Source organism: Streptomyces cyanogenus, from assembly GCF_017526105.1.
Lineage (GTDB): Bacteria > Actinomycetota > Actinomycetes > Streptomycetales > Streptomycetaceae > Streptomyces > Streptomyces cyanogenus.
The window spans coordinates 3,021,876-3,252,561 of the sequence record NZ_CP071839.1 but is presented as its reverse complement, the minus strand read 5'-3'; the positions used below and the strand labels follow the sequence as shown (position 1 = coordinate 3,252,561).

Genomic DNA, 230,686 nt, shown 5'->3' with positions numbered 1-230,686 from the left:
GACTTGATCGGTGCCGCCGACACCTTCTTCCTCGGCACCGTGCACCGCACCGGCGCCGACGCCAGCCACCGCGGGGGCAGTCCCGGCTTCGTCCGGGTGGCGTCACCGCACGAGCTGACCTGGCCGGACTACTCCGGCAACGCGATGTTCCTGAGCCTGGGCAACCTGCACGCCGACCCCCGCGCCGGCCTGCTCTTCCTCGACTGGGAGACGGGCAGCACCCTTCAGCTCACCGGCGAGGCCCGCACCGAGTCCGGCCGGGACGGCACCCGTACGGTCCGCTTCACCCTCGCCGAGGCCTGGTGGACCCCGGCCGCCCTGCCCCTGCGCTGGTCGGCACCGGAATATTCGCCCGCCGACCCGGAACCGGGGCGTTAACGTCCGTCCATGCGACGGAACTTGAGGGTGGCGGCCTACGCCGTGTGCGTCCGCGACGGACAACTCCTGCTCGCCCGCTCGCCGGCAGCCGACGGCACGCCCGAGTGGGTGCTGCCCGGCGGCGGCATGGAACACGGCGAGGACCCGTACGACACCGTCCGCCGCGAGGTCACCGAGGAGACCGGCTACCGCATCGAGGTGACCGGTCTCCTCGGCATCGACTCCTCCCGTCATGTCATCCCCGGCGGGCGCCCGCGCCGCCGCACCGACCACCACGGGGTGCGCATCCTCTACACGGGCGAGGTGGTCGGCGGCGAACTCCGTCACGAGGTGGGCGGATCCACCGACCTCGCCGCCTGGCACGACCTGGCCGCCGTGCCCGCACTGCCCCGGATCCGGCTGGTCGACACCGCGCTGCGGCTGTGGCGCGAACGCCCGCCGCACGGACGCGTGACGGACCCTCCCGTACCCCGGCAGGTGAACGAGGAGTGACCGGCCCCGGGCCGGGCGCGATCCACTGCGTGACCGTGCCCGGTACCCCGTGATCCACGTACGGTGATCGGCGCTGCGCGTTGCCGCCGCGTTCACGCGCAGGCCATCCCCGCTGCCAACGATCCACAGTGAGCGGGACGTTCGCGTCCGCGACGGCCCGCGACCACTGCCGACGCGTTCGCACTCGGGGAGATCGCGCCATGTCGCGCATACGCTCTGTCACCGCCCCCACTCCGGGGGTCAACCGCCGTACCGTCCTCGCCGCCGCCGGAGCGGTCTCGCTCTCCGCGGGCGTCGGCTACGCCCTGCGCCCCACCGACAGCCAGGCCGCCACCCCCGCCGGGGCACCGGTCGCCCGGTCCCGGCAGGCCGCCGCCACCGCCCCGCTCGCCCCGTACACCAGGGGCACCACCGTCGCCTCCGTCGCCGCCCCGCGGAACGGCTCCGGTTACCGCCGCCTCGGCGACGGGCCCGGCTGGAAGCGGGTCGTCCGCGACGAGCTGGCCGCGCCCCGGTCCGGCCGGGCCGGCCGCCGTACCGCCCTCGCCGCGTTCGTGCAGTTCACCGACCTGCATCTGATGGACGTCCAGCACCCGCTGCGCCTGGAGTACCTGCGCGCCCACGACGTGCACGCCTGGCGCCCGCACGAGGCGCTGACCGTGCCCGGCGCGATCTCCCTCGTGGAGCGGGTCAACGCGCTGCGCGGCGCGCCCGTCACCGGTGCCCCGCTGCACTTCGTGATGACGACCGGCGACAACACCGACAACAACGCCCACTCCGAACTGGAGTGGTTCATGAAGGTGATGAGCGGCGGCCGGATCACCCCCGACTCCGGTGAGCCCGGGCACTACGAGGGCGTGCAGAACAGCGGGCTGAAGCTGTACTGGCAGCCCGGCTCCGCCACCCGCGACCACGACAAGGCGCTCGGCTTCCCCCACCTGGAGGGGTTCCTGGCCGCCGCGGTCCGCGAGGTGCGCAGCCCCGGCCTCGGCCTGCCCTGGTACTCCACCGTCGGCAACCACGACACCCTCCCGCTCGGCTGCTACGGCTCCCACGGCGACCGCTACCTCGCCGAGGCGGCCATCGGCGGAAGGAAGCTGATGAGCGTCTCCGCCGCCGACGCCAAGAAGCTCCAGGACGCCATCAAGAACGCCAAGGACCCCAGGGGCACCGGCTACCGCGACTTCCTCAAGGCCCACGCCCGTTCGATGCGCTCGGTCACGCCGGACGAGAAGCGCGCCCCCTACACCCAGGCCGACTACCTGAAGGCCCACCTCGACCCCGCGTACCAGGGACACGGCCCGGTCGGCCACGGCTACTCCTCGGCGAACCTGGACGCGGGCACCCAGTACTACGCCTTCCGCATCTCCGACGACGTCATCGGCATCAGCCTCGACACCACCGACGCCGGCGGCCACTACGAGGGTTCCGTCGGCACCGCCCAGCTGAAGTGGCTCGACAGGACGCTGAAGGAGAACAAGGACTCCCACGTCGTCGTCTTCAGCCACCACACCAGCAAGACCATGACCAACACCCGGCCCGACCCGGCCCGCCCCGGCGAGAAGCGCCACAACGGCGCCGAGGTGATCTCCGTGCTGTCCGCCCACGCCAACGTGCTGGCCTGGGTGAACGGCCACATCCACAAGAACGTCATCACCCCGCACCGGGCCCCCGGCGGGCGCTCCTTCTGGGAGATCTCCACCGCCTCGCACGTCGACCACCCCCAGCTCGCCCGGATCATCGAACTGGTCGACAACAAGGACGGCACCGTGTCCCTGTTCACCACCCTGATCGAGTCCGCGGCCCCGCACCGCACCGACTACGCCGACCTCTCCCAGACCGGCCTCGCCGCTCTCTACCGCGAGCTGTCCTACAACGCCCCCGGCGCCAACACGACCCTCGCCGGCACCGCGGCCGACCGGAACACCGAGCTGGTGCTGAAGAAGGGCTGAAACTCACTCAACCGGGCTACACCACGCAACCTTCGCACAACGCACCGAGGTCCCTTCCCCCGACCGCACCACACACCACACGTTGGGGGAAGACATGCGCGTACGCACGGCTCTGGTGGGCACCACCGCCCTGATCCTGTCCGCGGCCCTCGCGGCCCCGGCGGTGGCGGCCACCGGCACCCGGTCCACGGGCGGCCACGCCGGCACCCGCACGGCGATCGACGCGGCGGTCGCGGCGGGCGTGCCCGGGGTGACCGCGACCGCGCGGGACACCCACGGCACCTGGTCGGCGACGGCCGGCGTGGGCGACACCGGCACGGGCACGCCCCGCTCGGCCGCCGACCGCTACCGCGTCGGCAGCATCACCAAGACCTTCGTCTCCACGGTCCTGCTCCAGCTGGAGGCGGAGGGCCGGCTGTCCCTGGACGACAAGGTCGACAGGTGGCTGCCCGGCGTCGTCCGCGGCCACGGTCACGACGGCCGCGGCATCACCGTCCGCCAGCTCCTCAATCACACCAGCGGCATCTACGACTACACCAGCGACGCCGGTTTCGCCCGCGACCACTTCGCCAGGGACGGCTTCTTCGAGCACCGATACGACACCCTCACACCGCACGACCTCCTGGCGGTCGCCCTGCGCCACGAGCCGGACTTCGCCCCGGGCGCGTCGTGGAACTACTCCAACACCAACTACGTCGTGGCCGGCATGGTGATCGAGAAGGTGACGGGCCACTCGTACGCCACCGAGATCCGCCGCCGCGTCCTGCGGCCCCTGCACCTGACGGCCACCTCCCTGCCCGGCACCGAGGTCACGGTGCCGCGGCCCGGCAGCCGTGCGTACTCCAAGCTCGCCGAGACGGACACCGGCCCGACGTACGACGTCACGACCCTCAACCCGTCGATGGCCTCCTCGGCCGGCGAGATGATCTCGAACTCCGCGGACCTGGACCGCTTCTACAGCGCCCTGCTGGGCGGAAAGCTCCTCCCGCCGCGCCAGCTGAAGGAGATGAAGACGACGGTGAAGATCGATGGCGTGCCGAACGTCCGCTACGGCCTCGGCCTCATGGACACGAAGCTGACCTGCGGTGTCCACGTCTGGGGTCATACCGGGGGCATCCACGGCTCCGTGTCCGCGGCGGCGACGACGCCGGACGGCCGCCACTCCCTCGCCTTCAACTTCAACGGGGACTGGACCGGGGACACGGGTGCGGTGATCGAGGGGGAATTCTGTTAGCCATCGTTTCATTCGCGTAGTTCTGCGTTAACACGTACGCAATGTCCATATCGCCTCATATCGGCTAACCCGCTGTTCACGGGGATGGCTCGATGTGTCTGCAAGGCGGGTGGTCGTGTGCGAGCGAGGCACGGACTGCGTGTGCTGTCGGTCTACGAGGGGTTCTTCTCCGGGGGAGCCCGGATCCTGCACTCCGACGTCGTACGGGGACTGGCCGAGGGCGGCCAGTCCCACCAGGTGCTCAGCATCCATGGCGAGGTCCACCGGGAGGCCACCCGGCAGCGCATGGAGGACGACGCCTGCTACCGGGCGCTGACCGCCGGCGCGGTCGGCGTCACCTCGCTCGGCCGCACCGCCGGGCTGGTGGACGGCACGCTCGCGGCGAACGTTTTCAGCGGGCCCGAGCTGGCCGAAACCGCGCGGTCCATGGCCGCCGCGGATGTGATCCTGTCGCTGAAGGAGCAGCCGCTGGCCCTGCTCAACCAGGCCGGGCTGCCCCGCCGCCCGGTCGTGGTCTGCCTGCACCGTTCCGACCCGGAGAACCAGGGCCCCGCCCTGGCCGAGCTGAAGGCCGCCATCGCCGACGGCACGGTGGCCGCCTGCGTCTGCTGCGCTGAGTCCACGCGGGCGGCCTACGCGGCCGCCGGCATCCCGCGCGAGCTGCTGCACGTCATACCCAACGGGGTGGACCTGCTCCGCTTCCGCCCGGACCCGGCGGCCCGGCAGGCGTTCCGCGGCTGCCTCGGCATCCCGGCCGCGGCCCCGGTCGTCGTCTTCGCGGCCCGCTACGCCGCGATGAAGAACATCCCGCTCTTCCTGCGGGCCGCCCGCGCCTGGCTCGCCCGCGAACCCGAGGGCCACGTCCTGATGTGCGGTGCGGGCATGACCGACACCAACCCGGAGCTGTGGGCCGACATCGAGGTCGCGTTCGGCGCGGACCGGCACCTCGCCGAGCGCGTCCGCCTGCTCGGCGTGCGCCGCGACATGGAGACCGTCTACGCCGCCGCCGACGTCGTCGCCCTCACCTCCGTCTCGGGGGAGGCGGCGCCGCTGTGCCTGATCGAGGGCATGATGTGCGGCGCGGTGCCGGTGACGACGGACGTGGGCGACAGTGCGGAGATCGTCCGGGGCCACGGCTTCGTGACCCCGCCGGACCCCCGGGCCGTCGCCCGGGCCTGGACGGCCGCGGTCGCCGGCCGCACCCGTCGGGCCCCGGCGCTCGCGGCGAGCCGGGAACGCTTCAGCCGTACCCGCATGATCGCGGCGTACGCGGCGCTGCTCGAAGGCGTCCACGCGAGGGCCTCGCGCCTGCCCGAGCCGCTGTAGCGGTCACGACGCCCGGGAGAGCACCGGGAGGTAGCCGAGGGACTGTCCCGGTGCCGTCGGGTGGTACGACTCGGTGATCGCCAGCACGTCGACACCGCGCAGCCAGGGCCGGGACGAGCAGATCTCGTGGCCGGCGAAGGCGGCGGTGACGTCGGCGAAGGTGAACCCGTGGGCGCGGGCGCGCTGGGCGATCACGGCGTTGAGGTGGTCCACGGCGTCGTTCAGGGCGGCGCGTTCGCTGTCCGGGAGGCCCAGCGCGCAGGAGCCCTGGAGGTGGTACAGGTGCGGGTAGCCGAGCACCACGACACGGGCGGCGGGGGCCCGGTTCCGGATGGCCGAGTAGAGCCGGTCGAGGCTGCCGGAGAGGGACCCGTCCATGGTGGTGCGGGCTCGGGAGACGGCGGACAGGCACCCTTTGGCGCCGCCCAGCGAGCAGGCCGCGATGACCCCGACGAAGCCCGTGTCGCTGCCGCCGACGGTGAGCGTGACCAGCGCGGTGCGCGGGCCGAGGTGGCCGAGCTGTTCGGTCAGGACCTCGTCGGCGCCGGCGCCGTTGCACGCGGCGAAGGAGAAGGACGCCGGCGCGTGGGCCTCGGCCCACAGCACGGGGAAGGCCCGGCTGCTGCGCTTGCACTCCCTGCCGGAGGCCAGGTAGTCGCCGGCTCCGGCACCCGAGGAGTAGGAGTCGCCGAGGGCCACGTAGCCGCCGGCCACGGTCCGGGGCGCCACTTGTGCCGTCGCGGGATCGGCGAACGCGCAGGCGGCCGCGAGGAGGAGGGAACACGCGCCTGCCGCTATTCGGGGGTGTCTCATGACTTTCCTGTACCGCGGCCGGCCCCCCGGCCGCCCGTCCTGCTCGTCCGTTCCGGTGAACGCTCACCCGGCCGGCGCAGCAGAAGTGGACCGGCGGCGGCACACGAGGAGGGGCCGCCGGCACCCGGCCCGGCGGCCCCTCCTCTCCCCCCTCCCGGGAGCATCGCGGCCCTCCCGGCGCCGCCCCGGTCCTCACTGTCGTGGCAGCACCAGGACGTACGCGGCCGGATCGCGGTCCCCGGACGCCATGAGTGCGGTCCGCACCACCGCCGCCTGCTGCTCCAGGGACTCCCGGAGCTTGCGCGGCGTGATGTGCACGACCGTGATGCCGAGGCGTTCCAGGTGCTCGCGCTTGCGGGCGTATTCCGACCACACCGGGTCGTCGTCCTGCTGCCGGCCCTGGCGCGGGGCTCGCGTGTCGAGTTCGACGGCGACCGCCTGCTCCGGCCAGTAGGCGTCCAGGCCGCCGAGGTACGGGCCGCCGGGCAGGCGCAGGTCGACGTTCCAGACCGGGTCGGGCAGGCCGTACTCGCGGACCATCCGGTAGAGGCGGTCCTCGGCGATCGAACGGCCCTCGGCGACCAGCGCGTCCACCGCGTCCACCACGTGCGGGCGGCTCAGCAGCTTCGCCAGGGTCAGTTCCCGTACCACGGCGGCCGGTTCGCAGTGGCCGCCGCGCACCGCCTCGGTGAGCAGCCGCCGTACCGCCTGCGCGTCCGTCAGCTCCGCCACCGCGTCCGCCAGCGCCCGCGGCACCGGCGCCACCGGCAGGCCCGACACCGCCTGCGGGGCGGGCAGGGACGGGGAGCGCAGGATGCGGACGTAGCCGGTGGAGCGCAGCCGGCGCAGGCGCGGGACCAGGACGTCCACGTGGTCCAGGGAGGGCAGCGGCGGGGTGCACGAGAAGCCGTGCACGGTCAGCGCGGCGAGGCCGGTGAGCACCGCCTCGGTGTAGAACGGCCGGTGCGGGCTGTCGGCCGTCGGCTGGGTGGGGACGGCCGGCTCGGCGGCGCGGGCCGCGTACAGCAGGGCCCCGTGCAGCCGTTCCTCGCCGGTGGCCGGGCCGGGGTGCAGCAGGAACACGTTCGGGAGCAGCTCCTGCCAGGGGCCGTCGGCCCGGCACTGCTCGGACAGCTCGGCCGGTGTCACGCCGTGGGCGCGCAGCTGGGCCGTCGTCAGGACGCGGCGGTGGGCGTCGGAGAGGTGGCGCAGGGGGCGGGGGGAGAGCGGGGTGTTGTGCGTCATGGCCTCCAGATTCCCGCGCCCGGTCCCGCCCGTAACCGCTGTTACACGCCCGTTGATGAATGCGGACAAGACGGAACTAAAGGTCAGGTGTTCGGGTGCCGAATAGGGGCGGAAAACCCCTGGTCCGCTCAGGTGCGGCCAGGGGTTACGGCCGTGTGTGACCGAATCTCGTAACGGTCAGCGCCCGGGCAGGCTCAGGCCAAGGCTCACCGGTCGCCGGCCGCCGCGTCGCACTCCTGTGCGCGCAGCGCCCGCGCCAGGTCGTCCCGCGCCTCCAGCACCAGCCGGCGCAGCGCCGGCGCCGCGTCGCCGTGCGCCCGGAGCCAGGCGTCCGTCGCCTCCAGCGTCTCCCACCGGTCCTGGTACGCCGGGAACAGGCCCCGCACCACGTCCATGCCGATCTGGATCGACCGTTCCCGCCACACCCGCTCGATCGCCGCGAAGTACAGCTGCGCGTACGGCGCGGTCAGCTCCCGCTGCGACGGCTGCTGGAAGCCTGAGATCGTCGCCTCCACCAGCGCGTTCGACAGTGCGTCGGACTCCACCACCTGCGCCCACGCCTGCGCCTTGACCGCCGCCGACGGCCGCGCGGCCAGGCAGCGCACCTGGTGCCGCTTGCCCGACGCCGTGTCGTCCCGGGCCAGCTCGGCCGCCAGCACCGACTCGTCCGCCGCCCCGTGCGCAGCCAGCGGCTCCAGGAACGCCCAGCGCAGCTCCTGGTCCACCTCCAGACCCTCGATCGCGGTGGTGCCGTCCAGCAGCTCCGTCAGCAGCTGCAGGTCCGGCCCGGCGGAGGCCACCGCCGCGAAGAACCGCGCCCAGGCCAGCTGGTGCTCGCTGCCCGCCTCGGCCGCCCGCAGCTCCCGCAGCGCGCCCTCGGCCAGCAGCTCCCCGCCGGTCTCCCGCCACGCCGGCGCCGCGTAGTGCACCAGCGCCGAGTTCGCCCAGGCGTGCAGCATCTGCAGCACACCGATGTCCGACTCACGGCCCGCGAACCGCAGCACCAGGTCGATGAAGTCCCGCGCCGGCAGCAGCCCGTCCCGGGTCAGGTTCCACAGCGCCGACCAGCACAGGGCACGTGCCAGCGGGTCCGTCAGCCCGCCCAGGCCCGACCGCAGCGTCGCCAGCGAGGTCTCGTCGAACCGGATCTTGCAGTAGGTCAGGTCGTCGTCGTTGACCAGCACCAGTTCCGGCGCCTCGGCGCCCGCCAGCTCCGCCACGACCGTACGCGGCTCGTGCAGGTCCGTCTCCACCCGCGCGTACCGCTCCAGCGTCCCCTCGGGCGTGCGGCGGTACAGGCCCACCGCGATCCGGTGCGGACGCAGCTCCGGGTGCGACTCGGGGGCCTCCTGGAGGATCGCCAGCTCCGCGATCCGGCCGCCCTCGGTGTCCAGCAGCACCTGCGGGGTCAGCGTGTTCACCCCGGCCGTCTGCAGCCAGGACCGCGACCACGCCGTCATGTCCCGGCCGCTCGTCTCGGCCAGCACCGACAGCAGGTCGCCCAGGCGCGTGTTGCCGTACGCGTGGCGCTTGAAGTAACGCCGGGCGCCCTCCAGGAAGGCGTCCCGGCCGACGTACGCCACCAGCTGCTTGAGCACCGAGGCGCCCTTGGCGTACGTGATGCCGTCGAAGTTCAGCTTGGCGTCCTCCAGGTCACGGATGTCCGCCGTGATCGGATGCGTGGACGGCAGCTGGTCCGCGCGGTACGCCCACGCCTTGCGGCGGTTGGCGAAGGTGATCCACGCGTCCTTGAAGCGGGTCGCGCCCACGTTCGCGAACGTGCCCATGAAGTCCGCGAAGGACTCCTTCAGCCACAGGTCGTCCCACCACTCCATGGTGACCAGGTCGCCGAACCACATGTGCGCCATCTCGTGCAGGACGACGTTGGCCCGCGCCTCGTACGACGCCTGCGTCACCCTCCCGCGGAAGATGTACTCCTCGCGGAAGGTCACCAGTCCCGGGTTCTCCATCGCGCCCAGGTTGTACTCCGGCACGAACGCCTGGTCGTACTTCCCGAACGGGTACGGGTAGTCGAAGTGCTCGTGGAAGAAGTCCAGGCCCTGCTTGGTCACCAGGAACACGTCGTCCGCGTCGAAGTGCGGGGCGAGACCCTTGCGGCACATCGCGCCGAGCGGGATCTCCAGCTTCGTGCCGTCCTCGAAGGTACGCGTGTAGGAGTCCGTCACATAGTGGTACGGGCCCGCCACCACACAGGTGATGTACGTCGAGATCGGCTTGGTCTCCGCGAACCGCCAGACGCCGTCGGCCAGTTCACCGGCGCCGTTGCTCCACACCGTCCACCCCTCGGGCGCCCGCACCTCGAAGCGGTACGGCGCCTTCAGGTCCGGCTGCTCGAAGTTGGCGAACACCCGGCGGGCGTCGGCCGGCTCGTACTGCGTGTACAGGTACACCTCGCCGTCCTCCGGGTCGACGAAGCGGTGCAGGCCCTCACCCGTGCGCGAGTAGGCGCACTGGGCGTCCACCACCAGCTCGTTCTCCGCGGCCAGGTCCTCCAGCGCGATCCGGGAACCGTCGAACACCTCACCCGGGTCCAGGTCCCGGCCGTTGAGCGAGACGGACGTCACGCTCGGCGCGACCAGATCGGCGAAGCTGGAGGCGCCCGGCTCGTTGCAGCGGAAGCGGATGGTGGTCACCGAACGGAACGTGCGCGGCTCGCCGCCCGCGTCGCCGACGGCGGACCGCAGGTCCAGGGACACCTCGTAGCCGTCGACGGACAGCAGGGCGGCCCGCTCCCGGGCCTCGTCGCGGGACAGATTCTCACCGGGCACGGACGGCACTCCCTCGTGATCGCGCGGATGGCGGCTGAACAGCACCGATCCTGCCATGTGCCCCTGACGGGGGAGACGGGGAATGGCAAGGCCGACGGCGGCGTTTCCCCGGGAAAGTGTTCCTGACGAGGAGAGACATGTCGGACAAGACCCCCGTCGACTTCTGGTTCGACCCGCTGTGCCCCTGGGCCTGGATGACCTCCCGCTGGGTGCTGGAGGTGGAGAAGGTCCGTGACATCGAGGTCCGCTGGCATGTGATGAGCCTCGCCGTGCTCAACGAGAACAGGCTCGACGAACTGCCGGAGGAGTACCGCGAGATGCTCGCGACCAAGGCCTGGGGCCCGGTCCGCGTCGTCATCGCGGCCCAGCAGGAGCACGGCGAAGCGGTGCTCGCCGACCTGTACACGGCGCTCGGCACGCGCATCCACAACCAGGGCGAGGGCCCGGAGAAGTCGGCCGTGGCCGCCGCGCTGCAGGACGTCGGCCTGCCCGAGTCCCTCATGGACCACTGGGACTCCACCCCGTACGAGCCGGAGCTGCGCGCCTCCCACAAGGAGGGCATCGAGAAGGTCGGCCAGGACGTCGGCACCCCCGTCATCGCGGTGCCCGGCCCCGACGGCGAGCAGATCGCCTTCTTCGGCCCGGTCGTCACCCCCGCCCCGCAGGGCGAGGAGGCGGCCCGCCTGTGGGACGGCACGCTCGCCGTGGCCTCGGTGCCGGGCTTCTACGAGATCAAGCGCTCCCGCACCAAGGGCCCGGACTTCAGCAACCTGTGACCCCCGGGGCGGCGGGCCCGGTTCACCGCCGGGCCCGGGCCCGTGCCGCGGCCAGCAGCTCCAGGTGCTCCTCGTACCCCTTCGCGTAGTACGCCGCCCGGTCCGGGTCCGGCTCGATCACCCGGGTCGGCTCGGTCCAGGCGGCGGTGTCCAGGGGGACGCCGTACCGGGCGGCGGCCGCGAGCACCGCGCCCCGCGCGCCGACCTCGCCCTCCACCACCCTCAGCGGCCGGCCCAGCACATCGGCCAGCAGCCCCGTCCAGGCCAGGCTGCGGGTGCCGCCGCCGCACACCGCGAGCGAGCCGGTCAGGCCCGCCGCCTCCAGACAGTGCCGGGCCGCGTAGCCGATGCCCTCGCAGGTGGCCCGGACCAGATCGGCGGGGCGGGTCTCCAGACAGACCCCGAGCAGTTGGGCCCGCAGCCTGGGCTCCACGAACGGCGCCCGCTCGCCGGACGGCGCGAAGTACGGCAGCACCCGCACCCCGGACGAGCCCGGCGGGGCGGCGGCCAGCAGGTCGTCCAGCTCCTCGTGCCGGGCCCCCGTCGTGCGCAGCACCCAGTCCAGCGCCGCCGTGCCGACCATCGCGGGCATCGCACGCAGCCAGTGGCCCGGCCGGTCCGTGGAGATGTACAGCCCCGCCGGTTCACCGCCCAGGTCCAGCTCGGTGGTGGCGACCAGGCTCGCCAGACACGTGCCGACGATCAGCAGCCCGTCGCCGGGCGCGGTGACCCCGGCGCCGAGCGCGCAGGCGGGCAGGTCGTACGGGCCGTTCGCCAGCGGGGTCCCGGCGGGCAGCCCCTCGCCGCCGGCCTCGCCGGCCGCGATCGGATCACCGATCGCCGGGAGCAGCCCGCGCCGGTGGGTGAGGCCGAGGAGCTCCACCACCCCGTCGTCGTACGACCGTGAGCGCGGGTCCAGGAACGGCATCGACGCGTCCGACACGTCCGTCACCGCCCGCGCCGCGCCGGTCAGCCGCTGGAACACCATGTCCTTGCAGTAGACGGCCGCCGCGGCGGCGTCCAGGGCCTTCGGCTCGTGCCGGTCCAGCCAGGCCAGCAACGGCCCTGGGCAGCCCGGGAACAGGGCGCTGCCGGTGCGCCGGAAGACGGCCTCGAAGGTGCCGTCCGCCAGCCACTCGTCCAGCAGCTCGTGCGCCCGGCCGTCCATCCACGAGAGCGCCGGCCGCACCGGCCGGCCCGCCGCGTCCACCAGCCACACCCCGTCGCCCTGCCCGGTCAGCCCGGCCAGCTCCACGGGCTCCGCCAGCCGCCCGGTCAGCGTCCGCAGCACACCGACGACGGCCGCGTACACCTCCCGCATCTCCTGCTCCACGGCCCCGTGGCGCACATCCAGGTGCACCGGCCGTGCCTCGACGGCCAGCTGCCGCCCGTCCCGGTCGAAGGCGGCCGCCTTCACCAGGGACGTTCCCACATCGATCCCGACGAACATGCCGACTCCTCTGTCGTGGCTTCGTTCGCCTGCGACGGCGCGCCGCCCCCGGCTCTCTTCGCTGCCGGCGCGTCGGCACAGTGAGCGTGGACGGGCCTTACCGGAGACAGTGCGCGAGGGGCTCCCCGCGCACCCAGCGGCCCACTTCGGCGGCGGCGATCCGGGCGGCCTTCTCCGCCACCGCCCGGCTGGCCCCGCCCAGGTGCGGGCTGAGCACCACCCGGTCGGACAGCGCGCGCAGCCGGGAGCCCGGCGGCAGCGGTTCGCGGGCGAAGGTGTCCAGGGCCGCCGCCGACAGCCGCCCCTCGGCCAGCGCGTCGCACAGCGCGTCCTCGTCCAGCAGCGGACCCCGGGCCGCGTTGACCACCACCGCACCCGGCGGCAGCAGCGCCAGTTCACGGGCGCCGATCAGACCGCGGGTCTCGGCGGTGAGCCGGGCGTGCAGGGTGACGACGGCGGAGCGGCGCAGCAGGTCGTCCAGCGAGGGCAGGCGCAGCCCGTGCACCTCGCCGCGCACGTACGGGTCGTACACCGTCACCCGCGCCCCGAACGCGCACAGCACCCGGGCGACCCGGCTGCCGACCGCGCCGTAGCCGACGAGCCCGACGGGCAGGTCCTCCAGCTCCAGGCCGCTGTGCTCGTAGGTGTAGTACGACGAGCCCGCCCAACTGCCCTGCCGGGCGAGGAGGTCGTGGGCCTGCGGGATGCGGCGCAGGGCGGCGAGGAGCAGGCCGATCGTGAACTCGGCGGTGGCGGCGGCGTTGCGGCCGGGCGCGAAGCACACCCGCACGCCGTGCCGCTCCGCCGCCTCCAGGTTGACGTTGACCGGTCCGCCCCGGCAGACGACGACCAGCCGCAGCGCGGGGCAGGCGGCGAGGACGCGTTCGGTGACCGGCCCCATCTGGGTGACCAGCACCTCGGCACCGGCGAGGGCCGCGATCAGCTCGTCCTCGGCGTCGCTCGCCTCGCTCACCTCGGCCACCGGCCCGAACGGCTCCAGTGGCCAGCCCAGGGTCAGTTCCCGCACCGCGCAGTCGGCCTCCTTCGCGAGCGCGGCCGTGATCAGGGACGGCAGCACGAAGTGGTCGCCGGCGGCCACCACACGCACACCACTGGAGGTCATATGAGGCACTCTCCCGTCTGGGCGTCGAGGACACGGGTGGGCCCGGCCGCCACCCGGGCGCGTTCGTCGTGGGCGGGCCGCACCACCGGCCCGGTGAGCACCACCGGGCGGTGGGCGGCTCACGTGGCTCCGGCACGGTCGTCGCCCTCCCTCGGGCCGGCGGCGGTGGCGCACACCTCGTAGGGCACCTTGTGCTCGTCCAGGTCGCGCAGCGCCTCCGGCGTGGCTCCGTCGTCCACCAGCAGCAGGTCGAAGCGGGAGAGCGGGGCCACCCGGTGCAGGGCGACCCGGCCCAGCTTGGTGTGGTCGGCGAGCAGGACGTTCCGGGCGGCGATGTCGAGCATCGCCCGCTTCACCGAGACGATGTGCTGCTCCTGGTGGTAGGCGTAGCCGCCGTGCACGCCCGAGGTGGACACGAAGCCGACGTCGACCCGGAGTTGGCCGACGGCCTCCACGCAGGACACCCCGAGGAAGGAGGAGTGCAGCGGGTCGTAGTCGCCGCCGAGCGCCACCAGGTGGATGCCCCGCTGGTCGGCGAGGAGGTTGATCGCCTCCAGGAAGTTGGTGACGACGGTGAGCGGGGTGATCTCGCCGAGCCGCAGCCGGCGGGCTATCTCCAGGGCGGAGGTGGAGTCGTCCAGCAGGACGGCCATGCCGGGCTCGATCCGCCGCATCGCCCGCTCGGCGAGCGCGGCCTTCTGCGGGCGCATCGTCTTCAGCCGGTACTGCACGTTCGACTCGAACACCCCGGACGGCTGCGCGGTCACCCCGCCGCGGAACTTCCGTACGACGCCCTGCCGTTCCAGCTCGTCCAGGTCCCGGTGGATGGTCATCAGGCTCACCCCGAACCGCTCGGCCAGCTCGGCCGCGCTCGCCGAGCCCTCGGCGAGGACGAGCTCGGTCAGCGCGGCCTGCCGGGCCGCGGGTCCCTGCTGTGCACCGGTGCCGCTCATCACGCGCTCTTCCCGGTGCGCCGTCCCGGGACCTGCGCCCGGCCGGTCTTTGACGCCGGCAGTTCCCGGGCCGCACGGCCGGCGTGCACGTGCCTGTCCATCCGGGACCTCCGTCGGCAGGGCGGTGGGTGGGGCGGCTTCACCGTGCGAGTCGACCCGACAACAGAGGGTGTAACGGCGGTGAAACGCCGTCAATCCCTTGTGCACGGGGAAATCAGCGGGAAATCTCGGAGGAACACGGGAAGTTCACAGGACCGGTCGCGAAGAGCGGAGGTTCGGATGGATGAGGCGTGGCTCGGGATCGACCTCGGCACGCAGGGGGTACGGGCGCTGCTGGTGACGGCCGACGGCAGGGTGCCCGGCAGCGGTTCGGCGCCGCTCACCCGGGGGCGCCGGGAGGGGGTGCGGCACGAGCAGGACCCGGGGGAGTGGTGGACGGCGGTGGGCACGGCCTGCCGGGCGGCGCTCGCCGGGGCACGGGTCCGGGTGGCCGGGGTCGCGGTGTGCGGGACGTCCGGGACGGTGCTGCTCACGGACGACGCGGGCCGGCCGGTGAGTCCCGCGCTGATGTACGACGACGGGCGGGCCGCCGCCGAGGCGGGCCGGCTGCGCTCCGCCGGGCTCGCGGTGCAGGACACCTGGGCGCTGCCCAAGGCGCGCTGGCTGGTCGGCGCGCACGGCCTGGGCCGGGTCGCCCACCAGCCGGACGTGATCACCGCCCGGCTGGTCGGCCACCCGGTGCCCAGCGACTCCAGCCACGCCCTGAAGACGGCCTACGACCTGCGCCGCGAGGCCTGGCCCGACCTCACCGGACTGCCCGCCGGCGTCCTGCCGGAGGTGGTGCGGCCCGGCACCCGGCTCGGCGAGGTCTGCCCGGCCGCCGCCGAGACCACCGGAATCCCGGCCGGCACGCCCGTCGTCGCGGGCATGACCGACGGCTGCGCCGCCCAGATCGCCGCCGGCGCGCTGCGCGAGGGCGCCTGGAACTCGGTGCTGGGGACGACGCTGGTACTCAAGGGCGCGGCGGCGCAGCCGGTGTCCGACCCGGCCGGCGTGGTCTACAACCACCGCGCGCCCGACGGCAGCTGGCTGCCGGGCGGGGCCTCCAGCGTCGGCGCCGGCGTGCTCACGGCCCGCTTCCCGGGCGCGGACCCGGCCGCGCTGGACGCCCGCGCCGCCGCCTTCGAACCCTCGACCGCGGTCGCCTACCCGCTCGTCTCGCCCGGCGAACGCTTCCCCTTCCGCGCGCCGCGGGCCACCTCCCTGCTGCTCGGCGACCCGGAGTCGGACGCCGACCTGTGGGCGGCCCTGCTGCAGGGCGTGGCCTTCACCGAACGCCTCTGCCTGGACTACCTCCACCACCTGGGCGCCCCCCTGGACGGCACCCTCGCCGTCACCGGCGGAGGCGCCCGCAGCGCCTACTGGACCCAGCTGCGCGCCGACGTCCTGGGCCGCCCGCTGCGCGTCCCGGCCCGCACCGAACCGGCCCTGGGCATGGCGGCCCTGGCCGCGTACGGCACCGGGGCGGGGCCGACGCTCGCCGCGGTGGCCGAGGGCATGGTGCGCACCGGCACGACGGTCGAGCCCCGCCCCGGCCGCACCGCCCGCTTCACCGAGCCCTACGCCCGGCTGGTGGGGGAGCTGGAGGCGCGGGGGTGGCTGCCGCACCCGGTGGCCGCGCACGCGCGGGCGCGGCTGTGAGACCCGCTCCGCCCGGGATACTGCTGCCCATGACTCCCACCACCCTCCTCCTCGCCCGGCACGGGCAGACCGTGTGGCACGCCGAGAACCGGTACGCGGGCGTGAGCGACGTGGCCCTGACGGACACCGGGCGCGACCAGGCCGAGGCGCTGGGGCGCTGGGCCGCCGGGCACCCGGTGGACGCGGTGTGGACCTCTCCCCTGTCCCGGGCGGTCGCCACCGCCGAGCCGGCCTGCCGGGCCCTCGGGCTCACCCCGCGCCGGGAACCCGGCCTGCGGGAGTGCGACTTCGGCGTGCTGGAGGGCCGTACCCTCGCGGAGTTCGCGGCGGAGGACCCGGCCGCGGCGGAGGCGTTCCGCGCCGACCCGGTGGCGCACCCGTTCCCCGGCGCCGAGGACCCCCGCGCGGCGGCGGCACGGGGCACCGCGGCCCTGCGCCGGATCGCCGCCGCCCATCCCGGCGAGCGGGTCCTGGTCGTCGCCCACAACACCCTGCTCCGCCTGGTGCTGTGCTCCCTGCTGAGCATCCCGATGGCCGAGTACCGCAGGGTCCTGCCGGGGCTGCACAACGCGGCGCTGACCGAGCTGCGGATCGAGGGCGAGCGGACCGCCTTGCTCTCCCTCAACGTCCCTTCCTGCTGTTAAGCTGCAATTGCAACTAGGTTGCAATAAAGCTCCCGGCCTCGTGATCGTCTTCTCACCCTTCACGCGCGGCGGGGAGCCGGAGCACCACGAAGGCCCCCACGTGTCACACGCGGGGGCCTTCGCCGGGAGGTAGGGCGGTCAGCGCCGGGCGCGCGCCCGCTGCCAGAGGTATCCGACGGCCGCCAGGGCCAGCGTCATCGCGCCCGTCGAGTACAGCTGCACCCGGGTGTCCGGCTCGCGGGCCATCAGGACGAAGATCGCGACCATGCCGGCCAGCGCGACCCAGGTCAGCCACGGGAACGCCCACATGCGCACGACCAGCTTCTCCGGGGCCTCGCGCTCGATGCGGCGGCGCAGCATCAGCTGGGAGACCGCGATGAAGATCCAGACGACCAGGATCACCGCGCCGATCATGTTCAGCAGCCACTTGAAGGCGCCGTTCGGGCTCCAGTAGCTGAGCAGGACGCAGACGAACCCGAGGACGCAGGAGACGAGGACCGCGATCCGGGGGACCCCGCCGGACAGCTTCGCCAGCGCCTTCGGGCCCTGACCGCGCTCGACCAGCGAGTAGGCGATGCGCGAGGAGCCGTAGATGTTGGCGTTCATCGCCGAGAGCAGGGCGACCAGGACGACGACGTTCATCAGCTGGCCGGCGCCGGGGATGCCGAGGTGGTCGAGCGTGGCGACGTACGGGCCCTTCTCGACGACCTCCTTGGAGTCCCACGGGATGAGGGTGACGACGACCGCCATGGAGCCGATGTAGAACAGGGCGATGCGCCACATCGCGGTACGGACGGCGGAGGCCACGCCCTTGACCGGGTTCTCCGACTCGGCCGCGGCGATGGTGACCGTCTCCATGCCGCCGTAGGAGAAGACGGACGCGAGCAGGCCGATGATCAGGCCGTCGCTGCCGTGCGGGAAGAAGTGGGCGAGGTGCGAGGTGCCGGGGGAGTCCGTGCCGGGCAGCACGCCCGCGACGGCCAGGGCGCCCAGGACCAGGAACAGGCTGATCGCGCCGACCTTCAGCGCGGCGAACCAGAACTCGAACTCGCCGAAGTTCTTCACGGCGGCCAGGTTGGTGCCGCAGAAGACGACCATGAACAGCGCCACCCACACCCACTCCGGTGTGCCGGGCAGCCAGCCGGAGACGATGTGCGCCGCGCCGATGCCCTCCAGGCCGACCGCCGTGCACAGCAGCACCCAGAACGACCAGCCGGCGGCGAAGCCCGCCCACGGGCCGATCGCCCGCTCGGCGTGCGCGGAGAAGGAACCCGACGACGGGTAGGCGGCGGACATCTCGCCGAGCATCCGCATCACCAGCATCACCAGGAGGCCGGAGAGGGTGTAGGCGATCACGATGGACGGGCCGGCGGCGGCGATGCCGGCACCGGAGCCGACGAACAGGCCCGCGCCGATCACACCGCCGAGGGCGATCATCGACAGATGGCGCTGCTTGAGGCCATGGGAGAGGGAGCCGTCCGCCTGCTGCTGCGGCGGTGTCTCCTTGGTCGTACTACTGGGCATGGGCGCGGCTTCCCCAGGGCGATGGGCGGGCAAAAACCCCGCCAGTGTGGGCGGCCGTCCGCTCACGCGAAGAGGCCGCCCACTATCCGGACACCTTGTCGTACGGACGGTGAATATACGGCTACGCGGCCACGGGTGTGTAGTGGGAGGCGTCCCCCTCGATCGAGTAGCTCTCCTTGCCCTCGATGCCGACCGGGATGTCACCCGCGACCGTCACGCGGTGCAGCCGGCGCGGCAGTCCGTCGTAGTTGTCGATGGCGTAGTGCTGGGTGATGCGGTTGTCGAAGAGGACCAGCTGGTTCTCCGACCAGCGGTGGCGCAGCACGTTCTCCGGGCGGGTGACGTACGCCTGGAGCAGGTCGAGGATCTTGCGGGACTCGCCGGCCGACAGGCCGACGATCCGCTGTGCGAACCCGCCGATGAACAGCCCCCGTTCCCCGGTCAGCGGGTGCACCCGGACCACCGGGTGGGCGGTGCGGTAGGTGATGGACGTGAACTGGGCGCGCTGGGCGGCCTTCTCCGCGTCGATCTCCTCGTCCGGCACCGCGTAGTCGTAGTCGTTGGTGTGCTCGGCCCACAGGGTGTCGGCCAGGCGGCGCAGCGGCTCGGGCAGGTCCCGGTAGGCCGCCGCCGCGTTGGCGATCAGCGTCTCGCCGCCGTACGGCGGGACGGTGAGCGAGCGCAGGGTGCTGGCCTGCGGCGGGTTGAGGACGAAGGTGACGTCGGTGTGCCAGTGGTTGGCGCGGCCCCGTTCGCTGTCGACCGGCAGTACGTTCGGGGCGCCGTCGACCGCGCCCACCGTCGGGTGGGCCGTGGTGAGGTCGCCGAGATGGCGGGCGAAGGCCTGCTGGCCGGCGTCGTCCAGGCGCACGTCGTCGAAGACGAGCGCCTTGTGGACGTTCAGCGCCTCCCGGACCGCGGTGACCTCCTCCGGCGCGAGCGGGCGGGAGACGTCGACGCCGGAGACACGGGCGCCGATGCGCGCGGTGACCTTGGTGATCTCGATGGACATGGGGATTCCTCTCAGACGAGGGCGGGGGCGGGGTCGGGGTCGGGGGTCAGGTACTGGTTGGCGGGGCGGGGCAGGCCGTAGCGCTCGCGCAGGGTCTGCCGCGGCCCGTACCCGGTGCGCAGCAGACCGCGGGCGCGCAGGAGGGGTACGACGTGCTCGACGAACGCCTCCAGACCGGAGGGCAGCACGGCGGGCATGATGTTGAAGCCGTCGGCGGCCCCCTGCGTGAACCAGGTCTCGATCTCGTCGGCGACCTGCTCGGGCGTCCCGGCGAACGTGAGGTGCCCGCGCCCGCCGCCGAGCCGGCCGACCAGCTGCCGCACGGTGAGCCGCTCGCGCCGGGCCAGCTCCACGACCAGCGTGTAGCGGCTCTTGGCACCCTCGATGGCGGACTCGGGCGGCAGGTCGGCGGGGAGCGGGCCGTCCAGCCGCAGCGTCCCGGCCGGCAGCTGCAGCAGGCTCTCCAGGCGGCCCACCCCGTGCTCGTACACGATGTGGTCCTCCAGCAGCCGCTCGGCGGCCCGCGCCTCCGCCTCCGTCGACCCGAGGACCGGCACGATCCCGGGCAGCACCTTCACGTGCCCCGGGTCCCGGCCCGCGGCCCGGGTGCGGGACTTCAGGTCGGCGTAGAAGGTCTGTGCGTCGGCGAGGGTCTGCTGGGCGGTGAACACCGCCTCCGCGTACCGGGCGGCGAAGGCCTTGCCGTCCTCCGAGGAGCCGGCCTGCACCAGCAGCGGGTAGCCCTGCGGGGTGCGCGGCACGTTGAGGGCGCCCTCGACGGCGAAGTACGTCCCCTGGTGCCGGGGCGGGTGGATCTTGCGGTCGTCGCCCCAGACACCGGCCGCCTTGTCGGCGACGATCGCGTCGTCCTCCCAGCTGTCCCACAGCTTGCGGGCCACCTCCAGGAACTCGGCGGCGCGGGCGTACCGCTCCGCGTGCGCGGGCTCCGCGTCGAGCCCGAAGTTCCGGGCGGCCTCCGCGCCGGCGGTGGTGACGATGTTCCAGCCGGCCCGGCCGCCGCTGACGATGTCCAGCGAGGCGAACCTGCGGGCCAGGTTGTAGGGGGAGTTGTAGGAGGTCGAGGCGGTGGCGATCAGGCCGATGTGCTCGGTGGCCGTCGCCAGCGCGGTCAGCAGGGTGAGCGGCTCCAGGGCGCCGGCCGGCCGCTGGGCGAGGTTGCCCCACAGCTGGGGGCCGTCGGCCAGGAACAGGGAGTCGAAGGTGCCGCGCTCGGCGATCCGGGCGAGCCCGACGTAGTGGCTCAGCTCCACGTGGGCGTACGGGTCGCTCTCCGGGAGCCGCCAGGACGCCTCGTGGTGGCCGGTGTTCATCAGGAACGCGTTCAGGTGGAGCTGTCTCGTGGTCACCGGTGGTCCTCCGTGACGCCGAGGGCGGCCAGCAGCCGCTCGCGGTACTCGCCCAGCACCGGCTCCCGGTAGGAGCGCGGGTGGGGGTGGTCGATGGTCAGGTCGAGGCCGATGCGGCCGGAGTCCAGGACGAGGACCCGGTCGGCGAGCACGATCGCCTCGTCCACGTCGTGGGTGACGAGCAGCACCGACGGCCGGTGGCGCTGCCACAGCTCGCGCAGCAGGGTGTGCATCCGGATCCGGGTCAGCGCGTCCAGCGCGCCGAACGGCTCGTCGGCCAGCAGCAGTTCCGGCTCGCGCACCAGGGAACGGGCGAGCGCCGCCCGCTGGGCCTCGCCGCCGGACAGCTCGCCCGGCCAGGCCCGCTCCCGGCCGCCCAGGCCCACCTCCGTCAGGGCCGCCCGGCCGCGCTCCCGGGCGTCCTTGCCGTCCAGGCCGAGCAGGACGTTGTCCAGCACCCGCCGCCAGGGCAGCAGCCGCGAGTCCTGGAAGACGACCGACACCCGCTCGGGCGCCGTCAGCTGCCCGCCGCCGGCCACCCCGTGGTCCAGGCCGGCGATCGCCCGCAGCAGGGTCGACTTGCCGGAGCCGCTGTGCCCCAGCAGGGCCGTGAACTGCCCGGCGGGCAGATCGAGATCGATGCCGTCGAGGACCGTACGGCCCTCGAACGACCGGGTCAGGCCGCGCAGCCGCACGGCGGGCCGGATCAGTTGCCGAGTGTGCGACGCCACGGCAGCACCCTCCGTTCGACGAGACGGACCACGCTGTCGGAGACCAGGCCGAAGACGCCGTAGATGAGCAGGCCGACCAGGATGACGTCGCTCTGGCCGTAGTTCTGCGCCTGGAACATCATGTAGCCGAGGCCGCTGGTCGCGTTGATCTGCTCCAGGACCACCAGGCCCACCCAGGAGCCGGTCACGCCGAGCCGGAGTCCCACGAAGAATCCGGGCAGCGCGCCGGGGACCACGACCTGGCGGACGAAGGCGAGCCGCGACAGGCCCTGGACCTCGGCGAGTTCGACGAAGCGGCTGTCGATGCCGGACAGCGCGGCGTGCGTGTTCAGATAGATCGGTACGTAGACGACGATCGCGATGATGGCGATCTTGAAGGTCTCGCCGATGCCCAGCCAGAGGATGAACAACGGGATCAGACCGAGGGTGGGGATCGCCCGGTTGAGCTGCACGGTCCCGTCGATCAGCGCCTCCCCGGCCCGGCTCAGACCCGAGACGAGCGCGAGCACCACCCCGGCGGTCAGGCCGATCGCGAAGCCGTAGCCGGCCCGCTGCAGCGAGGTCAGCACATCGGTGGGCAGCGTGCCGTCCGTCCACAGGTGGCCGGCCGTCCTCAGCACCGTCCAGGGCGCCGGGATCGCGCTCGGGTCGAGGGCTTCGGCGGCCGAGGCGGCGGCCCACACGGCGAGCAGCGTCAGCGGGCCGGCCAGCCGGGCGGCGGGCAGCCGGCGGCCGGGGGACAGGCGGCGGCGCCTGCGGACCTGGGAGAGTTCCCCGGCGGCCGGCGCCACCACGGCCGTCGTCGTGGTCACGGCGGTCACCTCCGGTACTCCTCGGGTACGGCCTTGGCGGCGATGGACTCGAAGCGGTGGTCGAAGAGCGAGGACACGTCGAACTTCTTCACGAAGCCGCCCTCGGCGAGCAGATCGGCGGTCTCCTGCTCCCACCGGATCGCCTCGTCCCAGCTGGGCGGGAAGAGCGGCTTGTTGGCCAGCTCGGTGATGCCCCGGGCCTGCGCGAGGGTGAGGTTCTGCGTCTTGACGTAGAACTCCTCGTCCCACACGTCCGGGTGCTCGTACTGCCACACCTGGCCCTTGGCCCACTGCGGGATGTAGGCGGCTACCGCGGCCGCCTTCGCCGGGTCGTTCAGCACCGACTGCGGGGCCCACAGCAGGTTGAGCAGGTCGACGACGTCGGTGGGGATGGAGCGGGCACCCTTGGGCTCGTACTGCTTCAGGTAGGCGGGCGCCTGGTTGATGGCGAGCGGGGCCACGTCCACCTGCCCGGACTGCAGGGCGGTGAAGAACTGGTTGCTGGTCAGCGGGACCAGCTTCACCTCGTCGTAGGCCAGGCCGGCCTTCTTCAGCGCCCGCAGCAGCACCACGCCCTGCGCCTGGCCCTGGGAGAACGCGAGCCTCTTGCCCTTGAAGTCCGCGACCGCGCGGACGTCGCTGCCGGGCCTGGTGGCGAAGAGGTAGTTGGGCTTGCGGGTGATGTCGATCGCCACGATCTTCGCGGCGAAGCCCTGGTAGTGGGCCTGGATCGGCGGGATGCCGGCGTTGTTGGCGAGGTCCAGCGACTTGGCGCGGAACGCGTTGATCACGTCCGGGCCCGCCCCGATGTTCACCCAGTCGGACACCGTGAACGGCAGCTCGGGCAGTTTCGCCAGCCTGAACTGCAGCTGCTGCTGCCCCAGATAGGAGGCGATCTTCAGGCTGGTGCCGGCCGGGACCTTGCCGGCGAGCGGCTTGGTGGCGGCTCCGCTGGTGTCGGCGGCGGCGTTGCCCTGCGCGCAGCCGGACAGGCCGGCCACGGCGGCGGACGCGCCGAAAACGGATGTGAGAAAGGCACGACGGTGCATGGGAGGACTCCCAGGAGAAAAAGAACGGGAAAAGGCCGGGAAGGCAGGAGGGATTCCGGCGGACAAGGCCGGAGGAAGAGGAGCTCACACAGCGGGAAACACGCGCTTCATGCGCGGCAATATGTCAGCAACAGACGGTGCGACAGCTGGTGAGAGGGCTCATGACCAGGATGTTCCCGGTCACGCTCGCCCCCTGTCAACATTCCGAGTTTCTGAATTAAATACTCTCAGGTGACGCACCCATCGGATCCCGGAAGAGCGCGTCCAGCACGACCGATCCGCCCGCCACCGCGAGCACGGATTCCGGGAAACTCGTCGGTACGACGGCGGCCGAACGCTCCGGGCCGACCGCCTCCCGCAGCGCCTGGAGGCAGTCCTCGAAGTGGATGACACCGACCTCGGTGACCACGACCGTCTCCGGGTTCAGCACGTCCAGCAGCAGCCCGGCCGCCCGCCCGGTCGTCCGGGCCCGGTCCACCAGCAGCCGCCTGGCCACCGGGTCCCCGCCCGCCGCCGCGGCCACCACGTGCATCGGGTTGGCCGATCCGATCACCCCGGCCGCCCGCGCCCGCCGGCACAACGTCCGCTCGCTCAGCTCCACTTGGAGGCAGCCGGTACGGCCGCACGCGCACGGCTCGGTGCCGCCCGGCACCGGCAGATGGGCGATCGCACCGGCCGCCGACCGGGGCCCGTAGTGCACCTCGGCATGGGTGGAGAAGGCGGCGTCCACCACGTTGCCCACGAACAGGTGCAGCACGCTCCGGCTGCCCCGGGCCCGCCCGAACAGCCGCTCCCCGTGGACCAGCGCCCGCGCGTGCCCGTCCACCTGGACCGGCAGGCCGGTGCGGGCGCCGAGCAGTTCCCGCACCGGCACCTCCCGCCAGCCCAGCAGCTCGTGCTCGACCACGGTGCCCGTCTCCCGGTCCACCCAGCCGCCCACCGCCACCCCGACCCCCAGCGGGCGCCGGCCGGGCACCCCGGCGAGCAGCCCCGCGAGCCCCTCGGCCGCCCGCGCCAGCACCCAGCCGGGCTCGGTCCGCTCGTGCCGCAGCTCCCGCCGCGCCACCACCCGGCCGCGCAGATCCAGCAGCGCCACCGTCGTGTACGGCACGGCCACGTGCACGCCGGCGACCAGGAAGCGGGTGTCGTCCAGGTCGAGGGGCTGGTGCGGGCGGCCGACCCCGTTCGAGCGGCGGGGCTCGGCCGACTCCCGGATCAGGCCCCGCTCGGCGAGCCGGGCGCAGTGCTCGGTCACCGACGCGGGCGACAGGCCCGTCAGCCGGGAGATGGTGCTGCGCGCCACCGGCCCGTGCTCCAGCACGGAGCGCAGTACGACACTGGCGCTGGTGCGCCGCCGGTCGCTGTCGGCGGCGCGCGGAACGGGGGAGGGCAGGGTGGGAGCCGCGGTACGGGGCATGAGGACCGTCCTCGGGAACGGGGCCGACACGTCTCGGAGGACAGAGGCGCGCCGGAGCCCGCCCCTACCCGGGGCGGCGACAGGTGGCCGTGCCCTGGCGTCGCAGGTCGACATAGCGACGCGAGGTGAGATTCCGGGCCTGGGCAACCATGGCTGGAAGGGTAGGGCAGCGAAGGGGAATCCGGCCAGACGACCCGAATGCGTTTGGTGGGATCCCACAGTCCCCCCGGCGCCCGGTCCAGTGAGCCAGACGTCCCTGCCTCTGTGATCAGTCTCACGACCGGACCGGTGTAACCGGCATCCTTTGTCCGGAGCCCACCAAGCTCCGGTTCCGCCCTTTGTCGAGCGCTGACGGTGATCGGCCCGAGGGGGCTGGGATAGCGTCACCGTGTCCCAGCATGTCCCCGTCACCCGCGGAGTACCCATGAGCACCGCTGCCGCCACCGCCCGCCCCCGCGAGGTACTCGCCGACCTGCTCCCCGCGTCCCGCGTCCGCGACGTCGCGCTCGTGCTCGGCGGCGCCGCGCTCACCGGCCTGGCCGCCCAGATCGCCGTCCCCGTCCCCGGCTCCCCGGTGCCGGTGACCGGCCAGACCTTCGCCGCGCTGCTGGTCGGCACGGCGCTGGGCGCGAGCCGGGGCCTCGCCGCGCTCGCCGTGTACGCCCTCGCCGGGCTCGCCGGCGTCCCGTGGTTCGCCCACGGCACCTCCGGGGCGTCGGTGTCCTTCGGCTACATCCTCGGCATGCTGCTGGCGTCCACCGTGGTGGGCGCCCTGGCCCGCCGCGGCGCCGACCGCTCCGTGCTGCGCATGGCCGGCACCATGCTGCTGGGCGAGGCGATCATCTACGCGGTCGGCGTCCCGTACCTGGCCTACGCCGCCGACCTCTCGGCCTCCCAGGCCGTCGCCGCCGGCCTCACCCCGTTCCTGATCGGCGACGCCGTGAAGGCGGCCCTGGCGATGGGCCTGCTGCCCACCGCGTGGAAGCTCGTCGACAAGCGCTGACGCGCTCGTTCCCGCCGCAAGAGGCTCGCCGGGTCACAGGTCTCCGTGATCCGGGCGGGCCTCTTCCGCGTTTCCGAGCCGAACGGACCCCGGCGAGCCTCTTCCCTCGTTTCCGAGCCGAACAGCCTTGCCGCGCGCCTTGCTCCTCGGCCCCAAGTGGTGTCCGGGCCGGGTTCGGTTCCCGGACCGTGTCTCGCTTTCCCGTCCCGAGTGGTGTCCCGGCCGGGTTTGGCTCCGGCACCGTGTCTCGCTTTCCCGTCCCGAGTGGTGTCCCGACCGGGCCCCGCTCCGGCACCGTGTCTCGCTTTCCCGTCCCGAGTGGTGTCCCGGCCGGGTTCGGCTCCGGCACCGTGTCTCGCTTCCCCGTCCCGAGTGGTGTCCCGACCGGGCCCCGCTCCGGCACCGTGTCTCGCTTCCCCGTCCCGAGTGGTGTCCCGACCGGGCCCCGCTCCCGCACCGCCCTCGCTTCCCGCCCCCGAGCGGTGCCCCCGCCCGACAGCCCGACCACCGGGTCCGGCACGGCCGCCGCCCACTCCCACCGGGTCCGGCGCGGTCCCCGCCCGCTCCCCGGCCGTCGGCATCGGCAGCGGGAACCGCTCAGGTGGCCGGCCTCTCGACCGGGACGGGGAACTGCTGCGGCGGACCGGCCAGAGCGGCGGAATCGGGGCCCGCCGCCCAGGGCGCGCGACGCCGCGGCCGGGCTCGGTGCGGGCACGTCCGGGACCGGCCGCCCAGAGCGCACGAGGCCGCGCCCACGCTCGGTGTGCATCCTTCCCCACTGCTCACCGCGCAGGAGGGGCCCCTGGCGCGGCGCGGGCCCGCACCGCTCGGCTGCCGCGGCCATCTGCCGTCAGTCAGCGCGCCCCGTCGCCGCGGAGCGTCCGCATCCAGGGAGCGGCGGTGACCCCGGGGCCGGGAACGCAGCAGGGCCGCATGGCCTGACGGTGTGCGTCAGGCCATGCGGCCCTGCCGGTGCGGGTCGGGTCAGCCGACGGACACCTTGTCGGCCGGAGCCTCGGCCGCGGGAGCCGGGCGGCCCGGCCTGATCTGCTCCTTCACCACGGCGATCACCAGCACGATCGCCGCGACCAGCAGCGACAGCAGCACGGTCTCCCGGCCGTCGTGCTCGGTGTCGGTCAGCATGTAGCCGAGGACGAACACGATCAGCGCGGCCGTCGCCCAGGTCAGGTACGGGTACAGCCACATCTTCACGATGAGCTTGTCCGGCGCCTCGCGCTGGATGATCTTCCGCATCCGCAGCTGCGAGAAGCAGATGACCAGCCACACGAACAGGGCCACCGCGCCGGACGAGTTGACCAGGAAGAGGAAGATCTTGTCCGGGGACAGGTAGTTGAAGAAGACGGCGACGAAGCCGAACACGACCGACGCGAGGATCGCCGCCATCGGCACGCCCCGGCTGTTGACCCGCGCGAACGCCTTCGGCGCGTCACCCCGCTCACCGAGCGAGAAGGCCATACGGGAGGCCGTGTACAGGCCGGAGTTCAGACAGGACAGCACCGAGGTCAGCACGATGAAGTTCATGATCTCACCGGCGTGTGCGATGCCCAGCGAGTTCAGGGCGGCGACGTAGGAGCCGTCCTTCGCGATGGACTTGTCGTCCCACGGCAGCAGCGAGACCACGACCAGGATCGAGCCCAGGTAGAAGACGCCGATCCGCCAGATGATGCTGTTGGTCGACTTGGTGACCGCCTTCTGCGGGTCCTCGGACTCGCCGGCCGCCAGGGTGGCGATCTCGCTGCCCATGAAGGAGAAGACGACCAGCAGCACGCCGGTGAGGATCGCACCCGGACCGTGCGGCAGGAAGCCGCCGTGCGAGGTGAGGTTGCCGAAGGATGCCTTCTCGGCGTCCACGCCCGGCAGCACGCCGAACACGGCGAGCAGACCGACGACGATGAACGCGCCGATCGCCACGACCTTGATGCCGGCGAACCAGAACTCGAACTCGCCGTAGGAGCCGACGGAGACGAGGTTGGTCGCGGTCAGCACGACCATCACGATGAGTGCCCAGCCCCACTGCGGGACGGCCGGGACCCAGCCTTCGAGGATCTTCGCGCCGGCGGTCGCCTCGACGGCGAGCACGACGACCCAGAAGAACCAGTAGAGCCAGCCGATGGAGAACCCGGCCCAGCGGCCCAGCGCACGGTCGGCGTGCGCGGAGAAGGAGCCGGAGGTCGGATTGGCCGCGGACATCTCGCCGAGCATGCGCATCACGAGCACGACGAGGGTGCCGACGAGGGCATAGGACAGGAGGATGCCGGGTCCCGCGGTGGCGATACCGGAGCTGGAGCCGACGAAGAGGCCGGCTCCGATGACGCCACCGATAGCGATCATCGTGAGGTGGCGGTTTTTCAGTCCTGCTTGGAGGCCCGAACCAGGGGTCATGGACGGATTTCCTTTGCGCCAGGTGAAGCTGCCCGCACGAGCGGTGTACGAGTCGGTCCAGTGAATCCGAGGTGAACGAATTCGGGAACCTCTGAATCCGGATTGTTACTTGAGGTTTCCTTGAGGATCAATGGCCTGGCTCACAGATTTCCTGTCGGACGCCCGTCGCCACCCGGGGCTGCTGCCCGGAAACGGGCGTGTCACACTCGTTGCATGCGCGTGTATCTCGGCTCCGACCATGCGGGCTACGAACTCAAGAACCACCTCGCCGAGTGGCTGAAGGCCGCCGGCCACGAGCCCGTCGACTGCGGGCCGCACATCTACGACGCCCAGGACGACTACCCGCCCTTCTGCCTCCGCGCCGCGGAGAGGACGGCCGCGGACCCGGACGCCCTCGGCATCGTGATCGGCGGCTCCGGCAACGGTGAGCAGATCGCCGCGAACAAGGTGAAGGGTGTGCGCGCGGCGCTCGCCTGGAGCGAGGAGACGGCGGCGCTCGGGCGCCAGCACAACAACGCCAACGTGGTGGCCGTGGGTGCGCGGATGCACAGCACGGAGGAGGCGACCAAGTTCGTCGAGGTCTTCCTCAACACCCCGTTCTCCGGTGACGAGCGTCACATCCGCCGCATCGACATGCTGGCGTCGTACGAGACCACGGGCGACCTCCCCCCGATCCCGCCCCACCACCCCCAGCAGTGACCTCCGCCGGCCCGACCGCCTGTCGGGCCGGACCGGAGACCCCAGGGCACGCCGCTTCACCCCGACCGGTCCGCCCACCCCGGCCCCACCCGTCCACCTCTCGACCGACCGAGACGGGTGGGCGGGTGGAAAGACGACGGCGCGCCCACCGGAGGCGGGTGGCGGACGCCGCAGCCCGGCCCACTCGTCCACCTCTGGACCGACCGGGACGGGTGGCCGGGCGGGCGAGCAACCGAAAGGACACCCCACCGTGCCGGAAGGGCACACGATCCATCGGCTGGCCCAGGACTACGCCGAGCACTTCCTCGGCACGGCCCCCCACGTCACCAGCCCCCAGGGCAAGTTCTCCGACGCCGCCGCCCTCCTGCACCGTACCGAGCTGACCGCCACCGAAGCCCACGGCAAGCACCTCTTCCTGGGCTTCCGGGACGCCGACTGGATCCACATCCACCTCGGCCTCTTCGGCAAGGTCGGCTTCGGCGACGCCCCGGCACCCCCGCCCACCGACACCGTCCGGCTCCGGCTCGCGACCGACACGTCGTACGTCGACCTGCGCGGCCCCACCACCTGCGCCCTGATCACGGACGCCGAGAAGCAGGCGATCCACGACCGGCTCGGCCCCGACCCGCTCCGCGAGGACGCCGACCCGCGCACGGCGTACCGGAGGATCTCCCGCAGCCGTACGACGATCGCCGCGCTGCTCATGGACCAGAAGACCGTGGCCGGCGTCGGCAACGTCTACCGCGCCGAGGTCCTCTTCCGGCACGGCATCGACCCCTACCGCGCCGGCCGGGACATCACCCCGGCCGAGTGGGACGCCCTCTGGGCCGACCTGGTGGACCTGATGCGGGAGGGCGTGCGGAACAACCGGATCGACACCGTCCGCCCGGAGCACACCCCGGAGGCGATGGGCCGCCCGCCCCGCGTGGACGACCACGGCGGCGAGGTCTACGTCTACCGCCGCGCCACCCTGCCCTGCCACGTCTGCGGCAGCGAGATCCGGACCGCCGGCCTCGCCGCCCGCAACCTCTTCTGGTGCCCCGGCTGCCAGCAGCGCTGACCCGGGGCCCGTCGTTCGGATCACGCCGGGCCCGCGTGGCCCGGCGCCGCGCCCTGATCCGGCCTGATGCAAACGGAAGACCCTAGAAGCCGTGCGGGAACCACGGGGCCACCGGTGAGCCGAAGCCCACCGACGCCTCCGCCAGCGCCCCCGGCCTGAGCTCCCGTACCCGCCCGGCCGCCGCCAGCGACAGCAGACTCACCCCGCCCAGATAGGCCGCACCCAATTCCCGTACGGACAGGGCGAGGTCGGCCGCGTCGGCCGTCCGCTCGCAGGACGCGCCCTTCGCGTCACCCGTCAGCCGCCACCGCCCCGTGTTCCAGGGGCAGAAGGCGTCCTCGATCTCGAACACGACGTCGACGGGCGTGAGATACGTACGGGCCGACAGGGCCGCTCCCACGTCCACGAGCCGGACGTACGCGGCGTCCCGCGGCTGCGGCAGACAGCGGCGCAGGTCGGAGACCAGATGTTGCCAGGCGTCGTCGACCGGCCGGGCCCGCACCTTCAGCGTCGTCATCAGGTCGATGCCGAACAGGAAGCGCCACAGCGCGGCCTCGCTCGCCGGATCGAGCGAGGCCAGGTCCTCCAGGGTCACCGTGCCGTCGTGACCGCTCGGCCCCCAGCCCATCTTGGTGCGGAAGCGCGCGTACCCGGTGACCTCGCCGTTCCGTTCGGCGACCACGCACTGCAGCGCCGACGCCCCCTCCCGCTCGCTCTCCGGGTCGACCAACGCGGCCCGCTCCCAGCCGGGCAGCCGCGCGAGCATGCCGGGGCGGCGCGGTACCAGGGCCGCGTACACCGCCTCGCACTCCGCCAGGACGTCGGCCGGCGGCGCGTAGCGCACGCGCACCTCGTCGGTGCCCTCCGGCAGCGCCAGGGTCACCCGGCTGGTGTCGATCTCGGCGTTGAGCTGGAAGGTCGCCGTGCCGTACCCGAACCGGCCGTAGATCGCGGGTTCGGAGGCGAACAGCGCGGCCAGCGGCTCGCCCTTGGCGTGCGCGTCGTCCAGCAGCCGCCGCATCATCGACGTCAGCACCCCCCGGCGCCGGTGCGTCGCGGCCACGCTGACCATCGTCACGCCGGCCGTGGGCACCAACGCGCCGCCCGGCACGGTCATCCGAAAGCTGAAGGCCCCGGACGTACCGACGAGCGTGTCCCCGTCCCAGACGCCCAGGGAGCGGTCGAACTCGGTGACGGACCGGTCCAGTTCGCGTTCCTCGGCCGAGGCGGGGCCGCCGCCGAAGGCCCGGATCAGGTGGTCCCACCACCGGTCGAACTCCTCAGGGCACAGCGGCTTCAACTCGGTTCCGTGGTCAGTCCCCATGGGCCATGCCTATCAGGGCGAAGCGGGACCAGCCACCGAATTTCTCCCCGCCCGGAGCCCGGAAGACCCCCGACGGGCCCGGCGGAACAACGGAGAAGCGGAATCTCACAGGGGGACAAGTGGGACCTCCCGTGCCAAGCAGCCGGTCGGCTGGATAGGGTCCCGGACTAATGGCAGCAGGACGACAGCGGCGCGCGAAGGCCGAGACGTTCACGGCCCGGTGCAAGAAGCAGTGGCACCGGGTCCGCGTCGGCCTGCGCAGAAGCGCCGTGGACTACTTCCGCGGCGACGGCTCGGACTGGATCGCCTTCGCCGGACTGCTGCTCACCGTGCCCGTCCTCGCGGCCATGACCCTGCTGGACTCGGTGTGGTGCTCCCCGGCCACCCTGGTCCTGCCGATCGTCGCCGGCGGCCTGCTGCTGCGCCCGGCGAGCCTGCTCGGCCTGTACGCGGCGGCGGCCACCGCGCTGATCGTGGAGTCGGTACGGCTCGGCCCGTACACCGAGGGCCCCTCCCGGGTCACTCCGGGCATCGTCCTGGTGGTCGCCGCGTGCGGCTTCTTCGGGCTGCTGACCGCGCAGTTCCGCAGCCGGGTCGGGGTGCCCTGGCGGCGCGGCGGCACCATGCTGTTCGACCTGCGCGAGCGGATCCGGGTGCAGAGCAAGCTGCCGAAGCTGCCGCAGGGCTGGCACCACGAGATGGCGCTGCGTCCGGCGGGCGGCCAGTCGTTCTCGGGTGACTTCGTGGTCGCGGCCCGTACGAACGGCGGCCGCACCCTGGAGGTCGTCCTCACGGACGTGTCCGGCAAGGGCATGGACGCGGGTTCGCGGGCCCTGCTGCTCTCGGGCGCGTTCGGTGGCCTGCTGGGCTCCCTGCCCCCGCACGCCTTCCTGCCCGCCGCGAACGGCTACCTCCTCCGCCAGGACTGGGACGAGGGCTTCGCCACCTCCATCCACCTGGTCCTGGACCTCGACTCCGGCGACTACGAGCTGTACTCCGCCGGCCATCCACCGGGGCTCCAGCTGAGCGCGGGCAGCGGACGCTGGGAGGAGAAGGCCGCCGAGGGCCCCCTGCTCGGGGTGTACGACGGCGCCCAGTTCGACCCCGTCAAGGGCTCCCTGCGCCCCGGCGACGTCCTGATGCTCTTCACGGACGGCCTGGTGGAGACCTCCGACCGGGACATCGTCGAGGGCATCGACCGCCTCACCGGCGAGGCCGACCGCTACGTCTCCGGCGGCTTCCACGGCGCGGCCTGGCACCTCATCGAGGCAGTGGCCAAGGACGTCAACGACGACCGGGCCCTCCTGCTGATCTGCCGCGAACCCCCCTCGACCCCCCGCTGACGCGGGGCGGACTCGCCGTCGATGGCCGAGGCACACCCGCGCTCGGTGACGGAGCCCGCTCCTCCCACCCGCCCACGTACGACCCGGCCCCGCGCCCGCCGCCGAAGCCCCTGGCCACCCACACCCGCGAGCCGCCGACGGCGCGCCCTTCGCACCCTCCAAGGGACACTGCCCTCATGACCCCTCTCACACTCGCCGAGGTAGAGGCCATCGCCCGCGCCGCCCACGAGGGCCAGACCGACAAGGCGGGGCGGCCGTACACCGAGCACCTCGCCGCGGTCGCGGAAGGCGTCCGCACCCGCGGCGGCGACGCGGAGCAGATCGCGGCGGCCTGGCTGCACGACTCCGTCGAGGACGACGCCCTCACCCGCGACTGGCTGGCCACCGCCGCGCTGAGCCCCCGCACCAAGGCCATCGTGGACGCCCTCACCAAGCGCCCCGGCGAGGAACCGGAGGCGTACGCGCGCCGGATCCTCGCCACCCGGGGCGCCCCGCTGGTGAAGGAGGCCGACCTGGCGCACAACGCCGACCCGAGGCGCCTCGCCGTGCTGGACGAGCCGACCCGGAAACGACTGACCGAGAAGTACGCCCGCATGCGCGCACTTCTCGGTCTGTGAACGGTGACCTGGACGAACCCGCTAGACCCCGGCCGTCTCCCGCGGCTTCTGCCGCTCGCGGGCCAGCGCGGCCGCGTCCTGCCGGAACGCCCACTCCATCCTCGGCTCCATCGCGAACCGGAAGACGCGCCGCACCGGCCCGGTGCACAGCACCGTCACCGCTGCCGCCGCCAGCACGGTCACCAGGATCTCGCCGAGCGGCCGGTGCAGCCACGCGTGCTCGAACCAGCCGCGGTAGTCACCGAACTTCACCAGGAAGCCGTGCAGCAGATAGCCGTAGAGCGTGCCCGCGCCGAGCGCCGTGAACCACATCCGCCGGCGCGGCACCCAGGCGAAGAAGCACGCCGTCAGCGCCAGCGAGCAGCCCATCAGGGCGAGCGTCATCACCGGACCGCACCACCACGGCGCGCCCAGCTCCTGCGCCGAGTCCCGGTGGTAGAACCACCCGGTGGCCATGCGCGGCACCGCCCACCAGCCGACGGCCAGCGCCACCGCGAACACCGGCACCGACACGATCCGCACCCAGCGCCGGCGCACCAGGTGGAAGTGCTCCGGCTTCATGCACAGGCCGAGCACGAAGTACGGCAGGAACTGCAGGACCCGCTGCAGATCGAGGTCGTCACCGATGTTCGGGCTGACGGTCGCCAGCATGGCGATGCCCAGGGCCACCGGCAGCGGCCAGCGCACCAGCTTCCAGACGGGCGTGGTCAGCCGCCAGACGAACAGGGCGGCCAGGAACCAGGTGAGGTACCAGGGGTCGAGGAGGCTGATCTCCTCGTGCGCGCCGGTGACGGCGTTCTTGAAGAGCGGGTACGCCGTCTCGAACAGGACGTACGGCACGACGACGCCGGTGATCAGCCGCTTCAGCCGGTCCGGCCGCATGTCGAAGCTGCGCGAGAAGAAGCCGGAGATGATGATGAACGCCGGCATGTGGAACGCGTACACGACGGTGTACACGCCCTCCAGGATGCGGCTGTCGCCCTTCAGCGGCTCCCACGAGTGCCCCATCGCCACCAGCACGATGGCCAGGTACTTGGCGTTGTCGAAGAACGAGTCGCGCTGTTTGCCGGGTCTGTCCGCCTTCGGCTGCGTTTCCGGCGCACTCGTCGGGGTCCGCGGAGCGGGCACCCCGTCCGCCGGCTGCTGTGCCGGGGGGAGTGGTCTGCGGTTCTGGCCGGGGGACGAGGCGGCGTCAAACATCTCAGGCACCCTAGCGTCGTCTGCGGGATTTCGTAAAACTCCCGCAGTCATTCCTGGTTATCACCTCCGGGTACCCGCTCATTTCCCGAACGTGCCTATCTCGTTCCCATGATGACGGGCACACACGGGTCGTCAGTTCACCCCTGATGTCCCGATTCATCCTGACTAATTGGGGCATACCTCGTCTCTGTATCATCAATTCGAATTACCTGCGCGCATCATGTGTGGGCACGGAAACGAAGTCACGGAATTTCCAGGCCAGTCCGGCGCGCCGCTCCGCTCGAATTACCGGACGGCGCATCGCCCGCGCCGGTCCCGCCCCCGACGTCGTGTCATGGGCCGCATAGGGCGGGCCGGTTGGTGGCACGATGGTTCTGGCGGGGGTGCAGGCCGTACCTCCGGGCCGGGAGAGCGGACCGACCGAGGGTGTGTGATCAGTTGTGGCCATTTCACTGTCCGTGGTGCTGCTGTTGGCGATCATCCTGGTGGTGTTGATCCGAGGGGGGAACATCAAGGCCGGCCCCGCCATCGTCGCGATCCTCTTCGGCTTCTTCCTGGCCTCGACCGGCATGGCACCATCGATCAATCGCTTCCTGAACTCGATAGCGGAGTCCATCAACTCGATCAGGTTCTGACCGGGAGGGGAGCCGGTGCGGGACCGGCGGTGCGCCGGTGCCGAGCCGGCGGGCCCGAGCGGGCCGCACAACTGCAACAACGGGGGTACGGACGGGAATGGCGCTGCGCGACTCGGACCCGGCGGAGGTCGGCGGCTACCGGATCGAGGACCGCCTCGGCAGCGGCGGCATGGGCGTGGTCTACCTCGCCCGCTCCGCCTCCGGGCGCCGGCTCGCCGTCAAGGTGGTCCACGGCCAGTACGCCGACGACGACGAGTTCCGCACCCGGTTCCGCCGCGAGGTGGCCGCCGCCCGCCAGGTCAGCGGCGCCTTCACGGCCCCCGTGGTGGACGCGGACGCCGACGGGCCGAGCCCCTGGATGGCGACCCTCTACATCCCCGGCGAGGACCTCGGCACCTACGTCCGCCGGCACGGCCCGCTCCCGCCCGGCCGGCTGCGCGACCTGGCCGCCGGCCTCGCCGAGGCGCTGCGCGACATCCACCGCGCCGGCGTCGTCCACCGGGACCTCAAACCGGCCAACGTCATGCTCGCCGACGACGGCCCCCGGGTCATCGACTTCGGCATCTCGCGCGCCGCCGAGGCCGCCGGCATGGACGCCCTCACCCAGACCGGCCGCGTGATGGGCACCCCGCCCTTCATGTCCCCCGAGCAGTTCACCTCCCCGCACGAGGTGGGCCCGGCCACCGACATCTTCTCCCTCGGTGCCGTCCTCGTGTACGCCGCCACCCGCCGCGGCCCCTTCGACAGCCCGAACCCCTGGGAGACCGCGACCCGTGTCGTCGAGGGCGCCCCCGAGCTGGCCGGCGTCCCCGACGACCTGCTCCCCTTCGTCCGCCTCTGCCTGGAGAAGCACCCCAAGTCCCGCCCCGGCCCCGACGAGCTGCTGCACCTGCTCCGCGAGGGCCGGCTGCCCCACCCGCGCCCCGAGCCCGCGCCGCCGGAAACCGAGCCCGCGCCGCCGGAGACCGAGCCCGCGCCGCGCCGGCGCCGCTGGTGGCCCGCCGCCGTGGCCGCCACCGCCGTCCTGGCCGCCGTGGCCGCCACCACCACCGTCCTGGCCCGCGCCGGCGGCAGCGAGCCGCACCGCCTGCCGGCCGGCTGGCACGCCTGGCACCGGCGGGCCGTGGACCCCACGGCCGAGAACCCGAACACGGCGGGCCCGAGCGGACCCTTCAGCCGCTGCGTCCTCGCGGACAAGGCGCTGCTGTGCGCCGGCGACGGCATCATGGCCGCCCGGTTCTCCCTCGCCGACGGCCGCAACGTCTGGACCAGGCCGATGGACCCCACGCCCGCCGAGTCCACCACCAGCGGCGGCGGCACGATCATCGGCACCCGCCCCGGCGCCGTCTACGTCTACGGCGCCGACGACCACGACATCAAGACCGGCGGCGAGGACGCGGAGAGCCGGACCACGCACACCGTGCAGGCCCTGGACCCGGACACCGGTAAGCAGCTGTGGCGGACGGTCGTCTCCACCGTCACGGACGGCGTCGGGCCCGAGACCGTCGGCGCCGTCGCCACCCCGGCCGGGGTGGTCACCGCCATCGGCGACGGCTCCGACTCCTACGCCCTCCTCGACGCCGCGAACGGCAAGGTCCGCTGGCGCCACCGGCTGCCCGAGAGCATCGGCGACACCAGCGGCGACTGCCTGCTGAGCGGCGCCGGCGGACAGCCGTACCTGACCTGCCGGCACATGGACGAGGACACCGACCGGACGCGCACCACGTTCACCCGGCTCGACCCGGCCACCGGTCACGGCCGCTGGACGGTCACCGTCAAGGGCGCGCAGTACCTGTTCGGCCAGGTCCGCGGCCACCTCGTGCTGGGCGCCGACCCGCTCATGGACAAGCTGACCGGCTTCACCCTGGTCGACGCCTCCTCGCACGTCCTGACGACCGTACGGCTGTCCACCCCGCGCAACGCGTCCGGCGCCCACCTCGTCCGCGGCACCGTCTACCTCACCCTCACCAGCGGCAGCGTCCGCGCGATCGACCCGCTGACCGGCCGGGAGCTGTGGCAGAGCAACTCCACCGTCGAGCAGCCCGGCCCGCCCACCGCCTCCGCCGGCCGGCTCTACCTGGCCTCGCCCACCGGCCGGCTGGCCGCCCTCGACCTGCGCACCGGCAAGGTCACCGGCGCGCTCCCCGGCCGCGACGACGGCGACAACAGCGGCTCCGGCCTCACGGCATCGGCCCCCGTCCTGTCCGGCGACGCCCTCTACGTGCCCTACGGCATGCGCGCGGTCTACAGCGCCGACGTCCACGGCCTGTGACCCCGCCGACGCGGAGGGCACGGTGCTTCGCTGTCAGACGTCGTGTCTATGAGCCGTCTCCGTCGGCCGGCCACCCCGTCACGGCACCACTTCAGGGATCGATTCCGAGACCGCGGGCGAGTCCGGCTGCCGCCACGGGCAAAGCGGTCACAAAATCTGCATGAACGGGCGCAAACGGGCACGAAACGGATTAAAATGAGCATTGTGCAGCCAAGGGATGCATGACCGGGACAGTCCCGACGCCAGGAGAATCTCAATGACCTACGGAACGATGGCCGCTCCCGAGGCCAACCCGCGCGCCAACGCCGCTTTGGCTGCCGACTGCGAGGTGTGCAACGGCTGGGGAACCCTGATCACTTCCCAGGGGCGGCACGAACTGTGCCAGGCCTGCCAGTCCCCCACCGAACGCGAGTGTCACGACAGCAGCTGATTGCAGGGGGTGTTAAGTCCATGCCTGCGTTCTGATCAAGACCGGCGCTGACGGCCGCGTCTTCATCGAGGAGAAGGGCGCCACACCCCGCCGGAATCTTCAACGGGCTGTGGCACTAGGCCTGCGCGAGCTGATGACCCGGCTCGGCCACGGCTCGACCCGCGCGGCGCTGCTGTGTCGGCACACCTCGGATCGCCGTGAGCGGGAGATCGCCGACGGGATGGACGCGGTGATCGTGAACGCTCTGAAGCGGCGTCGCCGGCCGAAGGGGCACGCGGGGGACAGGGGCGGCTGAGTGGTCCCCGGAACGACCGAAGGCCCAGGCAGAGGAAACCAACCTCTCACCTGGGCCTTCGGCACACAGAGCGGGCGACGGGAATCGAACCCGCGTAGCTAGTTTGGAAGACTAGGGCTCTACCATTGAGCTACGCCCGCAACACTGCGCCGCAGGTCGGTGACCGCGGCACTGAAGGCATCGTAGCGGGTCGCCCGCCGCCGAGGCCAACGAGTTGGGCCGCGCCGGCACCACGCGTCCCGCCTCGGAGAATGCGGCCGACGGATCCGGTCCGGGCATGTACCCTACGTGTCGCACCAGACGGGGTGTGGCGCAGCTTGGTAGCGCGTCCGCTTTGGGAGCGGAAGGCCGTGGGTTCAAATCCCGCCACCCCGACCACCGGCTCATGACGTCGCGGTGATCGCCTTTTGGGGCGCTGACCGGCTGCGGTTACTATGCAAACTGCGCGCCCGTGTGTCCCGGCCCTCACGGCCCGAACTCCTCCGGGCGGCGAAATCCGCCGGGCCCGTCAGGCTCCGGCAGAACCCGAGAAGTCAGCCACAAGGAGACCGAACCGTGAAGAGCGCCGTGGAGACCCTGAACCCGACCCGGGTTCGGCTCACTGTCGAGGTGCCCTTCGAGGAGCTCAAGGACAGCCTCGACGCGGCGTACAAGAAGATCAACCAGCAGGTCACGGTGAAGGGCTTCCGCAAGGGCAAGATCCCGGCCCGCGTGATCGACCAGCGGTTCGGCCGCGGTGCGGTGCTGGAGGAGGCCGTCAACGACGCGCTGCCCAAGTTCTACACCGAGGCGGTCAACGAGGCGGAGCTGAGCCCGCTGGGCCAGCCCGACGTCGACATCACCGAGCTGAAGGACGGCGAGACGCTGAACTTCACCGCCGAGGTCGACGTCCGCCCGGCCCTCGAGATCCCGGACTACTCCGGCATCGAGGTCGAGGTCGACGCCGTCGAGGTCACCGACGAGGACGTGGAGAAGTCGGTCGAGCAGCTGCGCGAGCGCTTCGCCTCCACCTCCCCGGTCGAGCGTGCCGCCGAGGACGGTGACGTCGTCACCATCGACCTGCAGGCCAAGGTCGACGGCGAGGTGCTGGAGGACGGCATCGCCAACGGTGTCTCGTACACCATCGGCTCCGGTGAGCTGCTGGACGGCATCGACGACGCCGTGAAGGGCCTGTCCGCCGGCGAGGAGGCCACCTTCACCTCCGAGCTGAAGGGTGGCTCCGCCGCGGGCAAGGAGGCCGAGGTCACCGTCAAGGTCACCCAGGTCGCCGCCCGCGAACTGCCCGAGCTGGACGACGAGTTCGCGCAGCTCGCCTCCGAGTTCGACACCCTCGAGGAGCTCAAGGCCGACAGCCGCAAGCGCCTCGCGAACATGAAGCAGTTCGACCAGGCCACCCAGGCCCAGGAGCGCGTCCTGGAGAAGCTGCTCGAACTGGTCGAGGTCCCGGTCCCCGAGAAGCTGCTCGAGGACGAGATCAACACCCGCAAGCACAACCTGGAGCACCACCAGCTCGGCCAGATGGGCCTCACCCTCGACAAGTACCTGGAGATCCAGGGCAAGACCGCCGAGGAGTTCGAGACCGAGACCCGCGAGGCCGCGGTCAAGGGCATCAAGACCCAGTTCGTCCTCGACGAGCTGGTCAAGAAGGAGAACCTCAACGTCAACCAGGAGGAGCTCACCGAGCACCTCATGCGGCGTGCGGCCTCCTCCGGCATGTCCCCCGACCAGTTCGCCCAGGCCGTCGTCGAGGGTGGCCAGGTGCCGCTCCTGGTCGGCGAGGTCGCCCGTGGCAAGGCCCTGGCCGTCGTGGTCGAGGCCGCCACGGTGAAGGACACCAACGGCGAGGTCGTCAACCTGGACGACGAGGAGGAGGAGACCGAGGCCGCCGAGGCGTCGGAGACCTCCGAGGAGAGCACCGAGGGCTGAGCGAGCCCTACGGCGCCTGTGAGGCACGTACAACGGGCCCTGGGGACTGTCCCCGGGGCCCGTTCGCCGTTCCGGGGCGCGTGCCGGCCGAAGGGGCGCGGGACCGTACCGGTGTGCGACTCCGCCGCGTGCGCACGCCCCCCACCGACCCGCAGCACGGCGACAACCGCACCACCCGCCACGAAACCTCGCCCGGCTCCCCGGCGGAGCGCTACGCCCCCGGCGAACACCACCATTCCCGGGATTCCCCGAAGGGACCCTCGCGTTAGGGTCCATGAAAGGCAGAACAAGCAGAACTGAGACGGCCCGGCGCCGTCGTAAGACGAGCAGGTGGATACGTGACGAATCTGATGCCCTCCGCCGCCGGCGAGCCTTCCATCGGTGGTGGCCTCGGCGACCAGGTCTACAACCGGCTGCTCAACGAGCGGATCATCTTCCTCGGCCAGCAGGTTGACGACGACATCGCCAACAAGATCACCGCGCAGATGCTGCTCCTCGCCGCCGATCCGAACAAGGACATCTACCTCTACATCAACAGCCCGGGCGGTTCGGTGACGGCCGGCATGGCGATCTACGACACCATGCAGTACATCCCGAACGACGTGGTCACCATCGCCATGGGCATGGCCGCCTCGATGGGCCAGTTCCTGCTCACCGGCGGCACCGCCGGCAAGCGCTTCGCGCTGCCCCACGCCGACATCATGATGCACCAGGGCTCCGCGGGCCTCGGCGGCACGGTCTCGGACATCAAGATCCAGGCCGAGTACCTGATGCGGACCAAGAAGCGCATGTCGGAGCTGACCGCGCGGCACTCCGGCCAGACGGTCGAGACCATCATCCGCGACGGCGACCGCGACCGCTGGTTCACCCCGGAAGAGGCCAAGGAGTACGGTCTCATTGACGAGATCATCACGCACGCCTCGGGTGTTCCGGGAGGCGGCGGCACCGGTGCCTGACCGGCCCGGCCACGCCACGCACCGCCGAGACACCAGCCCCCCGAACGCCACCAGGACGGTGAACCCCATGAGCAACTTCCCCGGCGCCGCCAGCGGCATGTACGAAGGGCCCCGCCCCGACAGCCGCTACGTCATCCCGCGCTTCGTCGAGCGCACCTCCCAGGGCATCCGCGAGTACGACCCGTACGCGAAGCTCTTCGAGGAGCGCGTGATCTTCCTGGGCGTCCAGATCGACGACGCCTCCGCCAACGACGTCATGGCGCAGCTGCTGTGCCTGGAGTCGATGGACCCCGACCGGGACATCTCGATCTACATCAACAGCCCCGGTGGCGACATGACCGCCCTCACGGCGATCTACGACACGATGCAGTTCGTGAAGCCCGACATCCAGACGGTCTGCATGGGCCAGGCGGCCTCCGCCGCGGCCATCCTGCTGGCCGCCGGTACGCCCGGCAAGCGCATGGCGCTGCCGAACTCCCGCGTGCTGATCCACCAGCCGGCCGGCTCCACCGGCCGCGGCCAGCTCTCCGACCTGGAGATCATCGCCAACGAGTTCACCCGGATGCGCGAGCAGCTGGAGAACATGCTGGCCAAGCACTCGAACCGGCCGATCGAGCAGGTCCGCGAGGACATCGAGCGCGACAAGATCCTCACGGCCGAGGAGGCGCTGGAGTACGGCCTCGTCGACCAGATCATCTCCACCCGCAAGCTGAACAACAGCGCGGTCCGCTGACAGCGGAACCACGCACGTCCGGCCCCTCTTGGCACGGTGCACGCCGAAGTGAACCCTGCCAAGGGGGGCCCGAACACCGGGCCCGGCAAGGTACCGTCGGACATAAGGCAGCACCAGGAGCCGCTGGACTCATAGCGTCCAGGCGTCTCCCAGGCGAAGGGGAAGCACACCGTGGCACGCATCGGTGACGGCGGCGATCTGCTCAAGTGCTCGTTCTGCGGCAAGAGCCAGAAGCAGGTCAAGAAGCTCATCGCAGGGCCCGGTGTGTACATCTGCGACGAGTGCATCGATCTCTGCAACGAGATCATCGAGGAAGAGCTCGCGGAGACCAGCGAGGTGCGCTGGGAGGAGCTTCCCAAGCCGCGCGAGATCTACGAGTTCCTCGAGGGCTACGTGGTCGGCCAGGAGGCGGCCAAGAAGGCGCTCTCCGTCGCGGTGTACAACCACTACAAGCGGGTCCAGGCGGGCGAGAACGGCGGCGCGAGCGGCCGTGACGACGCCATCGAGCTGGCGAAGTCCAACATCCTGCTGCTCGGTCCCACGGGCTCGGGCAAGACGCTGCTCGCGCAGACGCTGGCGCGCATGCTGAACGTCCCGTTCGCGATCGCCGACGCGACGGCGCTGACCGAGGCGGGGTACGTCGGCGAGGACGTCGAGAACATCCTGCTGAAGCTGATCCAGGCGGCGGACTACGACGTCAAGAAGGCCGAGACCGGGATCATCTACATCGACGAGATCGACAAGGTCGCCCGCAAGAGCGAGAACCCGTCGATCACCCGTGACGTCAGCGGCGAGGGCGTCCAGCAGGCCCTGCTGAAGATCCTGGAGGGCACCACGGCCTCGGTCCCGCCGCAGGGCGGCCGCAAGCACCCCCACCAGGAGTTCATCCAGATCGACACGACGAACGTCCTGTTCATCGTGGGCGGTGCGTTCGCGGGCCTGGAGAAGATCATCGAGGCCCGGGCCGGCGCCAAGGGCATCGGCTTCGGCGCGACGATCCTGTCCAAGCGCGAGCTGGAGGCCAAGGACGTCTTCGAGGACGTCATGCCGGAGGACCTGGTCAAGTTCGGCATGATCCCCGAGTTCATCGGCCGCCTGCCCGTGATCACGAGCGTCCACAACCTGGACCGCGAGGCCCTGCTCAAGATCCTGGTCGAGCCCCGCAACGCCCTGGTCAAGCAGTACCAGCGCCTCTTCGAACTCGACGGGGTGGAGCTGGACTTCGAGCGCGAGGCCCTGGAAGCCATCGCCGACCAGGCCATCCTCCGCCAGACCGGCGCCCGCGGCCTGCGCGCCATCATGGAGGAGGTCCTCCAGGGCGTGATGTACGAGGTCCCGTCCCGCAAGGACGTCGCCCGGGTCGTCATCACCGCCGACGTGGTCCTTTCCAACGTCAACCCGACCCTGATCCCGAGGGACGCCCGCGGGCGGGGCTCGGGGGAGCAGAAGACGGCCTGAGCGTCTCAGCGCCGAAGGGCAGGAACCCCACGTGGGGTGCCTGCCCTTCGGTGTTTTCGGTCCAGCTGAGTCCGGATCGAGTCATCGTTCCGGCAATACCTTGAGCTCTCCCCGAGGTCATGATCATATGCGTTCGACTGAGTCGGGCGTGCGTTCGAACGCTTGGCTGTGCAAAACGGGAGGACTCCGAATGACTTTCCAGAGACTGAAGTGCACGGTGGCAGCGGCCGGTGTGGTGGTGGCGGCAGGTGCCCTGCCGGTCCTCGCCGCCTCCCCGGCTAGCGCCACGCAGGGCGCGTGCACCGACTACGTGGCCAAGCATGGATACTTCGCCGGTCCGAAGGTGAAGGAGGCCTGCAGCCACGGGGCGATCAAAACACCCGTCGGCTCCGACTGGGCCAACCCCGCTTGCCTCCTGGGCTTGGCGAAGCTCAACATCAAGAGCTCAGTTTCAGACCCCGCCTGTCTTCGCGCCTGACGGGCACGGCCGACATGTGAAAGGGGTACCCGTCATGTGCTGACGGGTACCCCTCCGCAAGGACTGCAACGGAGATCTCGTGAGCCGGCTAGATCTTCTCGCGCACGTCATTGCGCAGCTTGGCCGCGATCTCTGCGGCATCGTCCACCGAGCCACCCTCGCCCGAGGCGATGGAGGCGACGCTGTACGAAGAGACGATGGCGACGGTGCTGTGGTCGCCCCAGATGCAGATCGGCAACTTAAGGGTCTTCGGCACCCCTGCCTCTGAGGACGCCGAGGCGCTGCTGTCGATCTGAGCCACCTGGCACTTCATGATCCCGTTGAAGTTCGCAGGGTGGACAGTCTCGGGACTGCCGACCAGCTTGCCCTTGGTGTCGGAATCGCCCTGGTCCTTCTCGGACTCCGTCTTGGCCTTGGCGAACATGGCGTCGACAATCGCCTCAGGGTTGTCGATCGTCCCGTACACGCCGCTGAAGCCGAGGCCCTTCATGGCGAGGCCCTTACCGCTCTCGTACTTGGCACTGACCTGCGTGGGGTTCTTCACCCCCCACTTCTCGAAGTCCGAACGGTCGGAGTCGCTGAAATCGGCCGACGAATCCGAGTTGCCGGACTTCTTGTACTCCGTGAGCACCGTCGCCGGAGTGGTCAGCTTGTGCGGGCCGTCGTCCGCGACACCGCTGCTGCTGCCGCCGCTGAGGGCGAAGTACGCACCCACCGCCACGACGGCCACCACGGCCACCGCGCCGATGATCAGGCCCGTCTTCTTCTTGCCCCCGCCCGGCTGCGGAGCCTGCGGCGCGCCGTACGGCTGCTGGCCGTAGGGGCCGGGCGGCTGCGGCACGCCCTGCTGCGGGTAGCCGTAACCCGGCTGCGCCGGCGGCGGGGCCTGCTGGGGATAGCCGTAGCCGGGCTGGGGAGCCTGCGGCTGCTGGCCGTAGGGGCCCGGCTGGCCGTACGGCCCCGGCTGCCCCGGCTGCCCCGGCTGGCCGTACGGCCCCGGCTGCTGGGGCTGCTGGCCGTACGGGCCCGGCTGCTGGGGCTGCTGGCCGTACGGGCCCGGCTGGTTGTTGCTCATCTCTGGGGTTCCTCCCGTTGCGTGTTCCTCGGACGGAATCCTTGCGGAAGGCATCACAGGATGATCCAGCAGGGGCCGCATCGTTACCAAACATGCAAACGACACGGCCCGGTGCCACTCGGGATCCTGGACACCGCTACACGGTGTTGTTCTCGCCCTCGGACAGGCAGGAGAAGATCTCTGTGTTGCCTTCGAACGTGGCGACCTCGTGCCACACCCGGCGGATGCCGCCCGGGTCCGAAGCCGTGGTGTACCAGCTGTCCTCGGTGTCCTGGCCCGAGTACATGTGGTGCCAGCTCCACACGTGGGTGGAGCCGTCCGCCCTCCGTGTCACCAGCCTGACTGCCACATGGTGTCCGTCTGCCGCGGTGTCCTTCACCCAGAGGTAGACGTCCTTGAGGGAGTTCCTGCTCGTGTACGTCTGGTCCCCCCCACCCTTGGCCACGATGTGGATGCCGTCGAGAACCGAGCAGTCTCTCTCTGCGGCGGCAGCAGGGTGAGCGCTGAGTGTACTGAGCATGAGGCCAGCTGCGGCCAACCCTGCTGTGGTCGCCAGACGACGGCGCATGTGAGACTCCCAAGATCCGGACGGTAGTGACTTGAACACGTCAATGATTTGGATCTTTTTAACATACCGACGCTTGTTCGAGTGCTTCACGCGTCTGTGGGCCCTTACAACGTGGGGTAAACGAGTTTCACGGCACCGACGAGGCGCCTCTAAACTGACCCCCGTGACCGAGAACGCTCAGCAGCAGCCACCCGCGCCCGACACCGAACTGCCGACCCAGTACGCGCCGGCCGATGTAGAGGGGCCGCTGTACGAGCGCTGGGTAGAGCGCGGTTACTTCGAGGCGGACGCGAAGAGCGACAAGCCGCCGTACACGATCGTCATCCCGCCGCCGAACGTCACGGGCAGCCTGCACCTCGGGCACGCCTTCGAGCACACCCTCATCGACGCCCTGACCCGCCGCAAGCGCATGCAGGGCTACGAGACGCTGTGGCAGCCCGGCATGGACCACGCCGGCATCGCCACGCAGAACGTCGTGGAGCGGGAGCTCGGCAAGGAGGGCAAGTCCCGGCACGACCTGGGACGGGAAGCCTTCGTCGAGCGGGTCTGGCAGTGGAAGGCCGAGTCCGGCGGGCAGATCTCCGGGCAGATGCGCCGCCTCGGCGACGGTGTCGCCTGGTCGCGTGAGCGCTTCACCATGGACGAGGGCCTGTCCCAGGCCGTCCAGACCATCTTCAAGAAGCTCTACGACGACGAGCTGATCTACCGCGCCGAGCGCATCATCAACTGGTGTCCGCGCTGTCTGACGGCGATCTCGGACATCGAGGTCGAGTACCAGGACGACGACGGCGAGCTGGTCTCCATGCGCTACGGCGACGGGGACGAGTCCATCGTCGTCGCCACCACCCGCGCCGAGACGATGCTCGGTGACACCGCCGTCGCCGTCCACCCCGACGACGAGCGCTACAAGCACCTCGTCGGCAAGCTCATCCGCCTGCCGCTCACCGACCGCTCCATCCCGGTCGTCGCCGACACCCACGTCGACCCCGAGTTCGGCACCGGCGCCGTCAAGGTCACCCCGGCCCACGACCCGAACGACTTCGAGATCGGCCAGCGGCACGACCTGCCGTCCATCACCGTGATGGACGAGCACGCCGTCATCACCGTCCACGGCCCCTTCCAGGGCATGGACCGCCTGGAGGCCCGCTCGGCGATCGTCGCCGCGCTGCGCGCCGAGGGCCGGATCGTCGCCGAGAAGCGGCCGTACGTCCACTCCGTCGGCCACTGCTCGCGCTGCAAGACCACCATCGAGCCGCGCCTGTCCATGCAGTGGTGGGTCAAGGTCGGCCCGCTGGCCAAGGCCGCCGGCGACGCCGTCCGCGACGGCCGCGTCAGGATCCACCCGCAGGAGATGGAGAAGCGGTACTTCGACTGGGTCGACAACCTGCACGACTGGTGCATCTCGCGCCAGCTGTGGTGGGGCCACCGCATCCCCGTCTGGTACGGCCCGAACGGCGAGGTCGTCTGCGTCGGCCCCGACGAGGAGCCGCCGGCCGGCGAGGGCTGGCACCAGGACACCGACGTCCTCGACACCTGGTTCTCCTCCGGCCTGTGGCCGTTCTCCACCCTCGGCTGGCCCGAGCAGACCGAGTCGCTCGCGAAGTTCTACCCGAACTCCGTGCTGGTCACCGGCTACGACATCCTCTTCTTCTGGGTCGCCCGGATGATGATGTTCGGCCTGTACGCGATGGACGGCACCCCGCCGTTCCACACCATCGCCCTGCACGGCATGGTCCGCGACCAGTTCGGCAAGAAGATGTCGAAGTCCTTCGGCAACGCGGTCAACCCGCTGGACTGGATGGACAAGTACGGCTCCGACGCGCTGCGCTTCACCCTGGCCCGCGGCGCCAACCCGGGCGTCGACGTCCCGATCGGCGAGGACTGGGTCCAGGGCTCGCGCAACTTCGCCAACAAGATCTGGAACGCGACCCGCTTCGCGCTGATGAACGGCGCGACGGTCCAGGGCCCGCTCCCGGACCCGTCGAAGATGTCGGCGACCGACCGCTGGATCCTCTCCCGGCTCAACTCGGTGGTCGCCGAGGTCGACGCGTACTACGACGACTTCCAGTTCGCCAAGCTCTCCGACGCCCTCTTCCACTTCGCGTGGGACGAGGTCTTCGACTGGTACGTCGAGCTGTCCAAGACCGTCTTCCAGGCGGGCGGCGAACCGGCCGAGGTCTCCCAGCGCGTCCTCGGCGAGGTCCTGGACGTCACCCTCAAGCTGCTGCACCCGGTCGTCCCGTTCGTCACGGAGACCCTCTGGACGACGCTGACCGGCGGCGAGTCGATCGTCATCGCCGACTGGCCGACCGACAGCGGCTTCCGCGACCAGGCGGCCGAGCAGGAGATCTCCACGCTCCAGTCGGTCATCACCGAGGTCCGCCGCTTCCGCGCCGACCAGGGCCTGCAGCCCGGCCAGCGGGTCCCGGCACGGCTGACGCTCGACGGCACGGCCCTCGCCCCGCACGAGGCGGCCATCCGCCAGCTGCTCCGGCTCCAGCCGGAGGGTGACTCCTTCACCGCCACGGCGACCCTGCCGGTGGCGGGCGCCGAGGTCGCCCTCGACCTCTCCGGCACGATCGACGTCGCCGCGGAGCGCAAGCGCCTCGCGAAGGATCTCGCCGCCGCGGAGAAGGAGAAGGCCCAGGCCACGGCCAAGCTCGGGAACGAGGCGTTCCTGGCCAAGGCCCCGGAGAACGTGGTGGACAAGATCCGCACGCGGCTGGCCAAGGCGGACGAGGACATCGCCCGCATCACCGCCCAGCTGGAGAAGCTGCCGCAGGCGTGAGTCACTCACGCCGGGGAGCGTCAAACGTTTGACGTGGCCGAAGGCCCCGGTGCCGTTGAGGCGCCGGGGCCTTCGCGCGCCCCGAAGGGGTGCGGGGAAGTGCGCGAGAAGCGATCGACGGCCCGCGCCCCCAAGCATCGGCCCGCCCCCGCAAGCGATCGGCGGCCCGCACCCGTACAGGATCACCAGCCACCCCTTCCCCGGCCGCCCCAAGCCCCCGCACCCTTTGTCACTCCCGCTCCGTAGACTGGGTGCCGTGAGCGAAGCGCCCGGCACCAGCGACACCCCCGACCCCCTCGACTCCTTCGACGAGATCATCGAGGCCGAGACCACCCGCGACCCCGACCTCGCGGTCATCGAGGCCGGCAGCCGCACCCTGCGCACCCAGGGCGGCCCGCCGCAGGCCGACGTCCCCGCGCGCCCCGAGGACCCGGAGGTCGACAAGGCGCTGCGCGAGGTCGAGGCGGAGCTGGCGACCCGCTGGGGCGAGACGAAGCTGGAGCCCTCGGTCAGCCGCATCGCCGCGCTGATGGACGTACTCGGCGAGCCCCAGCGCTCGTACCCCTCGATCCACATCACGGGCACGAACGGCAAGACCTCCACCGCCCGCATGATCGAGGCCCTGCTCGGTGCCTTCGAGCTGCGCACCGGCCGTTACACCAGCCCGCACGTGCAGTCGATCACCGAGCGGATCAGCCTGGACGGCGGCCCGATCTCCGCCGAGCGGTTCGTCGAGACGTACCAGGACATCAAGCCGTACGTGGAGATGGTCGACGGACAGCAGGAGTACCGGCTGTCCTTCTTCGAGGTGCTCACCGGCATGGCGTACGCGGCCTTCGCGGACGCCCCCGTGGACGTCGCCGTCGTCGAGGTCGGCATGGGCGGCTCCTGGGACGCCACGAACGTGATCGACGGCGACGTCGCCGTCGTGACCCCCATCGACCTCGACCACACCGACCGGCTCGGCGAGACGCCCGCACAGATCGCCGGCGAGAAGAGCGGCATCATCAAGCAGGACGCGACCGTGATCCTGGCCCAGCAGCCGGTGGACGCGGCGCAGGTGCTGCTGAAGAAGGCCGTCGAGGTGGACGCCACCGTGGCCCGCGAGGGCCTGGAGTTCGGAGTCGTCGCCCGGCAGGTCGCCGTCGGCGGGCAGCTGCTCACACTGCGCGGCCTCGGCGGCGAGTACCCCGAGGTCTACCTGCCGCTGCACGGCGCCCACCAGGCGCACAACGCGGCCGTCGCGCTCGCCGCCGTGGAGGCGTTCTTCGGCGTCGGCGCGCAGCGCGCCGAGCCGCTGGACATCGACACCGTGCGCAAGGCCTTCGCGGCCGTGTCGTCCCCGGGGCGGCTGGAGGTCGTACGGCGCTCTCCCACCGTCGTCCTGGACGCCGCGCACAACCCGGCCGGCGCGGAGGCCACCGCCGAGGCCGTGCGGGAGGCGTTCGACTTCACCCGGCTGATCGGGGTCGTCGGCGCGAGCGGTGACAAGAACGTGCGCGGGGTGCTGGAGGCCTTCGAGCCGATCTTCGCCGAGGTCGTCGTCACACAGAACTCCAGCCATCGCGCCATGGACGCGGACGAGCTGGCCGCGATCGCCGTCGAGGTGTTCGGCGACGAGCGGGTGCAGGTCGAGCCGCGGCTGCCGGACGCCCTGGAGGCCGCGATCACGCTGGCCGAGGAGGAGGGCGAGTTCGCCGGCGGCGGCGTGCTGGTCACCGGTTCGGTCATCACGGTCGGCGAGGCCCGGCTGCTGCTGGGGAAGGGCTGAGACTGAGGATGCGTACGCTCTGTGCATCGACGCTGATCGGCGAGTTCTTCGTCATCGGTTTCGCCGGGCTCGTCGCGATGAAGGACCCGGCCCTGTCCGCCTCCACGGTGTGGCTGGTCAGCGGCATCGCCATGCTGCTGTGCGTGCTGCTGTGCGGCATGGTGACCCGGCCCGGCGGAGTGGCCCTCGGCTGGGCGCTGCAGATCGCCCTGATCGCGTCCGGGATCTTCGTCCCCACCATGTTCTTCATGGGTGCGGTGTTCGCGGCGCTGTGGTGGGCGTCGGTGCACTTCGGGCGAAAGGTGGACGAGGCGAAGGCGAGATTCGCCGCGCAGGCCCAGTCCTCCTCCTCCACGGCTGACGCTGCGTAACAAGGGCGCCGACACGCCCTGTAACCTCGTCCCACCGCACCCGCAAGTCGTGTAAGGAGCCCCTCGTGAGCCAGCGCACCCTCGTCCTCCTCAAGCCCGACGCCGTCCGTCGAGGCCTGACCGGCGAGATCATCAGCCGTATCGAGCGCAAGGCCGGCTGGCAGATCACCGCGCTGGAGCTGCGCACCCTGGACCACGACACGCTGGAGCAGCACTACGGCGAGCACAAGGGCAAGCCGTTCTACGAGCCGCTGGTGGAGTTCATGTCCTCCGGTCCGGTCGTGGCGATGATCGTCGAGGGTGAGCGGGTCATCGAGGGCCTGCGCGCGCTGGCCGGCCCGACCGACCCGATCGCCGCCGCGCCCGGTTCGATCCGCGGTGACTACGGCGTGATCGTGCGCGAGAACCTGATCCACGCCTCCGACTCCGAGGAGTCCGCCGAGCGCGAGGTGAAGATCTTCTTCCCGGGTCGGGCGTAACGCCTCCGGCCGCGGCGGAGGGTCCGGGGCGCGCCCCCGGACCTCGGTTTTTCTGGCATGGGTACCGGCGATCGAGGGAACGAGCCTCCCCGAACGCCCGTCTCCACAAGCGGGGCGGCACGCCATCTGGTGACAATGGCGGAGACCCTCGCGCAGTGTTCGTGCAGGCGCGTTTACGATGGAAGCCTTCACGTCACAGCACCCGCCTCGCCGACCTGACATGCCCTCAAAAGCTCGGGAAGGCCAGATGAATCCGGATGGGGAACTCAATGTCGTTCATCGGCCGTGACATGGCTGTCGACCTCGGGACCGCCAACACGCTGGTGTACGTCAGGGGTCGCGGGATCGTACTGAACGAGCCGTCCGTCGTGGCGATCAACACCAACACGGGTGGGATCCTCGCGGTCGGTGCCGAAGCGAAGAAGATGATCGGCCGGACGCCGGGCAACATCGTCGCCGTCCGCCCGCTGAAGGACGGCGTGATCGCCGACTTCGAGATCACCGAGCGGATGCTCCGCTACTTCATCCTGAAGATCCACAAGCGGCGGTATCTGGCCCGGCCGCGGGTCGTCGTCTGCGTGCCCTCCGGCATCACGGGCGTCGAGCGCCGTGCGGTCATCGAGGCGTCCTCCCAGGCAGGCGCCCGCCAGGTGCACATCATCGAGGAGCCCATGGCCGCCGCCATCGGCTCCGGTCTGCCGGTCCACGAGGCCACGGGCAACATGGTGGTGGACATCGGCGGCGGCACCACGGAGGTCGCGGTCATCTCCCTCGGCGGCATCGTCACCGCCCAGTCCATCCGCGTCGCCGGCGACGAACTGGACAACGCGATCATCCAGTACATCAAGAAGGAGTACAGCCTCCTGCTGGGTGAGCGCACGGCCGAGCAGATCAAGATCACCATCGGTTCGGCGTACGAACTCGACACCGACGAGCACACCGAAGTGCGCGGCCGGGACCTGGTGTCCGGGCTGCCGAAGACCGTCGTCATCTCGGCGGCCGAGGTCCGCAAGGCGATCGAGGAACCGGTCAACGCGATCGTGGACGCGGTGAAGACCACCCTCGACAAGTGCCCGCCGGAGCTGTCCGGCGACATCATGGACCGCGGAATCGTTCTGACCGGCGGCGGAGCCCTGCTGCGCGGGCTCGACGAGCGGCTGCGGCGGGAGACCGGCATGCCGATCCACATCGCCGAGGACCCGCTGGACAGCGTCGCGCTCGGCTCCGGCAAGTGCGTCGAGGAGTTCGAGGCGCTGCAGCAGGTACTGGACGCCCAGCCGCGCAGATGACGTAACTCTTCGATTCCGCCGTACGAGACGTTCTCCTCTCGTGCGGCGGATCGTTGATATAGAGGCATAAGCTCCCGCAAATGGGCCTCTTGGGTTGCGTCGTCACACGCGCGTTTTCCAGGGGTCCGACGAATTCCTACTTGAGGAAGGGCACGGCCGCCGCACGTGAGGGACACGAAAGAGAGCCGGCTGCTCCTGGTCCTGCTGGTCGCCATCGCGTTCGCGCTGATCACGGTGGACATCCGGGGAGGCCGGAACTCCCCGGTCGACGGTGCCCGGCACGCCGCCGCCGCGGTGTTCGGCCCGGTCGAGAACGGGTTGTCCTCCGCGGTCGACCCGGTCGGCAACGCCGTCTCCGCGGTCCGTGACTCCGGCAGCCGGCACGACCGGCTCGCCACGCTGGAGAAGGAGAACGCGGCCCTCAAGGCCAAGCTCGGCAGCGACGACCGCAACCGCAGCCGCCTCAAGCAGCTGGACAGACTGCTGAAGATCGCCGGCGAGGGGCAGTACGGCATCAAGGGCGCCCAGGTCATCGCCATAGGCTCGGCCCAGGGCTTCTCCTGGACCATCACCATCGACGCCGGCGCCAACGACGGCATCCAGCGGGACATGACCGTCCTGAACGGCGACGGCCTGGTCGGCCGGGTCACCACCGTCGGTCCCAGCACCTCCACCGTGCTGCTGGCCAACGACCCCGACTTCACCGTCGGCACCCGCATGGAGGCGGGCGACGAACTGGGCTTCGCCTCCGGACAGGGCGACCGCCCGCTGCGCGTGGAACTGCTCAACGGCAAGGCGGAGGTGAAGAAGGGCGACCGGCTCGTCACGTTCGGATCGCAGGCCGACAAGCCGTTCGTGCCCGGCGTCCCGGTCGGCGTGGTCTCCCGCGTGGACCCCTCCGGCGGCGGCCTGACCCGCACCCTCTACGTCACCCCGTACGTCAGCTTCACCAAGCTCGACATCGTCGGCGTGGTCGTACAGGCGCCGAAGAAGGACCCGCGGGACACCGTGCTCCCGGCCCAGCCGAAACCGGTCCCGACACCGACGGTGACCGTCACCGTCACCCCGTCGGCCGACGCCCCCGCCACCGACGAACAGCAGTAGGAGCCGAATCCCATGCGTGTCAACCGGATCCTGCTCTCCACCGCGCTGGTCGTCGTGGCCCTGGTCGTCCAGGTGAGCGTCCTCGCCCGGCTGCACCTGCCCGGTGCCGTCCCCGACCTGCTGCTGCTCACCGTTCTCGGCCTGGCGATGGTGTACGGCCATGTCGGCGGCGCCCTCGTCGGCTTCGGCGCCGGCCTGCTCGCCGACCTGGCCCCGCCCGCCGACCACGCGGCCGGCCGGTACGCGCTCGTGCTGTGCGTCATCGGCTACCTCGCCGGGCTCATCCGGCCGGAGAACGGCAGACTGAAGTCCGCGACCGGCCCGATGGCCGTCGTGGTCGCCGCCGCCATCGGCTCCACCCTGCTCTACGCCGGGGTGGGCGCCCTGGTCGGCGACACCGCCGCCCGCCATGTCGGCCTGTCCGGGCTGCTGTTCTCGGCCGCCCTGTACGACCTGCTGCTCGCCCCGTTCGTGGTACCCGGCGTGATGTGGCTGGCCCGCCACTCCGACAACGACCCGCTCACCGAGAGCGGGCCCACCGCCAAGGCCGGGGACATCTCCTCCGGCTGGCTCTCCTCCGGCACCGGCCTGCGCATCGGCAGCCAGCGCGGCGGACTCGGGGCGCTGAAGGCCAAGGCGCGTACCCGCTCCGCCAAGGTCGGCCGCATCAAGGGGGTCAAGCGGCTGTGAGCGGCGGCGAGTTCCACCCCGGCGAGTTCACCCGAACGGGTCAGCGTCCCCGGAACGCGGGTGCACAGGCTGGTCGTTCATCATTCGTACGCGCACGGGCGGTTCGCACACACGCCCGCCGCGCCCGGACGTTCGCACACTGAGAGGGGGAGACAGCCGCAGTGACCAACATCCCCGAGACCGGTCGGACCCCACGCGTCCAGACCCGGCTCGTCGTGATCCAGATCCTCGTCCTCTCCCTCCTCGGCACGCTCGGCGGCCGGTTGTGGTACCTGCAGATCCGCGAGGGCGCCGATTACCAGAAGGAGGCCTCCGGCAACCACGTCCAGCAGGTCGTCGACCCCGCCGTGCGCGGCGACATCCTGGACGCCCGCGGTGTGCCCCTCGCGGACAACGAGACCCGCCTGGTCGTCTCCGCCTCCCGCACCGACCTGCTGAAGCAGAAGGACGACGGCAAGGCAGTCCTCACCAAGCTGGCCGGCGTCCTCGGCATGAGCCCCAAGGAGGTCATGCAGAAGGTCCGGCTGTGCGACGCCAAGACCCCCCAGCCCTGCTGGAACGGCTCGCCGTACCAGCCGATCCCCATCACCGACGAGGCCACGGCCAGGCAGGCCCTGCAGATCCGCGAGCGCTCCGAGGACTTCCCCGGCATCACCGCCGAGCCCGAGGCCGTCCGCCGCTACCCGGGCCCCGGCAAGTCCAACACCGCGCAGGTGCTCGGCTATCTCTCGCCCGTCACCGACGACGAGATCCAGAAGGCCAAGGACACCGACTCGCCCTACCTGCGCTCCGACATGGTCGGCCGCTCCGGCCTGGAGCGGACCTACGACAAGGTGCTGCGCGGCAAGGCCGGCGTCACCCGCTACGAGGTGGACAACCTCGGCCGGGTCATCGGCAAGGCCAGGTCGGACGCGGCCGAGCCCGGTTCCAACCTGGTCACCAGCATCGACTCCCGCGTCCAGCGGGTCGCCGAGTACGAACTGGACAAGGCCATGAAGGCCGCCCGCAAGCAGTTCGACAAGATCACCGGCACCAACTACAAGGCCGACTCGGGCGCCGTCGTGGTGATGGAGGCCAAGACCGGCCGGATCGTCGCCATGGCCTCCGCGCCGACGTACGACCCGAACGTCTGGGTCGGCGGCATCTCCGGCAAGGACTACAAGGCCCTCACCGGCAAGGACTCGGACTACCCCCTGCTCAACCGGGCCATACAGGGCCAGGCCGCACCCGGCTCGACGTTCAAGGTGGTCTCCACGGCCGCCGCGGTCGAGGCCGGCTACGACTTCGACGGCCGCTACCCCTGCACCAGCTCCTACTCGGTCGGCGGCCAGGTCTTCAAGAACTTCGAGGGCGAGAGCTTCGGCCCCATCCCGCTGGGCCGGGCGCTGGAGGTCTCCTGCGACACCGTCTTCTACTACCTGGCCGACAGGGAGTGGAAGAAGGACGGCGGCATCAACCCCAAGAAGGGCCAGCCGAAGGACTACTTCTACAAGGCCGCCCACCAGTTCGGCCTCGGCAGCGAGACCGGCATCGACCTGCCCAACGAGGTCACCGGCCGTGTGCCCGACCGCCAGTGGAAGCTGAACTACTGGAAGGCCAACAAGGACGCCTGGTGCAAGACCGGCAAGAAGGACGGCTCCTACGTCGAGAAGATCGCCTACGAGAACTGCCTCGAAGGCAACAAGATGCGCGAAGGTGACTCGATCAACTACTCCATCGGCCAGGGCGACACGCTCGTCACGCCGATCCAGGAGGCCGTGATCTACGGCGCCGTCGCCAACGGCGGCACGATGTACCAGCCGACCATCGGCAAGGCGATCATCAGCCCCGACGGCAGGAGCGTGCAGGAGATCAAGCCGAAGAAGCGCGGAAAGCTCCCGGTCAGCCAGGCCACCCTCAGAGGCATGAATGACGCCTTCGCCGGCGTCATCACCCGCGGTACGGCGGCCTGGAAGTTCGGCGGCTGGCCCCAGGACAAGATCCCGCTGCACGCCAAGACCGGTACCGCCGAGGTCTACGGCAAGCAGACCACGTCCTGGCTGGCCACCTACTCCAAGGACTACACGGTGATCATGACGATCGCCCAGGCCGGTACGGGTTCCGGAGCCTCCGGCGAGGCCGTGCGCAACATCTACAGCGCGCTCTACGGCGTCCAGGCCGACGGCTCCATCGAGAACAAGAAGGCGCTGCTGCCCGAGCCGCAGAAGGGCCTGCCCAAGGTCCGCACGGACGGCACCATCGCCGCCCCCAAGATCACCGGCGACCCGGCCAAGGAAGCCGAGGCCGCCCAGAAGAACAACCCCACCAACGGCGACGACCAGCAGCCCGCGGGGACCACGCCCTCGCCCACCACGGGCAACCGCGACACCCGCAGACGGCCGCGCAGGCGGAGGAGCCGGAGGACGCCTTCATGACCGGCACGAACAGCTTCTCCGTCTCCGGTTACGGCCCCGCGCGGGCCGGCTGGACCAGGATCTTCGCCCGCGACTCGCTCGCCCGCCGGCTGGACTGGCCGATGCTGTTCGCGGCCACCGCCCTGTCCCTGCTGGGCTCCCTGCTGGTGTACTCGGCGACCCGCAACCGCACCGAGCTGAACCAGGGCGACCCGTACTTCTTCCTGGTCCGGCACCTGATGAACCTCGGCATCGGGGTCGCCCTGATGATCGGCACGGTCTGGCTCGGCCACCGCGCCCTGCGCAACGCCGTGCCGATCCTCTACGGCCTGTCGGTGCTCCTCGCCCTGGTGGTCCTCACCCCGCTCGGCGCGACGATCAACGGCCAGCGCAACTGGCTGGTCATCGGCGGCTTCTCGCTCCAGCCCGCCGAGTTCCTCAAGGTCACGATCATCCTGGGCATGGCCATGATGCTGGCCGCCCGGGTGGACGCGGGCGACAAGCCGTACCCCGACCACCGCACGGTGTTCCAGTCCCTGTGCCTGGCCGCCGTACCGATCCTCATCCTGCTGCTCATGCCCGACCTCGGCTCGGTGCTGGCCATGGTGGCGATCATCCTGGGCGTCCTGCTCGCCTCCGGCGCCTCCAACCGCTGGGTCTTCGGCCTGCTCACGGCCGGCGTGATCGGCTGCATCGCGATCTGGCAGCTGCACATCCTGGACGAGTACCAGATCAACCGGTTCGCCGCCTTCGCCAACCCGGACCTGGACCCGGCCGGCGTGGGCTACAACACCAACCAGGCTCGCATCGCCATCGGCTCCGGCGGACTCACCGGAGCCGGCCTCTTCCACGGCTCGCAGACCACCGGTCAGTTCGTACCCGAGCAGCAGACCGACTTCGTCTTCACGGTCGCGGGGGAGGAGCTGGGCTTCGTCGGCGCCGGCTTCATCGTCTTCCTGATCGGCGTCGTCCTGTGGCGCGCCTGCCGGATAGCACGTGACTCCACCGAGCTGTACGGGACGACCGTCGCCGCCGGGATCGTCGCCTGGTTCGCCTTCCAGTCCTTCGAGAACATCGGCATGACCCTCGGCATCATGCCGGTCACCGGCCTGCCCCTGCCGTTCGTGTCGTACGGCGGCTCGTCGATGTTCGCGGTATGGGTCGCGGTGGGCCTGCTCCAGTCGATCAAGGTGCAGCGCCCGATGTCGGCCTAGGACAGCGGACGCCCTCTGCCATATCGCCGCCCCGGACACTAGATTCGGGGCATGGCGGAGGCGAAACGCGAGATCGAGCGCAAGTACGAATCCGACGACAGCGGGCTGCCCGACCTGACCGGCGCCGGCGGCGTGGCCGCCGTCCTCGACAAGGGCCTGGTCGACCTGGACGCCACCTACTACGACACCGCCGACGAACGCCTGACCGCCGCCTCGCTCACGCTGCGCCGCCGCACCGGCGGCGCGGACGCAGGCTGGCATCTGAAGTTCCCGGTCGCCCCCGGAGTCCGCGACGAGATCAGGGCCCCGCTGTCCGACACCGTCCCCGAGGACATCGCCGCCCTCGTCCGCTCCCGCGTCCGGGACACCGAGCTGATCCCCCTGGTCCGGCTGCGCTCCTCCCGCGACGTGCGGCACCTGGTCGACGCCGAGGGCACCCTGCTGGCCGAGGCGAGCCTCGACACCGTGACCGCCGAGCGGCTCACCGGCAAGAGGCGGGCCGCCCAGTGGACCGAGATCGAGGTGGAACTGGCCGACGGCGGCGACCCGGCCGTCCTCGACCAGCTGGAGAAGCGGCTGCGCAAGGCGGGCGTACGCCCCGCCGCCTCGCCGTCGAAACTGGCCCGCGCCCTGGAACTGACGGCCGGCCGCCGCCGCGGCGGCAAGACCGGCCCCCCGCCGCCGGTGACCGCCGGCGACCACGTCCTCGCCTATCTCCGCACCCAGCGGGACACCCTGGTCGAGCTGGACCCCGCCGTCCGCCGCGGACTCCCCGACGCCGTACACCGCATGCGGGTCGCCACCCGCCGCGCCCGCAGCACCCTGCGCACCTTCGGCACCGTCCTGGACCGCACCGTCACCGACCCCCTCGGCGCCGAGCTGAAGTGGCTCGCGGCCGAGCTGGGCACCGACCGCGACCAGGAGGTGCTGGCCGACCGCCTGAAAACCGCCCTCGACGCACTCCCGCCCGCCCTGGTCACCGGCCCCGTCCCCGAGCGGCTCACCGCCTGGGCCGACGCCCGGCACCGCAGCGCCCACGCCCACCTGACCGGTGTCCTGGACTCCCGCCGCTACCTGACCCTGCTGGACACCCTGGACGCCCTCCTCGCGGACCCGCCACTGCGCAAGGCGGCCGGGAGGAAACCGGGGAAGGTGCTCGGCAAGGCCGTGGGCAAGGACGAGAAGAAGCTCGCGGCCGTCCTGGAACACGCGCTGGAGCTGCCACCGGGCCAGGACCGCGATCTCGCCCTGCACGAGGCCCGCAAGAAGGCCAAGCGCACCCGCTACGCCGCCGAGGCCGCCACCGCGGCCCTGGGCGCCCCCGCCCGCGCCCTCACCGCGGGCATGAAGTCCCTCACCACCCTCCTCGGCGACCACCAGGACGGCGTCATGGCCCGCCGCACCCTCCTGGAGCTCGCTGCGGTGGCTCACGCGGCAGGTGAGAGCGCGTTCACCTACGGCGTGCTGTACGGCAGGGAGGAGGCGCGAGCGGCGGCCACGGAGGCGGAGCTGCCCGCACGGTGGAGGAAGATCAGGTCCGGGGCGGCCGGCTGAGCATCCGGCTGGGCGTTCGGGACAGGCCGCCGGGCGGGTTACGCTTGATGGTCACCCCGCCCCCAGCCTCCGGCCGGGGGTACCCCCCAGTCAGCTCATGAAGGTTCGCGAGATGCCTGTCGAGTCGGTTTTCCCGCAGCTCGAAGCTCTGCTCCCGCACGTGCAGAAGCCGATCCAGTACGTCGGCGGCGAGCTCAACTCCACGGTCAAGCCGTGGGACGAGTGCGACGTCCGCTGGGCGCTCATGTACCCGGACGCGTACGAGGTCGGCCTGCCCAACCAGGGCGTGATGATCCTCTACGAGGTCCTCAACGAGCAGGAGGGCGTCCTCGCCGAGCGCACCTACAGCGTGTGGCCGGACCTGGAGGCGCTGATGCGCGAGCACGGCGTCCCCCAGTTCACGGTGGACAGCCACCGCCCGGTGAAGGCGTTCGACGTGTTCGGCCTCAGCTTCTCCACGGAGCTGGGCTACACGAACATGCTCACCGCCCTGGACCTGGCCGGTATCCCGCTGGAGTCCAAGGACCGCACCGAGGACGACCCGATCGTCCTGGCCGGCGGCCACGCGGCCTTCAACCCGGAGCCGATCGCCGACTTCATCGACGCGGCCGTGATCGGCGACGGCGAGCAGGCCGTCCTCGACATGACCCGGATCATCCGCGAGTGGAAGGCGGAGGGCCGCCCGGGAGGCCGCGAGGAGGTCCTCTTCCGCCTCGCGAAGACCGGCGGGGTCTACATCCCGGCGTTCTACGACGTCGAGTACCTCCCCGACGGCCGCATCGCCCGCGTGGTCCCCAACAAGTCCGGCGTCCCGTGGCGCGTGTCCAAGCACACGGTCATGGACCTGGACGAGTGGCCGTACCCCAAGCAGCCCCTCGTGCCGCTCGCCGAGACGGTCCACGAGCGCATGTCCGTGGAGATCTTCCGCGGCTGCACCCGCGGCTGCCGCTTCTGCCAGGCCGGCATGATCACCCGCCCGGTCCGCGAGCGCTCCATCACGGGCATCGGCGAGATGGTCGACAAGGGCCTGAAGGCGACGGGCTTCGAGGAGGTAGGCCTGCTGTCCCTCTCCTCGGCGGACCACTCGGAGATCGGCGACATCGCCAAGGGCCTGGCGGACCGCTACGAGGACGACAAGATCGGCCTCTCCCTCCCGTCCACCCGTGTCGACGCCTTCAACATCGACCTGGCGAACGAGCTGACCCGCAACGGCCGCCGCTCCGGTCTGACCTTCGCCCCCGAGGGCGGCTCCGAGCGCATCCGCAAGGTCATCAACAAGATGGTCTCGGAGGACGACCTGATCCGCACGGTCGCCACGGCGTACGGCAACGGCTGGCGCCAGGTGAAGCTGTACTTCATGTGCGGCCTGCCCACGGAGACCGACGACGACGTCCTCCAGATCGCCGACATGGCGACGAAGGTCATCGCCAAGGGCCGCGAGGTCTCCCGCTCGAACGACATCCGCTGCACGGTCTCGATCGGCGGCTTCGTCCCCAAGCCCCATACCCCCTTCCAGTGGGCCCCGCAGCTCTCCGCGGAGGAGACGGACGCCCGCCTGGAGAAGCTGCGCGACAAGATCCGCGGCGACAAGAAGTACGGCCGCTCCATCGGCTTCCGCTACCACGACGGCAAGCCGGGAATCGTGGAAGGCCTCCTGTCGCGGGGCGACCGCCGCATCGGCGCCGTCATCCGCGCGGTCTACGACGACGGCGGCCGCTTCGACGGCTGGCGCGAGCACTTCTCCTACGACCGCTGGATGGCCTGCGCGGACAAGGCGCTGGCCCCCTACGGCGTGGACGTCGACTGGTACACCACCCGCGAGCGCACCTACGAGGAGGTCCTCCCCTGGGACCACCTCGACTCCGGCCTGGACAAGGACTGGCTCTGGGAGGACTGGCAGGACGCCCTCGACGAGACGGAGGTCGAGGACTGCCGCTGGACCCCGTGCTTCGACTGCGGCGTATGCCCGCAGATGGACACCCACATCCAGATCGGCCCGACCGGGAAGAAGCTCCTGCCGCTGACAGTCAAGAACGCGGGTCCGGCGCCGGCTGCGAGTGGGCACTCGCACTGAGGTGGGCGAGCGCTCGATCGGGTGATCGAGGGCGAGGCGGCTGCGGCGCTGTCTGAGTTCGCTCGTGCCTCGTCCTCGCTCTATGGTGTCGGCGGCGTGCTCCCGGAGAGCAGCGCCTGCGGCCGTCGGTCGAGTAGCGCGGCGCTCGTGCGAGCACTCGGCCGGCAATGTCCCGTGAGGACGATGCGGACGGCGCCACGATCTTCGCGGTGGTCAACCAGGCGCCGGGCTGGAGGCGGTGGCAGGGGCCGCGGTGAGCGGCCCCTGCCGGCTGGTGGGGAGCGGTCAGCCGTTGATCATGTCTCTGGTCTGGGCGTAGACCGTCGCGTCGGTGAGCAGGCCGGTGTGGGTGAGGCAGGCGGTCTTGGTGTTGGCGGCGCCGGACAGGGAAACGGAGCTGTCGGGGTTGATCACCGTGTCGCAGGGCGACCACCAGGTGGCGTAACGGGGTGAGCCCGGTGTCTCGTCGCCGGAGTTGAGGGCGGCGAGGAAGCCGGAGCCGATGCGCATCTCGGTGCAGGAGGTGTCGAGGCAGCTGTTGGCGCTGTCGGTGCCGTGGTTCGGTCCTCCCAGTGACACCCAGGCGTCGACCTTGGAGGCTCCGCCGAGGTTCTTGAGGTAGTAGCGCGAGGAGAGCCCTCCCATGGAGTGGCTGACGATGTCGACCTTGGTGGCGCCGGTGGCGGCGAGGAGACGGTCGACTTCGGCGGACAGCTGCTGGGCGGTCGTGGCATTGGACTGATGCCAGTCGTAGGACCACTGGTCGAGGTACGAGGACGGCCAGCCGTCGGTTCCGAAACGGCCCGCCATGGTGTTCCAGTTGCCGGCGTCACCGGTGTAACCGTGCACAAAGAGGACGGGATTGCTGGTCGAGTCGAAGGTCGAGCTGTTCGACGCCTGGGCGGGGAGGGAGGCGTGTACGGCGAGAAGGGCGGCGGCCACGGCGACGGCTGCGCCGGCAAGGGTTTTGTTCACGACGGACTCCCGGGTGGGGTTCGGGACAGCGCTCGACGGCGCGTTCTGGCGAAGGACAGCGCTGGGGCGTTTCCCGGGTCGCGGGAGCTCCTGCCTAGGGGCGTGCGGCGGCATGCCGGGGGGCCGTTCGCCGTGGCCGCACGGGGGAGAGGACACCGGTGTCATCGAGGGTGGCGTGAGCGTACTGACCGGTAGGTATCAGTGGTCAAGAGGCGTGCGCGGAAATGTTTCCACCCGGCCGGTCCTCGGCGCGGCGCGTCCTGCGCGCCCTGTGGAGCGGCCACAGGGCGGCCGTCGGGTCCTACGGAATGAACAAGTCGGCCAGGTAGGTCGGTTCGGTCTCTATCTCGGCGTACCGCCCCGTCTCCTTCGACCAGGCGACGTTCCCGGCGGTGAGCGCGTGGAAGTCCCTGACGCAGAGCAGTGCCTCGTCGACGTCGTCGGCGAGGCCGGAACGCGTCAGCCGTTCGGGCAGGACCTGTTCGAGATCGAGGATGCGCTGGACGTATCCGGCCTGCATCACGGCCACTCGCTCCACCGCCTCCTGGAGGCTGCACCGGTGATGATGGCAGATCACCGTGACGGCGTTGAACGCATAGTCATGCGCGAGTTCTTTGGGTAGCGAGTAGAGGTCGTTGATGCAGGCGTTCGCGTAGATCACCGCCTCTCGCATGTCCGCAAAGGCCGGGTTCGCATGCAGTTGGTCGGACAGGTCGACACCGGTACCGATTTCCATCAGGTCCAGAACGGCGTCGAACGCGAACGAGGCGCGGCGGTGGGCGAGATATTGCTGCAGGCCGGGTACGCGCCCTTCCTCACGATGAATCATGTCGGCCCGGTAGCTGTCGAAATACCACAGCAGGTGCGGGATGAATCGTCGCTGCCATGCGGAGGAACGGACAGCCGTCGTGCGGCGCCACAGATCGGCCAGGGAGCGCGCCAGTCGCCCGGCCGCAACGGTTCCGTCGAAGACGGCGAACAGTGGCCCGAACGCCTCCCGCCACCGCTCGGGCTGGTAACCGCGCACCGGGTCGTCGTCGAACTGGTCGTCCAACTGGAAGAGCCACGCGTTCCACTGGGTGATCAGCGTCAGCGCCTCCTGCTCAGCGTTCGGGCACAGCCATGCGGTAAGCCGGTCCACACGAGTGCGCTGCACATGCCGACGCGCCTCCTCGGTGGGCACCAGGCCGAACTCGTCCAGCCATGCCTCAGCCGCCGCAGCAGCCTCCTGGAGTTCCGGATTGAGCGCTGCCGGTACGGGTATGTAGAGGTCCGGAATCCGGAAATTGTCCATTCGTCAGCTCGCTTCTCGGTAATCCTCTGCCTCGCGACATCCAGTGACACCGGCGTAAATTACCCTGCGGAGAAGCACAACGGCCGGGCAATTCGGTGGTCCGCTCATACGAGGTCCCGGCGACAGCGGCCTGTTGGGAACAGGCGGGGTCAGGGCAGGGTCAGCTGCGGTGGCCGGGCCGGTTCAGACGAGCCAGGAGCAGAGCGACGTCGTCGCCCAGGCCGTGAGCCTTCTGCGTACCGTCGAGGAGGTCGTCGACAACCCTCTCCAGGTCCGCAGTGGGAGCGCCTCGCAGACCTCGGAGAAACCTCTCGGTGCCCTGGTCGATGTCCTTGTTCACGGCTTCGAGCAGGCCGTCGGTGGTCAGCGCGAGCACGCTGCCCGGAGCGATGCGAAGGCGGGTGGTGGGGTACCGCTGCTCCCGGTCGATTCCCAGAGGGAGGCCGCCGGGGACCTCCAGGAGTCGCGGCGGTTTGCGGGGCGTGATCAGCGCTGGGGCCGGATGACCGGCCCGGCACACCCGGAGCGTTCCGTCGAAGGGGTTGAGCGCCATGTAGCAGCATGTGGCGAACAGGGCCGAGTCCGGGTCGGTGTTCAGCTCGGCCAGCAGGCGGTTGGTGCGTTCCAGGACGGCCGCGGGCGGGTGTCCTTCGTTCGCGTAGGCGTGCACGGCGGTACGCAGCCGCCCCATGAGAGACGCGGCGTGAACGCTGTGTCCCTGCACGTCTCCTATGACCAGAGCCACGCCACCGTCGGGCAGGCTGATGGCGTCGTACCAGTCGCCACCGATCCACATGCCGGAGGTGGCAGCCTGGTAGCGGGCGGCGATGGTCACACCCGGCACGGTGAGCGGCCCGCGCGGCAGCATGCCACGCTGGAGCTCGGTGGCGAGTGCGTGTTCCGACTCGTACATGCCGGCTCGCTCCAGTGACTGGGCGAGCAGTCCCATGGCGGCGACCAGGAGGGCCCGCTCCTCGGTCAGGAACTCCTGCGGCTCGGGGAAACTGACGAGGCAGGAACTGGCGCGGCCGCGCGAGTCCGTGAGCGGCACCGCCGCCCACGCCTGTGGGGCCGACTGCGCGAGCGGTGCCAGGTGCGGATGATCGGTGATCAGTTCGTCCGCGGAGCGGACGAGAACGGGCGCTCTCCGGACGAGTGACTCCTCCACGAGGGCGCGGGCCGTGGCGTCGAGGACTCGAAGAGAGTCCTCCTTCTGCTCGTCGTCGGCGCACGAGGCGACGACGGTCAACCGGTTCCCTTCCGGGGCGATCACCGCCAGTGCGTCCGCTCCGAAGGTACGCAATCCTGCTTGTGCGGCGGTCATGATGTCCCTGACCGTCACCGCGGCGGCCAGAGCCGAGGTCAGCTCCCGCATCCAGCGGTCACGGGTGGCGCGCTCGTACAGCCGACGCTTCTCCGCCTCGTGGCGTTCATGGACGGCCGTGGTGTCCATGACCACTCCGACCATGCGGGCCGGCAGCCCGTCAGCGCCGGGCAGGACGCGGCCCCGGGCTTCCAGGGACCTGAGCCGGCCGTCGTCGGAGGTGACGCGGTACTCGATCTGGTAGTTGCCGCAGGACTCCGCTATCAGACCCAAGGCATCGCGCACATCGGCCAGATCGGACTCGTGCACGGTGGCCAGGAAGCTCGAGATGTCCGACGGGCCGTTCTCGGGCAGGCCGTGCAGCGCGAGGGTGAGGGGATCGCAGCTCACCTCGCCCGTGGCGATCTCCCAGCAGTAGAAGCCCGCCTGCACGATGCTCGCGCTGGCCTGGAATGCGCCGGAATCGAACTCATCTTCCCGGAGCACGGCAGTGCGCACCGATCCGACGTCTTCCACTAGATCTCCCTGCCGCGGCGTGAACTACTTCCCTCTGAGGGGTCAACGGTGCTCAACCGAATCGGCCACGAACTGTGGTGAGCGGCCGACGGAAACCAGCCAGTATGGCGACTTGAGACCTACGGGACTGGGACACCAACCCCTCCAATAGGTGACGGGGGTTTCGCAGCTGAATGCGCTCCCGCTCTTCCAGGGAAGATCGCCTGAACGACCCGACTGTGGCCGGATCGTGCGCATGGTAGTGACTTTCCGGATCTTGCGCCAGATGCCCCACTCGGCAGACTACGTCTGCCAGCCACGCGAAGAGTTTCACCACAACCGCGCGCCCACCACCGGCCGTCAAGCACGCTCAACGGCTGAACGGACAGCCGTTGGCGGAGGTGGGCCGGGACGAGGCGGTGGCTGTGCCGGCCTCGTGTGTCGGCACCGCTGGCGTCTCGTGCCGGGCCCCGGAAGTGCTCAGCGCTCGTCTGCGAAGCGGAGTGGGTCTTTGCCTCCGGCTTGTGCATGACCAGCATCGCCATTGAGCCCCCCCTTTTCCCTTGCAGGAAGAGGGCTCGCCGGCGTGTGACCAACCGGTACCGCGCCCGCCATCCGCCCGACGGGGTGGAAGGCCTGTCCGGGAACTCGCTACCGGCCCAGGACCGGCGTGCGCGCTCAGCGTGCCGGTGACGGTGCGGAAGAGGGCGTCGGGAGGGGGCTGATACCTGGTTCGAAGTGCGTGCGGAGATAGATGCGGGTGCGGTTCGGGGCGTACTCGTGTGCGTACAAGCTGGTGCACTTGTCGTCTGAGGTGTCGTACGGATCGGTGGTGAGGACGCCCGGAGTGCCGGCGGGCTCGTCGTCGGTGCCGGGGCAGACGTCGCCGTACCGCATGCCGTCCTTGAAGGTCTCAGGTTCCGGCAGCCCGAAGTGGGCGAAATCCGACGGAGGTGTGTCGGGCTGGGCCGCCGTCGGCGTCAGCCACTTGCCGGTCGGATGGTGTTTCTCCAGATAGGCCTCGGCCTCGGACCTCGTCAGGGTGAAGGTGAGGAGGCCGGTGTCGAAGCGGGACGTGACCTTGTAGGCGGCCTGAGCGGACCGGGCTGTGGCCGGGACGTCGAGACCCATGTGCTCGCTCATCCACTCGGGCCTGATCCCCTCGGCCCACCGCGTGTCCGCCCCCCTGTCGGCCGGCCGGTCACCGCCGCCGCCTAGGAGCGATCCCGCGGCGACCACGGCGCCGGTCACGGTCAGCGCGGCGGTGGTCACGCCTGCCACGAGCCACTTTCGTTGGCGACCACGGCTGCTGCCGCCGTCCCCGACGGGGCCCTCGGGAGTCCTGCAGGGGGAGAAGTCGTTCACCGGACCGCCGTCCTGCCCGTCTCCCTGCCGGTTGTGCGGCCCTGCTGCTGCTCCCGGCCGGGGTCCATGCGTCCGTCCCTGCTTTCGTCGGGACCCGGTAGTGGGTCGTTGTTGGGCTGTGAAGAGCCGAGATCGTAGTGCCGGACACCGCTGCTGCCCGCCATGTCGAACTCCTGGGCGAGCCCGGTCCGGTGCAGCTTCGCCATCTGTCCGTCCGGGATGTCCAGTGGGCCGATGGTGACCCCCTTGCCTTCGTCCCAGTTGTACCGGTCCCAGACGTTCGCCTGGTAGTCGATGCCGATCTTCGCGTTGCCGTGGCCGTCGGGAACCGCCGTGACCACACCGGTCACGTTGCTGTTGGCGCCACCCACTGCGTAGAACCAGTTCTCGTCGAGTTCCTTGGTGAAGTAGAAGTTCGTGTCGCGCTTCGCCTCCACCGGGAAGGCCACCGGCTTGCCGCCGTTCTTTCGAAACTCTTTGAGAGCCTGCTCGCGCCAGGCGTCCTGGTTGAGCCGCACCGTGTCGTCGACGTACGTCTTGAACGCGGGGACATCCGTCATCATCTTGTCCACGGGCAGGCCCATGGGGGTGCCGCTGTTACTCAGATAGTGCGCCATGTTCCGGGATGCGTCCGTCATGCCTTTCCAGTCGGCGCCCTCTGTGAGCAACTCCATCTTGCGCTTGGTGGCCCACTCGTCGAATCCGGGTGACTCCGATCCGTGCCGCCCTGCCCCGGCGTCGGCCGCGACCTGTGGCATGGTGGGGCTCAGTACGCCGGCCCCCATCAGGTCGTCCTTCTTCGCGAGCCAGAGGCGAGCCCGCGCCTCGGGGCTCAGCGATTCCCACAGGCGCTTCAGCTCTGCCCGCTGCTTTTCGTCGGCGTCGCGGCCCAGCGCGGCCAGCTCCTCCGCCCGGGGTAGTTGTTCCTCGTCGAGGGAGGTGTACTTGGCGTGCCCGGCGTTGTGCGGATCGTTGCCGTGGCTCTTGCGCAGTGCACGTACCGCCGCAGCGTCGACCTCGGCAGCGTGCTGGACGATTCCGGTGAGTGTGTCGGCGTACCACTGGATGTAGTCCTTGGTCCGCTGGCTCGGGCCGTCCGGAGTGCACATCGCTTCCACCACCCGGACTGTGCCGCCCGGCCCGTCCGATATGAGGAGAGCGGGATCCGGAGGATCATGGGCGGGATTGCCCTTGCGTGCCGCGTCGGTGAGGCTCTTGGCCTGCTTCTGGTAGGTCGTCAACTCCGTATGTGCGTCGGCGAGCACGGCGGCGATGCTCTCCGCCTCGGTCTGGAGGTCAGTGAATTCCTTGGCCGTCTTGCGTACGAACTCACGTGTGACGTCCGCGTTGACGCCCTTCCAGCGGGCGCCTTCGGATTTCTTGACCAGGCCGTCCCGCGCATCGTCGGCCAGTTCGGCCAGGTCACCGGCCATCGCCTTCCAGTCGGACACCGCCGTGCCCAGCTTGGTGAGGTCCAGAGACATGAGGTCGGAGTAGGTGAAGTCTCCCATTACTTCCCTTACTCGAAGTACTCGTTCAGTGCCGAGACGGGTACCGGTCCGGCACGGCCACTGAGGTCCGCGGCGATGCGTGCGTCATCGCGTGCGTGCAGCTTCTTGCTGTAGTCGAGGTGATCGGAGATGTGGGCACACGCCTGGAGAACGTGCTTGACCTGTGAGGTCCAGATCTCAACGGTCGATTCGAGTTCCGAACCGAGCCCGAGGTGGTGGCTCTTGAGCGCGGCGGCGGCCTGCATGGTGGATCCCGAAGCATCGCTTCCGGAGCCCGCAGCCGCGATGTCTGCCTTCTTGCTCAGTTCGCCGTGGAGGATGAACGCCTCATGGCCGACGGCCCCCAGGTCGTCCTGGTGCACGACGAGATCGGCGGGGCCGGACCCACTGGATCCGGCCTGGTTCAGCCGCATCCGCGTTCGTTGGCCGGCTGCCGCTGCTGCCTTGGCCCTCTCCCACTCTTCCCACGCCATGGGACCCCCGTCCTCTGGTCGACCAGACACTGACACTTGGCCAGCGCACCACCGAAGGTACCAACTCTGCCGAAGGCGCTTCAGTTTGTTCGCGTTGCCTGCCGACTCAGCACCGCGCAGGCCGGCAGGGACGGGTACGTGCAAGTGGCCTGCCACAGGCAGGCCACCACAGCTCGTGATGGGCAGGGCCGTTCACGGGCAGGTTTGCGGCTCGGGCCCAGTTGCAGCGCGGTTCTCCGGGGTCTGGGGTGGGTGCAGGGTCCGTCCGGTGCCGATGATCTTCTCGTACGGGCGGTGAGGTGTTCGAGGGCGCGCTGGGCCTGTCCGTTCTGCGGCGAGTTGTCTTGCTCACGCAGGGGGCCGTTGCTAAGCCTTGGGCACTCGACGCTAGGGAGCACGCTGTGCATCAAAAGCCCCCTCTTCCCGTTCCTCCGCGTTCACGTGTCCGGGCATTCCTCTGCGCCGTCGCGGCCATCGCCCTGGTGACGCTCACCGCTGCGACAAGTCCCCCCGACACGGACACCCGGACGGCGGCGGACCCGGCAGCCGTGGTCCGCGAGTGGAACGCCATCGCCACCGACACGATCACGACCAGCCTCGGCCCACGCCCCTCCGGGCAGGCAGCGATCTGGGAGGGGTTCGTCTCCGTCGCCGTGTACAACGCCGTGGTGGGGATCGAAGGCCGCTACGCCCTGTACAAATGGCACGAGCGCGGTCCGGCCAAGGCATCCTCCGCAGCGGCCGCCGCCACTGCGGCCCACGACGTGCTGCTCACCTACTTCCCGGCCTTCAAGGAGCGGCTCGACACCGCGTACGCGGACTCGCTCGCCGCTCTTCCGGCCGGTCAGGCCAGGGACCGGGGCGTGGACTACGGAAAGCGCGCCGCCGCCCGCATCATCGAACTCCGGGAAGGGGACGGCAGGTTCGCGGACGTTCCTTTCACCGCTTCCCCCGCACCGGGGGTCTGGCGGCCCACTCCGCCCGCGTTCCAGCCCTTCATCGACACCTGGCTCGCCAGGCTCCGTCCCCTCCTGCTCGCTTCCCCGCAGCAGTTCCGCCCCGGCGAACCCCCCGCCCTCTCCTCGGCCGCTTACGCCAAGGACGTCCAGGAGCTGAAGGTCATGGGCGCGAAGACCGGCTCGGGCAGGAGCGCGCAGCAGACCGAGACCGCCCTCTTCTTCAGCGGCAACCTGGTCGTACAGGTCCAGACAGCCGTACGGGACCATGCCGCCCGGCACCGGCTCGGCATCGCCGAGACGGCCCGGCTGTTCGCCGCGGTGAACGCGTCGGCGACCGACGCCGTCGTCACCGCGTGGGACGCCAAGCTCCACTACGGCACCTGGCGGCCGATCACCGCCATCCGCCTCGCCGACACCGACGGCAATCCCGCGACGACGGCTGACCCGGCCTGGGAGCCGCTGCTCCTCACTCCGCCACACCCGGACTACATCGCCGGCCACACGACCGTCGCCGCGGCCGTGGCACGCGCCATGAGCGGCGTTCTCGGCACCTCGCACATCGACCTCCACGTCCCCTCCGAGGCCACCGGCAACACGCGGTTCTACGGGTCCGCCGACGACCTCAACCGGGACGTCGTCGACGCCCGTGTGTGGGGCGGCGTCCACTCCCGCACGGCGGACGTGGTCGGCTGCCGGGCCGGCACCCGGCTGGCCGCATGGGCGCTGGAGCACTACTTCCAGCCGGTCGCCAAGGACGGTACCCAGCCGTCCCCGCCGGGCAGATCCGCCGAGCCGAAGTGCGGCGAGGACACCGACTGAACCACAGAACCGAAGTGGACCCGGCGTCCAGCCGGGGACGCGTCATGCCCCCCAGCAGCAGGCTGCACCGGCGTCTGGTAGCGCTGCTCTCCGAGACCGCGGGCCGAGTGTGGGGGACGGTCAGGAACGCGGGGCCCGCGCCGGGCATGTGGCTGGGCCGGCGGCGGACGGTGCTTTGCGGCACCGTCCGCCGGCGTCACCTGGTTCTCCCGGCGGACCCGGCGGCTTCCGCCAGGCCGGCTTCGGCTGGTTGGTCTCGGCCAAGCGGCTGAACTCCGTGGCGCGTCGGGGATCTGTCGCCGCGGCGGCTGAAATGCTTGGCCGATGACACCCGGGACAGGCGCTGCCGACAGTTCGGCAGGGGCGCGTTCGGTCCTGTGGACCCTCGCGGCCGGGCAGTTCCTGATGGCGCTCGACAGCTCCGTGATGAACGTGTCCATCGCAACCGTGGCCGATGATGTGGGCACGACGGTGACCGGGATCCAGGGCGCCATCACGGCCTATACGCTCGTGATGGCGATGTTCATGATCCCGGGCGGCAAGGTCGGGGCGCTGATCGGCCGCAGACGCGCGTTCATGATCGGTTGCTGCATTTACGCGGGCGGCTCCCTCACCACGGCGCTTGCGCCGAATCTGCCCGTGCTGCTGCTCGGCTGGTCATTCCTGGAGGGCATCGGGGCGGCGCTCATCCTGCCCGCGATCGTGGCGCTCGTGGCCGGCAACTTCACCGCGGAACGGCGTCCCGCCGCTTACGGACTCGTCGCGGCCGCGGGTGCCGTGGCGATCGCACTCGGGCCACTGATTGGGGGTTTCGCCACGACCTACCTCTCCTGGCGCTGGGTTTTCGCCGGTGAGGTACTGGTGGTCATCGGCATTCTGGCGTTCGCCCGCCGCATTGCCGACGTCGTGGGCGGCAAACGTCCGCACCTCGATCTCATCGGCACGCTGCTGTGCGCCCTGGGGCTCGGCCTTTTCGTCTACGGCGTGCTCCGCTCGGACGAATGGGGCTGGTTCCGGCCGAAACCCCATGCGCCCGCGTGGCTGGGATTCTCGCTGGTCGTCTGGCTGATGTTGGCGGGCCTGCTTCTGGTGTGGCTCTTCCTCCGCTGGCAGGTCCGTCTCGTGCAGCGGCACAGAGAGCCGCTCATCGACCCGGCCCTGCTGCAGAACAAGCAGCTCACCGGGGGCCTGACCATGTTCTTCTTCCAGTACCTCGTTCTGATGGGCGTGTTCTTCGTCGTACCGCTCTATCTGTCGGTCGCCCTGGGCCTGTCCGCGCTCAGGACGGGCGCATGGCTGCTGCCCCTGTCGCTGACCATGCTGGCAGCCGCGACCCTGATCCCACGCTTCTTCCCGGACGTCTCACCGAGGCGGGTGGTGCGGCTCGGGATCCTCGCGTTGCTCGCCGGTGCGGTGGCCCTGATGGCCGCGCTGGACGCGGGCGCCGGAGCGGAGATCGTCACCGTCCCCCTTCTGCTGGTCGGCCTCGGCATGGGCGCGCTCGCGTCCCAGCTCGGGTCCGTCACCGTCTCGTCGGTGCCGGACGAGCAGAGTGCGGAAGTCGGCGGCATCCAGAACGCCGCCACCAACCTCGGCTCCTCGATGGGCGCGGCGCTGGCCGGATCGATCCTGATCGCCGTGCTCGCGTCTTCCTTCCTGACCAGTGTCGAGCAGAATCCGGCGATCCCGGCCGAGGTCAAGAGCCAGGCCGCCGTCGAACTTCAGAGCGGCGTGACGTTCCTGTCGGACGCCGGGCTCAAGGCTGCTCTCGACGCGGCGGGCACGAACGAGGAGGTTGCCCGGGCCGCGCTGAAGGCGAACGCCGACGCCCGGCTGGCCGGCCTGCGCGCCGCGCTCGCGATCCTCGCGTTCGCCTCCGTGCTGGCGCTGTTCTTCACGTCAAGGATCCCGAGGACGCAGCCCCGCTCGACGCAGTCCCGCTCGGCGTAGCCCGCCCGCAGGAGTGGCCGCTCGGGGCCGGCCCGGGCGGCCTGAGGTGTCATTCCCCCGTTGTCCGGCCGTCCGCCGGGGGCAGGTGGTCGTCCAGCCAGTCGAAGACGCGCTGCTCGAACAGTGCGCGGCCCATCGGTTCGCAGTGCAGATGGGCGCCCTCCTCCTCGGTGAAGCGGACCAGGTGCTTCGGGCTGGGCAGGGCGTCGTACAACTCGCGGGAGCCGCCCGGCCAGAAGTGTTCGCCGTCCGGGTCGGTGATGAGCAGGGGGGTGGTGATCCGGTCGGCGACGGGTGTGACGTCGTACCGGGAGACCTCCGTCAGCAGGTCGAACGGCGAGTCGATGCCGTACGGCTTGGCCCGCCAGCGCCACTGCGCGGCCAGGGCCGGATCCTGGCGCAGGCCCTCTGTGATGAAGCCGTCGAAGGCGGCGCGGTCGCCGGACTCCCACAGGGCGCGCAGGTCGGGACCGAGGTTGTGCCACCAGCTGTCCGCCACCCGGACCACCCCCGGGTCGGCGACCGCGGCGGCGATCCGGTGCTCGAAGGCGAGGGCCCGCGGAACCCAGTACCCGGCCTGGCTGATGCCGGCCAGGGCGAGCCGCCGGGGGGCGACGTCGGGGCGGGCCAGGAGGAAGTCGACGACCGGGGTGATCACGTTCTCCCAGTCGGGCCGGAAGGTCACTCCCCGCTCGAAGAGCATCGACTGCTGGCCCGGGCCGTCGAAGAGCAGGACGCGGTAGCCGCGGGCCACCGCCGGGGCGCCGATCAGCGTCCAGGCGGCGCTGATCGGGCCGTCACTGCCGTTGTTGACGATCAGCGTGGACTGCGGGCCGGACCCGCCCGGCGGGCCGACCAGGTACCCGGGCAGGGATGCGTCCTCGTAAGGAATGGACACGGGCTCGGCGGGCGGGTCCCAGGCCGCGAGGAAGCGGTCGAAGCAGGCGCGGTGCTCGGGAAACACCTCGGCCAGCTGCTTCCCGGGATCGGCGGCCGCGTCCACGCCCACCAGCGCGGTGCCGAAATACCCGGCGGCGCGCAGCCAGCCGTCCCGCGCGCTCACCGTCCGCCCCTCGGCCGCGGCGCGCTCGGCCCGCTCCCGGACCCCGCGGGCCAGCTCCGCCCAGGCCGTGTACCAGGCCTGGCCGTCCCCGTCCGCCACGGCGGAGGCGGTGGCCAGCACCTCGCCCACGTCGGCGCCCTGCCGCCAGGCCGAGCCCAGGGCGAGCCGGATCTCGTAGTCGAACTGGACGTTGTCGTTGAAGCGGTACGTCATGGCGGCTCCCGGACAGACGACGGCGGCATCCCCCGCGTGCCCGGACCGCATCTCCACGGTAGGAGGGCCGCGGGCCGGGCGCACAGCGGACGGCGTGCGGCCCGCGGCGGACGGCAGCACGATGGAGGAGGAGGGGGGCGGCCGTGGCACGCATCCGACGGGAGACCTCTCATGGCTCAGCAGACGGAGAGGAAGGCCCCGACCGAGAAGCCTGCCGGTGCGGGCAGTGTGTTCTTCTCGTTCGCGCCCTGGATCATCTTCGGGGTGGTCGCCAGCCCCAGTACGTGGAAGTACGCCGCGCTCGCCGCACTGGTCGCCGCGATCGTCCTGTCCGGGAAGGACATCGCCCGGCGCAGGTTCTACCTCCTCGACATGGTGGGCATCGTGTTCTTCGCGGTGATCACGGTCCTCGGGCTCGCCCTGGACCGCTCGCAGCTCCTGTGGCTGGAGACCTACGCCCAGGTCATCTCCAACGGAGTCATCGCCGTGGTCGCGCTGGGCTCGCTGCTCAAGGACCCCTTCACCGCGCAGTACGCGCGGCAGCAGACACCGCGCGAGTTCTGGGACTCGCCCGTCTTCCTGCACATCAACCGGGTGCTGACCGCCGCGTGGGGCGCGGTCTTCGTCCTCATGGCCCTGTCGACATGGGTGGCCATCCGCGTCCCGTCCCTGGACGACTGGCTCAACTGGGTCGTCCCGGTGGTCCTGCTGGTCGCGGTCGTGAAGTTCACCGAGCGCTATCCCGAGGCCTACAAGGCGCGTGTGACGTAGTGCATCCGTACGGGGGTGCGGAGCGTCTATGCGGGCATGGAGCTCGACAAACCACCCGCGCAGCCGCAGCAACCCGGGGGCTGCCTCGTCGTCGCCGTCCGCCTACCGGTGCGGATCGTCGTCCTGGTGCTGGTCGTGCCGGTGCGGATGGTCTGGGACGCGCTCGTCGTCACCGGGCGGTTTCTCCGGGACACCGTGCTCCGGCCGCTCGGGCGGGCACTGCTGTGGGCCGGCAGGGCCGTGTTCGTCTGGCCGTTCGTGGGCCTGTGGCGGTACGTCCTGGTCCCCGCCGGCAGGGTGCTCGCCTGGCTCGGCACCGTCCTCGTCGTCGTGCCGGCCGGGTGGCTGTACCGGTACGTCCTCACCCCCGCCGGACACGCCCTCGCCTGGCTGGCGCGCGGGGCGGGCGCCGGGTTCGGTCGGGTGTACGCGCGCGTGCTCACCCCGGTCGGGCATGCGCTGACCTGGCTGCTGAAGGGCGCCGGCGCGGTGCTGGCCGCCGTCGGGTTCGGTGTGTACACCACCGTCGCCTGGCTGACGCGGTACCTGCTCGTCGTGCCCGCCCGGTGGCTGTACACCTGGCTCCTCGCGCCCGTCGGCCGGGCCGTCGCCTGGTGCGTACGGGGACTCGGGTGGCTGCTGGGCGTGCTCGGCACCGGCGCCGGTCTCGCCCTGTACTGGACGGCACGCGTCCTGCTCGTGCTGCCCGCGCTCGCGCTGTGGCGCTGGGTGCTGGCGCCCGTCGGCCGGTTCCTCGCGGTCGTCGCGCACGAGGTCGGCGACGCGCTCGGACACGCCTGGCGGGTCGCCGGGCGGATCTCGCGGGCCGTCGGGCGGGCGCTCGGGACCCTCTTCCGGTGGATCTTCGTGGAGCCGGTGCGCTGGGTGTACCGGAGCATCCTCACCCCGGTCGGGCACGTCGTACGGGACGCCGTCCTGCGGCCCGTCGCCGACGGCGTGCGCGCGGTGGGCCGGGTCTCGCGCGAGGCGCTCGCCTCGGCGCGCGACACCGTGCGGCAGGCCCGCGCCGACGTGCGGCGCATGCTGTTCGGCGAGGCCCGGCAGCCGGTGCCGGCGGACCGGCGGGAACCTCCGGGGCGCGACACACGTACTCTTGGTAGGAGTACGACCGCTCTCACGAAGGACTGAACGACACTGGGCAAGCGACAGCCCGAAGGCCCGCCGCCCGCACCCGCGGTGCAGCGCATCCGACTGCGCTACACCAAGCGCGGCCGCCTGAGGTTCACCAGCCACCGAGACTTCCAGCGCGCCTTCGAGCGGGCGCTGCGCCGCGCCGAGGTGCCCATGGCGTACTCGGCGGGGTTCACGCCGCACCCGAAGGTGTCGTACGCCAATGCCGCACCCACCGGCACGGGCAGTGAGGCGGAGTACCTGGAGATCGCGCTCACCGAACCGCGCGACCCCGAGACCCTGCGCGTCCTCCTCGACGAGTCGCTGCCCGCCGGGCTCGACGTCATCGAGGCGGTCGAGGCACGGACCTCGGGCCTCGCCGACCGGCTGACGGCCTCCGTGTGGGAGCTGCGGCTGGACGGGGTCGACCCGGCCGACGCCCGGCGCGCGGTCGAGGCCTTCACCGGGGCCGGCAGCGTCGAGGTGCAGCGCATGACCAAGAACGGCGTCCGCACCTTCGACGCCCGCCCGGCCGTGGTGAGCCTGGAGACGCACGGTTCGCCGGCTGATAGGCCGACCGACCAGCCCTGTGCGATACTGCGGCTGGTTGTTCGGCACGTGACGCCTGCCGTACGACCCGACGACGTCCTGTCCGGTCTCCGCGCCGTGGCCGACCTGGCGCCGCCGGTCCCCGCAGCGGTGACCAGGCTGGCGCAGGGGCTGTTCGATGAAGAGACCGGCACGGTGACCGACCCGCTCGCGCCCGACCGCGAGGCTGCCGGGGGCCTGACGGCCCAGCCGGCCGCCGCCGCGACGGCGCCGGACGGTCCCGCGTAGGGACGGACGTCGTAGCGCCGCCCTCGTACTCGGGAGCCACCTGGGTCGGGCAGCGCACCGACCAGAAGACTTTCGCCAGGCCGTACCGACAAGGCGTACGGAACCGGCGAGACAGGACACAGAGTGCTCCCGTGCGGCGCCCGCGCCCCGGACGGCGGCCATCGCGCATCGCGCGGGCCGCGGACGTCAACGGCGGACGGTCCCCTGGGACCGGAGCCGGACCAGGTGCGGCGCCCGGGAGCCTGACGGGAGAAACGCCCGCATGCTCGAGCCGACCGAACCCACCGAGGGTTCCGAACTCAACACGCCCAGCGACACCCTGCCGCCGCGCAGGCGTCGTCGTGCCGCCTCCCGCCCGGCGGGTCCGCCCGCCGCGGCCGCGGAGGCGCCCGCCGAGGTCACCGTGCCGGCCATACCGGCCGCCGACGCCGACGAGGTCGCCGAAGTGACCGAGGACGCCGAGACCACCGAAGCCACGGAGGCCGCCGAGGTCGCCGAGGCCGAGGGCACCGAAGAGGCCGCCGCGCCCGCCGCGCGTCCGCGTCGCCGTGCCGCCCGCCGTGCGTCGGCGCCCGCCGGGTCGCCGGCGTCCGCCGAGGCCGCCGAGACCGTGGTTCCGGCCGCGTCCGCCGAAGAGCCGGAGAAGACCGCCGTGGCGGAGGCCGGCGCGGTCGTCACCGGCGAGGAGGCCGCCCCGCGCCGCACCCGGCGCCGGGCCACGCGCAGCGTTTCCGCGCCGACTGCTGCCGAGACCGCTGCCGCCGAGACCGGTGCCGCTGCCGAGGCCGCCGCGACGGAGGCGCCTGCCGCCACGGGGGCCGCCGCTCCCGCGCCCGCCGCCGAGGAGGCCGCGCCCGCCGCGCGTCCGCGTCGCCGTGCCGCCCGCCGTGCGTCGGCGCCCACCGGGTCGCCGGCGTCCGCCGAGGCCGCCGAGACCGTGGTCCCGGCCGCCGCGCCCGCTCCGGTGGCCGAAGCCGCGGAGGCCGCCGCTCCGGCGCCGGCCGCCGAGACCGAAGAGCCCGCAGCCCCCGCGCGTCCGCGCCGCCGTGCCGCTCGCCGTGCGTCGGCGCCCGCCGGGTCGCCGGCGTCCGCCGAGGCCGCCGAGACCGTCGTGCCGGCCGCGTCCGCCGGTGCGCCGCAGGCCGCCGAGGGGGCTCCCGCCGCCGTTGCGGAGCCGGAGCAGGCTGCCGTGGCCGAGGAGGCTCCGGCCGCTGTGGAGCCGGAGGCCGCCGCCGAGGAGGCCGCCCCGCGTCGTACGCGCCGCCGGGCCACCCGCCGGGTGTCCGCGCCCGCCGGTGAGCCCGCGGCCGCTGAGGCCCAGGAGGCTCCCGCCGCCGCTGCGGCTGCCGTGCCGGAGGCCGCCGAGGGGGCTCCCGCCGCCGTTGCGGAGCCGGAGCAGGCTGCCGTGGCCGAGGAGGCTCCGGCCGCTGTGGAGCCGGAGGCCGCCGCCGAGGAGGCCGCTCCCCGTCGTACGCGCCGCCGTGCCACCCGCCGGGTGTCCGCGCCCGTCACCGAGGAAGCCGGGGCCGCCGAGGCCGGCCGGCAGGAGGAGGCCGCGGTGACCACCCCCACCCCGGAGGAGACCGCGCACACCACCGAGCCGGCCGCCGCCGCACAGGCGCCGCAGGCCGCCGAGTCCGAGGCAGGGGCCCCGCGCCGGTCCCGCCGCCGGGTCGTCCGCGCCGCGTCCGGGTTCGCCGAGCCCGCCCGCGCGGCCCGGCCCGCCGCCGCGGAGGCCGCCGAGGCCGATGCCCCGCGCCGCCCCGCCCGCCCCGCCGTCGCCGTCTTCCAGCCGCCGGTCTTCACCGAGCCCAAGTTCCAGACCCCGGAGCGGGCCGCTGCCGAGGCCGCTGCCGAGACCGCCGAGGTGGAGGAGCCCGAGGAGTACGCGGAGGAGCGCGTCGAGACCGGCACCCGCCGGCGCCGGCGCCGCCGTGCTGCCGCCGAGGAGACCCGCCCGGTCGAGGCCGCCGCCGAGGAAGAGGAGGAGGCCGAGGAGGCCCCCGAATCGGCCGAGGACCTCGCCGAGGGCGAGGAGGGCGACGAGACCGAGGGCGCCGAGGGCTTCGAGGAGTCCGGTTCGCGCCGCCGGCGCCGCCGTGGCGGACGCCGTCGCCGGCGCGGTGACGCGGCCGAGGGCGAGTCCGGCGAGGGCATGGACGCCGACGCCGAGGAGCTGGCCGCCGAGCAGGCCGAGCAGGACGCCGAGGACACCGCCGAGCAGGAGGAAGAGGACGCCGAGGAGGGCCGCTCCGAGGAGGGCGGTGCTTCCAGCACCAGCAGCCGCCGGCGTCGTCGCCGCCGGCGCCGGGCCGGTGACACCGCCGCCGACGCCGAGCCGTCCGCCGACGACCCGGAGCGCACGGTCGTCAAGGTCCGCGAGCCGCGCAAGCCCAGCGAGCCGTCCGACGAGGTGCAGTCCATCAAGGGCTCGACCCGTCTGGAGGCCAAGAAGCAGCGCCGCCGGGAAGGCCGTGAGCAGGGCCGCCGACGCGTTCCGATCATCACCGAGGCCGAGTTCCTGGCCCGGCGCGAGGCCGTCGAGCGCGTCATGGTCGTCCGGCAGAACGGCGACCGCACGCAGATCGGCGTCCTGGAGGACGGGGTGCTCGTCGAGCACTACGTCAACAAGGAGCAGTCGACCTCGTACGTCGGCAACGTCTACCTCGGCAAGGTGCAGAACGTCCTGCCGTCGATGGAGGCCGCCTTCATCGACATCGGCAAGGGCCGCAACGCCGTCCTGTACGCCGGCGAGGTCAACTTCGAGGCGCTCGGCATGGCCAACGGGCCGCGGCGCATCGAGGCCGCGCTGAAGTCCGGCCAGTCGGTCCTCGTGCAGGTCACGAAGGACCCGATCGGGCACAAGGGCGCGCGTCTGACCAGCCAGGTCTCCCTGCCGGGCCGCTACCTCGTGTACGTCCCCGAGGGCTCGATGACCGGCATCAGCCGCAAGCTGCCCGACACCGAGCGGGCCCGGCTGAAGACCATCCTCAAGAAGATCGTCCCCGAGGACGCGGGCGTCATCGTGCGCACCGCCGCCGAGGGCGCGAGCGAGGACGAGCTGCGCCGCGACGTCGAAAGGCTCCAGGCGCAGTGGGAGGACATCCAGAAGAAGGCCAAGAACGGCGGCAGCGCGCCGACGCTGCTGTACGGCGAGCCGGACATGACCGTCCGGGTCGTGCGCGACATCTTCAACGAGGACTTCTCCAAGGTCATCGTCAGCGGTGACGAAGCCTGGCAGACGATCCACGGCTACGTCGCGCACGTCGCCCCGGACCTGGCCGGCCGGCTGTCGCGGTGGACGAGCGAGGTCGACGTCTTCGCCACCTACCGGATCGACGAGCAGCTCGCCAAGGCGCTGGACCGCAAGGTCTGGCTGCCCAGTGGCGGTTCGCTGGTGATCGACCGGACCGAGGCGATGGTCGTCATCGACGTCAACACCGGCAAGTTCACCGGCCAGGGCGGCAACCTGGAGGAGACGGTCACCAGGAACAACCTGGAGGCGGCCGAGGAGATCGTGCGCCAGCTGCGGCTGCGCGACCTCGGCGGCATCATCGTGATCGACTTCATCGACATGGTCCTGGAGTCCAACCGGGACCTGGTGCTGCGCCGCCTGCTGGAGTGCCTGGGCCGCGACCGTACGAAGCACCAGGTGGCCGAGGTGACCTCGCTGGGCCTGGTGCAGATGACCCGCAAGCGGGTCGGCCAGGGCCTGCTGGAGTCCTTCTCCGAGACCTGCGTCCACTGCAACGGCCGCGGTGTCATCGTCCACCTGGACCAGGCCACCGCGAACGGTGGCGGCGGCAAGCGCAAGAAGCGCGGCGGCCGGGGCGAGGCCCCGGAGCCCGTGCACGAGCACGTGCACGAGACCGCCGCCGTGGCCGTGGAGACCGGCGAGGCCGTCGAGCCCGAGGTGGAGACCGCCGCGGAGGTGGCCGCCGAGGCCGCCGAGCCGGTGGCCCTGCCGGCGCCCGAGTTCGCGCCGGACGAGGAGCTGTACAGCAGCGTCGCCGAGGCGGAGGCGGCGGCCGGCCGTGGCCGTACGCGGCGCCGGGCGAGCCGCCGGGCGTCCGCTCCGGCGGGCGCGCCCAAGGCGGAGCGTGCGCCCAGGGCCGAGCGGGCCCCCAGGGCCGAGAAGCCGGAGCAGGCCCCGGTGGCCGAGCCGGCTGCCGAGGTCCGGGTTCCGACCGCCCAGGACGTCACCGCCGAGGAGGCGGCGGCGCGCCCGGTGCAGCCGGAGCCGGCCGCGGAGGCGCTGGCCGAGCCGGTGGCCGCCGAGGACCAGGTGGTTCCGGCGCCGCAGGCCGAGGCCCCCGCCGCCGAGGAGGCCGCGCCCAAGGGCCGTACGCGCCGTCGGGCCACCCGGAAGGTGTCGGCCCCGGCCGGCTCTCCCGAGGGCGCCGAGGCGGCCGTGGTGACGGTGGCGGAGACCGCGCCCGCGGCCGAGGCGCCGGCGGAGCAGCCCGCTCCGGCCGCCGAGGCCCCGGCCGAGCGGCCGGCGGAGGCCGAGAGCGCCGCCGCCCCGGCCCGTCCGCGCCGCCGTGCGGTGCGCAAGGCCACCGCGCCGACCGCACCTGAGGAGACGGCCGTCGTGGTCGTACCGTCGGCCGCGCCGGAGGCTGCCGAGGCGGCACCGGCCGAGGCGGCCCCGCAGGCCCCGGCGGGCGAGGTGACGGCCGAGGAGGTGGCCGAGGCGACCGCTCCGGCCAAGAAGGCGGCCCGCAAGACCACCGCCAAGAAGACCGCGGCCAAGAAGACGGCCGCCAAGAAGACCGCGGCCAAGAAGACGGCCGCGAAGAAGACGACGGCCAAGAAGGCGACGAAGACCGCCAAGACGGCCGCCGCGAAGTCGACGGCGAAGAAGACCACCACGGTCTCCACCGCCGCCGACGAGGGCTGACGCCCGGGGGTGTGCGGCCGGTTCAGGTGACCGGCCGCACACCCGTGGGGCCCGTCCCACGTGACCGGCCGCACACCCCCGGGGCCCGGTTTGACCCCCTCGCCCGTGGCCCCGTAACCTTGACCGTCGGCGTGTCCACTGAACACGCCACATCCCCGTAAACCTCTTCCTCCCGGACGCAAGGCGGGCCGGGAGAGGTCGTCCGTGGTGTTCCTGGACGACTGGCCTGCGGGGGTGCCGTTTCTTCGAGCGAAAGTGAGATCCGCGTGTACGCCATCGTGCGCAGCGGTGGTCGCCAGCACAAGGTTGCTGTCGGCGACATCGTTGAGGTTGACAAGATTTCCACCGCCAAGGTTGGCGACACGGTCGAGCTCTCGACCCTGCTCGTTGTCGACGGCGACTCCGTGACCAGCGACCCGTGGGTGCTGGCCGGCATCAAGGTCCAGGCCGAGGTCGTGGACCACCACAAGGGCCAGAAGATCGACATTCTGCGCTACAAGAACAAGACCGGCTACCGTCGTCGGCAGGGCCACCGCCAGCAGTACACGGCGATCAAGGTCACGTCGATCCCCGCGGCTGCGAAGTAAGGGACTGAGGAGAAATGGCACACAAGAAGGGCGCATCGTCCACCCGGAACGGTCGCGACTCCAACGCCCAGCGGCTCGGCGTGAAGCGCTTCGGCGGTCAGGTCGTCAACGCGGGTGAGATCCTGGTCCGTCAGCGCGGCACCCACTTCCACCCCGGCGCCGGTGTCGGCCGCGGCGGCGACGACACGCTGTTCGCGCTGCAGGCCGGTGCGGTGGAGTTCGGTACCCACCGCGGCCGCAAGGTCGTGAACATCGTTCCGGTCGCCTGAATCGCCTGATTCACGCGCTGAACGCTTCGCGAGGCGGACCTCACTTCCCGTTCGGGAAGGCGGGTCCGCCTTTCGCGTGTTACCCCCACAAGACATACCCGCACGCCCCCGGTCCCGGCCGGGGGGACCCCCAGGAGGCACCGAACCATGACCACCTTCGTGGACCGCGTCGAGCTGCATGTCGCCGCGGGTAACGGAGGCCACGGCTGTGCCTCCGTCCACCGTGAGAAGTTCAAGCCGCTCGGCGGCCCCGACGGCGGCAACGGCGGCCGGGGCGGAGACGTCATCCTGACCGTCGACCAGTCGGTCACGACGCTGCTGGACTACCACCACTCCCCGCACCGCAAGGCCACCAACGGCAAGCCCGGCGAGGGCGGCAACCGCTCCGGCAAGGACGGCCAGGACCTGGTCCTGCCGGTGCCGGACGGCACGGTCGTCCTGGACAAGGCGGGCAACGTGCTCGCCGACCTGGTCGGCCACGGCACGTCGTTCATCGCCGCGCAGGGCGGCCGGGGCGGCCTCGGCAACGCGGCGCTGGCCTCCGCCCGGCGCAAGGCGCCCGGCTTCGCGCTGCTGGGCGAGCCCGGGGACGTCCAGGACATCGTCCTGGAGCTGAAGACCGTCGCCGACGTGGCCCTCGTCGGCTACCCGAGCGCCGGCAAGTCCTCGCTCATCTCCGTGCTGAGCGCGGCCAAGCCGAAGATCGCCGACTACCCGTTCACCACCCTGGTGCCCAACCTGGGCGTGGTGACCGCCGGCTCCACCGTCTACACCATCGCCGACGTGCCCGGTCTGATCCCGGGCGCCAGCCAGGGCAAGGGCCTGGGCCTGGAGTTCCTGCGGCACGTGGAGCGGTGCAGCGTGCTGGTGCACGTGCTGGACACGGCGACGCTGGAGTCCGACCGCGACCCGGTCTCCGACCTCGACATCATCGAGGAGGAGCTGCGGCAGTACGGCGGGCTCGACAACCGTCCCCGGATCGTCGTCCTGAACAAGGTGGACGTGCCGGACGGCAAGGACCTCGCCGAGATGGTCCGCCCCGACCTGGAGGCCCGCGGCTACCGGGTCTTCGAGGTGTCGGCCGTGGCCCACATCGGGCTGCGCGAGCTGTCCTTCGCCCTCGGCGAGCTGGTCGGCGCCGCGCGTGCCGCCAAGCCCAAGGAGGAGGCGACCCGGATCGTCATCCGGCCCAAGGCCGTGGACGACGCGGGCTTCACCGTCGTACGCGAGGAGGTCGGCGGCGAGCCGCTGTTCCGGGTGCGCGGCGAGAAGCCGGAGCGCTGGGTGCGCCAGACCGACTTCAACAACGACGAGGCCGTCGGCTACCTCGCCGACCGGCTGGGCCGCCTCGGCGTGGAGGAGGAGCTGATGAAGGCGGGCGCCCGCGCGGGCGACGGCGTCGCCATCGGCCCCGAGGAGAACGCGGTCGTCTTCGACTGGGAGCCGACCGTCATGGCCGGCGCGGAGATGCTCGGCCGCCGTGGCGAGGATCACCGCTTCGACGCGCCCCGGCCGGCGGCGCAGCGCCGCCGGGACAAGCAGGCGGAGCGGGACGAGGCGCTGCGGGAGTACGACGACTTCGACCCGTTCGAGTAGGGCCCGGCGGGACGGGCCCGGCCGCGGCTGGACCCGCGGTGTGCTGACGGTGCGACGCGGAGAGGACCCCGGTCCTCTCCGCGTCGCATTTCCGTAGTGCGGGAGGAGCCGGTCACCGCCGGCTTCGGCCGCGCCTTCCCCGGCCGGCTCCCTTTCATTCACTTTTTCAGGACAATCGGCGACCCGGCGGCCGGGACCGGCCCGCTCGCCGCCCAGGCCTGGTCGCGTACCCCGCCAGCCGGCTGACGGCCCCTCAGGAGACCGTGCGATGCGCCGGTGGGCGCCGGTGGTGGGGCGGATTCCGATCTGGCGTCACATCCGTTGTGGCGCCACGGTTTTGTCGTGCCGCAACGGATCTCCTGTTGTCTCCGTATTTGTCATGCTCGCGATGGGCTTCGTTCAGCAGGCGGACCGTCCGGCCGTGGGAACTTCCGACTGTCCGACACGACCTGTCCAAGTGGCCACTGTGGCAAAGGGAGTCAGCGCATGACCGCACCATCGCCCGATCGCCGCCGCTTTCTGACCGCCGGGGCCGCCGTCCTCGGGGCCGCGGCCTCCGCCCAGTTGTGGCTGCCAGGCACCGTCCGTGCCGCCGACACCCCGCTCCCCGACGGCGTCTTCACCCTGGGCGTCGCCTCCGGCGATCCGCTGCCCGACGGGATCGTGCTGTGGACCAGACTCGCGCCCGACCCGCTGAACGGCGGCGGCATGCCCGACGCCGTCTTCCCGGTGGACTGGGAGATCGCCGAGGACGAGCGGTTCCGCAGAACCGCCCGCCGGGGCACCGCCGAGGCCCGCCCGGAACTCGGCCACAGCGTCCACGTGGACGTCCGCGGCCTGCGCCCGGACCGCCCGTACTGGTACCGCTTCCGGGCCGGCGGCCAGCTCTCGCCGACCGGCCGCACCCGCACCGCTCCCCACCCGCACCAGCGGGGCGGCTCGCTGCGCGTCGCCCTCGCCTCCTGCCAGAACTGGCAGCACGGCTACTTCACGCCGTACGCCGACATGCTCGCCCAGGATCCCGACGTCGTCCTCTTCGTCGGCGACTACATCTACGAGTCCGCGCCCTCGGCGACGGCCGTACGGCGGCACGAGGGCAAGGGCGAGCCGTACACCCTCGTGCAGTACCGCAACCGGTACGCGCAGTACAAGACCGACCCCGACCTCGCCGCGATGCACGCGAACGCCCCCTGGGTGGTCACCTTCGACGACCACGAGGTGGACAACGACTGGGCCGGCGAGATCCCGCAGGACCCCGACAAGCAGCCGCACGACAAGTTCGTGGCCCGGCTGGCGGCGGCCTTCCAGGCGTACTACGAACACATGCCGGTGCGTGCCACGGCGATCCCCACGGGTCCGCACATCCAGATGTACCGCCGCCTGGAGTTCGGCCGGCTGGCCCGGCTCAACGTCCTCGACACCCGGCAGTACCGCAGCGACCAGGCCACCACGCAGGAGGGCGCCGAGGCGCCGACGCAGACCATGCTCGGCGCCGAGCAGAAGCAGTGGCTGCTCGACGGGCTGTACGACTCCCCGGCCCGCTGGAACCTCATCGCCTCGCAGATCATGATGGCCGAGACCGACCTGCTGCCCGGCGACGGCAAGCTCTGGTACTACGACGCCTGGGACGGCTACCAGGCCGAACGCAACGCCCTGCTGGAGGAGTTCGCCGACATCCGCAACCCGGTCGTGCTGAGCGGCGACCGCCACCTGACGATGATCAGCGACCTCAGGACGGACTACGCCGACCCCGACTCGGACGTCGTCGGCGCCGAGTTCGTCGGCACCTCCATCTCCAGCAGCGGCGACCAGGACCAGGACGCCTTCCACCGGCAGTGGGACCCGCTGATGGCGGACAACCCGCACTGGAAGTTCATCGACGCCCACCGCGGCTACCACCTGTTCGACATCCGCCGCGACGGCATCGACGCGCGGGTCCGGGCCGTCGACACGGTGCTGAAGCCCCAGGCGACGGCGAGCACCCTGGCCCGGCTGCGGGTGGAGTCGGACGAGCCGGGCGTCCGGCTGGTGTGACGTCCGCGAGCCTGGGACTCACCCGGGTCCCAGGCTCCTCCCGGCGCCTGCGCTCGCGCCCCTGACCGCAGGCACCCGGCTTGTGCGGGCCCCTCCAGGGCGGCCTCTTCACCGCCAGGGAACGACTGCCGCCTACGGCTTGGAGTTCTCCGCGCACACACGGTAGCCGAGGGAGGCCGTCCGCGCCGCCTGCGCCCGGCCCGCGATGACGGGCGACACCGCGCCCACCGGCCGGCACCGGACCCGGTTGCCGGAGCAGGTGCCGGCCACCGGCAGCGGCACCTCGGTGCGCCGCTCGGGCCGGCGGAGAATCTTCTGCAGCCGGTTCCGGACACCGTCAATCGGTCACTCACCCTGGCCGAGACCGAAATGCTGCGGAATCTTGATGTCGAATTCCGCGGCAATGGGCCGCCGGACGAGCTGTATTCCCGGCTCGTCCGCAACGGTGCCGTGCCGCATATGAAGAACACGTGCAGCCCCACGCACCGGGACGTGAAGATCCCGGCGCCGCGCCGGGCGGTCGAGGCGGCCGCCGCGACCGGTGCCGGGGCGGCGGAGCGGATCGCCGCGCCGGGCCTCCGCGTCCTCGGTGATCCGGCGCTGCTGTCCGCCGTGCCCGAGCGGCCGGCGCAGGCGGAGGTGCCTGATCAACAGGGCCCAGCGGAGCCCCGGATCGTGCCGGAAGCCGCGGCCCGGGCGCTGTACGGAGCGCCGGCCGCGGCGGCCTCCGCGACCCCTGCGCCCAGGGTGCACCGGACGCCGTCGAAGGAACTCCCGCGGGTACTCGGGCACCGCTGTCCGAAGCGGCCGCGGCGGCGGTGAAGCCCGTTCACGGACACCTGTGGACTTACTCACAGCAAATTCACGGGCGTTCACGCGGCCCCCCGCCAATCACCGGGAGTGCTAGGTGAATGACAGGTTGCGCGCGCATATGCAACGGAGGTCACTCACCTTGCACTGCGGTTACCGGAAGTGGGACCATTTCACGGTTCCCTGTCGCCCCAAGGTAGGTCACCTGTGTCCCAGCACATAGCCAAGCCCCGTACCACCGCAGTGATCCTGGCCGGTGGCACCGGTCAGCGGGTGGGTCTGTCGATCCCCAAGCAGCTGCTGAAGATCGCCGGGAAGGCCGTCATCGAGCACACCCTGACCACCTTCGAGAAGGCCGACTCGATCGACGACGTCATCGTGCTGATGGCGCCGGGCTATGTGCCGGACGTCGAGAAGATCGTCGCCAAGGCGGGCTTCACCAAGGTGAAGAAGATCATCGAAGGCGGTTCGACGCGGAACGAGACCACCGAGCGCGCCATCTCCGCGCTTCGGGAGGGCCTGGCCGAGGGCGAGGACCTCAACGTCCTCTTCCACGACGCCGTACGCCCGCTGCTCTCGCAGCGCGTCATCGACGACTGCGTGGCCGCGCTGGAGCGCTACCAGGCCGTGGACGTCGCCATCCCGTCCGCCGACACCATCATCGTCACGCGCACGCACGGCGAGGACGGCGAGTTCATCACCGAGATCCCGGACCGCTCCCGGCTGCGCCGCGGCCAGACCCCGCAGGCCTTCAAGCTGTCCACCATCCGCCGCGCCTACGACGTCGCCGCCGGCGACCCCAACTTCCAGGCCACGGACGACTGCTCGGTGGTCCTCAAGTACCTGCCGGACGTGCCGATCCACGTCGTCGCGGGTGACGAGTACAACATGAAGGTGACCCAGCCGGTCGACGTCTTCATCGCCGACAAGCTGTTCCAGCTCGCCTCCACCGCCGCGCCCGAGCAGAACGGCGAGGAGGCCTACCGCGAACTCCTCACCGGCAAGACCGTCGTCATCTTCGGCGGCTCCTACGGCATCGGCAAGGACATCGCCGAACTCGCCGGGTCCTACGGCGCCAACGTCTACGCGCTGGGCCGCTCCACCACCGGCACCCACGTGGAGAACCCGGAGGAGGTCGACGACGCGCTGTCCAAGGCGTACGCGGAGACCGGCCGGATCGACTACGTCGTCAACACCGCGGGCGTGCTGCGCATCGGCAAGCTCGCCGAGACCGACAACGCCACGATCGAGGAGGCGCTGAAGGTCAACTACCTGGCCCCGGTGCAGATCGCGCGCTCCTCCTACAAGTACCTCGCCGAGACCAAGGGCCAGCTGCTGCTCTACACCTCCAGCAGCTACACCCGCGGCCGCGCCGAGTACTCCCTGTACTCCTCCACCAAGGCCGCCATGGTGAACCTCACCCAGGCGCTGTCCGACGAGTGGGCCGGCGACGGCATCCGGGTCAACTGCATCAACCCCGAGCGCACCGCCACCCCGATGCGCACCAAGGCCTTCGGCCAGGAGCCGTCGGGCTCCCTGCTCTCCTCCGAGGCCGTGGCCCGTACCTCCCTGGACGTGCTGCTGTCCGAGCTGACCGGGCACGTCATCGACGTCCGCCAGCAGGACCCGACCGCGGGAGCCGCCAGGGCCTCCGGCTTCGAGCAGGCGCTGGCCAGCGTGCTTGACCGTCAGGACGGCGTGTAATAATCAGGGGTAATTAAGCTTTTGGGAATTCAGGCCTCTGCGGGTACTCGTTCACCGGGTATTCGCAGAGGCCTGTATCCGTACCCCACAGGAATTACCCACCTCTCCCGGCATTCCTGAACAAAACCGGCACTCCCCCCTCCCAGAGCAGGTTTCTCCGTGATATCCACCGCTATTCGCGTCGCCCGGGTGGGCAGCGCGGCCGAGCTGGCCGCTGCGGCCCTCGTGATGCTGGGCTTCCCGGCGCTCATGCTGGCCGCGCTCGTCCCGAGCGTTCCCGTCTTCGCGGCCCTGGCCGCCGTGACGTACCTGGCGGACCACTATCTGCACCGCAAGGGCAGCTACCTGATCAACCGCCTCAGCAAGGTCCGGGCGGGCCTGTCGATCCGCTTCCTGATCCGCCAGCTGCTGCTGATCCTGCTGCTGGCCCGCCTGTCCCTCTCGGACGACCTGATCTTCTACGGAGCGGTCGCCTGCTTCATCGCCTTCTACGGCCTCCAGGCCCCGCACGGCGCCCTGGTCACCCTGATCCGCAACCGGCGCCGGATGCCGGTCGCCACCCGCAACATCGACCTGAAGTCCCGCATCCGCATCCCGGACGCCCCGCCGCGCGGGCTGCTGCACCGCTCCGCGGAGAAGATGCTTCACCTCGACCTGTTCGCGGTCGTCGGCATCCTCGTCTCCGCGCAGCTGGGCTCGGCCGGGTTCGGCTTCCTCGGCATCGGTCTCACCGTCGGTGCGGGCACCGGGTACATCCTGCGCCTCCTGCCGTACGTGCGCGGCCGCCGGATCCCGCCGAAGGCCGAGACCGTCCTCGCCGCCGTCGACGACTGGCTGGCCTCCTACAAGCCCGAGACGGTCCTGTACTTCTCCGGCTCCAAGGACTCCGCGTACCAGGTCAACATGTGGCTGGAGACGATGGAGCAGCTGCAGACCCGGCCGCTGATCATCCTCCGCGAGCGCGTCATCCTCGGCAACCTCGCGCCGACCACGGTCCCCGTCATCTGCGTGCCCGGAGGGGTGCACCTGATGAACCTGGACCTGTCCACCGTGCGGGTCGCCCTGTACGCGGCCAACGTCGGCAAGAACATCCACCTGCTGCGCGTGCCCACCATGAAGCACGTCTTCATCGGCCACGGCGACAGCGACAAGCTGGCCAGCGTCAACCCGTACAGCAAGGTGTACGACGAGGTGTGGACCGCCGGCCGGGCCGGCCGCGACCGGTACGCCATCGCCGACGTCGGCGTCCGCGACGAGGACATCGTGGAGGTCGGCCGCCCGCAGCTCGCCCCCATCCAGGGCTGGCAGGGCGTGCCCGAGGGCCGCATCCCGACTGTGCTGTACGCGCCCACCTGGGAGGGCTGGGACGGCAACCCCGGCAACACCTCGATCGTGCTCGCCGGCGAGAACATCGTGAAGAAGCTGGTCGCGGCCGACCCGCCGGTCCGTGTCCTGTACAAGCCGCACCCGTTCACCGGCACCGTCAGCAGGGACGCCAAGGCCGCCCACCAGCGCATCACCGCCCTGGTCGAGAAGGCCGCCGCCGAGCGCGCCGCCGACTCCCGGTTCACCGCCGACAGTGCCGCCATGGAGCAGGCCAAGGCCGAGCTGGCCCGCATCGAGGCCCGGCTGGACGAGCTGACCGTCGCCGGCGGCACCAAGGGCGACGAGGCCGAGGCCACCCGCGACGGCGTCGTGGACGTGCACCGGCACGAGGAGATCGCCCGGCTGCGCGCCGAGTGGAACGAGGCCTACTGGCGCTCCTTCCCCTCGTACGAGCACCGCGTCATCACGGGCGCCGAGCCGCGCCTGTACGACTGCTTCAACGTCTCCGACGCGATGGTCTCCGACATCTCCTCCGTGGTCTCCGACTTCATCGCGAGCGGCAAGCCGTACGCCGTCACCGACTCCGGCGAGCTGGGCGCCGAGGAGTTCAAGCGGCAGAACACGGCCGTGCGCGCCGCAGTGATCCTGACCAACAGCGCGGCCGAGCTGGGCGGCCTGCTGGACGCCGTGCGCGACCCGGCGAGCGACCCGCTGGCGGAGGACCGCAAGGAGCTGAAGCAGTACCTGCTCGGGCCGGACGAGCCGACGTCGATCGACCAGTTCAACGCCGCGGTCGCCGACCTCGCCCTCAAGGCCGAGGCCCGCAACGTCGGCCAGCAGTCCCGGCTGGGCGCGGCGAACGCCGACCCGGCCGAGACGGCCGAGCTGACCAACGCCGACCCCGCCGAGACGGCCGAGCTGACCAACGCGGTGCCGGGCCAGCGCGCCGCGTCGGCCGGCGAGACGGACGGCGTCACCGCGGGCTGACCGCCCCGGCGTGCATCGGGCCCCCGAGGATCACTCCTCGGGGGCCCTTTCTCTGCCTCAATCCGGGCAGGTGTGTGACATGTGCCACTCTTTGTCTTCCGCGAGGCAACCGCTTCCACCGGTAGTCCGTCTAACACCTTGCGATTGAGGTGATACGGGGGGAAACAGTCCGTGACTAGGGGGAAGAGTGACCGTCGTGACGCAGCCTGATGTGAGCGTGATCATCGGGGCGTACGAAGCGATGCCGTACGTGGTCGAGTGCCTGGCATCCGTCGAGGCGCAGACCATCGACCCGGCGCGCCTGGAGGTCATCGCGGTCGACGACGGCTCGACCGACGGCACGGGCGAGTGCCTGGAGGAGTTCGCCGCCCGCGCCCCCATGCAGGTCACCGTCATCCGTCAGGAGAACTCCGGCGGCCCCAGCGGCCCGCGCAACGTCGGCCTGGGCAAGGCCACCGGACGCTTCGTCTTCTTCCTCGACGCCGACGACCGGCTCGGCCCCGAGGCCCTGGAACGCATGGTCGCCATGGCCGACAAGAACGGCACGGACGTCGTCCTCGGCCGGGTCGAGGGCGTCAACCGCACGGCGCCCAAGTCCATGTGGGGCAAGAACCTCGACCGGGCCGACGTCTTCACCTCGAACATCAAGTTCACGCTCAGCGCGCAGAAGCTGTTCCGCCGTTCCCTGCTGGAGCAGCACGGCATGCGGTTCGACGAATCGCTGTTCACCGGCGAGGACGCCCTGTTCACGCTGGAGGCCTACCTGCGCGCGGACGGCGTCTCCGTGCTCGCCGACTACACCTGCTACTACCTGGTCGGCCGCGACGACGGCAAGCACGTCACCAAGAGCGGCAGCTACACCCTGCGCTTCGACTCCGCGCGCGCCCTCATGAAGCTGATCGCCGACATGGTCCCGGCCGGCGACAAGCGCGACCTGCTCATGGTCCGCCCCTTCCTCATCACGCTGCTGCCGCAGTTCGGGCCCAAGTTCCTCACCGACAGCGAAGAGGTCCGCCGGCACAAGTTCGAGCTGGCCAAGCCGCTGATGGACGCCTACTGGACGCCCGGGGTGGCCCGCCGCCTGAAGGTGCACGAGCGGCTGAGGCTGCACCTGGTCGCCATGCAGCGCGCCGACCTGCTGCTGGACGTCGTCAAGTTCGTCAAGGCGAAGAAGCAGGCCGCGGCCGTGCTGGAGAAGCGCGGCACCCGCCTGTACCTGATCTACCCGCACTTCCGGTCCAGAACGGCCCGCATCCCCGACGAGATCTACCTCGCCGACCCCCGCGAGGCCCGCGCCTTCGAGGGCTACCGCGAGGCGGTCGCCAACTCCGTCCCGCGCCGCGCCCTGCGCAAGGCACGGCGGATCCTGCGACGGGTGCTGCCGCGCAAGCGCTTCGGCGCGGCGGCGGCCTGAGCGGCCGCCCGGGTACGACGACCGGGCCCCGAGCCGCTGCGCCCGGGGCCCCGTGTTCCGCCGCAGGCTACTGCTTGCCCGACTGCAACGCGCGGCGCAGGGGCCTGCCCACCACGCGTCGCGCGCGCCGGTAGACGGACGTGGCCGGGGCCGGTACCGCCGTGGCCTTCTGTGCCTTCGCCTTCTGTGCCTTCGCCAGTTCCCGCCGCAACTGGGCGTTGTCCTGGGTCAGTACCGTCACCTGGCTGTGCAGCCAGCCGAACCGGCTGCTGAGCGAGGCGAGATCGGTGTCGTTCCACGGCCGGATGCCCGGCGGGAACGACAGCGCGCGCATCCTCTCGTCGAAGGCCGCCCCGCCGTCGCCGTGCGTGAAGGTGTTCTGCAGTCCGTTCTTGTCCAGGAACCGCACGAACCGGTCGAAGCGCTCCGCGTGGCCCCCGACCAGCCCGCCCAGGTCCGCCTGCGCGTACAACCGGGCCGGATCCGCAGCCTCCGGGTCCTTCGCGGCCTGGTCCAGCCGCAGGTGCGGGATCTCGAAGTAGCGGCACAGCTCCAGCGTGCGAGAGTCCCCGCACAGCACCGTCGCGGGCGTCCCCGCGAGCAGCGCGGCGATGTTGCCGTGGATGCGGGAGCCGAAGGAGAAGTCGAAGGACCGCAGGTCGTCGATCCAGGTGACCGGGTCGACGTACACCCGCACCTTGCCCTCCCGGTACATCGGGTGGTCCGGGTGCGTCGGCATCGCCGTCACGCGGGCGTTCGGGTCCGTGAGGTCCCGCCAGTGCAACTGCCGTGCGTCGCTGATGTTCTGGCCGACGAAGCACAGGTTCGGGTAGCGGGCGTGGGTCCGGGTGATGATCCGGTCCAGGCCCTGCCTCTGCACCGCGCTGTGCGAACCGTTCACCGCGATCCGCGCGTCCGCGCTCAGTTCCGGTACCTTCTTGCGCACGTCCAGCTCACGGCCGTGGAGGAACATCGACGGGCAGCCGATGACCTCGACGTCCCGGAAGCCCATGTCCCGCAGGTACTGCTCGGTGAACTCGCCCCGCACCCCGATCGAGGCGCTGCGCTCCAGCACCGCCGCGCAGAACTCGCGCACGGACTGCTCCATCGGCTTCAGCCGCGCCGGGTCGTAGCCCAGCCCCGTCTGCGCGCCGACGCCCAGGACCACCACGGGGATCCGCAGCTTGCCGATCAGCCGGGTCATCCGCTTCAGCCGGCTCTCGAACGACGGCCGGAAGGCGTTGGCCAGCGGCACGACGAACGCGTCGTACTCCTCGTTGATGCGGGCCGCCGCGGTCACGTCCGTGCCGATGCCGTTGGAGACGACCTCGGTCCCAGGCGTCTCGAGGATCTTGTGCGCCGCGTCGCTGAAGATCAGGTTGCCGGCGTTGGTCGCGATGACGTCCCGGTGGAGGGCTTCCTCGACGGAGAGGACGTCGTACGGGCTCTTGCCCGAGCGCAGCAGAATGCGCTTCACAGGGGGAACAGTAGGTGACACAAACTTCAACTTATGTTGGGAAGAGGTTTAATTTCTACAAGCAACCAACACAAACTTTTTGCCGTACGCAAATGGTGAGCGAACGGCTACGCTCCGCCTGTCCGGGACCTGGACCGGTGCGCACCACCCGATCCGCTTCGCGTAGATTGCCGGAGAGGCAGCCGGCAACGTGCGAGGGGACCGAGCAAGGTGGCAAGGGCAAGGCAGGCCGTGGGCGAGGCCCGCAGGATCGTCGTCAAGGTGGGTTCCTCCTCGCTGACCACCGCCGCGGGCGGCCTGGACGCCGACCGCGTCGACGCACTCGTCGACGTCCTCGCCAAGATCCGCAGTGGCGGCGAGAAGGAGATCCTGCTCGTCTCCTCCGGCGCCATCGCCGCCGGCCTCGCGCCGCTCGGCCTGCGCCGCCGCCCCAAGGACCTGGCCCGCCAGCAGGCCGCCGCCAGCGTCGGCCAGGGCCTGCTCGTCGCCCGTTACACCGCCTCCTTCGCCCGCTACGGCGTCCGCGTCGGCCAAGTCCTGCTCACCAGCGACGACATGAGCCGCCGCGCCCACCACCGCAACGCCTCCCGCACCCTCGACAAGCTGCTCGCGATGGGTGCCTTCCCGATCGTCAACGAGAACGACACCGTCGCCACCGACGAGATCCGCTTCGGCGACAACGACCGCCTCGCCGCCCTCGTCGCCCACCTCGTCCACGCCGACCTGCTCGTCCTCCTCTCCGACGTCGACGGCGTCTACGACGGCGACCCCGGCAAGCCCGGCACCTCGCGGATAGCGGAGGTGCGCGGGCCGGAGGACCTCGCCGGCGTCGAGATCGGCAGCGCGGGCAAGGCCGGCGTCGGCACCGGCGGCATGGTCACCAAGGTGGAGGCCGCCAGGATCGCCGCCGCCGCCGGCATCCCGGTGGTGCTGACCAGCGCCGTCCACGCGGCGGAGGCCCTGGCCGGCGGCGACACCGGCACCTACTTCCACCCCGCCGGCAAGCGCTCCGCCGACCGGCTCCTCTGGCTCCAGCACGCCTCCACCCCGCAAGGCGCCCTGACCCTGGACGACGGCGCGGTGGACGCGGTGGTGAAGCGGCGCAAGTCGCTGCTGCCCGCCGGAATCGCCGCCGTGGAGGGCGAGTTCAGCGCCGGCGACCCCGTCGAACTGCGGGACGCCACCGGCCGCGCGGTGGCTCGCGGACTCGTCAACTTCGACGCCAAGGAGATTCCCCGGCTGATCGGACGGTCGACCCGGGAGCTGGCGCGCGAGCTGGGCCCCGCGTACGAACGCGAGGTCGTACACAGGGACGACCTCGTGCTCCTGCACGCCTGACTCTCGCAAAACAGCTCGTAAAACAGGGCGTGGTGAGCGCCCCCGGTGGGGGACGTTCCGTAAAACCACCACGCGGAGCCCTGCGGCCTGCTCAACTTTCTCAGGGGGCATGTTGAAGGGACACGTCCGTCAAGAGGCCGAGCGAGTCATACGAAGGCATGCGAGGCGGGCGAGGCATGCGCGTCCGGCGAGGCATGCGAGCCATGCGTGAAGGAGGCCGTCGTGAGACGAGTGCGCCCTGGGACGGCGTCCCGCGGTGCTCTGACGAGCGTCGCGGCCGGGGACACCTATGAGGAGCCCGAGGACCTGCCCAGGCTGTGGCACGTCACCCTCAGCGTCTCCGGGGAGAAGGTCCCCCTGCCCGAGCTGCGGCGGGCCCTGGAACAGCTCGCCCACGACCACCCCTTCCTGCTGACCAGCAGATACGCGACCGACCACGCCGAGATCCGGTACTGGGAGGAGGCCCGCGACCTGCACGACGCCGCCGCCGTGGCGCTGCGCCTGTGGGGCGAGCACCGGCAGAGCGCCGGCCTGCCGCCCTGGGAGATCGTCGGCCTGGAGGTCATCGACCGCGAGACCTACCACTACCGCATCGCCGAGGGCTACGGTCCCGCACCGGCGACTCCGGTGGGGGTGCACCCGTTCTGAGACGGGGGAGGGGCCGCGGGAGCGAGAGCGGGGGAGGGCTGCCCGAGAGCGGGGGGAAGGGCTGCCCGGCGGCGTCGAGAGCGTGGTGGGGCCGGAGGCGCGGGTCTCGGGCGGCACCGAGACTCGGGGGTCGTTGCCTGAGGTGGCGGTGAGGCAGAGGCACGGGCACGGGCAGGGGCAGAGGCAGGGGCCGGTGACCGGAGCGGCGCCGAGGGTGCGGGCGGACGCGGGGCACAGCGGCGGGGACGCGAGGGGCGGGGTTCACCCGTTTTGCGGTGTCTCGGGGTGTGGGACGACCGCTGAACCGCCGCGCCGCGCGCACTACCCTTCCCTCATGACCACGCTCTCGCCGTACGACTCGATGTCCCCGGTCACCCAGGCCGCCTACCGGGCCAAGGCCGCCGCCGCCGACCTCGCGCCGCTCCCGCGCGCCGTGAAGGACGACGCGCTGCTCGCCATCGCCGACGCCCTGGAGGTCCGGACCGCCGAGATCGTCGAGGCCAACGCCAAGGACGTGGCCAAGGCCCGGGAGAACGGCACCAGCGAGGCCATCGTCGACCGGCTCACCCTCACCCCCGAGCGGGTCCGCGCCATCGCCTCCGACGTCCGCGACGTCGCGAAGCTGCCCGACCCGGTCGGCGAGGTCGTCCGCGGCTCGACCCTCCCCAACGGCATCGACCTGCGCCAGGTCCGCGTCCCGCTCGGCGTCGTCGGCATCATCTACGAGGCCCGCCCGAACGTCACCGTCGACGCCGCCGCCCTCTGCCTGAAGTCCGGCAACGCCGTCCTGCTGCGCGGCTCGGGCTCCGCCTACGAGTCCAACACCGCCCTCGTCCGGGTGATCCGCGACGCCGTCGGCGGCGCCGGCCTGCCCGCCGACGCCGTCCAGCTGGTGCCGGGCGAGAGCCGCGACTCCGTCCGCGAGCTGATGCGCGCCCGCGGCCTGGTCGACGTCCTCATCCCGCGCGGCGGCGCCTCCCTGATCCAGACCGTGGTCAACGAGTCCACGGTCCCCGTGATCGAGACCGGCACCGGCAACTGCCACGTCTACGTCGACGCCCAGGCCGACATCGACACGGCCATCGAGATTCTGATCAACTCCAAGGCCCAGCGGGTCAGCGTCTGCAACGCCGCCGAGACCCTCCTCGTCCACCAGGACATCGCCCCCGAGTTCCTGCCGCGCGCCCTGGACGCCCTCGCCGAGGCCGGCGTCACCGTCCACGCCGACGAGCGGGTCATGGCGTACGCCAAGGACTCCAAGGCCACCGTGGTCGAGGCGACCGCCGAGGACTGGGAGACGGAGTACCTGTCCTACGACATCGCCGCCGCGGTGGTGGACTCGCTGGACAAGGCCGTCGAGCACATCCGGCTGTGGACCTCCGGCCACACCGAGGCCATCGTCACCACCTCCCAGCAGGCCGCCCGCCGCTTCACCCAGCTGGTCGACTCCACCACCGTCGCCGTGAACGCCTCCACCCGCTTCACCGACGGCGGACAGTTCGGCTTCGGTGCCGAGATCGGCATCTCCACCCAGAAGCTGCACGCCCGCGGCCCGATGGGCCTGCCGGAGCTGACCAGCACGAAGTACATCGTCACCGGCGACGGGCACGTACGCCGCTGAGGTTCCCCCGTCCGGCCGCAGGTCCCGCCGCCGCGGACCGCGGCCGGAATGCGTCTCACCAGGCAGACGAATTTCCATACCGTCTGCCCAAATTGAACCCCCAGGTCTACTCTGGATCCGTGCCGGAGGACATGGGGGGCACGCCGTTCCCTGACGGCTGGGAGCCCGACGACGACCACGACCGCGGAGTGTCGGACGAAGAGTTCGCCTCCGTGGTCTTCGACGAGGCCTTCGTACGGGCGGCCATGATCCACGAGCCGACGGCGGTGGAACGCCTTCTCGCCGCCGCCCAGGCCAGAGCCGAGGCCTCCGAGGCGGAGGCCCGCCGCGCCCACGCCCGAGGCGAGCGCTACGACGACGGCTACGGCCCCGACGGCTCCGGATTCGGCCAAGATCGTGACGATGACGAGCTGGACGACGCCTACGTCCTCGACGACCACCACGGCGCCTTCGGCCCCTACGGCAAGCAGGTCCGCTGGCACCGGCCCGTGGCCTGGGTCCTCGCCGTGGTGATGGGCATCGGCATGGTCGCCCTGGCCTTCGCCGCCGTCTACCGGGGAGGCTCCTCCGGTACCCGCGACCGGGTACCCGCCCCCGCCTCGACCGGCCTCGAACAGGGCGGCACCGCCGCTCCCCAGGCCCCCGCCGATCCCTCCCGGCCCGCCGTCTCGGCCATCCCGCCCGCTCCCTGAAAGAGCCCCGCCCGAACTTGGTGAGAACCTGTCAGAAGTTGTCGTGCAGGGGGGCGTTTACCCGAGCCCCACGAGACCTACCCTGAAAGTATGGGCGGGCCTGGAGACCCACCGGAGGGGACACCCGAGGGCGGCCCCGGCGGTGCGGAGGACGAATACCGATCCGTCGTCTTCGACGAGTCGTTCGTCCGCGCTGCCCGCCTCCAGGAATTCTCCGCCAAGGAGCGGATGGCCGACCACGCGCCCGCCGTCCGCCGCCGCCCGCCCCTGCCCCGCGGACTCACCCGGCAGGCCCTGATCCTCGTCGTGCTGATAGCCGTCGCCTTCGGCACCGCGATCTACATGGGCGTCCGCCACCCCTACAGCTCCCCGCAGACCCGTCGGCCCCCGGAGCTCCTGCGGACGACGGTCATCCCGCTCGCCCCGCAGGGCAAGGTGCCCGGCGCCGCCGATGCCGAGAGACTGTACGCGCGCAGTCCCGCCGCCCCGTTCGAGGCCGGCGCCGAGGGCATCCCCCTGCCGGCCTCGCGCAGCACCGCCCACTTCTCCGACAGCCAGGTGGTGACCGCCCTCACCACCGTCAAGGACTACATCGTCCGCTCCTCGCTCTACCCCGAGGTGCTCACCGGCCGCGAGGTTCGGCCCGCCCGCGCCCTGGTCGACTCCGAGCAGCTCGACCAGTTCGACCAGAGCTTCGACCACCCGGCGGCGGACGGCCGGCACGTGCCCACGGGCTGGGTGGTCCGCATCGACCCCGCCCGGGCCCAGCTGGCCGACAACAGGATCCGCGTCTCCGGCAGCCTGCAGGCCACCGAGGCGGACTCGACGACGCTGGAGGTCACCGCCGACCACACCTTCGTCTACGCCCTGCGCCCCACCGGCGCCGCCTCCGAGTCCCCCGCCTCCCTCTTCACGGTCCGCCGCGCGCTCACCTTCCACTTCGACCGTGACGACCTGCGCACCCACCAGGTCCAGCTGATCACCTCCTACGTCCAGGCAGGCCCCCTCGCCTGCGCCGAGGACTCCTCCGCCTACCTCCGCCCCCTCCTGGCCGGCCAGACCGCCAAATCAGGCGGCCCCGCGGGCACCAACCCCTACGAGACGGACAGCGCCCCGGCCCTGTGCGGCACCCTGGCCGGCGGGGCGCAGCCGAAGATCTGAACGGCACCGGGGCGTCGATCGGTGCCGGACGCTGCGGTGAGGGCGCCGGTACCAGGGGCAGCGTGGGGTGGTGCCCGGAGGGGGCCCGTGGGGGTGGCGGCGGGGGCGCTGGGCGGGGGGCGTGCGGGGTAGCGGGGTGGTCCCAGGAGGGAGCCCCGGCGCGGGGCCTGAGCGCTGGGCGGTGTCGGGCAGCGAGCCGTGGGCGGGGCGGGACCCCGTGGTGCTCAGTCGCGAGCCCGTCGGCGCGAACCCGGGCCCGAGTCCGTCGGCCCGATCCGGAGTCCGTCGTCCCGAGCCTGAGCCCGTCGGCGCGAGCCGGAGTTTGCCGACGCGAGCCCGAATCCGTCGGCGTGAGCCGGTCAGGTCGGGGCCCGTCGGGTCCGGGCTCGGTGCTGCTCCCCGTCTACTCCTCGTCCCCGCCCGGCGTGTCTCCCTTGGCCGGCGGCGGGCTCCGGAAGCCGTCGAAGCCTCGGCGGACCCGGCCGCCCAGGCCGCCCGCGCCGCCCGCGAGGTCCGTGACCAGCTTCATCAGCGGGTCCTTGGAGTCCTTCACATCGCTGGCGTAGCTGGCCGCCGACTCGCGGAAGGAGTCGCTGACGGAGGCGTCCTTGTCCTCGTTGCGTCGCGGGTAGTGGCCGTCCATGAGCCGCTGGTAGTCCCGGGACTCGGACCACTTCTTCAGCTCGGCGGCCCGCACGGTGGTGAACGGGTGCGAGCGCGGCAGCACGTTCAGGATCTTCAGCACGGAGTCGCGCAGATCGCCCCCGGCTTCGTACTCCTCGGCCTGCTCCAGGAACGCGTCCACGTTCATCTCGTGCAGATGGTTGCCGCCCGCGATCTTCATCAGGCCCCGCATCGAGGCCCGGACGTCCTGGCCGACCAGCAGGCCCGCCCGGTCGGCGGACAGCTCCGACTTGCGGAACCACTCCCGCAGCGCCGTGATGATCGCCATGACCGCGAGGTTGCCCAGCGGGATCCAGGCGACCTTCAGCGCGAGGTTCGTCAGGAACAGCAGGATGGTGCGGTAGACCGCGTGCCCGGAGAGCGCGTGCCCCACCTCGTGCCCGACGACCGCCCGCATCTCCTCCTCGTCGAGCAGCTCCACCAGCCCCGTGCTGACCACGATGATCGGCTCGTCCAGACCGATGCACATCGCGTTCGGCCGGGGATCCTGCGTGACGTACATCGGCGGGACCTTCTCCAGGTCCAGGATGTAACAGGCGTCCAGCAGCATGTCGTGCAGGTGGGAGAACTGCCGCTCGGAGACCCGCACCGAGTCCGACAGGAACAGCAGCCGCAGACTGCGCTCCGGCAGGAGCCCGCTGAGCGCCTTGAAGACCGTGTCGAACCCGCTCAGCTTGCGCAGCGCGACCAGTGCCGAGCGGTCGGCCGGATGCTCGTACGCGCGCGTGGAGATCCCGGGGAAGCGCCTGCGCTGCCTGCTCGGCACCCGCTCGTGCCCCGTGTGCTGCCGGCCGTCGTCGGACATGTCTTCCCCCATGTGCGTGTGAGTGCCCACTGTGCCCCCGAGGAGAGGCCCAGCCTAGGCGGAGATACCGTGGACCGGCAGTACACCCGAAGGAGACCACGCCATGGAGCACCATCCCGCAGCCGCATGGTTGACCGAGGCCGCCGCGAGCGCCGTCCAGCAGCACGGGACGGGAAACCTGCTCCGCGTCGTGCTGATCGTGATGGTCCTCGGCTGTGTACTGACCGCGTGGTTCCTGCTGCGCGGCTACAAGCGGAAAGACGACTGACGAGCGGGGAAGGTTCCCCGCCGCCGCGCGGCCGACGATCTCCGCCGCGGCCGTGCCGCCGGCACCCTCCGGCCCCAACGGCGGAGTCGGGGTGATCGCCGCGGGGCCGCCCGCTTACGATGAGCCGACATCTTTATCCCGCCCACACGCGATAGGTCCTGCCGAAGATGAGCTTCCACAGCGCCGCAGCCCAGTTGGTCACCCTTGCCGCCGAGGGCGAGGAGCACGGCGGAAACCACAACAGCCTGAACCCGGCCGTCACCGGCGGCAGCGCCCTGATCATCCTGCTCCTGCTGCTGTGGATCACCACGCGCTTCAACCGCGACCGCTGAGCGGGGACCCCGTCCCCGGCCGGACGTCCGAGACCGGGCCGGTAGGGTCTGCACGCATGGGAGAGCAGGACATGCCTACCGGTCCGGCGCACGAGGCAGCCGACGACACGGTGAAGCACCCGCAGTACGGACCGGGCAACGGCCCCGTCCACACGGGCAAGCGGCGCCTGGGCGTCATGGGCGGAACGTTCGACCCGATCCACCACGGGCACCTCGTGGCGGCCAGCGAGGTCGCCGCGCAGTTCCAGCTGGACGAGGTGGTGTTCGTCCCCACCGGCCAGCCCTGGCAGAAGTCCCACCGCAAGGTCTCCCCGGCCGAGGACCGCTACCTGATGACGGTCATCGCGACCGCCGAGAACCCGCAGTTCTCCGTCAGCCGTATCGACATCGACCGCGGCGGCCCGACCTACACCGTCGACACCCTGCGTGACCTGCGTGCCCTGAACCCGGACACCGACCTCTTCTTCATCACCGGCGCCGACGCCCTGGCCCAGCTGCTGACCTGGCGCGACTCGGAGGAACTGTTCTCCCTCGCGCACTTCATCGGCGTCACCCGCCCCGGCCACCACCTGACCGACCCGGGTCTGCCGGAAGGCGGCGTCTCGCTCGTGGAGGTGCCGGCGCTCGCCATCTCCTCCACGGACTGCCGCGCGAGAGTCGCCAAGGGGGACCCCATCTGGTACATGGTGCCCGACGGAGTCGTGCGCTACATCGACAAGCGCGAGCTGTACCGCGGCGAGTGAGCCGAGAGGGGCACCGGTGAACGACCGATACGACGCGGGGGACGCAGGCTACGGCGCCGGCCCGTACGAAGTCGTCGGCTACGACGAGTACGGCCAGCCGGTGTACCGGCAGATCCCGGCACAGCAGGCCCCCCAGGCCCAGCAGGCCACCTACGACCCGTACACCCAGCAGCAGGGCTACGGCTACGACGCCTACGCCACCGGCCGGCAGCAAGCAGCGCCCTCCTACGACACCGGCCGGCAGCAGCCCGCCTACGACCCCTACGGCTCGCAGGCCCCGTACGACCCGTATGCCACCGGCACCCAGGACGTCACGGGCTACGACCCCTACGGGCAGACGGCGAGCAGTGGACAGCAGCCCCGGATCGCCGAGCAGACCGCCTACATCCCGCAGCAGGCCGGCCCAGCGGAGGACATGCGCGTCCCGGACGACACCCGGATCCCGCAGGACACCCGGACCCCGGCGGACACCGAGCCCCCGGCGGGGGAACGGGACTACCGCACCGAGCAGTTCGCCTTCGTCGAGGACCCCGACGGCGACTCCGAGGACGTCATCGACTGGCTGAAGTTCACCGAGAACCGCACCGAGCGCCGCGAGGAGGCCCGGCGCCGCGCGCGCAGCCGGATCACCGCCCTCCTCGTCGTCCTCGCCCTCGTCGCGGTCGGCGGTGTCGGCTACCTCTGGTTCGCCGGAAAACTGCCCGGCCTGTCCTCCTCGGACGGCAAGGCCGGCAGCGCCACACCCGTCGCCGCCCAGAAACGCGACGTGCTCGTCGTCCACCTGCACAACACCGCCAAGGGCGGCACCTCCACAGCGCTGCTGGTCGACAACACCACCACCAAGCAGGGCACCACCGTCCTGCTGCCCAACTCCCTCGCGCTGACCGACGACGACGGCTCCACCACGACCCTCGCCAAGTCCGTGGACGACGACGGAGCCTCCGGCACCCGCGACCAGCTCGACACGGTCCTCGGCACCAGCATCCAGGGCACCTGGCGCCTGGACACGCCCTACCTGCAGAACCTCGTCGAACTCGTCGGCAACATCGAGATCGACACCACCGCGGACGTGCCCGACCCGGACGCCAAGAAGAAGGGCGCCTCGCCGCTCGTCCACAAGGGCCGGAACCAGACCCTCAGCGGCAAGATGGCCGTCGCCTACGCCACCTACCGCGCCGCCGGCGAGTCCCAGAACGCCCAGCTGGAACGGTTCGGGCAGGTCATGCAGGGTGTGCTGCGCAAGATGTCCTCCGACCCGTCGTCCGCCACGACCACCGTGCAGACCCTGGCGCAGATCCTCGACCCGCCGCTCACCGACAAGGACCTCGGCGCCTTCCTCGCCAAGCTCGCCGACCTGGCCAAGAGCGGCGACTACAAGACCGCCCTGCTGCCCGTGCAGACCGACGGCACCCTCAGCGCGCAGACCAGCGGCAGTGTGGTGAAGGACATCCTCGGCGGCACCGCCAAGAGCCCCGCCGCCGGCTCCGCGGTCCGGGTCTCCGTGCAGAACGCCACCGGGGTGAAGGACGACACCGAGAAGGCCCGCGTCGTGCTCCTCAACGGCGGCTTCACCTTCCTGGAGGGCGGCAGCGCCTCCGGCACCGAGGCCACCTCGAAGGTGCTCTACGCGGACAGCGCCGACAAGGCGAACGCCACCGAGGTCGCCAAGACCCTCGGCCTGCCCGCCGGCTCGGTCACCAAGGGCAACGTGTCCTCCGGCGCCGATGTCTCGGTGATCCTCGGCGGCGACTACAAGCCCTCCTCCTCCTGACCCCGAGCCGCCTCCGCCGGGAGCGCGGCCGGGGGGCACCCCACGTGCCTGCCGTAATCACGTGGGGTGCGCCGGGCGGTCCGTGAGACCCTTGATGTCAAAAGCCCGCCGACGGAAAGCCATGTAGTGACCGCCACCGACCGTTCTCTTGAGCTCATCAACACCGCCGCGCAGGCAGCGGCCGACAAGCTCGCCCACGACGTCATCGCCTACGACGTGAGCGACGTGCTGTCGATCACGGACGCCTTCCTGCTGGCCTCCGCGCCGAACGACCGCCAGGTCAAGGCCATCGTCGACGAGATCGAGGAGCGCCTGCAGAAGGAACTCGGCGCCAAGCCGGTCCGCCGCGAGGGCGACCGCGAATCCCGCTGGATCCTGCTCGACTACGTCGACATCGTCGTCCACGTCCAGCACAGCGAGGAGCGGGTCTTCTACGCGCTGGAGCGGCTGTGGAAGGACTGCCCCGAGCTCGAACTTCCCGCCGACGCCAAGGCCACCCGCGGCAAGGCCGAGGAGCACGCCAGGGCGCAGGCCGCCGAGGCCGACCGGGAGCCGGGCGGGGAGTGGCGGTGATGAACGCCACCGGCGAGGTGACCGACCGCAAGGGCCGGGGCCGCCGCATCATCCTGTGGCGGCACGGCCAGACCGCCTGGAACGTGGAGCGCCGTTTCCAGGGCACCACGGACGTCGAGCTCACCGATACGGGCCTCGGTCAGGCCCGTCGTGCCGCGCGGCTGCTCGCCTCGCTGCGGCCCGACGCGATCATCTCCTCGGACCTGCAGCGGGCCGCGCACACGGCTGCCGAGCTGGCCTCGCTCACCGGGCTCGACGTCACCCGCGACGAGGGCCTGCGGGAGACCTACGCGGGCGTCTGGCAGGGCCTGACGCACGAGGAGATCATCGCCCGCTTCGGCGAGGAGTACGCCGCCTGGAAGCGCGGCGAGGCGGTCCGCCGCGGCGGCGGCGAACTGGAGACCGAGGTCGCCGACCGCGCCGCCCCCGTCGTGCTGCGGCACGTCGAGAAGCTGCCCGAGGACGGCACCCTCGTCGTCGTCAGTCATGGCGGCACCATCCGCACCACCATCGGCCGCCTCCTCGGCCTGGAGGCCCGGCACTGGGAGAGCCTCGGCGGCCTCTCCAACTGCTGCTGGTCCGTACTCGGCGAGGGCGCCCGCGGCTGGCGCCTGCTGGAACACAACGCGGGCACTCTCCCGGAGCCCGTCCTCGGCGACGACGACTGACCGTCCCGCGGTCTCACGACCCCGGATTTCACTTTCTGGCAGGTCACAGGCTAAAGTTCTTCTTGTTCGCCCGCCGAGCGGGAAGAACGCAAGGGGCTATAGCTCAGTTGGTAGAGCGCCTGCATGGCATGCAGGAGGTCAGGAGTTCAATTCTCCTTAGCTCCACTGATCGACACTCTGTTGAGTTGTCAAAGATCGGTGATGAGGATCCCGTCCCCGCAGGGGCGGGATTTTCTGTGTTCAGCTGCGGATGGTCTCCTCGGCTCCCTCCTCCTCGTGCGCCGGCGGCCACGGCCGCTCCCTGCGCTCCCGCAGCAGCGCGATCTTCGCCCGCGCGTCCTCGTCCTCCGGGCTGTAGACCACGATCCGGCACTCGGGCATCCCGTCGATGGACAGGGACTGCGAGGTCATCCGCATCTCGCCCACCGCCGCGTGCCGGAACGTCTTCACCCGCGGTCCCGGAGGCGCCACCTCACCGCTCGCCCACAGCTCCGCGAACCAGGGGCTCGCCGCCGACAGCCCGCGTATGTACTCCTCCCAGGCCGGCTCGCCCACGTGTCTGCCGTAGGACGACCGCAGGGTCGCCACCATCAGCGGCAGCTCCGTCTCCCGGCGCACCAGCGGGCAGGCCCCGTCCGGCAGCGTGAAGAGCGTCCACAGCACGTTCGGCAGGCCGATCCTGAGGGTCTCCGGCACCAGGAACAGGTCCCGGTAGGCCGGGTTGGTGGCCAGGACGTCGTAGCGCGAGTTGTAGACCACCGCCAGCATCGGGTCGAGGGCGTCGATGATGCCCTGCACCTCCGGGCTGACCTGGCGGGTCAGACCCGCGGGATCCGGCTGGAACGGCACCTCCGCCAGCCGGTACAGATGCTCCCGCTCGGGCGGGTCCAGCCGCAGCGTGCGCGCGACCGCGTCCAGCACCTGCGGCGAGGCGTTGATCGGCCGGCCCTGCTCCAGCCACGTGTACCAGGTGACGCCCACGCCCGAGAGCTGGGCCACCTCCTCCCGGCGCAGCCCGGGCGTGCGCCGCCGCAGGCCCGGCGGCATGCCCACATCCGCCGGTGTGACCCGCGCCCGCCTCGTGCGCAGAAAGGCGGCCAGCTCCGGCCTGCGTCGCTGTGTCCTCGTCCCCATTCGTCACGCCCCCGTCGTCCCCGTACTCATCGTCGGCATCCGGACCGGCCCGTACCAGGTGCTGGCAGTACCAGCATCGGCGGGCACTCGGCACCGGTACCGGCCCGCCGTCACGCTCGACGCCATGACGACGACCTCCCGGACCGGTCCGGGCACCGAGCCCGTTCCGAACCCTGCGACCAGTGAACCATCCACCACTGACAGTGACGCCCCGATCGCCCGTCGAGCCGGTTCACCCGTCACGGACAGTGAAGCACCCGCCACTGACAAACGGCCCCGGCTGCTGCTCGCTGTGCTGCTCGCCGCCCTGTTCATGGCGGCGCTCGACGTCTTCATCGTGAACGTCGCGGCACCCACGATCGGTTCCGACCTGCACGCCTCGGGCGCCGACCTGCAACTGGTGATCGCCGGCTACGCCATCACCTACTCCGTGCTGCTGATCACCGGTGCCCGGCTCGGCGACCGGCTGGGCCACGGCCGCGTCCACCTGGCCGGACTGGCCCTGTTCACCGCGGCCTCGCTCGCCTGCGGGCTGGCGCAGGGCTCGACCGAGCTGATCGTGTTCCGGCTGGTGCAGGGCGCGGGCTCGGCGCTGATGATCCCGCAGGTGCTCAGCCTCATCCAGCGCACCTTCACCGGAGAGGCCCGGGCGCGGGCGCTCGGCGCCTACTCGGCGGTCCTGGCGATCGGCGCGGCGGCCGGGCAGGTCGTCGGCGGGGTGCTGGTCAGCGCCGACCTGTTCGGCACCGGCTGGCGGCCGGTGTTCCTGGTCAACGTACCGGTCGGCGCCGTCCTGCTCGTCCTGGGCCGGCGGGCCCTGCCGCTGGGCGACGCGGGCGGGCGGGAGCGGTCCCGGGCGCTCGACCTGCCCGGACTGGTGTTGCTGGGCGCCGCCGTGTCGCTGCTGACCGTGCCGCTGGTGCTCGGCCAGGAGGAGGACTGGCCGCTGTGGTCCTGGCTGTCGCTGGTCGCGGCCGCGGTGCTGTTCGTCCTGTTCTGCGGCTACGAGTCCCGGCTGGCCCGGCGCGGCGGCGCCCCGCTCATCACGCCCCGCGTGCTGCGGCACCCAGGCATCGGCCGGGCCGTCTTCCGGATCCTCGCCGTGATGTCGGTCAACGCCGGCTTCCTGTTCACGCTCACGCTGCACGTCCAGGGCGGACTCGGCTACAGCGCCCTGCGGGCCGGGCTGAGCTTCGCGCCGACCGCGGCCGTCTTCGGTGTCGTCAGCCTCACCTGGCGCAGGTGGCCGGCTGTCTGGCAGCGGATGCTCGCACCGGCCGGGTTCGCGCTCACCGCGGTGTCCGTCGCCGTCGTCGGGCTGGCCTTCCACGGCGGCGGCGACGGGGGAGCGGCTCTGTACGCGGGGTACGCGGGCACGGGTGCCGGGCTGGCGCTCGCCTTCAGCCCGACGCTCACCGGCGCGCTGGCGACCGTGCGGCCCGAGGACGCGGCGGACGCGAGCGGCCTGCTGGCGACGGTCGCGCAACTCGGTCAGCTGATCGGTGTGGCGTCCTTCGGCACACTGTTCCTGAACCGGCTTGAGTCGTTCGGCGTCCTGCACCCGTATACGTCCGCGGAGGCGTTCTCGGTAAGCGCCTGGGCGCTGGTCGGGACGGCTGCATTGGGAGCCTTGTCCGGACTGGTACTGAGGCGTCGCTGACCGTATCGGCCCGGCCGTGGCAGAATCAAACGGCCGGAAGGGGGCGCGGCCCGACGGGAGGGAGTAGCGATGCCTGCGAGCATCCTTGAGGAGGTCGGCCACCTCCTCGGTGCGGCGTTGATACGGGACACGACCACCCGACTGAGCTGCCCTTCCTGCGGTTCCGCGCACGTGGCGCAAGTCCTCGGCGACAACGGCGGAATCTCCTACGTGTGCACGGCCTGCGGCCACAGCTGGAGCTGATCGATGGGTGCACACAGGCGAAAGTGCGACTGGTGCGGGAGCGGTACACCGATCGTCCGTGACATGGAGCCGATCAATCCCGATTACCAGTACTGGTGCGAGGAGTGCGCGCGGGCGCTGATCATAAAAGGCGACCCGATCGAGACGTACCGGGAGCTGGAGGGCGAGCCGATCTACGGCCGCCTCCTGGAGGAGCACTGCACGCTCAAGAGGTTCTACCAGTTCGTCACGGCCTGAGGCGGACCTCGCCGTCGGTCCTCGGCAACGATGTCCGGGCCAGCGCGAGGAAGAGCGCGCCGGCCCCTCCGTAGAGGGCCGAGAGCGCCGACTCCGCGCCGGTCAGGTGCAGTTCGGGCCGATCGGGGCCGTGCGGCACCCACCACGGGGCGTACGAGCAGAAGACCAGCAGGCCGCCCAGGGCCGCCGCCCGGTGCCCGCGCGTCCACAGCAGCAGCACCACCGGCACGCACCACACCCAGTGGTGGGTCCACGAGACGGGGCTGATCAGCAGGGCGGTGACCGCACAGGCACACACCGCCCAGGCCCTCCGCCCCCGCAACTCCGCCCGCACGGCCACGGCGAGCCCCAGGACGGCCACCACGGCCGCGGAGACCGTCCAGAGCGCTCCCGGGTCGGGCGTGTGCAGAAAGCGGGCCACAACGCCCCGCAGGGCCTGGTTGGCGGTCTCCTCGGCGTACCCGGCCCGGTCCGCGCGGAACACCATGTCCGTCCAGAACCGCCACGAGTCGTCCGGCAGCACGACCGCCGCCAGCAGCGTCGCCCCGGTGAACGCGACGGCCGCCCCGCGCGCGTGGCGCAGCCACCGCTCCCCGTGTCCGCCCTTCAGGCGGGCCGTGAGGCCCGTGGCGAGCAGGAACACGGGGAACAGCGCGGGCGTCAGCTTGACCGCAGCGGCCAGCCCGAGGCCGGCCCCCGTCCAGCGGTCGTACCCGCCCGGGGGGCGGCGGGTCAGGTCCCACAGCACCAGGACGGCCAGCAGCAGGTTGATCTGGCCGTAGCGCAGGGTCGTCCACACCGGCTCGCACCACACGGCCGCCGCCGCGACCCACCAGACGGTCTCCACGCGCGCGCGGCCGACGAGCTTCAGCGACAGCCGTACGAACACCACCAGCAGCGCCAGGTTCCCGGCCGTCGCCAGCGCGCGCAGGAGCGCGGTGCCCAGCAGGGGGAGCGGGGTGAACAGCAGGGCCGCGAACGGCGGGTAGGTGGGCGGCAGGTGCGCGGCCGTGGCGCGCAGCGCGTACAGGTCGCCGCCGGCGCGCACGGCGGCTCCCTCCGCCCGGTAGACCATCAGGTCGACCATCGACACGTGCGCGGCCCGCTGAGCGGCCCAGAACGCCGTGAACGACAGCAGGCACACTCCCAGGGCGACCGGCATCCGGCGGCGGACGGCGGGCAACGCGATCACGGGCACGAAAGCCGACATTAGCGCCCTAACAGGGGCAGGGTGGAAATCGATTTGGTGCTGCACCCGGGGCCCTGTAATGTTTATGTCGTCGCCGGGGGAACCCGGGGGAGACAACAAGGGGCTATAGCTCAGTTGGTAGAGCGCCTGCATGGCATGCAGGAGGTCAGGAGTTCAATTCTCCTTAGCTCCACAGAGATCGAAGGCGGACCATTCCACGGATGGTCCGCCTTCGGCGTGTTGCGGACCACAGGACACGTGGAACGCACGACACGCGCGCGTGAGCAGAACGGCGGGTCACCCGAACCGGGTGACCCGCCGTTCCCGTGCGCTCAGCGACCCAGGGCCCGCCGGCCGCGCCCCTGGGAGAGGACCGGCAGATTGCGCGACGGTGCCTGCCCGCGCGTGTCCTCCTCGAGGCGCAGCGCGAGCGCCGGGCAGCGGCGCACCGCGCGCAGCGCCTTCGCCTCCGCGTACCGCGGCACCTGCGCCTGGGCCACGGTCGGGAAGCCGTCGGCGCCGAGCTCGAACACCTCCGGCAGGATGTCCGCGCACAGCCCGTGGCCCCGGCACAGCGTCCAGTCCACGTAGATCTTCTGACGGCTGGCGCCGCTCTCCTCGGGCTCTCCGCCGCCCGGGACGCCCGTGGGGGCCCTGCCCCCCTCGAAGAGCGGCAGAACGCCCTCCACGGGCCGTCCGCAGCCGTTTCCGAGGACGTGCGCGGCCAGGTCGTCGGTGAACGCCTTGATGGTCGACTCCAGGAACATCGCCGAGCCGTCCGGGTGCGAACACGCCCCGCGCCGCTTCACGTTCTTGGCGACCTGCTTCAGCGCCTCCAGGGCGGCCGGTCCGCCGCCGTTGAGGATGTCCTCCATGCCACGCGCGGCGGCGGGCAGACCGAGGTAGCAGGGCCCGCACTGGCCGGCGCTCTCCTCGGCGAGCCACTGCGCGACCCGCAGCGACTCGCCCAGCGGGCACGTGTCCTGGCTGATCGGCAGGATCGCGCCCGCGCCCAGCGAACCGCCCACGGCGTCCAGCGAGTTGCGGGAGACGATCGCCTCGTTGACGGTCGCCGCGTCGATCCACTTGCCGTGGTAGCCGCCGGTCAGCACGCCCTGCGGCACCGGCGGGGCGCCCGCCAGCTGCAGCACGTAGCGCAGCGGCACGCCGGTGGGGACCTCGATCACCATCGGGCGGGCGACCGCGCCGGACACGGTGAGCATGACGGTGCCCGGTTCGTCGTACAGGCCGGTGTTGCCGTAGCGCTCCGGGCCGATGCGGGCGGCGATGGCCAGCTGCGCGAACGTCTCCGCGTTCGACAGCAGTGTGGGCGCCCCGCCGACGCCGCTCTGCGAGGCGCTGATCTTGCGGCCGGGCGGGATCGCCGGGCCGCCGTCGACCGAGCGGATCAGCGAGGCGGCGGCGCCGGTGACCATGCGCACCGGATTGCGCTGCACCCACGCGCGCAGCGCCGATCTACGGCTGTTGCTCAGACCTCGCTCGGCGAGAGCGGCCTCCATGGAACGCTGGGTGGACTCCCGGGTGACGCCGATGACGAGAGTGCGCGCGCCGAGCGCCTCGGCACACAGCAGCGCGCCGTCCAGGATGAGGTGCGGGGCACGGTTGATCAGCACCGTGTCCTTGCGGCAGGCGGGTTCGTCCTCGCTGCCGTTGACCACGACGACCGGCCGCACCCCGCGCTTGATCGCCGACTCGGCGACCGAGCGCAGCTTCTTGTGGAAGGGGAAGCCGGCGCCGCCGCGGCCCTTGAGGTTGATGCTTTCGGCGAGCTGGGCGAGCTGCTCGCCGCCCAGCGGGTCGAGCGGCCCGTGCACCTTCAGGTGCATGGGCAGGTCGAGCCGCTCCACAAGGTCGAAGCCCGACGTGAGCTGGGGAAGTCCGACCACGCGGACTTCTGGGACGTCGGGCAGGGCCTCGTTCACTTAAAGCCTCCGGAAGGCGTGTTCCAAGGTTCGCCCGAACCCGGCGCCTCGTAGGAGGAACCGGGCAGCGTTTCGGTGGCGGGACCGCTGTTGAACGTGTCACTCGGGTTGTACGTGCCGTAGAGGCCGTTTGTCTCACCGGTGTCGTACACGTCACTTCCGCCGTATCCGGCGGCGCCCGGATTGCCGTAGGCCGGGATGGTGTATCCGGTGTCCTGGAGCGGGTCGTACGCCGACGGCGGAGCCTCGCCGACCGGCGGCGGGGACGGGATCGGCCAGCTGCCCGAGGTGCTGGAGGCGCCGTCCACGCGCGGGATGGCCTCAGTGGCCCGGAGATCCATCGGGAGGTCCATGCGGGCGGTCTGGTCGGCCGCGAAGGGCTGCTGCGGGCGGCCCGGCGTGGAGACCGCGCGGTAGGCCGCCGCGAAGCCGGCGGCGGGCTCGGCGGCCGGGGTGCCCGGGTTCTGGTACAGCGGGGCGCCGCGCGTGTCCGCCGCGGCCTGCCTGGGCTCGCGCCGGCTCTCGAAGCCGGGCAGCGCCGACTCGGCCACCCGCGAGCGGCTCGCGTCCAGGTCGTCCAGCCCGGGCCGCTCCGAGCTGCCGAACAGGGCCACCAGGCGGTCGGCGACCTTGCGTTTGACCTGGCGGGGCGCGGCGCGCAGCGCGAGGGCGCCCATCACACCGAGCAGGGACAGGCTGTAGAGGATCACGAAGATCGGCTTGGCCGATCGACCCGCGTAGAGCCCGTGGATCAGCGCCGCGCACCAGGCCGGGTAGGCCAGCATGTGCATGGCCCGCCAGCGGGCGGCGACCGGGGCCGGGGTGGCGAAGTTGCTGCGCAGGGCGCCGGTGATGCCGACGAAGATCATCAGCAGGCCCGCGAGCGAGCCCAGCCCGATCAGGCCGCCGATGCCGGAGACGCCGAGCGAGAAGGGGATGATCGCGGCGATCAGCTCCGTGTGGCCGAGCGCGATCTTGGTGGTGATGTGCAGCAAGAGGAACGCGATCGAGCCGACCGCGGTCGTCCGGTGCACCGCCTGGCCGATGATCCGCTGCCGCGTGTTCAGGAAGATCCGGTCCTGCGCGAACAGGCCCCAGATCACCGAGCAGCTGAGCGAGACGAGCGACAGCACGCCCGCGCCGAAGTTCAGGAATTCGCGGAACTGGCTGCCTCCGACCAGCACGACCACGGGTATGAGCAGCAGGATGACAGCGGACGCCACCCCATAGGCCGAGCGGCCGGGTTTGGGGAGCGAGCTGGTACTACGACGAGGGTTCATGGGGGCAACTCCGAGCAGTTTCGGGAAAGCGGTCCCGCTGCCGCACTCTAAGTGGAGCCATACCGATCAGTACGGGGTTTGAGTTATTGCGTTGTTATCAACGGACCATGCGACGGGGGCGGTGTCCCATAGGGGACGGTACGCGAAGTAGTTGCTGACCTTTGTTCAGTTCCGGGCGGGCTTCGTGACATGTCCATCAGGGATACGGAAGCGCGTCGCCGCTTGCTCAAGGCCTGCGGTACCCTAGCGCCATGCGTGCCGTACGCCTTCTGCTTAGCGGGCCGCGCTGATCAGTACCGACCCCGGTCCAGCCGTGAGGTCGGCATCGGCGCGGCGTCCCCTCCTGTGTGAGGGGTTTTTTCGTTTCTTTGAATGTCGCAGCCGCAGGCAGAGACGATCGATGGAGCTTTGAGGATCATGAGCGAGACGAACCCCGCTGCCACCGCCGCCACGTCGGCGGAGGCCGCGCCGCACCGCTACACGGCCGCCATGGCAGCCGAGATCGAGGCACGCTGGCAGGACTTCTGGGACGCCGACGGCACCTACGCGGCGCCGAACCCCAAGGGCGACCTGGCGGGCGACCCCGAGCTGGTCGCCAGGCCCAAGAAGTTCATCATGGACATGTTCCCGTACCCCTCGGGTGCGGGCCTGCACGTGGGCCACCCGCTCGGCTACATCGCCACCGACGTCTACGCCCGGTTCCAGCGCATGACCGGCCACAACGTCCTGCACACCCTGGGCTTCGACGCCTTCGGCCTGCCCGCCGAGCAGTACGCCGTGCAGACCGGCACGCACCCGCGCGTGTCCACCGAGGCCAACATCGAGAACATGAAGGCCCAGCTGCGCCGGCTGGGCCTGGGCCACGACAAGCGCCGGTCGTTCGCCACGATCGACCCGGAGTACTACAAGTGGACCCAGTGGATCTTCCTGCAGATCTTCAACTCCTGGTACGACGACGAGGCGCGCAAGGCCCGCCCGATCTCCGAGCTGATCGCCCAGTTCGAGTCCGGTGAGCGCGCGATTCCGGGCTCCACGCGCGCGTGGAACGAGCTGACCGCCGCCGAGCGCGCCGAGGTCCTGGGCGAGTACCGCCTGGCCTACGCCTCCGACGCGCCCGTCAACTGGTGTCCGGGCCTGGGCACCGTGCTGGCCAACGAGGAGGTCACCGCCGACGGCCGTTCCGAGCGCGGGAACTTCCCGGTCTTCAAGGCCAAGCTGCGCCAGTGGAACATGCGCATCACCGCCTACGCCGACCGGCTGCTGGAGGACCTGGAGGAGCTGGACTGGCCCGAGGCCATCAAGCTGCAGCAGCGCAACTGGATCGGCCGCAGCGAGGGCGCCCGCGTCGACTTCCCGATCGACGGCGAGCGCATCACGGTCTTCACCACCCGCCCCGACACCCTGTTCGGCGCGACCTACATGGTGCTGGCGCCCGAGCACCCGCTGGTCGACAAGTTCACCCCCGAGGCGTGGCCCGAGGGCACGCACCAGGTGTGGACCGGCGGCCACGCCACCCCCGCCGAGGCCGTCGCGGCCTACCGCGCGCAGGCCGCCTCGAAGTCCGACGTCGAGCGGCAGGCCGAGGCCAAGGACAAGACGGGCGTCTTCACCGGCGCCTTCGCGACCAACCCGGTCAACGGCGAGCAGATCCCGGTCTTCATCGCCGACTACGTCCTGATGGGCTACGGCACCGGCGCGATCATGGCCGTCCCGGGTCACGACTCCCGCGACTTCGCCTTCGCGCGCGCCTTCGAGCTGCCGATCCGCTGCGTGGTCGAGCCGACCGACGGCCGCGGCACCGACCCCTCCACCTGGGACGACGCCTTCGTCTCCTACGACGCGAAGATCGTCAACTCCGACAGCGACGACGTGCAGCTGAACGGCCTGGGCGTGGTCGACGCCAAGGCGCGCATCACCGAGTGGCTGGAGCGCAAGGGCATCGGCGAGGGCACCGTCAACTTCCGGCTGCGTGACTGGCTGTTCAGCCGCCAGCGCTACTGGGGCGAGCCCTTCCCGATCGTCTACGACGAGGACGGCGTCGCCCACGCGCTGCCCGAGTCGATGCTGCCGCTGGAGCTGCCCGAGGTCGAGGACTACAGCCCGCGCACCTTCGACCCGGACGACGCCGACACCCAGCCCGAGACGCCGCTGTCGCGCAACGAGGAATGGGTCAACGTCACCCTGGACCTGGGCGACGGCCCGAAGAAGTACCGCCGCGAGACCAACACCATGCCCAACTGGGCCGGTTCCTGCTGGTACGAGTTCCGGTACCTGGACCCGCACAACGACCGGAAGCTGGTCGACCCGGAGATCGAGCAGTACTGGATGGGCCCGCGCGAGGGCCGGCCGCACGGCGGTGTCGACCTGTACGTCGGCGGCGCCGAGCACGCCGTGCTGCACCTGCTGTACGCGCGCTTCTGGTCCAAGGTCCTGTACGACCTGGGGCACGTCTCCTCCGCGGAGCCGTTCCACAAGCTGTTCAACCAGGGCATGATCCAGGCCTACGTCTACCGTGACAGCCGTGGCATCGCGGTGCCGGCCGCCGAGGTGGAGGAGCGCGACGGCGCCTACTACTACCAGGGCGAGCAGGTCTCCCGGCTGCTGGGCAAGATGGGCAAGTCCCTGAAGAACGCGGTCACCCCCGACGAGATCGCCGCCGAGTACGGCGCCGACACCCTGCGCCTGTACGAAATGGCCATGGGTCCGCTGGACGTCTCCCGCCCGTGGGACACGCGCGCGGTGGTCGGCCAGTTCCGGCTGCTGCAGCGGCTGTGGCGCAACATCGTCGACGAGGCCACCGGCGAGGTCACCGTCACCGACGCCGAGCCCGACGAGGAGACCCTGCGCGCCCTGCACAAGGCCATCGACGGCGTGCGCCAGGACCTGGAGGGCCTGCGCTTCAACACCGCCATCGCCAAGGTCACCGAGCTGAACAACCACCTGACCAAGGCCGGCCGTGCGGTGCCGCGCTCCGTGGCCGAGCCGCTGGTGCTGATGGTCGCCCCGCTGGCCCCGCACATCGCCGAGGAACTGTGGCGCAAGCTGGGCCACACCGACTCGGTCGTCCACCGGGACTTCCCGGTCGCCGACCCGGCCTACGTCGTGGACGAGACCGTGACCTGCGTCGTGCAGATCAAGGGCAAGGTCAAGGCCCGGCTGGAGGTGCCGCCGGCCATCTCCGAGGAGGAGCTGGAGAAGGTGGCGCTGGCCGACGAGAAGGTCGTCGCGGCGCTGGGCGGCGCGGGCATCCGCAAGGTGATCGTGCGGGCACCGAAGCTGGTCAACATCGTTCCCGCATAAGAACCGGGTGCTTTCCGCCGGCTCGGGGTAGTCCCCTACGGGCAGGTTCGGGGTTCTTCCGGAACCTCGGGCCTGCCCGCAGCGTTTACCGTGGAGAGCACAGCAGCTCGTGCCGTACCGGCCGGAGGAGGAGCGTCATGGACGTGGTGTTGGCTGTGTTCGCCCTGCTCTTCCTGCTCTTCGTCGGCCTCGGCGCGTACGCCACGATCAAGGCCGTCGGCGCCGCCAAGCGCGGCGTGGACCGCACCATCGCGCAGGCCCGCCGCACGGTCGAGGACCACACCCTGCGCGCCAGGTCCTTCGCCCGGACGGGACCCGCCGGCGAGATCGCCCAGCTGCGGCTCGCGCTGCGCGCCTCCATGCGCGCCACGCAGGACGCGCTGCACGCGGGGGCGGCCGTGGACGAGTCGCTGAAGGAATCCCTCGGCCTCTTCGAGCGGCTCAGCGCGCACGGACACGAGCTGGACGCCGACCTCAAGCGCCTGGAGTCCGAGCCGGACCGGGCCACGCTCGCCGAACACCTGCCCGAACTGCGCAGCCGCACCGAGCGGATCACCTCGTCCGCGGACTCCCTGCGCTGGGCCGCCCACGACCGGGCCCACCGCTTCGCCGACGACGATCTGGGCACCCTCAGCGCCCAGATCGACATGGAGGCGGGCGCCCTGCGCCACTGGACGCGGGCCGAGCCCGGCCAGGCGTCCCCGCAGTGGACCGACGCGCCCGCCCCCGCCGCGGCCGACCGCCCGGCCACCGGGCAGACCCGGCCCAAGGCCTCCGGCTCCCGGGCGACGCAGTCCGCTCCCGACGCGATCGCCCCGCCGTCATGGCGCCCCACTTCCCCCTGGCAGAAGAAGCCCCGGCCCGAGAGCACCACATGAGCGGGTCGCTCCACGACCACAGCCCAGGGGCCGGGCTGCCGTGTGAGCACTACGCCAGGTAACCTCCAGGTCATGTCCCGCCATGTCGCGATCGTCACCGATTCAACGGCCTACCTGCCGCCCCGGACGATGGAACGCCATGGCATCACCGCGGTCCCGTTGACCGTGGTCCTCGGCGACCGCGCCCTCGAAGAGGGCACCGAGATCTCCACCCGCTCCCTGGCCCAGGCGCTGCAGAAGCGGCGCTCGGTGACCACCTCGCGCCCCAGCCCGCAGGTGTTCGCGGAGACCTACCGCAGGGTCGCCGAGTCCGGCGCGAGCGGCATCGTCTCCCTGCACCTGTCCGCCGAGCTGTCCGGCACCTATGACGCGGCGGTCCTCGCGGCGCGCGAGGCACCGGTGCCCGTGCGCGTCGTGGACACCGGCATGATCGCGATGGCGCTCGGTTTCTGCGCGCTCACCGCGGCCGAGACCGCGGAGGCGGGCGGCACGATGGACGAGGCCGTCACAGCCGCCGAGAAACGGGCCGCCGGTACGTCCGCCTACTTCTACGTCGACACCCTCGACTACCTGCGCCGCGGGGGCCGCATCGGTGCCGCGCAGGCGCTGCTGGGTTCCGCGCTGGCCGTCAAGCCGCTGCTCCAGCTGGACGGCGGCCGGATCGAGCTGCTCGAAAAGGTGCGTACGGCGTCCAAGGCGATCGCGCGCCTGGAGGAACTGGCCGCCGAGCGGGCGGGCAGCGGCGAGGTCGACATCGCCGTCCACCACCTCGCCGCCCCCGACCGCGCCGCAGCACTCGCCGACCGGCTGCGGGTACGCGTCCCGGGCCTGGCCGACCTGCACGTCAGCGAGGTCGGAGCGGTGATCGGGGCACACACCGGACCCGGGCTGCTGGGCGCGGTCGTCTCACCTCGCTGACACCGGCAATCCCCAGACCGCCCACCCCACTTGGCCCCGAACGACCACCGGTCTCACTCGTCCGGGTGGCGGAGTTGTCCACAACCGGCCGGTCGTCCACGGAAATCCACCAAGATCATCGCCGTGCGTGGAAATGTTCCATCCTCGTCGCATGGCACTTCGATCTCGCCCCCGCACAGCGACTCCGACCAGCGGCCCCGGCCGTGGCGCTGCCTCCGACGGCCGCCTCCGCCACCGCCGCGCAACCACCCACCCTCGCCGCGCCCGCCACCGCCCGCCCGCACCGGCGGACGAACTGCGCCGCCGCGCCGAACTCCTCTTCGGCGAACGAGCCGTGCAGTGGCGGGAGTCAGGGAACGCACCACCGGACCCGCAGGAACCGGCGAGCACACCGACGGCAACGACGACGGGTCCGGCACCGAGCCTCAGCACGAAGAGGCAGGCGACCACGGCCCTGCCGGCGCGGGGTACGACCCCGGGCGGGACAGCGACCGTGAGTGCGCCCGAGCCGGCGACGATCCCGGCGAGGGCAAGGACGACGGCCGCACGGGAGCCGGCCACCGCCCCGGCAGCCGAACCGGCCGGCGCGGTCAGCGCGACGTCCGTGCCGGGCAGCGCCACGGAGCCCGAACCGGCCGATGCGGTGCGGCTGTCGGAGCCGGAGGCCGCGGGCCCGGCCTGGCGGGAGCGCGCCGGACTGGCGCTGCGCGAGCGGATGCCGGTGTGGCTGCAGGCGCGGTACGGAGTGGAACGGCGCGGAGTCGTGGCGCTCGCCGTGGTCCTCGTGGCCGCCGCCGTCTTCGCCGTACAGCACTTCTGGGCGGGCCGGCCCCAGTCGGTGAGCGCCCCTCAGGTGGTGCACGCCCCGGCCCCGTTCACCAGGAAGAACGAGGGGGCGACGGCCGGAGCGGCTGTGAGCACGCCGGCTACACCAGGCGCCGAGATCGTCGTGGACGTCAGCGGCAAGGTCCGCAAACCGGGGATCCGACGGCTGCCGGCCGGTGCCCGGGTGGCCGACGCGCTGCGGGCGGCGGGCGGGGTCCGGCCGGGTGTGGGCACGGAAGGACTCAACCGGGCCCGCTTCCTGGTCGACGGTGAGCAGATCGTCGTCGGCGAGCCCGCCGGGGCCGCCGCTCCGCCCGGCCCCGCAGCCGGACCGCTCTCCGGATCCACCGGCACCGGCCCGGCAGCGCCGGTCTCCCTCAGCACGGCCACCGTGGATCAGCTCGACACCCTGCCGGGAGTGGGCCCGGTCCTGGCGCAGCACATCATCGACTACCGCAGCCGGCACGGCGGTTTCCGCTCGGTGGACGAACTGCGCGAGGTGAACGGCATCGGCGACCGGCGGTTCACCGATCTGCGCGAGCTGGTACGGCCATGAGCCGCGCGCTCGACGAGGCCGACCCGCGGCCCCGAGCAGATCAGGGCGGGACCGCGCACACCGGCCGGGACGGCCCCATGGACCTGCGCCTGGTGCCACCCGCGCTCGCGGCCTGGGCCACAGCGGCCCTGACCCTGGACGCACCGGCGCCCTGGACCGCCGCGACCGCCGTCGTCTGCCTGGTCGGTGGGCTCCTGTTGTTGTCGGTGCGACGGCAGGGCGGGCACGGGCAGGGCGCGCGGGCTGGGCGGCTGGGGCGGTCGGGCCACGGACCGACCGCCCGGCGCGCGAGACGAGGCGGAGGGGCGGAGCGGGACGACTGGGTGCGCGGCCGGTTCCGCTGGGCGCGGCCGGCCGTCGCCGCGGTGCTGCTCTGCGTCGCCGCCGCAGCCGCCTCCGCAGGGCTGCACGGGGCCGACGTACGGCGTGGGCCGGTGCCCGAGCTGGCCCGGCGGTTCGCGACCGTGACCGCCGAGGTCGAGGTGAGCGGCGACCCCTGGCTGAGCAGTCCACAGGTGCGCGGCGATCACGCGGCACCCATGGCGGTGCTGGCCCGGGCCGAGCTGCGGAGTGTCGAGGAGCCCGACGGAAGGCGGGTGCGGACCCGGACACCCGTGCTGGTGATCGTCGATCCGGACGTCCCGGCGCCGGAGAAGGAGGAGACGGGGAGCGGGAGTCCGGGGCGTCCAGCGTCCCTTCCCGGACGGAGCCCGTCGGCCGGGCGAGCCGCCTGGCTCGGGCTGCTGCCGTCCACCCGGCTGCGGGTGGCCGGTCGGCTGGCGCCCGCGCTGACGGGCGGCGACCGGACCGCGGCTGTACTACGGGTACGGGGCCGGCCGGAGCCACGGATCGTGGCGGGACCCAGCGGGCCGCAACGGCTGGCCGGCCGGCTCAGAGCGGGCCTGCGGGAAGCGACCGAAGACCTGCCCGGAGACGCGCGGGCGCTGCTTCCCGGCCTGGTCGTCGGGGACACCTCGCGCATCACGCCCGAGCTGGACCACGCCTTTATGGAGACAGACCTGGCGCACACGCTCGCCGTGTCCGGCAGCAACCTCACCGTTCTGCTCGCGCTGCTCATCGGGCCGCCCGGCCTGGCCCAACGGGTCGAGCGCCGTGGCCTGGCCCCGCGCCTGGGGCTCTCCCTACGGGCGACGGCACTGCTCGCGGGAGCGCTGACGCTCGGCTTCGTGATCGTCTGCCGGCCCGACCCCAGCGTGCTGCGGGCGGCTGCCTGCGGCGCGGTGGCGCTGCTCGCCCTGGCCACCGGGCGCCGTAGATCCCTGATCCCGGCACTGGCCACGACGGTCCTGCTGCTGGTGCTGTACGACCCGTGGCTGGCCCGCAGTTATGGCTTCCTGCTGTCCGTGCTGGCCACCGGCGCGCTGCTGGTGATCGCGCCAGGCTGGAGCGAGGCGTTGCGGCGGCGCCGGGTGCCCCCGCGGCTCGCCGAGGCGCTGGCGGCGGCTGCCGCCGCGCAGGCGGTGTGTGCGCCGGTCGTGGCGGTGCTGTCGGCCCGGGTGAGCCTGGTGGCGGTGCCGTGCAACCTGCTGGCCGAGATGGCGGTGGCACCGGCGACGGTGCTGGGGTTCGCGGCGCTCGCGACGGCGCCGGTGACGATTCCGGCGGCCAAGGCGCTCGCCTGGTGCGCGAGTTGGCCCGCCGGGTGGATTGCCGGTGTGGCCCGGGCCGGGGCGGCGCTGCCCGGTGCGGGAGTGGACTGGCCGGCGAGCTGGCCGGGGGCGCTGGCGCTCGCGGCGGTCACCGTGGCCGTCGTCCTGGCAGGCCGGAGACTGCTGCGGCACCCGGCGTGGTGCGGACTGCTCGGCGTGCTGCTCGTGCTGCTGGTGACACGGCCGGCGCCGCTGACCCGGGTGATCACGGGCTGGCCGCCACCGGGCTGGCGGTTCGCGATGTGCGACGTCGGGCAGGGCGACGCCACCGTGCTGGCGGCGGGCGCGGGCGCAGCTGTCGTCGTGGACGCCGGACCCGATCCGGTGCTGGTCGACCACTGCCTGCGCAGGCTGGGCATCACCCGCGTCCCCCTCCTGGTCCTCACCCACTTCCACGCCGACCACGTGGCGGGCCTGCCCGGCGTCCTGCGGGGCCGCTCGGTGGCCGCGATCGAGACGACGGGTTTCGCGGAACCGGCGGAGCAGGCGGAGTTCGTGCGCAGGGAAGCGGCCGAACGGCACATCCCGATCACGGTGGCCGTCGCGGGCGAGGAACGGCGCACCGGACCCCTCACCTGGCGCGTCCTGTGGCCCCCGCAGCGGAGCACCCAGCCGCGCAGCGTCTCGCCGCAGGGCACACGGCTGCCCTCCGGGACGACGGTGCCCCCGGCTCGGCCTGGCGCCCTGTACGAGCCGGAGGATCCGAACGACGCCAGCGTCGCGCTGCTGGTGCGCACCGGCGGGCTGCGGCTGCTGCTGCTCGGAGACCTCGAACCCCCGGCCCAGCGGGTGCTGTTGCGGTCCCCGGCGGCGGCCGACCTGGCCGGAGTGGACGTCCTGAAGGTGGCCCATCACGGCTCGGCCTATCAGGACCCGGAGCTGATACACCTCGCGGCACCCCGGGTGGCGCTCGTCTCCGCAGGCGCAGGCAACCCCTACGGCCACCCGGCACCGGCGACCATGGCGGCACTGCGGGCCGGAGGCGCCACGGTCCTGAGCACCGACCGCGACGGCGCCCTGGCGGTCACCGGAACGGGAGGGAACGAGGGCCGGATGCGGGTGACGAGAGAGGGCTAGAGGCAGCTGGGGTGACTGGACATGACTGGCCCAGACTGTGCCCATGACGTCAGCACAGATCGATGCCTATCTCCGCCGGCTAGGGATCGCGCGCCCGCAGCAGCCCACCAGTGAGGCGTTGCGTGCGCTCCACCTGAGCCATCTGCGAACCGTCCCCTTCGAGAACCTGTCGGTCCACCTCGGGGAGGAGATCACGCTGGAGGAGCAGCGGCTGCTGGACAAGATGACCGGGGCCCGGCGGGGCGGCTTCTGCTACGAACTGAACGGAGCGTTCGGGACGTTGCTCGCCGCCCTCGGCTATCGCGTGGAGCTGCTCGCGGGACGCGTGTACGGCGACGACGGGAGGCTCGGGATCCCTTACGACCATCTTGCGCTGCGGGTACGGACGGTGGAGGGGGACACCTGGCTCGCCGACGTCGGGTTCGGAGCGCACAGCCACTACCCGCTGGCCTGCGCGGAACGCGGGGAGCAGGACGACCCCGGTGGCAGGTTCCGGGTGGTGGAGGCCGGGCCGGACCCGGCCGGGGTGCGCGGCGGGGACGCGCCGGGCGCCGGGGACCTGGACGTCGTGCGGGACGGCACGCCGCAGTACCGGCTGGAGACCCGTCCCCGGGTGCTCGGGGACTTCGTGGCCGGCGCCTGGTGGCACAGCACCTCGCCCTCCTCGCACTTCACCCGGTCCCTGGTCTGTTCACGGCTCACCGAGGACGGCGGGAGGATCACGCTCAGCGGGCGCAAGCTGAAGACGACCGCCGTGGACGGCACGCAGGAGACGCGTGAGCTGGAGACGGACGAGGAGGTGCTGACGGTCTACCGGGAACGCTTCGGGATCGAGCTGGGCTGCGTGCCGGCTGTGCGAAATCCTGGCCTGAGCTGACCCGACCTGACCGACTGAACGGTGCCGTAGCTGTTCGGCCGCCGGCCGGGCAACCGCGGGTGGTGATCGACGCGGCGTCCGTCGACACCGGGGTGCCGGTGCGTGACCACGGTCTGCGGTCGGCGGACCCCCTGGACGCGGGGCGCGGTCCCGGGGGCTGACCTGGCCCTTCGCCGTGCTCCCGGTGCCGGAGAATGGGCCCGTGAGTGATGTGAGACATGTGCTGGTGCTGCCCGACCGCGATGCCGCCGAGGAAGCGGCCGAGACGCTCGGGGAGCGGTTCGGGATCGACGAGGAGCCCCGGCTCGTCCGTGACGCGCTGGCCGGCGAGGACGACGCCGAGGACGCCCAGTGGCTCGTGATCCTGCGGGACGAGGACGAGCGGCTCGATCCCGCCGAGCTGGACGCGTTCGCGGGGGAATGGGACGGCTGGCGCGAGGAGCCGTGACCCCGAGCTGCGACTCCCGCAGCCCGTGACTCCGAGCCCGTGACTCCGAGTCGTCACCCCAAGCCTGTGATCCCAAGCCTGTGACTCCCAGCCCGTGCCCCCGAGCCCGTGTGCCCGAGCGTGAGCCCCCCGGCCAGTGCCCCCAAGCCCCGATCCCAAGCCCGCGCCCCCAGCCCGCGCCCCCAGCCTGTGCCCCCGAGCCTGTGACCCCCAGCTGTGCCCGCGAGACCCATGCCCCTGAGCCCGTGCTCCGAGCCCGTGCCCCCCCAGCCCGGTCCCCCGAGCCCGACTCGGGGTCCGCTCCGGGACCGGTCAGGGTGCCGGGGCCGCTTCGATGTCAGTGCCGCGTGGGATGCTGTAGGCGATGGCCAGGAAGACTGCGAATGACGACCCTCTCGCCCCGGTGACCCTCGCCGTGGGCCAGGAGGACCTCCTGCTCGACCGTGCCGTGCAGGAGGTGATGGCCGCCGCCAAGGCCGCCGACGCCGACACGGACGTACGTGACCTGACCCCGGACCAGCTGCAGCCCGGCACCCTGGCCGAGCTGACCAGCCCGTCGCTCTTCGCCGAGCGCAAGGTCGTGGTCGTACGCAACGCGCAGGACCTGTCCGCCGACACGGTCAAGGACGTGAAGGCGTACCTCGGTTCGCCCGCCGAGGAGATCACACTCGTACTGCTGCATGCCGGCGGCGCGAAGGGCAAGGGGCTGCTGGACGCCGCGCGCAAGGCAGGGGCGCGGGAGGTGGCCTGTCCGAAGATGACCAAGCCGGCGGACCGACTGGCCTTCGTGCGGGCGGAGTTCCGTGCCGTCGGGCGGTCGGCCACCCCCGAGGCGTGCCAGGCGCTCTGCGACGCCATCGGGAGCGACCTGCGGGAGCTGGCCTCGGCGGTCTCGCAGCTCGTCGCCGACGTGGAGGGGACGATCGACGAGGCGATCGTCGGCCGGTACTACACCGGCCGGGCCGAGGCCTCCAGCTTCACGGTCGCCGACCGGGCCGTGGAGGGCCGCACGGCGGAGGCGCTGGAGGCACTCAGATGGTCGCTGGCGACGGGCGTGGCGCCGGTGATGATCACCAGCGCACTGGCGCAGGGCGTCCGGGCGATCGGGAAGCTGTCCTCGGCCCGGGGCGGCCGGCCGGCCGATCTGGCGCGCGAGCTGGGCATGCCGCCGTGGAAGATCGACCGGGTGCGGCAGCAGATGCGGGGATGGACGCCGGACGGGGTCGCGGTGGCCCTCAGAGCAGTCGCCGAAGCCGACGCGGGAGTGAAGGGAGGCGGGGACGACCCCGAGTACGCCCTGGAGAAGGCGGTCGTGACGATCGCGAGGGCCGCGCGGTCCAGAGGCCGGGGCTGATCCTGTCGCCGCGGGGTCGCCGGCGAGCAGAACCACGGGTGACGGACGTACGTCGCCGACGAACCGGCAGGTGGTGATCGCCGTGGCCGATCACCCGCACGCGGAACTCGTCCGCAAGGCTGCGAAGCCTTCTCACGCGGTGACGTGGACACCTTGCGCGGACTCCTTCGCGGGGGATGCCCGACTTCGTGCCATGCCGAAGGCCCCGTCACCCACCCTGGGGAAGGGGGAGCGCCGGGGCCTTCGGATCAAGCTGGTGAGCCCGTTCCCGCGTGGCGAACGCAGGCCGCGAACAGGCTCGGGGGTGCCGGACGGGAGCGGATGAGAGAGGGCCCGCTCTGGGTCCTTCCGGCGGTCAGATCAGAGAGGTTCAGCCCTTGAGGGACGCGACCTTGGAAGCAAGCGCCGACTTCTTGTTGGCGGCCTGGTTCTTGTGGATGACGCCCTTCGAGACGGCCTTGTCGAGCGCACGCGCGGCAGCGCGCTGCAGCTCGGTGGCCTTCTCGACGTCACCCGCGGCAGCGGCCTCGCGGGCCTTGCGGATCGCGGTCTTCAGGGAGGACTTGACGGCCTTGTTGCGCAGCCGAGCCTTCTCGTTGGTCTTGATCCGCTTGATCTGGGACTTGATGTTCGCCACGAAGGAGCCTTTTCAGGTTCAGGTGCGGGGCCGCTCGGGTCCCGTACCGGTGATCCAAAATTTTCTGTCGCGCCTCGCGCTGAGAGGGCATGAGGCACAGCCATCTACAGTACCAGTGGCCCTCCGGACGGCCCAAAACGGCCCCCGGTCCCTGCCCGTGGGACCATGGAGACTACGTAACGATCCGACCCGAGGCATAAGGCGCCTCAAGAGACAGGACCCTGCGTGCCCGCGACCCCTAACCATGTGCCCGAGCCGAGCCGTACCGACCCGGCTCTGATCCGCAATTTCTGCATCATCGCGCACATCGACCACGGCAAGTCCACGCTCGCCGACCGGATGCTCCAGCTGACCGGTGTGGTCGAGCAGCGGCAGATGCGTGCTCAGTACCTCGACCGGATGGACATCGAGCGCGAGCGCGGCATCACGATCAAGTCCCAGGCGGTGCGTCTGCCCTGGGCCCCGACCGAGGGCCCCGACCAGGGCACGACCCACATCCTCAACATGATCGACACCCCGGGGCACGTCGACTTCACCTACGAGGTCTCGCGGTCGCTCGCCGCCTGCGAGGGGACCATCCTCCTCGTCGACGCCGCCCAGGGCATCGAGGCGCAGACCCTCGCCAACCTCTACCTGGCGATGGAGAACGACCTCACGATCATCCCGGTGCTGAACAAGATCGACCTGCCGGCCGCCCAGCCGGAGAAGTTCGCCGAGGAGCTGGCGAACCTGGTCGGCTGTGACCCGGAGGACGTGCTCAAGGTCTCCGCGAAGACCGGTCTCGGTGTGGACGCGCTGCTGAACAAGGTCGTCAAGGAGATCCCGGCACCGGTCGGGGTCGCCGACGCACCCGCCCGCGCGATGATCTTCGACTCGGTCTACGACTCCTACCGCGGTGTCGTGACGTACGTCCGTGTCATCGACGGCCAGCTCAACAAGCGCGAGCGCATCAGGATGATGTCGACCGGCGCCACCCACGAGCTGCTGGAGATCGGCGTCAACTCGCCCGAGATGCTGCCGGCGGACGGCCTCGGCGTCGGTGAGGTGGGATACCTCATCACCGGTGTGAAGGACGTCCGGCAGTCCAAGGTCGGTGACACCGTCACCAGCCAGCACAAGGGCGCCACCGAGGCGCTCGGCGGTTACAAGGACCCGAAGCCGATGGTCTTCTCGGGCCTGTACCCGCTGGACGGTTCGGACTACCCGGAGCTGCGCGAGGCCCTGGACAAGCTGCAGCTCAACGACGCCGCGCTGGTCTACGAGCCGGAGACCTCCGCCGCCCTCGGCTTCGGCTTCCGCGTCGGCTTCCTCGGCCTGCTGCACCTGGACGTGATCCGGGAGCGCCTGGAGCGCGAGTTCGGCCTCGACCTGATCGCCACCGCCCCCAACGTGGTCTACCGCGTCATCATGGAGGACGGCACCGAGGCCACCGTCACCAACCCGAGCGAGTTCCCCGAGGGGAAGATCGCCGAGGTGTACGAGCCGGTCGTGCGGGCGACGATCCTGGCGCCCACCGAGTTCATCGGCGCGATCATGGAGCTGTGCCAGACCCGGCGCGGCACGCTGCTCGGCATGGACTACCTCTCCGAGGACCGCGTCGAGATCCGCTACACGCTGCCGCTCGCGGAGATCGTCTTCGACTTCTTCGACCAGCTGAAGTCCAAGACGCGCGGATACGCCTCGCTGGACTACGAGCCCACGGGCGAGCAGTCCTCCAGCCTCGTGAAGGTCGACATCCTGCTGCACGGCGACAAGGTGGACGCCTTCTCGGCGATCACCCACAAGGACCAGGCGTACGCGTACGGCGTGCGGCTCGTCGCCAAGCTCAAGGAGCTGATCCCGCGGCAGAACTTCGAGGTGCCGGTGCAGGCCGCCATCGGCTCCCGGGTCATCGCCCGCGAGACCATCCGCGCCATCCGCAAGGACGTCCTCGCCAAGTGCTACGGCGGTGACATCTCCCGTAAGCGGAAGCTGCTGGAGAAGCAGAAGGAAGGCAAGAAGCGGATGAAGATGGTGGGTTCGGTGGAGGTTCCGCAGGAAGCCTTCATCGCGGTTCTCTCCAGCGATGACAGCGCGGGGTCGGCCAAGAGCAAGAAGTAACCGGAGGTAACTGCCGGTCACGCCCGCAAACCGGGCATGTGGGGGTCCGTCGTGCGAAAGCATGGCGGGCCCCTGCTGCGTGCCGAGCGCCGCGCTGAGCGGAAAGTGACGGGCCGAAGCCCCTTACGTAGCGGCCGGTCGGCCCTTACCCTGTCCCTGCTCGATAGTTACTCGCGAGTTAAACAAGAGCCTGAATCCCCACCGTGAGTTAACCCAGCCGCACCGAGTCAGCCGCACCGTCGCGGGCCCCCGGAGGATGTCGTGAGCGACACACAGACCCTGATCGAGAACCGTCCGCCGTCCGTGGCAGCCCTCTTCCTGGAGCGCGTGGCGGCCACACCGGACGCCGAGGCCTACCGCTACCCCGTGCCGCCGGCCTCCGGCCAGGGCCCCGACGAGTGGAAGTCGCTCAGCTGGGGCCAGGCGGCCGAGCGGGTGTACGCGATCGCGGCCGGGCTCATCGAGCTGGGCGTCCAGCCCGAGCAGCGGGTGGCGCTCGCCTCCTCCACCCGGGTGGAGTGGATCCTCGCCGACCTCGGCATCATGTGCGCCGGTGGCGCCACCACGACCGTCTACCCGCAGACCAACGCCGACGAGTCGGCGTTCATCCTCTCCGACTCCGAGAGCCGGGTGCTGATCGCCGAGGACGCGGCCCAGCTCGCCAAGGCCGTCGAGAAGCGGGCCGAGCTGCCCGCGCTGACCAAGGTCGTGGTCATCGACCCGGCCGGCGTCGAGAGCGGCGACTGGGTGCTCACCCTCGCCGAGCTGGAGGAGCGCGGCACCGCCTACCTTGAGCAGCACCCACAGCTGATCAAGGAGCGGGTCGGCGCGATCACCAAGGACCAGCTCGCCACCCTCATCTACACCTCCGGCACCACCGGCCGCCCCAAGGGAGTGCGCCTGCCGCACGACAACTGGGCCTACATGGCGAAAGCCACCGCCGCGACCGGCCTGATCAGCGCCGAGGACGTGCAGTACCTGTGGCTGCCGCTCGCGCACGTCTTCGGCAAGGTGCTCACCTCCGGGCAGATCGAGGTCGGGCACGTCACCGCCGTGGACGGCCGGGTCGACAAGATCATCGAGAACCTGCCGGTGGTGCAGCCGACGTACATGGCGGCCGTGCCGCGCATCTTCGAGAAGGTCTACAACGGCGTCGCCGCCAAGGCCCGCCAGGGCGGCCCGGCCAAGTACAAGATCTTCCAGTGGGCCGCCGAGGTCGCCCGCGAGTACGCCAAGGTCAGCCAGGACAACTTCCGCCGCACCGGCACCCACGCGGTGCCCTTCGGGCTGGCCGCCAAGCACAAGGTCGCCGACACCCTCGTCTACGGCAAGATCCGCGAGGCCTTCGGCGGCCGGCTGCGCGCCTGCGTCTCCGGCGCCTCGGCGCTCTCCCCGGAGATCGGCTACTTCTTCGCCGGCGCCGGCATCCACATCCTGGAGGGCTACGGCCTCACCGAGACCTCCGCGGCCTCCTTCATCAACCCCGGCGAGGCCTACCGCACCGGCACGGTCGGCAAGCCGCTGCCCGGCACCGAGGTCCGCATCGCCGAGGACGGCGAGATCCTGCTGCGCAGCCCCGGCGTCATGGACGGCTACCACCAGCAGCCCGAGAAGACCGCCGAGGTGCTGGAGTCCGACGGCTGGTTCCACACCGGCGACATCGGCGAGCTGTCGCCCGACGGCTACCTGCGCATCACCGACCGCAAGAAGGACCTCATCAAGACCTCCGGCGGCAAGTACGTCGCTCCGGCCGAGGTCGAGGGCCAGTTCAAGGCGGTGTGCCCGTACGTCTCCAACATCCTGGTGCACGGCGCCGACCGGAACTACTGCACCGCCCTCATCGCCCTGGACGAGCTCGCCATCCTCGACTGGGCGAAGGAGAACGGGCTGGAGGGCAAGTCGTACGCCGAGATCGTCGCCGCGCCGCAGACGGTGGAGATGGTCGACGGGTACGTGCGGCAGCTCAACGCAGGGCTGCAGAAGTGGCAGACCATCAAGAAGTTCCGGCTGCTGCCGCGGGATCTCGATGTGGAGCACGGGGAGATCACGCCGAGCCTGAAACTGAAGCGGCCGGTGGTGGAGCGGGAGTACAAGCACCTCATCGAGGAGATGTACGTCGGTACGCGGGAGGCGTAGCGAGGTTCCGGAGGGGGCGGCGGGGGCCGCTTGCGGCGCGGCTCGTCCATGGCCCGTCGCGCGGGTCGTCCATGGCTCGTCGTGCGGTTCCCCGCGCCCCTTTGCTGCTCGCCTGCGCTCGAATGGAGCCCTCTTGTGTTCACTTCGGTGACTCAACGGTGATGGGCGCCTCCGGTCTGTCACTCTGGCCGCATGGACATGGCGGCCATACCGACGCAGCGGGAGAGCGGCGGCACCCACCCCGGTGAGACACGGGGCCGGGCCACACTGCCCGGGAGTCCCCTCGCGCCGGGGGCGGCCCGCGCGCTGGTGCGGACCGCGCTGGCCGAGGCGCCCGGGGTCGCCGCCCGGCTCGCCGACGACGCCATGGCCGTCGTCAGCGAACTGGTCACCAACGCCGTCGTGCACGCCGGCACCGAGATGCACCTTGAGTGGCGGCTGGAGGACACCGGCGCGTTCGTCGTCGAGGTGCACGACCAGCACCCCACCCGGGCCCCGCGGGACGCCACGGGCGGCGAGGGGACGTATGACACCCCGGAGTACGGACGCGGCCTGCGCCTGGTCGCCACGCTCGCCGAGTCCTGGGGCGTCACCTACCGCACCGGTGCCAAGACCGTCTGGGCGCGGCTGCCCCCGGGCGGCAGCGAGACCCCGGACGGCCCGGGCCCCGGCCCCGCCCTCGGGATCGCCGAGGACCTCGCCCCGCAGCCGCACCGCGCCGAGGGCGACCGGGACTGGCTCGGCCGGGGTGCCCTGTCCTTCCTCGCCGAGGCCTCCGACCTGCTCGCCGGACAGCTGGACGAGAACCTGGTCGCCGCGCTCACCGGCCAGCTGATCGTGCCGCGGCTCGCCGACTGGTGCGCGGTCTGGCTGGAGGACGAGGCGACCGTACGCGGCGGCGCCGGCGGCGGGCCCGCCCGGGTCTGGCACGCCAGCGAGGCCCGCATCGAGGAACTGCGGTCCGCCCTGGAGAAGGAGCCGCCGTGCCCGCCGGACGGGCTGCGCTCCGGCCCCGAGCCCTACCCGTGGCCGGGCCACGCCCTCGGCCCGCAGGGCGTCCACGGGACGGCGCTGTCGTACCGGCTGATCGCGGGCGGGCGGCCGCTCGGCACGCTGGTCATCGGCCGGTGCGGGATCACGGGCTTTCCCGACGAGGTCACCGGGCTGGTGGAGGACCTCGGCCGCAGGGTCGCCCTCGCCATCGGCGCGGCCCGCCAGTACGCCCGCCAGGCCACGATCAGCGCCGTCCTCCAGCGCGGCCTGCTGCCTGGCGCGGTCGCCGAGATCCCCGGCGTGCGCAGCGCGCTCGTCTACGAGCCCTGCGACAAGGGCGGCCCGAGCGGCGACTTCTACGACCTGTTCCCGGCGGGCGACGGCCGCTGGTGCTTCGCCGTCGGCGACGTCCAGGGCAAGGGCCCGGAGGCCGCCGTGGTGATCGGCCTGGCCCGCCCCTGGCTGCGCCTCCTGGCCCGTGAGGGCTACCGGGTCGCCGACGTCCTGGACCGCCTCAACCAGCTCCTGCTGGACGACGCCACCGAGGCCGCCGACGCCGCCGCCCGCGCCCTGGTCGCCGGGGGCCGGCCGATGGCCGCCGGGGACGGCCCGCAGACCCGGTTCCTCTCCCTCCTCTACGGCGAGCTGACGCCGTACGACGGCGGGGTCCGCTGCACCCTCGCCTCCGCCGGCCACCCGCTGCCGCTCGTCCTCGGCCCCGACGGCACCGTGCGCACCGCCGCCCGCCCGCAGACGCTGCTCGGCGTCGTGGAGGACGAGACGTACACGAGCGAGACCCTGGAGCTGCGCCCCGGCGACAGCCTGCTGTGCGTCACCGACGGGGTCACCGAGCGGCGCTCCGGCAGCCGCCAGTTCGACGACGGCGACGGGCTCGCCCGCGCCCTGTCCGGCTGCGCCGGGCTCAGCGCCGAGCTGATCGCGGAAAGGATCCGCCGCCTGGTCCACGACTTCGGCGGCGGCCTGCCCGAGGACGACCTGGCCCTGCTGGTGCTCCAGGCGGAGTAACGCTCGCGGTGCTGGACAATGGAAGGCATGCCTTCCGCACTCCCCGACGGCGAGCCCGTCCCCGCCGACGGCGCGCTGCCCGCGCACGCGCTCGCCGGGGCAGCCGGCCGCCCGCTCGGCTTCTACCTGCACGTCCCGTACTGCGCGACCCGCTGCGGCTACTGCGACTTCAACACCTACACCGCGACCGAGCTGCGCGGCAGCGGCGGTGTGCTCGCCTCCCGGGACAACTACGCGGACACCCTCGCGGACGAGATCCGGCTGGCGCGGAAGGTGCTGGGCGACGACCCGCGCGAGGTCCGCACGGTCTTCGTCGGCGGCGGTACGCCGACGCTGCTGGCCGCCGACGATCTCGTACGGATGCTGGGGGCGATCCGGGACGAGTTCGGGCTGGCGCCGGACGCGGAGATCACCACGGAGGCGAACCCGGAGTCCGTCGACCCCGCGTACCTCGCCACCCTCCGCGCGGGCGGCTTCAACCGGATCTCCTTCGGCATGCAGAGTGCCAGGCAGCATGTGCTGCGCGTGCTCGACCGGACGCACACCCCCGGCCGCCCCGAGGCGTGTGTCGCGGAGGCGAGGGCGGCGGGCTTCGAGCACGTCAACCTCGACCTGATCTACGGCACGCCGGGGGAGAGCGACGACGACTGGCGGGCGTCCCTGGAGGCCGCCCTCGGTGCCGGCCCCGACCACATCAGCGCCTACGCGCTCATCGTGGAGGAGGGCACCCAGCTCGCCCGCCGGATCCGCCGGGGCGAGGTCCCGATGACCGACGACGACGTGCACGCCGACCGGTACCTGATCGCCGAGGAGATGCTGGGCCGGGCGGGCTTCGAGTGGTACGAGGTCTCCAACTGGGCCACCTCCGAGGCGGGCCGCTGCCTGCACAACGAGCTGTACTGGCGCGGCGCCGACTGGTGGGGCGCGGGCCCCGGAGCCCACTCGCACGTGGGCGGGGTCCGCTGGTGGAACGTCAAGCACCCGGGGGCGTACGCGGCGGCCCTCGCCTCCGGCCGCTCCCCGGGCGCGGGCCGGGAGCTGCTGTCCGACGAGGACCGGCGGGTGGAGCGCATCCTGCTGGAGCTGCGGCTGCGGGAAGGGGTTTTGCTGTCCCTGCTGAAGGAGGAGGGGCTGGCGGCTTCCCGGCGCGCGCTGGCGGACGGGCTGCTTCAGGAGGGGCCGTACGAGCAGGGGCGGGCCGTGCTGACCCTGCGGGGGCGGCTGCTGGCGGACGCGGTGGTACGTGACCTGGTGGACTGATCACTCGGGTGGGTGAACCCCTGTGAACCGACGTTCCGCTCCCACCTGGTCATCGAGTTCGTCAGGCCCCACCGCTGCCCGTGACGAAGTCGATCAGCTCCTCCACCCTCCCCAGCAGCTCCGGCTCCAGGTCCTTGTAGGACCCCACCCGCTTCAGGATCGCCTGCCACACCGCCCCGGTGTTCTCCGAAGGCCAGCCCAGCGCCCGGCACACGCCCGTCTTCCAGTCCTGCCCCTTCGGCACCGCCGGCCACGCCTCGATGCCCAGCGAGGAGGGCTTCACCGCCTGCCAGATGTCGATGAACGGGTGGCCGACCACCAGCGCGTGCTCGCTGGTCACCGACTCCGCGATGTGCCACTCCTTCGTGCCCGGCACCAGGTGGTCCACGAGGACGCCCAGGCGGGCGTCCGGGCCCGGGGCGAAGGACTCCACGATGGACGGCAGGTCGTCCACGCCCTCCAGGTACTCCACGACCACGCCCTCGATCCGCAGGTCGTCGCCCCACACCTTCTCGACCAGCTCGGCGTCGTGCCGGCCCTCCACGTAGATGCGGCCGGCGCGGGCCACACGCGCGCGTGCCCGGGGGACGGCGACCGAACCGGAGGCCGTACGGGTGGGCCGTACCGGAGCCGGCGAGGACGGCCGGACCAGCGTCACCACCCGGCCCTCCAGCAGGAAGCCGCGCGGCTCCAGCGGGAACACCCGGTGCTTGCCGAAGCGGTCCTCCAGCGTCACGGTGCCGGCCTCGCAGCGGATCACCGCCCCGCAGAACCCGGTGCCGGGCTCCTCCACCACCAGGCCCGGCTCGGCCGGAACCTCCGGCACCGGCTTCGGCTTCTTCCACGGAGGGGTCAGGTCGGCGGAGTACACACGAGGGCGCGGGCCCGAGGGACCCTCGTCGGAAGGGCGGTGGCGGGAGACGGGTGGGCGCATTCGGATGACGATAGGAGAAGCCGCGCACCGCGGCGTACGACACGCCGGAACGGCCGGGAAGAGCAGCTCAGATCACGCCGAACCGTGCTGCCAGGTCCTGTCGTTGGCGGCGGACGAACCCCGCGTCGACCACCGCGCCGTGACCCGGCACGTACAGCGCGTCCTCGCCGCCCAGGGCCAGCAGCCGGTCGAGGGCGTCCGGCCAGCGGGACGGGACCGCGTCCGGGCCCGCCTGCGGCTCGCCGGACTCCTCCACCAGGTCGCCGCAGAAGACCACCTCCGGATCCCCCGGCACCAGGACCGCGAGGTCGTACGCGGTGTGGCCGGGGCCCACGTTGGCCAGCAGCGCCTGCCGGCCGCCGCCGAGGTCGAGGGTCCACTCGCCGGAGACCAGGTGGCCGGGCGGGACGAGCGCGTCCACCGCCTCGTCCGCGTCCGCCACCGGCAGCCCGTTCCTGATCGCGTCCAGGCGCAGCTCCGCGCGCTCGTGCGACAGCGCCGCGTCCAGGCCCACCGCCGCGTACACCTCGGCCCCGGCGAACGCGGCCGCGCCGAACACGTGGTCGAAATGGGGGTGGGTGAGCGCGAGATGGGTCACACGGCCGCCCGCCAGTTCCTCGGCCTGCGCGCGCAGCCGGGCCCCCTCCGCCAGGCTCGACCCGGCGTCCACGAGGAGCGCCGTGTCCTCCCCGAGGACCAGCCCCGCCGTGCAGTCCCAGCCGGGCAGCCGGCACCGCCCCACCCCGGCGGTCAGCCGTTCCCAGCCCAGCTCTTCCCAAGTCACGCTCATAGCGGCGACGCTAGCGGTACGAACCGGTACCGCGGCCCGACCTTGCCCAGTGTGTACCCGACAGCCGTACACTGGGCCGGGGGAACGTTGGCACTCGCATGCGAAGAGTGCCAGGCCGACGACCCGAAGGGACGAGGGGACGACATGCTGGAGGTGCGCGCGAATGCTGAGTGAACGCAGGCTTCAGGTACTGCGCGCCATCGTCCAGGACTATGTCGGCACCGAGGAGCCGGTCGGGTCGAAGGCCCTGACCGAGCGGCACAACCTCGGGGTCTCCCCGGCGACCGTCCGCAACGACATGGCGGCCCTGGAGGACGAGGGGTACATCGCCCAGCCGCACACCAGCGCGGGGCGGATCCCCACGGACAAGGGCTACCGGCTCTTCGTGGACAAGCTCGCGGGCGTGAAGCCGATGACCGCGCCCGAGCGGCGGGCCATCCAGAACTTCCTGGAGGGCGCCGTCGACCTGGACGACGTCGTGGCGCGGACGGTGCGGCTGCTGGCGCAGCTGACCCGGCAGGTCGCCGTCGTGCAGTACCCGTCGCTGACCCGGTCCACGGTCCGGCACGTGGAGCTGCTCTCGATGGCTCCCGCGCGCGTGATGCTCGTGCTGATCACGGACACCGGCCGGGTCGAGCAGCGTATGGTCGACTGCCCGGCGCCGTTCGGCGAGGCCTCGCTCGCGGACCTCAGGGCGCGGCTCAACAGCCGGGTCGCGGGCCGCCGGTTCACCGATGTGCCGAAGCTGGTCGAGGACCTGCCGGAGGCCTTCGAGCCGGAGGACCGCGGTACGGTCTCCACGGTGCTCTCCACTCTGCTGGAGACACTGGTGGAGGAGAACGAGGAGCGGCTGATGATCGGCGGTACCGCCAATCTCACCCGCTTCGTGCATGACTTCCCCCTCACGATCCGGCCCGTCCTGGAGGCCCTGGAGGAGCAGGTCGTGCTCCTCAAGCTCCTCGGCGAGGCGAAGGATCCGGGCGTGACCGTGCGCATCGGCCACGAGAACGCCCACGAGGGACTCAACTCCACCTCCGTCGTGTCGGTCGGCTACGGTTCGGGCGGCGAGGCGGTTGCCAAGCTCGGCGTGGTCGGACCGACCCGCATGGACTACCCGGGAACGATGGGAGCGGTACGCGCAGTGGCACGGTACGTCGGACAGATCCTGGCGGAGTCGTAAGTGGCCACGGACTACTACGCCGTTCTCGGCGTGCGCCGCGACGCGTCGCAGGATGAGATCAAGAAGGCGTTCCGCCGGCTCGCGCGCGAGCTGCACCCGGACGTCAACCCCGACCCGAAGACCCAGGAGCGGTTCAAGGAGATCAACGCCGCTTACGAGGTGCTGTCGGACCCGCAGAAGAAGCAGGTCTACGACCTCGGCGGCGACCCGCTCTCCCAGTCGGGCGGCGCGGGCGCGGGCGGCTTCGGCGCGGGCGGCTTCGGCAACTTCTCCGACATCATGGACGCGTTCTTCGGCACGGCGTCGCAGCGCGGGCCGCGCTCGCGCACCCGGCGCGGCCAGGACGCGATGATCCGGATCGAGGTCGAGCTGGGCGAGGCGGCCTTCGGGACGACCAAGGACATCCAGGTCGACACCGCGGTCGTCTGCAACACCTGCAACGGTGAGGGCGCGGCTCCCGGCACGTCCGCGCAGACGTGTGACATGTGCCGCGGCCGCGGTGAGGTCTCCCAGGTCACCCGGTCCTTCCTGGGCCAGGTCATGACCTCGCGGCCCTGCCCGCAGTGCCAGGGCTTCGGAACGGTCGTGCCCACGCCGTGCCCGGAGTGCGCCGGCGACGGCCGGGTCCGCTCCCGCCGCACGCTCACCGTGAAGATCCCGGCCGGTGTCGACAACGGCACCCGGATCCAGCTCGCCGGCGAGGGCGAGGTCGGCCCCGGCGGTGGTCCGGCCGGCGACCTGTACGTCGAGATCCACGAGCTGCCGCACCCGATGTTCCAGCGGCGCGGTGACGACCTGCACTGCACGGTCACGATCCCGATGACGGCGGCGGCCCTCGGCACGAAGGTGCCGCTGGAGACGCTGGACGGCATGGAGGAGGTCGACATCCGGCCCGGTACCCAGTCCGGCCAGTCGATCCCGCTGCACAACCGGGGCGTCACGCATCTGCGCGGCGGCGGCCGGGGTGACCTGATCGTGCACGTCGAGGTGACCACGCCGACCAAGCTGGACCCCGAGCAGGAGCGACTGCTGCGCGAGCTGGCCAAGCTCCGCGGCGAGGAGCGCCCGCAGGGCCAGTTCCAGCCGGGCCAGCAGGGGCTGTTCTCGCGGCTGAAGGACGCCTTCAACGGGCGCTGAGGACGGGCGTACGGGGGGCTCCGGCCCCCTCTATGCCAGTGGCCTATGCCGGGGGAAGCCCGGATTCGGACTTGTTCGGAGGACGTGACAACATGCCGTCATGTCCTCCCCGCTGACCGATCTCTTCCCCCACCCGATCGTGCAGGCCCCCATGGCGGGCGGTGTCTCCCTCCCGCAGCTCGCCGCCGCCGTCTCCGAGGCCGGTGGCCTCGGGTTCCTCGCCGCCGGGTACAAGACCGCCGACGGCATGTACCAGGAGATCAAGCAGCTGCGCGGGCTCACGAACCGGCCCTTCGGCGTGAACGTGTGCATGCCGCAGCCCGAGCACGGTGAGTCCGGCGCGGTGGAGGTGTACGCGCACCAGCTGGCCGGCGAGGCCTCCTGGTACGAGACCGAGCTGGGCGACCCGGACAGCGGCCGGGACGACGGCTACGACGCCAAGCTCGCCGTCCTCCTCGACAACCCGGTGCCGGTGGTCTCCTTCCACTTCGGCGTGCCGAGCCGGGAGGTGTTCGACACCTTCCGCCGGGCGGGAACCCTCACCCTGGTCACCGCCACCACCGTCGAGGAGGCCCGCGCGGTGGAGCGGGCCGGCGCGGACGCGGTGATCGCCCAGGGTGTGGAGGCCGGCGGACACCAGGGCACCCACCGGGACCTCCCGGAGAACGACGGTTCCGGCATCGGACTGCTGTCGCTGGTCGCGCAGATCCGGGAGGCCGTACGCATCCCGGTCGTCGCCGCCGGCGGCATCATGTGCGGCAGCCAGATCGCCGCCGTCCTCGCGGCGGGCGCGAGCGCCGCCCAGCTGGGCACCGCCTTCCTCGCCACCCCCGAGTCCGGCGCGCACGCCCTGCACAAGCAGGCGCTGACCAACCCCCTGTTCGCGCGCACCGAGCTGACCCGCGCCTTCACCGGCCGCCCGGCCCGCGGGCTGGTCAACCGCTTCGTGCGCGAGCACGGCCCGTACGCCCCCGCCGCCTATCCGGAGGTCCACCACCTGACCTCGCCGCTGCGCAAGGCCGCCGCCAAGGCCGGGGACGCGCAGGGCATGGCGCTGTGGGCGGGGCAGGGCCACCGGATGGCCCGGGAGCTGCCGGCCGGACGGCTGGTGGAGGTGCTGGCGGCCGAACTCGCCGAGGCAGGGACAGCGTTGTCGGACCTGCCGCTGCCCGGAGGTGACCCGCGATGACCGCGCCCGTCTTCGTCGTCGACCAGCTCGGAGAACTCGACCGCTTCGGGCCGGAGTTCGTGCTCGACGGCCCCGAGGGACGGCACGCCGTGTCCGTGAAGCGACTGCGGCCGGGCGAGGACGTGGTCCTCACCGACGGGCACGGACGCTGGGCGGAGGGCGTCGTCAAGGCCGCCGAGGGCAAGGACCGGCTGGTCGTCACGGACCTGGAGCCCGTGCACGAGGAGCCGCCGGCCAGCCCGCGCATCACCGTCGTCCAGGCGCTGCCGAAGGGCGACCGCGGCGAACTGGCCGTCGAGACGATGACCGAGGTCGGCGTCGACGCGATCGTGCCCTGGCAGGCGTCCCGCTGCATCACCCAGTGGAAGGGCGAGCGCGGTCTGAAAGCCCTCGGCAAGTGGCGGGCCACCGCCCGCGAGGCCGGCAAGCAGTCCCGCCGGGTCCGTTTCCCCGACGTCGCGGACGCGGCGACGACCAGGCAGGTGGGCGCGCTGCTCGCCCGGGCGGACTTCGCCGCGGTGCTCCACGAGAGCGGTGACGCACGCCTGGCCACCGCCGAACTGCCCGCCGAGGGCGAGATCGTGCTGGTCGTCGGCCCCGAAGGCGGTGTCTCGCCGGAGGAGTTGGCGCTCTTCGCCGAGGCGGGCGCGCAGCCCTACGTCCTCGGTCCCACCGTCCTGCGCACCTCCACCGCCGGCACCGCCGCCGCGGCCCTGCTGCTGGGCCGTACCGGCCGCTGGTCCTGAACCCCTGGGGGACACCTTGGAACTCGCCCAAGTCCGGCTGCTGGTCACCGACTTCGCCGCCTGCTACCAGTTCTACGCCGAGGTTCTCGGCCTCAAGCCGCAGTCCGGGGCGACCCGGGGCCCGTACGAGAAGTTCAGCCCGCACACCGGCTCCGCCGGGATCGCTCTGCAGGACCGCGCGATGATGGCCGAGGTCCTGGCCGAGCTGGGCGACACCGCCACCGGCCACCGTTCCCTGGTCGTCCTGCGCGTCGACGACCTCGACGCCTACTGCGCCGGCATCACCGCCCGTGGCGCGGTCCTGCTGCACGGCCCGGCCCCCATGACCGACCGCATGCGCGTGGCCCACCTCAAGGACCCGGAGGGCAACCTGGTCGAACTCCAGGAGTGGCTGCTGCTGCGCGGCTGACGCCCGCCGCCGGGGGTGACGCGAGGTCACCCGCCGTCGTGCGCCGCTCGGCCGTGGCTGGTCGCGCAGCTCCCCGCGCCCCTTCGGGGGCGCCTCCGAACGAGTGAGTGGCCGTATGCGGTCTTCCGTGCGGTCCGGCCCGGTGGCACGCTGCCCCGTATGGGCGTATCGAGGCGGGTGCGGCGCGGGACGCGAGCGGTGGCCGTGGCGGGGCTCGTCGCTGCGGGTGCGGGTGCCGTCGTGGCGTGTCAGCCGGGCGGGCTCGGGTCCGCGACCGTCGCCTACACCACCGACCGGACGGCGACCGCCGCGCTGGAGCACCGGCACGTGAACGTCGACTGGCTGAGCTGCACCGGACACCAGGGGGACGACGGCACGCACGGCACCTCGCCGGCGCCGTCCGAGAGCACCGTCGTCTCCGTCGACTGCCAGGGCCAGACCGATGACGGGCGGAAGATCGTCGTCACCGGGCTGGTGACCAAGGCCGTCGACGGCGCCTGTGTGCGCGGTGACCTGACGGCCAAGGTCGGCGGCAGACAGGTGTTCCGTGTCGCCGGGCTCGGCAACTGCTCGGCGAAGCCCGGACCGACGTACCGCGCGCCGACCGGGGGACAGCCCGAGCCGGACGTGACCGTCACCGTCACCGTCACGCGGACCGTCTGGCCCGTGCAGGGCAAGTGATCCGAAAGCGGGAGCGGCGCCCACCCGTCGCTGCGTAGAGTGACGGCGTGACTCAGGGTGCTTCGACGGGAACCACGGAAACCGGAACGTCCGCCTACCTCCGATTCCCCCATCTGCACGGCGACTTGGTGACCTTCGTCGCCGAGGACGACGTGTGGCTCGCGCCGCTGGACGGCGGCCGGGCCTGGCGGGTCAGCGCCGACAACACGCCGGTGACCCGGCCCCGGATATCGCCGGACGGACGGCACCTCGCCTGGACCTCCACCCGGGACGGCGCCCCCGAGGTGCATGTCGCCCCGGTCGACGGGGGCCCCGCCAAGCGGCTGACGTACTGGGGCAACCGCCGTACCGAGGCGCTCGGCTGGACCCCCGACGGGCGGGTGCTCGCGCTCGGCGCGCACGGCCGGCCCAGCTCCCGGCAGAGCTGGGCGCACGCCGTCCCGCTGGACGGCGGACCGGCCGAGACCCTGCCGTACGGCCCGGTCGGCGATGTGGCTCTCGGACCGGCCACCGTGCTGCTGTCCGCGCCGATGGGCCGCGAGGCCGCCCACTGGAAGCGCTACCGGGGCGGCACGGCGGGCAAGTTGTGGATCGACCGGGACGGCAGCGGCGCCTTCGTCCGGCTGCACGAGGACATCGCCGGGAACATCGAGTGCCCGGTGTGGGCGGGGGACCGGATCTGCTTCCTCTCCGACCACGAGGGCACCGGCGCGCTCTACTCCTCCCTCCCCGACGGCTCCGACCTGCGCCGGCACACCCCACCGGGGGACACCGAGAGCGGGGGAGGCTTCTACGCCCGGCACGCGGCCGGCGACGGAACCCGCGTCGTCTACGGCTCGGCCGGTGAACTCTGGCTGCTGGACGGCCTGGAGGAGGGGGCCGAGCCCCGCCGGCTCGACGTGCGGCTGGGCGGCCCGCGGATCGATCTGCGGCCCCGCCCCGTGAACGCCGCCCACTGGTTCGACGCGGCGTCCCCCGACCACACCGCGCGGGGCAGCGCCGTCTGCGTGCGCGGCGGGATCCACTGGGTCACCCACCGCTCCGGCCCCGCCCGCGCCCTGGCCGCCAGCCCCGGCGTGCGCGCCCGGATGCCGCGCGCCTTCCGGGCCGAGGGCGAGGAGTGGGTGGTGTGGGTGACGGACGCCGAGGGCGAGGACGCCCTGGAGTTCGCGCCCGCGACCGGCACCGTGCCCGGCGCCCCGCCGCGCCGGCTCGCCGCCGGACAGCTCGGCCGGGTCCTGGAGCTGGCCATGGCCCCCGACGGCAGCCGGGCCGCCGTGGCCGCGCACGACGGCAGACTGCTCCTGGTCGAACGCGAGACCGGCGAGGTCCGCGAGGTCGACCGCAGCGACGACGGCGAGGTCTTCGGCCTCGCCTTCTCGCCCGACTCCGCCTGGCTCGCCTGGGCCCACCCCGGCCCCCGCCCGCTCTCCCAGCTGCGCATCGCCCACACCACCGACCTGTCGGTCACCGAGGCGACCCCGCTGCGCTTCCAGGACTACGCGCCCGCCTTCACCCTCGACGGCAAACACCTCGCGTTCCTCTCCAACCGGGCCTTCGACCCGGTCTACGACGAGCACGCCTTCGACCTCGCGTTCGTGGTCGGCGCCCGCCCGCACCTGATCACCCTGGCCGCCACCACCCCCTCGCCGTTCGGCCCGCAGCGCCACGGCCGCCCGTTCGAGGCCCCCGACAAGGACGAGACCCCCGACAGCGAGGGCACCCCGGCCACCCGGATCGACCTCGAAGGGCTCGCCGACCGGATCGTGCCCTTCCCGGTGGAGGCCGGCCGCTACTCCACCCTGCGGGCCGCCAAGGACGGCGTCCTCTGGCTGCGCCACCCCGTGGAGGGCGTCCTCGGCGCCTCCCGCGCGCACCCCGAGGACCCCGAGCCGCACAGCGAGCTGGAACGCTACGACCTGGCCCAGCACCGCCTGGAGCACCTCGCCTCCACCGCCGACCACTTCGAGGTCAGCGGCGACGGCAAACGCGTCCTGCTGTGGAGCGACGGCCGCCTGCGGGTCGTCCCCGGCGACCGCCGCACCGGCACCGAGGACGACGGCGACACCAGCGTCACCGTCGACCTCGCCCGCGTCCGGCAGACCGTCGACCCGGCCGCCGAGTGGCGGCAGATGTACGACGAGACCGGCCGGCTCATGCGTGACCACTTCTGGCGGCCCGACCTCGGCGGCGCCGACTGGACCGGCGTCCTGGACCGCTACCGCCCGCTGCTCGGCCGGCTCGCCACCCACAGCGACCTGGTCGACCTGCTCTGGGAGCTGCACGGCGAACTCGGCACCTCGCACGCCTACGTCATCCCGCGCGGCGGTTCCGGCGGCCCCCGGCAGGGCCTGCTCGGCGCCGACATCTCCCGTCACCAGGACGGCAGTTGGCGCATCGACCGCATCCTCCCGTCGGAGACCTCCGACCCGGACGCCCGCTCCCCGCTCGCCGCGCCCGGGGTCGCGGTCCGCCCCGGGGACGCGATCATCGCGGTCGCCGGCCATCCCGTGGACCCGGTGACGGGCCCCGGTCCGCTGCTCGTGGGCACCGCGGGCCACCCCGTCGAACTGACCGTCTCCCCGGCCGGCGGCGGCGAGCCCCGCCACACCGTCGTCGTCCCCATCGCCGACGAGGAACCCCTGCGCTACCACGCCTGGGTGGCCGACCGCCGCGCCCACGTCCACGCGGCCTCCGCCGGCCGCCTCGGCTACCTCCACGTCCCCGACATGCAGGCCCCCGGCTGGGCCCAGATCCACCGCGATCTGCGCGTGGAGGTGGCCCGCGAGGGTCTCGTGGTCGACGTGCGGGAGAACCGCGGCGGTCACACCTCCCAGCTCGTGGTCGAGAAGCTGGCCCGCCGGATCATCGGCTGGGACATCCCGCGCGGCATGCGCCCCACCAGCTATCCCCTCGACGCGCCGCGCGGCCCGGTCGTCGCCGTCGCCAACGAGTTCTCCGGCTCCGACGGCGACATCGTCAACGCGGCCATCAAGGCCCTCGGCATCGGCCCGGTCGTCGGCACCCGCACCTGGGGCGGAGTCATCGGCATCGACAGCCGTTACCACCTGGTCGACGGCACCCTGGTCACCCAGCCGAAGTACGCGATGTGGCTGGAGGGGGTCGGGTGGGACGTGGAGAACCACGGGGTGGACCCCGACGTGGAGGTCGTACAGACCCCTCAGGACTGGGCGGAGGGCCGGGACGCCCAACTGGACGAGGCCATCAGGATCGCGCTGGAGGCACTGGAGACCAGCCCCGCGAAAACACCGCCGGGTCTGCCGACCTGAGGGGCGCGGGGAACGGCGTGAGCAACCACGTACGCCCGGCACCCGAGCGACTACCATGCGAACCGTATTGATCATCGGTGAAAGCGAGCGCAGCGTATGGCCGGAGAGCCGCAGAACGACTGCCTGTTCTGCAAGATCGTCACGGGCGAGGTCCCGGCGACGATCGTCCGCGAGACCGAGACGACCGTGGCCTTCCGGGACATAAACCCCCAGGCCCCGACCCACATCCTGGTGATCCCCAAGGCGCACTACGAGAACGCGGCGGAGCTCGCCGCGGGCGCCCCGCAGCTGGCAGCCGACGTGCTCGCCGAGACGAAGGCCGTCGCCGACGAGGAGAAGCTCGACAGCTACCGCCTCGTCTTCAACACGGGCAGCGGCGCCGGCCAGACCGTCTGGCACGCCCACGCCCACGTCCTGGGCGGCCGCGGCCTCCAGTGGCCCCCCGGGTGAACAACCGTGTCCGTACGTGAACTGGTGGTCCTCGGCACCGCCAGCCAGGTGCCCACCCGGCACCGCAACCACAACGGCTACCTGCTGCGGTGGGACGGCGAGGGCATCCTGTTCGACCCCGGCGAGGGCACGCAGCGGCAGATGCTGCGCGCCGGGGTCGCCGCCCACGACCTGAACCGGATCTGCGTCACGCACTTCCACGGCGACCACTCCCTCGGCCTCGCGGGAGTCATCCAGCGGATCAACCTGGACCGGGTGCCGCACGAGGTCACCGCGCACTACCCGCGCTCCGGTCAGCGCTTCTTCGACCGCCTGCGCTACGCGACCGCCTACCGGGAGACGGTCGGCCTCACCGAGGCCCCGGTCGCCGCCGACGGCATCCTCGCGGTGACCCGGTCGTACACGCTGGAGGTCCGCAGGCTCTCGCACCCCGTCGAGTCCTACGGCTACCGGCTCATCGAACCCGACGGCCGCCGCATGCTGCCCGACCGGCTCGCCGCGCACGGCGTCACGGGCCCGGACGTGGGCCGCCTCCAGCGCGACGGCCGGCTCGGGGAGGTGACCCTGGAGGACGTCAGCGAGGTGCGGCGCGGGCAGCGGTTCGCGTTCGTCATGGACACCCGGCTCTGCGACGGCGTGCACGCGCTCGCGGAGGGCTGCGACCTGCTGGTCATCGAGTCCACGTTCCTCGACGAGGACATCGAACTCGCTGTGGAGCACGGGCACCTGACGGCGGGCCAGGCGGCCGCCGTGGCCCGGGACGCCGGCGTACGGCACCTGGTCCTCACCCACTTCAGCCAGCGCTACACCGAACCCGAGGAGTTCGAGCGGCAGGCGCGGGCGGCCGGGTACGAGGGCGAGCTGACCGTGGCGCACGACCTGCTGCGGGTGCCGGTTCCGAAACGGCGGTAAACCACCCGTACCATGCTTTGATGCCCCTCCCGAAAGCAGAACTGCACCTCCATATCGAAGGCACCCTGGAACCGGAGCTGGCCTTCGAGCTGGCCGCCCGCAACGGCGTGACCCTTCCGTACGCGGACACCGACGCCCTCCGCGAGGCCTACCGGTTCAAGGACCTCCAGTCCTTCCTGGACCTGTACTACGAGCTGATGGCCGTCCTGCGCACCGAGCAGGACTTCGCCGACCTGGCCGACGCCTACCTCGCCCGGGCCGCCGCGCAGGGCGTGCGGCACGCGGAGATCTTCTTCGACCCGCAGGCCCACCTGGCCCGGGGCGTGGCCATGGGCACGGTCGTGGAGGGCCTGTGGCGGGCGCTGGGCGGCAGCGAGGCCAACCACGGCGTCTCCACCAGGCTGATCATGTGCTTCCTGCGCGACGAATCCGCCGAGTCGGCCCTGGAGACCCTTCGGGCCGCCGAGCCGTACCTGGACCGGATCACCGGGGTCGGTCTGGACTCCGCCGAGGTCGGGCACCCGCCGGTGAAGTTCCGGGAGGTGTACGAGGCCGCCGCCGCGCTCGGGCTGCGCCGGGTCGCGCACGCCGGCGAGGAGGGCCCGCCGCAGTACATCACCGAGGCGCTGGACGTGCTCGGCGTGGAGCGCGTCGACCACGGCCTGCGCTGCATGGAGGATCCGGCGCTGGTCGAGCGGCTGGTCCGGGAGCGGATCCCGCTCACGCTGTGCCCGCTGTCGAACGTCCGGCTGCGCACCGTCGACACCCTCGCCGACCACCCCCTGCCCGCCATGCTCGACGCCGGCCTGCTGTGCACGGTCAACTCCGACGACCCCGCCTACTTCGGCGGGTACGCGGGCGACAACTTCGCGGCCGTGCACCGGACCCTGGGGCTGTCGCGGGACCGGCTGCGCGAGCTGGCCCGCAACTCCTTCCTCGCCTCCTTCCTGGAGGACGACGAGGAGCGCAGGGCCCGGTACCTGGCCGAGGTGGACGCGTACGTGTTCGGGCAGGACGCGTCGTAGCGAGACACCGGGCCGTCCCCGAGGGCGGCCCTGGTGGCCGGTTCCGCCGCCGGTCCTCGGGCACCGGCCTCACCGTGCCGGCCGGTGGGGCGGCCGGCGCACGTGCGATCGCCGTGCGCCGGGCAGAGGCCGCCGCTCGCGGCGCCGTTGACGTCCTTCCCGCACGCATCTAGCCTATGTTCTCATATGTGTACGGCATTCACGCTGGGAGATGGTCAGATGGGCGGCGACCCGCCTCCGCAGGACGTCTTCCCGGCCTGCGGCACCGGCGAGTTCCTCTCGCTGGACGAGGACGAGTACCGGACGGTCGTCACCGTCGCCGTCGACCCCTCGCCCGCCGGCCTCGCCGGCCTCAAGGCCCTCCGCACCGCCGGACTCGACCTCGTGGGAGCCTCCCTGTGACCCGTGACCTGACCATCGCCGAGGTGCGGCTGACCCCGATCCTGGTCGCCGACCCGCCGCTGCTCAACACCCAGGGCGTGCACCAGCCGTACACCCCCCGGCTGATCGTGGAGATCGTCACCGCCGACGGGGCCACCGGGCTCGGCGAGACCTACGGCGACACGAAGTACCTGGAGCTGGCCCGGCCGCTGGCCGAGCGGCTCACCGGACGGTCGGTCACGGATGTGAACGCGCTGTTCGGGATCGCCCTCGGCGTCGACGAGTCCCGGGTCCAGGGGGAGGTGGACGCCGGCGGACTGCGCGGTGTGCAGACCGCCGACAAACTCCGGCTGTCGGTGCTGTCCGCCTTCGAGGTCGCCTGCCTCGACGCCCAGGGCAAGGCGCTCGGACTGCCCGTGCACGCGCTGCTCGGCGGCAAGGTGCGGGACGCCGTGGAGTACAGCGCCTACCTCTTCTACAAGTGGGACCGGCACCCGGCGGGCGTCCCCGCGGAGCCGGACGAGTGGGGTGCCGCGCTCGACCCGGCCGGCGTGGTGGAACAGGCGCGCCGGCTCCGCGAGCGGCACGGTTTCGGCTCGTTCAAGCTCAAGGGCGGCGTCTTCCCGCCCGACGAGGAGATCGCCGCCGTCCGCGCCCTCGCCGAGGCCTTCCCCGGGCACCCGCTGCGGCTCGACCCCAACGGCGCCTGGTCCGTGGAGACCTCGCTGAAGGTCGCGAAGGAACTCGGCGACGTCCTGGAGTACCTGGAGGACCCGACGCTCGGCACGCCCGCCATGGCAGAGGTGGCCGCCGGCACGGACATCCCGCTCGCCACCAACATGTGCGTGACCACCTTCGGCGAGATCAAGGAGGCGTTCACGAAGAACGCCGTCCAGGTCGTCCTCTCCGACCACCACTACTGGGGCGGGCTGCGCAACACCCGGCACCTCGCCGCGATCTGCGCGGCCTTCGGGGTCGGGGTGTCCATGCACTCCAACACCCACCTGGGCATCAGCCTCGCCGCGATGACCCAGGTCGCGGCCACGGTCCCGGACCTGCACCACGCCTGCGACTCCCACTACCCCTGGCAGTCCGAGGACGTCCTCACCGAGCGGCTCGCCTTCGAGGGCGGCCGGATCGCCGTGTCCGACGCGCCCGGCCTCGGCGTCGAGCTGGACCGCGGCGAACTGGCCCGGCTGCACCGGCGGTGGGCCGAGGACGACGGCTCGCTGCGCGACCGCGACGACGCGGCGGCCATGCGCAGGGCCGAACCCGACTGGCACACACCGGTGACGCCCCGCTGGTGACCGGCGCCGCACGGGTTACCGGCGCGTGACCTGGTGCACACTGGCCAGAACCGCATCACGCCAGGGAGCGCACCGTGACGCCGTCGCAGACCCTCACCGGAGAGGAACCGGAGCACCTCACCCAGGCAGCACGCTGCCAGACCCAGGTCGACCCGCTCGCCGCGCTGCGCGCCCCCGGCGACCCGCCCTGGGACGTCTACCTCACCGGTACGGTCTTCCTCGACATCATCTTCACCGGTCTGGACTCGGCGCCGGTGCGCGGCACCGAGTCCTGGGCCCGGGGCATGGGCTCCAGCCCCGGCGGGGTCGCCAACATGGCCACCGCCCTGGCCCGGCTCGGGCTGCGCACCGCCCTCGCCGCGGCCTTCGGCGACGACCACTACGGCGAGTACTGCTGGGACGCGCTGGAGCAGGGCGAGGGCATCGACCTCTCGGCCTCGCGGACCGTACCCGGCTGGCACTCGCCGGTCACCGTCTCCATGGCCTACGAGGGCGAGCGGACCATGGTCTCCCACGGCCACGAGCCGCCCGCGGAGGCGGTCCTCCTCCAGGAGGGCGCCGCCGACCGGCCGCCCCGCTCGCGGGCCGCCGTGGCCTCCCTCACGCCCGGGCGCAGCGCGCCGTGGGTCGCGCGGGCCGCCCGCACCGGCACCCGGATCTTCGCCGACGTCGGCTGGGACGAGACGGGCGCGTGGGATCTGTCCGCTCTGCCCGACCTGGAGCACTGCGAGGCCTTCCTGCCCAACGCGGAGGAGGCGAAGCGGTACACCGGCACCGACTGCCCGCGGCTGGCCGCGCACGCCCTGACCGAGCACGTACCGGTGGCCGTGGTGACGCTCGGCTCGGAGGGCGCGTACGCCGTGGACCGGCGGACCGGGGAGACGGCGGAGGTGCCGGCCATCGCCGTGGAGGCGCTGGACCCGACGGGGGCCGGGGACGTGTTCGTCGCCGGGTTCGTCACGGGCTCCCTCGCGGGGTGGCCGCTGGCGGACCGGCTGGCCTTCGCCGGGCTCACCGCCGCGCTGTCCGTGCAGGAGTTCGGGGGGTCGCTGTCGGCGCCGGGATGGTCGGAGATCGGGGCGTGGTGGCGGCGCGTGCAGTCCCTGCCGGGGCAGTCGCCCGCGGCGCTCCGGCGGTACGAGTTCCTCGACGGCCTGGTGCCCGAGGAGCTGGACAGGCCCTGGCCGCTGCGGCGGGCCGTGCCGACCATCGGGTTCCGCCGGTCCGGCTGACGCAGCCTGGGCCTGCCCCCGGACCTGGGGCGTCCCCGGCCTCGTGCCCACGCGCCACCCCGCCCGGTCGGCCGGGAAACGGCTCGCGCGGGAGTGCGGTCAGGACCGCCGGCGAGCGGTCGTACGAAAAGCCCTACGGCGTTGTCAGCCCCCCGTCGTACTCTGGATAGCGCGAGGCCGCCGTCAGCCGTGCGGCCGTGACGAGGAGGAAGCGCAGGCCTTAAGCGCCGGCCCATGACACAGACACCCACAGCTCACACCCCCGCGCAGGAGCAGGCGAGAGCGCAGTTCACCGTCCCCGCCCAGCACCCCATGGTGACCGTGCTGGGATCCGGCGACTCCCTCCTGCGCGTGATCGAGAAGGCCTTCCCGGCGGCCGACATCCACGTCCGGGGCAATGAGATCAGCGCGGTCGGCGACCCGGTGGACGTCGCCCTGATCTCGCGCGTGTTCGACGAGATGATGCTGGTGCTCCGCACCGGGCAGCCGATGACGGAGGACGCAGTGGAACGCTCGATCGCCATGCTCAAGGCGAGCGACAACGGGACGAGCGACGGGCCGGAGACCCCGGCGCAGGTGCTGACGCAGAACATCCTGTCCTCGCGTGGCCGCACCATCCGGCCCAAGACCCTCAACCAGAAGCGGTACGTCGACGCGATCGACAAGCACACGATCGTCTTCGGCATCGGCCCCGCCGGTACCGGCAAGACCTACCTGGCCATGGCCAAGGCCGTGCAGGCCCTGCAGTCCAAGCAGGTCAACCGGATCATCCTCACCCGTCCGGCGGTGGAGGCGGGCGAGCGGCTCGGCTTCCTGCCCGGCACGCTCTACGAGAAGATCGACCCGTACCTGCGCCCGCTGTACGACGCGCTGCACGACATGATCGACCCGGACTCCATCCCCCGGCTGATGGCGGCCGGGACGATCGAGGTCGCGCCGCTCGCCTACATGCGCGGCCGCACGCTCAACGACGCCTTCATCATCCTGGACGAGGCCCAGAACACGAGCCCCGAGCAGATGAAGATGTTCCTCACCCGCCTCGGCTTCGACTCGAAGATCGTGATCACGGGTGACGTGACCCAGGTCGACCTGCCCAACGGGCAGAAGTCGGGTCTGCGGCAGGTGCAGGAGATCCTGGAAGGGGTCGAGGACGTCCACTTCTCCCGGCTGTCGTCCCACGATGTCGTACGGCACAAGCTGGTGGGCCGTATCGTCGACGCGTACGAGCAGTACGACAGCAAGTACGGCACCGAGAACGGCGGCCCCAAGGCCGGCCGTGGCAAGTCCGGCGCCAAGGGCACCAAGGGGAAGTAGACCAGCACGACCATGTCGATCGACGTCAACAACGAGTCCGGCACCGAGGTAGACGAGCAGGCGATCCTCGACATCGCCCGCTACGCGCTCGCGCGGATGCGCATCCACCCGCTCTCCGAGCTCTCGGTGATCGTCGTGGACGCCGACGCCATGGAGCAGCTGCACATCCAGTGGATGGACCTGCCGGGTCCGACCGATGTCATGTCGTTCCCGATGGACGAGCTGCGGCCGCCGTCGAAGGACGACGACGAGCCGCCGCAGGGGCTGCTCGGTGACATCGTGCTGTGCCCGGAGGTCGCCGCCAAGCAGGGCGCCGAGGCACCCACGCAGCACTCCATGGACGAGGAGCTCCAGCTGCTCACCGTCCACGGTGTCCTGCACCTGCTCGGGTACGACCACGAGGAGCCCGACGAGAAGGCCGAGATGTTCGGCCTCCAGGCCGCCATCGTGGACGGTTGGCGGGCCGAGCGCGGCCTGACCGGGCCGTCCCCGGCGCCGACCGTCTCGTAAGCGGGCCGTATGTCTCCGCAGATCGTGGTCGGCGCGATCGCGCTGGTCGTCGTGGCCTGGCTCGCCGCCTGCGCGGAGGCGGGCCTCGCGCGCGTCTCCAGCTTCCGCGCCGAGGAGGCCGTGAAGTCCGGCCGGCGGGGCAGCACCAGGCTCGCCCAGATCGCCGCCGACCCCACCCGCTATCTGAACGTGGCCCTGCTGGTCCGCGTGGCCTGCGAGATGGCCGCGGCGGCGCTGGTGACGTACGCCTGCCTCCAGGAGTTCGCCGCCACCTGGCAGGCCCTGCTGGTCGCCATCGGGGTCATGGTCCTGGTGTCGTACGTCGCCGTGGGGGTGTCCCCGCGCACGATCGGCCGCCAGCACCCGCTCAACACGGCGACCGCGGCGGCGTACGTGCTGCTGCCGCTGGCCCGGATCATGGGACCGATCCCGTCCCTGCTGATCCTCATCGGCAACGCGCTCACGCCCGGCAAGGGCTTCCGGCGCGGACCGTTCGCCTCCGAGGCGGAGCTGCGCGCGCTGGTCGACCTCGCGGAGAAGGAGTCGCTGATCGAGGACGAGGAGCGCCGGATGGTGCACTCGGTCTTCGAGCTGGGCGACACCCTCGTGCGCGAGGTCATGGTGCCGCGCACCGACCTGGTCACCATCGAGCGCTTCAAGACCATCCGCCAGGCCCTCACCCTGGCCCTGCGCTCCGGTTTCTCCCGCATCCCGGTCACCGGCGAGAGCGAGGACGACATCGTCGGGATCGTGTATCTGAAGGACCTGGTCCGCAAGACGCACATCAGCCGGGAGACGGAGGGCGACCTGGTGTCCACGGCCATGCGCCCGGCCGTGTTCGTGCCCGACACCAAGAACGCCGGCGACCTGCTGCGCGAGATGCAGAAGGACCGCAACCACGTCGCCGTCGTCATCGACGAGTACGGCGGCACCGCCGGCATCGTCACCATCGAGGACATCCTGGAGGAGATCGTCGGCGAGATCACCGACGAGTACGACCGGGAACTCCCGCCCGTGGAGGACCTCGGCGACGACCGCTTCCGGGTCACGGCCCGCCTGGACATCACCGACCTCGGCGAGCTGTACGGCCTGGAGGAGTACGACGACGAGGACGTGGAGACGGTCGGCGGACTGCTCGCCAAGGCGCTCGGCCGCGTCCCCATCGCCGGCGCCTCCGCCGAGGTCGAACTGCCCGACGAGCGCCGGCTGAAGCTGACGGCCGAGGCCGCGGCCGGCCGCCGGAACAAGATCGTCACGGTCCTGGTGGAGCCGGTCCCGGTGCCCGTCGCGGAGGAGGAGAAGGCCGAGTGACCCCCCAGGAGCTGCGTGCCTTCTGCCTGTCCTTCAACGCGGTCGTGGAGGACTTCCCGTTCAGTCCGGAGATCTCGGTCTTCAAGGTGCTGGGCAGGATGTTCGCCCTGACGCACCTGGACGCGCGGCCCCTGACGGTGAACCTCAAGTGCGACCCGGAGGACGCGCTCCGGCTGCGCGGCGAGCACGAGGGGCTGATCGTCCCCGGCTGGCACATGAACAAGCGGCACTGGAACACCGTGACCGTGGACGGCGGCCTCCCCGACCGGCTGGTGCGGGAGCTGATCGAGGACTCCTACGACCTCGTCGTCGCGGGTCTGCCGCGGGCGGAGCGGCTGCGGCTGGACCGGCCGTGACCGGGGGCGGGCCGCGGCCGGTGGGGCGCGGGCCCGGGGCGCCGGCGGGACTTCGTATGCTCGGGGCATGACCGAGAGCAACGCGCTTGACCCCGAGGACCGCAAGATCGTCACCCTGGCCCGTTCCGCGCGGGCCCGCAACGGTGTGCCCGAGGGGGCGGCCGTACGGGACGACACCGGGCGGACGTACGTGGCCGGGTCGGTGGGACTCGCCTCGCTGAAGCTGAGCGCGCTGCGGACGGCGGTCGCCATGGCCGTGGCGTCGGGGGCCGCGTCCCTGGAGGCGGCGGCCGTGGTGAGCGAGGCGGAGGGGGTGGCCCCGGAGGACCGGGCCGCTGTGGCCGATCTCGGGGGACCCGAGACGCCGGTGCTGCTGGCCGGGCCCGACGGTGCCGTGAAGCTCACCGTCCCGGCCGGCTCCGCAGAGTAGTCCGGAATTCATCCTTGCCGTCGCCTGCCTCTCGCGCATCAATGGAGCCGTAAGTTCCGACGATCCGTCAGATCCGCACCGCCGCCGCAGTGTGCCGCATCCACCTGCCCGGGCCTGCCGTTCGTCGGCGCACCTTCCGAGCATCCCCACATGGCATCCCCCACAGGGAAGGGAAGCGGATCCCCATGAGAGGCAAGCGCACGGCAACGGGTGCGGCGCTGGCCGCCGGGGCCCTCGCGGTCACCGGTCTCGCCTTCGCGCCCACCGCGGCCGCCGTCACTCCCCAGACGGCGACCATCAACGCGAGCTGCGGCTTCTTCGGCGGTGGCGCGGCCACCCTCACCGCCACCCAGAGCGGCACCTCGGCCACCATCACCCTCACCTCCACCGCGGTCAAGGCACCGGTCGCGGTGGCGGCGGACTCCATCACCTCCAAGCTCACCCTGGTCAAGGCCAGTGGCGGCACCACCGTCTTCACCGGGACGAAGAACCCGGCGATGGCCGCCGGTGACCCGGTCAGTGCCGGCCCGCTCAGCGGCACCGTGGCCCCCGGTGACAGCCTGGAGGCTTACGGCGGGTCGCTGCAGATGACGATCTTCGGGGTCAACGTCACCTGTAAGGCGACCGGTAAGCAGTCACCCGGGCCGTTCGTCTTCGACTGACTGAACTGAGCGATCTGTTCCGGATGCCGCAGAAACTGATGATCCGTCAGGTTTCTGCGGCATCTCCATTGACTTCTCACCCCGGCTCCACATCAATGCCCCCTGTCGGCGCAGATGAGCCGCTGCGCCCGCAACCCTCAGGAGGGGGCCCATGGGTCCGACACCCCGAAGAGCCCGACGGTGGCGCTGGGCGTCACTGTTCGGGTCGGCCGCGCTCGCGGTCACCGCGGGCGGCGCGCTGGCCTGTCCGGCCGGCGCCGCCGGAACGAACGTGGACTTCGCCACGCACTGCATCCCCCCGGCCGTCGCGGGCATCCCGCCCATCGACGGCACCACCACCGCGAACGTCTCGGTGGACAAGACCGGTCCGAAGGTCGGCGACACGGTCACCGTGACCTACACCGTGGTCACGGCCGCCGCCAGCAACCCCACCGACCTGGCCCTGCCGGCCGACATCATGACCCCGACCGGCAAGGTCACCCTCGGTGGCGCGCAGAGCGGGGATGTCACCGTCACCGGACCGAAGAAGAATCCGCCGGTGCCCGGGAAGGCCGCCTTCCCGTCCTTCTCCATGACCGGCACCTTCACCGTCACGAAGGCCGGCCAGATCACCCTCTCGCCCGGCGACTACAACATCCACACCAGCTACATCCTGGAGCTGGACACCCCGTGCACGGTCATCACCCCGCCCGCCCCGGTCTCGCAGACCGTCACCGCGACCGACGGCACCCCGGCCAACACCCGGGCCATCTCGCTCGGTTCGGCCTCCGGTGACCCCGGGACCGGTGTGACCGTGAGCGGGACGAACTTCACGCCGGGCGCGACCGTCACCCTGGCCGGGCGGGCCGGCGACAAGCAGACCGCGGACACCGCGACCGTGACCGCGAACGCCCAGGGCTCCTTCAGCGGCTCCCTCGTCGTCAACGACAGGACGACGACCGGGATCGTGGCCTACGAGGGCGGCTCCTGGAACCCGGACAAGGGCGCCGGGCCCGCGGCCTACGTCGTCAACGACAACACGCCCGTCCCGGCCGGCAGCCAGAAGCTGACCACCACCGTCAAGGCGGGCACCCTGTCCATGTCCCAGGCCGGGGACTCCGTCGCCCTGTCGGGCGTCGACTTCGGCCGGGGCGGGGCCTCCACCGGCAGCCTGAACACGGTGACCGTCAAGGACTTCCGCGGCGGGCCCGCGGGCTGGTCCCTGACCGGCAAGGTCACCGACTTCACCGGCCCCGGCGCCAAGATCGACGCCGGCAAGCTGAGCTGGACACCGGCCTGCGCGACCAAGCCGGGCAGCCCCAGCACCTGCAAGGCCGGTTCGGCGGGCACCGTGGGCAGCGCGGGCGCGACCCTCGCCTCCACCGCCAACGGCACGCTCACCGGCGGCGAGTTCACCGTCGACGCCCGGCTCTCCCTGGACGTACCGGCGTTCACGCCTCCCGGCGCGTACTCCGGCGTGCTCACGCTGACGCTTACCTGAGCGTGCGGGCGTCCGCACCCGCCCGTTCCCCTGTCCCTCGTCCGTAGGGGTCCGCACCCATGCGCAAGCCGTACGTCCTCCTCCTGAGCCTGCTCTGTCTCCTCGGCCTGCTCGCGCTGCCGGCGGGCCCGGCGCACGCCGCCGACAACGGCAGCTGGTCCGTCTACCCGGTCGCCTCGAAGATCGCCGCGCGGCCCTACTTCACCCTCGCCGCCGAACCGGGCCAGACCCTCACCGACAGGGTCGCCGTGCGGAACAGGACCGGCCGGCCGCTCACCTTCCGGCTGTACGCGGCCGACGCCTACAACACCGCCCGGGACGGCGGTTTCGCCGTGCGCACCGCCGGGGAACGCATGCGCGGGGTCGGCGCCTGGGCCAGACCCGCCAGGGCCCGGATCACCGTGCCGGGGCACCGGACCGTCACCGTGCCCTTCACCGTGCAGGTGCCCGAGGGCGCCGAACCCGGCGACCACCCCGGCGCCATCGTCGCGCTCGACGAGCGGGTCGACCCGGGCAGCGGCAGGCTGGCCCTCGGTGTCCGGCGGGCCGTCGGCGCCCGCGTCTACCTCCGGGTCGACGGACCCGCGCTGCCCGGGCTCGCCGTCGAGCACCTGCGGATCAGCCACCACCAGCCGCTCGTCCCGGGCCTCGGCGACAGCACGGCGACCCTCTCCTACACCCTGCGCAACACCGGGAACGTCACCCTCAGCCCCAAGGTGGAACTGAAGGCGCGCGGGCTGTTCGGCCGTACGCTGCTCGACCGGGAGCTGACCCGGGTGCCCGCGGAGCTGCTGCCGGGCCAGCGGGTGCGGCTCACCGAGACCTGGCGCGGGGCGCCCCAGCTCGACCGGGCGGACGTGACGCTCACCGCGCGCGCCCAGGACACCCGGGAGTCGGCGAGCGCCGGCTTCCTCGCGCTGCCCTGGCTCGTGGTGACGCTGGTGTTCACCGCCGGCGTGCTGACCGGGGCGCTGCTGGTCAGAGCGCGTCGGGTCCGCGCTCGCCGGTCCGCACCCGGACGACCGTCTCCACGGGAACGGACCACACCTTCCCGTCCCCGATCTTCCCCGTCTGGGCGGCCCTGACGATCGCGTCGATCACGTCGTCGGCGGCGGCGTCCTCCACCACGACCTCGATGCGGACCTTCGGCACCAGGTCGACCCGGTACTCGGCCCCCCGGTACACCTCGGTGTGGCCGCGCTGCCGGCCGTAGCCGCTCGCCTCGGTCACGGTCAGACCGTGCACCCCCAGTTCCTGCAGGGCGGTCTTGACCTCGTCCAGACGGTACGGCTTGACGATCGCGGTGATGAGCTTCATGCCTGGGACTTGACCTTCTGGGCGGAGGAGAGGACGGACGAGCTGACCGGGGCACCGTGGCCCAGGACGCCGTGATCGTATGCGGTCTCGGCGTGCACCGTAAGGTCCAGGCCGGTGTGCTCCTGCTCCTCGCTCGCCCGGAAGCCCAGCACCCTGTCGAGCAGCTTGCCGAGCCCGTACGTCACCGCGAAGGCGTACCCGGCCACGACGACCACCGCGAGCAGCTGCCTGCCGAACGGGGCGAGGCCACCGCCGTAGAAGAGGCCCTCCGCGCCGCCGGTCATCGCCTTCTCGGCGAACAGGCCGATCAGCAGGGTGCCGATGACACCGCCGACCAGGTGGACGCCGACCACGTCCAGGGAGTCGTCGTAGTTCAGCTTGAACTTCCAGCTCACCGCGTAACTGCAGACGACACCGGCGGCGAGGCCCACGACCAGGGCGCCGAGCAGGGAGACCGTGCCGCAGGAGGGGGTGATCGCGACCAGGCCGGCCACCGCGCCGGAGGCCGCGCCCAGGGTGGTCGGGTGGCCGTCGCGCTTCTGCTCGACGAAGAGCCAGCCGAGCAGACCGGTGCAGCCGGCGGCGAGCGTGTTGAGGAACGCGGCGGCGGCGAGGCCGTTCGCGCCGAGCGCGGAGCCCGCGTTGAAGCCGAACCAGCCGAACCAGAGCAGGCCCGCGCCGAGGATCACCATGGGCAGGTTGTGCGGGCGCATGGCGTCCTTCTTGAAGCCCAGACGGGGGCCGAGGACGAGGCAGAGCGCCAGTCCGGAGGCGCCGGAGGTGATCTCGACCGGCAGACCGCCCGCGAAGTCCAGGGCACCGAGCCTGTCGAGGATCCAGCCACCCGGGCCCCACACCCAGTGGGTGACCGGTACGTATACGAGGAGCGTCCAGAGCGGTACGAAGACCAGCCACGCCGAGAACTTCGTCCGGTCGGCGACCGCGCCGCTGATCAGCGCGGCCGTGATGATCGCGAAGGTCAGCTGGAAGGTGGCGAAGAGGACGGTGGGGACCGTACCGTGCACGCTGTCCGGGCCGAGGCCGCGCATGCCGGCGTGCTCCAGTCCGCCGAGCAGCCCGCCGCCGATGTCGTCGCCGAAGGCGAGGGAGTAGCCGGCCGCCAGCCAGACCACCGTGACCAGGGCGATCGACACGAAGCTCATCATCAGCATGTTGAGGACGCTCTTCGTGCGGACCATGCCGCCGTAGAACAGGGCGAGGCCCGGGGTCATCAGCAGGACGAGGGCGGTCGCGGCGAGCAGCCAGGCGGTGTCGCCGGTGTTCACATGGGCGGCGGCGAGGGTCACGGGCGTCTCCAACGGTGTGGGGGCTGCGTCAGAGGGTCACCGGTGTGCGTTTCCGGTCGCGTACGGGTGTGTTTCCGTGACGTTTCGTTGCGGGCGGGTTTCCGGAAGCTCACCGGGAGGGGCGGTGCGCCGGGGCTGTGCGGCGGAGCCTCGTGGATCAGGGACAATGAACGCCATGAGTGTTCGTACGCAGTCTTCCGAGCAGCCGGCCGAGGCCGCCCACCGCGCCGGCTTCGCCTGCTTCGTGGGCCGCCCCAACGCGGGCAAGTCCACCCTCACGAACGCTCTGGTCGGGCAGAAGGTGGCGATCACCGCCAACCAGCCGCAGACGACCCGGCACACCGTGCGCGGGATCGTGCACCGGCCGGACGCCCAGCTGATCCTGGTGGACACGCCGGGACTGCACAAGCCGCGCACGCTGCTCGGCGAGCGGCTCAACGACGTCGTGCGGACGACGTGGGCCGAGGTCGACGTGATCGGCTTCTGTCTGCCGGCGAACGAGAAGATCGGGCCCGGCGACCGCTTCATCGCCAAGGAGCTGGCCGGGATCCGCAAGTCCCCGAAGGTCGCCATCGTCACCAAGACCGACCTGGTCGACTCCAAGACCCTGGCCGAGCAGCTGATCGCGATCGACCAGCTGGGCAAGGAACTGGGCATCGAGTGGGCGCAGATCGTCCCGGTGTCGGCGACCGCGAACAAGCAGGTCGACCTGCTGGCGGACCTGCTGATCCCGATGCTGCCCGAGGGCCCGGCGCTCTACCCCGAGGGCGACCTCACCGACGAGCCCGAGCAGGTCATGATCGCGGAACTCATCCGCGAGGCGGCGCTGGAGGGTGTCCGCGACGAGCTGCCGCACTCCATCGCGGTGGTCGTGGAGGAGATGCTGCCGCGTGAGGACCGGCCGGCGGACAAGCCGCTGCTGGACATCCACGCCAACGTCTACATCGAGCGCCCCAGCCAGAAGGGCATCATCATCGGCCCCAAGGGCAAGCGCCTGAAGGAGGTCGGCATCAAGTCCCGCAAGCACATCGAGGCCCTCCTCGGCACCCCCGTCTTCCTCGACCTGCACGTGAAGGTCGCCAAGGACTGGCAGCGGGACCCGAAGCAGCTGCGCAGGCTGGGGTTCTAGCCGGCGGTGCTCCGGGGGGTCAGGTCCTGGAGGCCCACCACCCTCAGCAGGCGGAGTCTGTCGTGCGACTCGGTGCCGGGGCGGGCCGTGTGGATGATGAGCTGGTGGTGGCTCTGGTGACTCAGCAGGACCTCGCACTCCAGCTCCAGCAGGCCCACCACCGGGTGCCGGAAGCGCTTCGCGCGCGGGCGGCGCAGGGACACCTCGTGCTCCTCCCAGAGCCGGGCGAACTCCTCGCTCTCCGCACGGAGTTCGGCCACCAGGGCGGCGGGTTCCGGGTCGTCGGGGCGGGCCGCGGCCACCGCGCGGAGGTTGGCCACGTGGTCCCGGGCGTGGGCCGGAAGGTCCTCGGGCGGGAAGAGGTCGCGCGCCGTGGGGTCCAGGAAGAACCGCCGGGTCAGGTTCCGCTCCCGCGGCGGACGGGCGGACGCGTCCCCCACCAGCGCCTTGGCCAGCGCGTTCTGCGCCAGCACCTCCCCGCAGTCCGTGACCACCTGCGCCGGTGAGTCGTACAGCCGGTCCAGGACCAGCAGCAGGCCGGGCCGGACGTGCGCCGAGGCCGCGTCCCGGCGCGGCGGCTCCTCGCCCACCAGGTGGAACAGGTGGTCCCGTTCGTCGTCGGTCAGGCGCAGCGCACGCGCCAGCGCCGTCAGCATCTGACGGGACGGCCGCGGGCCCCGGCGCTGCTCCAGCCGCGTGTAGTAGTCGACCGACATCCCGGCCAGCGACGCCACCTCCTCCCGGCGCAGCCCGGGCGTACGGCGCCGGGCGCCGGGCGGGAGGCCCACGTCGAACGGTTCCAGCCGGGCGCGGCCACGGCGCAGGAAGTCGGCGAGTTCGGCTCGGTTCACCCCACAAGCGTGGGGCAGCCCGGCCGGCTTATCCAGGGACTGCCGATCCCCCGATCGGAAGGTCTCTCCCGCCGCCCCGGCCCGCGGCCGACGCTGGGTGCACCCCACGGATCCGGACGACATCCGGACGGGTTCCGATCGAGAGGAGCACCACCATGCTGACCCTGGTCACCGGCGCCACCGGACAGGTGGGACGCGGTTTCGTCCCCCGGCTGCTCGCCCAGGCCCGCCCCGACGAACAGGTCCGGGTGATCGTGCGCGACGAGTCCCGCGCCGCCGCCCTCGCCGACCGCGGCGCCGAGGTCGTCGTCGGCGACCTGCGCGACACCGACGTCCTCGGCAAGGCGCTCGCCGGAGCGGACGCCGTCGTCAACATCGCGGCCTCCTTCCGGGGCGTGCCGGACGAGGAGATGCGCGCCGTCAACCGCGATGCCGCCCTGGAGCTGGGCCGGGCGGCCGTCGCCTCCGGCGTACGGCGGTTCGTGCAGGCCAGCACCATCCTGGTGTACGGCACGGGGCGCGGCCGGCCGCACATCGAGGACGACCCGACCGTCCCGGGCGGCCCGCTGTGGATGACGTACCCGGAGTCCAAGGTGGAGGCCGAGCGCGGGCTGCTGGCGCTGGACGGGCTGGACGTGCGGGTGGGCCGGCTCGCCTTCGTCTACGGCGAGGGCGACCCGCACCTGGCCAACGCCACCCGGCAGATCGCCGACTGGCCCGCCACCAAGCGCGTCTTCCAGCTCGTGCACGTCGCCGATGCCGCCCAGGGCCTGCTGCGCCTGCTGCATGCCCCCGGCGCCGACGGCCGGATCTACAACGTCGCCGACGACGCCCCGGTCACGGTGCTGGAGGTCCACCGGCTCCTCGGCCTGGAGCCGCCGGCGGACGGCCCCGACCCCGATCCCTGGTACGGCATCGCCTCCACCGACCGCATCCGCCGCGAACTGGGCTACCGGCCGTACTTCCCGACCCTGTGGAGCGCCCGCGACGCCGGGGCGCTCTAGTCGACCCCTCTGATCCGCCCCACCAGCACCGCCCCGCCCAGCCCGATGGCCGCCGCCACCAGGTACAGCACCCGGTAGCCGCCGAGGTGGGTGACGATCGGCGCCGCGAGGGCGGGGGCGGCGACCTGGGGGAGGGCGTTGGCCACGTTCAGCACGCCGAGGTCCTTGCCCCGGTGCAGCGCCGTCGGCAGGACGTCCGTCATCAGCGCGAAGTCGACGGACGTGAACACCCCGAAGCCCACACCGAGCACGGCCGCCGCCACGATCGCGCCCGGCCAGGTCTGCCAGCCGGCCAGGACCGCCGTGGCGAGAGCCATCAGCACGCCCGACCACACCACGAACGGCTTGCGCCGGCCCACCCGGTCCGACCACACCCCGCCGGCCACGACGGTCGCCAGCAGCGTCAGACTGTTGACGGCCGTCAGGATCAGCACGCCCCGCTCGGGGTCGGAGCGGTGCAGGCCGTCGCGCAGGTAGTACAGGAGGTACAGCAGGACCAGCGAGTTGCCGAGGTTGATCAGGAAGCGGGTCAGCCAGGCCCAGCCCAGGTCGGGGTACCGGCGCGGGCTCAGCCGGAACCCGGCGAGGAACCCCCGCCAGGACCAGGGCGGCCGGTCCTCCCGCGCCAGCCGCAGGTCCGCGTGGCGCAGGACGTACGGCGCCACCCCCACGACGGTGAACACCGCGCACGCCGCGTACCCGGCCCCGGTCCCGCCCGCCGCCGCGGCCAGGCCCGTCCCGCCGACCACGCCCAGGATCTGGGCCGCGCCCAGCCAGCCGCCCACCGCGCCCCGCCGGCGCCGCGGCACCCGGTCCGGGACGGCCGCCGTGACCGCGGCGAAGGCCGCGTTCAGCGTGAGCTGCGCCAGGCACCAGCCCGCCGCCATCGACCACGTCCCGCCCGCGCCCGCGAGCAGCAGCAACGACAGCGCACCGCCGGCCGACCCGGCCACGATCCACGGGGTACGGCGCCCCCGCCGCGCGGTCGTCCGGTCGGACAGGGCGCCGAAGAGCGGGTTCGCGAGCAGTGAGACCACCGCGCCGGCGCCCGTCACCCACGCCAGCAGCGTCTCCTTCGACATCCCGGAGCCGGGCGCGAAGTCCTGCGCCTGGGCGGGGAGCAGGATCTGCAGCGGACCGAACCAGCCCACCCAGATCGCCCCGTTGGCCAGCGCCAGCGCCGCCGTCCAGCCCCGGCCGACCGGTTCGGCCGGCTCGGCGAGGGCGGCGGCCGGGGAACGGGCGGTGGTCATCGCTGCGCCCGCAGCAGCTCCCGGAACCAGTGGTAGGAGGCCTTGGGCGTACGGTCCAGCGTGGCGTAGTCGACGTGCACCAGGCCGAACCGGCGGGCGTAGCCCTCGGCCCACTCGAAGTTGTCCAGCAGGGACCACACGAAGTAGCCGCGCACGTCGACGCCGGCCTCGACGGCCCGGTGCAGGGCGCGGATGTGGGCGTCCAGGTAGGCGATCCGGTCCTGGTCGTCGATGCCGTCGTAGGAGCAGCCGTTCTCGGTGATGACGAGGGGCGGGAGCCGGTCGCCGTACCGCTCGCGGAAGCCGGTGAGCAGTTCCGTCAGCCCCTCGGGCACGACCGGCCAGCCGAAGTCGGTCACCGGCCGGCCCTCGATCTCCCGCACGGAGAAGGGCAGTCCGGCCGGCATCGTCAGTCCGCCGAACTCGGTCGGGCCGCCCTGCGGGGCGCCCACCCGCGTCGGGGCGTAGTAGTTCACGCCGTACCAGTCGACCGGCTCGGCGATCACCTTCAGGTCGGACTCGACGTCCCCCGGCATCAGGTCCCCCATGCCCTCGGGATAGGCGCCCAGGATGACCGGCTCGGCGAACAGGCGGTTGAGCAGGACGTCGTAGAAGCCGGCCGCCTCCAGGTCCGCCTGCTCCGGCGAGGCGGGCCAGGTCGGGCCGTGGGAGTTGGCGATGCCGACGTCGCGCGCACCGGCCGCGCGCAGCGCCCGTACGGCCAGTCCGTGGGCGAGCAGCTGGTGGTGGGCGACGGGGAGCGCGTCGAAGAGCAGCTGCCGGCCGGGGGCGTGGGCGCCCAGGGCGTGCCCCAGCAGGGTGTGTTCCGCCGGCTCGTTGAGGGTGATCCACTTCTGCACCCGGTCGCCGAGCCGGTCCGCGACCACCGTCACGTGGTCGGCGAAGCGGGCCGCCGTGTCCCGGTCCAGCCAGTCCAGCGCGGCCGGCAGGTCCCAGTGGAAGAGGGTCGGGACCGGCCGGACGCCCGCCGCGCACAGCTCGTCCACCAGGCGGTCGTAGAAGTCCAGGCCGCCGGGGGAGTTCACCCGGGGCCAGGAGACCGAGAAGCGGTACGCGTCCACGCCGAGACCGGCGAGGAGGGCCACGTCCTCGCGGTAGCGGTGGTAGTGGTCGCAGGCCACGGCCGCGGTCGAGCCGTCCTTGACCCGTCCGGGTTCCGCGGTGAACACGTCCCACACGGACGGCTCGCGCAGGTCGGCCGCCCCCTCGATCTGATGGGCGGAGGTCGACACGCCCCACAGGAAGCCGGCCGGGAAACGGGGCATCGGATCGCGCGCGTCAGTCGCCATGGCCGGATCATCCTTACCCCCGGTAACAGAAGTCAATGCCCGGGGCCGGGTGCCGGCGGGTCACGCGGGGCCGGTGGGTCGCACCGGCCGGGCGGGTCACACCGGGCTGGTGGACGCGGCGCCGGCGAGGGTGACCTCGGCGCCGTTCTGACGGGTGCCCCACCCGGTCCTGGCGCACGTGGCGATGCCGTACCAGCGCAGCCAGCGCAGCACGGTCCAGGCAAGGACGATGGCGGCCGGCATGGCGAGCCAGGTGAGCGCGCGCGAGCGGATGCGTTCGTCGGAGCGGATGATGCCGAGGTAACGCAGGCCCTGGGCCCAGCCGATGAGGAACGGCACGACCAGCATGCTGCGCGGCGGCAGGTTGCCGTAGGCGAGGGGCTCGACCAGGAGCATCCAGACCTCGCCACCGTCTGCGAGGTCACGGGGGCCGACGTCACCCGGGTCGCCGACGCCGTCGGACTCGACCACCGCCTGGGCCGCCACTTCCTCAACGCCGGTCTCGGCTACGGCGGTTCCTGCTTCCCGAAGGACTCACGGGCACTGCGCGCGATGGCCAGCAACTCCGGTTACTCCTTCCAGCTGCTCAACGCCGTCATCGAGGTCAACGACCTCCAGCCGCGCCGTGCCGTCCAGCGTCTCAAGGCCGAGCTCGGCACCCTGCGCGGCAAGCGCGTCGCTCTGCTCGGCATGACCATCAAGCCCGGCACGGACGACATGCGGGAGGCGCCGAGCACCGTGCCGGCCGCCCGCCTGCTCGCCGAGGGGGCCGCCCTCACCTGCTGGGACCCCATGGCCCGGCCGGCCGACGCCGCACCCTGGAACCAGGCCGAGCGCCGGCCCACCGTCCTGGACGCGCTCACCGGCGCCGACGCCGCCGTCGTCGTCACCGAGTGGCGCGATCTGCTCGACGCGGACTGGACGGCGGCCCGGGACCTGATGCGCGGCCGCGTCGTCTTCGACGGCCGCAACCTGCTCGACCCGGCCGCCCTGGCCGGGCTCGGGTACACCTGCCTGAGCGTGGGCCGCGCCACGGCCCGGCCGTGACGCGCCACCGGGCGGGTGCGCGGCGGCCCTAGGCGCCCTCCTTCAGCACCCGGGACACCAACTCCCGCTCGTCCTCGGTCAGTCGGGGATCCGCCGCGTACACCGTGCGGCCGTCCACCGTGATCTCGTAGCCGAAGCCGTCCGGGACGCCGGCCGGAGGCGTGCTCCGGCCGGACGCCAGGACGCGCTCGGCCAGGGCCTGCCACTCGGCGGCGTCGGGCCGGACCGAGGTGTCCACCTCGGCCCGGCGCTCGATGCCCGCGAAACCACCCGTGCGCCGTACTCGAATCCGCATGGGTCGATGTGTAGTACGGAACTACAGAGTCCGCACCCCCACCTGTTCCCACGCCTTCTGCACGGCCTGCAGTTCGCCACCGGCGCCGAACCGCTCCCGGGCCGCCTTCACCGTCAGCGTGGCGAAGTCGGCGAAGAGGGCGTCCTCCTTCAGTTCGCCGCCGGTGAGCACGTCGTACCAGACCTGCCCGGCCTTCTCCCAGGCGTAGCCGCCGAGGGCGGTGGCGGCCAGGTAGAAGGCGTGGTTCGGGATGCCGGAGTTGATGTGCACCCCGCCGTTGTCGCGGCCCGTGCGGACGTAGTCCTCCATCTTCGCCGGCTGCGGGTCCTTGCCGAGGACGTCGTCGTCGTACGCCGTGCCCGGGGCCTTCATCGAGCGCAGGGCGGTGCCGGTGACGCGCGGGGCGAGGAGCCCGGCGCCGATCAGCCAGTCGGCCTCGGCGGCGGTCTGGCCGAGCGTGTACTGCTTGATCAGCGAGCCGAAGACGTCGGAGAGCGACTCGTTGAGCGCGCCGGGCTGCCCGAAGTAGGTCAGGTTGGCGGTGTGCTGGGTGACGCCGTGGGTCAGCTCGTGCCCGATGACGTCGACCGGGATGGTGAAGTCGAGGAAGATCTCGCCGTCGCCGTCGCCGAACACCATCTGCTCGCCGTTCCAGAAGGCGTTGTCGTAGCCCTCGCCGAAGTGCACGGTGGCGTCCAGCGGCAGCCCGTCGTCGTCGATGGAGTGCCGGCCGTACGCCTTCAGGTACAGGTCGAAGGTGGCGCCCAGGCCCGCGTAGGCGCGGTTGACCGTGGCGTCGGTGCCGGGCTCGGAGCCCTCCTCGCGGACCTTGGTGCCGGGCAGGTCCTGGGCGTGTTCGGCGTCGTAGATCGTGCGGTGCGGCTGGTCGGCGGCGGCACCGGCGGGCGGGGCGACGGCGGGCGCACCGATCACCGTGGTCAGGCGGCGCTTGGTGCGCTGGTAGGCGTCGTGCTCCAGGGACCGGCGGGCCGGGCCGGAGAGCGTGGGGTCCTCGTTGCGGGCGAGCCGGTCGAGGACGTGCGGCGGCACGATCGTGCAGAAGACGGGCTGGTAGCCCCCGTTGGTCGTCATGTTCGGCACACTTGCACTGTGTGACGCCCGTGTCACTACCTGCCACCATGATTGGTGAAATACCCGGACAGGGGGCGCGACGGTCCGTGACGTTGTGCTACGTCGATGTGGTCCAGCGCACTTTTTGTCCTGTTTTGCCGAGTGGTCCCGCATACTGGGACAGGCCCGCGCACCCGGAACGGCTCGGCTAGGCTGCGGAACATCATGCGTTTCTGGCTGCTTCTTCTTAGCTGCCGCGGCGAGGGCCTGTAGTCGAGGCCGACTCCCTCCCCGCGGAGCTTGGCGTTGCGTCGTCGGCCGTCCACTCGGATATCCGGACATCCTGAGGAGCCCACGCCATCATGGCCAACCGCCAGCAGCCCAGCCCCATGCCGATCCACAAGTACGGCCGCTACGAGCAGGTCGACATCCCGGACCGCACCTGGCCGGACCAGCGCATCACCGTCGCCCCCCGCTGGCTCTCCACCGACCTGCGCGACGGCAACCAGGCCCTGATCGACCCCATGTCGCCCGAGCGCAAGCGGCGCATGTTCGACCAGCTGGTGAAGATGGGCTACAAGGAGATCGAGGTCGGCTTCCCCGCCTCCGGCCAGACCGACTTCGACTTCGTGCGCTCGATCATCGAGGAAGAGGGCGCGATCCCCGACGACGTGACGATCTCCGTCCTGACCCAGGCCCGCGAGGACCTGATCGAGCGGACCGTGGAGTCCCTCAAGGGCGCCAGGCGCGCGACCGTCCACCTGTACAACGCCACCGCCCCGGTCTTCCGCCGGGTCGTGTTCCGCGGCTCCAAGGACGACATCAAGCAGATCGCCGTCGACGGCACCCGCCTGGTGATGGAGTACGCCGAGAAGCTGCTGGGCCCGGAGACCGAGTTCGGCTACCAGTACTCCCCGGAGATCTTCACCGACACCGAGCTGGACTTCGCGCTGGAGGTCTGCGAGGCGGTCATGGACGTCTGGCAGCCCGGCCCCGGCCGCGAGATCATCCTGAACCTGCCCGCCACCGTGGAGCGTTCGACGCCGTCCACGCACGCGGACCGCTTCGAGTGGATGCACCGCAACCTGTCCCGGCGCGAGTACGTCTGCCTGTCCGTCCACCCGCACAACGACCGCGGTACGGCCGTGGCGGCGGCCGAGCTGGCGCTGATGGCCGGCGCCGACCGCATCGAGGGCTGCCTGTTCGGGCAGGGCGAGCGCACCGGCAACGTCGACCTGGTCACCCTGGGCATGAACCTGTTCTCCCAGGGCGTCGACCCGCAGATCGACTTCTCCGACATCGACGAGATCCGCCGGGTGTGGGAGTACTGCAACCAGATGGAGGTCCACCCGCGCCACCCGTACGTGGGCGACCTGGTCTACACGTCCTTCTCCGGCTCCCACCAGGACGCCATCAAGAAGGGCTTCGACGCCATGGAGGCCGACGCCAGGGCCAAGGGCGTCACCGTCGACGACATCGAGTGGGCGGTGCCGTACCTGCCGATCGACCCGAAGGACGTCGGCCGCTCCTACGAGGCCGTCATCCGGGTCAACTCGCAGTCCGGCAAGGGCGGTATCTCCTACGTCCTGAAGAACGACCACAAGCTGGACCTGCCCCGCCGGATGCAGATCGAGTTCTCGAAGCTCATCCAGGCCAAGACCGACGCCGAGGGCGGCGAGATCACGCCGAAGGAGATCTGGGCGGTCTTCCAGGACGAGTACCTGCCGAACCCGGACAACCCCTGGGGCCGCATCCAGGTCAGGACCGGCCAGTCGACCACCGACACCGACGGCGTGGACACGCTGACCGTCGAGGCCACCGTCGACGGCGAGGACACCGTCCTGACCGGCTCCGGCAACGGTCCGATCTCGGCCTTCTTCGACGCCCTGCAGTCCATCGGCATCGACGTACGCCTGCTGGACTACCAGGAGCACACGATGAGCGAGGGCGCCTCCGCGCAGGCCGCCTCGTACATCGAATGCGCGATCGACGGCAAGGTTCTGTGGGGCATCGGCATCGACGCGAACACGACGCGTGCGTCGCTGAAGGCGGTCGTCTCGGCGGTCAACCGAGCCGCCCGCTGACCCCGTCCGACCGGTTCTTCCGGCGCCCCGACCGCTGTGTACGGCGGTCGGGGCACCGTCACTTATCGGCCATCGTGCCCCTCAGGTCACGGAAAGGTCTCGTCCGGGGTACTGACTCCACCTCGGTGATGTGGCTAACATCACGCCAGCGCGGCGATGCTGCCGTGCGGTTACGGAGGTGCGACGTGCTGCCAGTACGGGGACGAGACGGCCGTGCCGCCAGGGCTGTGCGCATCCTGGGCACCCGCATCGCGTGGACACCGGTGGGCGACGGCGAGTTCTTCTGCCCCGGCTGTGGCGGCGACCGCAACTACCAGCGGCTCACCGGGCGCCGCCGGCTCACCCTGCTCGGCGTGCCCGTGCTGCCGCGCGGGGCGACCGGACCGGTGGTGGAGTGCGCGGCCTGCGGGCACCACTTCGGCACCGAGGTGCTGGACCACCCCACCACCCGCCGCTTCGCCGCCATGCTCCGCGACGCCGTGCACACCGTCGCCCTCGCCGTGCTCGCCGCGGGCGGCACCGGTTCCCGTACGGCCCTGGAGACGGCCGCCGCCACGGTCCGCGCGGCCGGCTTCGCCGACTGCACCGAGGACCGGCTCGCCGCCCTGGTCGAGGCCCTCGCCGCCGACACCGGCCGCTACTTCGAGCAGCCGTGCGGGGCAGGGCTGACCATAGAGCTGCACGAGTCCCTGGACCCGCTGGCCCCCCACCTGGCCCCGGCCGGCCGGGAGGCCCTGCTCCTCCAGGCCGCCCGGATCGCCCTCGCCGACGGCCCCTACACCCCCGCCGAACGCGATGCCCTCGCCACCGTCGGCGCGGCCCTCACCATTTGCTCCGACGACGTGACCCGCCTGCTGGCCGCGGCCCGGACCCCGTCCTGACCCACCCTCGCCCCCCGGAGCGATACTCCCCCGGGAGTAACGGCTCCCCGAGGACGCCCCCGGCAGTACCGCCGAACTCGCTCCCACGCCCGACGAACGCATCCCTTTCCGGCGGAAGTCTGGAAGCCGTCACCAGACATCCGTACCGGAGGGAGGCCCGTATCCATGGGGGCCATGACTGCACGGCAGACACGCAGACGGCGGGGGCTGCCCTGGCTGGTGCTGGGGCTGTGGGTGGTACTGCTGGCCGTGGCCCCGCCCTTCGCCGCCCGGCTCGCCGACGTCCAGCACGACCGGGCCACCGACCACCTGCCGGCGTCCGCCGACTCCACCCGGGTCGCCGAGCCGGCGGACCGGCTGCCCGGCGGCGAGACCACCCGGCTCGTCCTCGTCCACCACCGCGCGGGCGGCCTCACCGCCGACGACCGGGCGACCGCCGCCCGCCAGACCGGGGCGGTCGCCCGGCAGCACACCCTGGCCACCCCGCCCCGGGGCGTCCCGTCCGCCGACGGCACCACGCTGCTCTACCCGGTCACCAGCAACGAACCGGGCGCGGACGGGAAGCGGCGGGACGCCTTCGTCGCCGACGTCCGCCGCACCGCCCACAGCGAGGGAGGGCTGACGGTACGGGTCGGCGGTCCGGCCGCCCTCGCCACCGACGCGGCGGGCGTCTACTCCTCCCTCGGCGGCCCCCTGCTCCACACCACGGTCGCCGTCGTCGCGGTCCTGCTCGTCCTCATCTACCGCAGCCGGGTGCTGTGGCAGGTCCCGCTCGCCGTGGCCGGCCTGTCCGACCTGCTGGCCCGCTCGGCCGCCGACGGCCTCGACCAGGCCGTCGGCACCAGCGTGACCGGCCAGAGCGCCGGCATCATGACCATCCGCGTGACGCGCTGCGCGCCGGCGCCTCCGGCTGCCTGGTGAAGGACACCCGCCCGGCCGACCTCCTCGACGCGATCCGCACCGTCGCCGCCGGGGACGCGTTGCTCTCCCCGGGACCCACCGCACGGCTGATCGAGCGGTTTCTGCGCACCCCCTCCACCCCGGCGACGGGCGGCCCCGGGTGCCTTTCGGACCGGGAGCGGGAGGTGCTGACACTGATCGCCCGCGGCCTCAACAACACCGAGATCGCGGAGACGTTGGGGCTCAGCCCGCTCACCGCCAGGACCCACGTCAGCCGGATCATGGGCAAGGCCGGCGCCCGGGACCGGGCCCAGCTCGTGATCACGGGTCACGAGTCGGGGCTGGTGATCCCGGGGAACATCGGGGGGTGACCCCGCGCAGCCGCTCGCTCCTCGCCTGCCTGGCCCTCCTCACCTCGCTCACCGCCCGGTCGCCCGCGCACGCCGCGCCCGGCGGCTGCGCCTCCTCCGTGCCGTACGTCGCCGGGCAGGGCGGCTACGCCGTCTACCGCATCCCGGCCGTGGTCACGAGCCGGCAGGGCACCGTCCTGGCCTTCGCCGAGGGCCGCCGGTCCGGGGTCGCCGACAGCGGTGACATCGACGTCGTCCTGCGCCGCTCCGCCGACGGCGGCTGCACCTGGGGCCCGCTCGCCGTGGTGGCTGCCGGACAGGGGGACACCCGGGGCAACCCGGCGCCCGTCGTCGACCCGCGCACCGGAGTGATCGTCCTGGTGACCTGCGCGAACAGCGGAACCGCGACGGAGACGCAGATCATGCGCGGCGAGGCGGGCCCGGGGCCGGGCCGCCGGGTCTTCGTGCAGCGCAGCGGGGACGACGGGCGGCACTTCACCGCCCCGCGGGACATCACCGCCCAGGTGAGGCGGCCGGGCTGGCGCTGGTACGCCACCGGCCCCGGCCACGCGCTCGCACTCACCCGGGGCCCGCACTCCCCCGGAGGGGGCCGCCCCAGCCGCCTCCTCGTCCCCGCCGACCACTCCGCGGCCCCGCCCGCCGGCTCCCACGACACCGGCCGGGAGGACAGGTACTACGGCGGCCACGCCCTCTACAGCGACGACCTCGGCCACACCTGGCACCTGGGCTTCGTGGACGACACCCACGACGGCCGGACCAACACGAACGAGACCGGTGCCGCCCAGCTCCCCGACGGCCGCGTCTACTTCAGCGCCCGCGACCAGAACGGCACCGCCCCCGGCAACCGCCTCGAAGCCTTCTCCCGCGACGGCGGCCGTACCCTGGACCGCCCCTTCACCGTCCAGCCGGCACTGAACGCCGTCCCCGTGGTCCAGGGCAGCGTCCTGCAGGCCCGCGGCCCCGGAGCGCCCCTGCTGTTCTCCGCGCCCTCCGTGCCGACCGCCCGCCGCGCCCTGGCCCTGTGGGCCGGCCGGGACGCCGGCCGCACCTTCACCCGGCTCCGCGTCCTCTCGGACCGCCCGGCCGCCTACTCCGACCTGGTCCAGCTCGCCCCCGGCACCATCGGCGTCCTCTACGAGACCGGCGTCCACAGCCCCTACGAGTCGCTGGAGTTCCGCAGACTCCGCCTGCCGTAGGTGTCACACCGCGGGCGGTCGTCTCGTCCTACGGACCGCACCGTGACCGCCCTTCGCCCTCAGCGCCGGGCCGGTCCCGGTCCCAGCAGGCCGGCCGCCGCCAGGAACTTGCCGACCTGCTCGACCTCCGCGCCGGACAGCGGGACCTGCGGCTCGGCGGTCACCGGGCAGTCGATGATCCCGCGCAGATGCAGTGCCGCCTTGAACGCGCCCAGCGCCGCCGAGCTGCCCCCCATCCGCGCCGGATCGCCGACACCGACCATCCCGAACAGCGCGCACAGCCGCTCCTGTTCGGCCCGCGCGCCCGCCTGGTCGCCCGCCCGGCACCGGCGGTAGAGGCGGACGTACCCGTGCGGGTCCACGTTGGCCAGGCCCGGGACCGCGCCGTCGGCGCCCAGCATGAGCGACGCGTCGGTGATCAGCTCCGAGCCGGTCAGCACACTGAACCCGGGGTGTGCCCGGGCTCCCGCGACGATCTCCCGGAAGGCCGCCAGGTCCCCGCTGGAGTCCTTGAGACCGGCCAGGACGCCGTCCCCGGCGAGCCCCAGCACCACGTCGGCGGGGAGCTTGGTGTGCACGGCGACGGGGATGTCGTAGGCGATCACCGGGACCGGGCTGGCGGCGGCGATCCGGCGGTAGTGGTGGACGATCTCCGAGGGGTGGGTGCGGGCGTAGAAGGGCGCGGTGACGACGACCGCCTGCGCGCCGGCCGCGGTGACCGCCGAGACATGGTCCAGGACCCGCGGCGTCGTCATGTCGATGGCGCCCGCGAGGACGGGCAGCTGACCGCCCACGTGCGCGGTGACGGCCGCCACCACCCGTCGGCGCTGCGCGTCGGTGAGGAAGGCCGCCTCCGAGGTCGAGCCGAGCAGGAACAGCCCGTGCACCCCGGACTCCACCAGGAAGTCGACCAGGCGCAGCAGCGAGGGCTCGTCCACCTCCCGCTCCGGCGTCAGGGGCGTGCAGACGGGCGGTACGACACCGGTGAGCTGGAAGGTCATTCAGGGCTCCTGGCGCGCTAGGTCTCGGGTCGGCGTGTCCTCCTGCACAGGATGGTGACACCGGAAGCGGTGTCCGGGCCGTGACGCGGCCGAGAAGTCCGGCATCGACGCGGCGCAGACCGCGTCGGCCTTCCAGCAGCGGGTGCGGAACGGGCAGCCGCTCGGCGGGCGGGTGGCCGAGGGCACCGGCCCGCTCAGCGGGATCGGCTCGACCGGGTCCAGCAGACCGGGCGTCGCCGAGAACAGGGCGCGGGTGTACGGGTGCCGGGCGGCGTCGGTGACCCGGCCGGCCGGGGTCTCCTCCACGATCCGGCCCAGGTACATGGTGATCACCCGGTCGCTCATCCGCCGTACCGTCTGGATGTCGTGCGAGACGAACACCAGGGCCAGCCCGAGGCGTTCCCTCAGGTCGAGCAGCAGGTTCAGGATCTGCGCGCGGACCGAGACGTCCAGCGCGCTGGTCGGCTCGTCGGCGACGACCAGGGCCGGGTCCAGGGCGAGCGCGCGGGCGATGGCGACGCGCTGCCGCTGTCCGCCGGACAACTGCCCCGGCAGGGCGTCGGCGAGGGCCCGGGGAAGGCCCACCAGGCTCATCAGCTCCCGCACCCGGTCCTCCCGTTCGGCCCGGGTGCCGCGCCGGTGGACGTCCAGCGGATCGCGCAGGATGCGGCGGACCGTCAGCCGGCGGTTCAGCGCGGTCGACGGGTCCTGGAAGATCATGCCGGTGCCCGCGCCGACCGTGGCCCGGCGCTCGGCGGCCGGCATCGCCCACAGTTCCCGCCCCCCGAACGACACCGTCCCGGTCACCGGCCGCTCGATGCCCACCAGCACCTTCGCCAGCGTCGACTTCCCGCACCCCGACTCGCCGACCACACCGACCGTCTCACCGGGCGCCACGGAGAGATCGGCGCCGGTCAGGGCGTACACCCGGTCCCGCCGGAACAGGCCGCCGGTGCGCGCCCTGTGCACGACGTGCGCGTCCCGCACCTCCACGACAGCGGTCACTGCAGGGCCTCCTCGCTCTCCGCCGAGGTCAGCGCCACCGCCGGATGGTGGCAGGCGGCCGTGTGCACCGGGGTGCCGGCGAGGACCGGGGCGGTCGTGTGGCACACCTCGGTGGCGAGCGGGCAGCGGTCGGCGAACCGGCAGCCCGCCGGGAAGTCGGCGGGGGACGGCACGACCCCCCTGATCTGCGTCATCCGCTCCTCGGCCGACTCCAGCGAGAGCACACTGCCCAGCAGGCCGCGCGTGTAGTGGTGGGCCGGTGCCGCCACCAGGCCGGCGGTCACCCCGGACTCCACGATCTGCCCGCCGTACATCACCACCACCCGGTCGGTGACGTCGGCGACCAGCGCCAGGTCGTGCGAGACCAGGACCAGCGCGAAGCCCAGCTCCGCACGCAGCCGCAGCAGCAGCTCCATCACCTGGGCCTGCACGGTGACGTCCAGGGCGGTGGTCGGCTCGTCGGCGACGATCAGCTTCGGGTCGCGGGAGAGCGCCATCGCGATGAGCACGCGCTGGCGCTGCCCGCCGGACAGCTCGTGCGGATAGCTGCGCAGGGTGCGGTCGGGGTCCAGGCCGACCAGCTCCATCAGCTCGCGCGGACCGCGCCTGCCCCCGCGCCGGACCAGCTGTTTCAGCTGGGCGCGGACGGTCATCGCCGGGTTCAGCGAGGACAGCGCGTCCTGGTACACCATGGCCATCTCGTGGCCGAGCAGCCGCCGCCGCACCCGCATCGGCTCGGCCAGCAGGTCCCGCTGCCGGAACCGCACCTGCCCGCTGACCCGGGCGCCCTTCGGCTGGAGCCCCATGACGGTGAGCGCGGTCAGCGACTTGCCGCAGCCCGACTCGCCCACCAGGCCGAGCACTTCACCGGGATACACCTCGAAGCCGACCCCGGCCACGATGTCCACACCCCGGTGCCGGTCCGGAAAGCCGATGGCGAGGTTCTCCACGGCGAGCACCGGCTGCCCGCCGGGGGCGGGGCGCGGCCGGGCCCGGGAGCGCAGCCGCCGGGCGGCCTCGGCGAGACCGGGCAGCGCGAGCACCTCGCCGGTGCCGGGCTCGGGCGTCTCCAGGCGGTCCTGCGGCGCCCGCACCTCCCGGGGGGCGGGCGCGGCCCAGGCGTCCGACACGCCCTCGGAGAGGATGTTCAGCGACAGCACGGTGAGCAGGATCAGCAGCCCCGGGAAGACGGTCGCCCACCAGCCGCCGGTCAGCACCATGTTCTTGCCGTCGGCGATGACACTGCCCCAGGACGGGTCGGGCGGCCGGACGCCCGCGCCGATGAAGGACAGCGAGGCCTCGAAGACGATGGCCTCGGCGACCTGGACCGTGCAGAACACCAGCACCGGCGCCGCGCAGTTGACGGCCACGTGGCGCAGCACGATGTGGTGGGTGCGGGCGCCGATGACCCGCTCGGCGGTGACGTAGTCCTCGCCGTACTGGTCCAGCACGTTGGCCCGCACCACCCGGGCCACGGGCGGGGTGAACAGGAAGGCGATGGCGCAGATCAGCACCCCGATCCCGCCGCCGAACACGGCCACCAGGACGGCGGCGAGCGCGATGCCCGGGAACGCCATCACCACGTCCAGGCAGCGCATCAGCGTCTCGTCGACGGCCTTGCGGGACGTGGCGGCGAGCGCCCCGAGGAGGGCGCCGGCCACGAGCGCGAGCCCGGTCGCGCCCAGCCCGATCGCCAGCGACCAGCGGGCCCCGTACATCAGCCGGCTCAGGATGTCCCGGCCCAGGCTGTCCTGCCCCATCCAGTGCGCGGCCGACGGCGCCCCGGTCCCGCCGGCCGGGTCCTGCTGGTCGAGCGGATCGTCCGGCGCCAGCACCGGCGCGAGTACGGCGACCAGGACGACCACGGCGAGGAAGCAGACGGCGGCCTTCGACAGCAGCGGCAGCCGGCGCGGGCCGCGCAGCCGGACGCCGGGCCGGGAGAGCCGTTCGGCGATGTGCGCGCGCGTGACCATCAGCCCGTCCTCAGACGTGGATTGACCAGCAGATACAGGATGTCGATGACGAGGTTGACGACGACGAACCCGGTCGCGGTGGTCAGGACGACCCCCTGCACCACCGCCGGATCGCCGTTCTGCACGGCGTCGATCATCAGCTTGCCCATGCCGGGCAGGGAGAAGATCGTCTCGATCACGACCGCGCCGCCGAGCAGATAGCCGACCCGCAGCCCGAGCACGGTGAGCGGATTGACCAGGGCGTTGCGCAGCACGTTCCGGCCGACGACGACCCGGGGCGGCAGCCCGCTCCCGACGGCGGTCCGCACGTAGTCCTTGTCCAGCTCCTCCACCACCGAGGTCCGCACGATCCGGGTCAGCTGGGCGGCGACCGGCAGGGACAGCGCGAAGGCGGGCAGGGCCATGGTCTTCAGCCAGCCGGTGACCGAGTCGGCCGGGTTGACGTAACCGCCGGTCGGGAACCAGCCCCGGTCCACGGCCAGGTACTGGATCATCAGCAGCGCCAGCCAGAACCCGGGCGCGGCCACCCCGACCAGCGACACGACCCGGATGACCTGGTCCGGCAGCCGGTCCCGGTACACCGCCGCCGTGACCCCGCCGGCCAGCGCCAGCACGACCGCGATCCCCAGCCCGAGGAAGGTCAGCTGGAGGGTGAGCGGCAGCGCGGTGGTGACCTGGTCGGCCACCGGCGCGCGCGTGAGGGCGCTGGTGCCGAGGTCGCCGTGGAGCAGGTCGCCGACGAAGTGGACGTACCGCACGGGCAGCGGGTCCAGCAGCCCGTTGCGCTCCCGGAAGTCGTGCAGTTGCCGGGCGGTGGGGTTGGCGCCCTGGAAGAACGCGGACGCGGGGTCGACGTCCGAGAACCGCATCACCAGGAACACGAACAGCACGATGCCGAGGAGCAGCGGGACGAGCAGGGCGGTGCGGCGCAGCAGGATCCGTACGACGGCCGTCATGCCGTCAGACCCACTTGGCCTGGAGGAGGTTGATCCCGGGGTACGGCTGGGCCCTTATCCCGCTGAGCCTGCGCGGGTCCCAGGCGGTCATCAGCTCGTTGTGGACGACGGGGTAGAGGACGGCCTGTTCGGCGACGACGTCGAGGTAGTCCTGGATGATCGCCTTCTTCCGCGCGGGATCCGGCTCCCGGGTCGCGCGGTCCATGTCCTTGAACAGCTGCCGGGCGACCGGGTGGCCGGCCCACCGCGTGTACTGCATCCACAGGTTCCCGGGGCCGTAGTTGTAGTGCATGATCAGGTCGGCGTCGAGCCCGAACTGGTTCGGGTTGGAGGCCGCCGCCACCACCTGGTAGTCCTGCCTCTGGTCCAGCTTGGTGAACACGGCCGTGGTCTCCTGCGGCGCCAGGGTGGTCCGCACGCCGATCGCGTCCCAGGAGGACTTGATGGTCGGCAGGCAGTCCACGATCCAACTGACGTTCACCGCGAGGATCTCGACCTTCAGGTCGGTGACCCCGGCGGCTTCGAGGAGCGCCCTGGCCCTGGCGGGATCGTGGTCGTAGACCGTCCTGGCGCGCCGGTGGCACGGGTTGGCCTCGTCGAGGAACGAGGACGCGGGCTTCCCGTGTCCCTTCAGCGCGACCTGCACCATCTTCTCGGTGTCGATGGCGTAGTGCAGCGCCTGCCGGACGCGGACGTCGTCGAAGGGCTTGTGCCGGGTGTTGAACATCAGGAAGAGGTTGTTCATCCCGGCACCGCCGGCCACCTTCAGACCGCCCTGCTCCAGGCGGGGGATGTTGGCGTAGGGGATGTTGTCGGCGATCTGGGCGCCGGCTCCGGTCCCGGAGATCTTCGCGACGCGCGAGGCCGCGTCCACGATGGTCAGCCAGTTCATCTTCCGGAAGGCCGGCCGGCGCGGGCCGTTGTAGGCGGCGAACGCCTCGAAGGTCGTGTTCGACTTCGGGTGGTGCGCGGTCTGCCGGTACGGCCCCGAGCCCACGGCCAGCCCCTTGACGGCGTCGTCCCAGGCGCCGGGCCGGGAGAACACGTGCCGCGGCATGACCTTGGCGAGGGTGAGCCGGGCGAGGCCGTCCGGGAAGGGGAACCTGAGGGTGAGTTCGACGGTGCGCGGGCCGGTCTTGCGGACCGAGTCCAGCCAGGAGGCGAAGAAGCCCTTGGCGAGGGTCTGGGTGCCCGGATCGAGAATCCGGTCGAAGACGAACACGACGTCGTCGGCGGTGACGGGCCTGCCGTCGTGGAAGGTGGCACCGGAGCGGAGCGTGAACCGCCAGGTGGTGGCGGAGGGGTCGCGGGGCACCGCGGTGGCGAGCGCGGGGTAGGGGGCCCGGGTGATCGGGTCGGTGTCCAGCAGCCCCTCGTAGATGTGGTTGTTGGCGGCCATCGCGAACGCCGACGCGGTCTGTGTCGGGTCCCAGCTGCCGTCGTTGCCGTACCCGATCACGGCGGTCAGCGTCCGGTCCTTGCCGGTCCCGCCGCCTCCGGTCTCGTTGGTGGACTCGGGACCGGCGGAACATGCGGTCAGGGCAGGCGGGAGAGCGACGACGGCGCCGGTCGCGCCGAGGCCTCTCAGGAGGGAGCGACGGTGGAGGGCGGACCTTGGGGGTGCGGCGGGCGTTTCGGGTGATCGGGGTTCCTCGGGTACGTCGTCGTCGCGCACGGGTCCTCCAGCGGGTGGATGAGGGAGGGGGGAGATACGACGTCCTACGTCCGGTCGGTAGCGCGACCATAGGAGGGGCGGTGAGGGCGGTCAAGACGGCGCACACGAATGGCGCAGCCGCCGCGCGCTGGTCACCCGCACCGTCCGCGGCCGCGTCGGCCCCGCGCGGGACGGCGGATCCGCGCCGGCGCCATCCGCAGTGGGTCAGAATGGTGCCATGAGTCTGTTCCGCGACGACGGCATCGTGCTGCGCACCCAGAAGCTGGGCGAGGCGGACCGGATCATCACGCTGCTCACCCGTGGGCACGGGCGGGTGCGGGCCGTGGCGCGCGGAGTGCGGCGCACCAAGTCGAAGTTCGGGGCCCGGCTGGAGCCGTTCTCCCACGTCGACGTGCAGTTCTTCGCGCGCGGGAGCGAGCTGGTCGGGCGTGGCCTGCCGCTGTGCACGCAGAGCGAGACGATCGCTCCCTACGGCGGCGGGATCGTCACGGACTACGCCCGGTACACCGCCGGGACCGCCATGCTGGAGACCGCCGAGCGGTTCACCGATCACGAGGGCGAGCCGGCCGTGCAGCAGTACCTGCTGCTCGTCGGGGCGCTGCGGACGCTCGCCCGGGGCGAGCACGCGCCGCACCTGGTCCTCGACGCCTTCCTGCTGCGCTCCCTCGCCGTGAACGGGTACGCGCCCAGCTTCGACGCCTGCGCGAAGTGCGGGATGCCCGGCCCGAACCGGTTCTTCTCCGTGGCCTCCGGCGGCTCCGTCTGCGCCGACTGCCGGGTGCCCGGCAGCGTCGTACCGTCCCCGCGGACCCTGGTGCTCCTCGGGGCGCTGCTTACGGGAGACTGGGAGACGGCGGACGCGTGCGAGGCGCGGTACGTCCGCGAGGGCAGCGGGCTGGTGTCCGCCTACCTGCACTGGCATCTGGAGCGCGGGCTGCGCTCCCTGCGGTACGTAGAGAAGTAAGCACGGCACGGTCGAGGAGACGAGAAGCACATGGTCGTACGCGGGATCCTGGGGCGCCAGCGGCGCGAGTACAAGGCGCCGGAGCCGCACCCCTCCGGCGCCCGCGCGCCCAAGCTCCCGGGTGAGCTGGTCCCGAACCACGTCGCGATCGTCATGGACGGCAACGGGCGGTGGGCCAAGGAGCGCGGACTGCCGCGCACCGAGGGGCACAAGGTCGGCGCCGAGCGGGTGCTGGACGTCCTCCAGGGCTCCATCGAGATCGGTGTGCGCAACATCTCCCTGTACGCCTTCTCCACCGAGAACTGGAAGCGCTCGCCCGACGAGGTCCGCTTCCTGATGAACTTCAACCGCGACTTCATCCGCAAGACCCGCGACCAGCTCGACGAACTCGGCATCCGGGTGCGCTGGGTGGGCCGGATGCCCCGGCTGTGGAAGTCCGTCGCCAAGGAGCTGCAGGTCGCCCAGGAGCAGACGAAGAACAACGACCTGCTCACCCTCTACTTCTGCATGAACTACGGCGGCCGCGCCGAGATCGCCGACGCCGCACAGGCCCTCGCCGAGGACGTGAAGGCGGGCCGGCTCGACCCGTCGAAGGTCAACGAGAAGACCATCCAGAAGTACCTGTACTACCCGGACATGCCGGACGTCGACCTGTTCCTGCGCCCCAGCGGGGAGCAGCGCACCTCCAACTACCTGCTCTGGCAGAGTGCCTACGCCGAGATGGTCTTCCAGGACGTCCTGTGGCCTGACTTCGACCGCCGTGACCTGTGGCGGGCCTGCATGGAGTTCGCCTCCCGGGACCGGCGCTTCGGCGGAGCCGTCCCGAACGAGGAACTGCTCGCCATGGAAGCCGCCATGAAGGGCGATTCCACCTCCTAGCCACCGGTCGTTCAGCCGGGCCGCCGAGGATGTGGATCATGAGACGTCTCACCCCGGTCCTCGCCCTCGGCGCCCTGCTGCTCACCGCCCTGCCCGCCCACGCGGCCGACGGCCCCGCGCACCGCGAGAGCTACGGCACGAAGGCGCCGTACGCCCCCCGACAGGGGGAGCGCGACCACCAGCGGCCCCCGGCCGGTTTCGTTCCTGTCTTCACCGAGAACGTCTCCCGGCACGGGTCCCGGGCCGCGAGCGACAGCGAGGACGCCGACCTGGTGCTCGCGCTGTGGGAGCAGGCGGAGGCGGAGGGGCAGCTCACCGGCAGGGGGGAGGAGTTCGGGCCCGTCGTCCGCGCCCTGAGGGCCGCCATGGCGAAGACCGGCTACGGCAACCTCAGCGGGCGCGGCCGGCAGGAGATGGCGGACACGGCCGTCCGGCTCCGGCGCCGGCTGCCGACCCTGTTCCGCAAGATCGCCGACGACGGGGAGAGGATCGACGTCGTCAGCTCCGGGCAGGGGCGGGCCGTGGACAGCGCCACCGCCTTCACCGGCGCCCTCGCCGACGCCGAGCCCGCGCTGAAGCCGCTGATCGGGCCGGTGCGCACCGACAAGGACCTGCTGTACTTCCACAAGGCGGCGGGCGGTGCCGCCTACCGCGACTACATCGAGAACGACCAGCGCCTGAAGGAGACCCTCCACGGCATCACCGACCAGCCGAGGACCCGGAAGGCCGCGCACAGCGTCCTGCGGAGGATCTTCAAGGAGCCCTTCGTCGCCCGGATCGGCGACCAGGCGGGCGCTGCCCAGGCCGTCCACGACCTGTACGCCATCGCCCCCGCGATGAGCGAGGAGAGCCCGGACGGCGAGGGCTGGGGCATGGAGCGCTTCGTCTCCCGGTCGGACGCGGCCTGGTTCGGCTATGTGTCCGACGCCGAGGACTTCTACGAGAAGGGGCCCGGCTTCGCCGACAGCGACATCACCTACAAGATGGCCGACGTCCTGCTGGACGACTTCTTCCGGCAGGCCGAGGCCAAGCGGGCCGGCACCAGCGATCTCGGGGCCGAGCTGCGGTTCAGCCATGCCGAGGAGATCATTCCGCTGGCCGCGCTGATGAGGCTGCCGGGGAGCACGCGGGCGACGGAGCCGGGGGAGGCGTACACGTACGCGGACAATCCCTGGCGGGGTGCGGACGTGTCCCCGCTCGGAGCCAACATCCAGTGGGACGTCTTCGCCAAGGGCGACCGGTACCTGGTCCGGATGCTCTACAACGAGAAGGAGACGGCCTTCAAGCCGGGGTGCCGTCCGGTTGCCGAGGGCAGCAGCTTCTACGACCTCGACGAACTGGAGCGTTGCTTCGGGCGGAGCTGAGCCGCGGCCGGCCGCTCAGCTCACCGCGCAGTCCGCACAGTCGGCGCAGGTGCCGAAGATCTCGACCGTGTGCGCCACGTTGACGTACCCGTGCTCCGCCGCGATGGCCTCCGCCCACTTCTCGACGGCCGGGCCCTCCACCTCCACCGCCTTGCCGCAGGCGCGGCAGACCAGGTGGTGGTGGTGTTCGCCGGTGGAGCAGCGGCGGTAGACGGACTCGCCCTCGGAGGTGCGCAGGACGTCGACCTCGCCGGCCTCGGCGAGGGACTGCAGCGTCCGGTAGACCGTGGTGAGCCCGACCGAGTCGCCCTTGTGCTTGAGCATGTCGTGCAGTTCCTGCGCGCTGCGGAACTCGTCGACCTCGTCCAGGGCCGCCGCCACGGCTGCACGCTGGCGGGTCGCGCGGCCCTTCACGGGCGGTCCAGCGGTCGTCACCGGTTGCCTCCTCCATGTCTGGCGTCTGCCCGGGCCATTGTGCCAGCCCGGGCTGTCAGCGGTCAGACGCCGATCTCCTCACCGGCCCCGCGCGCGGCCGGAATCGAGCACTCCGCCGGGTCGCCGGCGGGCTGGGCCGCGGCTGCGGCGCGGGCGCGTCGCCGGGCCAGCGGCGTGGCCAGCGCGGTCAGCGCGAGGAACGCGGCGATGGTCAGCAGGACGATCGTGGCGCCCGGCGGGACGTACTGGTAGTACGACGTGATCGTGCCGCTGACGGTCACGACCACCCCGATGGCCACCGCGATCACGAAGGTGACGGTGAAGCTGCGGCTGAGCTGCTGCGCCGCCGCCACGGGGACGACCATCAGCGCGGACACCAGCAGCAGGCCGACCACCCGCATGGCGACCGTGACGGTGACGGCCGCGGTGACCGCCGTCAGCAGGTTCAGGGCGCGCACCGGCAGGCCCGTGACCCGCGCGAACTCCTCGTCCTGGCTGACCGCGAACAGCTGGCGGCGCAGGCCCAGCGTGACCAGCAGGACGAACGCGGCGAGCACGCAGATCGCGGTCACGTCGGACTCGGACACCGTCGACAGGGAGCCGAACAGGTACGACACCAGGTTGGCGTTGGAGCCGCCCGGCGCGAGGTTGATCAGCATCACGCCGCCGGCCATGCCGCCGTAGAACAGCATGGCCAGGGCGATGTCGCCGCGGGTCCTGCCGTACCAGCGGATCAGTTCCATCAGGACCGCGCCGAGGACGGAGACGGCCGTCGCCATCCACACCGGGGAGGTGGACAGCAGGAAGCCGAGGCCGACGCCCGTCATGGCCACGTGTCCGATTCCGTCGCCCAGCAGGGCCTGGCGGCGCTGGACCAGGTAGATGCCGATGGCGGGCGCGGTGATGCCGACCAGCACGGCGGCCAGCAGCGCCCGCTGCATGAAGGCGGAGTTCAGGAATTCCATCAGCTCAGCAGTCCCGTGCGGATCGGTTCGGCGCCCGCCGGTGCGTGCGGGTGCACGTGGTCGTGGCCGGGCAGGGCGTGCTGGCCGACCGCGCGCGGGGGCGGCCCGTCGTGCAGCACGCAGCCGTCGCGCAGGACGACCGCCCGGTCGATCAGGGGCTCCAGCGGGCCCAGTTCGTGCAGCACGAGCAGGACCGTCGCACCGGCCTCGACCTGCTGCTTCAGCGTCCGTGCCAGGACCTCCTGGCTGGCCAGGTCGACACCGGCCATCGGCTCGTCCATGATCAGCAGCTCGGGTTCGGCGACGAGCGCGCGGGCGATCAGCACCCGCTGGTGCTGGCCGCCGGAGAGTGCGTCGACCGAGTCCTTGGCGCGGTCCGCCATGCCGACCAGCTCCAGGGCCCGGCGCACCGCCTCCCGGTCGCTCCTGCGGAAGACGCCGAAGCGGGTGCGGGACAGCCGGCCCGCGGAGACGATCTCGGTGACCGTCGCCGGGACGCCGCCCGCGGCCGTCGTGCGCTGGGGTACGTAGCCCACGCGCGCCCAGTCCCGGAAGGACCGGCGCGGGGTGCCGAACAGCTCGACCGTGCCGCCGCTGACCGGCACCTGGCCGATGACCGTGCGGATCGCCGTGGACTTGCCGGAGCCGTTCGCGCCGAGCAGCGCGACGACCTCGCCGCGGCCGACGGTGAGATCGATGCCGCGCAGGACGGGACGCGCGCCGAGTTCGGCGGTCACCCCCCGCAGGGCTATGACAGGCTCGCTGGTCATCTCGTCTCCCGTCACTTGGCGCCCAGCGCCTTCTGGAGCGCCTTGAGGTTGGCCTGCTGGACCGCGAAGTAGTCCCGGCCGCGTGACCTGTCGGTGATGCCCTCGATCGGGTCGAGGACGTCGGTCTTCAGCCCGGCGTCGCCGGCGACGGTCTTGGCGGTCTTGTCGCTGACGAGCGTCTCGTAGAAGACCGTGGAGGCCCCGTCGGCCCGGGCCATCCTCTCCAGGTCCCGGATGCGGGCAGCGCTCGGCTCGGACTCGGGGTCGAGGCCGCTGATGGCCTCCTCGGTGAGTCCGTAGCGCTCGGCGAGGTAGCCGAAGGCGGCGTGGGTGGTGATGAAGACCTTGCTCCTGGTGTGGGCGAGGCTCTGCCGGAACGCGAAGTTCAGGGCGTCCAGCTTCCCGACCAGCTTCACGGTGTTCTTCCGGTAGTCGGCCGCGTGCTCGGGGTCGGCCTTCTCGAAGGCCTTGCCGACGCCCTCGGCGACCTGGGCGTAGCGCACCGGGTCGAGCCAGATGTGCGGGTCCTTGCCGGCGGACTCCTCGCCCTGGTGGGTGTCGTGCCCGGCCGCGTGGCCGCCGACCTCGTTGCCGTGGTCCTCCAGCGTGGTGAAGGAGGCTGCGTCGATCTTGGTCTCGACCGGGGACTGGGCCACCGCGTCGTCGACGGACGGCTGGAGGTTCTTCAGGTACAGCACCGCGTCGGACTCCTCCAGCGCGGCGATCTGCCTCGGGTTGAGCTCCAGGTCGTGCGGTTCCTGGCCGGGGGAGGTGAGGGTGGTGACGTGGACGTGCTTCCCGCCGATCTGCTCGGCGAGGAACTGCATCGGGTAGAACGACGCGACGACGTCGAACTTGGAGGTGTTGGCCGCTGCCGCGCTGTCGCCGGAGCAGGCGGTGAGGGCGCCGGCCCCGAGGGCGGTGACCGCGGCGACCGCGGCGGCGGGTATGAGGCGCCGCTTGCCGGAGCGGGTGTGCCGTCGTACGTTCATGACAGTCATTTTCAACAAAAATGGAAACCGTTGTCAACAACGCCCGTCAGGCGGTCTTGGCAGGGGCCGATTTGGTCGTGGGGGAGCCTGCGCCGGTAACCTGAATCATTCGCTGGAAGCATCTCGCTTCAACGCCCGTCGTCGTAATGAAGAGAGCACCGTGGCCGCCGACAAGATCGACACCATCGTCAGCCTGAGCAAGCGCCGTGGCTTCGTTTTCCCGTGCAGTGAGATCTACGGCGGACAGCGTGCCGCCTGGGACTACGGACCGCTGGGTGTCGAGCTCAAGGAGAACATCAAGCGCCAGTGGTGGCGCTACATGGTGACGTCGCGCGAGGACGTCGTCGGTATCGACTCGTCCGTCATCCTGGCTTCCGAGGTCTGGGTCGCCTCCGGCCACGTCGCCACCTTCACGGACCCGCTGACCGAGTGCACCTCGTGTCACAAGCGGTTCCGCGCCGACCACCTGGAGGAGGCGTACGAGGAGAAGAAGGGCCACGCCCCGGCGAACGGCCTGGCGGACATCAACTGCCCGAACTGCGGCAACAAGGGCCAGTTCACCGAGCCCAAGCAGTTCTCCGGTCTGCTCTCCACCCACCTCGGCCCCACCCAGGACTCCGGTTCCGTCGCCTACCTGCGCCCCGAGACCGCCCAGGGCATCTTCACCAACTTCGCCCAGGTGCAGACCACCTCGCGCCGCAAGCCGCCGTTCGGCATCGCCCAGATGGGCAAGTCGTTCCGCAACGAGATCACGCCGGGCAACTTCATCTTCCGCACCCGCGAGTTCGAGCAGATGGAGATGGAGTTCTTCGTCAAGCCGGGCGAGGACGAGCAGTGGCAGGAATACTGGATGGAGCAGCGCTGGAACTGGTACACCGGCCTGGGTCTCCGTGAGGAGAACATGCGCTGGTACGAGCACCCGAAGGAGAAGCTCTCCCACTACTCCAAGCGCACCGCCGACATCGAGTACCGCTTCCAGTTCGGCGGCTCGGAGTGGGGTGAGCTGGAGGGTGTCGCCAACCGCACCGACTACGACCTCTCCGCGCACGCCAAGGCCTCCGGCCAGGACCTCACCTACTACGACCAGGAGGCCGGCGAGCGCTGGACGCCGTACGTCATCGAGCCCGCGGCCGGTGTCGGACGCACCATGCTCGCCTTCCTGCTCGACGCCTACGTCGAGGACGAGGCGCCCAACGCCAAGGGCAAGATGGAGAAGCGCACCGTGCTGCGCCTCGACCACCGCCTCGCCCCGGTGAAGGTCGCCGTGCTCCCGCTCTCCCGCAACGCGGAGCTGTCCCCCAAGGCCAAGGGCCTCGCCCAGGCGCTGCGGCAGCACTGGAACATCGAGTTCGACGACGCCGGCGCCATCGGCCGCCGCTACCGCCGCCAGGACGAGATCGGTACGCCGTTCTGCGTGACCGTCGACTTCGACACCCTGGAGGACAACGCCGTCACGGTGCGCGAGCGTGACTCCATGAAGCAGGAGCGCGTGTCGCTGGACCAGATCGAGGGCTACCTGGCCAGCCGCCTGATCGGCGCCTAGTCGCACCCTCGTATGCCGGACGGGCCGAGCGGCGGCCCGTCCGGCATACGCGTGTCCGGGCCCGGTCAGCGGCCCTGGAGCGCCTTGACGTTGTCGCCGAAGGTCCAGTTCCTCGCGCCGTCCCAGTTGATCGACCACGTCATCAGGCCCTTGAGCGACGTGCCGTAGTGCCTCCAGGCCTGGGAGACCAGCGACGGCGCCATGTAGCCGCCGCCCGCGCCGGACTGGGCGGGCAGGCCGGGCACCTGCTTGTCGTACGGCACCCTGATCGTCGTGCCCTGGACCACCAGGCCCTTGTCGAGGCAGTCGGTCTGGGCGGTGAAGCCCTGCACGGTGCCGGCCGCGTAGGAGTCGCCGGAGCAGCCGTACATGCTGCCGTTGTAGTACTGCATGTTCAGCCACCACAGGCGGCCGTTGTCCGCGTACTTCTTGACGACCGGCAGGTACGCGCCCCAGATCGAGCCGTAGGTGATGCTGCCGCCGGTGACGTACGCCGTCTCGGGGGCCATCGTCAGGCCGAAGCCCGCCGGCATCCGCGCGAGGATCCCGTCGATGATGCGGATCAGGTTCGCCTGGGACGTGGAGAGCCGGCCGATGGTGCCGCTGCCGACCAGGCCCGTCTCGATGTCGATGTCGATGCCGTCGAAGTTGTACTTCTTCAGGATCGGGACGATCGTCTCCACGAACCGGTCGGCCACGGCGGAGGACGACAGGTCGATGCCGGCCGCCGCGCCGCCGATGGAGAGCAGGATCGTCCGGCCGGACGCCTTGGCCGCGCACATCTCGGCGGGCGTGGCCACCTTCACGCCGGTGTCCATGCCGTCCTCCCACAGCGCCGTGCCGTCGGAGCGGATCACCGGGAAGGCCGCGTTGATCACGTTGTAGCCGTGGGCGGGGATGCGGGGGTCGGTGATCGGGGTCCAGCCGAAGGGAGGGTGGACGCCGTTGGCGGAGCCGTCCCAGTTCTCCCAGTAGCCCTGGAGCACCTTGCCGGCCGGTTTCGGCTTCACCGCGCAGGTGTCGGCGGCGGAGGCGGCGGGCGCGGTGGCGATGCCCAGGGGGACGAGGAACGCCGCGGTGAGCGCGGTGGCGAGCAGACGTCTGATCATGCGAGGGCCTCCCGGTGGGGGTGCGGTGAGGTGTCGTAGACATGACAGTGCGCGTGGTCCAGACCTTCCGTCAATAGGTCTGGACCAAGGGCGATCGCGAGCTGTTCGCCACCTGCACCGTGCCGGCCGAGGAACTCGGCGGCGTGGTCCCCGAGCCCATAGCCGACCTCACCGGCCGGCTGACCCGGATCATCGCCGCCGACGCGGAGACGGGCGCCTTCCGGCCACCGGCCGCTTCCACGACCCCGGTTACGCCCGGGACTGGCGAAGCCCCGCCATCGAGGAGGAGTTCACCGCGGTGGTGGACCTGCTGCCTGGGCGCACCGGTTCGGTGAGGCGCGTCCGCTGACTGCTCGTCATCCGGCTCGCGGAGGCAGGTGGGAGCAGCCTGTGGCCGCCCGCCCGCCCGCCCGCCCGCCCGCCGCCGGCCCGGCACCCTCGGCGTCGTCGCCGCGGGCGACCAGCGCGACCGCTCCGGGCACGCTCCCGTCCTCGACGTACCGGCGCGGGGGCGACCGCTCCATGCACGCCCCCGTCCTCGACGTACGTGTCCCGCTGCTACGACTCCGGGCGCCACCGGAAGCCATCGGCCCCCCTGGACGCGGGCGTCAGCGGGACGACTGCCGGGGGGCCGCCGGATCGACCGTCGCCTGGTGGGCCTCCGTCAGGTGCTGCTCCGCCTTCAGCCACGGCAGGAACTGGGCGCCCTGCCGCCAGCCGCAGGTGTCGCAGCGGATCGTGCGCCGGCCGCCCGCCCGCTCCACCCGGACCACGTGCTCCCGGCCGTGCTGGTCCCAGCGGCTGACCTTGCTCGTACTGCCGTCCTTGGGCATCACGCCCTCCCTCCCCGCGCCGGACCGCCCTGCCGCACAGGAGTGTGCGGCACAACCGACGGGAGCAGGGCGGTATTCGGGGTGAACCGGCCGGGCCGTGCCCGCGCTCAGCCGACCGTCCGGGGCAGCCGCAGACTCAGCAGACCGGTCAGCACCGGACCCGCCAGCTGCACCAGCAGCGTGCTGACCAGCGCGTCCCGCATGCCCAGGTGCGGCACGAGGGTCAGGAACAGGGTGCCCAGCGTGGCCACGCCCAGTGCCAGCGCCGACTGCTGAGTGGTGACCATCACACCACTGCCGACACCGGCGCGGGCGGACGGCACCTCGGACATCACGATCCGCATCACGTTGGGCAGCTGGAGCGCCTGACCGGCACCGGCCACCGCCGCGCCCGGCAGCAGGGAGGCGACGTCCAGGTGCGGCCAGTACCGCCACGCGGCCAGCAGGATCAGCAGCAGGCCCACTGCCTGGACCACGGCCCCGGCGGTGACCACCCGGGTGCCGTGGCGGGCGATCAGCCGGGGTCCGGCGAGGGAGACGAGCAGGTACGACACGGCCATCGGCGCGAGCGCGAGCCCGGCCGCCACCGGCCCCAGCCCGGCGCCCTGCTGCAGGGCCAGCGCGATCACGAACATGAACCCGCTGAAGCCGATGGAGAACGGCAGCAGCAGCTTCAGACCGTGCCGCATGGACGGCACCCGGAACAGGCTCGGCGGCACCAACGGCGTCCGCCCCGACCGGTCCGCCCGCCGCTCCACCACCCAGAACGCGCCCACCGCGAACGGGAACGCGGCCAGCGACAGCCAGGTCCACAGCGGCCAGCCGGCGGCCCGGCCCTCGGTGAGCGGCGCGAGCAGCGTCAGCAGGGACACCGCGAGCAGCACGGTGCCGGGGCCGTCCACCGGCTCCGGGTGCTGCGACCGGGTCTCCGGCACGTACCGCGCGGCCAGCACGAGCCCCAGCACGACCACCGGGACGTTGACGAGGAAGATCGCCCGCCATCCGGTCCCGGCGACATCGGCGGCGACCAGCACCCCGCCCAGGATCTGCCCGGCCACCATGGCCAGGCCGGCCGTGGCGCCGTACAGGCTCATGGCCTTCGCACGGCGCGCGCCGCTCGTGGCGGCCTGGATGGTGGCGAGCACCTGCGGCAGCATCGCGGCGGCGGAGGCGCCCTGCGCGACCCGGGCCGCGACGAGGCTCCAGGCGCCGGGCGCGAGCCCGCAGGCCAGCGAGGTGAGCCCGAACGCGGCCATGCCGCCGAGGAACAGCCGCCGGCGGCCGAACAGGTCGCCGAGGCGCCCGCCGAGCACGAGCAGCACGGCGTACGCGACCCCGTACCCGGCGACGACCAGTTCCAGCACGGCCTCGCCCGCGGCGAGGTCGGCGCCGATCGTCGGCAGGGCCACGTTGACGATGAAGAAGTCGACCAGCGGCAGCGCCGCGGCGAGCAGGACGGTGAACAGCCCGGGCCCGCCGAGCGCGGGCGGCGCGGCCGTCGGCCGGACGGCGGGGGCGATGACGGTTTCCCTCATGCCCCCGAGCCTGCGGGACCGCTCAGAGGGGTACCAGAGTCTTCTGATCCTGGTAGCGGAAGTACCCGGCCACAGGATCGGGGAGCGGCCTTCCCGGACCGGGGACCCGACCCGCCGGCGGCTCATCCTGGTGGTGGGCCGCCGTCGTCCTGGTAGTGGGAGCACCTGGAAACAGGCTCGCCGGCGCGGCACCCTGGGCCCATGACGACCACGGCCCAGCAGACCAGCCGGCCACAGCCGGAGACCAGCCGGCCGCAGCCGGCCCGGGGAGCGGAGATCCGCCGGCACGAGCTGGCCGCGTTCCTGCGCAGCAGACGGGAGCGGATCAAGCCGGAGCAGGTGGGCCTGCCGCGCGGCGCCCGCCGCCGCACCCCCGGGCTGCGCCGCGAGGAGGTCGCCCAGCTCTCCGCGGTCGGCGTCACCTGGTACACCTGGCTCGAACAGGCCCGCGACATCCAGGTCTCCGTGCAGGTCCTGGACGCCCTCGCCCGGGGCCTGCGCCTCGACGCCGGTGAACGCGCCCACCTCTTCCAGCTGGCCGGCTCGACCGACCCGACGCCGGCCGCGAACTGCTCGAGCATCACGCCCGCCCTGCGCGAGATGCTGACCCGGCTGGAGCCGATCCCGGCCTGCATCCAGAACAGCCGGTACGACATCCTGGCCTACAACCGCACCTACGGCCGCCTCCTGGGCGACCTGGACGCGGTCCCGGCCGAGGACCGCAACTGCATCCTCCTCGTCCACACCAACAAGGAGTGGCAGGCGGCGGTCGTCCACCTGGAGGAGACCCAGCGCCTGATGGCCGCCCGGCTGCGCGCCTCCCTGGCCGGCCATCTGGGCGAGCCCGCCTGGAAGATGCTCCTGAAGCGGCTGGAGGAGTCCCCGGCGTTCCGCGAGAACTGGCGGCGCTACGAGGTGGTCACCACCCGCTCCAGGACCAAGGAGTTCCTCAACCCCTACGTCGGCCTGCTCACCCTGGAACACACGGACCTCTGGCTGGCCCCCGAGGCGGGCGCCCGGATGGTGACGTACACCCCGACGAACCCCGAGACCAGGCAACGGCTGGAGCGGTTGTACGAGCTGGCCTGCGGCACACCCGTGGGCTGACCCTCAGCCCTCCACGCCGGTGGAGACGTGGGCCGCGCCGACCGGCTTGGACTCGGGGGAGCCGCGCTGGCGCAGGTAGACCGAGAGGATGGCCATCGAGGCGACGGCCAGGAGTTCGGACTGCCAGTTCTGCAGGGTGCGGTTCCAGAAGTCGGCGCAGCCCAGGTACCGCACCCAGGAGACGGGCGCCTGGAGCTGGCGCAGGTGCTGCTCGTTGTAGGCGGCGACACCGGCGATGGACTGGGCGATCCAGGACCAGGCGAAGATGGTGGCCATGACGAGGCCCAGGGAACGGGCGTACATGCGCTGCCGCCAGCCCCTGGCGGCGGCCCAGCGCGGGGAGTCCGGGCCGGCGTGCTCGCCGACCTTCTGCTCCCGGTCGCTCTCCACGCCCGCCTTGTGCAACTCCTTGGACTCCGGGGAGCCGCGCTGGAGCAGCCAGACGGTGCCGAAGATGTAGAGGAAGAACTGCAGGTACTCGGACTGCCAGTTCTCGGTGACGTCGACGGCGAAGTCGGAGGTCGCGAGGTAGTCCAGGAAGCCGATCGGGTGCAGGCCGTCGGTGGTGAGCTGGTTGTCGAAGTCGGCGTGGCCGGCCACCGCCTGCCCGGCGAGGGTGAGCAGGAAGCCGGTGAAGAAGGCGAGGGTCAGGCCGTTGTGCCTGAGGAAGCGGCCGAGGCGGTTCACCGGTGCATCAACCCCAGGGCGGTGAAGTAGCCGAGCCCGGTGCCGACGGTCACCAGGACCAGCGTGAACAGGGTGCGCATGACCGGCTCAGCCCCCTTTGACCTTGCACTGGTACGGCTGCTCCGGCCGCGGCACACAGCCCGCCGCGGTGATCAGCCAGCCGGCCGGGAAGGCCGACAGGAACACGGTGTCGCCGTCGAGGACGACCTGTGCCTGCCGGCCGTAGACCTGGACCTCCCGTACGGCACCCCCGTACGGGAGCTGTTCGTCGGGGAGGGCCTTGGCGCACGGGGACTCGGCGGACTGCTCGACCTCCTGCCGGGTCTGCGGGGCGAGCGCCGCGCAGCCGCGTGGCCCGTCGCCCCGCCGGACGCTCTCCTCGAAGCGCACCGCGGCCCGGGACGCCGCGGTCTCCCGCTCGCCGAGGGTGGCGCAGCCGGTGAGGCAGACGGCACACAGGAACGCGGTCAGGCCGGTACGCCTCCAGCGCGGCAAGGAAACCTCCACGGGTACGGCGGAGCTGTTGCCGGACATGGTCGGCCGCGAACCGCGCCTGAACCGGCAGCCGCGCCGCGCTTCCGGACGGACACCGAGCGTTCGGGCTAGGGACGGGGGCCGCGGCTCGGCTTTGTGGAGAGCCGGGGCCGGAGCAGCTTGCCGGCGCCCGCGGCAGAGGCCGCAGCGCCGGCGGGACCTGTGGGGCGTCCGCCCTTACGCCCGCTCCGTGGTTCCCACGGGCCGGCGGATCTCCGGTGATTCCAGGCTTGCGGCTGTGGCTTCGGCGGTCCTGCGGGCCCAGTGGCCGCTGGTGAGGATGCCCAGCAGGAGGACGGCGAGACCGCAGGCGGTGAGGATCCACCAGCCGGGGCGGGCCGCCGGGACGAACGTCTCGCGGTACGGGGAGGAGCCTGTGCCGGAGGCCAGGACCGCGCCGACCACCGCGACGCCGAGCGTCTGGCCCAGCTGCCGGCTGGTGGAGGCGACGGCGGCGGCGACGCCGGCCTGTGCGCGGGGCATGCCGGAGACCGCCGTGTTGGTGATCGGCGCGTTCACGAAGCCGAAGCCGATGCCGAAGAGGACGTAGCCGAGGAGGAGGGTGGCGTTCGCCGTCTCCGCTTCGAACGCCGCGAACAGGACGCCGCTCGCGGTCATCGCCGTACCCGCCACCACCAGCGGCAGGCGCGGGCCGCGGCTGCCGACCAGGCGGCCGGAGAGCGGGGCGCACAGGAACATCGGCACTGCCATCGGCAGCATCCACAGGCCCGCGTGCAGGGCGTCGAGACCGCGCACGTTCTGCAGGTACAGGGTGGACAGGAACAGGAAGCCGCCCAGGCCCGCGAACGCGCTGATCGCGATCACCGTGGCGCCGCTGAACGGAGCCGAGCGGAAGAACCGCAGGTCGATGAGGGGTTCCTCGCGTCGGGGCTCGTACCAGAGCAGGGCCAGCAGGGCGGCCGCGGCGAGTGCGGCGAACGGTGCGACCGGGCCGGCGCCCGACTCCGGCGCCTCGATGATCGCGTACGTCAGCGCGCCGAACAGGGCGATCACCAGCAGCTGGCCGACCGGGTCGGGGCGGCGGGCCCGGGGTGCGCGGGACTCGGGGACGAAGCGGAAGGTGAGGAGCAGGGCCGCCAGGCCGACCGGGAGGTTGACCCAGAAGATCGAGCGCCAGCCCACCGACTGCACCAGCAGCCCGCCGACCAGCGGGCCCGCGGCCATGGAGATGCCGACCACCGCACCCCACACGCCGATCGCGCGGGCGCGTTCCCGGGGGTCGGTGAAGGTGTTGGTGATGATCGACATGGCGACCGGGTTGAGCATCGAGCCGCCCACCGCCTGGACCATGCGGAACACGATCACCAGTTCCAGGTCCGGGGCGAGGGAGCAGAGCAGGGAGCCGGCGGTGAACACCGTCAGCCCCGCCATGAAGACGCGCTTGCGTCCGATCCGGTCGGCCGTGGAGCCCGCGAGCATCAGCAGCGAGGCGAGGACGAGCGTGTAGGCGTCGATCGTCCACTGCAGGCCCGAGGTGCCGGCGTGCAGGTCGCGCTGCATCGAGGGCAGAGCCACGTTCAGCGCGGTGATGTCGAGGCTCACGATCAGCAGGCTCATGCAGCAGATCGCGAGCACGAGCAGGCGGCGGCGAGGGCTCGGCTCTGGCATGGGTCCCATCGTACGCCCGAATCAATAGTGCGTCTAACTAATGAGTAATGCATGATGTTCTGCACGAGCGGTCGGCCGGGTGGGGGACAATGGGACCTTGTTCCGTGTCCCTGTGCCGTCCATCCGTCCCGGAGCCCTGACGATGACCCACCCGCTCTCCATCGGCCCGCACGCCGTGACGCCGCCCGTCGTGCTCGCACCCATGGCGGGCATCACCAACGCGCCCTTCCGCACGCTGTGCCGGGAGTTCAGCGGCGGCAAGGGGCTGTTCGTCAGCGAGATGATCACCACCCGGGCGCTGGTCGAGCGCAACGAGAAGACCATGCAGCTGATCAAGTTCGACGCGAGCGAGCAGCCGCGCTCGATCCAGCTGTACGGCGTCGACCCCGCGACCGTCGGCAAGGCCGTCCGCATGATCGCGGAGGAGGGGCTGGCCGACCACATCGATCTGAACTTCGGCTGCCCGGTGCCGAAGGTGACGCGCAAGGGCGGCGGGTCCGCGCTGCCGTACAAGCGGAACCTGCTGCGGGCGATCCTGCGCGAGGCGGTCTCCGGGGCGGGGGACCTGCCGGTGACCATGAAGATGCGCAAGGGCATCGACGACGACCACATCACCTACCTCGACGCCGGCCGTATCGCCGTGGAGGAAGGCGTGACGGCCATCGCCCTGCACGGTCGTACGGCCGCCCAGCACTACGGCGGCACCGCCGACTGGGACGCCATCGCGCGGCTGAAGGAGCACGTGCCGGAGATCCCGGTGCTCGGCAACGGTGACATCTGGTCGGCCGAGGACGCGCTGCGGATGGTGCGGGAGACCGGCTGCGACGGGGTCGTGGTGGGCCGGGGCTGCCTGGGGCGGCCGTGGCTGTTCGCGGACCTGGTGGCGGCGTTCGAGGGGCGGCTTCAGGATGTCGCGCGGCCCACGCTGCGGGAGGTGGCCGACGTGATGGTCCGGCATGCCACGCTGCTCGGGGAATGGCTCGGTGACGAGTCCAAGGGTGTGGTCGACTTCCGCAAGCATGTCGCCTGGTACCTGAAGGGCTTCGCGGTCGGGTCCGAGATGCGCAAGCGGCTTGCGATCACGTCGTCACTGGAGGAGCTGCGGGCCGGGCTGGACGAGCTGGATCTGGACCAGGCGTGGCCGGTCGGGGCGGAGGGGCCGCGGGGGCGTACGTCCGGGAACAACCGGGTGGTGCTGCCGGATGGGTGGCTGAAGGATCCGTACGACTGTGCGGGTGTGAGTGAGGACGCGGAGCTGGACACCTCCGGCGGCTGACCGTGTCCTGGGGTGGTGGGCGGTGGTCGGCGGTGTCGGCTGGGCCCGTGCCCTGGGGCTCCGCCCCAGACCCCGCCAGGGGCTCCGCCCCTGCACCCCGGCCTCGCCCACCCACCACCCGACTCGGTCGGCTGAAAGGGCGCCCGCGCCCGGCTCGGTCGGCTGGAGAGGAAACGCCCCGTTCGGCTCGGTCGGCTGGAGGGGGGAACGCCCGGCCCGGCTCGGTCGGTTGGCAGGGCGTTCCCGTTCGGGGAGGGGTCAGTTGCCGGTGGGGTGGGGTGTCGAGCCGTATGCCTTCAGGAAGCGGTCCCGGAAGGAGCTCATCTTCCACACGGGGGCGTCGTGGGCGGGGCGGAGGCCGTCCGTCCAGTTCCAGTCGGCGATCTTGTCGAGCATCCCGGGGTCCTTGGCGACGACCGACACCGGCACGTCACGGCTGGCGTGGTTGCCGCTGACCCGGGAGATGGGCTGGTGGTCGCCGAGGAAGACCAGCACGGTGTCCTTCGTGCCGTAGCGCTCCAGCCACTCGGTCAGCGCGGTCACCGAGTACTGGATCGACTTGCCGTACTCCTCGCGGGACCTGGTGCTGTCGGCGATGACGTCGTCCGCCTTGTTGCCCGCCGCCTCGATGTCCTTGAAGACCGAGCCGTCACCGAGCCGGTCCCAGCCCACCATCTTCGGGATCGGCGCCCACGGCTGGTGGCTGGAGGTCAGGATGAGCAGCGACATGCGCGACTTGCCGGCGGCGGGCCGCTTGCTGTGCACCCGCTCCTGGTACTGCTGGAGCGCGTACTGGTCGGGCATGGTCGACCAGCTGAACTTCGGCCCCTGGTAGCCGAGCTGGAAGGCGTTGTAGACCTTGTCCAGGCCGTACCACTTCTGCTCCGGCCACCCCTTCTGCACGCCCGGCATGACGCCGACCGTGTCGAACGCGCCGGTCTTGCGGAACGCCTCCGTCAGGCTGAGGTGGTCGCTGGCCATGACCGTGCGGTAGCGCTGCTGGTTGCTGATCCACAGGCCCGACATGGTGGTGGAGTGGCCGAGCCAGCTGCTGCCGCCGTACGTCGCGGAGGTCAGCCAGCCGCTCTTGGCGTGGAAGCCGGCCTTGGCCAGGGCCTTGGTGCGGACGTCGAGCGTCCGGTCCACGCCGGGCGCCATGACCGGGTCCTCGATCGCGCTGCGGCCGTAGCTCTCGATGAAGGTGAAGATCACGTCCTTGCCGCGCAGATCGGGGACCAGCTGACTGCCCGGCGTGTTCCCGAACGCGTCGACCCGGGCCACCTTCCGGAACTCCGCCTCGTCCTTCAGGGTGGCCGAGACCCGGCGGGCCTGGATCTTCAGCGCGTTCGCGGTGCGGTCGGCGGCGATCGGCACGCCGGATATCTGCAGACCGAGGGAGGAGCAGGTGATCCAGACGACTCCGGCGACCAGGGTGCCGCGGGTCGCGGGGCCGGGGTGCCGGGCGAGAAGGTTGCCCAGCCGGACCACGGCCAGCGCCAGCAGCACGAAGAGCAGCAGGACGAGAGCGATCACCCCGGCCACGGCCGCGAGGGTCTCCGTGCGCCCGAGGGAGTCCTCCAGGTACGACTCCGCGTCGCCGAACAGGCTCCAGTCCAGCACGACGTTGAAATCGCGGCCCAGGTACTGGTTGAACCCCATGTCGAGGGCGTTGAGCACGGTCATGGCGCCGAGCAGCACCCCGGACACCGCCGCCACCACCACCCGGGGCCGCCGCGGCAGCGCGAGCAGCACGGCGGCCCCGATGACCGCTTCGGCCGGTATCCGCAGGAACCTCGCGGGCCCGAGCCGTACCACCGTGTTGGGCATCACCAGCGCGGCGACGACGAGCAGGGCGGCCAGCACGGTGACGCTCACGGACAGGGCCCGGGCGGCGGCCGGATGCCGTTCCCGCCAGCGCCGCCGCCACGCGGACCAGACGGTCCAGGGGCGGCGGGACGGGCGTGGGATGGGTTCGGTGATCTCTTCGGTCACGTCCTCGGCCGACTGGAGCGCACTCATGCCCACCCGTACGACGCCCAGGGAGGCACCGTTCACCACGGCTGGGCAAACACCTGGTCAACACAGCCGACGGTGGCGTGGACAGGGGTGCGGGGAACTGCGCGACACGCCGCAGACGACCCGCACCCGCACCCCGCTCCACAGGCGGACCACCCCGCCCCTCAGGCGCCCCCGACCGCCGTCAACAGGGCAAGAGGCGCCGCGGCGGACCGGGCCTCCCGGCCGCAGGCGTGCGGATACGGCACCGGCGACGCGTGCGGAGCACGCCCGTACCCCGCCAGCACCTCCGGCAACCGATGCCCGCCCATCGTCGCCGCGTCGACCAGCGCATGGGCGACCGTACGGGCCTCGTCGTGCAGCCCGTACCGCGCGAGCCCCAGCGTGATCAGCGCGTTGTCGTGCGGCCAGACCGAGCCCCGGTGATAGGACAGCGGATGGTAGGCCGCCTGGCCGGAGGCCACCGTGCGGACGCCCCACCCGGAGAAGAAGTCCGGCTCCAGCAGCCGCCGGCCCACCACCTCGCCGTACTCCTTGTCCAGCAGCCCCGACCACAGCAGGTGCCCGGCGTCGGAGGCCAGCGCGTCGATCTGCCGGCCCTGCCCGTCCAGCGCCAGCGCCGGGAAGGACCGCCCCCGCATCCAGAAGTCCCGCTGGAAGCGGTCCCGCAGGTCGGCCGCGGCCTGCTCCAGCAGCGCGGCGTACGTCTCGTCGGCCCACACCGTCCGCGCCACCACCGCCGTGCGGCGCAGCGCGTCGTACGCGTAGCCCTGGGCGCCCGCCGCCATCACCGCGCCGGTGGGCCGGGTGCCGTCGGCGCAGCAGATCGCGCCGGGGGAGTCCTTCCAGTTCTGGTTGGCGAGACCGCCCTCGTCGGCGCGGTAGACGAGGTAGCCGCGCGAGGTCAGGCCGCCGTGGTCGAGCATCCAGCCGATGGCGGCCCGGGCGTGCGGCTCCAGCCGGCGGGCCAGCTCCGCGTCCCCGGTCTGTTCGACGTACGCGCCGAGCAGGACCAGGAACAGCGGGGTGGCGTCGACGGAGCCGTAGTAGCGGGCGAACGGCACCTGGCCGAAGTGGGCCAGCTCGCCGTGCCGCACCTCGTGCACGATCTTGCCGGGCTGGGCGACCGGGGAGCCGCCGGTGTCCGTGGCCTGGGTGGCGGCCAGGGCGAGGAGGGTGGCGGCGGCCGGCTGCGGGCGGTAGGGCAGCGCGAACAGCGAGGTGAGCAGCGCGTCGCGGCCGAGCAGGGTGAGGAACCAGGGGGCGCCGGCCGCCGGTACGCGCAGCTCCTCGCCGTCCGGTCCGGTGGCCGGGACCTGGAGCGCGGCCAGGTCGGCCAGGCCCCGGGCGCAGGCCGCGGCCAGCTCCGGCCAGCCGGTCGGGAAGGCCACGCCCTCCATGAACTCGGCTTCCGCGGCGAGGAGTTGCTCGTGCACGGCGGCGGGGTCGCGGGGCACGCGGACCGCGCGCTTCTCGCCGTGCGGACGGGCGATCACCCGCAGCAGCAGCTCGGTCGTGTCGTGCGGGGCGAGGTCAAGGGTCCACACCAGGCGGCGGGCGCCGGTGCCGGTCTCCTCCACGGCGTCGGGGGCCGGCTCGGCGGTGATCGTCGTACAGGACCGCCATTCGGCGCGCCGGTAGGTGAACTCGATGCCGTCGTCGAGGACCTCGCGGGAGCGTACGACGCCGGACTTCGTGTAGGTGCGGTGGTCGGAGCGGAGTTCGAACTGGTCGGTGAAGTCGGCGTCGACGGTGAGCGCGAGCCGGACGGTGGTGGACACCGGCCGGTTGCTGGTCACCTTCACCGACTCCACGAACGAGCTGTCCCCGACGGCCTGTTCCCGGAACAGGGTGTGCGCCGGAGGCTCCTGCCGGCCGCCGCGCGGGACCAGCACGCAGCGGGCCTCGTCCCCGTCCGTCACCGGTGTGAGCACCTCGGGCACCGCGCCGTCGACGGTGAGCTGCCAGCGGCTGAGGTGCCGGGCGTCCCGGACGAATAACCCGTCCGGGGAGCTGCCGCCCCGCACTCCGCTGATGTCGCCGCGGTCGCCCACGGCGGCGAAGGTGGCGCCGTGCACGAGCAGATGATGCCGGTCCGTCATCCCCGGTCCCCTCCTCTGTCACTCCTGTCGAACGGTGCGGTGTCCGTGGGGGGTGCGCCATTTTGTGGGCTCTTGTCCAGCTTTTGACGCTCGTGCGGTGTGGGTCGCTGGTGCAGCAGGTCGAGCGCGAGGGCCGCCGTCCAGCTGAAGCCGGTGGTGCCGCAGGCCTCGCCGGTGTACGGGTCGGCGTACTCGGCGAAACCGGTGGTGCCGGCCAGGTCCAGCACCGCCTCGCGCAGGGCGTCGGCCCGCTCCCGCTCGCCGTGCGTGCGCAGCCCGCGCTCCAGCAGCCAGCTCGTGTTGAACCAGGCCGGCCCGCGCCAGTAGCGGTGCGGGTCGAAGGCCTCGCCGAGGAGGTCGTAGCTCGGCACCAGCCGGGTACGGTCGCCGAGCGAGAAGTGCGGCCCGCCCACGGTACGGACCAGTGCGGCGACGATGTCCCCGGGCAGCCCGGGCAGCAGCAGCGGGACCAGTCCGGAGACGCTGCGCTCGCGGACGAGGCCGGCGGCGGAGGTGCCGTGCCCGGTGGCGGAGGTGTCGCCCCGCAGGTCCCGGCAGAGGAACATGCCGGACTCCTCGTGCCACAGCCGCTCCACCAGCGTCGCCGTCAGCCGTTCGGCGCGGGCCCGGCGGGCGGAGCCGGGCGCGCCCAGTTCGTCGGCGATCCGGGCGAGGGCGTGCTCGGAGGCGATGAGGAGGGCGTTGAACGCCGGGTCCTCCACGGCGAACTCCGCCGCACCGTCGGCGTACCCGGCGTCCCGGTAGTCCGCGGCCAGCCGCACGTACCGCCCGTAGTCGAGATCCGTCGGCCGGTCCTCGGCCGCCCCGTGGTCGAGGTCGGCGCGGCGGAAGGAGCGGGGCGGGGCCGGGGTGATCCGGGCGAGCGGGGCGTCCCAGCAGGGGCTGTTGTCCATGCCCTGCTCCCACGGGTGGACCACGGACGCGAGGCCGCCGCCGCCCAGGTCCCGCCGGTGCAGCAGGTACCGGTGCCAGGCGGCCAGCCGCGGATACACCCGGGCCAGGAACCCGCGGGCGAGGGACAGCCCGGGGTCGGCGCGGTGCACCAGCCAGGCCGCCAGCGCGTGCACGGGTGGCTGCACGATGCCGGACGTCTGTACGGTGCGCGGGGCGCCCGCGGTGTGCCCCGCGGTGGAGGAGCGCCAGAAGTCGGGGCTCGGGAAGTAGGCGTCGAGCGGTACGGAGGGGTTGAACACGATGTGCGGGACGCGGCCGTCGGCCCACTGGGCGGCGAGCAGCGTCTCCAGCTCGGTCTGCGCCCGCAGCGGCGAGACGTGCCGCAGCCCGATGGCGATGAACGCGGAGTCCCAGGACCATTGGTGCGGGTACAGGTTCCGGGACGGCACGGTCGAGCCGCCCGTCCAGTTCGCCTCCAGCACCTCGGCCGCTCTGACGTGCAGCGACGCCGTGGCCGTGGGTGTGGCCGGTGGATCGTATGCGATCTCGCGCTTCGTGGGACGGGCAGTGAGCTGGGCAGTGCGATCCACTCGGGGCTCCCCGAAGACGTTCGGCCGCGCGGGTTTGGCTGCGGCCACCGTAGGGTTACGTCTATTTAACACGCAAAACTCACTATGTAATGCAAGCTTGAGGAACACAAGGGGGTGCGCATGACGGGACGTCCGGGAAGGACCGGCAAGAGCGGAGGCCAGGCGGGAGCCGGCGATCTGCTCGAACTGGTGCGCAGTGGACGGGCCGTGACGCGGGGCGCTCTCCAGCAGGCCACCGGGCTGTCCCGGGCCACCGTCGGCCAGCGCCTGGACCGGCTGTTCCGTGCGGGCTGGCTGCGCGAGGGCGCCGGCGGCCCGGTCGACTCGCCGCTCGGCGGACGCCCCTCCATCACCCTGGAGTTCGACGACTCCCACGCGGTGGTCCTCGCCGCCGATCTGGACACCCGGCACGCCCGCGCGGCCGTCCTCTCCCTGACCGGCGAGATCCTCGCCGAGCACGCCGGCACGCTGGTGGTCGAGGACGGCCCGGACGCCGTCCTGGCCGAACTGGGCCACTGGTTCGGCGAGCTGCTCACCAAGGCCGGGCACACGGGGGAGGAGGTGTGCGGGATCGGGCTCGCGGTGCCGGGCCCGGTGGACAGCGAGACCGGCCTGGTGGTGCAGCCGCCGATCATGCCGGGCTGGGACAACTACGACATCCGCGGCCGCCTCTCCCGCGCCTTCACCGAGCACACCGGCGCCCCCGCGGTCCCGGTCCTGGTCGACAACGACGCCAACCTCATGGCCTACGGCGAACAGCGCACCGGACACCCCGACTGCACGGCCTTCGTGCTGGTCAAGGTGTCCACGGGCATCGGCGCCGGGGTGGTCGTGAACGGCTCGATCTACCGCGGGGTCGACGGCGGCGCCGGCGACATCGGGCACATCCGGGTCGGCGCCGACGCGCTGTGCCGGTGCGGGTCGTACGGCTGTCTCGCGGCCGTCGCGAGCGGCGGCGCCGTGGCCCGGCGGCTGGCCGCGTCCGGGGTGCCGGCCGCCTCCGGCTCGGATGTGCGGGACCTGCTGGCCGCCGGGCATCCGGAGGCGGCCGCGCTGGCCCGGGAGGCCGGGCGCCGGGTCGGGGACGTGCTGGCGACGGTCGTGACGCTGCTCAACCCGGGCGTGCTGATGATCGCGGGCGATCTGGCCGGAACGCCGTTCCTCACCGGCGTGCGCGAGCTGCTGTACCAGCGGGCGCTGCCCCGCTCCACCGCCCACCTGGACGTCGTCACCTCCCGGCTCGGCGACCGGGCGGGGCTGATCGGTGCCGGGGCGCTGGTGGTGGAGCACCTGTACGCGCCGGAGCGGGTGGAGGAGCGGCTGTCCGAGATGGGCGTGTGACACGGGTGTTTCCGCTGCTGGTCGGCGTCCGGCAGGGGGTCCGCATGGTGAAACGGCGCGCTCTGTGGCAGCGTGATTCTCGCCACCCTTGATAAGGGTTGCGCTCAGATGAGCGGATCAAGCGCGACTGCACTTCTCCAAGGGGTGGCACTGGGTGCCACCCCTTGATCGTTCATCGAGCGAAATCAGTCGTTCCGGAGTACGCTCATCTGAGCGGAAAACCGCACCTGTGGGCGCGGTTGCCTTCAAGAAGTGAAAACATACGGCCGACTTCGCTTGCCAAGCCTTGACTTTCGATCCGCTGGCGGACGAGTGGTTACAGGCGCATGACGGACAAGTGGACGTACCCAGGCACCTTCGATCTGGGTATGTTCCTGGCCGTCAGGGCAGCCACCGTGGCCTCAAGGAGTCGAGACCCGTGTCGGAAAACAAAGAACCCCACGTAGCGAAGTTCGTTTACGACTTCACCGAGGGCAACAAGGACCTCAAGGACCTTCTCGGCGGCAAGGGCGCCAATCTCGCCGAGATGACCAACCTCGGTCTCCCGGTCCCTCCCGGCTTCACGATCACCACGGAGGCCTGCAAGGTCTACCTGGAGAGCGGCGAGGAGCCCGCGGCACTGCGTGACGAGGTGAGTGCACACCTCGAAGCCCTCGAAGCGAAGATGGGCAAGAAGCTCGGCCAGGCCGACAACCCGCTGCTGGTCTCCGTCCGCTCCGGCGCCAAGTTCTCCATGCCCGGCATGATGGACACGGTCCTCAACATCGGCCTGTCCGACAAGTCGGTGCAGGGCCTGGCCGCCCAGGCCGGCGACGAGCGGTTCGCCTGGGACTCCTACCGCCGTCTCATCCAGATGTTCGGCAAGACCGTCCTCGGCGTCGACGGCGAGCTGTTCGAGGAGGCCCTCGACAAGGCCAAGGCCGCCAAGAAGGTCACGGTCGACACCGACCTGGAGGCCGCGGACCTGAAGAAGCTGGTCACCACCTTCAAGAAGATCGTCAAGAAGGAGGCCGGCCGGGACTTCCCGCAGGACCCGCGCGAGCAGATGGACCTCGCCATCAAGGCGGTCTTCGACTCCTGGAACGGCGACCGCGCCAAGCTGTACCGCCGCCAGGAGCGCATCCCGCACGACCTGGGCACGGCCGTCAACGTCTGCTCGATGGTCTTCGGCAACCTCGGCCCCGACTCCGGCACCGGCGTCGCCTTCACCCGCGACCCCGCCTCCGGCCACCAGGGCGTCTACGGCGACTACCTGCAGAACGCCCAGGGCGAGGACGTCGTCGCGGGCATCCGCAACACCGTCCCGCTCGCCGAGCTGGAGCAGATCGACAAGAAGTCGTACGACCAGCTCATGCAGATCATGGAGACGCTGGAGAACCACTACAAGGACCTCTGCGACATCGAGTTCACGATCGAGCGCGGTCAGCTGTGGATGCTCCAGACCCGGGTCGGCAAGCGCACCGCCGGTGCCGCCTTCCGCATCGCCACCCAGCTGGTGGACCAGGGCCTGATCGACGAGACGGAGGCGCTCCAGCGCGTCACCGGCGCCCAGCTGGCCCAGCTGATGTTCCCGCGCTTCGACGAGCAGGCGAAGGTCGAGCAGGTGGCGCGCGGTATCGCCGCGTCCCCGGGTGCGGCGGTCGGCAAGGCGGTCTTCGACTCGTACACGGCGGTGAAGTGGTCCCGCTCGGGCGAGAAGGTGATCCTGGTCCGCCGTGAGACCAACCCCGACGACCTGGACGGCATGATCGCGGCGGAGGGCATCCTCACCTCCCGCGGCGGCAAGACCTCGCACGCGGCCGTCGTCGCCCGGGGCATGGGCAAGACCTGTGTCTGCGGCGCGGAGGAGCTGGAGGTCGACACCAAGCGCCGCCGCATGACGGTCCCCGGCGGACACGTCGTGGAGGAGGGCGACCTGATCTCCATCGACGGCTCCTCCGGCAAGGTCTACCTGGGCGAGGTCCCGGTCGTCCCGTCCCCCGTGGTGGAGTACTTCGAGGGCCGGATGCACCCGGGTGCCGACGACGCGGACGAGCTGGTCGAGGCCGTCCACCGCATGATGGCCTTCGCCGACCGCAAGCGCCGCCTGCGGGTGCGCGCCAACGCGGACAACGCCGAGGACGCGCTGCGCGCCCGCCGCTTCGGCGCCCAGGGCATCGGCCTGTGCCGCACGGAGCACATGTTCCTCGGTGAGCGCCGGGAGATGGTCGAGAAGCTGATCCTCGCCGACACGGAGGAGGAGCGCGAGGCCGCCCTGCGGGAGCTGCTGCCCCTGCAGAAGAAGGACTTCGTGGAACTCTTCGAGGCGATGGACGGCCTCCCGGTCACCATCCGCCTGCTCGACCCGCCGCTGCACGAGTTCCTCCCCGACATCACGGAGCTCTCGGTCCGGGTGGCCCTGGCGGAGTCCCGGCAGGAGCCGCACGAGAACGACCTGCGCCTGCTCCAGGCGGTGCACCGCCTGCACGAGCAGAACCCGATGCTGGGCCTGCGCGGTGTGCGCCTCGGTCTGGTCATCCCCGGCCTGTTCACCATGCAGGTCCGCGCGATCGCGGAGGCGGCGGCCGAGCGGAAGTCGGCGAAGGGCGACCCGCGCGCCGAGATCATGATCCCGCTCGTCGGCACCGTCCAGGAGCTGGAGATCGTCCGCGAGGAGGCGGACCAGGTCATCGCCGAGGTCGAGGCGGCGACCGGTACGCAGCTCAAGCTGGCCATCGGCACGATGATCGAGCTGCCGCGCGCCGCCCTGACGGCGGGCCAGATCGCGGAGGCGGCGGAGTTCTTCTCCTTCGGCACGAACGACCTGACCCAGACGGTGTGGGGCTTCAGCCGGGACGACGTGGAGGCCTCGTTCTTCACGGCGTACCTGGAGAAGGGCATCTTCGGCGTCAGCCCGTTCGAGACGATCGACAAGGACGGCGTCGGCTCCCTGGTGAAGGCGGCCGCGGAGGCCGGCCGGCGCACCCGCCCCGACCTCAAGCTCGGCGTCTGCGGCGAGCACGGCGGTGACCCGGAGTCGGTCCACTTCTTCCACGAGGTGGGTCTGGACTACGTCTCCTGCTCCCCGTTCCGTATCCCGGTCGCCCGGCTGGAGGCCGGCCGCGCGGCCACCCAGTCGGCGGGCAGCGACCACCGCTGACCCACCCGGTCCCCGGAGCCGCCGCTGGTCCCCGACCCTCACCGATCGGCGGCGGCTCCGGCGCACGAAAGAGGAGGGGCGGCACCCCGTGCGGGGGGTGCCGCCCCTTCGGTGCGCCGAGGGTCAGAGGCCGCCGGTGTTGAGCAGCCGGTTGGGGGTGTCGGGGCGGACACCGCGCACGACCCCGCGGGTGGCCGTGCGGTCGAGCCAGACGTGGACCTCGTGGGCCGTGGCGTGGGGGTGTGCCGACAGGTACAGCGCGATCACGCCGGTCGCATGCGGCGCGGCCCAGGACGTGGCGCCGTCGTTCTCCGTGACCGTACCGCCGCCGGCGAGGGCGGAGGTCACCTTCTGGCCGGGGGCGTACAGGTCCACGCACCGGCCGTAGCCCGATCCGTAGGACTCGGTGTCGCTCCACACGCGGTCGTTCGAGGTGGAGGCTGCCACGACGATCGTGCCGGGGACGCCGGCCGGGGAGTGCTTGCAGGCGTCGTCATGGAAGTTGCCGGCCGACACCACCGTCGGGATCCCCGCGTCGACCATCTTCTTCACGGCGGACTCCAGGGCCGCCGACCGGTGGTCGAGGTTGAGCGACATGTTCACCACCGCGGGCTTCTGCGCATGTGCGGTCACCCACTTGACCGACTTCACCAGGGCCGCCTCGGCCTCCCCGGGGGAGCCGCCCGCGTCGCTCTCGCACCGGATGCCCTGGACCCGTACCAGCTCCGCCTTGGGGGCCACCCCGTACTTCGCCCCGCCGATGATGCCCGAGACGAACGTGCCGTGGCCGACCCCGTCCTCGTTGGAGCAGTCACCGGAGTCCTTCCGGCCCACGAAGTCGGCGCCGAGGTGGGCGCGTCCGCCGAACTCCGTGTGGGAGACGTCCATCCCCGTGTCGATCACGTAGACGTGCACGCCCTTGCCGGTGGCTGTGGTGGTGAGCTTCCCGTTCAGCGGCCGTGACCGCTGGTCCAGGATGTCCAGGTTCCACGGCACGTGGCGGGTGAGGCGCGACACCCCGGTCGGCGCGACCCCGGACAACTTCGCCACGGCGCCGGGAGACGCCGGCACCGAACCGGACGACGACCCGTCCCCGGAGGGCGCCGCCGACCCCGCCCTCCCGTGCGCGGGGAGCTTCCCGCCGCTCCCTGCGGCAGCCGCGTCGGCTTGCCCGCCACAGGCCGAAACCCCCAGTGCCGTCGCCATGGCCACCGCCACGAGACCGGCCTTCGTCACGTTCCGCGTCACAACGTCCCCCCGTATCCCCGCGCGGTGCGCAGTCGGCACCCAAGACGACGGCCGGCGGGCGGACGGTTCCCCCGGCTTCGGGCCTGCCGAGGACCAGCCGTGTGAGGGGAACGCCGGCAGCTCACCGCTCGGGCCGGTCCACCCGGGACGCCGTGAGCCGATGCGTCCGTCGTCCGGTCACGCGGACGGCGATCGGGGGGTGTTCCCGGGCCTCCACGGCCGGTACGAGAGCCCGGCCGGCCGGTCAGTGGGGGGTCAGGAGGCCGTTCACCAGGGCACGCAGCCCCTGCTCGTAGGTGTCCTGCGACGTCAGGGCGGCCCAGCGGGGCGCGGCCCGGGACAGGTGGGGGAGTTCGGCCGGGTCGAGGCCGGCGAAGACCTGGTCGCGGTAGACCGGGCGGTCGTCGTCCGTGCGGCGGCGGGCCGCCGTCGTGCGGACCAGGATCTCGCCGGCCGTGTAGTACCAGATCGCCCGGTAGCCGTGGACGGCCTGGTCGAGGGTGAGACCGCAGGCCGTCAGGCCGGCGACGATCTGTTCCACGAACCAGAGGGCGGAGGTGGACATCAGGTCGTCCGCCGTCAGGACCTCGACGATCCAGGGGCAGGCGGCCAGTACGTCGTGGATGGCGAGGGCCGCGGTGAGGACGCGGTCGCGCGGGTCCGTCGGCGGGGGCTCGGGGCGGCGCAGGGAGCGGGCCGCGTGGTCGTCCAGCAGGAGCAGCAGCAGCTCCTCCTTGTCGCGGACGTGGTGGTACAGGGCCATCGGCGTGCTGCCGATCCCGGTGGCGAGGCGGCGCATGGTCAGGCGGTCCACGCCTTCCTCCGCCACGATCCGGCGCGCCGTCCGGATGATCTCCTCGCGGGAGATACGGGCAGGTCGGCCGGTGGTCTTGCGGGGGGCGGGCGGTCGCGGCATGAGGTCATCATCCCCCAGGCGACGGGGACTTCGGGGCGCGGGTGTCGACACCGGGGTGGCCCGCGCGCTAGTTTTCTTACATGTATAGAAACTTACGCGGCCGTCCGGCGACCGTGCTGGCGGCGGCTGCCGTCGCCCAGTTCGTCGTCGCCCTGGACATGGCCGTCGTCAACGTCGCCCTCCCGGCGATCCGCTCCTCGCTCGGATTCGCCCCGCTCGACCTGTCGTGGGTCGTCCACGTGTACGCGCTCACCTTCGGCGGGTTCCTGCTGCTCGGCGGCAGGGCCTGCGATCTGTTCGGCCGGCGCCGGCTGTTCGTGGCGGGGCTGGTCGTCTTCGGGCTCTGCTCGCTCGCGGGCGGACTCGCCGGGGAACCCTGGCAGTTGGTTGCCGCCCGCGCGGGCCAGGGAGTGGGCGCGGCGGCCACCGCGCCAGCCGCCCTGGCGTTGCTGACCACCACCTTCACCGAGGGGCCGCGACGCGTGCGCGCCCTCGGCGTCTGGAGCGGGGTGAACGCCGTGGGCGGCGCGCTGGGTGTGCTGGCCGGCGGAGTGCTGACCGAATACGCGGGCTGGCGCTGGGTCATGCTGGTCAACCTGCCCATCGTGGCGGCGGCACTCGTCCTCGTGCACGCCGCCGTGGCCCCCGAGCCCCGGCCGGCACGGTGTGAGCGGCTGGACGTGCTCGGCGCCGTCCTGGCGACCGGCGGTATCGGGCTGCTGGTGTTCGGTGTCGTGCGGACCGACGTCAACGGGTGGGCGACCGCAACGACCTGGGAGACGCTCGCCGTCGCGGGCGTGCTGCTCGGTGCCTTCGCCGTGGCCGAGTCACGGTCCCCCGCCCCGCTGCTGCGGCTCGGCCTGCTGCGCAGCCGCTGGGTCGCCGGGGCGAACCTGCTGGTGTTCCTGGCCGCGGCCGGGCAGTTCACCGCGTTCTATGTCGTGTCCCTCTACCTCCAGCAGGTGCTGGGTCTCGGCGCCGCGGCGACCGGTGCCGCGTTCCTGCCGTTCTGCGCGGGTTCGGTGGCGGCCACCGTCGTGGCGACCCGCATCACCGCGCAACGGTCGCCGCGCGCCGCGCTGGTGCCGGGCACGCTGATCGCCGCCGCGGGCATGGCCTGGTTCGCCGGCATCAGCCCGCACGGCGCCTTCGTCACCGACGTGCTCGGCCCGTCCGTCCTCACGAGCATCGGCATCGGGCTGATCTTCGCGCCGGTGGCCGCCGCCGCGACCACCGGGGTCCGTCCCGGCGAGGCCGGCATGGCCTCCGGCGTCCTCAACAGCGCCCGGCAGCTGGGCGGTTGTGTGGGCCTGGCCGCCCTGGCCACGGTCGCCGCCCACCGCACCGGCGCGGCCACCGGGCCCGCCGCGCTCACCGACGGCTACGCGCTGGGTCTCGCCGTCACCGCCGCGCTCTTCCTGCTCGCGGCGGTGGTCGCGGTCGGCGTCCTGCCCCGCCGCCGGACCACCGGCGGTCCGGCGCCCGCCCCTGCCGAGGCACCCCGACTGGAAGGAACCCCGTCATGACCACCACCGCCATCGACCTGTTCTCCTCGGCGCTCCAGTTCCGCCCCGACGGTGACGTCCGCGCCGCCGCCCGGCGGATGACGGACGGCGACCCCGGGGTCTGGCAGATCGCCACCTTCCACGTGGAGACGGACGCCGACGTCCACGCCGACCACTGGGAGATCCACCCCGACGGCGAGGAGGCCGTCTGCTGCCTGTCCGGCGGGGTCCGGCTGTACGTCCGGCCCCTCGACGCGGACGCCCCGGAGGAGATGGTGCGGCTACGGCCGGGCACCGCCGTCATCGTGCCCCGCAACCGCTGGCACCGGCTCGAACTGGACGCCCCCAGCGACCTGATGTCCATCACCCGCCGCACCGGCTCCCGCCAGGAGCGGCGCGACGACGCCCGCTGACGCGCGCCGCGGACCGGCGTCTCCTCCCGCAGGAGCGTGCCGGCGGCGGGACCGGGCGCCGGGACGCTCACCCGGCTGGTGCGGCTGCACGAGCTGTTCGTCGCGGCGGGCGTGGAGCGGTCCGGGACCGACAAAGGGACCGCGGGGCTCAGGCCGTCGAGCCGCCGTCGATCACCAGGTCGGCGCCGACCACCGAGGCCGCGTCGTCCGAGGCCAGGTACAGCACCGCGGCGGCCACCTCCGCGACGGTGGAGACCCGGCCGAGCGGCACCTCGGTGCGCATCCGCGCGGCCCGGTCGGCCTCGCTCTCCCCGTCCCGGAACGACATGTCGGTGGCGGTGGCGCCGGGGCTGACGGCGTTGATGCGCACGCCGTCGGCGATGTGGTCGAGGGCGGCGGCGCGGGTGAGGACCGAGACGGCCGCCTTGCCGGCGGTGTAGCCGGCGGCGCCGGGCAGCCGGCTGTGCACACCGAGCCGGGAGGCGATGTTGACGATCGCACCGCCGTCCGGCTGGGTGCGCATGCGCGCGATCTCGGCCTGGAGCGCGAGGAAGACCCCGGTGACGTTGACGTCGAGCATCCGGCGCCAGTCAGCCTCGGCCAGGTCGCCGACCGCCTTCCCCCGCCCCTCGAGGATCCCGGCGTTGTTCACCGCCACGTCCAGCGAGCCGAACCGGTCCACAGCGGTGGCCACCAGGGCGTGCAGGTCGTCGGCGCGGGAGACGTCGGCGGTCACGGCGAGCCCCTTGCCGCCCTCGCCCTCGATCAGCGCCAGGGTCTCGTCGAGCGGGTCACGGCGCCGGCCGGCGACGACGACCTGGGCGCCCTCCCGGGCGAGGGCGAGCGCCACCCCGCGGCCGATGCCGGAGCCGGCGCCGGTGACGAGAGCGGTGCGGCCGGAGAAGCGGTGCGTCATGATGAGTATCCCTTTTCTTGACCGATCGGTTCAATATGAGGGGCCAAAAAAACGCGCCTCCCACCGGAAGCGCGTTCTCCGACGCCTTTGGTCAGGTGTCCAGCAGTGCCAGGGCCTGCTCCGCCGCGTCCCGCACCCGGGCCGGGTCCGCGGAGGCCTTGCCGACCACCCGCAGGCCCTGGAGCAGCACCAGCAGCAGGCGGGCGAGGGCCAGGGGGTCGCGGTCCGCGGTCAGCTCGCCCTGCGCCTGGGCGCGCACCAGGGCGGAGTGCAGCAGGGTCTCCAGGGCGCCCCAGCTGTGCTCCACCCGGCGGGCGGCCTCCCGGTCGTGCGGGGCCAGTTCGACCGCCGTGTTGGTGACCAGGCAGCCCTGCTCCCGGGTCGCCTCGGCGGTGGCCTCGGCGGCGAACCGCCGGACCAGCGCGCGCACGGCCGGCAGCACCGGGCCGGGCGTGGACAGCTCCCGCGTCATCCGCGGGTTCTGCGTCTGCCCGTACCGGTCCAGCGCCCTCAGGTACAGCTCGTGCTTGCTGCCGAAGGTGGCGTACAGGCTCGCCTTGCCGATGCCCAGGTGCTCGACCAGGTCGGCCATCGACGTCGCCTCGTAGCCGCGCTGCCAGAACAGCTCCAGGGCTGACTGCAGCGCGGCGTCCGGGTCGAATTCCTTGGTCCTGGCCACGTCTTGAAGCCTAGACTTACTGGAACGTCCGGTCAAGAAACCTACAGGGCGCGCACCTCGTACGCGGTCACCCGCACCGACGCGTCGTCCAGGCACTCGCCGGTGGCCAGGTCGAAGCGCTGCTTCAGCAGCGGGGACGCCACGAACGGGCGGCCCTGGTGGGTGCCGGTCAGGCCGCGGGACAGGACGGCCGCGCCGGTGAACGGGTCCCGGTTGTCGACGGCGTACAGCCGGTCCGCGCGGTCGCGGAACAGCGCCACCTGGCGGCCGTCCGGCAGCAGGGCGGCCACCCCGCGGCCGGGAACCAGCGTGCTCAGGTCGCAGACCGTGAACCACTCGTCCGCCAGCTGGAGCTGGACCTTCAGTTCGGTCGTCTCAACTGCCAGGGTCATCGCTGGGCGCTTCCTTCCAGGACGTCGTCGGCGGGCCGCACACCGATGTTCAGCAGCGGCAGGTCGGGCTTGATCTGGTCGCGCTCGGGGACGAAGGAGACGACCGGGTCCGGGGTGTCCGGCGCGTTCACGAAGGACACGAACCGGGCCAGCTTCTCGGGGTCGTTGACGGTCTCCGCCCACTCGTCGCGGTAGTGGGCGACGTGCGCCTGCATGAGCTTCTCCAGCTCGTCGCAGATGCCGAGCGAGTCGTGCACCACCACGTCCCGTACGTGCTCCAGGCCGCCGGGGATGCGCTCCAGCCAGGTGCTGGTCCGCTCCAGACGGTCCGCCGTACGGATGTAGAACATCAGGAACCGGTCGATCAGCCGGACCAGTTCGGCGTCCGACAGGTCCTGCGCCAGCAGGTCGGCGTGGCGCGGGGTGGCGCCGCCGTTGCCGCCGACGTACAGGTTCCAGCCGTTCGCGGTGGCGATCACGCCGAAGTCCTTCGACTGGGCCTCCGCGCACTCGCGGGCGCACCCGGACACGGCCGACTTCAGCTTGTGCGGGGACCTCAGGCCCCGGTAGCGCAGCTCCAGGTCGATCGCCATCCGGACCGAGTCCTGCACGCCGTACCGGCACCAGGTGGAGCCCACGCAGGACTTCACCGTGCGCAGCGACTTGCCGTAGGCGTGGCCGGACTCGAAGCCGGCGTCCACCAACCGCGCCCAGATCAGCGGAAGTTGCTCGACGCGGGCACCGAACATGTCGATCCGCTGACCGCCGGTGATCTTCGTGTAGAGGCCGAAGTCCCGGGCGATCTCGCCGATCACGATCAGCTTCTCGGGCGCGATCTCCCCGCCGGGGATCCGCGGCACCACCGAGTACGAGCCGTTCTTCTGGAGGTTGGCGAGGAAGTGGTCGTTGGTGTCCTGCAGCGCGGCCTGCTCGCCGTCCAGGACATAGCCGCTCGCGCCGATCGTCGGGGCGAGGGAGGCGATGATCGAGCCGACCGCCGGCTTGCACACCTCGCAGCCGTCACCGCCCCGGGCGCCCTCGCGGCCGTAGCGGTCCAGCAGTTCCTGGTACGACGTGATGCGCAGCGCGAGGACGATCTCGTACAGCTCCTCGCGGGTCTGCGCGAAGCAGCCGCACAGGCCCTTGTCGACCTCGACGCCGGACGCCTCCAGCTCGGCGTCGACCAGCTGGCCGAGCACCTTGACACAGGAGCCGCAGCCCGTACCGGCCTTGGTGCACTTCTTCACCTCGGGCACCGAGGTGCACTTGTGCTCGGTGACCGCGCCGCGGATCGTGCCCTTGCTGACGTTGTGGCAGGAACAGATGATCGCCTCGTCCGGCAGTGCGGACGGGCCGAGCTGGGCCCCCGAGTCGGCTCCGGCGGGCAGGACGAGCGACTCGGGGGAGATGGGCGGCACCGAACCGGTGAGCGCGCGCAGGGTGCCGTACGCCTCCGCGTCACCGACCAGGATGCCGCCGAGCAGCGTGCCGTCCCGGCCGATGACCAGCTTCTTGTACAGACCGGCGCGGGAGTCGGAGTAGACGACGTCCAGGCAGTCCTCGGTGGTGCCGTGGGCGTCGCCGAAGGAGGCCACGTCCACGCCGAGCAGCTTCAGCTTGGTGGACAGGTCGGCTCCGGTGAAGGAGGCCTCGTCGCCGGCGATCGCCGCCGCCGCCGTCTCCGCCTGCTCGTAGCCCGGCGCCACCAGGCCGTACACCCGGCCGTCCGCGGCCAGGGCGCACTCGCCGATCGCGAACACGTGCGGGTCGGAGACGGTCCGGCACTGCTCGTCCACCGTGATGCCGCCGCGCTCGCCGACCGTGAGGCCCGAGGCGCGGGCCAGCTGGTCGCGGGGGCGGACACCGGCGCTGAACACCACCATGTCGGTGGCGAGTTCGGAGCCGTCGGACAGCTTCATGCCGGTGACGGCGCCGGTCTCGTCGACGACGATCTCCTGCGTGCCCACGCCGGTGTGCACGCTCAGGCCCATGCCCTCGATGGTCCGCAGCAGCGCCGTGCCACCGCCGTCGTCCACCTGGACCGGCATCAGCCGCGGCGCGAACTCCACGATGTGCGCGTCGAGCCCGAGCCCCTTCAGGGCGCCGGCGGCCTCAAGGCCGAGCAGGCCGCCGCCGACGACGGCGCCCGTGGTGGCCTTCGTCTTCGCGTACTCCTCGATGGCCAGCAGATCCTCGATGGTCCGGTACACGAAGCAGCCGGTGGCGTCCTTGTTCGGGACCGGCGGGACGAACGGGTAGGAGCCGGTGGCCAGCACGAGGACGTCGTAGTCGACGGTGAGACCCGAGCGGGCGGTCACCCGCTTCGCCTCGCGGTCGATCGTCTCGGCCGGGTCGCCGATGCGCAGCTCGATCCCGTGGTCCTTGATGAACTCCATGTCGGTCATGGAGAGGTCCTCCGGCGTCTTCCCGGAGAAGTACGAGGTGAGCTGCACGCGGTCGTAGGCCGGACGCGGCTCCTCGCACAGCACGACCACGCGGTGCGTGGCGGTCAGGCCGCGCTCGGCGAGCGCTTCGAGGAAGCGCTGGCCGACCATGCCGTGGCCGACGAGCACGATCGTGGGGGTGGCCCCCAGGGTGGCGGACATTCAGGAGCCTCCATCGTTGGTGAGCAGGTGGAGCAGGGGACCGTCGTCGGGGAGCGGCTCTGCTCCCTCCCAGGCGCGGGCGAGCGCGCCGACGGTGCCGAGTTCGCCGACGAGGACCCCGCCGACCAGGCGGTCGTCGCGGACGACGACCTTGCGGTAGGTGCCCCGGGTGGCATCGGTCAGCCGCACGACGTCGTCGCCGGGGCGGGCCTCGGTCTCGCCGAACGCGGCGAGGTCGAAGGGGGAGTCGGCACCGGTCAGGGTCAGCCGGGTCAGGGAACGGGTGCCGGTGTAGCGGGCACCGGGGTCACCTGCCAGCAGTTCGGCGAGTGCGTCGGCCTGTTCGAGGGCCGGGGCGGCCAGGCCGTAGACCGTGCCGTCGTGCTGGGCGCAGTCGCCGATGGCGTGGATGTGCGGGTCGGAGGTGCGCAGCTCGTCGTCCACGAGGACGCCCTTGTGGACGGCCAGGCCCGCCTGCTCGGCGAGGCCCGTGCGCGGCCGTACCCCGCAGGCCAGGACCACGAGGTCGGCGTCGAGGGCGTAGCCGTCGGCCAGTTCCACCGAGCGGACCGCACCGGCGACGCAGCGCACGTCCCGGACCCGGCACTCGGTGTGCACCTCGACGCCCAGATCGGTCAGGTGCCGCAGCACCAGCCGGGAGGCGTCCGGGTCGAGCTGGCGCTCCATGAGCCGTTCGGCCTGCTGGGCGAGCACCACCTGGGCGCCGCGGACGGCGAGCGCGCGGGCGGCGGAGACCCCGAGCAGCCCGCCTCCGATGACGACCGCCCGCACACCCGGCCGCACCGCCTTGGCCAGGCCCAGGCAGTCGTCCAGGGTGCGGAACGCGTGGACGCCCTCGGGGAGCTGGTGGTCCGCGGTGAACAGGCCGCGCAGCGGGGGCAGTACCGGGTTGGAGCCGGTGGCCAGGACCAGCGCGTCGTATGCGATCGACGTGCCGTCGGCGCAGTCGACGGTCCGGGCGGCCCGGTCGATGCCGGTGACCCGGGTGCGCAGCAGGCCCGCGGGCGGCGGGAGGGTGATCACCTCCGGCGCGTACCGGCCGGCCAGCACCTCGGCCAGCAACACCCGGTTGTACGGGGCGTGCTCCTCGTCGCCGACGAGCAGCGCGGGCGTGCCCAGGTCGCCGAGCCGCCGGGCGAGCCGTACGCCCGCGAGGCCGGCGCCGATCACCACCACACGCGTATTCGAGGTCATGTCCCGAGCGTGCGGCCCCGACGTTACCCGGCAGCATCACCTCTGTTTCCTGGGAGGAACGCTGCCCTCAGCGGGAAGGGGCGGGAGGTGTGAGGGGGTGCGCCGGTCGTGCGTGGGCGAGCGAGGGTCCGGCGTCCGTGAGTGCACGGGCGCCGGACCCCACGCATGTCAGTACGCGCGCGACACGATGGCGACGTTCCCCGGCTGGTCGTCGCGCTCGGGGACCGAACCGTCCGCGGCGACGAGGCACCGCACGGACACGCCCTGTTCGGCAAGGGCCGCCTCGCCCTCCGGACCCAGCGTGGCCCAGGGAATGCGAGCCCAGCCGGTGGCCGCGGCCTCTGCGGCCTCCTCGATCGTGGTCGTGTCGACCGTGCGGTCCTTCCGGCGCTCGCGGGACTGCGCGAGCAGGAGCGCCTGGTCCTCCTCCAGGGCCTTGGGGAGCAGCGCTTCGAGTTCCCCGATCCGCACCGGCTCCTTGCCGCCGGGGATACGGCGGGCCAGCATCGCGGTGCCGTTCTCCAGGTCGCGCGGGCCCACCTCGATACGCACCGGTACACCCTTGAGTTCCCAGTCGACGGCGCGACGGCCGAAGGGGATGTCGGTGCGGTCGTCGACCTGGACGCGCACACCCGCGGCCAGGAGCCTGTCGCTGATCTCACGGACCTTGGCGATCACCTGGTCGTCGCCCTTGATCGCGAGCACGACGGCCTGGACCGGCGCCAGCCGGGGCGGCACGCGCAGTCCGCTGTCGTCGCCGTGTGACATGATCAGGCCGACGACCATACGGGTCGACGTACCCCAGGAGGTCTGCCACACCAGCTCCTGCTTGCCGTCCTTGGACAGGTACTGGGTGTTGAAGGCCTTGGCGAAGTTCTGACCCAGCTCGTGGCTGGTGCCCATCTGCAGCGCCTTGCCGTCGCCCATCATGCCCTCGAGGGTGAGGGTGTTGATCGCACCGGCGAAGCGCTCCTTGGCGGTCTTGCGGCCGAGGACCACGTCGATGCCCAGGACGTTGACCATGAAGTCGTGGTAGACGTCCCGGTGGATACGGGCGGCGTAGTCGCGGGCGTCCTCATAGGTGGCGTGGGCGGTGTGCCCCTCCTGCCAGAGGAACTCGGTCGTACGGAGGAAGACACGCGGACGCATCTCCCAACGGACGACGTTCGCCCACTGGTTGATCAGCAGGGGCAGGTCGCGATAGCTCTGCACCCACTTCGAGAAGTACTCGTTGATGATCGTCTCGGAGGTGGGCCGGACGACGATCGGCTCCTCGAGTTCCTTGCCCCCGCCGTGCGTGACGACCGCCAGCTCGGGGGCGAAGCCCTCGACATGCTCGGCTTCCCTGGTCAGGTACGACTGCGGGATGAAGAGCGGGAAGTACGCGTTGGAGGCACCCGCAGCCTTGATGCGGGCATCCATCTCCTGCTGCATCCGCTCCCACAGCCCGTACCCGTACGGTCGGATGACCATCGTGCCGCGCACTGGGCCGTTGTCGGCCAGCTCGGCCTTGCTGATCAGTTCCTGGTACCAGCGGGGGAAGTCTTCCGCCCGGGGGGTGAGAACGGGTGCCTTTGCCATAGCGCGCATGCTAAAGCGCGGGTGCACCCGTGCGCGACTTGCTTCTCCAGGGGGACACCGGCCGCCCGTGGAGCGAGGCCGGGGCGGCCCGGCGGTCACCCGGCGCGGAGCAGGTCCACCAGGCCGGTGGTGTCCTCCGTGGCGTGGCCCGCCGCCAGGCGGTCGCGCATCAGGCCGAGGAACGGGGTGAGCAACTCCGCGCTCACGCCCTGCTCGTGGGCCGTGCGCAGCAGCGTCTCGCTGCCGGCGACCTGCATCGCCAGGTTGGAGACGACTCCGGTGGTGTAGTCGCCGGACGCCAGTCGTCCGGCCGTCTCCTCCGCCGTGCCGGCCATCGCGTTCAGCCAGGGCACGAGCAGCGCGGCGAAGTCCCGGGGCGCCACCTCCGTCCCGCGCAGCAGCGCGAACGCGTGGGTGATCCCCGCGAACATGCCGTACATCCCGCTCAGCAGCGCCACGTCGTGCAGCGCGGCGAGACCGGGGTCGGCGCCGACGTACTCGGTGCCGGCCGGGACGGCGAGGGTGTCCCGGTGCTCCTCGAACAGCTCCTGGTGGCCGCTGTAGAGCACGAAGGCGCCGGGCGCGCCGATCATCGGCGGTACGGCCATGATCCCGCCGTCCAGGAACCGGGCGCCCCGCTTCTCGGCCCAGGCGGCGCGCTCCCGGGCGTCGGCGGGGGTGCCGGTGGTGAGGTTCACCAGGTCCCGGCCGGCCAGTTCGGCGGAGTCCAGCGCGGTGCCCACCGAGGCGTCGTCCAGCAGACAGGCCACGACGAGCCGGTTCGCGGCCACCGCCTCCGCCGCGCTGCCCGCCGCCACCGCGCCCTCGGCGGTCAGCGCGGCCGTCCGCTCGGGCGTGCGGTTCCACACGGTCAGCGGATGCCCGGCGGCGAGCCAGGCGCGCCCGAGCGCGGTGCCCATCGCACCGGTGCCGAGCAGGGTCAGGGGAGTACGGGGCGTGGAGGAAGGGGAGTTGTCGGTCATGCGACTAGGCTCGCCCGTGGAGCCGCCGCGCAGAAGTACGTACTTCCAAGTGGGTGGTTACCAGCGGGAAAGCGTGCGGGTCGGAAGGGGGAGGACCATGCCGGTGGGGCGGCGGCCGGGGGCGTACGTGTGCGGGACCGACGCGGCGATGGACATCATCGACGGCAAGTGGAAGGTGTCGATCCTGTGGGTGCTGGGCGAATGCGGCACATGCCGCTTCGGTGAGCTGCGCCGGCAGCTGCCCGGCGTCACGGAGAAGGTGCTCGCCGCGCAGCTGCGCGAGCTGGAGGCCGACGGCGTCGTGCACCGCCGGGACTACGACGAGGTGCCGCCCCGCGTCGAGTACGCGCTGACCGAGAGCGGCATCCAGTTGAACGCGGCACTGGAGCCGCTCGGCAGCTGGGGCGTGCGACACGTCCTGGGCGGGGCGCCGGCGCCGCACTGAGCCCCCGGGCGCCGCACCGGGTCTTCAGCGGCTGCCCGTCAGGTGGGCGAACACCACGACGTTGCCCTGGTAGCCGGTGGTCCTGGAGTAGCCCCCGCCGCAGGTGATGACGCGCAGTTCGGGGCGGGGGGCCGCGCCGTACACCTTGTCGTCGGGGAAGGCGCGCGCCGAGTACACCTCCACCGCGTCCACGGTGAACACGGCCACCGTGCCGTCCCGGCGGTCCACCTCGATGCGGGCGCCCCGCTTCAGCGCGCCCAGGTCGTAGAAGACGGCGGGGCCCTCGGTGTTGTCGACGTGCCCGGCGACGATCGCGGTGCCCGTCTCGCCGGGGGTGGTGCCGGCCTCGTACCAGCCGGCGAGGTTCTTCTCCTTGGCGGGCGGCGCGTCCAGGCTGCCGGAGCGGGTCAGGGCCAGACCGATCAGGGGTGCGTTCACCCGGATCGCGGGAATGCGGATGCGCAGGGGCGGGGACGGGGGGAGCGCGGGGGCACCGGCCCGTGCACCGGCCGGATCCGGGCGGCCCTCGGCGGCCGCGGGCTGTGGGGGCGTGTCCGGACGTGTGCCGCCGCCCAGCAGCCACACCCCGGAGCCGAGCGCCACGGCGGTGACGGCGGCTATGGCGGTGTCGCCGAGCCGGGCGGCCCTGCGGCGCCGGCCGCCGCTGCCGCACCCAGCGCTTTTGCGCATGGCAAACCCCTCTCCCGGGGGCGGGCCCCCGAAGCACCCTCCCCCTCCGGGCCGCGAGGGGCGTCGGACCCGGAGGGGGCGGGATGTGCGGTACCGGCGGACGGACAGCGGAGGGTGTCCGTCAGATCCCGTCGCCTCTCGCCCGGCGATGCAGGAGCCAGGTACCGCCCGCGGCGGCGACGGCCAGAGCCGCCACGCCCGCCGCGGTCTGCACGGGGTCGGTGCCGAGTCCGCCACCGACCCCCGTCTTCACGCTTCCCCGCGGCTGCACCTGCCCGTGCGCCGCGCTCAACGCCACCACCAGATCGCCCGCCACCTGCCGGTCGCCCACGGCACACCGGGCGACGATCTCGTACGTCCCCGGCTGTGCGCTCGGCGGCACCCGGAACTGGCCGATCGCCTCGCCCTCGTGCGTGCTGGGCGCCAGCGTGAACGTGCCGGCACCGACCGCGCTCGCGTCCCCGGTCGCGGCGCCGGTGTCCCCGCACGCGGCGGTGTTCACCGAGACCTGGCCGCCGGGCGCCACGGTGGACGGGTACACGTCCAGACGGCCGGTTCCGGTGGCGTGGGCGGGTGCCGCGGCGGCCACGGCGAGCGCGGTACCGGCCAGCAGACGGGCAGTGCGTCGCATGGTGCTCCCCAGAGCTTGTCCGACTCGTCCAGGGGTGCGCCCCTGCCCTACCGAGGTAAGTCGCAGTCGGGGAGATCCGCTTCCCGGGGCGGGCCCGGGAATGCGGTGAACGGGTGGCGCGAACGGCCCCCCACACGGCCTAGCCGGGGAGGGTTCCGGCAGGTCAGGGCCGTGTGAGGGGCCGGGTGCGAAGAGCACACGATTGGCCTCCACCCGCCGGCCGCACCCCGTGCGCGGGGCGGCGGCCGGCCGTGGCGCCGCTCGCGTCAGGTGACGTTGACCGCGCTCCAGGCGGCGGCCACCGCGTTGTACTCCGTGCTGCCCGCGCCGTAGAGGTCCTTGGCGGCGTTCAGGGTGGCCGTGCGGGCGCCCTTGTAGTTCGTGGAGGACGTCATGTAGACCGTCAGTGCCCGGTACCAGATCCTGCCGACCTTGTCCCGGCCGATGCCGGTGACCGTCGAGCCGTTGTACGTCGGCGAGTCGTAGCTGACGCCGTTGATGGTCTTCGCGCCGCTGCCCTCGGCGAGCAGGTAGGCGAAGTGGTTGGCGACGCCCGAGGAGTAGTGGACGTCGAGGTTCCCCACCGACGAGCTCCAGTAGTCGGCGGAACTGCCGTCCTTGGACGGCTTGTCCATGAAGCGCAGGGCCGCCTTGCCGAAGCCGGGCTTCACGATCTTCTCGCCGATGAGGTAGTCACCGGGGTCGGAGGAGTTGTTCGCGTACCACTCCACCATCGTGCCGAGGATGTCGGAGGTGGCCTCGTTCAGGCCGCCGGACTCGCCGGAGTAGGTCAGCGCGGCGGTCTTGGACGTGACGCCGTGGCTCATCTCGTGCCCGGCGACGTCGAGGGCGACCAGCGGTCCGAAGGTGGTCCCGTCACCGTCGCCGTACGTCATGCAGAAGCAACTGTCGTCCCAGAACGCGTTGTTGTAGTTGCTGCCGTAGTGGACGCGGTTGTACGAGCCCTTGCCGTCGCCGGCGATGCCGCTGCGGCCGTGGACGTATCGGTAGTAGTCCCAGGTCTCGTCGGTGCCGTACTGGGCGTCGACGGCGGCGGAGGAGCGGTCCGCGGTGGTGCCCGTGCCCCAGTGGTTGTCGGCGTCCGTGAACAGGGTCGCGGGGGCCCGGCTGAAGCAGATGCCGAAGAAGCACAGGTCGGTCTTGCCCTCGGCGTCACCGGTGTAGGTGTTGCCGCGCGTGGGGTCCTTCAGCTGGTACGACGACCCGGACTGGGTCGACTCCAGCGGCACGGTCCCGCTGTACAGGGACCTGCCGTCGCCGGTGGCCGTCTCGATGCTGTCCCAGGCGTCGATCTGCGCGCCGGTGCGCGCGTCGGTGAGCACGGTGCGGGCGACGGGGTTGCCGAGCGAGTCCAGGGCCACCGCGTTGGTCCGCCAGGCCAGCCGGGGGGTGCCGTGCAGGGCGTCGACCACCAGCTCCGGCTTGGCCTTGACCTGCTTCAGCTTCTCGCCGAGGTTGGCCGCGCGCAGGGCGTTCACCGCGAGGCCGGCGGCCCGGGGGCCGGAGACCTGGGGGGTGACGGAGGGCACGGAGACGGCCTGCCGGGTGGCGCGGTCGGCGCCGCGGTAGGCGCCGTCCGGGGCCAGGTGGACGACGAAGTCGCCGCCCAGGACCGGGAGTCGGCGGTAGGTGCGGTCGTAGCGGACGTGCTGGGTGCCGTCCTTGTCCACGATCACGTCACGGACACTGGTGTCCTGGGTGGAGGTGAGGCCCAGCGACGAGGCGTGGGCCAGCAGGGCCGACGCCGCGTTCTCGACCGCGGTGGCCCGGGTCGGTCTGCCGTCGGCGTGGGCGGCGGGGGAGAGGCTGACGGCCAGCAGGGTCGCGGTGGCGAAGGCGACACCGGCGGTGGCTGTGCGACGGGTTCCTCGGACGTGCTGCCGTATCCGGCTCATCTGTCTCCTCGGGGAGGCGCCAGGCTAGGCGTGGGGGTTGGCGCTCGTGTCCCCGAGATTTAAGTGGCCATGACATGTCGTGTCCATAGACTCTTCATGGAGATGTGTGGGGAGCCGGCGGGGGTACAGAATCGTTTCCGTGATCGCCGAGGACCCCCGCGAGGACTTCCGCCCCCTGCCCTTCTTCGTCTACGGCACCCTCCGCCCCGGCGAGGTCAACCACGATCTCCTCCTGCGCGGCCGAACCCTCGCCGAGGAACCGGGGCACCTCGCCGGCGCCGTGCTCTACGACGGCCCCGGCTACCCGTACGCCGTCGAGGAGCCCGGCGGAACCGTGCGCGGGGAACTGGTGACGGCCCGGCCGGAGGCGTACGAGGAGCTGCTCGCCGCCCTGGACCGGCTGGAGGAGTACGTCCCGGGCGACCCCCGCAACCTCTACGTCCGCGCGGCCCGGGACGTCGTACGCGCCGTCGGCGGCACCGCCCGGGCCTGGGTGTATCTCGCCGCCCCGGGTGTCGCCGCCCGGCTGCGCGCCACCGGCACCCGTATCGCGGACGGCGACTGGCTCTCCCGCCGCTGACTCAGCCCAGCAGGTCGAACCCCCCGGGCACCTCGATGCCGAACTCCTCCGCCACCAGGCGCCGGGCCTCCGCCTCGTCCGTCAGCGTGCGCTCGGTCACCGTGCCGTCGGCGCGGGTCTCGGTGAACCGCGCGCCGTCCAGGGCCAGATGGCGGTCGGCGGTGGTCCGCTGGAGGTAGGGGCGGCGGGTGAAGGGGGAGCGTGGGTGGGTGCCCACGAACCAGTTGAACACCTCGAAGTCGGCGGGGGCGAAGGGCTCCTGGGTGAACGCGTACTGACCGGACCAGCCGTCGCCGCGTCCCGCGTACGCCTGCAACTCCCACAGCTCCAGGGGCCCTTCGTGCGGCAGTCGCACCAGCCGGTGCCGGCGTCCGGCGCCCTCGAACACGGTGCCGGTCTCCAGCGGCACCGGCAGCAGCAGCGCGCCGGCCGCGCCGAAGCCGACGTCCGCCAGCCAGGGCCGTGGCTCGCCCGGCACCTCGACCCGGAGCATCGCGTGCGTCCGCGGCCGGCTCTCCGGCGTCTCCGCGCCCACCACCACCCGGCCGGCCAGCGGGGTCACCCGGAAGCCGAGCGCCTCCAGGGCCAGCCGGAGGAGGGTGTTGTGCTCGTAGCAGTAGCCGCCCCGCCGGCCGTGGACCATCTTGGCCATCAGGTCGGCGGGCGCCAGGGACGGGGCCGTGCCCCGCAGCGGGTCCAGGTTCTCGAACGGCAGCGACAGGGCGTGCGCCAGGTGCACCCCGCGCAGGGTGGCCAGGCCGGCCCGCCGCTCGCCCTTCCAGCCGATGCGGTCGAGATAGGCGTCGAGGTCGTACGGCTCGCCCTGGCCGCTCCGTCCGCCGTGTCCGCCGTGTTCGTCGTGCCCGTTCCGTGCGGTCTGCTCGATGTCGGCCATGTACCGAACCTATGCGAGCCCCGCCGGCCGTGCCGCGTCCGGCGGACCGAACCGCGCTACTTCCCTGGCCCTAGGACCTCCACCCGCACCGCGCACGACTTGAACTCCGGCATCCGGGAGGTCGGGTCCAGGGCCGGGTTGGTGAGCGTGTTGGCGCGGCCCTCGCCCGGCCAGTGGAACGGCATGAAGACGGTGTCCGGCCGGATGGCACTGGTGATCCGCGCCGGCGCCACGGCCCGGCCGCGCCGGGACACCACCGCCACCGGGTCGCCCTCCGCCGCGCCCAGCCGGGCCGCGAGCCGCGGATGCAACTCCACGAACGGTCCGGGCGCCGCCGCGTTCAGCTCCGCCACCCGCCGGGTCTGCGCCCCCGACTGGTACTGCGACACCACCCGCCCCGTGGTCAGCAGCAACGGGTACGCACCGTCCGGCTCCTCCGCCGTCCCCCGGTACACCACCGGCACGAACCGTGCCCGGCCGTCGGGAGTGGCGAACCTGTCGAGGAAGAGCCGGGGGGTACCGGGGTGGGCCGTGGGGCGGGTGACGAGGGCGGTGTCGTCGTTCGCCGCCGGGTCGTCGGGAAGCGTGTCCAGGATCTCGTCCTCACCGGCGTCCGCCCCGGCCCCCGTCCCCGCCGGCTCCTCCGGGCAGGGCCAGAAGACGCCGTTCTCCTCGGCCAGGCGGCGGTAGGTGATGCCGGAGTAGTCGGCGGGGCCGCCGGCGCTGGCGCGGCGGAGTTCCTCGAAGACCTCCTCGGGGTCGGTCGGGAAGCCCTTCTCCACGCCGAGGCGGGCGGCCAGCTCGTGGAGGACGTAGAGGTCGCTGTGGACGCCGGGCGGGGGAGCGACCGCCCGGCGGCGCAGCAGCACGCGGCCCTCCAGGCTGGTCGTCGTGCCCGTCTCCTCCGCCCACTGGGTGACCGGCAGCACGACGTCCGCCAGCTCCGCCGTCTCGGACAGGACGACGTCGGCCACGGCGAGGAAGTCCAGCGAGCGCAGGCGCTCCTCGACGTGGGCCGCGCGCGGGGCCGACACCACCGGGTTGGAGCCCATCAGCAGCAGCGCCCGGACGTCCGAGCCGAGGGCGTCGAGGAGTTCGTACGCGCTGCGTCCGGGACCGGGCAGGCTGTCCGGGTCCACGCCCCACACCCCGGCCACGTGGGCCCGCGCCGCCGGGTCGTCCAGCTTGCGGTACCCGGGCAACTGGTCGGCCTTCTGGCCGTGTTCGCGTCCGCCCTGCCCGTTGCCCTGCCCGGTCAGACAGCCGTATCCGGACAGGGGGCGGCCCGCCCGGCCGGTGGCCAGGCACAGGTTGATCCAGGCGCCCACCGTGTCCGTGCCCTGGGACTGCTGCTCCGGCCCGCGCGCGGTGAGCACCATCGCCGCCTCCGGCTCGCAGAACATCCGTACCGCCTCGCGCAGTTGCGGCACCGGGACCCCGGTGATCCGCTCCACGTACTCGGGCCAGTGCGCCATCGCCGCGGCCCGGGCCTCCTCCCAGCCGGTGGTCCGCTCCCGGATGTACTCCTCGTCCGTCCGCCCCTCGGCCACCACCAGGTGCAGCAGGCCCAGGGCGAGCGCGAGATCCGTGCCCGGGCGGGGCGCGAGGTGCAGGTCGGCCTGCTCGGCGGTCCTGGTGCGGCGCGGGTCGACGACGATCAGCGTGCCGCCGTTCTCCCGCAGCTCGGTGAAGAACCGCAGCGACGGCGGCATGGTCTCGGCCGGGTTGGACCCGACGAGGATCACGCACCCGGTCCTCGGCACGTCCTCCAGCGGGAACGGCAGCCCCCGGTCCAGACCGAACGCCTTGGTGCCGGCCGCGGCGGCCGACGACATGCAGAACCGGCCGTTGTAGTCGATCTGCGAGGTACCCAGCACCACCCGCGCGAACTTGCCGAGCGTGTACGCCTTCTCGTTGGTCAGCCCGCCCCCGCCGAACACCCCCAGCGCGTCCGCGCCGTACCGCTCCCGCGTCGCGGAGAGCCGCTCGGCGATCCGGTCCAGCGCCTCGGTCCAGCTCGCCTCCACCAGCCGGCCACCGTCCCGCACCAGCGGCGTGGTCAGCCGCACCGCCGGGGACAGCACCTGCGCCGCCGTACGCCCCTTGCCGCACAGCGCTCCCCGGTTGACGGGGAAGTCCGGACGCTCGGTGACCTCGACGCCCCCCTGGGGCAGGGGCGTGATGTTCATCCCGCACTGCAAGGCGCAGTACGGGCAGTGGGTGGGCGTCGAGGTGTTCTCCATACCGTCCAGCGTGCGTCCGGCGTGTTACGGCCCCGTGCCGCATCCGGTTACACCCCCGGCACGGCGACCTCCCCGCCGGACCGGCGACGGCGTGAGGTCCCGGGGCGGCCGCGGGAGGCCACGCCCGTGGAGGGGTCCGGAAGAGCGCCCCGGACAGCCTCGCAGCGCCGAGTCGCTCAGGACCAGGGCGCCGACCTGCGCCCCGTACAGATCGGGCGCCTCCTCGAAGTGGCAGGAACGCAACCGGACGGGGTGGCCGACCGTGCCGTACTTGAGGTCCAGCCGACCGGTGATCCGCGCGCCCGTCACCTTCAGGCCGGCGATCCGCCCCTCCCGCACCGGCCCGTCCAGCAGCAGCTCCCGCAGCACCTCCGCCCGCAGGGTGCGCTCCGGTCCCCACGAGCCGCCCTGCTCGGGATCCTCGTCGCGGTCCTGGCGGAAGTCGACCCCCTCGCCGAGCGGGAACGCATCCCGCACGCGGCGCTCGGCGGGCGTCAGCTCGGCGATCTCCATGCTCAGCCCCTCGTCCCCGCCAGTGCCCTGGCGACCCCCTGCTCCTTCGGCCCGAGGAACCGCGGGTCCGGCCGGAACACCGCGTCCAGTGCCGCCTTGCCCGCCGCGAACACCTCGCGCGTCCCGCCGTAGTACCAGGTCACATCGTGTTTCGCATCGACGCCGACGCCGTACGAGTCCACCCCCGCCGCCTCGCACAGCGCCACCGCCCGCCGGATGTGGAAGCCCTGGCTGATCAGCACCGCCCGGTCCACCCCGAAGATCTTCCTGGCCCGGACACAGGAGTCCCAGGTGTCGAACCCGGCGTAGTCGCTGACGATCCGCGCGTCCGGCACCCCGTGCCGCGTGAGGTACGCCCGCATGGCGTCGGGCTCGTCGTAGTCCTCCCGGCTGTTGTCCCCGGTGACCAGCACCACCTTGATCCGCCCCGCCCGGTACAGCTTCGCCGCCGCGTCCAGCCGGTGCGCGAGGTACGGCGACGGCTCGCCCTGCCACAGCCCGGCCCCGAACACCACCGCGACATCGGTGCGCGGCACGTCCGCCGTCGTCCGCAGGCGGTCCGCCGTGGACACGTACAGCCAGGTCACCGGCAGCAGCGCCAGCACGCACCCGGCCATCACCGCCTGCGCCAGCCGCCGCTGCCCGGTCCGCGTGCGCGGCCATCGCGGTCGACGGATCCTCATACCGCACCCCCCGTGATCGCTCCCGACCGAGGAGGACGCCGCCGGTGCCGTTCCGGTTCACCTCACACCGCGCGTCCGTACGAGGTGAACCCGCGGAAAATACCCGTGACGGCCGCGCAACGGGCGCGCAACGTCCTCCGGTCAGGATCGTTGCATGACGGCGTCGATCCCCCTCAGCAGCGGCAGCAGGCTCGTCCCCGCGCTCGGCCGCCGCCACCCGGCCCCGCCCGCCCTGGTGCTGGTCGCCCACGGCAGCCGCGACCCCCGGGCGCTCGGCACCGTACGCGCCCTCATGGCCCGGGTCCGCGAGCAGCGCCCCGGCCTGCCCGTCCACCTGGGCCACATCGAGCTGAACGAGCCGCTGCTCACCGACACCCTCGCGGTCCCGGGCACGTCCGACGCGGTCCTCGTGCCGCTCCTGCTGAGCCGCGGCTACCACGTCAAGCAGGACATCCCCGAGATGGCCGCCGCCGCACCCGCCCGCACCCGCCTGGCCGCACCGCTCGGGCCGCACCCGCTGCTCGTGGAGACCCTGCACGCCCGCCTACTGGAGGCCGGCTGGCCCACCGCCATGGACGGCACCGAGCGCCGCGCGACGGCGGTCGTCCTCGCCGCAGCCGGCTCCCGCGACCCCGACTCGGCCACGGACACCCGCCGCACCGCCCGCCTCCTCGCCGCCCGCCTGGGCGTCCCGGTCGTCCCCGCGTACGCCTCGGCGGCGACTCCGACCGTCCCGGCCGCGCTGCGCGCCCTGGCGGCCAGGGGCCGCCACAGAGTGGCGGTGGCGTCCTGTTTCACAGCTCCCGGCCGCTTCGCGACCCAGTGCGCGCAAGCAGCGCCGTGGATCGCTTCGGCACCCCTGGGCGCCCACGAGGCGATGGCCCGTCTGGTCCTGCACCGCTACGACCAGAGCCTGGCGGAAGGGTCCACGGCAGCCGCCTGAAGGGCGCGGGGCCGTGTCGACGAGCGGCTGCCGCGCGGGCGCGACAAGCCACGGTGCACCCGCACCTGCCGGCACAACGGAACCCGGCAGACGATTGGGCTTACTGTCGTCCCATGGAAGGCACCGCGGAAGGCACCGCACTTTTCACGGCTTACGACGCCACGTCGGTCGACCGCTGGGTCCACGAACCCGACAAACGCCCGGGCCGCACCGCCTTCCAGCGCGACCGCGCCCGCATCCTCCACTCCGCCGCGCTCAGGCGCCTGGCCGGCAAGACGCAGGTGGTGACCCCGGGCACCCGGAGCCAGGCCTGGGACGCCAGCCCCCGGACACGGCTCACCCACTCCCTCGAATGCGCCCAGGTCGGCCGGGAGCTGGGTGCCGCCCTCGGCTGTGACCCCGACCTGGTCGAGGCGGCCTGCCTCGCCCACGACCTGGGCCATCCCCCCTTCGGCCACAACGGCGAAACCGCGCTGAACGAGTTCGCCGACGACTGCGGCGGCTTCGAGGGCAACGCCCAGTCCCTCAGGCTCCTCACCCGGATCGAGCCCAAACGGTTCACCGAGGACCGCTCCGTCGGCCTGAACCTCACCCGCGCCACCCTCGACGCCGCCACCAAGTACCCCTGGCCGCGCGGCGGGCACCCCACCGACCCGGCCTCACGGAAGTTCGGCGTGTACGAGGACGACCGCCCGGTGTTCGACTGGGTCCGCGCCCACGCCCCCGGCACCCGCACCTGCTTCGAGGCGCAGGTCATGGACTGGTCCGACGACGTCGCCTACTCGGTGCACGACGTCGAGGACGGCCTGCACGCCGGTCACATCGACCCCAACTGCCTGCACGCCGAGCCGGAACGGCAGGCGGTGTTCCGCGTCGCCGTCGGCCGCTACGTCCCCGCGGACACCGACCCGGCCGAACTCGCCGCCGCCCTGGACCGCCTCCAGGAGGAGGAGTGGTGGCCGCACGGCTACGACGGCACCGCGGCCGCCCAGGCCCGGCTGAAGGACGCCACCAGCCAGCTCATCGGCCGGTTCTGCCTGGCCGCCGAGGGCGCCACGCGCGCCGCGTGGGGCACCGGCCGGCTCACCCGCTACGGCGCCGAGCTCGTCGTACCCCGCGAGGCGCGCATGGAGTGCGCGGTGCTCAAGGCCGTCGCGGACCGGTACGTGATGCAGCGCGCCGAGCAGGAACGGTTGCGCGCCGACCAGCGGGTGATCGTCGCGGAGCTGGCCGAGGCGCTGACCGCCCGCGCGCCCGACGGCCTGGACCCCCAGTTCCGTGCGCTGTTCGACGCGGCGGACGACGACCGGGCACGCAAGCGGGTGATCGTCGACCAGGTCGCCTCCCTGACCGACACCTCCGCGCTCTCCCTGCACGCGAGACTGACGGGGCATATGTGAGAGGAACATGACCCTCCGTGGCCTGATCGGGTCACACCCTCTTCCCGCATCACGCTGCGTGCGGGACGCTCGCATGTGGCGGCATCCTCAAGAGGAGGCATCAAGTGGTCGACGCGGATCAGACATTCGTCATCGTCGGAGGCGGTCTCGCCGGTGCGAAGGCGGCCGAGACGCTCCGCGCGGAGGGCTTCAGCGGCCGGGTGATACTGATCTGCGACGAACGCGACCACCCGTACGAGCGCCCGCCGCTGTCCAAGGGCTACCTGCTCGGCAAGGAGGAGCGCGACAGCGTCTTCGTGCACGAGCCCGCCTGGTACGCGCGCAACGACATCGAGCTGCACCTCGGCCAGACGGTGGACCGCATCGACCGCACGGCGAAGACGGTCCGCTTCGGTGACGACGGCACCCTCGTCCGCTACGACAAGCTGCTCCTGGTCACCGGCGCCGAGCCGCGCCGCCTGGACATCCCCGGCACCGACCTGGCGGGCGTCCACCACCTGCGCCGCCTCGCGCACGCCGAGCGCCTCAAGGGTGTCCTGCACCACCTCGGCCAGGAGAACGGGCACCTGGTGATCGCGGGCGCCGGCTGGATCGGCCTGGAGGTCGCGGCGGCGGCCCGCGAGTACGGCGCCGAGGTCACGGTGATCGAACCGGCGCCGACCCCGCTGCACGGTGTGCTCGGCCCCGAGCTGGGCAACGTCTTCGCCGAGCTGCACCGCGAGCACGGCGTCCGCTTCCACTTCGGGGTGCGGCTCACCGAGATCGTCGGCCAGGACGGCATGGTCCTGGCCGCCCGCACGGACGACGGCGAGGAGTACCCGGCGCACGACGTCCTCGCGGCGATCGGCGCGGCCCCGCGGACCGCCCTCGCGGAGGCGGCGGGCCTGGAGATCGCCGACCGGGCGCACGGCGGCGGCATCGTCGTCGACGAACGGCTGCGCACCTCCGACCCCGACATCCACGCGGCCGGCGACGTGGCGTCCTTCCCGATCGGCCTGTTCGACGCCCGGCTGCGGGTGGAGCACTGGGCGAACGCCCTGAACGGCGGCCCGGCCGCGGCGCGCGCGATGCTCGGCCGGGAGGTCGTCTACGACCGCGTGCCGTACTTCTTCACCGACCAGTACGACCTGGGCATGGAGTACAGCGGCTGGGCGCCGCCGGGGTCGTACGACGAGGTGGTGATCCGCGGGGACGCCGGGAAGCGGGAGTTCATCGCGTTCTGGGTGCGGGAGGGGCGCGTGCTGGCCGGGATGAACGTGAACGTGTGGGATGTCACAGAGCAGATCCAGAACCTCATCCGTTCCCGGGCCCGGGTGAACATCGAGGCACTCTCGGACCCGCACGTACCCCTCGCCGGCCTCGCCTCGTGACCTCCGCGAGCACCGGGACTGTCACCGCACCCCCGTAGAATTCACGCGTGGCAGGACGGATCAACGACGAGGACGTGAAGGCGGTACGGGACGCGGTCCCGATCGACGCCGTGGTCTCCGAGTACCTCCAGCTGCGCAACGCGGGCGGCGGCAACCTCAAGGGGCTGTGCCCGTTCCACGACGAGAAGTCGCCGTCCTTCCAGGTCAGCCCGAGCAAGGGGCTCTTCCACTGCTTCGGCTGCCAGGAGGGCGGCGACACCATCACCTTCGTGATGAAGGTGGACCACCTCTCCTTCTCGGAGGCGGTCGAGCGGCTGGCCGCACAGGCCGGCATCACGCTGCGGTACGAGGAGGGCGGGTACAACCCGGCCCACCAGCGCGGCGAACGCATCCGCCTGGTCGAGGCCCACAAGATCGCCGCGCAGTGGTACGCCGAGCAGCTCGCCACCAGCCCCGAGGCCGAGACCGGCCGGATCTTCCTCGCCGAGCGCGGCTTCGACCAGGCCGCCGCCGTCCACTTCGGCGTCGGCTACAGCCCCCAGGGCTGGGACCACCTCACCCGCTACCTGCGCGGCAAGGGCTTCACCGACAAGGAGCTGATCCTCTCCGGCCTGTCCCAGGAGGGCAGGCGCGGGCCCATCGACCGCTTCCGGGGCCGCCTGATGTGGCCCATCCGGGACATCGGCGGCGAGGTCGTCGGCTTCGGCGCCCGCAAGCTGTACGAGGCGGACAACGGCCCGAAGTACCTCAACACGCCCGACACGGGGATCTACAAGAAGAGCCAGGTGCTGTACGGCATCGACCTGGCGAAGAAGGAGATCGCCAAGACCAGCCGCGCGGTGGTGGTCGAGGGCTACACGGACGTCATGGCATGCCACCTCGCCGGAGTGACCACCGCGATCGCGACCTGCGGTACGGCGTTCGGCGGCGACCACATCAAGATCCTCCGCCGGCTCCTCATGGACAACGGCTCGGCCCGCGTGATCTTCACCTTCGACGGTGACGCGGCCGGGCAGAAGGCCGCCCTGCGCGCTTTCGAGGACGACCAGAAGTTCGCCGCCGAGACCTACATCGCGATCGCGCCCGACGGCATGGACCCCTGCGACCTGCGGCTCGCCAAGGGCGACGAGGCGGTCGCCGACCTGGTCGAACCCCGCACCCCGCTCTTCGAGTTCGCGCTCCGCCAGATCGTCGGCCGCTACGACCTCGACACCCCGGCCGGCCGGGCCGCCGCCCTGGACGAGGCCGCCCCGATCGTCGCCAAGATCAAGAACAGCGGCGCCCAGCACGAGGTGGCCGTCGAACTGGCCGGCATGCTCGGCATCCTCGACACCCAGTTCGTGGTCCGCCGGGTCGCCCAGCTGGCCCGCTGGAACCGCGAAGGCAAGGGTGCGCAGCAGCAGGGCCGCTCCCGGCCGGCCGAGCAGCAGTGGACGGAGGCGCCGCGCCCCCCCGCCGGCTCCGGCCCCGCGCTGACCCTGCGCAACCCTGTCTTCGCCGCCGAACGCGAACTGCTCAAACTCGCCCTCCAGCGCCCCGAACTGGTCTCCCCGGCCTTCGACGCCTACGGCGTGGACGAGTTCACGGCCCCGCCCTACGCCGCCGTGCGCCGGGCCGTCGCGGAGGCGGGCGGCGCCGAGTACGGCGTCCAGGACCCGCAGGAGTACCTGGTCCGCGTCCGCGAGGCCGCGCCCGACGACACGGTCCGCGCGATGGTCACCGAGCTGGCCGTCGAGCCGATCCTGCGCCGCACGGTGGACGAGACGTACGCCGGCACGGTCCTCGTCCAGATCCGCCGCCGCGCCGTCGAGCGCCGCATCCGAGACATCCAGTCCCAGATGACCCGCCTGTCCACCACCGGCGACCCGGCGCAACTGGCCGCCGTACAGAACGAGCTGTGGGTCCTCCAGCAGTACGACCAGGCACTGCGCGAGCGGGGCGCGGAGGCGCTGTAGCGGGGGCTGGTTCTCCTCGCGGGGCTGCTCGGGCGGGGTGATGCCGAGGTGGTCGGTGATGGCTCCGACCTGCGAGGTGAGCGACCCGAGCTGCTCCATCATCGCCACCTGACCGGAGACCAGGGCACCGAGCAGCTCGCCGTGCTCATGCAGGGTCTTGGTGTGCGCTTCCAGCACCTTGCCGTGGGACCGATGGCCCGCAGTTGCCAATCGCATAGTCCAACGAGACGAGTAACCGACCGGTGACGGAACGGACGCAAAAAGTCACGGCACGACCCTCGTGGCGGGGTTGTGTCGTACTCCACACTGGGGGCGGTGCCCGAGCCTCGGAGCGCACGCTGCCGCACACCTTCAGCAGCGATCATCCTGGAGGTCGCCCCCGTGCAGACCCAGACCCTCACCCAGACCGTCAGCAGCACCAGCGCCACCAGCGCCACCAGCGCCACCCCCACCACCGCGGACGAGCCGGACGCGGAGACGGACGTTCTCGCGGCCGTGCCCCCGCAGAGCCGTGCCGCCCTGCATCCCGAGGCGGAGCCGCCCGCCGACGCGCTCGTGGACGAACCCGAGGA

The 230,686-nt window shown here is 72.0% G+C and carries 193 protein-coding genes, 4 tRNA genes and 5 pseudogenes (2 of these 202 only partly in view); 124 read left to right on the top strand and 78 right to left on the bottom strand.

Annotated elements, in window-relative coordinates; genetic code table 11:
• The 5 genes from S1361_RS14560 to S1361_RS14540 form a co-directional block, all read left to right on the top strand.
• On the top strand, positions 1–378 hold the 3' portion of the coding sequence (locus tag S1361_RS14560; protein WP_208032274.1) for a pyridoxamine 5'-phosphate oxidase family protein. Its footprint begins 564 nt before the window's first position; 378 of the gene's 942 nt are visible here — the last part of the coding sequence; the start codon falls outside the window, past its left edge; the stop codon is at positions 376–378.
• A 9-nt stretch (positions 379–387) separates the two neighbouring features.
• Complete coding sequence (locus tag S1361_RS14555) at positions 388–870, top strand: NUDIX hydrolase (protein WP_208032273.1); 483 nt, start codon at positions 388–390, stop codon at positions 868–870.
• Between the two features lie 200 nt (positions 871–1,070).
• Entirely contained in the window at positions 1,071–2,822 is a 1,752-nt protein-coding gene (locus tag S1361_RS14550; RefSeq protein WP_208032272.1) for a TIGR03767 family metallophosphoesterase, read from the top strand.
• A gap of 94 nt (positions 2,823–2,916) precedes the next feature.
• On the top strand, positions 2,917–4,056 hold the full coding sequence (locus S1361_RS14545; RefSeq protein WP_208032271.1) for a serine hydrolase domain-containing protein: 1,140 nt from the start codon (positions 2,917–2,919) through the stop codon (positions 4,054–4,056).
• Between the two features lie 141 nt (positions 4,057–4,197).
• The gene (locus tag S1361_RS14540; protein ID WP_208036596.1) at positions 4,198–5,382 is read left to right on the top strand and encodes a glycosyltransferase; all 1,185 of its coding nucleotides are present in this window, start codon (positions 4,198–4,200) and stop codon (positions 5,380–5,382) included.
• A gap of 3 nt (positions 5,383–5,385) precedes the next feature.
• Here the strand turns inward: S1361_RS14540 and S1361_RS14535 are convergent, their stop codons facing one another.
• The 3 genes from S1361_RS14535 to pepN all read right to left on the bottom strand — a co-directional run bounded on the left by S1361_RS14535 (position 5,386) and on the right by pepN (position 10,229).
• Entirely contained in the window at positions 5,386–6,195 is an 810-nt protein-coding gene (locus S1361_RS14535; protein ID WP_208032270.1) for an SGNH/GDSL hydrolase family protein, read from the bottom strand.
• Between the two features lie 192 nt (positions 6,196–6,387).
• Entirely contained in the window at positions 6,388–7,440 is a 1,053-nt protein-coding gene (locus S1361_RS14530; RefSeq protein WP_208032269.1) for a hypothetical protein, read from the bottom strand.
• 206 nt (positions 7,441–7,646) lie between these two features.
• Positions 7,647–10,229 carry an aminopeptidase N gene (gene pepN, locus S1361_RS14525; protein ID WP_208032268.1) on the bottom strand — a complete coding sequence of 861 codons (2,583 nt, stop codon included), beginning with the start codon at positions 10,227–10,229 and terminating at the stop codon, positions 7,647–7,649.
• Positions 10,230–10,366: 137 nt separating this feature from the next.
• Here pepN and S1361_RS14520 point away from each other — a divergent pair, with 137 nt between their 5' ends.
• Entirely contained in the window at positions 10,367–11,005 is a 639-nt protein-coding gene (locus S1361_RS14520; RefSeq protein ID WP_208032267.1) for a mycothiol-dependent nitroreductase Rv2466c family protein, read from the top strand.
• 22 nt (positions 11,006–11,027) lie between these two features.
• Here S1361_RS14520 and S1361_RS14515 read toward each other — a convergent pair whose 3' ends face one another.
• The 3 genes from S1361_RS14515 to S1361_RS14505 all read right to left on the bottom strand — a co-directional run bounded on the left by S1361_RS14515 (position 11,028) and on the right by S1361_RS14505 (position 14,531).
• Positions 11,028–12,455 carry an FGGY-family carbohydrate kinase gene (locus tag S1361_RS14515; RefSeq protein WP_208032266.1) on the bottom strand — a complete coding sequence of 476 codons (1,428 nt, stop codon included), beginning with the start codon at positions 12,453–12,455 and terminating at the stop codon, positions 11,028–11,030.
• A gap of 97 nt (positions 12,456–12,552) precedes the next feature.
• Positions 12,553–13,578 carry a 2-hydroxyacid dehydrogenase gene (locus S1361_RS14510; RefSeq protein WP_208032265.1) on the bottom strand — a complete coding sequence of 342 codons (1,026 nt, stop codon included), beginning with the start codon at positions 13,576–13,578 and terminating at the stop codon, positions 12,553–12,555.
• Between the two features lie 119 nt (positions 13,579–13,697).
• Positions 13,698–14,531, bottom strand: a complete 834-nt coding sequence (locus tag S1361_RS14505) for a DeoR/GlpR family DNA-binding transcription regulator (protein WP_208032264.1) — start codon at positions 14,529–14,531, stop codon at positions 13,698–13,700.
• Between the two features lie 279 nt (positions 14,532–14,810).
• On the opposite strand from S1361_RS14505, the gene S1361_RS14500 reads away from it, so the two are divergent.
• A complete protein-coding gene (locus S1361_RS14500; RefSeq protein WP_208032263.1) occupies positions 14,811–16,232 on the top strand; it encodes an FGGY-family carbohydrate kinase in 1,422 nt (473 codons plus the stop codon).
• Between the two features lie 29 nt (positions 16,233–16,261).
• Positions 16,262–16,876, top strand: a complete 615-nt coding sequence (locus tag S1361_RS14495) for a histidine phosphatase family protein (protein WP_208032262.1) — start codon at positions 16,262–16,264, stop codon at positions 16,874–16,876.
• 138 nt (positions 16,877–17,014) lie between these two features.
• Here S1361_RS14495 and S1361_RS14490 read toward each other — a convergent pair whose 3' ends face one another.
• From S1361_RS14490 to S1361_RS14460, 7 genes are all read right to left on the bottom strand, one after another.
• Positions 17,015–18,400: an amino acid permease gene (locus S1361_RS14490; protein ID WP_208032261.1), complete on the bottom strand. Its 1,386-nt coding sequence runs from the start codon at positions 18,398–18,400 to the stop codon at positions 17,015–17,017.
• 121 nt (positions 18,401–18,521) lie between these two features.
• On the bottom strand, positions 18,522–19,412 hold the full coding sequence (locus S1361_RS14485; protein WP_208032260.1) for a TauD/TfdA dioxygenase family protein: 891 nt from the start codon (positions 19,410–19,412) through the stop codon (positions 18,522–18,524).
• Between the two features lie 11 nt (positions 19,413–19,423).
• The gene (locus S1361_RS14480; protein WP_243769171.1) at positions 19,424–20,779 is read right to left on the bottom strand and encodes an LLM class flavin-dependent oxidoreductase; all 1,356 of its coding nucleotides are present in this window, start codon (positions 20,777–20,779) and stop codon (positions 19,424–19,426) included.
• Positions 20,776–21,510 (bottom strand): ABC transporter ATP-binding protein, encoded by a 735-nt coding sequence (locus S1361_RS14475; protein ID WP_208032259.1) that lies wholly within the window; start codon positions 21,508–21,510, stop codon positions 20,776–20,778. The genes S1361_RS14480 and S1361_RS14475 overlap by 4 nt, the downstream gene beginning before the upstream one ends.
• A complete protein-coding gene (locus tag S1361_RS14470) occupies positions 21,486–22,331 on the bottom strand; it encodes an ABC transporter permease (RefSeq protein WP_208032258.1) in 846 nt (281 codons plus the stop codon). The genes S1361_RS14475 and S1361_RS14470 overlap by 25 nt, the downstream gene beginning before the upstream one ends.
• Positions 22,328–23,371, bottom strand: coding sequence for an ABC transporter substrate-binding protein (locus tag S1361_RS14465; RefSeq protein WP_208032257.1), 1,044 nt, complete (start codon positions 23,369–23,371; stop codon positions 22,328–22,330). The genes S1361_RS14470 and S1361_RS14465 overlap by 4 nt, the downstream gene beginning before the upstream one ends.
• 217 nt (positions 23,372–23,588) lie before the next feature.
• Positions 23,589–24,788, bottom strand: coding sequence for an ROK family transcriptional regulator (locus S1361_RS14460; protein ID WP_208032256.1), 1,200 nt, complete (start codon positions 24,786–24,788; stop codon positions 23,589–23,591).
• A gap of 424 nt (positions 24,789–25,212) precedes the next feature.
• Here S1361_RS14460 and S1361_RS14455 point away from each other — a divergent pair, with 424 nt between their 5' ends.
• The gene (locus S1361_RS14455; RefSeq protein ID WP_208032255.1) at positions 25,213–25,791 is read left to right on the top strand and encodes a biotin transporter BioY; all 579 of its coding nucleotides are present in this window, start codon (positions 25,213–25,215) and stop codon (positions 25,789–25,791) included.
• 984 nt (positions 25,792–26,775) lie between these two features.
• Here S1361_RS14455 and S1361_RS14450 read toward each other — a convergent pair.
• Positions 26,776–28,194, bottom strand: coding sequence for an amino acid permease (locus S1361_RS14450; protein WP_208032254.1), 1,419 nt, complete (start codon positions 28,192–28,194; stop codon positions 26,776–26,778).
• 213 nt (positions 28,195–28,407) lie between these two features.
• On the opposite strand from S1361_RS14450, the gene S1361_RS14445 reads away from it, so the two are divergent.
• Together S1361_RS14445 and S1361_RS14440 are read left to right on the top strand one after the other, a co-directional pair.
• Complete coding sequence (locus S1361_RS14445; RefSeq protein ID WP_208032253.1) at positions 28,408–28,893, top strand: ribose-5-phosphate isomerase; 486 nt, start codon at positions 28,408–28,410, stop codon at positions 28,891–28,893.
• Positions 28,894–29,143: 250 nt separating this feature from the next.
• Positions 29,144–29,953: an Fpg/Nei family DNA glycosylase gene (locus S1361_RS14440; protein ID WP_208032252.1), complete on the top strand. Its 810-nt coding sequence runs from the start codon at positions 29,144–29,146 to the stop codon at positions 29,951–29,953.
• A gap of 82 nt (positions 29,954–30,035) precedes the next feature.
• Here the strand turns inward: S1361_RS14440 and S1361_RS14435 are convergent, their stop codons facing one another.
• A complete protein-coding gene (locus tag S1361_RS14435; protein ID WP_208032251.1) occupies positions 30,036–31,277 on the bottom strand; it encodes a GNAT family N-acetyltransferase in 1,242 nt (413 codons plus the stop codon).
• Positions 31,278–31,447: 170 nt separating this feature from the next.
• Between S1361_RS14435 and S1361_RS14430 the strand changes: the two genes are divergently transcribed.
• Entirely contained in the window at positions 31,448–32,620 is a 1,173-nt protein-coding gene (locus tag S1361_RS14430; RefSeq protein ID WP_208032250.1) for a PP2C family protein-serine/threonine phosphatase, read from the top strand.
• A 176-nt stretch (positions 32,621–32,796) separates the two neighbouring features.
• Entirely contained in the window at positions 32,797–33,237 is a 441-nt protein-coding gene (locus tag S1361_RS14425) for an HD domain-containing protein (RefSeq protein WP_208032249.1), read from the top strand.
• A gap of 21 nt (positions 33,238–33,258) precedes the next feature.
• On the opposite strand, the gene S1361_RS14420 is transcribed toward S1361_RS14425, so the two are convergent.
• A complete protein-coding gene (locus S1361_RS14420; protein WP_208032248.1) occupies positions 33,259–34,437 on the bottom strand; it encodes an acyltransferase family protein in 1,179 nt (392 codons plus the stop codon).
• A gap of 440 nt (positions 34,438–34,877) precedes the next feature.
• On the opposite strand from S1361_RS14420, the gene S1361_RS14415 reads away from it, so the two are divergent.
• The 4 genes from S1361_RS14415 (at position 34,878) to S1361_RS14400 (ending at position 38,069) form a co-directional block, all read left to right on the top strand.
• Positions 34,878–35,072, top strand: a complete 195-nt coding sequence (locus S1361_RS14415; RefSeq protein WP_030648672.1) for a hypothetical protein — start codon at positions 34,878–34,880, stop codon at positions 35,070–35,072.
• 97 nt (positions 35,073–35,169) lie between these two features.
• On the top strand, positions 35,170–37,344 hold the full coding sequence (locus S1361_RS14410; RefSeq protein WP_208032247.1) for a protein kinase domain-containing protein: 2,175 nt from the start codon (positions 35,170–35,172) through the stop codon (positions 37,342–37,344).
• A 256-nt stretch (positions 37,345–37,600) separates the two neighbouring features.
• On the top strand, positions 37,601–37,774 hold the full coding sequence (locus S1361_RS14405) for a hypothetical protein (RefSeq protein WP_208032246.1): 174 nt from the start codon (positions 37,601–37,603) through the stop codon (positions 37,772–37,774).
• Positions 37,775–37,883: 109 nt separating this feature from the next.
• Positions 37,884–38,069, top strand: coding sequence for a hypothetical protein (locus S1361_RS14400; RefSeq protein WP_208032245.1), 186 nt, complete (start codon positions 37,884–37,886; stop codon positions 38,067–38,069).
• Between the two features lie 69 nt (positions 38,070–38,138).
• Here the strand turns inward: S1361_RS14400 and S1361_RS14395 are convergent.
• Positions 38,139–38,209: transfer RNA gene (locus S1361_RS14395), tRNA-Gly, on the bottom strand.
• Between the two features lie 161 nt (positions 38,210–38,370).
• Here S1361_RS14395 and S1361_RS14390 point away from each other — a divergent pair.
• The 6 genes from S1361_RS14390 to S1361_RS14365 all read left to right on the top strand — a co-directional run bounded on the left by S1361_RS14390 (position 38,371) and on the right by S1361_RS14365 (position 43,620).
• Positions 38,371–38,447: transfer RNA gene (locus tag S1361_RS14390), tRNA-Pro, on the top strand.
• Between the two features lie 177 nt (positions 38,448–38,624).
• The gene (gene tig / locus S1361_RS14385; RefSeq protein ID WP_208032244.1) at positions 38,625–39,995 is read left to right on the top strand and encodes a trigger factor; all 1,371 of its coding nucleotides are present in this window, start codon (positions 38,625–38,627) and stop codon (positions 39,993–39,995) included.
• A gap of 350 nt (positions 39,996–40,345) precedes the next feature.
• A complete protein-coding gene (locus S1361_RS14380) occupies positions 40,346–40,951 on the top strand; it encodes an ATP-dependent Clp protease proteolytic subunit (protein ID WP_208036594.1) in 606 nt (201 codons plus the stop codon).
• A 67-nt stretch (positions 40,952–41,018) separates the two neighbouring features.
• A complete protein-coding gene (locus S1361_RS14375; RefSeq protein WP_030648613.1) occupies positions 41,019–41,684 on the top strand; it encodes an ATP-dependent Clp protease proteolytic subunit in 666 nt (221 codons plus the stop codon).
• 171 nt (positions 41,685–41,855) lie between these two features.
• Positions 41,856–43,142 carry an ATP-dependent Clp protease ATP-binding subunit ClpX gene (clpX, locus tag S1361_RS14370; RefSeq protein ID WP_014672712.1) on the top strand — a complete coding sequence of 429 codons (1,287 nt, stop codon included), beginning with the start codon at positions 41,856–41,858 and terminating at the stop codon, positions 43,140–43,142.
• Between the two features lie 190 nt (positions 43,143–43,332).
• Positions 43,333–43,620 carry a hypothetical protein gene (locus tag S1361_RS14365; protein ID WP_208032243.1) on the top strand — a complete coding sequence of 96 codons (288 nt, stop codon included), beginning with the start codon at positions 43,333–43,335 and terminating at the stop codon, positions 43,618–43,620.
• 88 nt (positions 43,621–43,708) lie between these two features.
• On the opposite strand, the gene S1361_RS14360 is transcribed toward S1361_RS14365, so the two are convergent.
• Together S1361_RS14360 and S1361_RS14355 are read right to left on the bottom strand one after the other, a co-directional pair.
• Positions 43,709–44,695: a hypothetical protein gene (locus S1361_RS14360; protein WP_208032242.1), complete on the bottom strand. Its 987-nt coding sequence runs from the start codon at positions 44,693–44,695 to the stop codon at positions 43,709–43,711.
• Positions 44,696–44,831: 136 nt separating this feature from the next.
• Positions 44,832–45,215: a hypothetical protein gene (locus tag S1361_RS14355; RefSeq protein WP_208032241.1), complete on the bottom strand. Its 384-nt coding sequence runs from the start codon at positions 45,213–45,215 to the stop codon at positions 44,832–44,834.
• Positions 45,216–45,426: 211 nt separating this feature from the next.
• Between S1361_RS14355 and S1361_RS14350 the strand changes: the two genes are divergently transcribed.
• From S1361_RS14350 to S1361_RS14300, 11 genes are all read left to right on the top strand, one after another.
• Positions 45,427–48,051 (top strand): valine--tRNA ligase, encoded by a 2,625-nt coding sequence (locus S1361_RS14350; protein ID WP_208032240.1) that lies wholly within the window; start codon positions 45,427–45,429, stop codon positions 48,049–48,051.
• Between the two features lie 256 nt (positions 48,052–48,307).
• Entirely contained in the window at positions 48,308–49,822 is a 1,515-nt protein-coding gene (folC, locus tag S1361_RS14345; RefSeq protein ID WP_208032239.1) for a bifunctional tetrahydrofolate synthase/dihydrofolate synthase, read from the top strand.
• Positions 49,823–49,830: 8 nt separating this feature from the next.
• Positions 49,831–50,193: a DUF4233 domain-containing protein gene (locus S1361_RS14340; protein ID WP_208032238.1), complete on the top strand. Its 363-nt coding sequence runs from the start codon at positions 49,831–49,833 to the stop codon at positions 50,191–50,193.
• 65 nt (positions 50,194–50,258) lie between these two features.
• Positions 50,259–50,672, top strand: a complete 414-nt coding sequence (ndk, locus tag S1361_RS14335) for a nucleoside-diphosphate kinase (RefSeq protein WP_208032237.1) — start codon at positions 50,259–50,261, stop codon at positions 50,670–50,672.
• A 269-nt stretch (positions 50,673–50,941) separates the two neighbouring features.
• Positions 50,942–51,961: a rod shape-determining protein gene (locus S1361_RS14330; RefSeq protein ID WP_208036593.1), complete on the top strand. Its 1,020-nt coding sequence runs from the start codon at positions 50,942–50,944 to the stop codon at positions 51,959–51,961.
• Between the two features lie 165 nt (positions 51,962–52,126).
• Positions 52,127–53,065 carry a rod shape-determining protein MreC gene (gene mreC, locus S1361_RS14325; protein WP_208032236.1) on the top strand — a complete coding sequence of 313 codons (939 nt, stop codon included), beginning with the start codon at positions 52,127–52,129 and terminating at the stop codon, positions 53,063–53,065.
• Positions 53,066–53,077: 12 nt separating this feature from the next.
• Complete coding sequence (mreD, locus tag S1361_RS14320; RefSeq protein WP_208032235.1) at positions 53,078–53,755, top strand: rod shape-determining protein MreD; 678 nt, start codon at positions 53,078–53,080, stop codon at positions 53,753–53,755.
• A gap of 161 nt (positions 53,756–53,916) precedes the next feature.
• Positions 53,917–56,169 (top strand): penicillin-binding protein 2, encoded by a 2,253-nt coding sequence (mrdA, locus tag S1361_RS14315; RefSeq protein ID WP_208032234.1) that lies wholly within the window; start codon positions 53,917–53,919, stop codon positions 56,167–56,169.
• Positions 56,166–57,362 (top strand): rod shape-determining protein RodA, encoded by a 1,197-nt coding sequence (rodA, locus tag S1361_RS14310; RefSeq protein WP_208032233.1) that lies wholly within the window; start codon positions 56,166–56,168, stop codon positions 57,360–57,362. Before mrdA ends, rodA begins: the two co-directional genes overlap by 4 nt.
• Positions 57,363–57,413: 51 nt before the next feature.
• Positions 57,414–58,916: a CYTH and CHAD domain-containing protein gene (locus tag S1361_RS14305; protein ID WP_208032232.1), complete on the top strand. Its 1,503-nt coding sequence runs from the start codon at positions 57,414–57,416 to the stop codon at positions 58,914–58,916.
• 112 nt (positions 58,917–59,028) lie between these two features.
• Positions 59,029–60,990, top strand: a complete 1,962-nt coding sequence (locus S1361_RS14300; RefSeq protein ID WP_208032231.1) for a TIGR03960 family B12-binding radical SAM protein — start codon at positions 59,029–59,031, stop codon at positions 60,988–60,990.
• A 285-nt stretch (positions 60,991–61,275) separates the two neighbouring features.
• Here S1361_RS14300 and S1361_RS14295 read toward each other — a convergent pair whose 3' ends face one another.
• The 6 genes from S1361_RS14295 to S1361_RS14270 all read right to left on the bottom strand — a co-directional run bounded on the left by S1361_RS14295 (position 61,276) and on the right by S1361_RS14270 (position 68,427).
• The gene (locus S1361_RS14295; protein ID WP_243769170.1) at positions 61,276–61,965 is read right to left on the bottom strand and encodes an esterase/lipase family protein; all 690 of its coding nucleotides are present in this window, start codon (positions 61,963–61,965) and stop codon (positions 61,276–61,278) included.
• A gap of 301 nt (positions 61,966–62,266) precedes the next feature.
• Positions 62,267–63,259, bottom strand: a complete 993-nt coding sequence (locus S1361_RS14290; protein WP_208032230.1) for a terpene synthase family protein — start codon at positions 63,257–63,259, stop codon at positions 62,267–62,269.
• 160 nt (positions 63,260–63,419) lie between these two features.
• A complete protein-coding gene (locus S1361_RS14285; RefSeq protein ID WP_208032229.1) occupies positions 63,420–65,099 on the bottom strand; it encodes a PP2C family protein-serine/threonine phosphatase in 1,680 nt (559 codons plus the stop codon).
• Positions 65,100–65,756: 657 nt separating this feature from the next.
• The gene (locus tag S1361_RS14280; RefSeq protein ID WP_243769169.1) at positions 65,757–66,359 is read right to left on the bottom strand and encodes a hypothetical protein; all 603 of its coding nucleotides are present in this window, start codon (positions 66,357–66,359) and stop codon (positions 65,757–65,759) included.
• An 80-nt stretch (positions 66,360–66,439) separates the two neighbouring features.
• The gene (locus tag S1361_RS14275) at positions 66,440–67,954 is read right to left on the bottom strand and encodes a hypothetical protein (RefSeq protein WP_208032227.1); all 1,515 of its coding nucleotides are present in this window, start codon (positions 67,952–67,954) and stop codon (positions 66,440–66,442) included.
• A gap of 8 nt (positions 67,955–67,962) precedes the next feature.
• A complete protein-coding gene (locus S1361_RS14270) occupies positions 67,963–68,427 on the bottom strand; it encodes a hypothetical protein (protein ID WP_208032226.1) in 465 nt (154 codons plus the stop codon).
• Positions 68,428–68,909: 482 nt separating this feature from the next.
• Here S1361_RS14270 and S1361_RS14265 point away from each other — a divergent pair, with 482 nt between their 5' ends.
• Positions 68,910–70,205 carry a vanadium-dependent haloperoxidase gene (locus S1361_RS14265; RefSeq protein WP_208032225.1) on the top strand — a complete coding sequence of 432 codons (1,296 nt, stop codon included), beginning with the start codon at positions 68,910–68,912 and terminating at the stop codon, positions 70,203–70,205.
• Positions 70,206–70,529: 324 nt separating this feature from the next.
• Entirely contained in the window at positions 70,530–72,155 is a 1,626-nt protein-coding gene (locus tag S1361_RS14260; protein WP_208032224.1) for an MFS transporter, read from the top strand.
• A gap of 49 nt (positions 72,156–72,204) precedes the next feature.
• Here S1361_RS14260 and S1361_RS14255 read toward each other — a convergent pair whose 3' ends face one another.
• A complete protein-coding gene (locus S1361_RS14255) occupies positions 72,205–73,431 on the bottom strand; it encodes an alpha/beta hydrolase family protein (protein ID WP_208032223.1) in 1,227 nt (408 codons plus the stop codon).
• 171 nt (positions 73,432–73,602) lie between these two features.
• Here S1361_RS14255 and S1361_RS14250 point away from each other — a divergent pair, with 171 nt between their 5' ends.
• The 8 genes from S1361_RS14250 (at position 73,603) to S1361_RS14215 (ending at position 85,556) form a co-directional block, all read left to right on the top strand.
• Positions 73,603–74,202 (top strand): DUF3159 domain-containing protein, encoded by a 600-nt coding sequence (locus tag S1361_RS14250; protein ID WP_208032222.1) that lies wholly within the window; start codon positions 73,603–73,605, stop codon positions 74,200–74,202.
• A gap of 36 nt (positions 74,203–74,238) precedes the next feature.
• A complete protein-coding gene (locus tag S1361_RS14245; RefSeq protein WP_208032221.1) occupies positions 74,239–75,351 on the top strand; it encodes a hypothetical protein in 1,113 nt (370 codons plus the stop codon).
• A gap of 48 nt (positions 75,352–75,399) precedes the next feature.
• Complete coding sequence (locus S1361_RS14240) at positions 75,400–76,170, top strand: TIGR03936 family radical SAM-associated protein (protein ID WP_208032220.1); 771 nt, start codon at positions 75,400–75,402, stop codon at positions 76,168–76,170.
• A 262-nt stretch (positions 76,171–76,432) separates the two neighbouring features.
• Positions 76,433–81,070, top strand: coding sequence for an Rne/Rng family ribonuclease (locus tag S1361_RS14235; RefSeq protein WP_208032219.1), 4,638 nt, complete (start codon positions 76,433–76,435; stop codon positions 81,068–81,070).
• Between the two features lie 266 nt (positions 81,071–81,336).
• A complete protein-coding gene (rplU, locus tag S1361_RS14230) occupies positions 81,337–81,657 on the top strand; it encodes a 50S ribosomal protein L21 (RefSeq protein ID WP_030653874.1) in 321 nt (106 codons plus the stop codon).
• A gap of 14 nt (positions 81,658–81,671) precedes the next feature.
• A complete protein-coding gene (gene rpmA, locus S1361_RS14225; RefSeq protein ID WP_023550764.1) occupies positions 81,672–81,926 on the top strand; it encodes a 50S ribosomal protein L27 in 255 nt (84 codons plus the stop codon).
• A gap of 147 nt (positions 81,927–82,073) precedes the next feature.
• On the top strand, positions 82,074–83,522 hold the full coding sequence (gene obgE, locus S1361_RS14220) for a GTPase ObgE (RefSeq protein WP_208032218.1): 1,449 nt from the start codon (positions 82,074–82,076) through the stop codon (positions 83,520–83,522).
• Between the two features lie 486 nt (positions 83,523–84,008).
• Positions 84,009–85,556 (top strand): alkaline phosphatase D family protein, encoded by a 1,548-nt coding sequence (locus S1361_RS14215; protein ID WP_208032217.1) that lies wholly within the window; start codon positions 84,009–84,011, stop codon positions 85,554–85,556.
• A gap of 132 nt (positions 85,557–85,688) precedes the next feature.
• On the opposite strand, the gene S1361_RS40050 is transcribed toward S1361_RS14215, so the two are convergent.
• Complete coding sequence (locus S1361_RS40050) at positions 85,689–85,826, bottom strand: hypothetical protein (protein ID WP_341829319.1); 138 nt, start codon at positions 85,824–85,826, stop codon at positions 85,689–85,691.
• A gap of 189 nt (positions 85,827–86,015) precedes the next feature.
• Between S1361_RS40050 and S1361_RS40045 the strand changes: the two genes are divergently transcribed.
• From S1361_RS40045 to S1361_RS14195, 4 genes are all read left to right on the top strand, one after another.
• Positions 86,016–86,378, top strand: a complete 363-nt coding sequence (locus S1361_RS40045; RefSeq protein ID WP_341829318.1) for a hypothetical protein — start codon at positions 86,016–86,018, stop codon at positions 86,376–86,378.
• 195 nt (positions 86,379–86,573) lie between these two features.
• Positions 86,574–88,070: a bifunctional cytidylyltransferase/SDR family oxidoreductase gene (locus S1361_RS14205; protein WP_208032216.1), complete on the top strand. Its 1,497-nt coding sequence runs from the start codon at positions 86,574–86,576 to the stop codon at positions 88,068–88,070.
• A 159-nt stretch (positions 88,071–88,229) separates the two neighbouring features.
• Positions 88,230–90,383 carry a CDP-glycerol glycerophosphotransferase family protein gene (locus tag S1361_RS14200; protein WP_243769168.1) on the top strand — a complete coding sequence of 718 codons (2,154 nt, stop codon included), beginning with the start codon at positions 88,230–88,232 and terminating at the stop codon, positions 90,381–90,383.
• Positions 90,384–90,624: 241 nt separating this feature from the next.
• A complete protein-coding gene (locus tag S1361_RS14195; RefSeq protein ID WP_208036590.1) occupies positions 90,625–91,797 on the top strand; it encodes a glycosyltransferase family 2 protein in 1,173 nt (390 codons plus the stop codon).
• A gap of 67 nt (positions 91,798–91,864) precedes the next feature.
• Here the strand turns inward: S1361_RS14195 and S1361_RS14190 are convergent, their stop codons facing one another.
• The gene (locus S1361_RS14190; protein WP_208032215.1) at positions 91,865–93,274 is read right to left on the bottom strand and encodes a polysaccharide pyruvyl transferase family protein; all 1,410 of its coding nucleotides are present in this window, start codon (positions 93,272–93,274) and stop codon (positions 91,865–91,867) included.
• 231 nt (positions 93,275–93,505) lie between these two features.
• Between S1361_RS14190 and proB the strand changes: the two genes are divergently transcribed.
• From proB to S1361_RS14165, 5 genes are all read left to right on the top strand, one after another.
• Entirely contained in the window at positions 93,506–94,612 is a 1,107-nt protein-coding gene (proB, locus tag S1361_RS14185) for a glutamate 5-kinase (protein ID WP_208036589.1), read from the top strand.
• A 222-nt stretch (positions 94,613–94,834) separates the two neighbouring features.
• Positions 94,835–95,260 carry a hypothetical protein gene (locus S1361_RS14180; protein ID WP_208032214.1) on the top strand — a complete coding sequence of 142 codons (426 nt, stop codon included), beginning with the start codon at positions 94,835–94,837 and terminating at the stop codon, positions 95,258–95,260.
• Between the two features lie 334 nt (positions 95,261–95,594).
• The gene (locus tag S1361_RS14175) at positions 95,595–96,881 is read left to right on the top strand and encodes a glutamate-5-semialdehyde dehydrogenase (protein ID WP_208032213.1); all 1,287 of its coding nucleotides are present in this window, start codon (positions 95,595–95,597) and stop codon (positions 96,879–96,881) included.
• A 119-nt stretch (positions 96,882–97,000) separates the two neighbouring features.
• Positions 97,001–97,573, top strand: coding sequence for an SCO2584 family spore wall biosynthesis protein (locus S1361_RS14170; RefSeq protein ID WP_481906718.1), 573 nt, complete (start codon positions 97,001–97,003; stop codon positions 97,571–97,573).
• A gap of 90 nt (positions 97,574–97,663) precedes the next feature.
• Positions 97,664–98,734 (top strand): SCO2583 family membrane protein, encoded by a 1,071-nt coding sequence (locus S1361_RS14165; RefSeq protein ID WP_208032211.1) that lies wholly within the window; start codon positions 97,664–97,666, stop codon positions 98,732–98,734.
• A 403-nt stretch (positions 98,735–99,137) separates the two neighbouring features.
• On the opposite strand, the gene S1361_RS14160 is transcribed toward S1361_RS14165, so the two are convergent.
• The gene (locus S1361_RS14160; protein WP_208032210.1) at positions 99,138–100,223 is read right to left on the bottom strand and encodes a M48 family metallopeptidase; all 1,086 of its coding nucleotides are present in this window, start codon (positions 100,221–100,223) and stop codon (positions 99,138–99,140) included.
• A 103-nt stretch (positions 100,224–100,326) separates the two neighbouring features.
• Between S1361_RS14160 and S1361_RS14155 the strand changes: the two genes are divergently transcribed.
• The 7 genes from S1361_RS14155 (at position 100,327) to S1361_RS14125 (ending at position 104,743) form a co-directional block, all read left to right on the top strand.
• Positions 100,327–100,491: a hypothetical protein gene (locus tag S1361_RS14155; RefSeq protein WP_208032209.1), complete on the top strand. Its 165-nt coding sequence runs from the start codon at positions 100,327–100,329 to the stop codon at positions 100,489–100,491.
• Between the two features lie 167 nt (positions 100,492–100,658).
• Positions 100,659–100,823, top strand: coding sequence for a hypothetical protein (locus tag S1361_RS14150; protein WP_097254705.1), 165 nt, complete (start codon positions 100,659–100,661; stop codon positions 100,821–100,823).
• Positions 100,824–100,879: 56 nt separating this feature from the next.
• The gene (gene nadD / locus S1361_RS14145) at positions 100,880–101,566 is read left to right on the top strand and encodes a nicotinate-nucleotide adenylyltransferase (RefSeq protein ID WP_208032208.1); all 687 of its coding nucleotides are present in this window, start codon (positions 100,880–100,882) and stop codon (positions 101,564–101,566) included.
• 16 nt (positions 101,567–101,582) lie between these two features.
• Complete coding sequence (locus tag S1361_RS14140; protein ID WP_208032207.1) at positions 101,583–103,337, top strand: LCP family protein; 1,755 nt, start codon at positions 101,583–101,585, stop codon at positions 103,335–103,337.
• A gap of 126 nt (positions 103,338–103,463) precedes the next feature.
• Entirely contained in the window at positions 103,464–103,910 is a 447-nt protein-coding gene (rsfS, locus tag S1361_RS14135) for a ribosome silencing factor (RefSeq protein WP_208032206.1), read from the top strand.
• Complete coding sequence (locus S1361_RS14130; RefSeq protein WP_208032205.1) at positions 103,910–104,578, top strand: histidine phosphatase family protein; 669 nt, start codon at positions 103,910–103,912, stop codon at positions 104,576–104,578. Before rsfS ends, S1361_RS14130 begins: the two co-directional genes overlap by 1 nt.
• 92 nt (positions 104,579–104,670) lie before the next feature.
• Positions 104,671–104,743 (top strand) — tRNA-Ala (locus S1361_RS14125).
• 75 nt (positions 104,744–104,818) lie between these two features.
• On the opposite strand, the gene S1361_RS14120 is transcribed toward S1361_RS14125, so the two are convergent.
• Complete coding sequence (locus tag S1361_RS14120; RefSeq protein ID WP_208032204.1) at positions 104,819–105,712, bottom strand: helix-turn-helix transcriptional regulator; 894 nt, start codon at positions 105,710–105,712, stop codon at positions 104,819–104,821.
• Positions 105,713–106,007: 295 nt separating this feature from the next.
• On the opposite strand from S1361_RS14120, the gene S1361_RS14115 reads away from it, so the two are divergent.
• The 3 genes from S1361_RS14115 to S1361_RS14105 all read left to right on the top strand — a co-directional run bounded on the left by S1361_RS14115 (position 106,008) and on the right by S1361_RS14105 (position 107,852).
• Complete coding sequence (locus S1361_RS14115) at positions 106,008–107,372, top strand: MFS transporter (RefSeq protein WP_279577654.1); 1,365 nt, start codon at positions 106,008–106,010, stop codon at positions 107,370–107,372.
• 69 nt (positions 107,373–107,441) lie between these two features.
• On the top strand, positions 107,442–107,615 hold the full coding sequence (locus tag S1361_RS14110) for a hypothetical protein (protein ID WP_014672673.1): 174 nt from the start codon (positions 107,442–107,444) through the stop codon (positions 107,613–107,615).
• A 3-nt stretch (positions 107,616–107,618) separates the two neighbouring features.
• On the top strand, positions 107,619–107,852 hold the full coding sequence (locus tag S1361_RS14105; RefSeq protein WP_030653820.1) for a hypothetical protein: 234 nt from the start codon (positions 107,619–107,621) through the stop codon (positions 107,850–107,852).
• Here the strand turns inward: S1361_RS14105 and S1361_RS14100 are convergent.
• On the bottom strand, positions 107,842–109,050 hold the full coding sequence (locus S1361_RS14100) for a glycosyltransferase 87 family protein (RefSeq protein ID WP_243769167.1): 1,209 nt from the start codon (positions 109,048–109,050) through the stop codon (positions 107,842–107,844). The genes S1361_RS14105 and S1361_RS14100 overlap by 11 nt on opposite strands.
• A gap of 111 nt (positions 109,051–109,161) precedes the next feature.
• Between S1361_RS14100 and S1361_RS14095 the strand changes: the two genes are divergently transcribed.
• A tRNA-Ala gene (locus tag S1361_RS14095) sits at positions 109,162–109,234 on the top strand.
• A gap of 139 nt (positions 109,235–109,373) precedes the next feature.
• On the opposite strand, the gene S1361_RS14090 is transcribed toward S1361_RS14095, so the two are convergent.
• Positions 109,374–110,984, bottom strand: a complete 1,611-nt coding sequence (locus S1361_RS14090) for an NADH-quinone oxidoreductase subunit NuoF family protein (protein WP_208032201.1) — start codon at positions 110,982–110,984, stop codon at positions 109,374–109,376.
• Positions 110,981–112,264: a cytochrome b/b6 domain-containing protein gene (locus S1361_RS14085; RefSeq protein WP_208032200.1), complete on the bottom strand. Its 1,284-nt coding sequence runs from the start codon at positions 112,262–112,264 to the stop codon at positions 110,981–110,983. The genes S1361_RS14090 and S1361_RS14085 overlap by 4 nt, the downstream gene beginning before the upstream one ends.
• Before the next feature lie 417 nt (positions 112,265–112,681).
• On the opposite strand from S1361_RS14085, the gene leuS reads away from it, so the two are divergent.
• The 9 genes and pseudogenes from leuS to holA all read left to right on the top strand — a co-directional run bounded on the left by leuS (position 112,682) and on the right by holA (position 124,167).
• Positions 112,682–115,564 (top strand): leucine--tRNA ligase, encoded by a 2,883-nt coding sequence (leuS, locus tag S1361_RS14080; RefSeq protein ID WP_208032199.1) that lies wholly within the window; start codon positions 112,682–112,684, stop codon positions 115,562–115,564.
• Positions 115,565–115,701: 137 nt separating this feature from the next.
• Positions 115,702–116,442 carry a hypothetical protein gene (locus tag S1361_RS14075; protein WP_208032198.1) on the top strand — a complete coding sequence of 247 codons (741 nt, stop codon included), beginning with the start codon at positions 115,702–115,704 and terminating at the stop codon, positions 116,440–116,442.
• 72 nt (positions 116,443–116,514) lie between these two features.
• A complete protein-coding gene (locus S1361_RS14070) occupies positions 116,515–117,360 on the top strand; it encodes a DegV family protein (protein ID WP_208032197.1) in 846 nt (281 codons plus the stop codon).
• Positions 117,361–117,511: 151 nt separating this feature from the next.
• Positions 117,512–118,741, top strand: a complete 1,230-nt coding sequence (locus S1361_RS14065; protein WP_208032196.1) for a ComEA family DNA-binding protein — start codon at positions 117,512–117,514, stop codon at positions 118,739–118,741.
• Entirely contained in the window at positions 118,738–121,488 is a 2,751-nt protein-coding gene (locus S1361_RS14060; protein WP_208032195.1) for a ComEC/Rec2 family competence protein, read from the top strand. The genes S1361_RS14065 and S1361_RS14060 overlap by 4 nt, the downstream gene beginning before the upstream one ends.
• Before the next feature lie 43 nt (positions 121,489–121,531).
• Positions 121,532–122,365: an arylamine N-acetyltransferase family protein gene (locus tag S1361_RS14055; protein ID WP_208032194.1), complete on the top strand. Its 834-nt coding sequence runs from the start codon at positions 121,532–121,534 to the stop codon at positions 122,363–122,365.
• Between the two features lie 56 nt (positions 122,366–122,421).
• Positions 122,422–122,517 (top strand): annotated as a pseudogene (locus S1361_RS40315) (YceI family protein); the annotation flags it as partial.
• Between the two features lie 50 nt (positions 122,518–122,567).
• Positions 122,568–122,813 (top strand): hypothetical protein, encoded by a 246-nt coding sequence (locus S1361_RS14050; protein ID WP_208032193.1) that lies wholly within the window; start codon positions 122,568–122,570, stop codon positions 122,811–122,813.
• Between the two features lie 364 nt (positions 122,814–123,177).
• Complete coding sequence (holA, locus tag S1361_RS14045) at positions 123,178–124,167, top strand: DNA polymerase III subunit delta (RefSeq protein WP_208032192.1); 990 nt, start codon at positions 123,178–123,180, stop codon at positions 124,165–124,167.
• A gap of 370 nt (positions 124,168–124,537) precedes the next feature.
• Here the strand turns inward: holA and rpsT are convergent, their stop codons facing one another.
• Positions 124,538–124,804, bottom strand: a complete 267-nt coding sequence (gene rpsT, locus S1361_RS14040; RefSeq protein WP_004001350.1) for a 30S ribosomal protein S20 — start codon at positions 124,802–124,804, stop codon at positions 124,538–124,540.
• A gap of 225 nt (positions 124,805–125,029) precedes the next feature.
• On the opposite strand from rpsT, the gene lepA reads away from it, so the two are divergent.
• From lepA to hemW, 4 genes are all read left to right on the top strand, one after another.
• On the top strand, positions 125,030–126,904 hold the full coding sequence (gene lepA / locus S1361_RS14035) for a translation elongation factor 4 (protein WP_208032191.1): 1,875 nt from the start codon (positions 125,030–125,032) through the stop codon (positions 126,902–126,904).
• Between the two features lie 261 nt (positions 126,905–127,165).
• On the top strand, positions 127,166–129,040 hold the full coding sequence (locus S1361_RS14030) for an AMP-dependent synthetase/ligase (protein ID WP_208032190.1): 1,875 nt from the start codon (positions 127,166–127,168) through the stop codon (positions 129,038–129,040).
• Between the two features lie 198 nt (positions 129,041–129,238).
• Positions 129,239–131,059 (top strand): SpoIIE family protein phosphatase, encoded by a 1,821-nt coding sequence (locus tag S1361_RS14025; RefSeq protein ID WP_243769520.1) that lies wholly within the window; start codon positions 129,239–129,241, stop codon positions 131,057–131,059.
• 27 nt (positions 131,060–131,086) lie between these two features.
• The gene (gene hemW, locus S1361_RS14020; RefSeq protein ID WP_208032189.1) at positions 131,087–132,319 is read left to right on the top strand and encodes a radical SAM family heme chaperone HemW; all 1,233 of its coding nucleotides are present in this window, start codon (positions 131,087–131,089) and stop codon (positions 132,317–132,319) included.
• Positions 132,320–132,380: 61 nt separating this feature from the next.
• On the opposite strand, the gene S1361_RS14015 is transcribed toward hemW, so the two are convergent.
• Positions 132,381–133,253 carry a DUF3097 domain-containing protein gene (locus S1361_RS14015; protein WP_425086604.1) on the bottom strand — a complete coding sequence of 291 codons (873 nt, stop codon included), beginning with the start codon at positions 133,251–133,253 and terminating at the stop codon, positions 132,381–132,383.
• Positions 133,254–133,320: 67 nt separating this feature from the next.
• Complete coding sequence (locus tag S1361_RS14010; RefSeq protein WP_208032188.1) at positions 133,321–134,043, bottom strand: MBL fold metallo-hydrolase; 723 nt, start codon at positions 134,041–134,043, stop codon at positions 133,321–133,323.
• A 163-nt stretch (positions 134,044–134,206) separates the two neighbouring features.
• Here S1361_RS14010 and hrcA point away from each other — a divergent pair, with 163 nt between their 5' ends.
• The 21 genes and pseudogenes from hrcA to S1361_RS13905 all read left to right on the top strand — a co-directional run bounded on the left by hrcA (position 134,207) and on the right by S1361_RS13905 (position 155,130).
• The gene (gene hrcA, locus S1361_RS14005) at positions 134,207–135,223 is read left to right on the top strand and encodes a heat-inducible transcriptional repressor HrcA (protein ID WP_208032187.1); all 1,017 of its coding nucleotides are present in this window, start codon (positions 134,207–134,209) and stop codon (positions 135,221–135,223) included.
• Positions 135,224–136,360 carry a molecular chaperone DnaJ gene (dnaJ, locus tag S1361_RS14000; protein ID WP_208032186.1) on the top strand — a complete coding sequence of 379 codons (1,137 nt, stop codon included), beginning with the start codon at positions 135,224–135,226 and terminating at the stop codon, positions 136,358–136,360. It begins immediately after the preceding gene.
• Between the two features lie 100 nt (positions 136,361–136,460).
• A complete protein-coding gene (locus tag S1361_RS13995) occupies positions 136,461–137,549 on the top strand; it encodes a nitronate monooxygenase (RefSeq protein ID WP_208032185.1) in 1,089 nt (362 codons plus the stop codon).
• On the top strand, positions 137,546–138,295 hold the full coding sequence (locus tag S1361_RS13990) for a 16S rRNA (uracil(1498)-N(3))-methyltransferase (RefSeq protein ID WP_208032184.1): 750 nt from the start codon (positions 137,546–137,548) through the stop codon (positions 138,293–138,295). The genes S1361_RS13995 and S1361_RS13990 overlap by 4 nt, the downstream gene beginning before the upstream one ends.
• A gap of 16 nt (positions 138,296–138,311) precedes the next feature.
• The gene (locus S1361_RS13985; RefSeq protein ID WP_208032183.1) at positions 138,312–138,704 is read left to right on the top strand and encodes a VOC family protein; all 393 of its coding nucleotides are present in this window, start codon (positions 138,312–138,314) and stop codon (positions 138,702–138,704) included.
• A 159-nt stretch (positions 138,705–138,863) separates the two neighbouring features.
• Entirely contained in the window at positions 138,864–139,385 is a 522-nt protein-coding gene (locus S1361_RS13980) for a hypothetical protein (RefSeq protein ID WP_208032182.1), read from the top strand.
• A 47-nt stretch (positions 139,386–139,432) separates the two neighbouring features.
• The gene (locus S1361_RS13975) at positions 139,433–142,675 is read left to right on the top strand and encodes a S41 family peptidase (protein WP_208032181.1); all 3,243 of its coding nucleotides are present in this window, start codon (positions 139,433–139,435) and stop codon (positions 142,673–142,675) included.
• A gap of 96 nt (positions 142,676–142,771) precedes the next feature.
• Positions 142,772–143,125, top strand: coding sequence for a histidine triad nucleotide-binding protein (locus S1361_RS13970; RefSeq protein ID WP_208032180.1), 354 nt, complete (start codon positions 142,772–142,774; stop codon positions 143,123–143,125).
• 6 nt (positions 143,126–143,131) lie between these two features.
• Positions 143,132–144,037 carry a ribonuclease Z gene (locus S1361_RS13965; protein ID WP_208032179.1) on the top strand — a complete coding sequence of 302 codons (906 nt, stop codon included), beginning with the start codon at positions 143,132–143,134 and terminating at the stop codon, positions 144,035–144,037.
• Positions 144,038–144,057: 20 nt separating this feature from the next.
• Entirely contained in the window at positions 144,058–145,062 is a 1,005-nt protein-coding gene (locus S1361_RS13960; protein ID WP_208032178.1) for an adenosine deaminase, read from the top strand.
• A gap of 84 nt (positions 145,063–145,146) precedes the next feature.
• Positions 145,147–145,389, top strand: a pseudogene (locus S1361_RS40310) (hypothetical protein); the annotation flags it as partial.
• Between the two features lie 71 nt (positions 145,390–145,460).
• Positions 145,461–146,750: a glucarate dehydratase family protein gene (locus tag S1361_RS13950; protein ID WP_208032177.1), complete on the top strand. Its 1,290-nt coding sequence runs from the start codon at positions 145,461–145,463 to the stop codon at positions 146,748–146,750.
• A 74-nt stretch (positions 146,751–146,824) separates the two neighbouring features.
• Positions 146,825–147,982 carry a carbohydrate kinase family protein gene (locus S1361_RS13945; protein WP_208032176.1) on the top strand — a complete coding sequence of 386 codons (1,158 nt, stop codon included), beginning with the start codon at positions 146,825–146,827 and terminating at the stop codon, positions 147,980–147,982.
• A 234-nt stretch (positions 147,983–148,216) separates the two neighbouring features.
• The gene (locus S1361_RS13940; protein WP_208032175.1) at positions 148,217–149,296 is read left to right on the top strand and encodes a PhoH family protein; all 1,080 of its coding nucleotides are present in this window, start codon (positions 148,217–148,219) and stop codon (positions 149,294–149,296) included.
• 12 nt (positions 149,297–149,308) lie between these two features.
• Positions 149,309–149,806 carry an rRNA maturation RNase YbeY gene (gene ybeY / locus S1361_RS13935; protein WP_030657030.1) on the top strand — a complete coding sequence of 166 codons (498 nt, stop codon included), beginning with the start codon at positions 149,309–149,311 and terminating at the stop codon, positions 149,804–149,806.
• Between the two features lie 9 nt (positions 149,807–149,815).
• Positions 149,816–151,117 (top strand): hemolysin family protein, encoded by a 1,302-nt coding sequence (locus S1361_RS13930; RefSeq protein ID WP_208032174.1) that lies wholly within the window; start codon positions 149,816–149,818, stop codon positions 151,115–151,117.
• Positions 151,114–151,473 (top strand): MmcQ/YjbR family DNA-binding protein, encoded by a 360-nt coding sequence (locus tag S1361_RS13925; RefSeq protein ID WP_208032173.1) that lies wholly within the window; start codon positions 151,114–151,116, stop codon positions 151,471–151,473. Before S1361_RS13930 ends, S1361_RS13925 begins: the two co-directional genes overlap by 4 nt.
• Positions 151,474–151,540: 67 nt before the next feature.
• Complete coding sequence (locus S1361_RS13920; RefSeq protein ID WP_208032172.1) at positions 151,541–151,903, top strand: cytidine/deoxycytidylate deaminase family protein; 363 nt, start codon at positions 151,541–151,543, stop codon at positions 151,901–151,903.
• A 185-nt stretch (positions 151,904–152,088) separates the two neighbouring features.
• On the top strand, positions 152,089–152,565 hold the full coding sequence (locus tag S1361_RS13915; RefSeq protein WP_208032171.1) for a hypothetical protein: 477 nt from the start codon (positions 152,089–152,091) through the stop codon (positions 152,563–152,565).
• A 151-nt stretch (positions 152,566–152,716) separates the two neighbouring features.
• Positions 152,717–154,045 carry a WxL domain-containing protein gene (locus S1361_RS13910; protein ID WP_208032170.1) on the top strand — a complete coding sequence of 443 codons (1,329 nt, stop codon included), beginning with the start codon at positions 152,717–152,719 and terminating at the stop codon, positions 154,043–154,045.
• Positions 154,046–154,104: 59 nt separating this feature from the next.
• Positions 154,105–155,130 carry a WxL protein peptidoglycan domain-containing protein gene (locus S1361_RS13905; protein WP_208032169.1) on the top strand — a complete coding sequence of 342 codons (1,026 nt, stop codon included), beginning with the start codon at positions 154,105–154,107 and terminating at the stop codon, positions 155,128–155,130.
• Here S1361_RS13905 and S1361_RS13900 read toward each other — a convergent pair.
• Together S1361_RS13900 and S1361_RS13895 are read right to left on the bottom strand one after the other, a co-directional pair.
• Positions 155,024–155,362: a P-II family nitrogen regulator gene (locus tag S1361_RS13900; protein ID WP_189984269.1), complete on the bottom strand. Its 339-nt coding sequence runs from the start codon at positions 155,360–155,362 to the stop codon at positions 155,024–155,026. The genes S1361_RS13905 and S1361_RS13900 overlap by 107 nt on opposite strands.
• Complete coding sequence (locus tag S1361_RS13895; protein ID WP_208032168.1) at positions 155,359–156,669, bottom strand: ammonium transporter; 1,311 nt, start codon at positions 156,667–156,669, stop codon at positions 155,359–155,361. The genes S1361_RS13900 and S1361_RS13895 overlap by 4 nt, the downstream gene beginning before the upstream one ends.
• Positions 156,670–156,844: 175 nt before the next feature.
• Here S1361_RS13895 and era point away from each other — a divergent pair, with 175 nt between their 5' ends.
• A complete protein-coding gene (era, locus tag S1361_RS13890; protein WP_208032167.1) occupies positions 156,845–157,798 on the top strand; it encodes a GTPase Era in 954 nt (317 codons plus the stop codon).
• On the opposite strand, the gene S1361_RS13885 is transcribed toward era, so the two are convergent.
• Positions 157,795–158,649: a helix-turn-helix transcriptional regulator gene (locus tag S1361_RS13885; protein WP_208032166.1), complete on the bottom strand. Its 855-nt coding sequence runs from the start codon at positions 158,647–158,649 to the stop codon at positions 157,795–157,797. The genes era and S1361_RS13885 overlap by 4 nt on opposite strands.
• A gap of 155 nt (positions 158,650–158,804) precedes the next feature.
• On the opposite strand from S1361_RS13885, the gene S1361_RS13880 reads away from it, so the two are divergent.
• A complete protein-coding gene (locus tag S1361_RS13880; RefSeq protein ID WP_208032165.1) occupies positions 158,805–159,653 on the top strand; it encodes an NAD-dependent epimerase/dehydratase family protein in 849 nt (282 codons plus the stop codon).
• Here S1361_RS13880 and S1361_RS13875 read toward each other — a convergent pair.
• Together S1361_RS13875 and S1361_RS13870 are read right to left on the bottom strand one after the other, a co-directional pair.
• On the bottom strand, positions 159,650–160,906 hold the full coding sequence (locus S1361_RS13875; RefSeq protein WP_208032164.1) for an MFS transporter: 1,257 nt from the start codon (positions 160,904–160,906) through the stop codon (positions 159,650–159,652). The two genes, S1361_RS13880 and S1361_RS13875, sit on opposite strands and share 4 nt — an antisense overlap.
• Positions 160,903–162,216, bottom strand: coding sequence for a GH1 family beta-glucosidase (locus S1361_RS13870; protein ID WP_208032163.1), 1,314 nt, complete (start codon positions 162,214–162,216; stop codon positions 160,903–160,905). The genes S1361_RS13875 and S1361_RS13870 overlap by 4 nt, the downstream gene beginning before the upstream one ends.
• Between S1361_RS13870 and S1361_RS39200 the strand changes: the two are divergent.
• Together S1361_RS39200 and S1361_RS13860 are read left to right on the top strand one after the other, a co-directional pair.
• Positions 162,142–162,768, top strand: a pseudogene (locus tag S1361_RS39200) (hypothetical protein); the annotation flags it as partial. The gene S1361_RS13870 and the pseudogene S1361_RS39200 sit on opposite strands and share 75 nt — an antisense overlap.
• A complete protein-coding gene (locus S1361_RS13860) occupies positions 162,769–163,263 on the top strand; it encodes a UDP binding domain-containing protein (RefSeq protein ID WP_243769518.1) in 495 nt (164 codons plus the stop codon). It begins immediately after the preceding pseudogene.
• A gap of 28 nt (positions 163,264–163,291) precedes the next feature.
• Here S1361_RS13860 and S1361_RS13855 read toward each other — a convergent pair whose 3' ends face one another.
• Together S1361_RS13855 and S1361_RS13850 are read right to left on the bottom strand one after the other, a co-directional pair.
• On the bottom strand, positions 163,292–163,558 hold the full coding sequence (locus S1361_RS13855; protein WP_208032162.1) for a protealysin inhibitor emfourin: 267 nt from the start codon (positions 163,556–163,558) through the stop codon (positions 163,292–163,294).
• Positions 163,559–163,579: 21 nt separating this feature from the next.
• Positions 163,580–164,650 (bottom strand): M4 family metallopeptidase, encoded by a 1,071-nt coding sequence (locus tag S1361_RS13850; protein WP_208032161.1) that lies wholly within the window; start codon positions 164,648–164,650, stop codon positions 163,580–163,582.
• Between the two features lie 341 nt (positions 164,651–164,991).
• On the opposite strand from S1361_RS13850, the gene leuA reads away from it, so the two are divergent.
• From leuA to S1361_RS13825, 5 genes and pseudogenes are all read left to right on the top strand, one after another.
• Positions 164,992–166,713: a 2-isopropylmalate synthase gene (gene leuA / locus S1361_RS13845; protein ID WP_208032160.1), complete on the top strand. Its 1,722-nt coding sequence runs from the start codon at positions 164,992–164,994 to the stop codon at positions 166,711–166,713.
• A gap of 185 nt (positions 166,714–166,898) precedes the next feature.
• Positions 166,899–167,594: a TerB family tellurite resistance protein gene (locus S1361_RS13840; RefSeq protein ID WP_208032159.1), complete on the top strand. Its 696-nt coding sequence runs from the start codon at positions 166,899–166,901 to the stop codon at positions 167,592–167,594.
• A 165-nt stretch (positions 167,595–167,759) separates the two neighbouring features.
• Positions 167,760–168,479, top strand: a pseudogene (locus tag S1361_RS13835) (MMPL family transporter); the annotation flags it as partial.
• Positions 168,479–168,865, top strand: a pseudogene (locus S1361_RS13830) (response regulator transcription factor); the annotation flags it as partial. The pseudogenes S1361_RS13835 and S1361_RS13830, both read left to right, overlap by 1 nt.
• Positions 168,862–170,061, top strand: a complete 1,200-nt coding sequence (locus S1361_RS13825; RefSeq protein ID WP_208032157.1) for a sialidase family protein — start codon at positions 168,862–168,864, stop codon at positions 170,059–170,061. The pseudogene S1361_RS13830 and the gene S1361_RS13825, both read left to right, overlap by 4 nt.
• Positions 170,062–170,120: 59 nt before the next feature.
• On the opposite strand, the gene S1361_RS13820 is transcribed toward S1361_RS13825, so the two are convergent.
• From S1361_RS13820 to S1361_RS13800, 5 genes are read right to left on the bottom strand one after another with little or no spacing between them, the layout of a single operon-like run.
• On the bottom strand, positions 170,121–171,062 hold the full coding sequence (locus tag S1361_RS13820) for a dihydrodipicolinate synthase family protein (protein ID WP_208032156.1): 942 nt from the start codon (positions 171,060–171,062) through the stop codon (positions 170,121–170,123).
• Positions 171,063–172,067, bottom strand: coding sequence for an oligopeptide/dipeptide ABC transporter ATP-binding protein (locus S1361_RS13815; RefSeq protein WP_208032155.1), 1,005 nt, complete (start codon positions 172,065–172,067; stop codon positions 171,063–171,065).
• The gene (locus S1361_RS13810) at positions 172,064–174,040 is read right to left on the bottom strand and encodes a dipeptide/oligopeptide/nickel ABC transporter permease/ATP-binding protein (RefSeq protein ID WP_208032154.1); all 1,977 of its coding nucleotides are present in this window, start codon (positions 174,038–174,040) and stop codon (positions 172,064–172,066) included. The genes S1361_RS13815 and S1361_RS13810 overlap by 4 nt, the downstream gene beginning before the upstream one ends.
• On the bottom strand, positions 174,040–174,996 hold the full coding sequence (locus tag S1361_RS13805; protein ID WP_208032153.1) for an ABC transporter permease: 957 nt from the start codon (positions 174,994–174,996) through the stop codon (positions 174,040–174,042). The genes S1361_RS13810 and S1361_RS13805 overlap by 1 nt, the downstream gene beginning before the upstream one ends.
• Before the next feature lie 4 nt (positions 174,997–175,000).
• The gene (locus S1361_RS13800) at positions 175,001–176,584 is read right to left on the bottom strand and encodes an ABC transporter substrate-binding protein (RefSeq protein ID WP_208036586.1); all 1,584 of its coding nucleotides are present in this window, start codon (positions 176,582–176,584) and stop codon (positions 175,001–175,003) included.
• A gap of 304 nt (positions 176,585–176,888) precedes the next feature.
• On the opposite strand from S1361_RS13800, the gene recO reads away from it, so the two are divergent.
• From recO to S1361_RS13785, 3 genes are read left to right on the top strand one after another with little or no spacing between them, the layout of a single operon-like run.
• Positions 176,889–177,635 (top strand): DNA repair protein RecO, encoded by a 747-nt coding sequence (gene recO, locus S1361_RS13795; RefSeq protein WP_208032152.1) that lies wholly within the window; start codon positions 176,889–176,891, stop codon positions 177,633–177,635.
• A 30-nt stretch (positions 177,636–177,665) separates the two neighbouring features.
• Positions 177,666–178,514, top strand: coding sequence for an isoprenyl transferase (locus S1361_RS13790; RefSeq protein WP_208032151.1), 849 nt, complete (start codon positions 177,666–177,668; stop codon positions 178,512–178,514).
• A gap of 38 nt (positions 178,515–178,552) precedes the next feature.
• Entirely contained in the window at positions 178,553–179,878 is a 1,326-nt protein-coding gene (locus S1361_RS13785) for a histidine-type phosphatase (protein ID WP_208032150.1), read from the top strand.
• Positions 179,879–179,893: 15 nt separating this feature from the next.
• Here S1361_RS13785 and S1361_RS13780 read toward each other — a convergent pair whose 3' ends face one another.
• From S1361_RS13780 to S1361_RS13765, 4 genes are all read right to left on the bottom strand, one after another.
• Complete coding sequence (locus S1361_RS13780; protein ID WP_208032149.1) at positions 179,894–180,313, bottom strand: Fur family transcriptional regulator; 420 nt, start codon at positions 180,311–180,313, stop codon at positions 179,894–179,896.
• 62 nt (positions 180,314–180,375) lie between these two features.
• Positions 180,376–181,278: a metal ABC transporter permease gene (locus S1361_RS13775; RefSeq protein WP_208032148.1), complete on the bottom strand. Its 903-nt coding sequence runs from the start codon at positions 181,276–181,278 to the stop codon at positions 180,376–180,378.
• Entirely contained in the window at positions 181,278–182,048 is a 771-nt protein-coding gene (locus tag S1361_RS13770) for a metal ABC transporter ATP-binding protein (protein ID WP_208032147.1), read from the bottom strand. The genes S1361_RS13775 and S1361_RS13770 overlap by 1 nt, the downstream gene beginning before the upstream one ends.
• 11 nt (positions 182,049–182,059) lie before the next feature.
• The gene (locus S1361_RS13765; RefSeq protein WP_208032146.1) at positions 182,060–183,040 is read right to left on the bottom strand and encodes a metal ABC transporter substrate-binding protein; all 981 of its coding nucleotides are present in this window, start codon (positions 183,038–183,040) and stop codon (positions 182,060–182,062) included.
• Between the two features lie 160 nt (positions 183,041–183,200).
• Between S1361_RS13765 and S1361_RS13760 the strand changes: the two genes are divergently transcribed.
• Positions 183,201–184,583, top strand: a complete 1,383-nt coding sequence (locus S1361_RS13760) for a glycine--tRNA ligase (RefSeq protein WP_208032145.1) — start codon at positions 183,201–183,203, stop codon at positions 184,581–184,583.
• 65 nt (positions 184,584–184,648) lie between these two features.
• Here the strand turns inward: S1361_RS13760 and S1361_RS13755 are convergent, their stop codons facing one another.
• The 4 genes from S1361_RS13755 to S1361_RS13740 form a co-directional block, all read right to left on the bottom strand.
• The gene (locus tag S1361_RS13755; protein ID WP_208032144.1) at positions 184,649–185,692 is read right to left on the bottom strand and encodes a chitinase; all 1,044 of its coding nucleotides are present in this window, start codon (positions 185,690–185,692) and stop codon (positions 184,649–184,651) included.
• A 356-nt stretch (positions 185,693–186,048) separates the two neighbouring features.
• Positions 186,049–186,216, bottom strand: a complete 168-nt coding sequence (locus S1361_RS13750; RefSeq protein WP_208032143.1) for a hypothetical protein — start codon at positions 186,214–186,216, stop codon at positions 186,049–186,051.
• 84 nt (positions 186,217–186,300) lie between these two features.
• A complete protein-coding gene (locus S1361_RS13745; protein WP_208032142.1) occupies positions 186,301–186,525 on the bottom strand; it encodes a hypothetical protein in 225 nt (74 codons plus the stop codon).
• A 107-nt stretch (positions 186,526–186,632) separates the two neighbouring features.
• A complete protein-coding gene (locus S1361_RS13740; protein ID WP_208032141.1) occupies positions 186,633–188,060 on the bottom strand; it encodes an MFS transporter in 1,428 nt (475 codons plus the stop codon).
• A gap of 201 nt (positions 188,061–188,261) precedes the next feature.
• Between S1361_RS13740 and S1361_RS13735 the strand changes: the two genes are divergently transcribed.
• Entirely contained in the window at positions 188,262–189,167 is a 906-nt protein-coding gene (locus S1361_RS13735; protein ID WP_208032140.1) for a helix-turn-helix transcriptional regulator, read from the top strand.
• Positions 189,168–189,170: 3 nt separating this feature from the next.
• Here the strand turns inward: S1361_RS13735 and S1361_RS13730 are convergent, their stop codons facing one another.
• From S1361_RS13730 to S1361_RS13720, 3 genes are all read right to left on the bottom strand, one after another.
• Positions 189,171–189,854, bottom strand: coding sequence for a DUF6766 family protein (locus S1361_RS13730; RefSeq protein ID WP_208032139.1), 684 nt, complete (start codon positions 189,852–189,854; stop codon positions 189,171–189,173).
• Positions 189,855–189,941: 87 nt separating this feature from the next.
• The gene (locus tag S1361_RS13725) at positions 189,942–190,349 is read right to left on the bottom strand and encodes a hypothetical protein (RefSeq protein ID WP_243769166.1); all 408 of its coding nucleotides are present in this window, start codon (positions 190,347–190,349) and stop codon (positions 189,942–189,944) included.
• A gap of 216 nt (positions 190,350–190,565) precedes the next feature.
• Positions 190,566–192,017, bottom strand: coding sequence for an MFS transporter (locus tag S1361_RS13720; protein ID WP_208032138.1), 1,452 nt, complete (start codon positions 192,015–192,017; stop codon positions 190,566–190,568).
• 142 nt (positions 192,018–192,159) lie between these two features.
• On the opposite strand from S1361_RS13720, the gene dusB reads away from it, so the two are divergent.
• Entirely contained in the window at positions 192,160–193,293 is a 1,134-nt protein-coding gene (gene dusB, locus S1361_RS13715) for a tRNA dihydrouridine synthase DusB (RefSeq protein ID WP_208036584.1), read from the top strand.
• A 258-nt stretch (positions 193,294–193,551) separates the two neighbouring features.
• Here the strand turns inward: dusB and S1361_RS13710 are convergent, their stop codons facing one another.
• The 3 genes from S1361_RS13710 to S1361_RS13700 form a co-directional block, all read right to left on the bottom strand.
• A complete protein-coding gene (locus S1361_RS13710) occupies positions 193,552–195,312 on the bottom strand; it encodes an alkaline phosphatase family protein (RefSeq protein ID WP_425088009.1) in 1,761 nt (586 codons plus the stop codon).
• 161 nt (positions 195,313–195,473) lie between these two features.
• Positions 195,474–197,411: an amylo-alpha-1,6-glucosidase gene (locus S1361_RS13705; protein ID WP_208032137.1), complete on the bottom strand. Its 1,938-nt coding sequence runs from the start codon at positions 197,409–197,411 to the stop codon at positions 195,474–195,476.
• Positions 197,408–198,916, bottom strand: coding sequence for an MGH1-like glycoside hydrolase domain-containing protein (locus S1361_RS13700; protein ID WP_208032136.1), 1,509 nt, complete (start codon positions 198,914–198,916; stop codon positions 197,408–197,410). The genes S1361_RS13705 and S1361_RS13700 overlap by 4 nt, the downstream gene beginning before the upstream one ends.
• A 120-nt stretch (positions 198,917–199,036) precedes the next feature.
• On the opposite strand from S1361_RS13700, the gene S1361_RS13695 reads away from it, so the two are divergent.
• The gene (locus tag S1361_RS13695) at positions 199,037–200,257 is read left to right on the top strand and encodes an ROK family transcriptional regulator (RefSeq protein WP_208032135.1); all 1,221 of its coding nucleotides are present in this window, start codon (positions 199,037–199,039) and stop codon (positions 200,255–200,257) included.
• 418 nt (positions 200,258–200,675) lie between these two features.
• A complete protein-coding gene (gene ppdK / locus S1361_RS13690) occupies positions 200,676–203,396 on the top strand; it encodes a pyruvate, phosphate dikinase (RefSeq protein WP_208032134.1) in 2,721 nt (906 codons plus the stop codon).
• A 123-nt stretch (positions 203,397–203,519) separates the two neighbouring features.
• Here ppdK and S1361_RS13685 read toward each other — a convergent pair whose 3' ends face one another.
• Both S1361_RS13685 and S1361_RS13680 read right to left on the bottom strand, forming a co-directional pair.
• Positions 203,520–204,446 (bottom strand): S8 family peptidase, encoded by a 927-nt coding sequence (locus S1361_RS13685; RefSeq protein WP_243769165.1) that lies wholly within the window; start codon positions 204,444–204,446, stop codon positions 203,520–203,522.
• Positions 204,447–204,888: 442 nt separating this feature from the next.
• Positions 204,889–205,560 carry a TetR/AcrR family transcriptional regulator gene (locus tag S1361_RS13680; protein WP_208032133.1) on the bottom strand — a complete coding sequence of 224 codons (672 nt, stop codon included), beginning with the start codon at positions 205,558–205,560 and terminating at the stop codon, positions 204,889–204,891.
• An 80-nt stretch (positions 205,561–205,640) separates the two neighbouring features.
• Between S1361_RS13680 and S1361_RS13675 the strand changes: the two genes are divergently transcribed.
• Both S1361_RS13675 and S1361_RS13670 read left to right on the top strand, forming a co-directional pair.
• A complete protein-coding gene (locus S1361_RS13675; RefSeq protein ID WP_208032132.1) occupies positions 205,641–207,086 on the top strand; it encodes an MFS transporter in 1,446 nt (481 codons plus the stop codon).
• Entirely contained in the window at positions 207,083–207,478 is a 396-nt protein-coding gene (locus S1361_RS13670) for a cupin domain-containing protein (RefSeq protein WP_208032131.1), read from the top strand. Before S1361_RS13675 ends, S1361_RS13670 begins: the two co-directional genes overlap by 4 nt.
• Before the next feature lie 148 nt (positions 207,479–207,626).
• Here the strand turns inward: S1361_RS13670 and S1361_RS13665 are convergent, their stop codons facing one another.
• The 7 genes from S1361_RS13665 to S1361_RS13635 all read right to left on the bottom strand — a co-directional run bounded on the left by S1361_RS13665 (position 207,627) and on the right by S1361_RS13635 (position 215,850).
• A complete protein-coding gene (locus S1361_RS13665) occupies positions 207,627–208,394 on the bottom strand; it encodes an SDR family NAD(P)-dependent oxidoreductase (RefSeq protein ID WP_208032130.1) in 768 nt (255 codons plus the stop codon).
• A 91-nt stretch (positions 208,395–208,485) separates the two neighbouring features.
• Entirely contained in the window at positions 208,486–209,073 is a 588-nt protein-coding gene (locus S1361_RS13660; protein WP_208032129.1) for a TetR/AcrR family transcriptional regulator, read from the bottom strand.
• A gap of 41 nt (positions 209,074–209,114) precedes the next feature.
• On the bottom strand, positions 209,115–209,465 hold the full coding sequence (gene nirD / locus S1361_RS13655; RefSeq protein ID WP_208032128.1) for a nitrite reductase small subunit NirD: 351 nt from the start codon (positions 209,463–209,465) through the stop codon (positions 209,115–209,117).
• Positions 209,462–212,071, bottom strand: coding sequence for a nitrite reductase large subunit NirB (gene nirB / locus S1361_RS13650; protein ID WP_208032127.1), 2,610 nt, complete (start codon positions 212,069–212,071; stop codon positions 209,462–209,464). The genes nirD and nirB overlap by 4 nt, the downstream gene beginning before the upstream one ends.
• Positions 212,072–213,286: an NAD(P)/FAD-dependent oxidoreductase gene (locus S1361_RS13645; RefSeq protein ID WP_208032126.1), complete on the bottom strand. Its 1,215-nt coding sequence runs from the start codon at positions 213,284–213,286 to the stop codon at positions 212,072–212,074. It abuts the gene before it with no gap.
• Between the two features lie 168 nt (positions 213,287–213,454).
• Positions 213,455–214,867, bottom strand: coding sequence for a proline--tRNA ligase (gene proS, locus S1361_RS13640; protein WP_208032125.1), 1,413 nt, complete (start codon positions 214,865–214,867; stop codon positions 213,455–213,457).
• Between the two features lie 95 nt (positions 214,868–214,962).
• Positions 214,963–215,850, bottom strand: a complete 888-nt coding sequence (locus tag S1361_RS13635) for an NAD(P)-dependent oxidoreductase (RefSeq protein ID WP_208032124.1) — start codon at positions 215,848–215,850, stop codon at positions 214,963–214,965.
• A gap of 97 nt (positions 215,851–215,947) precedes the next feature.
• Between S1361_RS13635 and S1361_RS13630 the strand changes: the two genes are divergently transcribed.
• Positions 215,948–216,295: a winged helix-turn-helix transcriptional regulator gene (locus tag S1361_RS13630; RefSeq protein WP_208032123.1), complete on the top strand. Its 348-nt coding sequence runs from the start codon at positions 215,948–215,950 to the stop codon at positions 216,293–216,295.
• A 24-nt stretch (positions 216,296–216,319) separates the two neighbouring features.
• Here S1361_RS13630 and S1361_RS13625 read toward each other — a convergent pair whose 3' ends face one another.
• From S1361_RS13625 to S1361_RS13615, 3 genes are all read right to left on the bottom strand, one after another.
• Entirely contained in the window at positions 216,320–216,985 is a 666-nt protein-coding gene (locus S1361_RS13625) for a class F sortase (RefSeq protein ID WP_208032122.1), read from the bottom strand.
• Positions 216,986–217,106: 121 nt separating this feature from the next.
• Positions 217,107–217,616 (bottom strand): hypothetical protein, encoded by a 510-nt coding sequence (locus S1361_RS13620; protein ID WP_208032121.1) that lies wholly within the window; start codon positions 217,614–217,616, stop codon positions 217,107–217,109.
• A gap of 266 nt (positions 217,617–217,882) precedes the next feature.
• Positions 217,883–219,532 (bottom strand): M4 family metallopeptidase, encoded by a 1,650-nt coding sequence (locus S1361_RS13615; RefSeq protein WP_208032120.1) that lies wholly within the window; start codon positions 219,530–219,532, stop codon positions 217,883–217,885.
• Between the two features lie 139 nt (positions 219,533–219,671).
• Here S1361_RS13615 and S1361_RS13610 point away from each other — a divergent pair, with 139 nt between their 5' ends.
• Positions 219,672–220,112 carry a gamma-glutamylcyclotransferase family protein gene (locus tag S1361_RS13610; RefSeq protein WP_208032119.1) on the top strand — a complete coding sequence of 147 codons (441 nt, stop codon included), beginning with the start codon at positions 219,672–219,674 and terminating at the stop codon, positions 220,110–220,112.
• A gap of 1 nt (position 220,113) precedes the next feature.
• Here the strand turns inward: S1361_RS13610 and S1361_RS13605 are convergent, their stop codons facing one another.
• Genes S1361_RS13605 through S1361_RS13590 form a run of 4 tightly spaced genes read right to left on the bottom strand, consistent with a single transcriptional unit; the run spans position 220,114 to position 224,446 of the window.
• Positions 220,114–221,007 carry an arylamine N-acetyltransferase family protein gene (locus S1361_RS13605; protein WP_208032118.1) on the bottom strand — a complete coding sequence of 298 codons (894 nt, stop codon included), beginning with the start codon at positions 221,005–221,007 and terminating at the stop codon, positions 220,114–220,116.
• Between the two features lie 56 nt (positions 221,008–221,063).
• Entirely contained in the window at positions 221,064–223,250 is a 2,187-nt protein-coding gene (locus S1361_RS13600; protein WP_208032117.1) for a molybdopterin oxidoreductase family protein, read from the bottom strand.
• A 24-nt stretch (positions 223,251–223,274) separates the two neighbouring features.
• Complete coding sequence (locus tag S1361_RS13595; RefSeq protein ID WP_208032116.1) at positions 223,275–223,763, bottom strand: hypothetical protein; 489 nt, start codon at positions 223,761–223,763, stop codon at positions 223,275–223,277.
• A gap of 2 nt (positions 223,764–223,765) precedes the next feature.
• A complete protein-coding gene (locus tag S1361_RS13590) occupies positions 223,766–224,446 on the bottom strand; it encodes a SanA/YdcF family protein (protein WP_208032115.1) in 681 nt (226 codons plus the stop codon).
• Between the two features lie 154 nt (positions 224,447–224,600).
• Between S1361_RS13590 and S1361_RS13585 the strand changes: the two genes are divergently transcribed.
• The 5 genes from S1361_RS13585 to S1361_RS13565 all read left to right on the top strand — a co-directional run.
• Complete coding sequence (locus S1361_RS13585; protein WP_208032114.1) at positions 224,601–225,389, top strand: sirohydrochlorin chelatase; 789 nt, start codon at positions 224,601–224,603, stop codon at positions 225,387–225,389.
• A 113-nt stretch (positions 225,390–225,502) separates the two neighbouring features.
• Positions 225,503–226,789 (top strand): deoxyguanosinetriphosphate triphosphohydrolase, encoded by a 1,287-nt coding sequence (locus S1361_RS13580; protein ID WP_208032113.1) that lies wholly within the window; start codon positions 225,503–225,505, stop codon positions 226,787–226,789.
• A gap of 104 nt (positions 226,790–226,893) precedes the next feature.
• Positions 226,894–228,159 (top strand): NAD(P)/FAD-dependent oxidoreductase, encoded by a 1,266-nt coding sequence (locus tag S1361_RS13575; RefSeq protein ID WP_208032112.1) that lies wholly within the window; start codon positions 226,894–226,896, stop codon positions 228,157–228,159.
• Between the two features lie 47 nt (positions 228,160–228,206).
• Positions 228,207–230,114, top strand: coding sequence for a DNA primase (gene dnaG / locus S1361_RS13570; protein WP_208032111.1), 1,908 nt, complete (start codon positions 228,207–228,209; stop codon positions 230,112–230,114).
• A 306-nt stretch (positions 230,115–230,420) separates the two neighbouring features.
• On the top strand, positions 230,421–230,686 hold the 5' end (the start) of the coding sequence (locus S1361_RS13565; RefSeq protein WP_243769517.1) for an RNA polymerase sigma factor. The gene runs 952 nt beyond the window's last position; 266 of the gene's 1,218 nt are visible here — the first part of the coding sequence; it begins with the start codon at positions 230,421–230,423; its stop codon lies beyond the right edge, outside the window.

What these genes read in the sequence shown, in the direction of transcription:
- S1361_RS14555 (WP_208032273.1), top strand. Translation starts at nt 388, where the DNA reads ATGCGACGGAACTTGAGGGTGGCGGCCTACGCCGTGTGCGTCCGCGAC.
- S1361_RS14550 (WP_208032272.1), top strand. Translation starts at nt 1,071, where the DNA reads ATGTCGCGCATACGCTCTGTCACCGCCCCCACTCCGGGGGTCAACCGC.
- S1361_RS14545 (WP_208032271.1), top strand. Translation starts at nt 2,917, where the DNA reads ATGCGCGTACGCACGGCTCTGGTGGGCACCACCGCCCTGATCCTGTCC.
- S1361_RS14535 (WP_208032270.1), bottom strand. Translation starts at nt 6,195, where the DNA reads ATGAGACACCCCCGAATAGCGGCAGGCGCGTGTTCCCTCCTCCTCGCG.
- S1361_RS14530 (WP_208032269.1), bottom strand. Translation starts at nt 7,440, where the DNA reads ATGACGCACAACACCCCGCTCTCCCCCCGCCCCCTGCGCCACCTCTCC.
- S1361_RS14520 (WP_208032267.1), top strand. Translation starts at nt 10,367, where the DNA reads ATGTCGGACAAGACCCCCGTCGACTTCTGGTTCGACCCGCTGTGCCCC.
- S1361_RS14515 (WP_208032266.1), bottom strand. Translation starts at nt 12,455, where the DNA reads ATGTTCGTCGGGATCGATGTGGGAACGTCCCTGGTGAAGGCGGCCGCC.
- S1361_RS14510 (WP_208032265.1), bottom strand. Translation starts at nt 13,578, where the DNA reads ATGACCTCCAGTGGTGTGCGTGTGGTGGCCGCCGGCGACCACTTCGTG.
- S1361_RS14505 (WP_208032264.1), bottom strand. Translation starts at nt 14,531, where the DNA reads ATGAGCGGCACCGGTGCACAGCAGGGACCCGCGGCCCGGCAGGCCGCG.
- S1361_RS14500 (WP_208032263.1), top strand. Translation starts at nt 14,811, where the DNA reads ATGGATGAGGCGTGGCTCGGGATCGACCTCGGCACGCAGGGGGTACGG.
- S1361_RS14495 (WP_208032262.1), top strand. Translation starts at nt 16,262, where the DNA reads ATGACTCCCACCACCCTCCTCCTCGCCCGGCACGGGCAGACCGTGTGG.
- S1361_RS14490 (WP_208032261.1), bottom strand. Translation starts at nt 18,400, where the DNA reads ATGCCCAGTAGTACGACCAAGGAGACACCGCCGCAGCAGCAGGCGGAC.
- S1361_RS14485 (WP_208032260.1), bottom strand. Translation starts at nt 19,412, where the DNA reads ATGTCCATCGAGATCACCAAGGTCACCGCGCGCATCGGCGCCCGTGTC.
- S1361_RS14465 (WP_208032257.1), bottom strand. Translation starts at nt 23,371, where the DNA reads ATGCACCGTCGTGCCTTTCTCACATCCGTTTTCGGCGCGTCCGCCGCC.
- S1361_RS14460 (WP_208032256.1), bottom strand. Translation starts at nt 24,788, where the DNA reads ATGCCCCGTACCGCGGCTCCCACCCTGCCCTCCCCCGTTCCGCGCGCC.
- S1361_RS14455 (WP_208032255.1), top strand. Translation starts at nt 25,213, where the DNA reads ATGAGCACCGCTGCCGCCACCGCCCGCCCCCGCGAGGTACTCGCCGAC.
- S1361_RS14450 (WP_208032254.1), bottom strand. Translation starts at nt 28,194, where the DNA reads ATGACCCCTGGTTCGGGCCTCCAAGCAGGACTGAAAAACCGCCACCTC.
- S1361_RS14445 (WP_208032253.1), top strand. Translation starts at nt 28,408, where the DNA reads ATGCGCGTGTATCTCGGCTCCGACCATGCGGGCTACGAACTCAAGAAC.
- S1361_RS14435 (WP_208032251.1), bottom strand. Translation starts at nt 31,277, where the DNA reads ATGGGGACTGACCACGGAACCGAGTTGAAGCCGCTGTGCCCTGAGGAG.
- S1361_RS14430 (WP_208032250.1), top strand. Translation starts at nt 31,448, where the DNA reads ATGGCAGCAGGACGACAGCGGCGCGCGAAGGCCGAGACGTTCACGGCC.
- S1361_RS14425 (WP_208032249.1), top strand. Translation starts at nt 32,797, where the DNA reads ATGACCCCTCTCACACTCGCCGAGGTAGAGGCCATCGCCCGCGCCGCC.
- S1361_RS14420 (WP_208032248.1), bottom strand. Translation starts at nt 34,437, where the DNA reads ATGTTTGACGCCGCCTCGTCCCCCGGCCAGAACCGCAGACCACTCCCC.
- S1361_RS14410 (WP_208032247.1), top strand. Translation starts at nt 35,170, where the DNA reads ATGGCGCTGCGCGACTCGGACCCGGCGGAGGTCGGCGGCTACCGGATC.
- S1361_RS14405 (WP_208032246.1), top strand. Translation starts at nt 37,601, where the DNA reads ATGACCTACGGAACGATGGCCGCTCCCGAGGCCAACCCGCGCGCCAAC.
- S1361_RS14380 (WP_208036594.1), top strand. Translation starts at nt 40,346, where the DNA reads ATGCCCTCCGCCGCCGGCGAGCCTTCCATCGGTGGTGGCCTCGGCGAC.
- S1361_RS14375 (WP_030648613.1), top strand. Translation starts at nt 41,019, where the DNA reads ATGAGCAACTTCCCCGGCGCCGCCAGCGGCATGTACGAAGGGCCCCGC.
- S1361_RS14365 (WP_208032243.1), top strand. Translation starts at nt 43,333, where the DNA reads ATGACTTTCCAGAGACTGAAGTGCACGGTGGCAGCGGCCGGTGTGGTG.
- S1361_RS14360 (WP_208032242.1), bottom strand. Translation starts at nt 44,695, where the DNA reads ATGAGCAACAACCAGCCGGGCCCGTACGGCCAGCAGCCCCAGCAGCCG.
- S1361_RS14355 (WP_208032241.1), bottom strand. Translation starts at nt 45,215, where the DNA reads ATGCTCAGTACACTCAGCGCTCACCCTGCTGCCGCCGCAGAGAGAGAC.
- S1361_RS14340 (WP_208032238.1), top strand. Translation starts at nt 49,831, where the DNA reads ATGCGTACGCTCTGTGCATCGACGCTGATCGGCGAGTTCTTCGTCATC.
- S1361_RS14330 (WP_208036593.1), top strand. Translation starts at nt 50,942, where the DNA reads ATGTCGTTCATCGGCCGTGACATGGCTGTCGACCTCGGGACCGCCAAC.
- mreD (WP_208032235.1), top strand. Translation starts at nt 53,078, where the DNA reads ATGCGTGTCAACCGGATCCTGCTCTCCACCGCGCTGGTCGTCGTGGCC.
- rodA (WP_208032233.1), top strand. Translation starts at nt 56,166, where the DNA reads ATGACCGGCACGAACAGCTTCTCCGTCTCCGGTTACGGCCCCGCGCGG.
- S1361_RS14305 (WP_208032232.1), top strand. Translation starts at nt 57,414, where the DNA reads ATGGCGGAGGCGAAACGCGAGATCGAGCGCAAGTACGAATCCGACGAC.
- S1361_RS14300 (WP_208032231.1), top strand. Translation starts at nt 59,029, where the DNA reads ATGCCTGTCGAGTCGGTTTTCCCGCAGCTCGAAGCTCTGCTCCCGCAC.
- S1361_RS14290 (WP_208032230.1), bottom strand. Translation starts at nt 63,259, where the DNA reads ATGGACAATTTCCGGATTCCGGACCTCTACATACCCGTACCGGCAGCG.
- S1361_RS14275 (WP_208032227.1), bottom strand. Translation starts at nt 67,954, where the DNA reads ATGGGAGACTTCACCTACTCCGACCTCATGTCTCTGGACCTCACCAAG.
- S1361_RS14270 (WP_208032226.1), bottom strand. Translation starts at nt 68,427, where the DNA reads ATGGCGTGGGAAGAGTGGGAGAGGGCCAAGGCAGCAGCGGCAGCCGGC.
- S1361_RS14260 (WP_208032224.1), top strand. Translation starts at nt 70,530, where the DNA reads ATGACACCCGGGACAGGCGCTGCCGACAGTTCGGCAGGGGCGCGTTCG.
- S1361_RS14255 (WP_208032223.1), bottom strand. Translation starts at nt 73,431, where the DNA reads ATGACGTACCGCTTCAACGACAACGTCCAGTTCGACTACGAGATCCGG.
- S1361_RS14250 (WP_208032222.1), top strand. Translation starts at nt 73,603, where the DNA reads ATGGCTCAGCAGACGGAGAGGAAGGCCCCGACCGAGAAGCCTGCCGGT.
- S1361_RS14245 (WP_208032221.1), top strand. Translation starts at nt 74,239, where the DNA reads ATGGAGCTCGACAAACCACCCGCGCAGCCGCAGCAACCCGGGGGCTGC.
- S1361_RS14235 (WP_208032219.1), top strand. Translation starts at nt 76,433, where the DNA reads ATGCTCGAGCCGACCGAACCCACCGAGGGTTCCGAACTCAACACGCCC.
- rpmA (WP_023550764.1), top strand. Translation starts at nt 81,672, where the DNA reads ATGGCACACAAGAAGGGCGCATCGTCCACCCGGAACGGTCGCGACTCC.
- obgE (WP_208032218.1), top strand. Translation starts at nt 82,074, where the DNA reads ATGACCACCTTCGTGGACCGCGTCGAGCTGCATGTCGCCGCGGGTAAC.
- S1361_RS14215 (WP_208032217.1), top strand. Translation starts at nt 84,009, where the DNA reads ATGACCGCACCATCGCCCGATCGCCGCCGCTTTCTGACCGCCGGGGCC.
- S1361_RS40045 (WP_341829318.1), top strand. Translation starts at nt 86,016, where the DNA reads ATGAAGAACACGTGCAGCCCCACGCACCGGGACGTGAAGATCCCGGCG.
- S1361_RS14195 (WP_208036590.1), top strand. Translation starts at nt 90,625, where the DNA reads ATGCCGTACGTGGTCGAGTGCCTGGCATCCGTCGAGGCGCAGACCATC.
- S1361_RS14175 (WP_208032213.1), top strand. Translation starts at nt 95,595, where the DNA reads ATGACCACGCTCTCGCCGTACGACTCGATGTCCCCGGTCACCCAGGCC.
- S1361_RS14165 (WP_208032211.1), top strand. Translation starts at nt 97,664, where the DNA reads ATGGGCGGGCCTGGAGACCCACCGGAGGGGACACCCGAGGGCGGCCCC.
- S1361_RS14160 (WP_208032210.1), bottom strand. Translation starts at nt 100,223, where the DNA reads ATGTCCGACGACGGCCGGCAGCACACGGGGCACGAGCGGGTGCCGAGC.
- S1361_RS14155 (WP_208032209.1), top strand. Translation starts at nt 100,327, where the DNA reads ATGGAGCACCATCCCGCAGCCGCATGGTTGACCGAGGCCGCCGCGAGC.
- S1361_RS14150 (WP_097254705.1), top strand. Translation starts at nt 100,659, where the DNA reads ATGAGCTTCCACAGCGCCGCAGCCCAGTTGGTCACCCTTGCCGCCGAG.
- nadD (WP_208032208.1), top strand. Translation starts at nt 100,880, where the DNA reads ATGGGAGAGCAGGACATGCCTACCGGTCCGGCGCACGAGGCAGCCGAC.
- S1361_RS14130 (WP_208032205.1), top strand. Translation starts at nt 103,910, where the DNA reads ATGAACGCCACCGGCGAGGTGACCGACCGCAAGGGCCGGGGCCGCCGC.
- S1361_RS14120 (WP_208032204.1), bottom strand. Translation starts at nt 105,712, where the DNA reads ATGGGGACGAGGACACAGCGACGCAGGCCGGAGCTGGCCGCCTTTCTG.
- S1361_RS14110 (WP_014672673.1), top strand. Translation starts at nt 107,442, where the DNA reads ATGCCTGCGAGCATCCTTGAGGAGGTCGGCCACCTCCTCGGTGCGGCG.
- S1361_RS14105 (WP_030653820.1), top strand. Translation starts at nt 107,619, where the DNA reads ATGGGTGCACACAGGCGAAAGTGCGACTGGTGCGGGAGCGGTACACCG.
- S1361_RS14085 (WP_208032200.1), bottom strand. Translation starts at nt 112,264, where the DNA reads ATGAACCCTCGTCGTAGTACCAGCTCGCTCCCCAAACCCGGCCGCTCG.
- leuS (WP_208032199.1), top strand. Translation starts at nt 112,682, where the DNA reads ATGAGCGAGACGAACCCCGCTGCCACCGCCGCCACGTCGGCGGAGGCC.
- S1361_RS14075 (WP_208032198.1), top strand. Translation starts at nt 115,702, where the DNA reads ATGGACGTGGTGTTGGCTGTGTTCGCCCTGCTCTTCCTGCTCTTCGTC.
- S1361_RS14070 (WP_208032197.1), top strand. Translation starts at nt 116,515, where the DNA reads ATGTCCCGCCATGTCGCGATCGTCACCGATTCAACGGCCTACCTGCCG.
- S1361_RS14065 (WP_208032196.1), top strand. Translation starts at nt 117,512, where the DNA reads ATGGCACTTCGATCTCGCCCCCGCACAGCGACTCCGACCAGCGGCCCC.
- S1361_RS14060 (WP_208032195.1), top strand. Translation starts at nt 118,738, where the DNA reads ATGAGCCGCGCGCTCGACGAGGCCGACCCGCGGCCCCGAGCAGATCAG.
- S1361_RS14055 (WP_208032194.1), top strand. Translation starts at nt 121,532, where the DNA reads ATGACGTCAGCACAGATCGATGCCTATCTCCGCCGGCTAGGGATCGCG.
- holA (WP_208032192.1), top strand. Translation starts at nt 123,178, where the DNA reads ATGGCCAGGAAGACTGCGAATGACGACCCTCTCGCCCCGGTGACCCTC.
- S1361_RS14025 (WP_243769520.1), top strand. Translation starts at nt 129,239, where the DNA reads ATGGCGGCCATACCGACGCAGCGGGAGAGCGGCGGCACCCACCCCGGT.
- hemW (WP_208032189.1), top strand. Translation starts at nt 131,087, where the DNA reads ATGCCTTCCGCACTCCCCGACGGCGAGCCCGTCCCCGCCGACGGCGCG.
- S1361_RS14015 (WP_425086604.1), bottom strand. Translation starts at nt 133,253, where the DNA reads ATGCGCCCACCCGTCTCCCGCCACCGCCCTTCCGACGAGGGTCCCTCG.
- S1361_RS14010 (WP_208032188.1), bottom strand. Translation starts at nt 134,043, where the DNA reads ATGAGCGTGACTTGGGAAGAGCTGGGCTGGGAACGGCTGACCGCCGGG.
- hrcA (WP_208032187.1), top strand. Translation starts at nt 134,207, where the DNA reads ATGCTGAGTGAACGCAGGCTTCAGGTACTGCGCGCCATCGTCCAGGAC.
- S1361_RS13995 (WP_208032185.1), top strand. Translation starts at nt 136,461, where the DNA reads ATGTCCTCCCCGCTGACCGATCTCTTCCCCCACCCGATCGTGCAGGCC.
- S1361_RS13990 (WP_208032184.1), top strand. Translation starts at nt 137,546, where the DNA reads ATGACCGCGCCCGTCTTCGTCGTCGACCAGCTCGGAGAACTCGACCGC.
- S1361_RS13980 (WP_208032182.1), top strand. Translation starts at nt 138,864, where the DNA reads ATGGGCGTATCGAGGCGGGTGCGGCGCGGGACGCGAGCGGTGGCCGTG.
- S1361_RS13970 (WP_208032180.1), top strand. Translation starts at nt 142,772, where the DNA reads ATGGCCGGAGAGCCGCAGAACGACTGCCTGTTCTGCAAGATCGTCACG.
- S1361_RS13960 (WP_208032178.1), top strand. Translation starts at nt 144,058, where the DNA reads ATGCCCCTCCCGAAAGCAGAACTGCACCTCCATATCGAAGGCACCCTG.
- S1361_RS13940 (WP_208032175.1), top strand. Translation starts at nt 148,217, where the DNA reads ATGACACAGACACCCACAGCTCACACCCCCGCGCAGGAGCAGGCGAGA.
- ybeY (WP_030657030.1), top strand. Translation starts at nt 149,309, where the DNA reads ATGTCGATCGACGTCAACAACGAGTCCGGCACCGAGGTAGACGAGCAG.
- S1361_RS13930 (WP_208032174.1), top strand. Translation starts at nt 149,816, where the DNA reads ATGTCTCCGCAGATCGTGGTCGGCGCGATCGCGCTGGTCGTCGTGGCC.
- S1361_RS13920 (WP_208032172.1), top strand. Translation starts at nt 151,541, where the DNA reads ATGACCGAGAGCAACGCGCTTGACCCCGAGGACCGCAAGATCGTCACC.
- S1361_RS13915 (WP_208032171.1), top strand. Translation starts at nt 152,089, where the DNA reads ATGAGAGGCAAGCGCACGGCAACGGGTGCGGCGCTGGCCGCCGGGGCC.
- S1361_RS13910 (WP_208032170.1), top strand. Translation starts at nt 152,717, where the DNA reads ATGGGTCCGACACCCCGAAGAGCCCGACGGTGGCGCTGGGCGTCACTG.
- S1361_RS13905 (WP_208032169.1), top strand. Translation starts at nt 154,105, where the DNA reads ATGCGCAAGCCGTACGTCCTCCTCCTGAGCCTGCTCTGTCTCCTCGGC.
- S1361_RS13900 (WP_189984269.1), bottom strand. Translation starts at nt 155,362, where the DNA reads ATGAAGCTCATCACCGCGATCGTCAAGCCGTACCGTCTGGACGAGGTC.
- era (WP_208032167.1), top strand. Translation starts at nt 156,845, where the DNA reads ATGAGTGTTCGTACGCAGTCTTCCGAGCAGCCGGCCGAGGCCGCCCAC.
- S1361_RS13880 (WP_208032165.1), top strand. Translation starts at nt 158,805, where the DNA reads ATGCTGACCCTGGTCACCGGCGCCACCGGACAGGTGGGACGCGGTTTC.
- S1361_RS13875 (WP_208032164.1), bottom strand. Translation starts at nt 160,906, where the DNA reads ATGACCACCGCCCGTTCCCCGGCCGCCGCCCTCGCCGAGCCGGCCGAA.
- S1361_RS13870 (WP_208032163.1), bottom strand. Translation starts at nt 162,216, where the DNA reads ATGGCGACTGACGCGCGCGATCCGATGCCCCGTTTCCCGGCCGGCTTC.
- S1361_RS13860 (WP_243769518.1), top strand. Translation starts at nt 162,769, where the DNA reads ATGGCCAGCAACTCCGGTTACTCCTTCCAGCTGCTCAACGCCGTCATC.
- S1361_RS13855 (WP_208032162.1), bottom strand. Translation starts at nt 163,558, where the DNA reads ATGCGGATTCGAGTACGGCGCACGGGTGGTTTCGCGGGCATCGAGCGC.
- S1361_RS13850 (WP_208032161.1), bottom strand. Translation starts at nt 164,650, where the DNA reads ATGACGACCAACGGGGGCTACCAGCCCGTCTTCTGCACGATCGTGCCG.
- leuA (WP_208032160.1), top strand. Translation starts at nt 164,992, where the DNA reads ATGGCCAACCGCCAGCAGCCCAGCCCCATGCCGATCCACAAGTACGGC.
- S1361_RS13820 (WP_208032156.1), bottom strand. Translation starts at nt 171,062, where the DNA reads ATGACCTTCCAGCTCACCGGTGTCGTACCGCCCGTCTGCACGCCCCTG.
- S1361_RS13810 (WP_208032154.1), bottom strand. Translation starts at nt 174,040, where the DNA reads ATGGTCACGCGCGCGCACATCGCCGAACGGCTCTCCCGGCCCGGCGTC.
- S1361_RS13805 (WP_208032153.1), bottom strand. Translation starts at nt 174,996, where the DNA reads ATGACGGCCGTCGTACGGATCCTGCTGCGCCGCACCGCCCTGCTCGTC.
- recO (WP_208032152.1), top strand. Translation starts at nt 176,889, where the DNA reads ATGAGTCTGTTCCGCGACGACGGCATCGTGCTGCGCACCCAGAAGCTG.
- S1361_RS13790 (WP_208032151.1), top strand. Translation starts at nt 177,666, where the DNA reads ATGGTCGTACGCGGGATCCTGGGGCGCCAGCGGCGCGAGTACAAGGCG.
- S1361_RS13785 (WP_208032150.1), top strand. Translation starts at nt 178,553, where the DNA reads ATGAGACGTCTCACCCCGGTCCTCGCCCTCGGCGCCCTGCTGCTCACC.
- S1361_RS13775 (WP_208032148.1), bottom strand. Translation starts at nt 181,278, where the DNA reads ATGGAATTCCTGAACTCCGCCTTCATGCAGCGGGCGCTGCTGGCCGCC.
- S1361_RS13770 (WP_208032147.1), bottom strand. Translation starts at nt 182,048, where the DNA reads ATGACCAGCGAGCCTGTCATAGCCCTGCGGGGGGTGACCGCCGAACTC.
- S1361_RS13765 (WP_208032146.1), bottom strand. Translation starts at nt 183,040, where the DNA reads ATGAACGTACGACGGCACACCCGCTCCGGCAAGCGGCGCCTCATACCC.
- S1361_RS13755 (WP_208032144.1), bottom strand. Translation starts at nt 185,692, where the DNA reads ATGATCAGACGTCTGCTCGCCACCGCGCTCACCGCGGCGTTCCTCGTC.
- S1361_RS13750 (WP_208032143.1), bottom strand. Translation starts at nt 186,216, where the DNA reads ATGGAGCGGTCGCCCCCGCGCCGGTACGTCGAGGACGGGAGCGTGCCC.
- S1361_RS13745 (WP_208032142.1), bottom strand. Translation starts at nt 186,525, where the DNA reads ATGCCCAAGGACGGCAGTACGAGCAAGGTCAGCCGCTGGGACCAGCAC.
- S1361_RS13740 (WP_208032141.1), bottom strand. Translation starts at nt 188,060, where the DNA reads ATGAGGGAAACCGTCATCGCCCCCGCCGTCCGGCCGACGGCCGCGCCG.
- S1361_RS13735 (WP_208032140.1), top strand. Translation starts at nt 188,262, where the DNA reads ATGACGACCACGGCCCAGCAGACCAGCCGGCCACAGCCGGAGACCAGC.
- S1361_RS13720 (WP_208032138.1), bottom strand. Translation starts at nt 192,017, where the DNA reads ATGCCAGAGCCGAGCCCTCGCCGCCGCCTGCTCGTGCTCGCGATCTGC.
- dusB (WP_208036584.1), top strand. Translation starts at nt 192,160, where the DNA reads ATGACCCACCCGCTCTCCATCGGCCCGCACGCCGTGACGCCGCCCGTC.
- S1361_RS13710 (WP_425088009.1), bottom strand. Translation starts at nt 195,312, where the DNA reads ATGAGTGCGCTCCAGTCGGCCGAGGACGTGACCGAAGAGATCACCGAA.
- S1361_RS13705 (WP_208032137.1), bottom strand. Translation starts at nt 197,411, where the DNA reads ATGACGGACCGGCATCATCTGCTCGTGCACGGCGCCACCTTCGCCGCC.
- S1361_RS13695 (WP_208032135.1), top strand. Translation starts at nt 199,037, where the DNA reads ATGACGGGACGTCCGGGAAGGACCGGCAAGAGCGGAGGCCAGGCGGGA.
- S1361_RS13680 (WP_208032133.1), bottom strand. Translation starts at nt 205,560, where the DNA reads ATGCCGCGACCGCCCGCCCCCCGCAAGACCACCGGCCGACCTGCCCGT.
- S1361_RS13675 (WP_208032132.1), top strand. Translation starts at nt 205,641, where the DNA reads ATGTATAGAAACTTACGCGGCCGTCCGGCGACCGTGCTGGCGGCGGCT.
- S1361_RS13670 (WP_208032131.1), top strand. Translation starts at nt 207,083, where the DNA reads ATGACCACCACCGCCATCGACCTGTTCTCCTCGGCGCTCCAGTTCCGC.
- S1361_RS13665 (WP_208032130.1), bottom strand. Translation starts at nt 208,394, where the DNA reads ATGACGCACCGCTTCTCCGGCCGCACCGCTCTCGTCACCGGCGCCGGC.
- nirD (WP_208032128.1), bottom strand. Translation starts at nt 209,465, where the DNA reads ATGACCCTGGCAGTTGAGACGACCGAACTGAAGGTCCAGCTCCAGCTG.
- nirB (WP_208032127.1), bottom strand. Translation starts at nt 212,071, where the DNA reads ATGTCCGCCACCCTGGGGGCCACCCCCACGATCGTGCTCGTCGGCCAC.
- S1361_RS13645 (WP_208032126.1), bottom strand. Translation starts at nt 213,286, where the DNA reads ATGACCTCGAATACGCGTGTGGTGGTGATCGGCGCCGGCCTCGCGGGC.
- proS (WP_208032125.1), bottom strand. Translation starts at nt 214,867, where the DNA reads ATGGCAAAGGCACCCGTTCTCACCCCCCGGGCGGAAGACTTCCCCCGC.
- S1361_RS13635 (WP_208032124.1), bottom strand. Translation starts at nt 215,850, where the DNA reads ATGACCGACAACTCCCCTTCCTCCACGCCCCGTACTCCCCTGACCCTG.
- S1361_RS13630 (WP_208032123.1), top strand. Translation starts at nt 215,948, where the DNA reads ATGCCGGTGGGGCGGCGGCCGGGGGCGTACGTGTGCGGGACCGACGCG.
- S1361_RS13625 (WP_208032122.1), bottom strand. Translation starts at nt 216,985, where the DNA reads ATGCGCAAAAGCGCTGGGTGCGGCAGCGGCGGCCGGCGCCGCAGGGCC.
- S1361_RS13620 (WP_208032121.1), bottom strand. Translation starts at nt 217,616, where the DNA reads ATGCGACGCACTGCCCGTCTGCTGGCCGGTACCGCGCTCGCCGTGGCC.
- S1361_RS13615 (WP_208032120.1), bottom strand. Translation starts at nt 219,532, where the DNA reads ATGAGCCGGATACGGCAGCACGTCCGAGGAACCCGTCGCACAGCCACC.
- S1361_RS13605 (WP_208032118.1), bottom strand. Translation starts at nt 221,007, where the DNA reads ATGGCCGACATCGAGCAGACCGCACGGAACGGGCACGACGAACACGGC.
- S1361_RS13600 (WP_208032117.1), bottom strand. Translation starts at nt 223,250, where the DNA reads ATGGAGAACACCTCGACGCCCACCCACTGCCCGTACTGCGCCTTGCAG.
- S1361_RS13595 (WP_208032116.1), bottom strand. Translation starts at nt 223,763, where the DNA reads ATGGAGATCGCCGAGCTGACGCCCGCCGAGCGCCGCGTGCGGGATGCG.
- S1361_RS13590 (WP_208032115.1), bottom strand. Translation starts at nt 224,446, where the DNA reads ATGAGGATCCGTCGACCGCGATGGCCGCGCACGCGGACCGGGCAGCGG.
- S1361_RS13585 (WP_208032114.1), top strand. Translation starts at nt 224,601, where the DNA reads ATGACGGCGTCGATCCCCCTCAGCAGCGGCAGCAGGCTCGTCCCCGCG.
- S1361_RS13580 (WP_208032113.1), top strand. Translation starts at nt 225,503, where the DNA reads ATGGAAGGCACCGCGGAAGGCACCGCACTTTTCACGGCTTACGACGCC.